Origin of the sequence: Sulfidibacter corallicola, assembly GCF_017498545.1 — a bacterium.
In the GTDB taxonomy this organism is placed as follows: domain Bacteria; phylum Acidobacteriota; class Holophagae; order Acanthopleuribacterales; family Acanthopleuribacteraceae; genus Sulfidibacter; species Sulfidibacter corallicola.
In genome coordinates, this window is the sequence record NZ_CP071793.1 from 7003088 (window position 1) to 7233773 (window position 230686).

Consider the following 230686-nt stretch of genomic DNA (forward strand, 5'->3'; position numbering starts at 1 on the left):
ATTGGTCCTGCGCGGCTACCCTTGGTTCGAGAAGCGCACCTGGTCCTTCGCAACCGAGAACGGCGTGCCCACCGTGACGTTCGTGGGTGTGGTCGATGACGCCAAGGCCGTCGCCGATTTCGAGGCGCGCAACAAGTATCGTTGGCGCGATGCCTTCAAGTCGATGCAACTACAGGCCGCCTATCCGTTGACGCGGGACAAGCGGAAGTTGAGCTTCGCGATTCATTTCGCGTTCGAGGACGACGCCCGAAACTTCAAGATTGCGGGCGGCACCCTGGGTGTCCAACGCGAGTCCGATGGCGTTTGGGTCTACGAAACGCTGGAGCAGCGCGAGTTGGACGCCCTGATCGAAGGACTCTTCGGGCGCCAGGACCCCTACCTGATTTTGGTTCGAGGCCTACCCTATAAATAGGCGTGCCGTGCTAGGCGCATGATTCGCCGATCACCCGGGCGATGGCCGACGTCAGGGTGGCGACCTGATCGGATTGCATGATGTAGGGCGGCATGACGTAGATCAGCTTGCCGAAGGGGCGGACCCAAACCCCGGCCTCGACGAATTTCGGTTGGATGTGGACCATGTCCACGGGCGCCTCCAGCTCCACCACGCCGATCGCACCGAGCACGCGGACATCGGCCACGCCTGGCAACGCGGCACAGGGCGCCAGTCCGAGGCGCAGGTCCGCTTCCAGATCGGCGATGCGCTCCTGCCAGGGTGATTCGCGCAGAAGCGAGATACTGGCCGCGGCCACGGCGCAGGCGAGGGGATTGGCCATGTAGGTGGGGCCGTGCATCAACGGACCGCGAGCGGAAATCGTGTCCGCGACGTCCGCGGTCGTCAAGGTGGCCGCCAGGGTCATGTAACCCGCCGACAGCGTTTTGCCGAGGCACATGATATCGGGTGTGATGCCGGCGTGCTCGCAGCCGAACATTTTGCCGGTGCGACCCAGGCCGGTGGCGATTTCGTCCAGGATCAACAGAACCTGGTGGGTATCGCACAGACGCCGCAATTCACGGAGGTACTGCGAATGGTAGAACCGCATCCCGCCGGTGCCCTGAACGATCGGTTCCAGGATGACCGCCGCGATTTCGTCGGCGTGGGCGCTCAGGAGCTCTTCCAGCGCGCGAATGTCCTCGGGATCCCAGGTCGCGTTGAAGCCACAGCGAGGTGCCGGTGCGAAAAAGTGTCGGGGCAACATGGGCGAAAACCATTCGTGCATGCCGTTGACCGGGTCGCAGACCGCCATGGCGCCGAAGGTGTCGCCGTGATAGCCGCCGCGCACCGTGAGCAGCCGGTGCTTTTCGGGGAAACCGCGCGCGTGTTGGTATTGAAGCGCCATCTTGATCGCGACCTCCACCGAAACGGACCCGCTGTCGGCAAAAAAGACGCGTTCGATGGAGTCCGGGGTGATGTCCACCAGCGCTTCGGCCAGGTTGATCGCCGGTTCGTGGGTCAACCCGCCGAACATCACGTGGGCCATGCGGTCGATTTGGGCGTGGGCCGCCTCGTTCAGGCGCGGATGATTGTACCCGTGGATCACCGACCACCAGGAGGCCATGCCGTCGATGATGCGACGCCCGTCCGCGAGGGTCAGGTAGACCCCGTCGGCGCCCACGATCGGAAATACCTCGGGTCCCTTCCCGAAAGCCGTGTAGGGGTGCCAAATGTGGGCGCGATCCCATTCGATTTTTTGCTGCCAGGTCGTCGTCGTGAGTTGGGCCAACGGGTGCCTCCAAAATCCGCCGAATCGGCGTGTTCCGTGGTGCGGTGCTGCTTCGTGAGGACTTCGTGGTTTCCACGACCCCACATGAACGCGTCATTGTAACGCGGTCGGGCCCTTCGGGTAAGAGGTCAGGAGCCGTCACGGTGCCGTGCTCCGGGGTGAAAGGACCCTCGCACCACTTTTCCTTTGACGGTGAAAAATTGGCAAAAGAAAGATAAACTGGAGTGCGGTACCCCCCCGCAGCGACCCGGCTACCCCCGCCGAGTTGGGACGCACTTTTCAACCCCCCAAATGTGCTTGTCAGGAGGTAGAACCTTTGTGGACCCGTGGACAAAGAACCGCAATGCTGCTGGAGCATCTCGAAAAACGCATTCTCATTCTCGACGGTGCGATGGGCACCATGATCCAGGCCTACGAATTGGAGGAAGAGGACTATCGCGGCACCCAATTCGCCGACCATCCTCTGCCCCAGAAGGGTAACAACGACTTACTGTCTTTGACCCGCCCGGACATCATCGCGGCCATCCACCGCGCATATTACGAGGCGGGCGCCGATTTCGTGGAGACCAACACCTTCAGTGCCACGAGCATCGCCATGGCCGATTACGGTATGGAAGACCAGGCTTACGCCATGAACGTGGCTTCGGCCAAACTGGCCCGCGAAGTGGCCGATGAACTCACCCGAGCCGAGCCCGACAAACCGCGTTTCGTCATCGGCGTTTTGGGTCCGACCAACAAAACCGCCTCCATTTCGCCCGACGTCAACAACCCGGGTTACCGCGATATCACCTTCGAGGCCCTGGCCGCGGCCTATCGAGAAAACGCGCGCGGCCTGATCGACGGCGGCGCCGACGTCATCATGGTCGAAACCGTGTTCGATACCCTGAACGCCAAGGCCGCCCTGTTCGCGCTGCGCCAGTTGCTCGACGAATTGGATCTGGAGATACCCTTGATGGTGTCCGGCACCATCACCGACGCTTCCGGCCGAACCCTCTCCGGCCAGACTACCGAGGCCTTCTACAACTCGGTGCGCCACGCCGACCTGATTTCCGTGGGCCTGAACTGCGCCCTGGGGGCCGATCTGCTGCGGCCCTATGTCGAAGATTTGGCCCACGTGGCCGGAACCCGGGTGAGTTGCCATCCCAATGCCGGGCTGCCCAACGAGTTCGGTCAATACGATCAAAGTCCCGAGGAAATGGCCTCGATCATTCGCGAGTTCGCCGAGGCCGGTTTCCTCAACATGGTGGGCGGATGCTGCGGCACCTCGCCGGCACACATCGCGGCCGTGGCCCAGGCGGTGGCCGGCATGGCCCCGCGCAAAGTGCCCGAACGGCGACCCTACCTGCGGTTGAGCGGTCTGGAGCCGTTGACGGTGACCGACGAGTCGCTGTTCATCAACATCGGCGAGCGCACCAATGTGACCGGCTCGCGTCGTTTCGCCAAACTCATCAAGAACGAAAAGTTCGAGCAGGCTCTCGAGGTCGCCCGCCAGCAGGTCGAAAACGGCGCGGTGGTCATCGACATCAACATGGACGAAGGGCTGCTCGACTCCGAAGCGGTGATGGTGCAGTACCTCAACCTGCTGGCCTCCGAACCGGATATCACCCGTATTCCGTTCATGATCGATTCTTCCAAATGGGAGGTCATCGAAGCGGGACTGCAGTGCGTTCAGGGCAAATGTATCGTCAATTCGATCAGCCTCAAGGAAGGCGAGGACGACTTTATCGAGAAGGCGCGCCTGGTGCGTCGCTACGGGGCGGCCGTCGTGGTCATGGCCTTCGATGAAGTGGGTCAGGCCGATACCTACGAGCGCAAGGTGGAGATCTGTACCCGGTCCTACAAGATCCTGACCGAGCGGGTCGGGTTCCCCCCGGAAGACATCATCTTCGACCCCAACGTGTTCGCCGTGGCTACCGGCATCGAGGAGCACAACGAATACGGCATCTTCTTCATCGAGGCCTGCCGGACGATCAAGAACACCCTGCCCCACGCCATGGTGAGTGGCGGCGTCAGCAACCTGTCCTTCTCCTTTCGCGGCAACAACGTGGTGCGCGAGGCCATGCACGCAGCCTTCCTGTACCGGGCGATTCAGGCCGGCATGGACATGGGCATCGTCAACGCCGGCGCCATGCCCGTCTATGACGAAATCCCCAAGCCCTTGCTGGAAGCGGTCGAAGACGTCATCTTCAACCGTCGCCCCGATGCGACCGAACGGCTGACCGATGTGGCGGCGGGCTTCAAAGGCTCCGCCAAGTCGAAGAAGGAAGACTTGGAATGGCGCCAATGGCCCATCCATCAACGAATTTCGCACGCGCTGGTCAAAGGCGTCATGGACTACATCGAGGGAGATACCGAGGAAGCCCGCAAGCACGCCGAAAGGGCGCTGGACGTGATCGAAGGGCCCTTGATGGATGGGATGAACGTCGTCGGGGACCTCTTCGGTTCGGGCAAGATGTTCCTGCCCCAGGTCGTGAAGAGTGCCCGGGTCATGAAAAAGGCCGTGGCCTACCTGGTACCCTTCATCGAAGAGGAAAAGAAGCGCAGCGGTCAGGCGTTGCGCGCCAAGGGCAAGATTCTGCTCGCTACCGTCAAGGGCGACGTGCACGACATCGGCAAAAACATCGTCGGCGTCGTGTTGGGTTGCAACAATTACGAAATCATCGACCTGGGCGTCATGGTCCCGGCCGGAAAGATCTTGGAAGTCGCCAAGCAGGAAGATGTGGATGTGGTCGGCCTTTCGGGCCTGATCACCCCGTCCCTCGACGAGATGGTCTACATCGCCAAGGAGATGGAGCGCGAGGGCATGGCCGTGCCGCTGTTGATCGGCGGCGCCACCACTTCGCGCGTGCACACCGCGGTCAAGATATCGCCCGGATACAACGGACCGACCGTTTACGTGGAGGACGCCTCGCGTAGCGTCGGCGTCGTGGGTAACCTGCTCACGGAAAAACGTCGCGACGATTTCGTCGGCAAGGTCAAGGACGACTATGCCAAAATTCGCGATTCCTATGGAAACCGTCGCGCCAAGACCAAGATGCTCCGCATCGAGGACGCCCGGAAACGCAAGTTCCCGATCACCTGGGAAGGCTACCAAGCGCCGAAACCCAAACACCTGGGGCTGCTGGTCGAGGAAAACGTCGATTTGCGCATCCTTTTGGATTACATCGACTGGTCGCCCTTCTTCAAGGCTTGGGAACTGGCCGGCAAGTACCCCAAGATCCTCGAAGACGAAGTGGTGGGCGAGGAGGCGAAGCGCCTGTTCGCCGACGCGCGAGCCCTCCTGGAGCGAATCGTGGCCGAGAAGCGATTGACCGCCAAAGCCGTCATTGGCCTTTTCCCCGCCAACAGCGTCGGTGACGATGATATCGAGGTCTACACCGACGAATCGCGTAGCGAGGTCTTGACCGTGCTTCACGGATTGCGGCAGCAGTTCGAGAAACCGCCGGGCCGTCACAACTTCTGCCTGACCGATTTCATCGCGCCAAAGGAAAGCGGGGTGGCCGACTACGTGGGGGCCTTCGTCGTTACCGCGGGCATTGGGACCCAGGCCTTCGTGGCCGAGTTCGAACGCGATCACGACGATTACAGCGGCATTATGGTCAAGGCTCTGGCCGATCGCCTCGCCGAGGCGTTGGCCGAGTACATGCACGAGCGTGTCCGCAAGGAGTATTGGGGGTACGCCGCCGACGAGCGTTTCGCGAACGAGGAGCTCATCGGCGAGAAGTACGTGGGCATTAGACCCGCCCCCGGCTATCCCGCCTGTCCCGATCACACCGAAAAAGCCCTGCTGTTCGAACTGTTGGGGGCCGAGGAACGCATCGGCGTCCACCTGACCGAGAGTTGGGCGATGATGCCCGCGTCTTCCGTAAGTGGCTGGTACTTCTCACACCCCGAATCCTTCTATTTCGGGCTGGGAAAAATCGAAAAGGATCAGGTCGCCGATTACGCGCGGCGCAAGGGTTTCGAGACGGCCGACATGGAGCGGTGGCTCAAACCGAATCTCGTGTACGAGCCCGAATCCAACTGAACCTCGCAACATGCCGCCCGGGATGACCTGCTCGGGCGGCACGTCCATCGTCCTACCGAAGTGCCCGTCCGGCCCACACACGAGGGGATAGCGGTTCCATAAAAAAAGCCGGATCGCGAATCGTGATCCGGCTTCGTCCGTGGCGGTACGCTAGGAGGAAATGATCAAGCGGTGTTGCCAACGGGTGCCCGTGTAGGGATGTTGATTTTGGCCAGGCAGATCATTCGGAATCGAAAGATCAAGCGAGTAACGAAGTAATGGTTTGGGCGTTGAGCTGGTTGCCTTGGGCGATGGCCGAAACGCCCGATTCCGCAAGGATTCTGAACTTGGTGAGGTTGACGACCTCTTCCGCGACATCGGCGTCGGCGATTTGGCTTTCCGCTTCCTGGGTGCTGATGACGCGTGCCTGAATGGCTTCGATGGTGGACGTCAGCCGTTGCTGGGTGGCCCCGATTTCACCGCGCGAAGAGGAAAGTTGACTGATGGCACCCTGGATTTGGTCCAGTGCGTTCGATGCGTCCGTCGCGGTGCTCAGGTTGGCCCCTGCCAGGCCCAGGTCGGCCGTGCTGAGGTTGTCCACATTGACATCGACCAGCTCGCTGTCGGATTCGCCCGTGCGTGCGCTGAAACTGCCGCCGAAAATGGCCTCTCCGTCGAAGTTCGTGTTCTGGCCCAGGGAGTCCAGTTGCCCGAAGATTTCCTGGAGTTCCGCATTCAGTGCGTCGCGCCCGGCCGCCGAGGTGGTGCCCGATGCCGCCTGAAGGGCGATTTCACCGGCCCTTTCAAGCAGGCCGCCGGCGTCTCCCAGGGTCTGGTCGGCGATTTGGGTGATCCCGAACGCCGTGCTGGCGTTGCGTTGCCCTTGATTGAGCACGCGAATGTCGGCGCGCAAGTTGTTGGATATCTGAAGGCCGGCGGCATCGTCGGATGCTTGGTTGATGCGTCGCCCCGTGGCAAGGCGTTCGAGTGTTCTGCGAATGTTTTCCTGTGCCTGGTTCAAACGACTCGTAGAGCCTATGTTCGAGTTCCCCGAAATACCGGCCATTCAGAATGCCTCCGTGAAATTTTTCCTGTTACCCAATATAAGGGAGAGGCGCATGCCGATCAACCCATCTCGCAGTCATCGTGAGTAAAGCGACAATGGGTCAATAAGCCATAAAAAGGACTTAAGTGGATCGAGTGTTGGTAGTCTCGCCTAAACCCTTCGCGATGCTGGGGGTTGTGTGATGGCTGTCACGCTTTGTCGGAATTACGGCATGACGCGGCCCACCGGATATAGTCGCCAAGTGGCGTCCATATAGGGCGATTTTCGGAAGAAGAAATCCAGCCGCTCTCTAGGGTTTTTGGCGAATTCCGGGTCCTCGGCCACCTTTTTGTCGAATGCCGCCTTGAATTGGGGATCCCGTTCGGCCATCTGGGCGGCCAGCGGCTCACCCACATAGGTCTCGAAGTATTCGGTGCGTTGCAGGATTTCCAGGAAGTAGCCCCATTGAAAAAAGGAATCGGGAGCCTGGGGATCCAGCAGGGCCACGGCCAGCAAGCCCAGCGGTTGGTCGGTCGGTACCCAGGCGCTGCCCATCGGGAAGGTGCGCTCCTGCGATTCGGCCGTGACCGTGGCGGACACGCGAACCCGGCCCTCGAAGGGGGCTTCGGCGAGGGAGACGTTCGAAAGCCGGAGCATGTCCACTTTAACGGTGATCGGTTTCTCGCTGCGTTTCAGCTCGATGCCGTGGCGTTCCAGCTTGGCGATGATCTCCGGCCACGTCGCCGGGACCCAGTAGCCGCGGGGGACCTGTGCCTCCGCGGTAGGTCGGTTGAAACGAACCAGGGGTAATTGCATCGTGGCCGGCTTGCCGGTCCACTCGAGCCAGGTTCCGCCGGACAGCGACGAGGTCTCCTTTTCGTAGGCGATACCGAGAAACTCGATCGTCGGCGGCGGTGATGCCTGAGCCGGGCCCCAGGCCACCGGAACGACGTTCGGCTTCAGTTTCATGTCTTGGGCTATGGCCTTTCGAAGCGAGGCAGATTCCTCCCGGCAGGTGTCCAGGATGCCCTCGAGGAAGACATAGGTCCCCAATACGCGCTGGTCGTAGGGCTTCAGCGAGTGGTTTTCCACCAGGATGGTCGGCAGCCGTCGCCATTCTCCGTACCCGTTCGAAAAACGCGGCGTGGCGGTCCAGTCGACGATGCCGGCCTCCAGATTGCGCGGATCGACTGCGAAAATCAACGGACCCGGTACGTGGCCCATGTTTCGCAGCCCGCCATCGACCCGTGGTTGGAGCTTCTCGCGCATCCAGGTGCTGATATTCGGGCTGGGTCCGTGGGGTTGGTTGAACCCGTAGGTGATGTCGTACTGATAGTCGATGCCGTCCGTGACGTGGATGTCGATGTAGAGATCCGGGTCGTACCTGTTGATGACGTCCACAACAGAAAGAATGCCAGGAGTTTCCAGCTTGGAGTAGTCGCGATTGAGGTTCAGGTTGCGGGTGTTCGTTCGCCACCCCATGACGCGGGGGCCGCGCTGGTTGATGCGGTTGTAGGCCGAGCGGCGTTCGTGGCCGTCCACGTTCAGAATGGGAATGATCAGCAGGTTGGCGGATTTCAGGAGTTCCGCCCTGTTGCCGCGCACCGTCATATCGCGGAGCAGCATCATGGAGGCATCTTTCCCGTCGATTTCACCCGAGTGGATGCCGGCCTGGATCAGGACCAGGGGCTTGGTGGACTTCTTCAGCATTTCCGGCGAGAACACACCTTCGTCGGATGCGACGACCATCACGATCGCACGCCCCTCGTGACTGGTGCCAATGGTTTTCAGGTGCAATTTGGGACTGGCGTCACACAGGCGACGAAACCAGCTCAAGGTCGCCGCGTGATCTGGAGATTCCATCAAATCGTTCTTTTCGAAGTGGGTGGCCCATTCGTGATCCGGCGCGACGGCCAGGCTTCGGCTCTGGCCCGACCAGGGTGGGGCCGGCGGCAGGATATCCGCGTTGGCCAGGGGGTGCCCGGCCCATAGGCCCGTGCCGGTCAGGGTTGGGTAGAGTGAGATGGCGAGGAGGAAGAGCGATAGGGATCGGGTGGCCTGGCGCATGGGCGGCGTCTCCTGTCGGCGGGGAAGATGATCGAGCATACCGAATTCGCGGAGGGGCGATCCACGGGTGTGTCCGGAACCGTGCGGGAAAACCACGACCAAATGGCGGGTTGGGCCCACGCCGGATTCCCCGTGACCTCGCCGAAAATTCTCGTGAGTGGGGAGGATGACTTCAATCGTCGAAGCCACATCCTAAGCCGTGTTTCCGGACAATTGCAAGGGAGTTGTGGGCCTCCGGGACCGAGCCGTGACGGGCTGCCCGACGGGAGATCCGCAACCCTGCGACGAGGCGTTTTCGGAATCGATCGCTTTTTGAAGGACCAGTCGCGACTCCGACCGATCTCCGAAAAGCGCTGGTTCTCGTTGCGACGATCCCCTTATAATCATCTAAAACCCATCCACTTCCGCCCCGCAGTCCAAGCGATCGTTCGATTTATCCGCTCCGACCGACGCTTCGCCGCGGTGAATGCGCCATTCCCGCGTGCCGCCTCCGATCTTTCAGTCAAGGGAACACCATGGACCTCAGCCACATCACTGCCAAGCTCGCATCGGAACTGAAACTGGATGGATGCTTTCTCTTCAGTGGCGCTGGCGATCAATGGTCCGGATCCCAGGCCTCACCGTCGCTGCGGACGTTTTTGGGCAAGCTCTTCAAGTCCAGGCCTGAAGAGTACTTTTCCGAAATTCGTTTTTTCAAGTTTCGCGATGAACAACGCCGCGAGGCGCAGCAGTATCTGGCTCTGGTGCCCGTCAAGATCAAAGGCACTTCCTGCCGCTACCTGGGCCTGGTCTATTCCCAACCCGAGCGTTTACAGGAGCTGCTCAAATACCGCATCATGCCGATGTACCTGCGTACCTGGATTCACCAAATCGCCGTCGAGGAACGTCTCCGGGAGGATCGCCACCGCGAGTCCGAAACCTTGTTGCAAGCCCTGGACGAGCGACGGGCCTATGCCGACCAGTTGGAATCCAAGCTCCATGCGTTACGGCACGAGCTGGAACACATCCGCGAGGCCGAGGTCGGTCTCGATCAGAAGGTGAACCAACTGAGTGATTTACTGGCCCAGCAAAACCAGGAGTACCAGTCGTTGTCCGAGGCCTATCTCGATTTGTTCCGCAATTTCGAATCCATTCAAAACGAGTACATCGCCACCTGCGTCGATTTCGAACAGACCATCTTCAACCTGGAAGAGGAGAACGACGAGCTGGTTCGGGAAGTGGCCTCGCGAACCAATTTGCGGGTGGGGCAGATCCGCAAGCAGCGCGAGGATCATCGCAAAATGAAAGAGGCGCTTGAAACGGCCGAGGCGGAAGCCACGAAGTATCGCGCGCAATTCCAGGCATTGAAGGAGTCCTACGGCGCGATGACGCCCGAGAAGGTCGAGGGCATGCGCGAAGTGATGGGCCAGCTCGAGCGCAAGCTGGAACACTACCGCAAGCGTTGTCTGCAATTGGAGCTGGGCTGAGTTTCTCCGTAGGTGCAGGGATGTTTGTGGTAAAAAAATGGCAGCTTTATGAGCCTGGATCTGCGGAGGAATCCCCTCCAAAAATCACCGCTCCCCGGCATCATCCTCGTTTTCCGGTTGCACTCCGTGCTTGCGGTCCCAGCGTCGAGCGAGGGAGGTGGGCGCATTGAAGAAACCGAGGCTCAACATGATCAGGAAAAAAACCGGTACCAGCGAACCCGTCTGATACAGGGCGAGGCGGATGTAGAGCAGAATGCCGCTGCCCAGGCAGAGCGCGCCGAGCAGGAACATCAGCCGCGAGGTGATCGTCAACCAACGAGGTCGCAACAGTTTGCCTCCCAAAGAGTCAGGGGCCGTTTGTCTTATGGGTTTTGTGTTTGACACCGCGATTGAAGGCGGGATTGGTTTTGGTGGAGCTGTCGATGATCGCCTGGTAGATGTCCGCTCCGGCCAAACCGTCCGCACATTTTTGTACCACCAGCCAGCAGAAGGTGGGACCCAGCGGGTCACCGTATTTGTTGCGGTCGCGGGCCTCCAGCAGCTTCACCTCGTGAGGTTCGCTCATGGCCTCGCGTGCTCGGACGCGGGCCAGCCTGCGCAGTTGATACGCGCAGACCGCGCGCTTCTCGAGGGGGAGTCCCTCTTCGATCCAACGCCGGTTCAGCTCGGGGATCGTGTCGACCACGTCGACATACCATTGACGGATTTCCAGATTGGTTTCGGCGGCGCCCAAATCCAAGAAGGTATCCGGTAATCCGCATTCAGGGAGCGGAGTGGCGTTTTGTGCCGCCTCGGCGATGACGCCCGCTTCCGGCAGGCACTCGATGAATTGGGTCTCGTCGCAGGGGATCGGTGGCGCCTGGCTACAGGAAATCCCGTGGAGAAATACCAACAAAAGTACGAACGTTTGTTTTTTTAGAGCAGGCAAAGAGCTGAGTTCCTTCCTTGGGCGCTTCGGCCCGGATTGAGTCCGCGGGCACCGTCGTCATTCGCGGGAGCCCCTTGGAAATTTGCGGTTATTTTTGCGGATCGAACGCACCGTGGATCGGTGGATCGAGGCATGGACCACGTTTGGTTGGCTGCCATGGAGCCGTGTCGAAGGGCGTCGAACGGATCTTTGGACGACGACCTCGCACCCTGGCCGTTCCGGCGTTTTACGATTTCGGGAGCTTGTCCAACGTCGCTCGGATCATCTTCATGTGATCGTTCACGCTCAGCTCGTTATGAGTTCGACCGAGAATGGTTCCGTCACTGCCGATCACGTAGGTCACGCGTTTACAGATGCGTAGCAGAGGCCGCAGGGTCTTGAAGGTTTTCGAGAATTCACCCTTTTCATCCACCACGATCGGAAAGGAGAGGTTGTTGCCCTGGGCGAATTTCTTGTGGGAATCCAAGGAATCGGTACTGCAACCGACCACGTTGGCGTTGAAAGACTGGAATTCGTTGAACGAGTTCTGGAAGGTGCAGGCTTCCTTGGTACAGACGATGGTGTCGTCCTTGGGGTAGAAGAAGAGGATCAGCGGGCCATCCTTCCAAAAGTGACCGAGGGGGCCGGAATAGTCGTCGTGGGTTTGGATGGTGGGATTGGGTGCTTGGGTGCCGATGTCGAGCATCGCGACCTCCAGGTGTCATAGATAAAAGTTACTCTAACGTTAATCTTAGCTGAAAACCCATGGCTTGCGCGGTTTTCAATGGCCGAGCTCGTGGATCAAGGCCGATTCGAGCTCCGCAGATTGGAATTGGAATCCGGCCTGATTCAGCTTTGTCGGAAGGATTTGGGCACCCGACAGCAGCAAGGCTCTGCCCATTTCGCCCATCGCCAACCGAATCGCGAATCCGGGAACCGGGAAGAGCGTCGGTCGGTGCAGGACTTTTCCCAGAATTCGGGTGAACTCGCGATTGTCCACGGGGTTCGGTGCGGTCAGGTTGACGGGCCCGGACAGCGAGCCGTGATGCACACAGAATTGCAACGCCCTGACCACGTCCGTCAGGGCGATCCAACTCATGCCCTGGCGACCGGAGCCGAGGCGACCGCCTACTCCCATTTTAAACGGAGTCAGCATTTTTGCCAGCGCGCCGCCCTTGGGCGTCAAGACGATGCCGATTCGGGCGTTGACCACGCGGATGCCCGCGTTGGCGGCGTCGCGGGTCGCCGCTTCCCAATCCGAACAGACATCGGCGAGAAAGCCCTTGCCCGACGGAGCCGTCTCGTCCAGTTTCGTATTCGCGTGTTGGTCATAGAAGCCGATAGCCGAGGCACACACGAAGGTCTTGGGTGGGTTTTGCAGGCCCGCCAAGGTTTTACCCAGCAGTTCCGTGCTTTTGACTCGACTGTCGCGAATGCGTTTTTTGCGTGCTTCGCTCCAGTATCCCGAGACCAGGCTTTCGCCGCCCAAATGGACGACCGCGTCCTTGCCCTCCAGTTTGGCTGCATCGATGGTGCCCTGTTCCGGGTCCCAGGCCACGGTTCGATCTTGACGCCCTTTGTCGGATGAAGGACGAACCAGTCGATGGATGTCCGCGCCATCTTCCTGAAATGCTTGCGACAGCGCTTGGCCGATCATTCCGCCGGCGCCGCCCATGACGATGTTCACCGCAATTTCCTCTCTTGGTTCCGTACCGGAGGGTCCGCTATGGAGGCGCTAGCCTACTTTCTCGTGATGATTCGGCGCGAGGTGATGAACATGGCTGACAACACAAGGCTTGCGAGGGAGAAAAATCGGAGGTGTACGCGAAGGCACCTCGAGGGTTTTTCGACGGAGCAAGCGCGGTAGTGGCAGGGCTTTTCATCGTCGGGGCAGGAAGCTTGCGAGTGAGGTAGGCTACGAGGTAGAGATCTTCCGGTGTGCGAAAATTCTTGGGTGCATGACTCTTTGCCAGAGCGGAGGAACCAGCGCCAATAATATCATCCCCGCATAACCGGTGGGAAGCTGGGGGCTTTCATCGAAATGGCGCAGCGTTTGGTATCGGCGGCCGGGATTGGCGTGGTGATCGGAGTGCCGCTGCAGGTTGAAAAGGAAACTGTTGGTGACCGTTTCGCTGGCATTCCAGGAGTGGAGTGGGTTCACCTTCTCGTAACGGCCGGATACCGTCTGTTCTCGGCTGAGCCCGTAATGCTCTACGTAGTTGACGAGTTCAAGTAGCGTGAACGCCACGATTGCCTGTGTCAGGAAAAACACCAGTCCTGGAAAACCGGAAATCACGACCACCAGGAGGGCGAGCAGCACTTGGAGTGCGACGTACCAGATCATGGCGTTGTGGTGGGACCAGATCGCGATGCCCTTTCTGTCCAGTCGGCGTGCCTCGATCTCACACGCATGTCGGAACCCGCCGATCACCGAGCGCGGGATGAAACGATATACGGGCTCGCCGAAGCGTGCCGTGGCCGGATCGTTGGGCGTACCCACGTTGGCGTGGTGTCCCTTGTTGTGTTCGATGAAAAAGTGAAGGTAACACACTGGCAACAATAGAGATTTGGCCAGAAATTGTTCGAGCCGGGTGGAACGGTGGCCCAGCTCATGGGCCAAGGTGATGCCGACCCCGCCCGTGACCAACCCGGTCGAAATCGCAAACAGAAACAGCTCCCAGTTTGGCAGCGTGCTTTGACGCAGCAGGGCGACGCCGCCCATGATGATCACCCAATGAAGCGGCACGTACAGGAAGGTAATCCAGCGAAACAGTTTGGCATCGCTCCAGTGGCGGTAGCTTTCCTCGGGAATGTTGGTGGTGTTACGCCCCACCGCGAAATCCAGGAGGGGAATCACACCGAACACGAACAGAGGCGTGAGCAGGTGCCAGGCGCCTCCGGCCAGATATCCGGCCAACAGAAGGAAGGGAAGGATAAAGGCGATCAGAAAACGCGTGATATTCATAGCCACCACCCCGGAGCACATTTGAAAAACGATCGAGCTTATTTTTGTGGGGTGATTATATCAGAATGCCCGGCGAAGATGCGTTGGGAGAAAAATTGAACGGGGTCGATTCGCGAGTCGGCGAGAGGGGGTCCGCCGATGGGATCGGAGCCGAACGGACGCCTGAAACGCAAAAAGCCGGCCCATTGGCCGGCTTTTGTTGCATTTAAAGAAGGAAGGGGAAGGTGGGGAGGACGATGGGGCTTGAACCCACGACCGCTGGAGCCACAATCCAGTGCTCTACCAACTGAGCTACGCCCTCCACTGTCGAACAAGCCCAAAGCATACCGGATGTTGTTTCAAGCTTCAAGGGCAAAACCGAAAAAAATGTGAAAAAAGGATAAGTGCCTGAATCCTATTGGTTTGAGAACGTGGCGGGAGGAATGAGAAGGGTCTGGCCCTCGCGAATGGCACTGTTTCCGAGCCCGTTGGCCTGCATGAGGAGATCGACCTCGATGCCGTGATTGCGGGCGATGCGATAGAGGGTATCGCCCTTGCGAACCTCGTAGTACAGCGGCGTGACGGGGTTGTCGGCGAACTGCGCCAGATGACGGTTCCCGATCAGCGCCGCGGCCTTGACTTTGCCTACGTAATTCTGGGTTTGCTCCCGAACGAAGGGCTTGATTTCCAACCAGGTGAGTACGTCGCGGGCCTGCATCGCGCGGCGCAGGTCGCCTTCGCCCAGGTTGTAGGCCGCCAAGACCAGTTCCCAGGAATCGAACTTCGAGCGCAGGTAGGCCAGGTATCTCGCCGAGGCGCGGGCTGCCGCGTGAGGCTGGCGCCGTTCATCGACGTGTCCGTTGACTTTCAGGCCGAAGGCGGTGGCCGTTTCGGCCTTGAATTGGAACATCCCAACCGCGGCACTGCTGCTGGTGGCGTGGTTGCGGAAGCTGCTTTCGATCAAGGCCAGCCAAACCAGGTTCTCCGGTACGCCTTCCTGACGGAAGATGTCCTTGAAGCGCGGCACGAAATAAGTGGCGCGCTCTAGGGCTCCCCGCGTTTGTTCTTGCCGTTCCATTTCCAGGAAATCGATCCACTGAAGAACTTCCGCGCTTTCGGCTTCCAGGTTGAATTCCTCCGGGGGAGGGGCATCGGTCCAAAACAGCAGCAGGGTGGTGATCCAAAGCATGGCATTCCGTCTTTGCGAAGATTGAGGGTGACCCGACAAGGATTCGATCGGTCGTCGATCGACGAGCATGAGGCATGGATGCGTTGATGTGCCCGTCGTGAAGGCCCGGTGAGCCCGGTTCCCGACGAGCTGGAAGCGATTGGTTGGGGAGCGCCGGCAGATGGCGCGCGAGATCGAGAAAAGTTTAACCTAGTCTAGTGCCCATCGAGAATCGGAGCAATCCATAACTGTCAAATTTGCCTTCGGGAAGGCGCGATCCCGTGACCTCTCGAACGGGCTTCGGGATATCGGGTCCACGTTGCAGCGGGCGCTGCTTGGAGATTGGGGGTGAGATTGGCCCCGACGGTGGGATCTTACTGGCGGAACGCCGTTCCATGAATTCGATCACGCGAGGCCATGGCCAATGGGGGGTGCCGATTTTTCACCCTCGCGACGTCACCTCCGGGGGATTTTTTTTCGCCCTGTTGGATGAGACGATCGAAAAAGGCTCCCGTTCTTTCCTGGAGGCGATATGAAATGGTTTCTTCCCATTCCGGCGATCATCTGGTTTGGTCTCTTTTTGCTGATTGGTGACGTCTACGTCGTGTTCGGGGAGGAACAAGGGCCCATGGCTTTTCTTTTCGGACTTGTGGTCCTCGGGTACTACCTTTCCTTTACGCCCCTGTTCGACTTTTTCACGCAGGGTGGCTTCTACGCCAGGTTCGGCACCTGGGTCAATCACACCTCCGAGGGAGAGCAGGGTTGTATCGCCTTGTTGGTGCGTGGAGGCCTATTGATGGCGATCTACGGGATGCCGATCAAGACCCTGCTTTGACGACCCCGAAACGGGTGCGACCCCAAACGCGAGCCTCGGTATCCCCCCGAAAATGGCTTACAATAAACCCTCTCCGCATCGTAGTTTAGATGTTTTGGGAGTGGGCCCCCGTGTTCGATGATGTGACACTGGTCGGATTGCTGGTTACCTTGGTGCATGTTCTGGGTGCGCTGAACGCGGTGGATGCCGTCATGAAGGGGCGGTCGCCGCAAGGGGCGGTCGCCTGGGCGATTTCCCTGGTCCTGCTGCCCTACTTCGCCTTGCCGATGTATTGGGTGTTCGGCCAGCGTCGATTTCACGGCTACGTTCACGCGCGCCGCGCCGAAATCAAGGCGATCTACGGTGCCGCGGGCTCGCTGGCAAAGGTCCTGAAGCCCTTCCGGATCGAACCCAATACCGCGGCCGCATCCTATGGTGCCCTGGAGCACCTGGCCAAGATGCCGTTCACCCAGGGGAACCGGTCCGGCCTGCTGGTGGATGGCGAGGATAGCTTCGCGGCCATGTTCGCGGCCTTGCGCGAAGCTCGCGAGTACGTCCTCGTCCAGTTTTTCTCGATTCACGCCGATGCCTTCGGATATAATGGACCCCATAATCGAGACCAGGAGCTAAGCTTCAAAAGCGTTAAGGTGGGACCTCGGGTAAACAGCGGGGCAGAGAGCCAAGGGGGAGCATAAAGCGGGCGCTCCACCATAGTGTTGGGGCCCACCCCTCGTACCCCAGGGGACACCTTGACGGCCCAGCAAGCTGCGCCATCAAGATGTCCATGGTGCGCCAGGGGTCCACCCTAACACCATGGTCGTTCGTCCGTTTATATCCCCCTCGGCCAACAGCTACTGCGGAGCCGGAGAGAGGTAAACCGAGTTTTGGCTAGGAAGCGCAACAATCACGATCCCAAGTTCAAGTCCCGGGTGGCTTTGGAAGCGATCCGCGGCATCAAAACGGTCTCGGAACTGTCAGCCCAGTACGGGATCCACCCGACCCTGATCAACCGCTGGAAAAAGCAGGTGATCGAGTCCCTGCCGGAGGTGTTCGAGAGCGGGAAGGTTCCTCGAAAACCCGCCGGCGAATCACCGGAAATCGGCAAGCTTTACGAACAAATCGGTCGTCTCCAGGTGGAGCTCGACTGGCTCAAAAAAAAATCTGAATCCCTGCATTGAGGAGAAACGGCTGTGCATCGAACCCCATCACCGCCGGTTGAGCATTCGCCGGCAGTGCGCCTTGCTTGGGTTATCGCGAGCCTCGTACTACTACGAGCCGCGACCCGAGAGGCCCGAAAACCTGGCCTTGATGTCGGAGATCGATCGTATTTACCTGGATTTCCCCTACTTCGGCAGCCGACGCATGGCCGCCTTCCTACGAGATCGAGGGTATGCGGTCAACCGGAAACGGATTCAACGGCTCATGCGGTTGATGGCCCTGGAGGCCGTATATCCCAAGCCTCGCACCAGCGCGGCCAACCCGGCCCATCGCGTGTATCCTTACTTACTGCGAGACCTGACCATCACCCATCCCAACCACGTTTGGAGCACCGACATCACCTATGTGCCGATGCGGCGAGGCTACATGTACCTGACGGTGATTATCGACTGGTACAGCCGGTACGTGGTGGCTTGGGAAATCTCCAACACGCTGGATGGAGCCTTTTGCCGCGAGGTTCTGAGACGCGCGCTGCAAAACAAGAAACCTTCGATATTCAACACCGATCAAGGCGCGCAATTCACGAGCCCGAAATTCACCGAAATCCTTCAGGAGGCAGAGGTTCAGATCAGCATGGACGGCAAGGGACGCGCACTGGACAACGTGTTTGTGGAACGATTGTGGCGTTCGGTGAAATACGAGCACATCTACCTGCACAGTTACGAAAACGGCCTGGAACTGTACCATGGGCTTCACAGGTACTTTGAACACTACAACAACGAGCGGCCACATCAATCGCTCGGCAACCAGAAACCCTCCGAGGTGTACCACGCCACCGAAGCTTAAGTTTGGCACCTTTTGGTCTAGACAACGGGGTCCACTATAGGACACGAGTTCTGCCGGAAGCTGGCCGAAGTCGCCCGACGTGGGGTGCGCGTCTACCTGCTTTACGACGATTTGGGCAGTGTCGAGCCGCCCGAAGTCAGCCTGGACCAGGTTCGGATGGCGGGCGGTTACGTGGCTTCCTTTCGCACGGCCCTGGGTTTGGGCAAACGTTTTCAGATCAATTTTCGCAATCACCGCAAGATCGTGGTGGTCGACGGCACCAAGGCGTTTGTCGGCGGCCACAACGTGGGCGACCAGTACCTGGGGCGCAATGACTATTTCGGACGCTGGCGCGATACCCATATCTGGATCGAGGGACCGGCCGTGCCCTGCATTCAGCTTTCCTTTCTGGAAGATTGGCACTGGGCCACCCAGGAGACCCTGGAGCTGCGTTGGTCCCCGCGGGCCGTCGCGATTCCCGGTCAAAAGGTGTTGGTGCTGCCCTGGGGGCCGGCGGACGAACTCAATACCGGCAGTCTCTTTTTTGTACACGTCATTCACCAGGCTCGTGAACGCCTCTGGATCGCGAGTCCCTATTTCGTACCCGACGATCAGGTGGTGGCCGCGTTGGAACTCGCGGTGATTCGCGGGGTAGACGTTCGCATTCTGGTGCCTCAGAAGCCCGATCACCTGTTGGTCTACCTTTCGGGCTTCACCTACATCGAGGAAATGGCGCCCAGCGGCGTCAAGTTCTATCGCTATCAACCGGGGTTCCTGCACCAGAAGGTCATGTTGGTCGATGACGATGTCGCGGCGGTGGGCACGGCCAATTTGGATTACCGGTCCCTCTACATCAATTTTGAAATGACCTTGCTCTCGGTGGACCGGACCTTCGCGACCGAAGTGGCCGAGATGTTGGAACAGGATTTTCGCGATGCGCGCCAGATCGGCGTCGAGGAATTCGAGGCTCGGCCCATCTGGTTCCGAGTTGCGGCCCGGGTCGCGCGATTGCTGGCGCCGCTCCAGTGAGGTAACCGTTCGGAGCGATATGCGTGGCGCGGTACTCGCGGTGTCGGAACCCGGTCAGCTCAACAGGTTGAGGCGGGGCAGGCCGAAATGGGCGCGTACCGAATCGGCGATCATCTTGCCGAACAGGACGGGATCCTCGTCCTCGGTCAAGATTTCCGAGACATCTTCGACGATGTATTGGCGTTCCTGTGCGGGCAGCACCTGATGGTGGAAGTGATCCACCAACTTTCGATCCAGGGTTTCGAGGATCTTGTCCAGGTCGTCGGTTTCGACGATGTCGTTCGGATCGATGGCGGCCAGCTCGGCGCCGATGCCCTCGATGGCCGGTCGGTGCGCCTCGTGCTCCTTGGCCAGCTTGCGCAGTTTGGTGGTCAGCGTCTTGATTTTGCTTTCCAGCAGGTTGCCGGTCTCTTCCGACACGCCTTCGCCCTTGTGGAGCATTTGGTACTCACGGTGAACTTTCTGCACGGTACCGTCGACGCTGCTCAGCAGGTGGGACTTGCGGCGGTTGGATTTCTTCTTTTTCTCGATGAAGAGATCGATGGCGCGCAGGACCACGGCAAGCGGAATGTCGGCCTGATGCCAGGCTTCCATCTGCTCGAACTCCATTGGCGACACGATGATTTGCTTTTCCCGTCGCCAGGACCAATGAAGCTCGATCTCTCGGTAGTAGTCGCGATAGGAATCGCTTGCCGCGGTCGATGACATCAACGCACCTTCGCGCCCAGGGGCATGCCCTCGGGCAGGGTCAGCAGTGCCGGGCAGGCGCCTTCGTGGTCCGGCGCCGCGGCCAGCATCATGCCCTGGGATTCCAGGCCCATCAATTTGGCGGGCTTCAGGTTGGCGACCACCACGACGCGGCGGCCGATCATTTCTTCGGGAAGGTAATAAGGCGCCATGCCGGCCAGGATCTGGCGCGTCTCGTTGCCGAGGTCCACTTCCATTTTGAGGAGTTTCTTGGATTTGGGGACCTTCTCGCAGGTGAGGATCTTGCCGACACGCAGGTCGACCTTCATGAAATCCTCGATCGAAATCAGGGATTCGTCGGCCGCGGCCTCGGCGGCATTTACTTGTGATTCAGTCATCGAACTGCTCCAATTCGTTTCCGGACTCTGCCGGTGATCTGCCGCGCGATGGTCGAGATCGAATCCCTCGGAATGGGATTCGGTCGCGTGGACCCGAGGAGGCGGCGTCCCAGGCGGCGCCATTTTATCGCAACTCGGAAGGCACGCAACCGCTTTCCCGAGTGGGTGGCGATTCCGGCCGTCGCGATCTCGTCGAAAAGCCGGTCAAGCCGGGGTTTTTTCGGTGACCGTGGCCGACTTGATTTTTTTGGGCAGGACGATGGTGAACTCCGTGAAACGACCCTCTTCCGAAGTGACCTTCAGTTCGCCCTGATGCTCCTCGGTGATGATTTCCCAACTGATGGAAAGACCCAGGCCGGTGCCTTCTCCCAAGGGTTTGGTCGTGAAGAAGGGTTTGAAGATCTTGCGGCGAATCTCCTCGGGAATGCCGGGACCGTTGTCGCGAATGCGCGTGATGACGCGGTTGGGGCTGTTCTTGGTGGTGACCTCGAGGCGTGGTTCGAAGGCATCCCCCAGATTGGTCTTCTGTTGTTGCAAGGCATAAAAGGCGTTGTTGAACAGATTGATCAGCACCTGGCCCATGTCCTGGGGCTGGAGTTGGAGGCTGCCCACCTCGGGATCCAGATCCTTTTCGACGATCACCGCAAAGGCGGGATCCTTGGCCTTCATGCCGTAATAGGTCAGTCGCAGGAACTCTTCGATCAGCGTGTTCAGATCCGTCTGCCCCTGCTCCGACTGGTTGTTTTGAGAGTGCATCATCATGCCGCGCAAGATCTTCTGCAGCCGTTTCTCGTGATCGAGAATGTGCTCGATCATGTCGCTCAGGTCTTCGGTTTGACGCACCAGTTCCTGCTGGCCCTTGCGGGTCGCCAGCTTGCGCCGCGCTTTCATCTCGGTGGTCAAATGGCGCGCGCTCTCCTTGGCCAGGTGGGCGCGGCCCGCCAAGTCGTTGAGCGGATCCTGGATCTCGTGGGCGATCCCCGCCGTAAGTGCCCCGAGCGAGGCCATTTTTTCCTGGATGACCATCTGATCCCGCATGGTTTGGAGCTTTTCCAGGGTGGTTTCCAAGGTTTCGTTCTTGTCCTTGAGCTCCAGGGTGCGCGACTGAACCATGCGTTCCAGGTTCTTGCTGTAATCTTCCAGGCGGTCGTTGGCCGTTTTCAGGTTGCCGGAAATCACCGCGAGACGAATGAACGCGAGGATGATGGCGCCCACCAGCACGACCGAACAGGAGAACAGCCAGAGCCGGTAGTAGTTCGCCCGGGTTTGGGCCAGCTCGTAGTAGTGGTTGTAGGTCGCGTTGATCGAGCCGTAGATCTGGGAGGATTGGGGTTGCAGGGCGATGTTGTAGACGTGCAGGACGTTGTCGATCTCCTGCTTGCGCTCCAGGATGTTCTTGATGTGGTTGATGATGATCAGGAAATCCGGGTTGGTGGGGTCGTCCGGCGTCTGGTTGATGAGCGCTTCGAGGGTCTTGATTTGCGCTTCCATCTCGGTGCGCATTTTGTTCACGGAGAGAATGCTCTGTGAGTGGACCACTTCCTGGGCGGAAGCCATGTGGTACAGCAGGACCTTGTTCTGGAGGTCCTTGATCAGGCTGGCGCGGCGGTCGCGCTTCGGCCGGTTTTCCAGCTCCAGGGCCAAATCGTTGGACAGCACCGGGAAGTAACGCAGTGAGTTGCGCAGAATGGCATAGCGGGTCTTGTACTTTTCCAGCAACTCGACTTTCTTTTCGAGGATGCGGCGGTAGGTTCTCAGATCGCTCTGAATCGCCGTGATGCCCTTGGGGTCGATGAAATCGGGAACCGTTTCGAGACGTGCCAGCAGGTGCTCGGGCACCTTGTTGCTCTGGGAAGCCGGGCCGACGTGGGAAAGCAGGCCGTAGGTCGTTTTCATCAGGTCGCGCGAAAGGCCGCCCTCCCAGGCTTTGAGGCGATTGAGCGAGTCGATGAACGCAAAGTGCTCCGAAGGACGAACGGCCACGGATTTTTGGTAGAAAAGCACCAGCAGCGGAATCAGGGCGAGGCTCAGGAAGGCCCAACGTGGTTTGGACTTCAGCATGAGATGTCGCTCCTGCGAGACCAGGTCCGATCGAAGCGATATCCGTCGACGGCGGCGGGCATGGGCGCCGTCTTGATATGGTGAAGAAACCGTCTCGTTTCGGAGGTGGTCCGATGGGGGCGGAGCCGTACCCATGGCGGTTGGGGCGCTCGAATACCGGGTCGGGCCATCGCTGGTGTCCGGATCGAAGACGACAAGAGAGATCTCCGTTGCAAAGGGGTTTGGGTTGAAAGGGAGTGATAAGGGCGAGTGGAGACAAAAAACCGATCTTATTATGCCCCGAGTCCCGGTACAAGCAAAACCGAAATGTGGCGGGCTGACAACGCTTGGGGTAAATTTAACCTTTTTCGCGTGAGATACTTGGATCGTGTTTTCTCCGGGTTGTGGATCTTGGGGCGATTTCGGCGGCCATCAGCCCGATCCAGTACCGCGCCGGGACGTCGTTCGGCGCGCTCGAAGTGGTCAGTCCGCGCGCTTCGAGAACCCTGGGTCGGGCTCGTGTCAAGTGCCTGGCCCTGTGCTAGGATGAGCCTTCCCTCGCCGCGCCCCGTCGTCGCGTGTGCGAACGAGGGCATTTCCATGATTGCGGATTTAATGATGTCGAACCGCTTGACGAAACACTGGCCAACCCTGGTCGGCATGGTCCTGGCCGGCGCCTTCCTGTTTTTTGCCTTCCGAAATGTGGATCTGAACGGCCTCCTCCTGCAATTCCAGCGCATCGGCTGGATCGAGACCGGAATCACCGCGGCGCTCGCCCTCACGACGCTGCTCCTGCGTGGACTGCGCTGGTGGTATCTTTTGCCGAGACCACTGAAAAAAGGCGAGTTGTGGGCTTCTGTGCGCGCCATCTCACTGGGTTACGGCGTGACCAACGTGGCCTCCCGACTTGGGGAAGTAGTTCGGATTCTAAGCCTGCGCCACGGCACGGGTCGGGATTTCGGCAGCATCACCGCCACCGTCGTATTGGATCGCCTCCTGCTGGACATGTTGGTGTTTGCGGGCCTGGTGGGATACTCGCTGCTGGTGTTTCGCGATCGCATCCTGGCTCTGTTTCCCGCCGCCGAGACGGCGCTTTTCGCCATGAGCGCCGCGATTCTGGTCGGCCTGGTGGGCCTGTTCTGGCTGGGGTTGGCCCCCACCAGCTTCAAGCGCCTGCTGCGCTGGTTCAGGATCGATCGCCTGACCTGGCTGTGGCGGCGATTGGAGCCTTTGATCGATCAAATAAGTACGGGTCTCGCGGTTTTGTCCAACCCTTTGAATTATGCGGTGTTGGCTGTGATCAACACGGCAACCTGGGGTGCCGCGGTCGTGTTATTGTGGTATGTGATGGAAGTTTTTGGGGTCTCCGCCAGTCTCCCCGAAGCGGTGATGATGTTCACTGTCTCCAACCTGGGAATGATTCTTCCCAGTCCCGGCGGCATCGGCACCTATCACTACTTCACCAAATTGGGGCTGACCCAACTCCTGGGTGTGGAGCCCGTGACCGGTGCGGCGCTCGTCACCTTCGCCCATGGGGTTTCGTACCTGGCCACCTCCGGTGCCGCGGTCGGCGCCTATTTCGTCAAACCCTCCGTTCCCGAGCCCGAGTCATGATCCTGGCTTGAAAATTGCCACTTCATCGTTCTTTCCGGGCTATCCGTCTCCAACCCAACCACATGCACTATTGGTCCACTGGGAAGTTATGGCAACGAAAAAAAGCACAGGACAGAAAAAAACGACGGCGCGCAGGCGCACCACGCGTAAAACGCGCAAGACCAAGAAGTCGGGTGGTGGATGGCTGAAGTGGGTCTTGATCCCGCTTTTCATGGGATTCCTCGCTTTGGGAACCGTGTTCGCCTTGCTCTATCTGCCGCTACCGACCGACAACGACGGCGTCGACGCCGCCATGATCCAGAGCGTCTTGATCGCGGCCGAGGTAGACGGCGATACCAGCATCCAGAAGGTGACCAAGGACGGCATCGAGCGTTGGAAGATCGAAGTGCCCTCGCGCAAACGCAAGGACGCGATCATTCGCAGTTTGCAGAACGTCATGGTCAGCAAGGGCGGGCGCTTCGAACCCGGCCAGGAGAACCGTCACAAGGGGAAACTGGTCCAGGTGGTCTCCATCGGCTTGGAGGACGGCGATCAAATCCGCTTGATCTTCGTCGTCGACGGGTCGCGAAAACGCACGCAGAAGCCCCGCAAACCAAAAAAGAAGCCCGCCGCCAAACCCGCGGTGGTCCAGAAGCCGAAGGCCAAGCCCGATCGCAAACCGTCGGCCAAGGACAAACCTTCGGGTGCCGACGCCCTGGCCGCTTTGGAAGCCGAGCCACTGGAGCCGGGTGATCCTTCCAGACTGATCGACGCCCAGGAAGAAACCCAAGCGGTCGTCAATCGCCCCATGATCGCGATCATCATCGACGATGTGGGCCATCAGCCGATTCGTCAGATCAAACCTTTGCTGGACTTGAAATACCCGATCACGTTCGCGGTATTGCCGCACCTGGCCTATTCGGCGACCAACTCCATCCACCTGCACCAAAACCAGTACGAGGTCATGTTGCACATGCCGATGGAGCCGGATAACTTCCCCAAGGCCAATCCAGGCGAAGGCGCCATACTCTCCTACCTCAACGACGGGGAGATTCGCAAATCCGTCAACCGTGCCCTGAAAACGGTGCCGTTCGCGCTCGGCGTGAACAACCACATGGGGTCCAAGATCACCGCCAACCGCACCCTGATGCAGAGCGTGTTGAGCGAAGTCAAGAAACACAACCTCTACTGGATCGATTCGCGCACCAACTCTCAGACCGTGGCCTACGACCTGGCCAAGTCGCTGGGCATGCGCACCACCAAGCGCGACGTCTTCCTGGACGCCGAGGAAAGCTACGATTTCGTGGTGAAGCAATTGGCGCGAACCTGTGAGGTCGCCGATCGCAAGGGCAGCGCCATCGCCATCGGCCACCCCTACCCGTCCACGATCAAAGCGCTGGTGGACGAAATGCCGCGCCTGAATCGCGAGGGGTACCAGTTCGTATTCGCCTCCAAGCTGTTGGAGATCCCGGGCGGCACCTTCTGAAGAGGGGCCGCGTGCCTTCGGAATCCCTGCCCGGGGTGCCCTTCCGCGAAGGAAACCGCCGGAATCGGCCGGTAAGGCAGGGCCGGTAAGGCTGGGCCGGTCTGGTCTCGTGGGTACTGCCGCCATGGGCACTCCTCGAAACGATCGAACCTGCCAGCGCTCGCAACGATAGCGTTGTGTGCCGGTGTGGGTCGTCCCGATCGGATGGGTCCCTCTCCTCGAAGCGACTCGAGCGATCCTGGAGAGTTAGGCTGACGCACCAGGCGACCCTCGCCATTCGAGGATCCGGACCGAAGCGATCAACCCAACGTTGCCTGTGCGCAGGGAAGCCCGTCCCGGTCACACCCCGGGTAGCCCCGCTCGCCGCACGTTCCGCTTCCAACCGTCTTCGTGCCCCCCGTTGCACGACTTCTTTGGTTCCCATGCCTTCCGAATGCTACAATCGGCCCTTCGTGCCTCGGAGGAGCGCCGCCGGCGAACCGTTCGGCGAACCCTTCCCATCCTTATTGTTGACAAGTTGATTCGATGAAAAACTACCTTGACTTCTCTCGACCTTTCACCCTGATCGCGCCCATGCTGGGTGTCGTCTCGGGAGCCCTGACCGCCTGGGGCTCGAAACACAGCCCACACGGAGATCAGTTCGGTTGGGACGCCGTATGGCTGGTGACGATCGCGGCTCTGGCCGCCGGTGTCTTGAACGCGGCGAGCAACGGCATCAACCAGATCTATGACTTGGAGATCGATCGCATCAACAAGCCGGAACGACCGCTGGTGACCGGTGCCATTTCACGGCGCGGCGCCTTCATATGGACGGCTGTTCTTTATGTTATCAGCGTCTCGGCGACCTGGCTGGTCGTCTGGGAGCCGGGATTGACGTGGTATGAACGCCTTACCGCGCCGCTGATCAAACACGAGTGCTTCTTTTTCTACCTCGTCGCCGCCATTTTCACCCTGATTTATTCCGTACCCGCCTTCGGCCGCACCAAGCGCCTGACTTTTGGGGCCAACCTCACCATCGCCATTCCCCGCGGCCTGATGCTCAAGGTCGCCGGTTGGTCGGTCTTGGCCTCGGTTTGGCACGTGGAGCCCTGGTATATCGGCCTCTGTTTCTTCCTGTTCCTGATCGGCGCGGCCAGCACCAAGGACTTCAGTGATTTGGAGGGAGACGTGGAAGGCGGTTGCGAGACCTTGCCGCACCGCTTCGGCGTGCGCCGCGCCGCCTACATGATCGCACCCTGCTTCGTCGTCCCCTGGCTCCTGATTCCCATCGGCGTCTTTTTGAAGACCGGCGACGGTCAGGCCGTCTTGAGCGGTAACCCGACCCTGCTACTCCTGTTCGGCACCTCTCTGATCCTTTGGGGGAGCTACACGGTGTACCTGATTCTGCGCGACCCCGAGGCCCTGAGCACGAGCGAGAACCACCCTTCCTGGAAGCACATGTACCTGATGATGTTTTGGGCCCAGGTCGGCTTTGCTCTCGCCTATCTCGTGGAATTCTAGCGGTGTTGCGTTTTCTCACGATTCGCTCTCGATGGGGCCCGTCTCGTGCCGTGCGAAATCGTTCCGATGCGGTGATCTCGCCTGCGAGGGGAAGCGGGAAAATTCCGCACCGCGTCGACAGCCGCTGCGATGCGGCGGAAATCCCGAACGCGAAACGACCTCGATGGACTAACCATTTGCATTTGTTGAGGGTGAGCCGAAACTCCATTGCCCGTGGTGCTTTTTTCCCCGATTCCCGGGCGCCAAGATATTGTGCATTTGGGATTTAGCTTTTCCGTTTCACGAAATTGTTTGATAAAATACATCTTTGGCTTTTGGGTGGCGTGGAATCAAACCAACACAAACCAATACAGACAGTCCGAAGGCCTTCAAAACGTGAACTCAAATTGGAGGTTTTAAAACAGTCATGACCAATGAGCACGAAACTGATGTGAATCAAACCAATTCCGCTGTGGAAGAGAAAGAGCAGGTGGCTCCGGCCGCTTCTCAAGAAGAAGTCAAACCCGATCAAGAAGAGCTGAAGACCGAAGAAGTAGCTGAAGCCAAGGCCGAGGAAACCGTCGAAGCCGTGGCTGAGGAAACTGTTGAAGCCAAGGCCGAGGAAACCGTCGAAGCCGTGGCTGAGGAAACCGTTGAAGCCAAGGCCGAGGAAACCGTCGAAGCCAAGGCCGAAGCGAAGGCTCCGGCGAGCACGGAAGATCAGGATGACGAAGAAGACCTCGAGGCCGTCGAGGGCAAAAGCTTCGAAGAGCTTTTGGAAGAGTACGATCAGTTCCGCGAATACCGTCCCGGCGAAATCGTGACCGGTACGGTGGTCAACATCGGTGAGCAGGACGTGGTCATCGATATCGGTGCCCGTGTCGAGGGTACCGTGCCTTCATCCGAGTTCATGGATGAAGAAGGGAACTGCAAAATCAAGGAAGCCGAGAAGATCGATGTGATGGTCCTGCGCTTCAATCCCGAAGCTCAGCACATTCCGCTTTCTTTCGAACGCGCGCGCATCTCGCGCGTGTGGGACCAGATCGAAGAGGTTGCCAACACCGAAGAAACCCTCAAGGGCTCGATCATCGAGAAAGTCAAGGGTGGTTTCATCGTCGATGTCGGGGTACGCGCGTTTCTGCCCACCTCGCAGGCAACACTCAAGCCTCAAAAAGATTACCAAGACTTGCTGGGCAAGAAGTACGACTTCAGCATCCTCAAGATTCAGCGTCGTCGTGGCAATCTGATTCTCTCTCGCAAGGACCTTCTCCAGTCCGAGTACGAGGAAAAACGGAAAGACCTGTTCGACAAGCTGAAAGAAGGAGCCGTGCTCGACGGAACCGTCAAGAACGTGACCGACTACGGTGCCTTCATCGACCTGGGCGGCTTGGACGGCCTGCTGCACATCAGCGACATGTCCTGGGGCCGGATCAACCATCCCAAGGATCTGGTGTCCGTGGACGATGTCATCAAGGTCAAGGTGCTGCGCTTCGATCCTGAAAAGGAAAAAGTCAGCCTCGGCCTCAAGCAGTGCGCGCCCGATCCCTGGCTCAGCGTCAGCGAGAACTATCCTCCCGGCAAGTCCGTCAAGGGCAAGGTTCTCAACCTGACCAGCTACGGCGCCTTCGTCGAGCTGGAGCCCGGTGTCGAGGGCATGATTCACGTATCTGAAATGAGCTGGACCAAAAAAGTGCGCAATCCGGGGCAGATCCTCCAGAAGGGCGACGACGTCAGTGTCAAGGTTCTGGATCTGGATTCGGACAAGCGCCGCGTCAGCCTCAGCCTCAAGCAGACCGAAGACAATCCGTGGGAATCCCTCGCGGAACGCTTCCCGGTCGGCAGCAAGGTCAAAGGCCGCGTTCGCAACATCACCGAATTCGGTGCCTTCGTGGAAATCGAAGACGGCATCGACGGGTTGGTCCATGTGAGCGATTTCAAGTGGGGCGAACGGACTGCCGACCCCAACGAGTACGTGAAGAAGAGCGAGGAAGTCGAAGTGGTGATTCTCGCCGTCGACACCGAAAACAAGAAAGTCTCCCTTGGCATGAAGCAGTTGGCTCTCGATCCCTGGCTGGAGTTCACCAAGACCCAGCGCGAAGGTGATTACATCACCGCGGCGATCACCAAGGTCACGGACTTCGGTGTGTTCCTGCAGTTGGCCGAACACGTCGAAGGTCTGGTGCGCAACAACGAATTGGATATTCCGCGTGGTGCCAAGCCTGGTGATCACTACCAGGAAGGCCAGGAGATCCAGGTCATCATCAGCCGCATCAGCCATCGCGAGCGCAAGGTGGATCTGAGTGTGCGTCGCCTCCGTCAGGATCAGGAGCGCCGCGCCGTTCAGGAGTACACCAAGCAGAACGATAAGGGCGGTGCCACCATGGGCGACGTCATGGCCGAAGGCCTGCGTCACCTGATCAACAAGTAAGCCCTCGGCGGAAGGTTCCGCTTTTTTCGCGCCACCCTTTCCAAGCCTCAACCCCTCACCCCGATCGATTCGGGTGAGGGGTTGTTTCATTTACACACGGATATCGGCATGGCCCCGATGTCCGCTTCGACGAGGTGTTGTCTTGATCGTTCCTACCGTGGTTGATGTCGCCGTCGGTCTGGTTTTGGACGGCGACCGGATTCTGGTTTCCCAACGAAAGAAAGAAGCCCATCTCGGCCTCAAATGGGAGTTCCCCGGCGGCAAGCCCGAGGCGGGTGAAACCCACGAACAGGCGCTCGTTCGCGAGTTCCGCGAAGAGGTGAACCTGGACGTCCAGGTCCATAGCCTGTTTCACGAATGCAGCTTCGAATATCCCGAGCGTCACGTACGGCTGCGGTTCTTCCTGTGCCGCTGCCGTCAACCGGAACAGGTGCGCGCGCTCGAGGTTCTCGCTGTGCGGTGGGTGCCGCTGCACAGCCTGCCCGCGTTGGATTTCCCCGCGGCCAACGGTCCGGTGATCGAAAAACTGATGGACGCCCATATGGCAGGGTTCTGATTCGGCCTCGAAACGGGATTCATGTGGGGTTTCTCCCGCCCGTTTTTGACCTGCTCCGTCGACGGAGAAACCAGCGGTTCGCCAGGGTCTTGGCCTGGCGGTTCCGATTGAATTCGTTTGTGGTATGATATCGGCACCAGTGAGCTCCATTCTGCCTTTCACAAGGCGTATAAGGAAGATAAAGCGTTTAGATGGAACCATTTGAAGAATCCTTGGCTTTTGCACCAAGTGATACCTTTGCCCCAACTTCGGACGAATTTTCCATTTACACGCACGCACCAAAGTCACGCCTTTTCGTGCTGGTGCTGTTCCTCTCCTATACCGTGATCTTCGCCCTGTTTACCGGCTTTGTGCGCGAGAAGCTGGAAGAGCCCGATTCGTTGCCGCAAGTCTTTTTAATTATGGGAGATCCGCAAATTACCTCGCTGGTTTACTACCTGGTGTGCGGATCCGCCTGGTTGCTGGCGCTCGCCGTTCTGGTCTATTTCCTCTACTCCGTCATCGATATCTGGGGGTTGGAGGTGTGGGTCAGCCCGCGCCAGATCCGCGTCATCAACTCCATTACCGGCCAACATTTCAAGCGACTGACCGGTGTGGGCACGCTCGACATGGAAGAGATCGAAGAACTGCGTCCCGCGCCTATGGCCACGCGCATCTTCGGCCCGTCGAGCCAGTTGCGGTTCTCGCCCGTCGATCGCGTCGAACAGCTCATTCAGACCATCGTGGTCCACGCAAAGAACGCCAAAATCGCCGATTAGAGGAAGTCATGTCTCACAGCCACTACCAGAACCCGCTGGTCGAGCGTTATTGCTCCGACCAGATGTCGTTCATTTTTTCGCCCGATTTCAAGTTCCGAACCTGGCGCAAGCTCTGGATCTCTCTGGCCAAGGCCGAACAGGAACTGGGCCTGCCGATTACGGACGAACAGATCGCCGAGTTGGAAGCCAACCGCGACAACATCAATTACGAAGTGGCCGTGCAGCGGGAAAAGGAAACCCGCCACGATGTGATGAGCCACGTCTACGCCTACGGGGTCCAGTGCCCCGAGGCCAAGGGCATCATTCACCTCGGGGCCACCAGCGCCTACGTGGGTGACAATACCGATCTGATTCAGATCCGCGACGGTCTGCTCCTGGTGGGCAAGCGGTTGCGCGCCGTGATTCGGTCCCTTTCGGCGTTTGCCGAGAACTACGCGGCCATGCCGACGCTCGGGTTCACCCATTTCCAACCGGCCCAGTTGACCACCGTCGGCAAGCGCGCCGCCCTGTGGCTCCAGGACCTGGTTTTGGACCACGAAGACCTGGAACACCGCATCGAGAGCCTGCGTTTTCGCGGTGTGAAGGGCACGACCGGCACCCAGGCCAGTTTCCTGAATCTGTTCAACGGTGACCACGAAAAGGTATTGGCCTTGGACCACAAGGTCACGCACGCCGCCGGTTTCTCGAAAAACTACATCACCGGGCAAACCTACCCGCGCCGCGTGGATGCCCAGGTAACCGCGGTTCTGGCGGGCATCGCCCAATCGGCCAGTAAGTTCGCACACGACCTGCGCCTGTTGGCCAACCTGAAGGAAATCGAGGAGCCGTTCGCCGCCAACCAAATCGGTTCCTCCGCCATGGCCTACAAGCGCAATCCGATGCGTGCGGAACGCATTACCTCCCTGGCGCGCTACGTCATCACCAGCGCCCAGTCGCCGGCGTTTACCGCGGCGACTCAATGGTTCGAGCGCACCCTGGACGATTCCGCCAACAAGCGCATCTCGATCCCCGAGTCCTTCCTGGCCATCGACGCCATTCTGATGATTTTCAAGAATGTGGTGGATGGATTGGTGGTCTATCCCAAGATGATCGAGCGCCGCATTCAAGCCGAATTGCCGTTCATGATGACCGAGAACATTTTGATGGAAGCGGTGAAGCGCGGCGGAGATCGCCAGGAGCTGCACGAAAGTATTCGGGTTCATTCGATCGAGGCCGGCAAGCAGGTCAAGATGGAAGGTCGGGACAACGATCTCTTGGACCGCATCGCCGCCGATGTCGAATTCGGATTGACCCGTGAGGCCTTGGACGAAATCATGAATCCCACCTTGTACGTGGGCCGCTCCGCCGAACAGGTGGGTGAATTCGTTGCATCCGAGATACGGCCGATTCTGGCGCGTCATCCGGGCGAGGGCGACGAGGATGTGGAACTGAAGGTATGAGCCTCGAGGCGGAGCTGCCGGGGCCCACGGTCGGCCCCGTCGGTGTGTGGGGTATCGGCCGTTTGGGTTCTTCACTGGTGGCTTCGCTGCGAGCCTTGGACCTCGATGTGCGCGAACGCCGTAGGGATGGGGACAGGCCCCTGTCACGCTGGGTCGAGGATCTTTCCGTGGTTTGTCTCGCTGTCCAGGACGGTGCCCTGACCGAGGTCGTCGAAGCCTTGCGCGAGGTCGACGTCTCTGGGCGGACCGTCCTGGTTCTTTCTGGCGCCACTGCCCTCGATGTGCTCGCCCCGCTGCGAAAGTGTGGTGCCACGGTTGGCAAGCTCCATCCGTTACAGACATTTACCCGCGTCGCCTACGAGCGGATTCCGCCCGGGACCCACTTCGCCATCGAGGGTCCGATCCGCGAACTCGTAGCGCCCTGGGTCGAGGCGTGGGATGGCGTGCTTCACGAACTTTCCGGAGACGATTGGAAGGTCTACCATCTGGCGGCGGTCGTGGCCGCCAATTTCCTGCCGCTCTTCATCCGCGCCGGTGCGGGATTTCTGAGACCTTTGGCGCGCGATGACCAGGATGCCCTGAATTGGCTGGAACCGCTCGTTTCCCACAGCGTCGCCGCGGCCTTGGACGGCGCAAAGGACTTGCCTTACTCCGGACCGGCGATTCGCGGCGATCGCCAGACGCTGGACGCCCACGAGCGCCTGCTGGAGGGTTTGCGCCCCGAATGGCTGCCGATCTATCGATTGGCCTCGGCCCTGATCGCCGAAGAAGGCCGCAAACGGCTGGACGGGTGAAGTTCCCGTGACCGAGAAACCGCGTTTCGATCTCGTGTCGTTTCTTTTGGCCAGGCTGGAGGTGCCGACCGCACTCCTGTGCCTCGCGGTGGTGTGCTCCCTGTTGGCGCGATACCACCTCCTATTCGAACTGACCTCCCACTTTCAACACGTCTATTTTGCGGCCTCCCTTGTTTCCTTGGCGGCCTTTGGGTGGACCAAGCGGCGCATCTGGTTTTGTATTTCACTGGTTCCCTTTGTCCTGAGTGGTGTGGCCACGGCGCCTTATTGGGGACTTTCCTCCTCGGGATCCAAGGCCGAGGCAGGGGATGTCAGCCCCCTTCGGGTACTGTTCGCCAACGTCCATGGGAGTAACCGTCGGCACGAGTTGTTGGGCGAGTTGGTGGCACGCGAAAACCCCGACGTCATCGTGCTCGCCGAGGTCAACGGCGCCTGGGTCAAAGCTCTCGATCCCCTTTCCGAAGCGTATCCTCACCGTTTGGTCCACCATCGCGAGGACAATTTCGGGATCGCACTCTTCAGCCGAATCCCGCTGGAATCCATTCGCATCATCTACCCCGCGGATCACGACGTGCCGGCCGTCGAGGCGCGCCTGGCTTCTCCAGCGGGGCCGATGACGATTTTTGGCGTGCATCCACTGCCACCGATTCGCAACGATTATTTCCATGCGCGGAACCGCCAGATGGCGGCACTCGGCTCCTTGGTTGCCGCGGAGGAAGGCGCCGCCCTGATCGCGGGCGATTTCAATGCGACGGTGTGGTCGCCCTTTTTTCGCGACTTTCTGAAGTCAGCCGGAATGGAGGACGCGCGCAGGGGACGTGGGGTCTTGGGATCCTGGCCGGCCGGCCTGCCCATCTTTCGCATCCCCATCGACCACATTTTGGTCGGCTCCGAGTTCCGCCTGCTGAACTTGCGCCTGGGTCCGTCGATCGGTTCGGATCACCTGCCGGTTCTGGCGGATGTCGTGGCCGCTCCCCAGGTCGCTCGTTAGTGCCTGTCCGAAAACGGAAAGATCGAGCGTGTACAGTGGCTTCTCCTGGATGGGCACGGTTCCGGATCTCGGGTTTGGCAAGGCTTTTATCACCAGGCGATTCACTGACCGATTGTGCCTGACCGCTGAGACCGGCTTGTACTCGGGGTCCGGCTGTAGCGAAGGAGCCACTCATAGAGCAGTTTCCGGATGGGCCCTCGGTAGGGACGTTGTGACTGCGTTTCTCGATGCGGCGCCGAGGATTACAGGCTCTGCACCATGCGGAAGCCAATGGCGCAGTCGCGCAGGATCGGTGGGCGGCTGTCGCGGTTGGTACAGCGACAATCCTCCTGCTCGGTATTGTAGGCGCCTCCGCGAATGACCCGTTGCGATCCCTGGGTCGGGCCTTTCGGATCGACGCGCGCGTCCTTCTTGTCGTAACCCACGTCGTACCAGTCGGCCACCCATTCCCACACGTTGCCCTTCATGTCGTGCAGGCCGAAGGCGTTGGCATTCTTGCCGGCCACTCGCTGCACGCGGTCGGTGTTGGCGGTGTACCAGCCCACTTCGGGCAGGTCCTCGTTCTCGGATGAACCCCAGCTCTTGCGCTCGTTGGCCTGACAGGCGTACTCCCATTCGGCTTCCGTGGGGAGCCGGTACTTTTTCCCGATCATCATTTCCAAACGATTGAAAAAGCTCTGAATCTCGCCCCAGGAGACACCGTGCACCGGCAAGTGCGGATTCTTGAAACAGGATTTGTTGAAGCCCATGACCGCTTCCCAAAGGTCTTGAGTCACCTCGGTTTGGGAGATCCGGTAGGCTTTGATCTCGATTTTCCGAATCGGCCGCTCGTCGCGATACTTTCGGCTGCGCGAACCCATGCGGAACTGGCCGCCGGGTAGCTCGACGAAGGGTAAACCCTTCAAAATGCCGCGAATGCGCTCGGCTTCCTCCTCGGCTTTTTGGGCCGCCGTTTTCGTGTTCTTGGGAGGCTTTGGTTTCGGTTTGGGCTTGCTGGAAGTGTTTTGGGCTGTGGTATCGGTCGGCTTGGGCTGCTGGGAGGCAGCGGGCGTTTTTGGATCGGCCGTCGGGCGGGGCGGGTTTTCCGTGTTCATCGGCGATGCCGTCGATTCCTTGGGCAGGGCGCTCGCGAACGGCGGACTGTTCTGCCAGACCGGGGGACCCCAAAGTTGATCAAGCTCGGCTCGGTTCGATACCAGCGGCTCCTGTTGGGTCTGGTCCGGCGTAAATCCGGCCTGTTGCCAATCTACCGGTTCCGGATCCGGCTCGTCTCCAGGCGGTGTCGTTTCCGGCGATCCCGATTGGGCTTCATCCCCGCTTGCGGGAAGGGGGTCGCCGTTGTGGGCCGTGCCGGTTTCCTCCGGATCAGGGGCCTCGGGGGTTTCGTCGTTCGCGGCCCGGCGCGACCGATTCTCGGGTGTCAAAGGACCGGCTTCCACACCTGGATCGGGGCCGTTCTCGGCGGTTTGCGGCGAACCGGGAGGCAGGAGTGCGATCAGTCCCAGCACGCAGATGACCGAGAACAGGACCGCTGCGAGCATCAGGTTCTGTTTCTTTCTTCGCTGGGCGTCGGAGGGACCCACGTCCATCATGGGTTCCGGCCGGCGCGGTTCCGGAGCCGTGACGGGCGGGCCCGTGGGCTCTGCCGTGGGGATGTCTTCGGGGGGGTCCGTTTCACCCTTGAGCTTTGCCAGGTCGACGGCCGTCATTTGGCCCGAAAGTGTGGTGTTCGACGAAAGGGTCGAGAGCCGTTCCGGTTGAATGCTGCAGCCTTCCAGGGCCTGCACGATTTCGCTGGCCGATTGGAAACGGTCTTCCGGCTTCTTGGCGATCATTTTGAGGATGAGCCGGGCCAGGTCTTCGGGCAGGTCGCGGCGGTATTTGCGGGGATCCGGCGGCTGTTTGTTCACGTGCTGGTACATCACCGCGATGGCGTCCTTGCCGCGAAAGGGAAGGGTGCCGGCCGCCATTTGGTAAAAGACCACGCCCAAGGCGTAGATGTCGGTGCGGCCGTCGACTTCCTCTCCAAGCGCCTGCTCGGGACTCATGTAGTGAGGGGTCCCCACGAAACCCTTGGTGGCGGTCATGTTCAGTGTGGCCATTTGCGTTCCGGAAAGCGCTTTGGCGATGCCGAAATCCAACAATTGGGCGATGCCGTGTTCGTCGAACATGATGTTGCCGGGTTTGATGTCGCGGTGGATCAGCCCTTTGGCGTGGGCGTAGTCCAACGCACTCGCGATTTGAAGCATGATGGTGACGGCGGCCTTGAGATCCATGCCCGTCTTGATGATTTCCGAGAGCGCGCCCTGCGCCAGATAGGGCATCGTGAAATAGTGGATCGGTCCCGCCGAACCGACGTTGTAGATCGGCACGATGTTGGGATGGTTCAGGTTGGCCGCCAGCCGGGCCTCGCGTTTGAATCGCGAAACCAGGTGCTGGTCGTGGGCATGGGCCAACGGCAGGGCCTTGAGCGCGACCCGGCGATCGAGTTCCAACATGTGGGCCTCGAAGACGACCGCCATGCCGCCCTTGCCCAGTTCGCGCACGATGCGGTATTCACCGGCGAGACTCGAACGCACCAAACCTTCGAACGCGTCCTTGTCCGAGAGGTCTGACTCGCTTTCACCTGCATTCATGGGCGCGCCGCAACGACTACAAAAAAAAGCCTCGGCGGTATTTTCCTGACCGCATTGCCTGCACTTCATCTGCCATCCCTAAGCTTGGGGCACATCATAACAAAACCTAAGAGCGTCCACATCAGGGAACCCTATATGAACTGGAAATTCGGGCTACCAGCATTTTACTTCGAGTTCCTCTTGCGGACACCTCAAATTTTACCGGGAAGCTGCGATCGGTTGTTCCTTTCCGGTTGTCCATCGTCCTGTCAATCCCTCTGAATTCGCGGATCTTGTGGTAATCTTGTCTCGAATCCCCCAGCGTCGTACGGCGTGCCTTCCCGGGTGTCGGCTCCCGTACTTCGGGTGTCGCCAGCGATCCCTGTTCTTGTTTGGCCCCCGTGTTCCACGGTTGCCTCGACAGCGTTCCCGAGCCGTGCTGCGACCCCGTGATTCTACCCGGTTCGTATGGTTTGGCTCCACCGAACCGTCCCATCCATTAGCGCGAGGTGATCGTCGTGATTGACGTCAAAGAAGCTGTTCGGATCGCATCCGATCATTTTACCGCCTTTTTCGAAGGCAAGCGTGTCGGCGAGCAATTGTTGGAAGAAGTCGAGTTGAGCGAAGACAAGAAACTCTGGCAGATCACCATCGGCTACGACTGGCAACCGGGTTCCGGAACGGCCAGTCTGGGGCCGGGCCAGCGCATGTTCAAGGTGCTCCACGTCGATGTGGAGACCGGTGCCGTCCTGGCCATGCGCAAAACGACATTTTAAACCGATCGCCTGGTTTGGGCATGGCGCTGCCTGGACATCCAGCCGGCAATCGGGAACCAGAGGCTGACGATATGAGGCAACAACACCCGACCATGGATCGCCGAGCATTCGTGAAGTGGTTGACCTGTGCGGCGGGCGCACCGCTGCTGTTCGGTACGGCGCCCGGTTTGGCCGCCGCCCCCGCGCGTGGCGCGAAAAACACCGGGAGGAAGAGACCCATGATCAAACCACCTCGATTGCGACGCGGCCAAACGGTGGGGCTCCTGGCGCCGGCCAGCAACGCCTGGGAGAACGAAGACATTCGTTTCGCCATGGAGGTGATCGAGTCGCTCGGCTTCAAAATAAAGCCTGGCAAGCATTTGTTCGATCGTATTAATTACTTCGCCGGCAAGGATCGCGAACGGGCCGACGATGTGAACCGAATGTTCGCCGACCCCGATGTTCACGCCATTTGGGCATTGCGCGGCGGTACCGGTTCGGCCCGCATCCTGCCCTACCTGGACTTCGAGATGATTCGAAACAACCCCAAGGCGCTCATTGGTTATAGCGACATCACCGCACTGCACAGCGCCGTCGCCGGTCACGCCGGGTTGGTGACCTTTCACGGGCCCATCGCCAAGCAGAATTTCAGCGAATACACCCTGGCCCATTTCAAAAAAGTCTTGATGGAGCCCGAGGATCGCGCCGTCCTGGCTGCGCCGCCCCCTTTCGAGCCCGCCGAAGGGCAGGCCGAAAAAGAGAATCGCCTCACCGTGTTCCGCGGTGGCAAGGCCCGTGGCCACTTGATCGGCGGCAATTTGGCCATTGTCCAGCAACTCATGGGTACACCCTACGAACCCCAGTTCGACGGCGCCATCCTGTTCCTCGAGGACGTCAACGAAGAGCCGTACCGCATCGATCGCATGTTGACCCATCTTTGGTTGTCGGGCCATCTGCAGCGCGTGGCGGGGATTGCCTTCGGCAAGTTCACCGATTGCGATTCCAAGAACGGAAACAGTTTCAGCATCGAGGAAATCATCGCCGATCGTTGCCTGCCGCTGGGGGTGCCGGTCATTCGTGGTTTGATGATCGGTCATGTGGAAGATCAGGCGACGATCCCAATCGGCGTTCAGGCCGAGCTGGACGTCGATGCCGGTACGATCACCCTCTTGGAAAAGGCGGTGGAGATGTGACGGAACTGGACCTGGAATGGCGGATTCGCGTGGCGGAGGCCGTCGACGTACCGGCCATGGTGCGTCTCTGGAACCGAAGCTGCCGGTTCGATCCCTTGACCCCCGCACTTTTACGGGAAAAGATTTGGGAGGACATCGCGGGTGCCTTGGTGGTCGAGGCCGGCAAGCGAATCGTGGGGTTCGTGGTGTACGTGGCGCGCGAGCGGTCTGGTTTTTTGAAGATGTTGGCGGTCGACCACGAGTATCGGCGCCGTGGCATCGCCGAACGCCTCTTGAGAAATGCCGAAAAGGTGCTGCGGACGCGCGGGTGCAGCCGAATCCGCTTGGGCGAGTCCGCCCCCAACTACCTCGTGCCTGGCTTGGACGAGCGCTATGAAGAAGCTTTGGCCTTTTTCGAAGCTTTGGGTTTCAAGCGGTTTGGCTTGATTCACGACATGGTGGCGCCGCTCGAAGGGCTGGAATCGCGCCAGGATCCCGATGCCGAGGCCGAATTGGCGGCGGCGGGCATCGAGTTGACCCGTGCCACACTCAAACACCGCAACGAAGTCATCCGCTTCCTCAGCGAGTGGTGGCCCGTTTGGGTGGCGGAGGTCAGTCGCGCCTTTGCCGCCGATCCGATCAGTCTGCATTTGGCCCTGAAGGACGATCACGTCGTCGGATTCGCCGCTTACAACTGCAACAACCGTGATCAGGGGTGGTTCGGGCCCATGGCGACCCATCCGGACAATCGCTCGCTCGGCATCGGAAAGTTACTGTTGTGGCGGTGTTTACGGGATCTGCGTGCGGCCGGTTGGCAGCGAACCGTGATTCCCTGGGTCGGACCTGAAAGGTTCTACCGACGCTTCGCGGGTGCCGAAATTCACCGCACCTTCCTGCGCCTGGAAAAAGTGTTTTGATACGTAGCTGCCGGATTCCTCCGGTTCTTGAGAGAAGCCCTCTCTTTTTGCTCTTGTGAAAATTCGAGATCTATCGCGTGAACGGCTGCTCCTCTATCTAAACCTGTGAACCTTGTTAGTCATGATCCGACATCAGATGCTCATGACCGCGTTTCTGATCAGTCCACAAAGCCCGGGAATCCTTTACTATATATCGTATACAATCTCCGTTTATTAGATGATCCATGCCATTAAGATCGATCGTGTTGTGAAAACCCTTCAAGAGGTGATCTGATGCACCTAGACGACTTTATAAAAAAAGGTGTTTCCGCCTCCGATCGGGCCTCCTTGGCCGCGGAATTTTTGGAGGAGATGTGCCATTGCCGCCCGGATTTGGTTAAAAAGTGGCTGAGCGAGTATTCTAATCAAAAAGACAGTGATCTTTCATTTGAGGGTCATCGGAATTCTGGCGAAAATTTTCAAAAATCGGAAGGGCTTTTACAGCCAGGATCGAGGTGTGGGCCTTTTCTCATCGAAAGGCGTCTTGGGCGAGGTGGTATGGGCACAGTTTATCTGGCATCGCGAGCCGATGAGTTGGACCTAAAGGTCGCTTTGAAAACGCTCCACACCTGGAATCCAAAAGCGATCTCGATGTTTAAAAGGGAGTGTAAAATCCTCTCCGGGTTGAAGCATTCCTTCATTGCGCATCTCATTGATGCCGGTACCCTGCCTTCAGGTCAACCTTGGCTGGCGATGGAATTCGTGGAGGGCCAGACTCTGAATGTCTATCTGGCTCGAGAAAACCTGGACCTCAAGGCTCGCCTTAAGCTGTTTCTAAAAATCTGTGAGGGTTTAGGGCATGCCCATCAGCAAATGGTGATTCACCGCGACCTGAAGCCGCACAATATCATGATTACGGCCGAAGGAACGCCGAAGCTGCTCGATTTTGGAATCGCCGCTTTGTTGAACCCGGAAACGGGACTGCAAATCACTCTGACCTCCAATGCAGCTCCGTTGATGACGCCCGAATATGCCTCACCGGAACAAGTCAACGGTCAACGGCTAAGTGCAGCCTCCGATGTATACAGCCTCGGTGTCCTGCTTTATGAAATGTTGGCTGGGCAGCGTCCCTATCGTATGAACCCACGAATTCTGGCTCGAGTTGTTCAAGTGGTCAATTCAGCGCCAATCATTCCTCCCAGTAGAATTCGTCCGGAAAAGAAGTCTACTCGAAACAGCCTCTCCAAGCATTTGCGGGGGGACATCGACACGATCGTCATGAAGGCACTGGAGCGGGATCTAATACGGCGATACGCCACTGTCGAAGCCCTCGCCGGAGATCTGCGTGCATACCTGCGTGGATTACCGATAGAAGCACGCCCCGCGACGAGGCTTTATCGTTTTCGCAAGTTCTTGACCCGAAATCCATGGCCGGTGGGATTTAGTTTTTTCTTTTGTTTGTTCCTCGCGTTTTTGGCGTTCTTTGCCACCTACAAACAAACGCAGATTACGCTTGAAAAACAAACGGCCGAGAAGGTCACGGATTTCTTGGTTTCGTTGTTTGAACAAACCACTCCTGACCTCAACAAAGGTCGTGATGTGAGTGCTTTTGAAATCATGGAAAATGGTCGTCGCCAATTGGATTCGCAACTTCTCGACGAGCCCGACCTTCGAATACGCTTGTCTGGGACCCTCGGAAGAGTCTATCGTTCCTTAGGTCATTACGATATTTCGCGGCAACTTTTTCAGCGCGGTGTGGAATCGACCAAACCGGGCTCTGTCCAGGCCTTTATGGCGCAACTGGAACTAATTGAAACGCTTGAACTCGATGGCGACTTGTATGATGCCAACAGACGGCTGGCAAGCTTGACCGAGTACTGGTCTACAGTGAAAGACCCTGTGATTGCCACTCGACTGGCTCGTGCTCAAGGTCGATCTTTGAATTGGGCTGGAAAATACAGTGAAAGCCTCGAAGTGTTCAACAAGGCTCTACCTTTCCTCAAGTCCTTGCCGTTATCTGAGCAATTGGAATTTCGTCAAGATAGGGCTGAAGTATATATAGTCATGAACGCTTTCCAAGATGCCGTTAGCGAATTGGAGTCAATATTACATGCACAAGAGCGCATTTATGGAAAGATTCATTCGAAGACCGCCTATACATTGTTAAATCTATCCGTTCAATGCTGGCTGATGAGCCAAATAGATAGATCCGAGGTGTACAACCGTCGTGCTGGAGATATTCTTGATGAACTATTTGAACCAAATCATCCGTTGTACATTTTGTATTGGAGAAATCGAGGAAATATAGAGCAAAATAGAGGAGATTGGAAACAGTCTGAGGGGACTTTGTTAAAAGCCCTTGCCCTTGCCGGTGAGAATCTAGGAAAAGAGCATCCCTTGAGGCTGAATATTTTGTCTGATTTAACTTTGAATTATAGGAGGACAATGGATTACGATAAAGCAGAATCTACTGTACGTGAAGCTCTTATGCTAAAACAAAAATTGTATGGCGATGATCATACGGACGTTGCATCTCTCTGTCAAGAATTGGCTAAGCTACTCCTTATTCAGGGGAAGTACGATTCCGCTGAAAAGCTTTTTTTCAAAAGTCTTGAGATTGATAGCAAGCTCTTGGGGCATCATAGCCGATGGACTGCTTATCACATAGGTGCTATAGGCGACTTGTTTGTTAGGAAGGGAGATTTTTCTTCGGCTGAACTATATTTTGAAAAATATTTAGAGTTAATACAGACTCTACATCGGGAAAAGGATAAGAACGCAGGAATTCCCTTACACAACCTTGCTGTTCTGAAACGAAAGCAGAGGAGGTACAAAGAAGCGGAGTTGTTTGCTTACCGGGCCCATGCTGGGATGATTGATCAATTCGGAAGGGATCATCCTCATGCGGCATCCGCCTCCATCAGTTCTGGTTTGATTTTCTTGGAACAGGGACGGTTTTCGGAGGCCGAGCCTTTTATTTGTAGCGCCCTGGACCTTCTCGAAAGAAAAATGGGAAATCGGCATATATTGGTTTCCGAATTTACGCTGTATTGGGTGGAATACTGTTTAGCAATAGGTGCGTACCTCGAAGCTGAGGCTATCTTTGCCGATATTTCTTTGCAAATATTAGGATATTATAAAGCAAATCACCTTAAAATCGCTGAGATTATGGCTGTTGGTGGTGATGTCTTTTTTAAGACGGGTGATCTTATACGATCTAAAGACTGTTATGAATATGCTTTAGGTTTGTATCAGGAAGTTTTTTCGGAAAACCGACTTCAAATCGTTCAATTACAAATAAAGTTATCCAAGGTATTCTTGGAAATGGATCTTTTGGAGGAAGCGACTTCGGTTATGGATTTGGCAAAAGAGGAGGCTATAATCGCTCAGGATCCTCTCGTTTACCTTGATCTATAATGGACCCCATAATCGAGACCAGGAGCTAAGCTTCAAAAGCGTTAAGGTGGGACCTCGGGTAAACAGCGGGGCAGAGAGCCAAGGGGGAGCATAAAGCGGGCGCTCCACCATAGTGTTGGGGCCCACCCCTCGTACCCCAGGGGACACCTTGACGGCCCAGCAAGCTGCGCCATCAAGATGTCCATGGTGCGCCAGGGGTCCACCCTAACACCATGGTCGTTCGTCCGTTTATATCCCCCTCGGCCAACAGCTACTGCGGAGCCGGAGAGAGGTAAACCGAGTTTTGGCTAGGAAGCGCAACAATCACGATCCCAAGTTCAAGTCCCGGGTGGCTTTGGAAGCGATTCGCGGCATCAAAACGGTCTCGGAACTGTCAGCCCAGTACGGGGTCCACCCGACCCTGATCAACCGCTGGAAAAAGCAGGTGATCGAGTCCCTGCCGGAGGTGTTCGAGAGCGGGAAGGCTCCTCGAAAACCCGCCGGCGAATCACCGGAAATCGGCAAGCTTTACGAACAAATCGGTCGTCTCCAGGTGGAGCTCGACTGGCTCAAAAAAAAATCTGAATCCCTGCATTGAGGAGAAACGGCTGTGTATCGAACCCCATCACCGCCGGTTGAGCATTCGCCGGCAGTGCGCCTTGCTTGGGTTATCGCGAGCCTCGTACTACTACGAGCCGCGACCCGAGAGGCCCGAAAACCTGGTCTTGATGTCGGAGATCGATCGTATTTACCTGGATTTCCCCTACTTCGGCAGCCGACGCATGGCCGCCTTCCTGCGAGATCGAGGGTATGCGGTCAACCGGAAACGGATTCAACGGCTCATGCGGTTGATGGCCCTGGAGGCCGTGTATCCCAAGCCCCGCACCAGCGCGGCCAACCCGGCCCATCGCGTGTATCCTTACTTGCTGCGGGACCTGACCATCACCCATCCCAACCACGTTTGGAGCACCGACATCACCTATGTGCCGATGCGGCGAGGCTACATGTACCTGACGGCGATTATCGACTGGTACAGCCGGTACGTGGTGGCTTGGGAAATCTCCAACACGCTGGATGGAGCCTTTTGCCGCGAGGTTCTGAGACGCGCGCTGCAAAACAAGAAACCTTCGATATTCAACACCGATCAAGGCGCGCAATTCACGAGCCCGAAATTCACCGAAATCCTTCAGGAGGCAGAGGTTCAGATCAGCATGGACGGCAAGGGACGCGCACTGGACAACGTGTTTGTCGAACGATTGTGGCGTTCGGTGAAATACGAGCACATCTACCTGCACAGTTACGAAAACGGCCTGGAACTGTACCATGGGCTTCACAGGTACTTTGAACACTACAACAACGAGCGGCCACATCAATCGCTCGGCAACCAGAAACCCTCCGAGGTGTACCACGCCACCGAAGCTTAAGTTTGGCACCTTTTGGTCTAGACAACGGGGTCCACTATAATCTGCGTCATCAACGAGCTCGTCTCCTTCAGCTTCAAAACGAACTACAATGGGCCGAAGCGCTTTTCTTGGAAGAACTTCAAGAGCGTCGAGAGCTACTTGGATCTACCCATTTCTCTGTGGCCACCACCCTTCTTGAGTTGGTTTTCGTGTACCTAGAATTGGGGCGAGTGGAACTGGCACGCCGTGCGCTTTCCGAGGCCTCGTCAATTGTCGTTTCTGTCATGCCCATAGATCATGAACTTCATCATGTACGGAACGGTCTGGAGGGGGTGATCCTTCTCCGAAATGGCAAGGAAGAATTGGGAATGGAATCAATAAGACGCGCCCACTACAGCTTATCGACCCGACTGGGGCAAAGCCACTTTCTGACTCGGCGCGTTTCAAGCCTGTCTCGGCGTTGAGCGATGTGATGTAAGGTAAGGGCTCAATGTGTCGAGGGTAGGCACCCTGAAACTGGATTGAGATAGTGGGACATCCCAATTACGGAGGTGTTCTCATGAGCAATTCATCTGTAAACCCACCATTGACCACGAGTAGCGTGGCTTGGCTTGCCCGGGTACCCTTCGATTTGAAAATGATCGGCGGGCAAGATGGGAAAATTACGTTTGGTTCCGAAGACAATGGGGACAGGGTTTATCAAGCCTGCGTTTTCCCTCTAGAGCCGTTTGTGGGCACTATTTCGAGGTTTTCAAAACCAAAAACCTAATGTTCATGCGGGTTTCGGCGGTTTTCGGTTTTGGCCAAACCTCAAAACCTGTAGGCACACACGGGTTTAATTTTTCCATGCAATCAAGCGTGGTATTCGCTTAGCCTGTAGGCATCATGTTTTTACGCACCACACGCCGCAAGAACAAAGACGGTTCCACCACCGCCTACTACCAACTCGCCCACAACGAACGTGATCCCGTCACCAAGAAGGTCAAGGCCCAGATCATTCACCACTTCGGCCGCGCCGACCAGGTTGATCGCGGACAACTCGTTCGGCTCTGCCGTTCAATTGCGCGTGTCTGCGGCGTCCAAATCGCCGATCCCCTTGACGCTGAACAGTAAGCGCTTAATCCGTCGCGGGTAGGCACTGTGAGGCGGGATTGAGATAGTGAGGCATCTCAAAACGGAGGTGTTCCCATGCGTAATCTATCTGAAGCTCGTGCCCAGAAACGGGAGCTGTGGCAGGCGCGCATTGAAGACTGGCAGGCGTCTGGATTAAATCAGTCGGCTTACTGTCGTCAACAGGGCTTGGCGCTGCCGCAATTTCAATATTGGAAGCGACGCATTTATGAAACCGAGCCTCGTCGCGGACTTCGGCTCGTCCCCATCGAAATGGAAAAAAAATCCAGCGCCACCTCAGAGAGTCGAGAACCCATCCGCCTCCACGCTCACGGCTACATCCTTGATATCGGGTCGGGCAGCGATGTCACGCTCTTGGCTGCGATTTTGGACGTTCTGGGAGGTCGATAATGTGGCATGTACGCACTGACGCTCGCGTGTTTCTGGCTCTGGATGCCGCCGATATACGCAAAGCGATCAACGGGCTTGCCCTGTTGGTCGAGCAGGAACTCGGGGGACAGCTCTTTTCCGGTGATCTATAGTGGACCCCGTTGTCTAGACCAAAAGGTGCCAAACTTAAGCTTCGGTGGCGTGGTACACCTCGGAGGGTTTCTGGTTGCCGAGCGATTGATGTGGCCGCTCGTTGTTGTAGTGTTCAAAGTACCTGTGAAGCCCATGGTACAGTTCCAGGCCGTTTTCGTAACTGTGCAGGTAGATGTGCTCGTATTTCACCGAACGCCACAATCGTTCGACAAACACGTTGTCCAGTGCGCGTCCCTTGCCGTCCATGCTGATCTGAACCTCTGCCTCCTGAAGGATTTCGGTGAATTTCGGGCTCGTGAATTGCGCGCCTTGATCGGTGTTGAATATCGAAGGTTTCTTGTTTTGCAGCGCGCGTCTCAGAACCTCGCGGCAAAAGGCTCCATCCAGCGTGTTGGAGATTTCCCAAGCCACCACGTACCGGCTGTACCAGTCGATAATCGCCGTCAGGTACATGTAGCCTCGCCGCATCGGCACATAGGTGATGTCGGTGCTCCAAACGTGGTTGGGATGGGTGATGGTCAGGTCCCGCAGCAAGTAAGGATACACGCGATGGGCCGGGTTGGCCGCGCTGGTGCGGGGCTTGGGATACACGGCCTCCAGGGCCATCAACCGCATGAGCCGTTGAATCCGTTTCCGGTTGACCGCATACCCTCGATCTCGCAGGAAGGCGGCCATGCGTCGGCTGCCGAAGTAGGGGAAATCCAGGTAAATACGATCGATCTCCGACATCAAGACCAGGTTTTCGGGCCTCTCGGGTCGCGGCTCGTAGTAGTACGAGGCTCGCGATAACCCAAGCAAGGCGCACTGCCGGCGAATGCTCAACCGGCGGTGATGGGGTTCGATACACAGCCGTTTCTCCTCAATGCAGGGATTCAGATTTTTTTTTGAGCCAGTCGAGCTCCACCTGGAGACGACCGATTTGTTCGTAAAGCTTGCCGATTTCCGGTGATTCGCCGGCGGGTTTTCGAGGAGCCTTCCCGCTCTCGAACACCTCCGGCAGGGACTCGATCACCTGCTTTTTCCAGCGGTTGATCAGGGTCGGGTGGACCCCGTACTGGGCTGACAGTTCCGAGACCGTTTTGATGCCGCGAATCGCTTCCAAAGCCACCCGGGACTTGAACTTGGGATCGTGATTGTTGCGCTTCCTAGCCAAAACTCGGTTTACCTCTCTCCGGCTCCGCAGTAGCTGTTGGCCGAGGGGGATATAAACGGACGAACGACCATGGTGTTAGGGTGGACCCCTGGCGCACCATGGACATCTTGATGGCGCAGCTTGCTGGGCCGTCAAGGTGTCCCCTGGGGTACGAGGGGTGGGCCCCAACACTATGGTGGAGCGCCCGCTTTATGCTCCCCCTTGGCTCTCTGCCCCGCTGTTTACCCGAGGTCCCACCTTAACGCTTTTGAAGCTTAGCTCCTGGTCTCGATTATGGGGTCCATTATAATCTATTCGTGTTCAGCAACCGCAGTCGCACGCTCGTGAAGATTCTGTACTGGTCGCCCTCTGGCTTTTGCCTGTGGATGAAACGGCTGGAAGCTCAGCGGTTTCGTTGGCCTGCCAACGAACTCGAGGTCCTTCAAATCGGCCAGCGCGAACTCACCTGGCTGCTGGAGGGTTTGGATATCCACCAGGCCCACGAAACCTTGCAGTATACGACATGCACCTAATCCGCAGATCAAGGCCTTGGATCACCAACGTAGCCTGCTGGTTTTTAGTAGGTCGTGCTAGGCTAAGGATCATGAACAACGCCGCCGTATCGCTCGCAGAACAAAACGAAGCACTCCAGCAGGCGCTCGCCCGCAAGGACGCGCAAATCGCGGCGTTGGACCAGCATATCGGACTTCTGGAAGAGCAGCTAAGGTTGTAAAGGCCAAGGCGTTTGGGCCCAAGAGCGAACGCATGAGCCAGTTGGTCGGCCAGCAGGCGTTGTTCGACCTGGATGCGCTTGAAGCTGACGAGAAGCCCGCCGACGCCGAGCCTGCCTCGGATGATGATGTGCGCGAGACGATCACCTACAAGCGTCGCAAAAAGCGCGGGCCACAACCCTTCCCGGACCACCTGCCGCGGGAAATTCACAAGCACGAACTCTCCCCGGAAGACCGGCAGTGCGCTTGCTGCGGCGAAGAAATGACCGTGATCGGCAAGGATGTCACGTGCGAGCTGGAGTACGAGCCTGCGGTCGCCAAAGTCGTCGAACACCATCACTACAGCTACGGCTGTGCGCCTTGCAAGCAGGCCGACGAGGTCCTGGAGGCTCCGATCAGGTCTGCGCCGCACGCGCCGCGCCTGATTCCCGGCAGTATGGCAGGACCCGGCCTGCTGGCCTTCGTGATCGCCTCCAGATTCGTGGACGGCCTGCCGTTCTACCGGGTGGAGCGTCTCATGGGTCGGTTGGGTGTAAAGCTGGGGCGAGCAACCATGTGTAACTGGGCACGCCATGTAGGCAACCGCTTGGAACGGATGTGGGAACTGCTGCTTGCCCAGGCAAGGCAGCACACCTGGTTCCAGATGGATGAAACCACGGTTCAAGTCCTCAACGAACCCGGCAAAGAGAACACCACGAAGTCGTTCATGTGGGTGATTCGCGGTGGACCACCGGATACACCCATCGTTTTGTTTCATTATGATCCAAGTCGATCGGGCCCAGTGGCGGCCCGATTGCTGGAGGGATTTCAAGGCACGGTCCAAACCGATGGCTATGCCGGCTACGACTTTTTGGGTCGCGCACCTGGGGTTGTGCATGCCGGCGATTGGGACCATGTTCGCCGCAAGTTCGCGGACGTCCGCAAAGCCTTGGGACGAAAAGGCAAAGGTGGGAAAACAGGCAAAGCGGATGAAGCCCTGAAGCTCATTGGCGAGATGTACGAACTCGAACGCGAGGCCAGGGAGAAGGGCTACTCGGCCGCAGACCTGTTGGTCATGCGCGATCAAAAGTTGCGACCGAAGATTGGCGCGTTCAAAGCTTGGTTGGATCATTTAGCAGGCCGCGTCCCACCCAAGAGCCTCCTGGGAAAGGCGATTCATTATGCGCTGGGTCAATGGCATAAACTGGACCTGTTCTTGGACCGCGCGGAGGTCCCCATGAGCACGGCTTTGGTAGAAAACGCCATTCGTCCCTACGTGATTGGCCGAAAAGCGTGGCTCTTCAGCGGCAGCCCGGAAGGGGCTCAGGCCAGTGCGCGGATATATAGCATCGTCGAGACGGCAAAATTAAATGGTTGGGAGCCGTACGCCTATTTAAAGCAATTGTTCGAGCGCCTGCCTACCGCCGAAACCGACGCAGATATCGCACGCCTCTTGCAAACATGCGCTCCAGAACCCAACACGAGCCCTGCAGAGCCCGACGCGACGCTATAAGCCAAAACAAAGGTCAAGCGTATTAGTCGGTTCTACAGGAAAATGGATCCGTTTGAGGATACCTCGAAAGAGCGAGTTCGAAAAAATACTAAACCAAAGGATAATGGATCAACTGGGGATGTAAAATGAAAAAACTTTCAGAAATTGGGAATGGGATACAAATAACTGAAAAAGGAAGCCATCTCGATGAACCAAGGACTGCAATAATTGAGGCGAATAATATAGTATCGTGTCAACTCAGTTTTGGTGGACATTTTTTTATAGAAAAATTGGACTATGAAACTCTTGTGCATGGCTTTCTAAGTCTAGATAAAACAGGTTTTTCCTGCGAAGAGGAAAATATTTTGGATGGATTTGGGTATTATGTTTTGATTAAGAAGGGAAGTTTTTACTCTCCGGTTTACATTTTTTGGAATATAAATGACACTTGTCATTATCTTTCAAATTTGATTTTGTCAAAAATAAAAATCATACTCACCCCGCTGAGCGGTAAAGATGAAAAAGGTAGTATTGATCTATTTTCGAGCGAAGAAAAGAACAATTTGCTTTCCTTAGAGAAAATTCAAAAAATTGACAAAGATCAAGGCTGGAGCCAGATTGTTCGCCAATGGAAAAACAAGGAGACATGACTAGCCTTAGTGCGAAATAGTGCCTGTATACGTTTGATAAAAGGTGGATGAAAATTGCGCTATTCCGTGCTGTGCCCACAAAAACTACAACGCCACGGCGACCTTGGGCCTCAAGCGCGGCAACCAGCCGCTGACCGAGTACACCTACAACCGTTGGGGCGCCCTATGTGTCACGATAGTTGTCCCGCCGATTGAGTTAGAATTCTCAGCCAACCGGTCGACCCCCATTCCGCTCAAAACACATTGAAGCGTTTGCGGGGGCTCGGAGAGGGATTCTCCAAATGAACGGAGACGGCTGCGCTTCGTGGCTGAGCTCGTTTCCGAAGCATTCTGGGCCAAGTGAAACGAGGTCAGTTCCGCCAGCGGGGCCAGCGGGCCAGGTCCACCTGCAGCATGCGACCGTCGCTGGTGCCTACGAAAAGCCGTGGCTGCGAGGGATGGAACGCGCCGACCTGGGCGCCCTGCAAGCCGATGACGTTGCCGATGGGGTGCAGGCCCGGGTAGGTGAAAAGCTGAACCCGATCGTCGCGGAAGACGGCCAGCGCGTTGCGGTCGTCCCACTTGGAAAAGGCGTGGGTCACGCCGAGGGCACGACTCTGATGGCCGAGAGGCTGGATGCCGATGTCGTCCTTGGCAATGTCGACCAGGAACGTCTCGTGACCGGCGGTGGTGACCAACATGCGGTGTTCTTCTCCCGGCAGGAACGAAAGCCAATACAGGCCCTTGGCGCTGACCTTGCGCGTCCAGCGCTGGCGGAACCCGGCGGTATCGTAGAGCCGCAAGTTCCCGCTCCAATCGCCTACCGCCAACAGCGCACCCGAATCCGAAAAAGCCGCGCCGGCACTGGAGTCGGGCATCTTGGCCAGGGTTTGTTCCAGCTTCAGGAAGGGGAGCTGCCACACCTTGACCGCGCGATCGGAAGACGTGGAAATGCAATACGACTCGTCCGGGCTGATGCGGATGTTGTTGACCAGGTCCTCGTGGGCCTTGACCATGTGCAGGTTGGCCCCGGTATCCAGGTCCCACATGCCGATGTGGAAGTCGTCGCTGGCCGAGAGCATGCGGTTGCCGTCGCGGGTGATCGCCAGCCGGGTGACGCCGTCCTTGTGCAGGTCGAGGGGGGTCATTCGTTTGGGTTGGGAAAGGGAGACGACGCCGATTTTCGAATCCAATCCAGCCAGGTAGGCCGATTGCCCGTCCGGTCTGATGGCCAGGTCCCAAACACTGCCGGTGAGCACCGAGAGCGCCTGGCTCTGATCCGGATTCTTGAAGCGATAGATCCGCAATTTCTGGTTGGGCGGCTGGGCCAGGGCCAGCAGCCCGCCGCTCTGGTAGGTCAGCGGTAGCTTGCGCTGCGCGGCCAGGCTGTCCGTCATGGTCAGGTCGGGAATCGACAGCGACATGAACTCGCCCGCCTGGCTGTAGGCCAGCAGTTGCAGGCCGGTCTCGTTGTCGGCCGGCAGGAATTGGGTGAAGGTCACCCAACTCTCGAAGTCACTGAAAACCTTTTTATCTTTATTGTAGAGATCGAACAGCAGCACCTGGTTGCCGCGTGTACCGCAGGCCAGGTAGCGCTGATTCGGTGAAAACGCCGCACTCAAGACCTGACCCGAACCCGCGTAGGTTTCGCGGAGGATCAAACCCCGGCTCGGCATGCGGTACACCCGTACCTGGTAGTCGGCCGCGAAATGGGCGAGCGAGGTGCCGTCCGCCGCGTAGTGCAGCGAACCGCGTCCCTCCGAGGCGACCTCTCCGAGCCGTGTCCAGCCGCTGTTCGCGCGCCCCTTGAAGAACAACAGGCGCGTGCTGGTGAGCAGGGCCATGTCGGGTTCCTCCGCGGTGCGGTCCAGGCGCGGGCTGTGGGCCATGTCCATGATCGGCTCGTGGTTGGTGAGTTCGCACAGGTTGATGATGCGTGACTGGTAGGTATCCAGGTCGACGCGCGCCATGCTGCACTGATCGTCGCCGAGAAGGTAGAGGTGGCGTCCGCGCGGATCGGCCGAAACCGCCAGCCAATCGCTGTCGAGGGGCTTGAATCGGTTGACCACGGTGCCGCTGTTCAGGTCGACCATTTCCACCACGCCGGAGGCGTAGACCATCGCGAGGGCCCTGCGTTCCGGAATGAAGATCAGCGGCGCCTTGGCCATCGGCTGCGGTTGCAGGGGAATCACCTGCTGTTCGCGGAAGGTTTGCTCCCAATAGGTGGAGGTGGTCTGGTGGTCCTTCTTGCCGGATCCGAGACCGTGGCGGTACACCAGCGAGGCGATCAGCATCAGCAGGGTGACGCCCAACGCGGGCAGGTACCACTTCGAAAGCCGGCGTCGGGTGTCCTGGGTATCGCCGCGCAACAGGTGGCGATGAATTTTGGAGTGGGTGGTCTGGCCGATGGTGAACTGGTGCTGCTCGATTTCGATCGCCTTGTAGAATTCGCGCGCGGAGACGTAACGCTCCTCGGCGCGCTTGGCGATCGCCTTTTCGATGGCGCGACAGATCTCGTCGGGCACGTCCGGCCTCAGCTCCTGGATGCCGGTCGGCGTCTCCTTGATCTGCTTTCCCATGATCAGCAGGTACTCGTCGCCCTCGACGGCGGGCACCGCGGTGAGCATCTCGTAGGCGATCAGGCCCAGCGAATAGATGTCGGTGGTGTTGCGCACCGCCTGGCCCCGGCATTGTTCCGGCGACATGTAGGCCGGGGTGCCCACCATGTGGCCGTGTGCCGTCAGCTTGATCTTGTTGGTGTCCAGATCGTTTTGGGTGAGGTGCACCAATCCGAAATCCAAGATCTTGAGATGGAGCTCCTCGCTGTCGTGGCGCACCATGATGTTGCTGGGCTTCAGGTCGCGGTGGATCATGCCGGACTGGTGGATGGCCTCGACCGCGCGACAAAGCTGCTTCATCAAGCTGAAGAACCATTCGATGGGCAGGCCTTCCGAATAGGATTTCAGAAATTCGTTGAGGGGCAGGCCCTCGACACACTCCATCACGATATAGGGCGTCTCGTTTTCCATGATGTTGTAGTCGACGATCTCCACCACATTGGGGTGACTGACCTTGGCGGCGGCGCGCGCCTCGCGCTTGAAGCGGTTCAGGTAGACTTCGCGCTGTTTGGCGTTCTTGCCCTCCATGCGGATCAGCTTGATCACGAACTTCTTGGGCAGGCTGCGGTGGTGGGCCAGGTAGAGAATGCCCATGCCGCCCTGGCTGAGGACCGATTCGACCTCGTAGCGGCCGGCGATGATGCGACCGATCATCGGGTCGTCGGGCGGGGCTAGGCCTTCCTGAACTTCACTGGGAATCTCGATGAGCGGACGCACGTTGCCCGTATCGCCTTCTTTCTGCTGGTGTTTCCAGAGATCGCTCAGACCCATGCAACCGCAACCTTTTCAACCAAACCTAAACCTGTCTGTTTTCCCAGGTTCTCGTCGATTTGTCCGGAGGTTTAATAGTTAAGTATGCCATAGGAAAACGGAAAAAAAACTCTTTTCGGCGGCGGCATGGAGACGCCGGTCGCGGCGAGGAGCGCGCGCGACGCGAAACCGCTCGGGCCCTGATCGCCCGCCGCCAAGCAAATCCTGGCCAGGGCCTAGGTCCTGTGGTTACAATAGGAATCCTGAAATCCTTGACTGGAAGATCCATGGGGACATCGGTGAGCTTCGGCGCTTTGCGTGCGGGGCCGTTCGTCGTTTCCCACGGCCGAAATGGCTCGACCGGATTGGATCGGAAATTCCAGAGGGGAGGGTCGGGCCTTCTCGGTGGTTCTCGCCCGCTTTTTCTCTCGCGATGGGAAGAACATGAAAGTCAAATCTCTACTCGAGCGGTTCCTCACCTTTTGTATCCAAGAGAATTTCCACCGTGTCCTGATGGTCGTGGGCGTGTTGTTGCTGATCAGCGCCGCAGCCATCTCCCAACTGGAAACCGATGTCAGCTTTCTGGACGGGCTTTGGTGGAGCGTCGTCACCCTGACGACCGTCGGTTACGGCGACATCTCCCCGGCCACCCTCGGCGGCCGCCTGATCGCGGTATTCCTGATGTTGTTCGGGATCGGCGTCTTGGGCACGTTGAGCGCGACGCTCGCCGGTTTTTTGGTTGAAAAACGCATAAAGGAAGATCGCGGTATGGGCTCCTACGATTATTCAAGACACATCATCATTTGCGGTTGGAACCAACGCGCCGAGTTCATTCTTTCCGAGTTGCGGGAAGATCCCCTGAACGCCGAATCGCCGATCGTGGTCGTCGCCAACCTGGATGCCAAGCCGGTGGATGACGACCATGTGTTTCTGGTTCGCGGCGACACCACCGAGGAAAACTTCGAGCGCGCGAATCTGCGGGAAGCGGAGACCGTGATCATCCTGGGCGAGGATCGCCTGGACGAATCGGCCCGCGACGCCAAGGCGGTGTTGACCACCCTGACCGTGGAAGACCTCAATCCGGACGTCTACACCATCGTCGAGCTGTCGGACGAGCGCAACGTGCGCCACTGCGAACGGGCCAACGCCAACGAGATCATCGTGCAGAGCGAACTGAACAGCAGCCTGATCGCGCGGTCGGCGTTGAATCACGGCATCAGCAATGTCATCTGCGAATTGCTGCGCTACAACATGGGCAACGAATTGTTCAAGTTGAAGGTGCCGGGTTCGATGGTGGGCAAGGCCTTCGTCGACATCATGGTGGAGATGAAGAAGCGACACAGCTCCATCCTGCTGGGCGTACAGCGCGGCGGAGAGGGCACGGTGCTTTCCAACCCACCGGAGGATTACCAGATCGAAGGGGACGATTTCCTCATTTTCATCGCCCCCTCTCGCCCACAGCTCGCCTGATAGGCCGGTGCCGCCATCGGGTTCTCCCGGTGGATCAGCTTCCGGGGACGCACGACTCTCTCGGCCGGCCGGGGCCGGTTGTGCGAGGTCGCCGCACGTGTTAGGTTGGTCGCAGGTCCCATCCACCCGGAGTGCATCCATGTCCATCTTCCCCACCAAGCTGCTGGCCGGTGTGGCGATTCTCGCGACCCTGGCCGTCGGCCCGCTGATCGCCCAGTCGTCCCATCACGGCGAACGCCCGCCCCTTCCCAAACCCGAAGAGTTGAAGAAACTCCCGCCCGACGGCGGTCCTCGCTGGAACCGACTGGTTTTCGAACAGAGTCCCTATCTCCAGCAGCACGCCGCCAATCCCGTCGATTGGTTCCCCTGGGGCCCCGAGGCGTTCGAAAAGGCCAAACGTGAAAACAAACCGGTCTTTCTGTCGATCGGGTACGCGACCTGCCACTGGTGCCACGTCATGGAGCGGGAATCGTTCGAAGATGCCGAGGTCGCCAAAATCCTGAACGAGCACTTCGTGCCGGTCAAGGTGGATCGCGAAGAACGACCCGACATCGACAAGATCTACATGACCGTCTGTCAGGCCATGACCGGGCAGGGGGGATGGCCGCTCACGGTGGTGCTGACCCCGGACAAAAAGCCCTTTTTCGCGGGAACCTATTTTCCCAAGACGGCCCGCCTTGGCCGGCCGGGCATGATGGAGCTCCTGCCGAAACTTCACGATGCCTGGCAGAACCAAAAAGTCCAGGTCGTCTTGATGGCCGATCAGGTCACCGACATGTTGCGTCGCCACATGGGCTCCGGTGAAAAGGGCACCTTCAAGGACGACGCCGTCGCAGCCGCCTACCAATCGCTCGCCGGGAGTTTCGACGCCGAATTCGGTGGGTTCGGCAGTGCACCCAAGTTCCCGACACCGCACAACCTGATGTTGCTGCTGCGACACTGGAAACGGACCGGCGACGCCGAGGCGCTGAAAATGGTGGAGAAGACCCTGATCGCCATGCGGCACGGCGGCATCTTCGACCATTTGGGCTACGGCTTCCACCGCTATGCCACCGACCGCGAATGGCTGGTACCTCATTTCGAAAAGATGCTCTACGACCAGGCACTGCTGGCCCTGGCCTATCTGGAAGCCTTTCAGGCCACCCGCAATCCGCTCTTCGAGGAGACGGCCCGTCACGTTTTCGAGTATGTGCGCCGCGACATGCGCTCACCCGAGGGGGGGTTCTACTCGGCCGAGGACGCCGAAAGCGAGGGCGAAGAAGGCAAGTTCTACTTCTGGACCAAGGCCGAAATCGACCGTGCCCTGGACAAGGAGAGCGCCGAGTTGGTGCGGGCCGCCTTCGGGGTGACGGATTCGGGCAATTACGTCGAGAAGACCGGCACCGGTGTCACGGTGACCGGCACCAACATTCTCCACCGCGTGAAGCGTGATGAGGAGCTCGCCAAAAAACACGGCTTGACCGTCCAAGTCGTGCGCGAGCGCTTGGAACGGGCGCGCACCGCGCTGTTGAAACAACGCGACGCGCGGATCCGGCCCCTGAAGGACGACAAGATCCTGACCGATTGGAACGGGTTGATGATGGCGGCCTTCGCACGCGGTGCGGCAGTCCTGGAGGAGCCCTCCTATTTGAAGACGGCCCGCGACTGCGCCGATTTCCTCTTGTCCGAGCTGCGAACCACCGACGGCCTGTTGCTGAAGCGGTACCGTGCGGGCACGGCCGGACTGGATGGCCAATTGGACGACTACGTCTTCCTCGCCTGGGGCTTGATCGAGCTGTACGAAGCCTCGTTCGAAACGCGCTATCTGAAGGCGGCGATGGATTTGAGTCACAAAACGATCGAGTTGTTCTCCGACGAAGCGGGTGGCTTCTACCTGACCGCGGTCCACGCGGAGGCGCTATTGGTTCGACCCAAGACCTTCTACGACGGTGCGATTCCCTCGGGCAATTCGGTGGCCGCCTGGAACATGGCGCGCCTCGGCCGCATGACGGGAGATTCCGCCTGGGAAAAGCGGGTCGAGGATCTGCTGAACCACTTCGCGGGAAGCGGCAACCCGCCGCAGGGATCGACGTTCCTGTTGATGGCCCACGAATTCATGCGCGGCCCCTCGTTCGAGGTCGTGTTGGTCGGGTCCGCCGGGGCCGGTGATTTGAAGGCGCTCAAAAAAGCCCTCTACACCGATTTCATCCCCCACAAGGTGGTCGTGTTCCGACCCATGAAGGACGATCCCATCACCGAGATCGCACCCTACACCAAGTTTCAGAAAACGATCGGCAATGCCGCCACCGTCTACGTGTGCCGCAACTTCGCGTGCAAGGCACCGACGACCGAGGTGTCGGTCATGCTGGAGAGCCTCAAAGGGAAGTGACGACCCGCGCCCATTCGGGACGGAACCATCGCGCTTCCCCAAGCGCCCTGGTTGGATCGGCGTTGACCGGCCGGCTTTCTATCCATCGGGTTTCGCGCCCGCGGCGGACCAAGCCCTGATTTGGTGGATCTCTTCGTCGGGGATGCACAGGAATTTGAGGAATTTCAGGTGTTGTTCCGGGGCCTGGTGCTCGAACCGGACATGCCAGGCGAACATGTCCGCATCGCTGAATCCCGCCGCCCGCATCAGGGCCGTCCAATCGGCCTTGCTCATCACCAGGTCGGTGCGTTCCAGGTGCTCGGAACCCATCAGGCTCAGGATCTGTCGCTGTTGCTCGCGCAACTCCTGGATCTGGACGCCCAGTTCTTCGAATCGCCGGGCCAGCACCTGTTTGGCATCGCTGCCGCGGTGATCCAGGATCCGGCCGATGTCCGCCAGGTTCAGGCCGTAGCGCCGGTAGGCGCAGATTTGGGCCAACCGGGCGGCATCGCCGGCGTCGTAGGCACGGTAGCCGTTCTCCTGGCGTCGCGACGGTCGCAACAGGCCGATCTTGTCGTAGTACAGCAGGGTCGTTCGCGACAGGCCGAACTTGCGTGCCAGCACGCTCACCGTGTAGGTGGTTCCAAGCCCTTCCATGATCAGTCGATATCCACGCCGCTGCGCAGGTAGCCGTCGAGATGCCCGGCCAGGTCGCTCATGTGTTTGCGAAAGGTTGCTTCGTCGTAGGCCTTCATGGCCGCCTCGCCCTGTGGGTTCAGGGTGGTGAAGGTTCGCCCCCAATGGACCCGGCAACGATCGTTTCCGGCTGGGGTCAGGTGGACATCCAACTGTTCCAGGTGACTGTCGCCGTGAAAAACGGCGAACTGGATGCGGTAGGTGTCCGGTTCGTATCGGGTGACCATCCAGGTCGTGGGCTGGCCGTGCTTGTGGACGCGAAATACGCATCCCGCCTCCGCCACACCCGATTCGCTGTAGACGATGTCCGCTTCCCAACCGGGCACCCAATCCCGTTCACGCACCGGACAGAGCAGGGGAAAGACGGCTTGGGCCGAACCTTTCGCCTCGTGCTCGAATGTGTAGCGGTGTCGTTGTCCTCGATGTGTTTGGTTCATGTCCGCTCCTTGTTCGTTCTGGTTCGATGCGCGCTCGGGCAGCATCTTCATGCAGCATGAACTGTGAAGCTGTAGACGGGTCAAGCAAAAATGCAGGGCGAATCAGGTCGTGGTTCCGGGTTCCTCGGTCTTTTCCTGGAACAGGTTGAGGCTGTCGACCGCGTGGGGGCCGGTTCGTCCCTCCGCGAGCGTTTCCAGCATGCGGTACAGGGTGTCCACCTTGGTCAGGTCCCTGCGCGTGGGACCGTGACCCAGGGAGGGCGTCAACTTGGTTTCGGCGTGGACCTCGTCGCTCACCTGAACGATCTCCTCGCCGTGGAACGGATAGGTCGGCAGCGAAACCAGGCGACCGGGGCTTTGCAGGATGCGCCAATCCACCTCGGCTCCCTGCAGCCAGAGCGCGGCCAACTGACCGAGATGGCCGCCATCTGCCAGGCCTTTCAGGTAGGCGCGGTCCTGCATCGAGAGCCCGAAGACGCGTTCGCCGCCACGTTGACCCACTTGAACCTGGTTTTCGCGATCTTTCAGGAAGGCGGTCAGTTGGGTGACCAGGTGCTGGGTCGTATCGATCAGGAGAGCTAGGCGGTGTTCGAAGTGTTCGCGACCCACTTGAAGCGTGTGCGCGATATCCTGCAATCGCGGCAGGGATTGCCGATCGCGGTCCTCCAGAAAGGTCACCAACCGATCGGCCCGCAGTCGCAATTGCTCCGGCGTGCGCGCCGACAACAGGATCAACTGGGCGTTGCCCTGACGACTGGTGTCCTCGGGAACCGAAATCTTGCCGCCCGGGTACTCTTCCAGCACGGCGCAGGCGTTGGCCCCGCCGGCGCCTGCCGCGGTCACCAGGCCGCGTCGTGGTTGGGCGGCGCCGCCGACGGCCAGTTGCGGCCAGTGTTGTGGCTCCGTCTGGATGTAGAACGGCGTGTGGCGGAGATCCAGTTCGGGATTGGGCACACCTTCCGATCGGTTGGGAAGCAGGCGCTCGCGGTGGAGCTGAAGCGCCATTTTGGTCAGGGCGGCAATGCCCGAGGCCGCCTCCAGGTGACCGATGTTCGGCTTCAGTGAACTGAGGGCGCAATATTGCGACTCACCGCGACGGTGACCGAAAGCCCGGGCCAGTCCGGCCACTTCGACGGCATCGCCGAGATGGGCGCCGAACCCTTGGGCCTCGATGCTGCTGATGGTGGTGGGTTCGACCTTGGCCTGTTCCAACACTTTGCCGACGACTTCCGCCTGTGCTTCCAGGCTGGGCGTGATGTAGGTGCCGCCGCGCCCGCGATGACTGACGGACGTGCCCTTGATGATGGCGTAGATGTGATCGCCGTCCTCGAGTGCTTCGGCCGCCGGTTTCAGCAACAAGGCGCCGACGCCTTCCCCGGGCACGAAGCCCTTGCCGCCCATGCAGAAGCTGTGGGTCTTGCCGTCTTGCGAGAGCAGGCCGAGCGCGCTCAGGCCACGGTACCGCTCGGGGTGCAGGTAGAGGTTGATGCCGGCCACGATCGCGGCGCGACACTCGCCGCGACGCAGGCTTTCCTTGGCCAGATGGAGGGCGGTCAGCGACGAGGAGGAACCCGTGTCCACCGGCATGCTGGGTCCGTGCAAATCGAAATAACTGCTGATGCGGTCGGCGATCAACCACAGCGAATGGCCGAAGCCGGTTTCGTCCGGATGGGGATCGTGGGTCCCGGCCACGAACACCCCGATCTCGCGCTTGAATCCGTCCAGGGTGTTGCGGGTGTATCCCGCATCTTCCAACAGCGCCCAGGAGGCCTGGAGCAACAGGCGTTCGCCCACGTCCATGCGTTCCGCCTCGGCGCGTTCGATGCCGAACAGCTCGTGATCGAAATGGTGAACGCGATCCAGGAAACCACCCCAATGGCAGGTGACGCGCTGCTCGCGCTCCAGCTTGTGGTGGTCCCATCGATCGGCGGGAATCGTGGCGATGGCCGAATCGCCCTTGGAAAGGTTGGACCAGAACCGGTCCAGGTTGGGTGCGTCGGGATAGTTGGCGCTGAGGCCGATGATCGCGATGCCCGTGACCGGCGCCGCTTCTACCGGGGCCTCGGTCGCTTCACTCGGCTCGGCAGGGGCGGGCTCGGGCTTTTGATGCGATTGCAGCAGCCGCTTCAGGAAGCCCTTTTCGTTGGATTCGATGAAATCCGTCACTTCCTTGACGGTGCGGTGTTCGCGCAAGAGGTCGCGCAGGGTGGTGTTGAGATCTTCCGCCAGATTGTTGCGCATGCTCTGTTCGGTGCGCCGATCCAGGGTTGCGAGGCCGGATTTGGATTTGGCGTTCTCGCGATCTTCCTCGCCGATCAGGTGGCGAAGGAACGTAGCCAGATCACCGGGTTTGATGCTGTCCGGCAGGGCCATGTCGTCGCCGTTCTCGCTTTCGAAACGAGCGAACCCGCGCACCAGACTCGGGTTGCCGTAGAGCGCCAGGACCCGCGAACGACGCAACGCCAGGCAGTCTTCGAAAATCGCCTGACCCACCGCCTCGGGCAAGCTGGGGTCGGGTACTTCGGCGGAAACCGCTTCCGGCGTGAGTTCGCCCCAAAGCGGCCAGCACAGCGAAACCGTGCGACCGGGGCGTTCGCCGCCGAGGCCGTTGCGAAAGGCGGCGAAGGCATCGAGGAAGGTGTTGGCGCCGGCGAATGCGGCCAGTTGTGCGGCGCCGAACCAGGCCGCCGCCGAGGAAATCAACAGGAAGAAATCCAATGGATCTTCACGGGTGAACAGGTCCAGGTGCAGCGCGCCGTGCAGCTTGGGCGCGAGGACCTTCTGAACGTCCTTGACCATGAGATCCGCGAAGGGTTTGGATTCCATGCAGGAAGCCGCATGCACGATGCCTTGGATGGGACCGAACTGTTCGCGGGCCGAGGCGACGAGGGCCTCCACCTCGGCGGCCTTGCTCAAATCGGCCGGATGATAAAGGACCTCGGCACCGGCGATCTGCAACGAGGCGATTCGTTCTTCGATCAGCTCGTTCATCGGCTTTCGACCCGTCAACACCAGTCGGGCCCGGTATTTGGCAGCCAGGAACGCGGCGATCGGATAGCCCAGTGCACCCAACGCACCGGTGACCAGGTAGGTGCCGCCCTTGCGCGGGTACTCGCGGGCCACATCGGCACCGGGCGGCTCCACTTCCTGCAGCAACAGCGCCTGCCGGCGGCCGTCCGAGAAACGGACCTGAATCGGTTCGGCGCCGGCATCGCCCAGCTCGTGCAGCAGGTTGGGAATCCAGCTCAGGTTGTGGGACAGGATGCCGCGACGCTGAACCAGCTTGAAACTCAAATTGGGATACTCGTGCGAGATGCTGCGCATGAAGCCGAGCAGCATTTCGTGCTGGGGTCGCGCTTGGGAGCCGCCCTGAATGTAGAGAAACCGCAGCCGGCGGTTGCCCAGCACGCGTATCCAGGCCCGGCAGAAATTGAACACCGAGTAGAGGCCGCTCTCCATCTGGGTCTGCAGGTAGGGCTCGCCCTGAACGGGGTGGTGGAAGATCTGGCGCTCGCCGTCTTCCATGCGGAAATGCCAGAAGTGCAGCACCGCACCGGGTACGATGCCGCGTTCGCCCAGCTCGTGAATCAGGCGGTGATAGTCTTCCTCGCGGCCCGGATTGATGCGATAGACGAAGTCCGAGAGACGGCGGAACGAAGGCCCGGTGCGCACCAGGAACACCGATTCCGGGTACTCCTTGCGCAGGGCCGTGGTCTGCTCGTCCTGGTGATCCATAACCAGCAAGGGGCCCAGGTGTTTGATGGTTTTGTGCGCCAGGGGTTGACTCTGCCAGAACGGCGAGAAGAAGAATACCCGCGGTTCATCGGACACGGTGTCGATTTCGTCTTCCGAAACCTCGAGCGTGGTCTCGGTCTTGCCGCCGTCGCGAACGTGGGCCTGACTCGCGAAACCGGAGGGATCGCACCAGTAGGCGCCATCACTGAAGCCGCTGAACACGGCGTATTCGGTCGGGCCTGGCTGTGCGGCGGCCGCGGTCTCGCCCTGTGCCTTGCCCGATTCGCTACCGTTGCCGGCCAGGGTCGACGAGGCGATGTGGTGAAAGCCGCAGGCCTCCAGCAGGGCTCGCCAGCGCGAAACGTTGAGCAGCGAGGCGTGGGGCAGGCGCAGGTTGTCCTGATGGGCCTGGCTGTCGCGACCGGCCAGGCTCTGCAGCACCCGGTGGCTGGGCCGCAGGCGGGTTTCCTCTTGGAAGAGCAGCATGCCGTCGCGTTTCAGCAGGTGTTTGATGCGCTGCAGGGTCGCCGCCAGGTCGCGGAATCCGTGCAGTTCGTGGCGGGCCAGGATCAGGTCGAAGGAGCCCGGTTCCAGTCCTTGCTTGGCGGGGTCCACGGCCAGGTCCAGCACCGCGAAACGCACGAAGGAGTATTGATCGCTCAGCAGGTCGGCCGCCTGCCGTACTTCACGCGAAGAGGCCCGCGTCCAGTGGTAGGTCAGGCGGTCGCTGTGTTCACGCAGACCGTCGAGCAACTGAACGGCGCGGGTGGTCGTGCGTGCGCCGATCTCCAGGACGCGCAGCTTTTCGTCCGCCGCATCCATCGAGGCGATCAAGCGCTTCAGCACGCCTTCCAGTTGGTCGTGGAGCAGGTCGGCCAGGTCGCCGTGATCGCGGGCATCGGCGGGGAGCACCGTGTCCCGGCCACCGAACCAGGATAGGGTGGCGTGGGTGCGCACCGGTTCCGTCTTGAGCATGGACGGCAGGCCCTCGGCCGCGTTCCTCAACGCTTCGAGGTGCGGCGCCTGATCGGGATGTTCGCGCAGCAGCGATTCGACCGTGGGGAGCAGGAGCAGCATGGTCTCGGCCTGATCGGGTACTTCGAAGGCCTTGCCCTTGGGATTCAGCAATCCCGCGTCCTGCAACACTTCCAGCCAGTCTTGGAGCAGGCTCAGCCGCTGGCGGGGAATCCCCAAGGTGTGGGCAAGGTCGTCGGCCGTGATGCGTTGGCCACGCCGCATCGGGGCGCCCATCGCAACCAACGCCTCGAAGAGCAGCCGCACCGCGAAGCGCTCCACCTGGCCGGTGATTTCGAGGAGGGATTCGGCGGATGCGGTCGCCTTGCCGCCGTCGTCGAGGCACGCGACCAGCTTGGCGATCTTGGTGGTCATGTGGCGGGTCTGCATGCTCACCCAGCGACCGGATTCGGATTCCACCGCCTCGCGGAACTGGCGCGTCGGGGCCAGCGCGAGCAGGCTGGTGCAACCTTCGCCGAGAATCTGGTCGAGGGCGGCCACGGCCTTGCCCGTGGGCATCGGGCCGAGGGCGCGCTTGACGGCCACCTGTTGCACGGCCGCGGGGTTCAGGTCCCAACAACCCCAGCCGACGTGCTGAAAACGAATGCCGCCCTGGTCGTGACCGTTCCGAATTTGTTGCTGCCAAGCGGCGAAATCGTCGAGGAACAGATCGGCCGCGAACAGCCCGGACCAGCCCGAGGCCAGGTCCGGTGCGGCCAGGGAGGCACTCCCGAAACTGATGAAGAATCGCGGTACCTGGCGACGGAACGGTTCCTCGTCGAGGATCTGGCGCAGCGCCAGCAGCCCGGTGACGCGCGGCTCCACCGCTTCGCGCAATTCGGCGATCTCCTTCTCGCGGAAGGGAGCCATGCGCTCGCGCGGGCCGGCGTTGTGGAACACGCCGTCCAACTCGCCCAGGTCCTTGCGAACCTGGTGGAAGAACAGGCGCAGCCGATCGAATTCGTGGAGTGGCCCGGTGTAGGTCTTGATCTTGATGCCGCGTGCTTCGAAGTCCATCAGTTTGCGAATCTTGGTGCGCGAGGGCTCCTCGCCGCGCTCCGCCAGGTTCTGCCAGAAATCGCGGGGTGGCAGGGGATGGATTCCCATCAGGACCAGGCGCCGCGCGCCACGGGCCACGAGGTGATCGGCCAAGGCGAATCCCAGCGCACCGGTACCGCCGCTGATCACGTAGGCCTTGTCCGGATCGAGCTTGATCGCTTCGGCGGTGGGCTCTTGGCGCGCCAGGAATCGCGGTTTGAGGCGCAGTTGACCCGCGTAGCAGATCTCGCTGTCCGCGTTGGCCGTGCCGATTTCGCGGCGCAGCACGGCCACCAGGTCATCGAGCCGGTCCACATCGACGGTGGTGGCCTTCAGGTGGCGTTCCTCCTGGGCCAGCATGCGTACGAACCCCGCGGTGATCGAGGGGCCGGAGGTGAAATGGGCCTGCGACGCCTCGGCGCGGGTGATGGCGTTGCGGCCGTTGGTCAAATGGATCAGGCAGAAGGCACGCGGTCCGATGCGGCGCAGCAGTTCGCGCCAAAATTTGATTTTGCCCCAGGGAATGGCGGGGTTGCCGTCGTTCTGCAGGTCACTCACGTCGATGATGCCCTGCAAATCGTTCAGGTTCTCCAGGTTCGGTTGAAGGGTATCGGCGTCGTAGAAATCCAGGTAGGTCGCGTTGGGGTTGCGTTCTTCGCCGGACACCCGCTTGCGGACCACGGTCCAGGTCACGTCGGGCAGCCCCATCAGGTCCGACATGACCGATTCGGGGATGCCGTTTTGGGTATGGAGCAGGAAGCGACCTTTCAGGCTCATGCCCGAGAATTCCCGGCCGGTGGGCGCGGGTACCAAAGCCTTGGTGAAGAAACCGAGTTCCTGACTGACCACTTCGGTGTCGGTCGGCTCGGTGTCGGTACCGGCGGGTGTCTCGACGGGCTGATCGCTGGGCGGCTGGTACCAGAAGCGGCGGCGCGAAAAAGGATAGGTCGGCAGGTGAATGCGGCGGCGTTCGCCGTGGCGGTAGAAGCTGTGCCAGGGAATGTCGACCCCGTCACACCAGAGATCGGCCAGGCGCTGGAGCTGGCCGGAGCGGAACATGGACATGGGGTGGAAATCTTCGCTGAAACGCGAGGCCAGGTCGGGATCGTCCAGGTATTGCGGATTGTCGCCGTCTTCCTCGTGGCGGGGCTCCGGCGGGTTTTGCAGGAAGAGGCGCAGCTTTTCCTCCAATTCGGCCAGCGAGCCGACCACGGTCGCGAAGCGGGTGGCCATCGCCATGCGCCCGACCTGGAGCGTGAAGGCCAAATTGGCCAGGTCCAGCGGTGCGCCCTCCCAGGTGCGCACCATCCGACGCAGCACGAAGCGGCGCATGTTCTCCACCATCTCGCGCAGGGTTTCGGGGGTGTGGGCTGAAAGCGCGATGATCTGGGGGCCCTTGCGCGGTGGGAGCTTGAGCCCTTCCGGGGGGCCTTCGAGGATCACGTGGACATTGGTGCCGCCCTCGCCGAAGGCACTGACGCCGGCGCGGAGTGGAATCGGTGCGTCGCCCACTTGCGGGCGTTGCCAGGCGACGCGTTCCCGTTGCACGAAGAAGGGGCTTTCCTTGAATTGGATGTTGGGATTCAGGTAATTGGCGTGGAGGGTCGGTGCCAGGGTGCGGTGTTTCATCTGCAGCAGGGTCTTGGCGAGGCCCGCGATACCGGCCGCCGATTCCAGGTGGCCGATGTTCGATTTGACCGAACCCAGCGCGCAGAATTGCTGTTCCTCGATGCCGAACGCGCGCGACAGGGCGGTGATCTCGATCGGGTCACCGAGCACGGTGCCGGCGCCATGGGCCTCGAGGTAGCTGATGGTGCGGGCCGAGACGCCGGCGCGGTCCAGCGCTTCCCGCACCAGGGCCGCCTGGACCTCGGCGTTCGGCAGACCGTAGCCCTGGGCGCGGCCGTCGTGGTTGGAGGCCGTGCTCAGGATGACGCCGTAGATGGCGTCGCCGTCCACCAGGGCGGCGGGCAGGGGTTTCAAGAGGACCGCGCCGACCCCTTCGCCGGGCGCGAAACCGTCGCCGCCGTCGCCCGGTCCGGTTTTGGGTCCGACCGCGCTGAAAAAGAACGAGTTCTGGCGCATGAAGGTGCCCGGATGGACGAACAGGTTCACGCCTCCGGCGATCGCCGCCTGGCAGCGACCGCGTTGCAGGCTCTCGCAGGCCAGGTGGACCGCCTGCAGGGAGGAGGAACCCGCCGTGTTCGTGATCATGCTCGGACCGGTGAAGTCGAACAGCCGCGACACCCGGTTGGCCAACGACCAGGTATCTCCCGGACGCGCTCCCGACCGGTTCTCCAGCAGGGCCTGCCCGGAGAGCAGAAAGTAATCGTGGTACATCACACCGGCAAACACGCCGACGTCGCCGCCGCCCGGGTTGGCGGCCATCTGCTTCAGGCTCTCCGGCGTGTAGCCGGCATTTTCCAGCGTGGCCCAGACCGTCTCCAGGAAGATACGCTCCTGAGGATCCATGTCCGCGGCTTCCGAGGCCGGAATGTTGAACAGCTCGTTGTCGAAGGTGTCGATTTCATCCAGGAACCCGCCGAACAGCAACTTGCCCGGCGGTAGGCCCGGCGCGCCGGCGGAGCGTTCCGAGGAAAGCGGGGAGAGACAATCGCGACCGGCTTTCAGGTTCTCCCAGAACATTTCCAGATCGGGTGAGCGGGGATAACGGCCCGCCATGCCGACCACCGCGATGGGAATATCGACCGTGTCCGGGTTGACCGGTGCGGCCCCGTAGATCGCCGAGGCCTGGAGCAGCTCCTGGGCCGATTCGGCCGAATCGGTGGTTTCGGTTTGGGCCGGCGCGGGAAACGCTTCGGCGACCGGTGATTCCGGCGAAAACGATCGGGCCTGTGCCTCGGGCATCGGCTCGGCTTCGCGTTCGGATGTTGTCCGTTCGGGCTCGTCCTCGGCCACCGGCGGGAGTGATTTCGTGGGACCGGGCTCCTCAGGAGCAACCACATCGGGTTGAGGTGTGCCCAAAACCCATTTGGGAATCTTGAGCGTATCCGACCAGGATTCCTCCTCGTCGCGTTCTTCTCTGCCATCCGCTTCGGACCCGGTCGGCTCTTCCGGCTGGTCGTGCTTGCCGGCGAGCTCTTCCGCCACCGGCGTCGCCCCTTCTTCCGAAGCACCATCCTCCGTTTCATCCGCCTTGGCATCGCGCGCACCGGGCGCCGGTGTCGCGAACCACTCCGAGCCGTCCTGCCCCTTCGGGGTGGACGAGGTCTTCTCTTCGGACACGACCCGAGTGGGAAAATCCCAGGAATCCTTGGAGACCCCGGCGTCGCGATCCGCTCCCGCCGGAGCCTCCTCCGGTTGGGCGGAATCGTTCGCTTTGTGGGCTTCATCCAAAGGTTGCTCGGCGACCGGGCGCGTGGCCGTGTCCCATGGACGTGGCGTGCTTTCCCGGTCCGGTCCGTCAAAGGCGGTGGTGGGTGTATCCCAATCGCGGTGTTCCGCGTCGACGGGCTCGGGCGCGTCCAGAGAGCGGGTGCGGGTATCCCAGGGTCGATCGACGGGTTCCGCCCCATCGAGGGACCGAGTTGGTACGTCCCAATCGGGCGGAGGGGTCTCGGGCTCCTTGGAACGGTCGGTGGAATCTTCGGTTCGCCGCTCCTGCACCGCCCGTTTCAGGGAATCGAAGGCCCGCGTCGGGGTGTCCCAGGTGCGGGGTCGCTCGTCTGCCGCGCCCGATTCGGCGAACGGTCGGGTGCGCGTGTCCCACCCGCGATCGGCCTGTTCGCCAGGGGCCTCGGTCTCGACCTCGTTCGTTCGAGAGTCTCCATCCGAAACGCGCTCGGCCCGTGCGGTACTCGGGTCCGCATCTTCGCGTGTCGCGCGACGTCCTTCCGCTTCCCGTTCCGCAACCGGTGGCGGCGGATTCTCGGGCGGCTTCCAGGCCCGTTCGGACTTGGGACGGACGCGAACGGTCTTGGGCGGGGGATCCGCGGGGGCCTCCAGGAGCCAATCCGGCATGCGGACGGTGTCTTCCCAGGGATCGACCCTGGTGGAGGATTTCTTTGGCGGTGGCCCCGGGCTGCTTTCGGCCGGTGCGGCCTCGGCTGGCGGTTCTTTGGCGGCGGGAGCCTCCGGTTCCGCTGGTTTCGACGTGTCCGCAGGGGTGTCGCGCGGTTCTTCGTCTTCGTGATCTTCGTCGGTCCACTGGTCGAGGAACACCGGGGGTTCGGAGCCCTGCGCCTGCCTGTGGGCTTGGGCCTTGTCGCGATCCGATTTGCGCAAGAGGACATCGGCTCCCGGTCGATCGTGTTCGTCGCCCTCTTCCTCGTGATGGGGTGTCTCCGCCGGCTCTTCTTTGGCCTCGGATTCCGGTGACCCTTCCTCTTCTGCCGACGCGTCCTGGCGATCGGTCACCCAGTTTGGGATTTTCAGGGTCAAGGTCGCCGGGTCTTCCTGTTCTTCCTCATCGCCTGTCGCCGCTTGTTCGTCGGTGGCACGGTCTCGATCCGCGTCCTTCTTCATTCCGGAATCAAGGTTCTCCAATTCCGTGACGGAACGTTCCGGCTTGAGCTGAAACACGCCGCTGTGGCCCAGTTCCGCCTCTTTGGCCCAGTTGGTGTTGGACATCGCCGCTTCCCAGGCTCGTTCGTCGGGGCATGCATCTCGATTTTCTTCGGATGTCTCCTGCGCTGCCGGTTCGGGCGCGGTCGCGACCTGCTTGGGCGGTGCTTCGGCGGCCTTGGCGGGAACGCTCGGGGCCCGGCTGTCGTTTTCGCCTTCGTGTGCCCTGGTGGGAATGACGCGCCACTCCCGCTCGAGCCGAATCAGGTCCACATTGGGATCGCGATAGAGCATCAAGAGCTGTTTGAGGAGCGGTGCCATGTGTTCTTCTGCGGCCTCGGGACTGTCCAGGGCCAGGTGGAACCGCAGCATATCCTGGTTCAGGCGCGTGCAGGAGGCCTCGAACAACGGCCAATTACCCGAAAAGAAATGCTGCGTTTCCATGCGGTGGCGCATGCGTTCCAAGTCCTCCTCGGGGGAGGGGCGGTGGCGCAGGTCGTGAATGGCCAGGGTGTAGGAGGGCGTGGTTTTCAGGATGTCCAGCGCACCCTGGTACCGACGGGAACGCAGCAGCGGGCGGGCCTTGATCAGCAGGTTGAAGGCGTGCTCCAGGCGGTTCAGGTTGCCAAACGCGATTTGCAGCTCGCCGTAGATCGTATCGTCCGCGTACCCGTTGCGGGCACCCTCCGAGGTCTTGACATAAAAAGTGGCGCTGACCTCGGGCAAAGGATCGAAATGCTCTCTCGTGAATTCGGGATCACCCTGGCGCCGGTGGCCTCCTTCTTCGTTGGGCGCGACCTTGCGGCGCTCTTCCACCAGATTCAAGATGTTCCGAATGACGCCATCGCGATTTGAATCCCTCATGTATCCCCACTATCTCGACCACGTACATGGCTGTGCCAGCACGTCTTGCCGCAAATCCACCAGGCACGATTCCAGCGCTCACCCGTCCCTGTAATCACTCGAGGATGACCGCATCTCCGTGCGATGGATGTCCAGGACGAAAGCCGGCAGGCGCAAACGCGCCTCACGGGTATCTACACGCGAACCACCTAACACGGCATTCTAGCCGATTGCAGGTACCCTGTCAGGCGGAGGCGAAACATTCTCGGTCTCGAAAGAGGGGATTCGTCGACCGATCGCCGGGGTTGGCCGACCGAAACGCGAAACCGGTTCGACAAGGCCGTGCAAGTCCGCGAAATACGCCGGATTTTGCAGGGTGACGATGATACTTATCCATCTTCATTTATGTTGAAGGTGATATTTTTCACGGTGAAAGAAGTGATTAAATTAACTTTTTGGTGTACATTGGAACAAATATCACATGTTTTTATAGATGCTCGAAAACCCGCCACCGGTTGATCCAGCCCGAATCATCTTTTTACCCCTCGGGATTGACCAGCCTGTCGACCGCACCTCAAAGGAGAACAGTGCGTTTCAGGAGGACGACGTGACAACCATCGAGGATCTTTTGAAGAGTGTCGAATCCCAAATCGCGAACCGCGATGCCCAGGCGGCCGCGCAGGGAGCTCGCGATCAGGCCTTTTCGCAATACGATTTGGACCGGGCCGAGGAAGAGGCGCACCTGGTCATGGATGAACACCTGGCGCTGGCGATCGTGGCCGATTTGCGCCAGTGTATCGGTGCCGACGAGGGATGGTCGCTGGTTCTGGCCGGCTCGCGCGCCCTGCGCGTGGCGTTGGAAGAAGACGATGGCCTGCTGCGCAAGCTCCAACAGGAGCACCGCGAAATTTTGGACGAACTGGCCGGTGACCTGATTCGGTTGGGTTTCAAACAGCCCGAGTTCGAAATCGCGATTCGATCCGAGTTGGAAACCCTGTGCACCTTGTTCAAGAAGCCGCGCTGATCTCGCAGGCGTTTGCCGAATCGGTTTCACGGCCCGGATACCCATGCGCGTGAAGTGAAGGTGGGATGCAGGTGTTCGGCGTGCATCCCGAATGTCGGTTCGGCTTCGATGGCCTCCCATTCGGAGGGATGGTGCCTTGGGTCAACCCTCTGCGATCCCTGTCGCTCCTCTCGAGAGACCCTGTTTTTTTCGCGCGGGCTACCGAGCGTCGCTTTTTTTCCGGTCTACCCGGGGTCTTCGGAACCCACGGCCCCTGTTGTCGATGCCCTGGCACAACGCAAAAACACATCACTGAGAAGGTCTATCTCGGGCTGACGCCCTGTCCGGCGGGTCTCACCGCATCTTGACGATTCTCTGTTATTCTTAGGGTCGTGGGGTGGGGGGTTTCGCGCCACGAGGGCTCGTAGGCGGGCGATGGGACGGTTCGCACGCGAACCGATGCCGCCCGCTTCGGGGAGCGCGGCTTCTCGGACGGCCCGTTTCGGGTGCCGGCCATGCGATACGGCGACCCTGCATCGGTGTCGGTTTTGCTTGGAAATGCAATACCCGACCTTATGTTTGCCGTGCAAAGCCGACCGTTTTCCGAATGTTTAGGAGTGCCTTCATGATCAACAATCCAAAACCATCGATGGGATCGACCGCGCATCTCGTCGAGCTTTTCCACCGCACCGCCCTTCGCGCCGTTCGCCGGTTCGGCCTGTGGTCGCTGTTTTTTCTCTGCCTGCCCGCGACGTTCGCCCAGGTTTCACGAATTCCCCACGTCACCAGCGCCACCGGTGGCTTCGGCACCGAACTCATCCTCACCAACCTCGGCGACCAAGCCCAAAATTACCGCCTGACCGCCTACGCCACCGACGGCGCGTTGATCGACCACGTCGAGGGATTGATCGGCGGGGGGGTCACGGTGTTCGAGACCGCGTCGACCTTCTTCGGCTCCGATCAGGTCAGCCACATCGAGTTCACGCCTTCCGACACGTTGGAAGTGGGTGCCTCCTACAGCCGCATCGAAGGTTCCTTCGGGCGCGCCCACGTGCAGGCCACCGGAGAAGCCTCCACCGGTTGGCGTTTCTTTCCCGGCAACCTCGACGTGACCTGGGACGGGTTGGCCGTCATCAACACCGGAGACAGTGCCGCCGATGTGGTGCTCACCCAGTTCAACGCCAACGGCGCGGCGCTTCGCAGCGAGACCATCATCCCGAGCCTGGCGCCCAACGCCAAGGGGCTTTTCGTGGTTCCCAATACCTACCCCAACCTCGACGAAGCGTTTTTCGAGGTGTCCAGCGCCCAACGCCTGGCGTTTGTCGCCCTGCGCGGCAATCACGAGTCCACCTTCCTCTGGGAGAACAGCGCCCTGCCGGTGACGCCCTCCGACACGACCGTCAGCGCCTGCAACCCCGAGAGCTCCCTGCGCAAAGGCGTGTTCCTGCTCGGGCACAGCCTGGTGGGCTTCGAAATGCCCTGGATGCTCGACGGCATGGCCCTGGCCGACGGCCAACAGCACACCCAGGAATACGCCTTCATCAACGGTGCCCCGCTCAAGTGGACCTGGACCCACGCCGCCGACGCCCAGGGCGCCAATTTCGAAGTGGAACTGCCCAGCGGCAACTACGATACCCTGGTCCTCACCGAAGGCCTGCCCATCACCAACCACATCACCGATTCCGTTCAGTACGCCCCGCTCTTCTACGGCAAGATCCTGGAAGGCAACGCGGATGCGCAACTGTACGTCTACCAGACCTGGCCGGAAATCATCGTCGACGACTGGTACGGCGAGCTGAACCAGTGGCGCATGTACTGGGAGCAGATCGCCGATGCCGTCGAGACCGCCCATCCCGGCAAGACCGTCTACATCGTGCCCGCCGGACCGGCCCTCGCCGAACTGCGGCGCCGCATCGAAGCCGGTCAGGTGCCCGGCATCAGCGAAATTCGCGGCACCATCTTTTTCGACGACATTCACATGACCCGCCTGGGTAATTACTTCATCGCCATGGTTCACTATGCGACCCTCTACAAACGCTGCCCCTCTCAGATGAAGCGCGAGTTCGACGGGCCCTACGGTGAGCCGGACTGGTTGACCGTCCCCGAGGACCTGCGTGCGGTCTTCGAGGACATCGCCTGGCAGATCGTCAGCGGCGATGCCCGATCGGGCGTGCGCTGATGGGGTGGCGGCCCCTCACCTCCACCGTCCCGCTCGGGGACGTCCGGCCACAGCGCCGCGAGCGGGTCGCCACGTCGCCCACGACCGGTCCTCTCCGGTCCGCTAAGGCGTGACAGATGCGCAGGTCGGTGTAGAATGAGTCGCAGCGCCCTCAACCTTCCCTTACGAGCCCCTCTTCCCATGTCACGCGTTGCGCTTTCCCTTTTTCGTCATTTGATCCCGCTCCTGTTGTTCGGGGTGGCCGCGGTTGCACCCACGATGGCCGAAGGCCCGCTTCAACACCGCAAGTTCGAACGCTTCTCCGTTCGCCAGGGGCTCGCCAGCAATACCGTTTACGGCCTGTTGCAGGATCGTCGCGGTTTTCTCTACGTCACCACCACCGGTGGCCTCAATCGCTACGACGGCTACAAGTTCACCGTGTTCAAACACGATCCGCTGGATGCCAATTCGCTCTCCGCCAGCTCGACCGGCCGCATGTTGGAGACCCGTGACGGTCGGATTTGGATCGGGACCTGGGGCGGTGGCCTCAATTTGTTCGACCCCGCCGACGAAACCTTCACGACCTACCAAAACCGGCCCAGCGATCCCGACCTGTTGGCCGAGAACCGCATCCAGAGCCTGTTTCTCGACGATCGGCATCGGTTGTGGGTCGGGACCTACAGCAAGGGCATCGATCGGTTCGATCCCGCGAGTGGGCGCTTCATTCACTATCCGCTCGCCGACGGCACAGCCGACCACCTGCCCGACAACCGCATCTGGAGCATCCGCCAGGGTGGCGACGACTGGCTGTGGATCGCCACCGACCAGGGCCTGGTCCGCTTCGACTGCAAGACGGGCAAGGTGCGCCAGGTCTACACCTTTCGAGAGGGCGACGCCCACAGCCTGAGCCACAACCGCATCAAGATGTTGCTGCGATCCCGTGACGGCACCCTGTGGGTCGGTACCTTGAACGGGCTCAATCGCTACCGTCCCGAGACCGACGATTTCGAGCGGTTTTTTTTCGTCGCCGATACCGAATCGGGCAAGGACCCCTATCACGTTCGCGCGCTCTTCGAGGATCGCACCGGGCGCATCTGGATCGGGACCGTGGGCGAGGGTTTGTGGAGCTTGGAACCGGATTCCGGCGAATCGCAACAGTTCGATCACGACCCCACCGACCCGACCTCGCTCAGTCATTCGATCGTGGAAACCATTTTGGAAGACCGCGCCGGCAACCTCTGGGTCGGTACCTTGAACGGGCTGAACAAAACCGATCTGAAGCCGCGCAAGTTCAAGCTCTATCAACGCGATCCCCGGAACACCAACAGCCTCAGCACCAACGAGGTCGGTGCGATTCACGTGGATTCCCAACAGCGGTTGTGGATCGGCACCTTCGGCGGTGGCCTGAACCATTACGATCGGGAGACCGGTCGGGCCATCGTCTATCCCATCGTGATGCACTCCGGCATGGGCGACAACGTGGTGCGCAACATCCGCGAAGACGAAGCCGGCCGGCTTTGGCTGGGGACCTATTCCGACGGCCTGCAAGTGCTGGAACCGGACAAGGGCATCACCGAGGTGTTCGTCAACGATCCCGACAACCTCTCCAGCCTGAGCCACAATCGCGTGCGCGGCATCCACTTCGATCCTCGGGGTCGCTTGTGGGTGGGGACCGAGGACGGACTGAATCTCTTCCGGCCCGAAACCAAGGACTTCGTCAACATCCACAACGACCCCTTCTTCGGCGTGCGCTTCCGCGATGTCCGCATTTTTGCGCTCGAAGATGTGCGCGATCGCGACGAACTCTGGCTGGCCACCAACCAGGGGTTGATGCGGTTGGATTTTTCCCAAAAATCGCTGGCCCGCTATCGCCATGTGGCCGGCGACCCGGCAGCTCTTTCCGACGACCAGATTTTCTGCCTGACCTACGACGATGCGGGCCGCTTTTGGGTCGGTTCCGCCGCGGGTTTGAATCGGTTCGACCCGGAGACCGGGCGCGCCTCGGCCTACTACACCAACCAGGGCCTGCCTTCCAACATGATCATGGCGATGCTGACCGACGAGAAGGGGCGGTTGTGGATTTCCACCAGCAACGGGCTGGTCCGCTTCGATCCGGAAACCGAGCAGTTCCGCACCTACGACGTGTTCGACGGTCTGCAGGACAACAATTTCAATCGCAACGCGGCCTTCAAGGACCGGAACGGCGATCTGTACTTCGGCGGCAGGAACGGATTCAACCTGTTTACACCGAGCGAAGTACGCGATAATCCCCACGTGCCCCCGGTGGTGTTGACGGGCTTCAAGAAATTCAACAGGGACACGCGCCTGGAAACGCCCATCCCGGAAATGCGGAAGCTGGACCTGCGCCACGCCGACAACATGTTCACCCTGGAGTTTTCCGCACTCGATTTCACCAACCCCGAGAAGAACCGCTACGAGTTGCGCCTGACCGGATTTCAAAACGAATGGGTCGACATGGGCACCGTCCATCAGGTCACCTACACCAACCTCGACTCGGGCAGTTATGTTTTGCAGGTGCGCGGCAGCAACAACGACCAAATTTGGAACGAGGAAGGGCTTCGGCTGAAAATCACCATCGTGCCGCCGGTTTGGCAGACCTGGTGGGCCTACGGGATCTACCTCTTTCTGGGGCTGTTCACGGCGACCGGCATCCCGCTGTTGCGCATTCGCGCACTCAAACAGCGCAAGGCCAAGCTGGCGGCGACCATCGCCGACCGCACCCGCGAGCTGGAGCAGATGAACCGCAAGCTCGGCGAGAAGAACCGGGAGATGGTCACGCTCGACGAAATCGTGCACGCGATCAATCGGGAGGTCACCGAGGAGCGGTTGCTGCAGGCGCTTCTGGTGCAGGGCATGAAGCTGGTGGCCAACGCCGAGCGCGGCGCCGTATTGATCTTCAACCACCAGAACCAGACCTTTCACTTCACCGCCGCGGTCGGCTACGAGATCGAATCGCTGCGGCACATCGTGTTTTCGCGGGAAGAGGCCCTGGAGCGCTACACCGAGGGCAAGGAAGCCTTGGAGACGGGAATTTTCCTGATCCGGGACGTGGATCGTCTACCGGTGCCGCCCAAGCTCCTGGCCCTGTCCCTACCCAAAACCATGCTGGTCATGACCGTGACGGCCCGCGAAAACATCGAGGACTTGCTGATTTTCGAGAATTTCCAACACCGCGACGCCTTCAAGAACGCCGATCTCCGGCGCCTGGGTCGATACCGCGAGCACGCCATCACCGCGATCGCCAAGGCCAAACTGTTCCGCGAGGCGACCCATTCGGCGCTGCACCTCAAGGAAACCCAGCAGATGTTGTTGGAAGCGGCGCACCACGCGGGCATGGCCGAGATCGCCTCCAACGTGTTGCACAACGTGGGCAACACGCTCAACAGCCTGAACACCTGTGCGGGCATGATTCGCTCTCGGCTCGATTCACGCAGCTTCGAGGTGTTCCACCGGTTGGTTCGCCTGCTGGAGAGCCGCCAGGATGATCTGGAGGCCTTCATGCAGGAGGATCCCAAGGGGCGACAGGTTCCCGAGGCCTTCCTCAAGGTGGGGAGCGGCATCGTGCGCACCCGCGACCAACTGGAAAACGAGATCCAGAAACTGGAGGAATACATCGCGGCGCTCAACGGCGTGGTCCGCGCGCAGCAGGACTACGTCGGCATGGAGGCCCTGAGCGAGGTGGTCGATCTCCACGAAGCCTTGGAGGAAGTGATCAAGCTCGAGCGCCTGTTGCTGGATTCCAAACAGATTCAGGTGGCGCGCGAGTACGGCGAGATTCCGTTCATCAAGGTCCAGAAATCCAAGTTGGTGCGGGTGTTGGTGAACCTGTTCAACAACGCGGTCGACGCCATGGAGATCAACCCCCACAAGCGGTTGCTGGTGTTGCGGACCATATCCGTCGGTTACGGGCCCGGGGTGATGTTGGAAATCCAGGATAACGGGATCGGCATTCCGGGCGAGGTCATCCGCGAGGTGTTCCACCAGGGCTTCACCACCAAGGAGCGCGGCAGCGGGTTCGGATTGCACTACTGCGCCAACGTGATGCGCGAAATGGGTGGCGAGATCACCATTCACAGCGACGGACCCGGCAAGGGCGCGATGGTGCGTCTGGCGCTCCTGAGCATCGACAACGCGGTGGATCCGGGCGAGCCCGGACGCCGCCTGGAAGACCACGTCCCCTCCATGTCCTGAGCCGTCGGATATGGCGCGCACCCGCAAAACGCCCCACCTCTCCCTCGAAGCGCAATATCCTGGAGTGCCCGCAAGCAAAGAGAGCTGCCGAGCCTGTAGGTTGGCCCGCTGGGCCGACACTTCGAAGCAAGCCAAGCAACTACAGTGAGTTACACCAAAGAGCGAAGCCCGAAATCTCCCTGGCGAACCCAACCCGAAATCGCCAAGCCCAAAGCCCCCGCATCACGAGAGGGGTGCCAGGCCTGTAGGTTGAGCAGCCTGCTCAACCAATCGAAGCAAACCAAGCAACTACAGTGAGTTACACCAAAGAGCGAAGCCCGAAATCTCCCTCACACCCCGATTCGAAGTCGCCAAGTCCAAAATCCCCCCATCGCGAGAGGGGCGTAAGGCCTGTAGGTTGAGCAGCCTGCTCAACCAATCGAAGCGACTGAGCAAAGATCGAAATCGAACATCGAGAGATCTCGAGGACCGACTTATCCGCTTCGCTCTTTTTCCCCTCGATCTAGCGAAGCGTGGATCGCTTCGAAGAGCGATCTGAGCCGGTTAACCTGTTTCATACATTCAATAGGGTGTGTTACACAAGTTGTTTGTATCAAGTTGCTTAAATTTGATGACAATATCCTGAGTGACTTGTGTAATTTCCGTAATTTGCTTTGTTTGTCATCTTTATCTCAGGGACTTCGCGAGACCAAACACGAGACTTACAAAAATGCCCTCACCTGCCAAAACCATAACTGAGGTGCAGCTTTTCTCTTGGGCTAGGTAATTCCTCGTTCACCATGGGCCAACTTCGCGGCTGTGCAGAAAAAAGAAGGAACCGATACCAAATTGTTCACGTGTTGAGCCGTTTGGGAAAGGACAGATCAACTGTCGGTATCGCACGTGCGACGCTATTTTCCCTCCCGATGTTCAGGAAAAGGATTCTGCAGGTGGCGACCAAGTCAACCTGCCTAACTCGGGCCTCAAGGGTGAAGGACGGGGGCATCGTCCACCAGGTAACGTCCGAGTTGGATGAATGATTCGAAGGGGCAACAGTATGCACCCTGTATTGTGCATATGCCGGATCGGCAGCGAGAGGATTAACTCTGAGATGAGGCTACAACCGCTGAGGACGCGGGCGTCGTGGTGCAAATAGTGACCCTGGACGATGTTGGCATCGTTCTGAGAGTTCACCATTAGGGGCCCTTTGAGGTGTCCAAACGTTCGGACACCTCAAAGGTCGAGCGAGGGCGTCAAACATCGACGACGAGGATGCCGTGGAACAGGTGGCGCTTGCGATCGTGGAGGGCGAGAGCGTCATCGCGCAGTTGAACAAGTGAGTGAACACCTGGCTGTCGGGTTCACGAGGTACGAGTCGTTTTTATGGACACCGTGATGTTTTCGTCTAGATTGAACGAGAAATTTCTAGGCTGGGGCAAGAAAAAATCTTGAAATGAAAAACACTTTGCATCAAGGTGGCGAGGTGTTTTGGGCGGTAATGACCTGGAAGAAAAAAGTTTATCTTGTTTTTCGGGCTCGTGCTACGGCTTGATTCAGTTTTTGGAATTCGCTTTGCTATCCCTTTCGTTTAGCGCATAGCTTTTGGTAGATTCACTGAACCCTTGCTGCGCTCCATCAGGTAGTGCTTATCTTTTTCGGACCATTTTCAAGGAGATCATCATGAATATCCATTCGATACCATCGAATGTCTTTTCGGCAGAACGTCCCTATGAGACCACTGCCCTTCTCCTTTATTTGTATTGTGCCTACCTAATTCTACGATTGGGATAAGCTCCCCAATCCCGCACAAAAGAACTCAACCCCTTTTGAGGGGGGGAGCGAGTCGACGAACGGTGTCAATTCTATTCGTTGGTCGTGAATGCCGCATTCTACTTACGAGATCGCTGGCTGGTTGTATGTATCTGCATACATCCCCTGCACAGGAATTCATAAGAACAGAAGCAGACTCAGGCAATCGTGATCGGGTGGTTGGGAAGTCAGCGTTTTTCGGTCATCGCTTGGGGATGTAGCCCAATTGGAAGAGGTACGCGACTCAGAATCGCGATGTTGTGGGTTCGAATCCCACCATCCCCACCATTTCACTTCAGGGAGTGTATCCCGAGGGCGAAGGCACCGGGCTGTAGACCCGTGATATTCAGAAACGTTGTAGGTTCGAATCCTACCACTCCCACTTGAGAATGTGGCCCAATCGGCAGAGGCAGCGAGCTTAAAATTCGTGTGTTGCGGGTTCGATTCCCGCCATTCTCATCGCTCACCGCGTGGTAATCCAAATGGAAGAGGTGCCAGACCGAGAATCTGGTTGTTGTGGGTTCGAATCCCACCCACGCGATTCGGGGATGTAGCCCAACTGGCAGAGGTACACGGCTCAAAACCGTGATGTTGTGGGTTCGAATCCCACCATTCCCATCTTGACTTTTGTCCAACTAGACGAAATGGTTTTTCCTGGTGAACCTGGGGTTCATCAGAGGCCCTTTCCAGTAAATACTCCCCAAGAGAGGCGTGACAGTGTTAATACTCTACAACCTTGATCCCTTTGAAATGAAAGGGATAGATGAAGCCTTTTGCGAAGAAGCAAATTGTGCCAGATCGCATGGGTTTTCCGTATTCCCTTTTGATCACGATGAAATTTGTAACGGTTCGCCTGTTCGAGCTGTACGTTGTATTCCCAAGGCCGAGGTGCCGCGGAAAGGGCTGTGCCGAAGTTGGATGTTGACGCCACATGAATACGAGCGATTGTATGCGGCCTTGCAGGACCGTGGTCTTCAACTGATCAATTCACCCGAATCCTATCGCCATTGTCACTATCTGCCGGAATCCTACGAAATAATCAAGGACCACACGCCTGAGACGGTGTGGATTCCCTCAAATCAGCTCTCCGATGAGTCGATTGCAAAGGCTCTTGCTCGATTCGAGGGGAGCGCTGTGGTTATCAAGGACTACGTCAAATCTCAGAAACACTATTGGAATGAAGCCTGCTTCATTCCCGATGCTTCGAACCTCACACAGGCCAAATCAGTTATTGCACGCTTTCGAGAATTGCAGGACCAATGCTTGGAGGGTGGGCTGGTATGTCGTCGATATGTGCCATTACTCCAAATTGGCACACATCCGCGTAGCGGCATGCCGCTAGGATTGGAGTATCGAATCTTTTTCTTTGAAGGGCATGCGGTGTTGACAAAGCCATATTGGCCGGAAATGAAGACAGATCATGAAGAGGTTCCATTGGATCGCTTCAATCAGATCGCAAGTCAGGTCAAAAGCCAGTTCTTCACCATGGATGTAGCCAAAACGGAATCGGGATCTTGGTTGATTGTTGAGCTAGGCGATGCGCAAGTTTCAGGATTACCCAGGCCTGCAGATGCAGAGCTTCTATTCCAAAATTTGAAGAGCCTTTCTGACGAAAACCAATCGGGGCTGGGTATCTGATTGACCAGCCCGCCTCCTGCGGAGAGGCAGCGTGGACGAGGCGGCCTCGTTGTTCGCGGTCCGGTTTCATCTCGCCGCAGGAGGGAGGAATGTTCGAGTGCGAAAGTGATGGTGACGCGCGCGCGTCGCGTGAGTTTTTGTCTCTGTCCACCCGGTGGACACCCAAGTTTACGAAAAGGATCCTGCAGGTGGCGACTAGGTTCATCTGGAGAGACCACTTCACGAGCAAGGAGGCTGTCGACGACGAGGCTGTCGTTGCGCAGGTCATGGGAGGATGATACTGACATCGCCAGAGGAGTTCACGAAAAAGGTTCTGCTCGCGTCGATTGGTGATCGTCTAAGGGTGCGGTTCGATCACCAGTGTGTCCAAAATGTCTCGAATCTCTAGGCGTATCCCAGTTGTATCATCTTTGGGAGTACCCGCGCTTATCAAAAAGTAATGGTTCCCTCTTGGCACGAACCAGAATTCGGAACAGGCGGGAAAGGATTGCCCGTCTTGTGATCCAGCCGTATAAGTAATGCGCGCGTAGGCGCCATTTAGGTTGGAGATGACGATGTCGGTAGGTTTTTGAACTACCTCATAATCTTTAAAAACCTTTTCGAGTTCGGCCAGGTTTCCTCGAACAATCTCCTTCGGATCTTGTCCCTTGAGCTCACCCAGAGGTTTGATAAAAATCTTTAGGTGTGGGTTCAGATCGTCGAAGGTTTCCTCATATTTATTCATGGCAACTAGGGGTGTGGTGGAGTATTTGAGGAGCTTATCTTTAAAACCTTCATCGATCTTTTTCAGCTTCCCGAGGTTCTCCAGATGTTCTTCACTCGAAGTGAATCGCCAAGAAGCCGGCTTAGAAATTTTCAAACCGATGGTGGTGTCCTCAAATTGATGAGGAGGATCAGCGAGAAAAGACAAGGATGTTGCAAGGAGGCAAAAAGAAAAAATGGTTTTCATAGATCATGCCCTTTAAATTTGTCAGCGAAAACAGAGGAGTAGTTTTCGCCCGTCTGAATGTACCATAGCGTGAAATCTCAGGCTGGAACTATCCCTGTCGCGAGGGCCCAGCGAAGACGGGAGCCACCTCATTGAGTAGGCATCCGTGGAAGCGCCATCTACCTTCGGTCCTCTTCTCCTCTGGGCGTTAAGGAAAAGGATCCTGCACACAGTCAAAAGGTTCACCAAATTGGCTTTTTCTCGGACACTTTTTGCGGAGGGCCCGAACGACATATGTGTATGGGCTCCGGAGAGGTTATCCGGTAGTACGTTGAGCAATTTTCTCACCGACGATAAAGTAAAAGTGCCCTTCATCGTCAAGAAGGGTGAACACCAAGAGCTCAGGTGTCAAATCCTCGAACCTCGAGTAGATGAAATCGCGCTCATCGGAAGTGCTGAGCCTTAATGAGCTTAAACCGAACGAGTTAGGAATTTCGATATATTGAACCCCAGTGAATTCAAGTATGTCCTGTTCTGAGTTGTAAATCGTTTGTGTCCCTCCGGTGAAGGGAACCGATCCTAAAAAAATCCTGGACATTTGCACCGATCGTGGCTAACCTCATGCTGGGAGGTCAGCCATGGAAACTGCGACACCATTTCGATTTTGTGGCAATCCCGTCTCGCCAGAGGAACTCGATCTGATCAAGGAGATGGCCGAGGAATTCTGGGGGATTAGCCGAACGGAATTGGCCGAAACGCTCTGTGAGTTGCTTGATTGGAAACGACCCAGCGGTCGACTGAAAGGCGTGGAATGTCGTCAATTCCTCGAACAGCTCGAGGCCGCCGGGATCATTCGCCTGCCCAAACCCCGCCAGGGGAAGCCGAAAGGCGCGCGGGCTAAAGCCGGGCGCAGCGACCGTGGCGATGCCCAGACACCCATCCAATGCAAGCTCAATGAGTTGGGAGGCGTGGTCCTGCGCCATGTCACAACCCCCAAGGATCGAGCGCTTTGGAAGGAGCTCATGGATCGCTATCACTACCTTGGGTTCAAGACGCCCTTTGGGGCCTGCCTTCGTTATGTCATTCAAACCGCCGAAGCGGAGCCCCGCGTGTTGGGATGCCTTCAATTTTCTTCACCGGCCTGGGCCCTCGAAGAACGAGATCGGTGGATTGGATGGACCCCGGAGTCCCGTAAAGCGAGGCTTCAGCGGATCGTCCAGAACTCGCGCTTCTTGCTTCTGCCTTGGGTCGAGGTCAAAAGCCTCGCCAGTCACGTCCTGAGCCTGGTAACCAAACAGCTCCCCGACGATTGGGAACAGGCCTTCCACCAACGCCCCCTGCTGCTGGAAACTTTCGTCGACACGCAACGATTCACCGGAACCTGCTATCGCGCAGCCAACTGGAGATACCTGGGGATGACCAAAGGCCGCGGCCGGATGGATCGCGAGGGACGCAGACCAGAACCAGTCCGTGCGATTTGGGTGTGCCCGCTGCATCGAAAGTGCCGCGCGTTGTTGCGCGGAGACGTTTGATGACAGGCCCGCTGGTGGGACCCGAGCGGACGGCACGGATCACCGCGCTCCGCGACAAAGTCGAAGCGGGTCTGGAACTCGGTGAAGCCGAATGTCTCCTGATGTACGCGTGCACGCTCGACTGGCTGGCGCTCAAAGACCTGCTGGTGCAGCAAGGGCTCACGCTGAAAGCGCTCAAGGCCTTCTTGCTCGGCCAGGAAGCGGAGACAGGCGCCGATCTCTCGCCGGATCAGGGAAAGGGTCAGGCGCAAAGCCGTCCGAAACGCCCCAAAAAACCGGCGCCCAAGGGGCACGGCAAACATGCCGCGAAGGATTTTAGGGGCTGTCGCCAGGCTGACATCACCCCCGACGGTCTGACCCCCGGCGATCCCTGCCCGGAGTGCGTGGGTGAGAGGAAGGGCCGGCTTCACCAACACAAGCCCAGCCGCCCGCTGATGCGGTTGCGCCTCAACGGCAGCGCGCCCATCACCGGCACCGTCTATCGCGGCTTTCCGCTGGCTTGCAGCAAGTGCGGCGCGGTCTTCGCCCCAACCTGGCCCGATGACGCGCAGCGCGAAACCTACGCGGCCTCCGTCAAAGCGACCGTCGCCATGCTCCGTCATTGGTACGGCTTTCCCGCCTACCGCCTCGAAAAACTACAGCGCGAGCACGGCATTCCGCTTCCCGATGCCACCCAGTCCGATCTGATCGCCGATTGTGCCGCGGCTGCCGAACCCGTCTTCCACGCACTCTACGCCGAGGCCGCCAAAGCCGATCTCTTTATCATCGACGACACCTCGGCCCGAATCCAGACCGTGATTCGCGACCACAAGAAACATCCCGACCAGGAACGCTACGGCGCCCATGTCACCGGCATCATCGCCCGTACTCGAGAACGGGACCTCCATATCTACCGCGTCGGCACGCTTCACGCCGGTGAAAACCTGGAAGATCTCCTGGCACTGCGCCCCGCCGATTTGCCGAGGCCGATCCAAATGAGCGACGCGGCGGCCGTCAACACCGCCCACCCGTGCGACACGCTCGTCACCTATTGCCTCCAACACGCGCGAGGCCAGATCGAAGACGTCGTCGACCACTTCCCGGGCCCCTGCCGCAAGATCCTCGCATGGATCGCCGAGGTGTACCGTGTCGAGGAAGAGGCTCGCGTTCAAGGCATGGACGATCAGGCACGCCTGCACCACCATCAGGCCTACAGCACGGCCCCGATGAACACCCTGTTCGCCTACCTGACAACGCTCCTGTCGGAGCGGAGGGTGGAGCCTGCCAGTGGCTTGGGTAAGGCTGCGATCTACATCCTCAAGCGCAAGGAGTCGCTTACGCGTTTCCTGAATGTCCCCGATGTGCCGCTGGATTCCAACGCCGTCGAGCGGGCACTCAAGTGTGCCGTCCTCATTCGCAAAAACTCCCTGTTCTACCACAACGAAGTCAGTGCCTATCGGGCCGGGACGCTCATGACCCTCGCCGGTTCCTGTGTCGCCGTCGGCCGCGATCCCATCTCGTACATGACCGCTTTGGTCGAGAACCGCGATGCCGTCGCCACGGCACCCGAGGACTGGCTCCCCTGGCGCCTGCCCGCCGCTCAGTTCGAAACGCTCGGTTGCTGAACTCGGCGCCATTCCGGCGCATAGCCGGCCGACCGGGGATCGCCGTGGTAGAGCAACACCTGGAGATCGCGCGCCGAAACCTGCCCGCCACCTTCAACCGGCCACCATTTCAGTTTCCCACGCGATAGACGCTTGTAGCACAGCCAGAATCCGGTGCCGTCATACACCAAAATTTTCAAGGCCGAAAGGGTTCGGTTACGAAAGAGAAACACGGCACCACTGAACGGATCGAGATTCAGCAGGCGTCGGCACTCGGCGGCCAACCCATCGATGCCACGTCGAAAGTCCACTGGCTGACAGGCGGCGAAGATGCGCATTTGGGGCACGATTTGCAGCATGTCACCCTCCCACGAACGAGGTGGCGATGGCCTGAAGGTGTTCCATACTCAAGCCGGGCGTGTGGATCTCCAGCCGCATTCCGTCGGGCCGGCTCCAAACCAATCGCCAGTCCCTTGCTGCGACCCCGTCGGAGTTCATCAAGTCGTGTTCTTGGTCCGCCGGCATTTTGAGTTCCACAAATTGGGGCCCGGGTTGGGACGATTGGGTGGGGCCCTCTATTTCGGTTTCCGGTTTGCTAAGGTCACCCGATTCGGTCGAATCGAGCACCATCCCAGCCTCCACGGCACGCCGTTTCAGATCGGTCATGTTGCGTTTGAGAGCGCTGGCAACACGCCAAGGACGAAAGTGATCTAAAAGTTCACAAGCGAGCTGCCAAAGCGATTCGGGGATGGGTTCCCTCGCATGTTTTTTGTTCAATCGCCATTGGGTGAAGGCATTCTGTGTCTTGGCGAGCCGAGCCAGGTGAGGCTCTTCCTTATGCTGATCCACGGTGCTCCTCCTGATGTCGATCAGTGACGTCCAGGAGCTTCACTTTATCCAATCCTTTCCCTGAATTCACGGCCCGCCACCGGAGGGACACAATCGTTTCGCTCTGGCCTTCTAGGCGCAGAGTGCCTACACCAAAACTTTGGAGGCTGTACCTTTCCCCCAAAATCACCTTGTCAAGGGCTCGTTGGGCAACTTCTGCAAGGTCGTTTTTGAGAGGGGGCGAAGCCCGGGTTGGTTTGTGTCGCGGCTGAAATCTCGTTGAAGTGGGTTCTATCCGGGAGACCTTCCATGAGTTCCCCGAGCGCTGCAATTCAATTGAAACTTCCTCATTGGCGAAGAAATCGTCGACCAGAGCAACGGAAGCATCGAATGGTATGGATTCACCCGACTGATTTTGAATGACTCCTTCCCCCTTTTCCTTTGACCAGACAGCGATGCGCCACATAAAAAAATACCTCGCGATTGTTTCCTCCACTGGAGAGAACCTTATCACGTCGGTGGTAGTGGTTAACAATTTCGATCCTGCCGGCCTGTATATCAAGTAGAGGCCGAGAGCGAGAATCACAGTTCAAATCCCTCATACTCCCAGCAAAAATACCTTTTCAACTTATCCACACTGGACAACCAAGTTTCACTTTCGCAAGATTCAACAATTTGGACTAGCCATCGCCAAAGTTCCTCAAAGTAGTACGCTTTCATGACCACCAAAGGAGGTTGAGCCAAAATCAACCCATGGATCTCATCTGAGCTGTTTTGATCTTTTAAGCCATCAGGCGTGGCAAGATGAAGCGTGAATTCATCTGCGCCACGTTTTCCTTTTTGGCCGATTTTTATTAACAAGTGCACAGAAACCCTTTTTGGATCCTTTGGTTCCTAAGTGCGGATATTAGGGTGATTTTCGACACTCACAGAGTGAATAACTAGCCTTGTTCCCACGATCAAAACTCCGGATCCATGGCTCAACTGATTGGAATGACGGGCAAGATAGCTCACTTTCATCCTGAGAAAGAGTACCCACAATGGCGAAAGGAGTCAATGAGACGCCTTTGTGACTCGTGGTCTCGTATGGGGACCTGGATCGCTTGGTTTCCTATTGGGCCATTTCAATACAGAGGTACAGCCGCACCGGTTTCACCGGCGGAGTTCAAGAAAAGGGTCCTGCTCGTGACGACCAGATAGGTGACGTTGCGATCGAAATCCTCGAGAACCGAGGACGAGGGTGTCGTCGTGCAGGTGGCGTCCGCGGCCGCATGAGGAAGTTCACAAAAAGAATCCTGCCAGAGGTGACCAGGTCCACCGCACCTCGAAAAACCAAATATCGGAGACGTACAGGTTGCCATCGTGTAGGTGGTGAACGTGGACGACGACGCCATCGCCCAGAAAGAGTGGAGAATTTCCAAGGATCGGAAAGTGTGGGAGTGATGGTGACGCGCTGGCGTCACGTCAGTTTTCGTGCCTGACCACTGGATGAATACCCAAGTCTAGGAAGGGAGTCGCCCAGACGTAAACTCATCTCACTTGGTTCTGTATTGCCTCTACGTACATGTTGCTTTGTAATTTTAAATAGCATGAGTAATTCTTGCGTGATGGTATGAAAATATGTTTCTATAAATGGGCGCATGGTATTATTGTGCTCGGCGGCATGGAGTTTAAGGGAATGGAGGTGACAGACGTGTTAGATGATGTGAATTTAGAAGATTTGAAAAAATTGTACAAGGAAGATAAAATCGCTCAGGGTTTTTTTGATATTATTGCACAGAGAAAGAGAGGGCGAAAAGTAACTGATGTTAATCAAGTTATAAAAATGCTTAAAAAGGAAGATGTGAAGGTGAATCGACAGGATGCATCAAGTCTTCTTCGTACTCTTGAGAAGATTGGTTGTGGAAAATATATCCCAGGAAGACACTCCTATCGATCTCGTATCGAATGGGATGTTTCAATGATTAGTGTGGGGCGAGCAGCAAGCGGTGAGTCGGAGGAAGTGGAAGAGTTTGATGAGGACATTAATGATGTCGAATCAGGCCTGCTAGCTCACTCATTCCATTTGCGGTCGGATTTGACTGTAGAGTTTGAACTACCAGTCGATTTCACGAAGAGTGATGCTGATCGACTCGCTAGCTTTATCCGAACATTGCCTTTCGATCTAGATGATGACTAACTTGTCGGATTCTTTTTATGAGAAGTCCAAACATTAGGACCTCTGAAATGTTGAGCAAGGACTTAACTCATCTCGACGAGTGTGTGATCGCGCTGATGACGTTCGTGCCCGGGCTGTTTCATCGGGGAAGTTTACAAAAAGAATCCTGCAAATGGCGACCAGGTCAGCCAGGCCACCTCAGACCTTGAGGGTGAAGGGAGAGAGCGATGTCCACCAGGTGGCGTCAGCGACTGGGTCGGTTTCATAGGGAAGTTCAGTGATAGGGTTTTGCCGGCAACGACCAGGTTCACCTGAAGAGACCGCGCCTTTAGCAAGTCGGGCGTCGACGACGAGGGCGTCGTCGTGTGAGTACTGACCGTGGACGATGCTGCCGTCGTCGAGGGCGTTAACCACAGATGATGCAACGCTGGCGCCTAACTGCGACTTTGTGTCCCGCTTGAGGCGCGCGAGTCTGAATCGGAGAGGCGTCGTCTCGAGTCCTTTTGGCGCTTATGTTCGAGGTGGTGTGTCCGCGGATTCACAGTGGGACCCCGTCTCCTGGAATTTGAGAGATCGGAGGACATCGCCATGGCTGACCAATTTTTCGTGATCGTGCGATCAGATTCTTTCCAAAGCCTTCAATTTTGTAATTGATACCTATAGCGGTTCGCGGCTTGTGCCGACAGTGGCCTTTTTGTGATCGTTTTCACGCCAGATCCTTATTGGCGCAGACCCAAGCGTTTAGGTGCGTGGCGGTTTGACGCCCCCAATAAATAAGGCTCGAGGTGATGGAAATGAATTTGTGTAGTACGTGTGTCGAGAATACTAAGTACGTACAGCGTTTGGAGCGGTACGGAAAGCGAGGGCGGTGTGCCTTTAATCCGAACCACACCGGAGCGGTTCAGTCAGTTTATTGGTTCACCCAGTTTCTTGATCGCGATTTCCGCGCCGCCTACGAACATGGCGAAGAGTATCCCATCATGCCATTCGATGGGGATCGGCCGGATTTCGACCACTACGGCGAAACGCTCTTTGCCGCCGTTATGAACTTTTTGGTTTGCAATCAGGACCTGGCCAAGACCATAGCGGCCGAACTGATTGACCAGGAACCATCACATTCGAAGAGTGGAAGTTGCTTTTACGCGGACGATGTGATGTATGAGTTGAAGCGGGATGCCGACGCGCGGCGTGCGGAGGAGTCTCGGGATTATCACGAAAGTTACGGAAGCGGAACTTGAATTCGTTGGGATCTGGCGGCGAAGTCAACAGTGACCGACACATAGGTTATTTTGGGGAAGTTCGCATTCGGCGTAGGCGTGCCCGGTTCGTTCCCCTTTGACAACGTGGATCCTGCCCGCGGCGTCCAGTTCGAGGAAACCGAGTATCGGTGACGTACAGTTTGCCGTCATGCAGGTGGTGATCGTGGTCGAAGGTGTTGTCCCGCAGGTGAGGTTCGCGCCCGGACCGGTTTCATCGGGGAATTTCAGAAAATAGATCCTGCGTTGACGACCAGGTAGAGGATGTTGCGGTCGAAATTCTCAAGGATAGACGACGAGGGCGTCGTCGTGCAGGTGGCGTCCGCGACTGGGTCGGTTTCATCGGCGAAGTTCAGGAAAAGGATCCTGCCGGCGTGGACCAGTGCCCCTGCCCCTTGAAGGTGGACGACGAGGGTGTCGTCGCGCAGGTAGCGAACGTGGACGAAGGCGTCGGGATGGTGAAGGAGAGGAGAGTATTCCTAGAGTTTGAAGAGGGTCGTCTCCAGGCGAATCCAACTGTAGTTAACGCGCTTCTTACTGCCTGGTTGATCGTCGAGCTCGATCAACTTGAGTATGAAAAATCCGTTGTCAGTAGCCTCGGTGACCTGACTATTGAGGGACAGGACGTGATGAACAGTTCTCCCATCTGGGTAGGTGATTCGAATGTTAGCACCGTAAGGACCTGAGGTGATCAGTTCCACAACGATGCCAGTCCCGGGGACCTCCAGCTTGTCCATGCCACGCTTGCGATGGCGCTCCTCGCGCAAATCCATCGTCGTGATGTAGGGTTGGTAGCTTCGAGGCCTCATCACGTCGTGGTAGGTTAGGATAGGGCCAGGGTGAGGTCCTGCTGTTGTGGCTGACTCTGGAGCGGCCAGGAAAGAGAGCAGAATAACTGCACACGTGATCATAACTTCCCCCTTTAGGGTGATTCTTTAACATCCGGATTAAGTCAGGTTACGCGCATTATTTGCGTATGGTTTATATTTTTTTAATGTCTGTATTTTTGAGTTTGCGTTTTCTTTTCTTTTTGACTGTAAGCCTAATGCCTAAAGATAGTTTCGCCAACCCCCCACTGTGCGGGTAAAATGGGCGGTTGCCAACAGTGACCGACATATAGGAAATTTTTGGGAAGTTCGCATTGTTCAGATACTCGGCGTAGGCGTGCCCGGTTCGTTCCCCTTTGACAACGCGGATCCCCATACCTTCTTCGAGGGAAGAGCTACGTTTTTTAAGAATGCCAACTTCCATTCCTTGGCAGCTGAATCGATAAGTATCGCCAACAATACGGTTCACTGCCGACCACTTAAATCGTTTGCTATCTATGCCGCACTGCGTCAAGTTCAATCAAACGTTCCTTTTCCTGAACTTTAAACAACCCTGACTCGGGTTCACTAAACAGGTACAGTAAGGGTTAACCATTCCCGTTCAATTTTTCAAAGTAAAATAAGTAAACGATGGGAGGTAATACCATTACGTGTTGACGCTTTCCTAAACGAACCCGGGTTTTGCTCGGTACAGGACCCTGGGTCCGTCTGCTGAGCAGGGTGCTCAAAACCTGACCCGGCATCGGCGCAGTCAGGTCGAACATATGAAAATGCCAGGTTACCGAAACCCGGGAGCTCAGGCATGGCCAAACAACGGTGTCGTGGATGTCGATGCTACTTCCGTCGACGTCCCCAAAACGCCAATCAACGCTTCTGCAGCAAGCCAGAATGTCAGCGTCAACGCAAATCCTTGTGGCAGAAGGAAAAACGCAAGTCAGATCCTGACTACCGCGCCAATGATCGCGAAAGTCAACGCGTGTGGCGGGCTCGAAACCCCGACTACTGGCGCCGCCGCCCACCTCGGAAGCGCCCTCCGGCGAAGTTTCCACCAGTCCCCAAGCCGCGTAAACCAACCCAAGCAGGCCGACCGTCCCATCGCGATCGCAATGAGGACGCGTCAACACAGCAACTCACTGTGAATATTCAGGTTCTGGGACAGCAGGGCGACAGAATGCGCGTCAATGAGGACGTGTCGAGATGCCAACCTGCTGGAAGTGAACATCTTATACGGATTTACGTAAGGGGTATGGCAGCGGTCAATGAGGATGCGTGACTGCATGAATTCAACGCTATTACCGGATGTTGATCGACCAGCAACACGCCGGTGTCAATGAGGACTCGTGCTCATCCTCCGCCGCACCGTTTAGGCTGGGACGCATGACTGCCACCAAACCCCTTCACCGCGCATTGGAAGTCCATCAACTCCAACGACCCTTCGGCCATCACCGAATCTTCGATGGTGCCGCCATCGATGCACTTGCTCGCGATCTCGATCGCCGAGGCCAACTTGTACCGGTCTCGGTGGCTCGAGGCGCCGACGGCCAACTGGTGCTGTTGGACGGCTACCGTCGGTTGGCGGCACGCGACAAGCTGCGTCGTGACACGGTGCAGTGCGAAATCTGGCCGGGAGACCCGACTCAGGGTCTCCTGACCCTGCTGGCACGGATGGGCGGCCGTTGCTGGGACGCACTCGAAGAAGGCCTGACCCTGCGCTATCTCCACGAAGAACGGGGCATGACGGCTGAAGCGATCGCGCAGCAATCCGGCCGCAGTCAGAGCTGGGTGCGGAGTCGGTTGCGGTTGGTCTCGGAGGTGCCCGAGGAAGGCCGCACGGCGGTGATGCAGGGACGGCTTTCTCCCTGGGTCGCCGTTCGGGTGATGGCGCCGTTGACTCGCGCCAACCCGGCGCATGCGCGCCAGGTCATCGAAGCGGCGGCCAAGAACGGGCTCAGCAGCCGCGAGTGGCGTGATTGGTTCGAGGCCTACCGGGGCGCCAATCAAGTGGTGCGCCAACGTCTGGTTGACCAGCCGCGACTGTGGATTGAAGCCAAGCGAGAACGCGAGCTGGCTGGTGAAGGCCGTCAGCTCGCGCAAGGGCCCGAGGGGAAGTGGCGAACGACCTGTCGCCACCTGGCGAATGGACTTCGCGGCTTGCGCCGGCAACTGCCGAGTCTGTGCCAGGGCCTGGACGAGACGGGTTGGGCCGCCGTGATGAGCGACGTCGCGAAGGTGACGCGGGAGTGGGAGGCATTGCAGAAACAATTGGAAAGGAGACAGCACGATGTTGTCAGAACCCATTCGGGAACAGATCAAGAAACTTCATCAGCAGGGCACGCCGCTGCGGGAGATCAGCCGTCAGACGGGTGTCTCGCGCAATGCGATTCGACGCCTGATCCGTCGCCGAGCGGAGGAGACCCCGCCTCCGGCCACGAGTCGACTCCATCGCCACAGCGAGCTGATTCACGAAATCTTCCAGCGCTGTCGCGGCAACGGGACGCGCGTGCACGAAATCCTCGAACAGGAACACGGCATTCGGGTCGCCTACAGCACTCTGACGCGGTTTCTTCGCGAGGTTCACCTACGTAACCCGCCCGCTTGCAAAGGGGTGTATACCTTCCAGCCCGGCGAGGAAATGCAGTTCGACACCTCGCCCCACCGAGTCCTCATCGATGGCCGCACCCAAACCCTGCAGTGTGCCGCCTTGGTGCTGGCCTACTCGCGCACCCTCTTCGCCGCCTACTATCGCCGATTTCGACGGTTCGAGGCCAAATGCTTCCTGGCCGAAGCGTTTCGCTACCTGGACGGTGCCGCGCGCACCTGTCTCATCGACAACACCTCGGTCGTCCTGGCCGCCGGCAGCGGCGCCAACGCGCAGATTTCGCCTGAAATGGCGGGCTTCGCCCGGGCCTACGGAGTCGCCTTCGCGGCCCATCGCATCAACCATCCCGAGCGCAAGGGGCGCGTCGAGAGGCCGTTCCGCTATCTGGAAACCAACTTCCTGGCAGGACGTGCGTTTGCGTCGTTGCAGGACCTCAACGCCTCGGTTCGGGATTGGTGCGATCAGGTCGCCAATCGCAAGGTCAAACGGGTGCTCGGCATGTCCCCGCAGGCGGCCTACCTCATGGAGAAGCCCGCGCTTCGCGAGCTTCCGAAAGTATGCCCGCCGGTTTACGAGTCGCTGTTTCGGATGGTCGACACGACCGGTTACATTCACGTGGAGCGCAACCGCTATTCCGTGCCCGAACGGTTGGTGGGCAAGCGGTTGGAGGCGCACCGCACCCTCTCCGAACTGAAGGTGTATTTTCGCGGGGCGTTGGTCGCCGAACACGGTCTCTGCGAGAAGCGCGACCAGCGCATCACCTTGGACGCCCATCGCCAGCGACGCTTTCTCCGGGAATCGCGCCAAGGGACCTCGGCCCAGGAGGATCTTTTACGCGGTCGCAACCCACTCCTCGACACTTACCTCGACCGCTTGAAGACACGCGTGCCCGGCCGCGGCGTCCACGCCATGAAGCGCCTGTTGCATCTGGTTCGAACCTATCCCGAAGAGGCCTTCTTCACCGCCCTCCAACACGCCCACCATTACGGGCTCTTCGATCTGCATCGATTGGAGAAGTTGGTTCTCGACGAAGTCGCCGGGGATTACTTTCAGCTTGCGGGCGAGGAGGATTTTCAATGAGGTTGAAGCTCAAGACGATCTTGGATGATCTCAAGTTCCGGGGCATGGCTGCGGTATTGGATCGCGAACTCGACCGCGCCCAGGTCGAGGGCCTTCCCCTGGAGGATGTGCTGTACCAGTTGCTGTGCGAAGAGTCCCGCGCTCGCGCCGAGCGGGCCATGGCTTACCGAACACGCCAGGCCAAGCTGCCCCGGGACTGGGCGCTGGAGAGTTTCCCGTTTGACCTGCAGCCTGGGGTCGATCGCGCGCGCATCTATTCATTGGCGACCCTGGATTTCCTCAAACGGGCGCAGAACGTCGTGTTCATCGGCACGCCGGGAACGGGCAAGACCGGTCTGGCGATTGGGTTGGCGCGCAAAGCGTTGCTCGACGGTTATCGGGTCCGTTTTTACAACGCCCAGGACATGCTCGACGATTTGTTCGCTTCCCTGGCGGACCGAAGTACCTCGCGGGTTTTGAAGTCGATGGCTTCCTACGACCTCTTGGTGATCGACGAGTTGGGTTATCTCTCGCTCAAGCCCGAACAGGTCAATGCCTTCTTCAAGTTGACCGAGATGCGTTACGGCAACAAGGCCACGATCATCACTACCAATCTCGATTACGAGAAGTGGTATCAGTTATTCAATCGCAAGCCCTTGGTGGATGCCTTGTTGGATCGACTCCGCCACCATTGCATCACGATCAAAATGAATGGGCCGTCGCTGCGAACCCCTCAGCATCCCCACCCAATCGAGGCGGCGGAAGCGGGAGACGCTCATGACTGATCGTTGCAAGCCGGGACCCTCTGAACCGATTTGGATCATCTGGAAGCTCCTCGAACAGTTGGAGGAAATCCACCGTTTGATCTGGGCGTTGTACGAGGAGCCGTTGATGGAACTGATGAACCTCCCCGAAGACCCAACTCAATTCACCGAATAATCCTCACGACAACACGATGAGAAACACAGGCCCCCACCATTGGGGGTCTTTTTTTATGCCCAGAGCCCGACTTCGCATCAACTTAGCATGCGACATGTGCGCATCGCCCGGGTCTCGTTCTCCGGGTCAAAGGTGGGTTCGTTGCCGATCGCGTCAACAAAGGACGCGCAAATCGCGGCGTTGTACCAGCATATCGGACTTCTGGAAGAGCAGCTAAGATTGTTGAAGGCCAAGACGTTTGGGCCCAAGAGCGAACGCATGAGCCAGTTGGTCGGCCAGCAGGCGTTGTTCGACCTGGATGCGCTTGAAGCTGACGAGAAGCCCGCCGACGCCGAGGCTGCCTCCGATGATGATGTGCGCGAGACGATCACCTACAAGCGTCGCAAAAAGCGCGGGCCACAACCCTTCCCGGACCACCTGCCGCGGGAAATTCACGAGTACGAACTCCCCCCGGAAGACCGGCAGTGCGCCTGCTGCGGCGAAGAAATGACCGTGATCGGCAAGGGTGTCACGTGCGAGCTGGAGTACGAGCCTGCGGTCGCCAAAGTCGTCGAACACCATCACTACAGTTACGGCTGTGCGCCTTGCAAGCAGGCCGACGAGGTCCTGGAGGCTCCGATCAGGTCTGCGCCGCGCGCGCCGCGCCTGATTCCCGGCAGTATGGCAGGATCCGGCCTGCTGGCCTTCGTGATCGCCTCCAAATTCGTGGACGGCCTGCCGTTCTACCGGGTGGAACGTCTCATGGGTCGGTTGGGTGTGAAGCTGGGGCGAGCAACCATGTGTAACTAGGCGCGCCATGTAGGCAACCGCTTGGAACGGATGTGGGAACTGCTGCTTGCCCAGGCAAGGCAGCACACCTGGCTCCAGATGGATGAAACCACGGTTCAAGTCCTCAACGAACCCGGCAAAGAGAACACCACGAAGTCGTTCATGTGGGTGATTCGCGGTGGACCACCGGATACACCCATCGTTTTGTTTCATTATGATCCAAGTCGATCGGGCTCAGTGGCGGCCCGATTGCTGGAGGGATTTCAAGGCACGGTCCAAACCGATGGCTATGCCGGCTACGACTTTTTGGGTCGCGCACCTGGGGTGGTGCATGCCGGCGATTGGGACCATGTTCGCCGCAAGTTCGCGGACGTCCGCAAAGCCTTGGGACGAAAAGGCAAAGGTGGGAAAACAGGCAAAGCGGATGAAGCCCTGAAACTCATTGGCGAGATGTACGAACTCGAACGCGAGGCCAGGGAGAAGGGCTACTCGGCCGCAGAGCTGTTGGTCATGCGCGATCAAAAGTTGCGACCGAAGATTGGCGCGTTCAAAGCTTGGTTGGATCATTTAGCAGGCCGCGTCCCACCCAAGAGCCTCCTGGGAAAGGCGATTCATTATGCGCTGGGTCAATGGCACAAACTGGACCTGTTCTTGGACCGCGCGGAGGTCCCCATGAGCACGGCTTTGGTAGAAAACGCCATTCGTCCCTACGTGATAGGCCGAAAAGCGTGGCTATTCAGCGGCAGCCCGGAAGGGGCTCAGGCCAGCGCGCGGATATATAGCATCGTCGAGACGGCAAAATTAAATGGTTGGGAGCCGTACGCCTATTTAAAGCAATTGTTCGAGCGCCTGCCTACCGCCGAAACCGACGCAGATATCGCACGCCTCTTGCCAACATGCGCTCCAGAACCCAACACGAGCCCTGCAGAGCCCGACGCGACGCAATAAGCGCTTACGCAGAACAAGACGTCTTGAGCAGACATGCGGCGCCGTCCGATGCCCAGCTTCAGTTCGCAGGGTGTCATGGCCTCGAGGCGATCGGGATCGTCTCGGCCAGGAAGATGAGGGGTTCCAGCGCAAGCGCGACGGTGATTGAGGCGCGCTTGTTTCAAGACCAGTGCATGGCGGTCGAGGTCAGCTTCGAGCCGTTCGAGGATCTCAGGGAAAGTATTGAGAAGATTGAGGAGTTCGTCATTCGCGTAGGCGAAGTCGGAATCGGGAAAGGCGATCAATTCGAGTTGGAATGGGAATGGAGTCATAGGGTCCATGAGAGATAGCAACCTGCAAACATTGATGTTGACCCGAAGAGAATACCTCATCTCGCGGTGTTGTTACTCGGAAATATGCTCCCATCCGAACATTTAAGAAAATCACGAAATACGTTCGCAGGAAGACGCCAGCCTTTCGGGCTGGCGTCAAGCTATCAATTCCTCCGTTTCGGGGCCACCTCGACGACTAACAATGCTCCCACATTGCTCAAGGAAATGTTCATTACTTTGTGTTTGAGTCAGGATGCTGTTTATCAACATCCCCAAAATATCCATTCTCAACAAAAATAAAATTGTCTTTTAATGGGTGATTCTTTATTGCTTCTGGGCCATTTAAATCGATTAAATTCTCATTAATTTCTTCTTTTATATGGAAGTCTAAACTACTTGCAACAACATCAGATCCAATCGCGTTTTCTTTCGCTTCTACTCTTAGGTCTACGTAGCCATTCTCCATTTTGACAGAAAATGAACCCAAGGCACCTTTGATCGTTTCTGAAGTTTTTACGGCTTTTTTTTCAGATGGGATAAAGCCCTTAGCCACTATTTCAGTTGTATCACCTAAAGAGACTAGATGTTTTATCACCCTTTCAAACTCTTGCTCAATCGGCTTATCCACATTGTCGGTTATAACGATAAAAGGTTCGCCAGCATGATGATCCTCATAGAAAGCTAGAGCTTTATTGAATAGCCCTTCAAATAAATCAACATGCAGCCTTTCCTTTATTGATCGGCTATTAATTTTTAGATCACCTTGTTTCTCTGCCTCCTTCACGCTCTGCATTCTTAAGTCATCTAGGCGCTTGTTTGAATCATAATAACCTTGAACATAAACTCCTTCGTAAATACATGGAACACCTTCGCTTTTTACGAAATTGTATATTTCCTCCCGGACAAGTGCCTTGTCTTCTAGAGGGGCGTCAGTGATATGAACCTTCTCAATGCCAGTGAAAAATCTTCTTTTGATATCCTTTACTAAATCTAAATATTTCAAATACTGCTGATCATTTAAAAGAAGGCCAGCAAAAACACCGAATTCACCTGAAACTTTTTCTTGATTGGTAGACCAACCCTTTTCACCCGCTTCATCACAAATCAGATACAAAGACATGGTATGCTCCTTTTTATTACCCAGGCAGATGTTATTTTGATTATGTACTAACTTGTCTACCTCGAATATTTGATTGGCTTTATTAAAAATCTGAGAAACTGTTCAAACTTCCATGTAGGGCTTGCTGAGCAAACCCCAACTTCTCGGCAGAAATTGGCGTTCGATCTGCACAAGTAAGGTGCGAACAAGATCTATCATCAGGTCACTATTTCAATTCAAAACAAGAGTGATGAAACTGTCTGGTTTAGGCTTATGTTACACTAGCCGCTCCCGGTCAACGAAGCAGACAATCACCTAGAAAGCGCACAGTGCTCACATTTTATTTATCATACCCATTTCGGATCGTGTTTGACTCACAATCAGATTTGTTGGAGCATCCTTCGGTTGCTTTGCCTACGACTTCTTCATTGGGAGCAATACGGCGCCAGTGCCATTTCCCAGAACGGTCTTTGTAAAACGCCCAGCGATCCTTTGCCCCTTTACCTGAGGCCCTAACATATCCATGTCGCCGGGCATTTTCGATGCAGCTTCTCTTACTCGAGTGCCCTACACTGGTTGCACCAACAATGTTTCCATTGGGAGAAGTCCAGCACCAGCGCCACTCTCCCGCTCGATCTTGATAGATTTCCCATTTGTCAGCCATGTTCGCCTTCTCTTTGCAAGGAAATTGTTGGACATAGGCATCCGCCAATATCTCATGCGAAAATCAAGAGTATTTTGGCTCAAAAAGAGTCTATGTTAGTTATGAGCGGGATACGCCCCCCCTGAATTACCCAACTTTCTCTCAAAAGTTGGCGATATGAGTCGGCCTGATCGGCTCCTCTCAACACAGAAAACCTGTGAGAGAGCATCAATTGCTGCATTGACCGGCTTTTGAATTACGAAACAAAAAAAATCAAAGCCCAGCTTTTTTCACCAGGTCGGCGGCCGAAAGCTTTAGAGCGTTGGCGATTTTTATGATGTTCGCCAGGGAGATGTTTCGCTCTCCTCGCTCTACGGATCCAATGTAGGTGCGGTGCAGCCCGACTTGATCGGCCAAGGCCTCCTGCGATAGGTCGAGACGCTCTCGTTCTTTTCGTATTACCGCACCTAGGCGGGCCTGGGCCTGCTCGTTGTTCATGCCCTGAGCCTAGTCGCTTGATGACTATTGGTCTACAGACTATAGGTAGCTTTTTTGTGAGATGCTCGCTATCATGAGCAGTGCTACTTATAGTCATCTAGCCAAAGGAGTAGATCATGACCCAAAAGAACGAGATCTCAGATGTGCCAAAGGATCTTGACATCGAACCTGAACCTAACGAAATCGCTTGTCGCCCAAGGAAAAAACCGGGCAGACCGATGAAGTACACTGCCTTCCTCGAACGCTTGTCCTGCGAGGACCTTTACACCCCCGCCAAAATTGTCCGAGAGGGCCGGGAAGCGGGACTCCTCGATACCGCCGAGGACACGAAAATCCAATCCGTCAAAATCCGACATACGCTGGCCCGGCTGTCCCGGAATCGGGGCTTCCCGAAAGACGGCGACGGTATGGTGACGATCCCAGGTCAGGCAAGTGTTCCAGGATGGTATGGCAAGCGTTGGAAGACAACCCTCCCAGAGTCAAAAAATCATTCGGATTTATGAACCCACCCGCGACCCCTCGTTTTGCAACGACCCAACAGGCCCCTCCTTTTCGAGGGGCCATTGAGTTTTCCCAACTTTTCCGGATGCTTCCGCACCCAAGATTCATTGGGTGTTTCTTGCATCGAACCATCTTTACCAGGAGGTGAACGCCTAGAGGGCACCCATTTCGTATGGCCTTCAACGCTGCTCGGTCCTTGATGACAAGGAATACGTCTGACGTCATATCAGTGGATTTCTATCCCTGCGTATCAATCTCTGTGACAGGTTGGGAACCGTAGATTGGCGCGTTGACATGTTAAGATTTACCACCATTCTTGTTGAAACCAAATAAATCTCGGTGATTGGTGGATTCATGGAAAAAGCAGAACTCTCCTGGCTTCATCTCTCGGATTTCCATTTCGGAAAAGGGGAATCCTGGAAACGGGATCGCGTCCTCTCTTCCCTGGTTCGCGATGTCCTCGAGCCCCTGCAACGGGAACAAAGACTTCCGCGATGGGTTTGTGTTACGGGGGACATCGCCAACACTGGGAAAAAGGAGCAATACGAGGACGCGAAGGCTGAGTTCGCCAAGCTCGCCGCCGCGCTTGGCCATCACCCAAAGACCGACTGGTTCCTCGTGCCCGGCAACCACGACGTTTTTCGGGACGAAATAAAGCCAAAGGTGAAAAGGGAGCGGGCCAAGCTCACATACGAGGATATTGAAGAGGTCTTGACCGACTCTGAATTGTGTGAAGCCTACACGCGCCGCCAAGCCAACTTTTTCCAATTCACCGCGGAGTTCCTTGGGTCCTCCCGCGCCTTCACGCCAGAAAAGCCTTGGCAGGTGGAATCGAGACAGGTTGGCGACCTGAGGGTGGCGTTTCTTTGCTTGAATTCTGCGTGGCTTTGTCAGGACGATCACGACGCCAGGTGGATCGCGATTGGCGAGTACCAGGCCCATCAGGCAGTGGAGGAAGCCAACCAATTGGGCGCCGATCTAAAAATCGCGCTGTTCCACCACCCCTTTGAGGACTTGCGCGAGGACGACCGCAAGAAGGTGAAAAACGTCCTGACCGCCCCCGGAGGGTGCCAAGTTCTCCTACGGGGCCACCTTCACGAAAGTGACCTCGAGTTCTCCTGGTCGCCTGACAGTTGCTGGTTCCCCATGGCATCGGGTGCCTGTTGGTACGATGCCGAGCATGCCCACAGCGTGAACTGGGTGCGTCTCGACCTGGCAGCCGAAACCGTGGAGATCCGGATCTGGTCCTACAGCTCTGAGCGCAACGGGTTTTGGAAACCTGCCACAGAACTCTACCGCAACTTCAACGGAACGGTCACCAAACCCATTCCGGCTTCCTGGCACCTTTCCCCACTTGAATCGCCCACAGGTGGAGAAGAAACCGGAGATGGTGTCGCCGGCCCGAAACCCGCGACCTTTGCGGTGCCGATCGCCTACAAGGATCTCATGCTCGGCCAATACAGCGACTTAGACGCCTACTTCTCTAAAGACAAAGCCGGAAAACTCAATCTGGAGCAGGTCTTTGTCTCTCTGGAAACCGGGTGGCGCGAACCCGATAAAAATCGTGAAAGAAGATTGGCTGGGAAACGCGGTGCCGATTCCCAAGCAGATGAAGCGGAAGAGCCCGAGAAACCGCAACCCCAACCCTGTGAAAACCTGTGCCGTCACCCGACATACCGGCATTTCGTGTTGGCTGGCAAACCTGGCAGCGGCAAATCGACGCTACTCCGCTACTTGGTGGTGTCGCGCCTTCACCGGGAACCGGATCTGTTGCCGCTACACCTGCCGCTACGCGACATGCAGGCTTGGTTAAACCGAAAAAAAGGACATGCAGGAAGCCACATCCTCGATTGGGCCGCCGATACCTATGGGTCCCACGGGATCGATCGGGTGTTCCTCGAACGTCATACAGGGCAGGGCAAGATTCTTTGGCTGCTGGACGGGCTTGACGAAATCTTTGATCTGTCACTTCGCCTGCGAGCAGCGAAGATCATCGGCAATTGGTTCACATCCAACCAGGGTCGGGGCGACCGGCTGATTCTCACGACCCGTCCTCATGCCTTGGAACAAGCGAGAATCTTGGGGAACCTGGCGCTGCCGGACACGAGGGCGTCCATCCTCCCCCTCAGCGAGCCCCTCCAGGAAGCATTCCTGAGCCATTGGTTCCTGGGCCTGTATGGCCCGACGCGAAAAAAGACAGCCGACGAAAAAAAGCAGGCGCTTTGGCATCTCCTGGAGGGACGACCCGACCCGGATCCTTTCCGAGACAATCCGCTGATGCTCTCGGTGCTGGCGATCATTTTCTACAACGGCAAGACCTTGCCCGAGCGGCGGGCCGACCTATACGAACAAGCGGTGGACATGCTGCTGACACAAAGGTTCGGGCCCAACGAGAAGGACGGGAGCATCGAGAAAGTCGAGCAAATCATGCGCGGGCTGGGTTTGGTGGCGCGCAGACTGTTGGAGCGCGGAAGGGCAAGTGATGTGGGTTGCCACGATTTCCAAACCTGGTTCACGGAAGGATACGGACGGGGGAAGCACGGCGACCAAGAGGACGTAACCCCGCTGATTCGGGAGCTGGGCAACCATTCGGGTCTGCTTACGCAAAGTGGAGATGGACAACCGCGCTATGCCTTCGCACATCTGACCTTCCAGGAGTATCTGGCAGCCCGAAGTTATGCAAAGGACCGGGAGCCGAGCAAACTATTGCGGGAGCGATTGGGGGTGGGCACGTGGCGAGAGGTCGTGCTGTTGACGGCGGGCTGCCTTTTCGCCTTGGGGGCAGACTTTCGGGGGCAAGACTTCATTCGAGGAATATTCGCCTGCTGCGGTGACGGTGACACCTCAGCAGTCGGACTGAGCCTGGCGATGGAGGCGATGGCAGAAGCGCCGAATCACATTGATCTGCACGAGGACATTCAAAAGTCGAAGGCGTTGACGTTGGCTATTCTGGGAAATCGCGATAGCCAGGTACCCGAAGCGGCGCGGGATGCCTTGGGGCTGGCCCTTGGGAAATTGGGCGACCCAAGATTGGGTGTCGTGAAACCGGAGCGTTGGGTGTGGATCCCACTGGGGCGATTCACCATGGGCAGAAATGACGGCGATAAAGATGAGCAACCGGAGCATGAAGTCGAAGTGGACCGAGGGTTCTTCCTGGGGAAATACCCGGTCACCAACGAAGAGTACCGTGCCTTCGTCGAAGCCGATGGATACGGTGATGCCCGCTGGTGGAGTCGATTGGGGCGTTCGTGGTTGGAGAAGGAAGCCGAGGGAGTGAAGACGCCGGAGCTTTGGGAAGATCGCGCATTTAACGGCGCCAACCAGCCGGTGGTCGGGGTGAGTTGGTTTGAGGCGGAGGCTTACTGCAATTGGCTGGGTGCGGTTCTCGAAAAAAACCGACCAGGCGGATGGGCAGGGACTCCTCGTGTTTACATGCCCAGTGAAATCCAGTGGGAATACGCGGCGAGGGGATCGGCCGGACGCCGCCATCCATGGGGTGAGCAAGAACCCGACGAAATGGTAGCTAATTATGAGGGTCGGTTGGGCAGGACCTCGGCAGTGGGCATCTACCCAAGAGGCGCGACCCCGGAAGGCCTTCTTGATATGGCCGGCAACGTATGGGAGTGGTGTCGAACCCGTTATGAGGGCAAGGCCTACGCGTTGTCCACGCAGGAGAGGGAAAGCCTGATCATCGAAGAAATTGACCAATCTGCCTGCCTGCGCGGGGGGTCCTGGAGCTACGGGGCCAGGGGGCTCCCTGCCGCCTGCCGCCTCTGGTTCTGGGCTGGCGGCCGCTTCGACCTCGTCGGGTTTCGGTGTTGTTGTGTGGCGGGTCCGAGTGCCGAGCCTTGATCCTTGTTTTTTGTCGTGATGTGGTGACTCAAAAAGTGTCGACATCATAACAAAACTTGTCAACATGGTAACAAATGTGTCGACGTGATAACAAAAGTGTCACCATGTTGACAAATTGGGCACTTGGTATCACAAGCTTTTGCCACTGGTTCACCCCTTTTGTCGCCGCAGGGGACCGAAGTCGGCATGCCACATTCACTTCGCACCTTTGTGGATATGGTTTTGTAGAAAAACCCAAATTGCCCCAAACTAGATGAGGTTGTTATATTTTCTTCCACTCGGTTAATATTGTAAAAACGCAAACGGAAGGCATACATGGACCCTGGGTCAACGCTTGCGCTTGGACTCTTGACCAACTTGGTGACGGATGGCGTCAAACGCCGCATCCAATCCTTGACACCCCAGCTGGGTGAAGCAGCCTTGGGGCTGCCCAACCAATTGACCCTGCAAGCACGCTTCGAATCGGCGATGGCCTCGGCGCTGCACCACCTCCAAGACCGTCATCCCGAATATGCCGAAGACCAGCAGTGGGTTGTGGAGACCTTGCGTGACCAGGGTTTTGCCGAAGTCTTCTGGCAGGCCTACCGTTCCGGTTACGCCACGGCCGCCGACGAAGACTTGAGTGCCCTGTTCGCCGGGGTCGGCGGCACCTTCCGCAAGGAAATGGGTTTCGATCCGATCGGCCTGGCGAGGCACCTTCGCGAAGCCATTTCCATCGCGCTGCGGGAGCAACTCCCTGAGGTGGCCCAACTCCTCGAAGCCCATCAAGCCCATGAACAATTGACCGCTCTCAATGAGGTGATCGAAGCCCATTTCCAGCAAACCCATCAAGCATCACGGCATATGCAGAACGGCCAGGAGCAAATGGCTCAAAAGCTGGACGAGATCCACAGCAAGATTGAGCTCCTTCTGTCCGGTAGCCGTGAATTCCCGCAACTCGAACACATCCCAGATGGGACACCTACTACCGAAGCGGCGCACACCGAAACCAAGCCCTTGCGTTGCGAGCCCAACCTTTCCTGGCTCCATCTCTCCGACTTCCAATTCGGGGAATCGCCCGACTGGCGCCAGGAAAAGGTGTTGGCTGATCTAGCACGGGATGTAATCGAGCCGCTGAAAAACGATCGCGGTTTGCCCCGCTGGGTTTGCCTGACGGGTGACATCGCCGATAAGGGTCGACCCGAGGAGTACGACACGGCAACCCAAACACTCAACAGGTTGGCGGAGCATCTCGGCCAGGATCCCGTCACCGATTGGTTCCTGGTTCCCGGTAATCACGACGTGTACCGGCCCGATATCGGCAAGCGTTTGCGCCGAGAACGCGACGGACTGGATGTTTCCGATGTCAACCTCATCCTGGAGGACCCAGAGGAAATCGAGCGTTACGCAAAACGCCAAAAGGCTTTTTGCCAATTTACCGAATCGTGGCTCGGAGAAGACCGCAAATTTCGGACCGAGCGCCCTTGGACCGTGGAGATTCAAACCCTGGGCGATCTGACCATCGCCTTCCTGTGCCTCAATTCGGCTTGGGCGAGTCAAGACAAGCAGGACCAGTTCCACCTGGCCCTGGGCGACTACCAACTTTCGCAGGCCCTGGCCGAAGCGGATCGAGCGGGCGCCCATATCAAGGTCGCCTTGCACCACCACCCCCTTGAAGACCTGATGAAAGATGACGCCGAAACCGCCGAGGCGCGGCTCAAGGGCCCCGGCGGCTGTCACTTCGTGCTGCACGGACACGTCCTAAAACCGCGGTTCCGCAAAGTGGCACTACCCGACAGCGACTGTTTCGAGTCCGCCGCCGGCGCATGTCGGGTCGCAGCGGGGCGGACATGTTCCGTCAACTATATGGCTATCGACCCGGTCACCCGCGTCATCTATTTCAAAGCCTGGGCCTACAATCCGGATCGAGGCTTTTGGTACGCCGCCAACGACCTCTTTCGAGGCGTGGAAGGCGCATGCACATGGCCGATCCCCGAATCGTGGAACCTGCCTCTTTTTCGCCAACCGCAATCGGGCATTGACGACACTACCTGTAAAGACCAGCCAACCCGACCCTTCCACATCCCGAAAAGCTACCAAAAAAAGATGCTGATGAAGTTCCGCGACCTCCATGCCCAACTCACTCGCGACAAAGCGGGCAAGCTATCTCTGGAGGAGGTGTTCGTCTCGCTCGAAACCGCCTGGCAGGAGCCAGTCACAGAGAATCAAGCGGGGAAACGCCAAGAGCAGGCGGAGGGCCCAGAGAGAGGAGAGCCGCAAACGAGATCTTGCGAATCGTTGTGCGAGCACGAGGCATTCCGTCATTTCGTGCTTGCCGGCGATCCCGGCAGCGGGAAGACAACGCTTTTGCGGTTCCTCGTAGTGTCCCGCTTGACCCCGAAAAGCGAGCTGATGCCGATCCTGCTTCCGTTGGCCGAGTTCCAAAATTGGCTCCAGCCTCATCCCGGCCATCACGGGGGCCTTTTATTGGAGTGGGCGGCAGAAGTGTACGGTGAAAACGGCGTTGATGCAGCCTTCCTCGATACCTATGCAGGGCAGGGTCGAATCCTTTGGCTGTTGGACGGGTTTGACGAGATCTTCGACGAATCGAGCCGTCTGAGAGCGGCGAAAATCATTGGAAACTGGGTCAGCAGCGTACAGGGACATGGCGACCGGCTTCTGCTGACATCTCGGCCTCACGCGCTGGAAAGCTCTCTGGTTCTCACCAAGCTGGCGCTGCCCGACACCCAAGCCTCGATTTTGCCGCTGTCAAAACCCCTTCAAAACATCTTTCTCAGTAATTGGTTTCTGGGCTTGTTCGGCAAGAACAGGGAAGAAGAGGCCGAGGCGCGGCAGGGGCAGCTATCGGGTATCCTCGAAGATCGGGAGGGCCTCGGCCCTTTCCGGGAAAACCCAATGTTGCTTTCGATCCTGGCGATCCTGTACTACAACGGGGACGAACTGCCGGATCGCCGCGCCGACCTGTATGAGCGGGCGGTCGAGGTTCTTCTCTCCCAGCGGTTTGGTGCCAACGCCAGCGGAGGGAGTAGCGACAAGGTTCGGCAAATCACGCGGGCGCTGAGCAGGGTGGCACGCAACCTGATGGAAGCGGGAAAAGGAAAAGAGATCGGGGAGCGCCAGTTCCGCGAGTGGTTTGCGGTGGGTTACGGTAAGGGAAAAAGCGGGGCGCAGGAAGATCTTTCGGGAGTGATCCGCGAGCTGGGAAACCATTCGGGCCTTTTGAAATTGTCGGGTGCGGTGCATCCCCGTTACGCGTTTGCGCATTTAACGTTCCAAGAATTCCTGGCGGCGCGTTCCTATGCGAACGATCCGCAGCCCAGCATTTCCTTGCGGGATCGTTTGGAGGAGGGCGCTTGGCGTGAGGTGATCCTTTTGACGGCGGGGTGTCTGTTCGGTCCAGGTCCGGAATATCACGGGCCAAATTTCATCCGGGAACTGTTCGCGGAGTGCGATAGGGGCGAACATTGCGGGCAAATTTTGAGCCTGGCGATGGAAGCGATGGCCGAGGCGCCAAGTCACATGGACCTCTCCGGAGAGATCGAGCGGGCCAAGAAGCAAGCGCTTTCGATCTTGCAGGACCGAGAAACCACCGCGAGCGAAAAAGTCCGAGACTCGTTGGGCCTATCGCTGGGAAGGCTGGGTGATCCAAGGCTGGGATTCGAAAAGCCGGAACGCTGGGTGTGGATCCCGCCAGGACGCTTCACCATGGGTCGAGACGATGGGTTAGACCATGAGAAGCCCGCTCACGAGGTGATGGTCGAGCATGGCTTTTTCCTGGCCAAGTACCCGGTGACCAACCAGGAATACGGCGAGTTTATGAGAGAAAAAGGTTATCAGAACAAGCATTGGTGGAGTCCACTGGGATTGCGATGGCTGGAAGAGCGAGGCGAGGATATTTCTGAGCCGAGGCATTGGAAGACGTCGCGGTTTGGGAAACCGAACCAGCCCGTGGTAGGGATAAGTTGGTTCGAGGCGGAAGCCTATTGCAATTGGTTGTCGGCCCACTTGGCGTCGGCGCCGCCCCAGGGTTGGCAAGGCCTTCTAGAAGTGAGACTCCCGAGTGAAATCGAATGGGAATATGCGACACGGGGCAGGGAAAGTCATTCTTACCCTTGGGGGGAAGATGAACCAGACGACCGGTTAGCGAACTTTGGAATGAACCTGGGTCGCTCCTCTGCCGTGGGTGTTTATCCAAAAGGTGGGACACCCAGCGGTTTGTTGGATATGGGCGGGAATGTGTGGGAGTGGTGCCGAACTCGCTTTGAGAAGAAAGCCTATGGTATGCCGTGGGAAGCACGGCATCGGCTGATTATCGAAAAGATTAATCATGTTGCCTGCGTGCGCGGGGGGTCCTGGCTCAACAGGGACTGGGAGCTCCCTGCCGCCTACCGCATCTGGTTCACGGCTGGCAACCGCGTCTTCCTCGTCGGGTTTCGGTGTTGTTGTGTGGCGGTTCCGAGTGCCGAGCCTTAATGCTTGTCTTTTTGGTATTTGGTGCGCTTATTGAAGAAAAAATTAGGGGTAATTCGATATCTTCTGTCCGTGGGTGGTAGACCAAATAGTGCAGAAGAGATTGAGGAAACGATTTGAAATGGCAGCACCCCTCTCGACTGAAGAGCCGGAGCGGATGCTGCATGGTTGATGGGGCACCATGCCGCTTTGACCAGCATGAGCCAAATGGACCTCGTCGATACCATTGGAATGGAATGTTGTTATTGGTATTTATGCTAGTATTTATTCACCGGATAAACCCACAAAGCAAAATTACTAGAAGATTGAGAGGGTACCGTGGATGGCCGCTTAGAGCATGCATCGGAAATATCTTGGCTCCACCTCTCCGATTTCCACTTTGGCAAAGGCCAGGATTGGCAACAGCAGAGGGTGATGAACGCTTTGCAGCGCGATGTCATCGGTGCTCTGGAAAAGGACGACTTACTGCCCAATTGGGTTTGTATCACGGGCGATATCGCCAACAAGGGTTTACCCACGGAATATGCGGCGGCCGTGAAGGCCTTTGACAAGCTGGCGAACGCCATGGGGCACGACCCCGTGCGTGATTGGTTCCTGGTGCCGGGCAATCACGACGTGAATCGAAACTCGATTGGACCATTTCAGAAAAAGCAACGTCAACTTTTCGACCGTGAGACGGTAAACGAAATCCTCACCAATGCTGGTACCCTGTCCTCATTCGCCGAGCGTCAATCACCATTCTTTACCTTCACCAAGGACTTTTTGGGCGCCGAGCGTGCCTTTACCGCGAAACAACCTTGGCGGGTGGAGATTCGCGAGGTTGCCGGCTTGACCATAGCGTTCCTGTGCCTCAACTCGGCATGGGCCTGCCAGGACGATGAGGATGCCCGGCGCATTGCCCTGGGTGAATATCAAGTCCAGCAAGCCTTGAACGAAGCCCGCGACCGCGGAGCCCATCTGAAAATCGCGTTGTTCCACCACCCGTTTGAGGATCTTCGCGAGGATGACCGCGTAGCCGTCAAGGACCTCTTGACGGCGCCTGACGGCTGCCAGTTCATGTTGCGGGGGCACCTCCACGACAGTGAGCTGGTCTACACCAAATACCCCGACAGCGACTGCTTTCCCACGGCTGCCGGGGCCTGCTGGGTCGATTCCACCTACCCGCACCGAGTCAATTGGACCCGACTCGATCTGGCGAATCGCCGCATCGACATGCGGGTGTGGTCCTATGCCCATGAGCGGGCCGGGCATTGGGCGCTCGACCGCCGCCTCTATCGAAACGGCTTCGACGGCAAGATCAGTTGGCCGATTCCCGATTCTTGGAGGCTTCACCCAGGACATTCGCCGCAGCCCCCGAAAGCATCTCCGTCGATCCCCTCCACTTACCGACGCTGGGTGCAATCGAGAGTGACCTATTCGGAATCGTTGAACCTCGATGAAGGCTCCAAAGAGGTTCGCTTGGCTGATCTGTATTACCCGCTGGATACCTCGTGGGAAACGCCGGAGGAAGAAGCCGAGCGCAAAAAAAAGGAAGAGCAGGCAGCAAAAGAGGCAGACCGGAATGCGCGTCTCGACCAAGGACGCGGTGGTGTACGGCGACCCCTGGACGATCTTCTGAATTTCGATGACCACCGGCACTTCCTCATCAAGGGCGATCCCGGATCGGGCAAATCGACATTTCTGAAGTACACCGCTTATCGCATGCTGACAAACGAGGCATCCCCCTGTCATCCGATCTTGCTGGAACTGAAAGACTTTGCCGATTGGCTGGACCTATCCGACAAGCCTGCCACCGCTGACAGTCTCCTGCTCTGGGCCGAAGCTGAATTGACGTCATTCGGGATCAGCCGAGAGACCTTGGCAAAGGAAAGCCAGGCAGGCCGGCTGTGCTGGCTGCTGGACGGCTTGGACGAGGTGTTCGTGCCGGAAAAGCGCTTGGCGGTCGCCAAAATCCTCGGCCAGTTCAACCATTGCCACGGTGAGGCGGCGCGCGTTTTGATCACGACGCGGCCCCACGCGTGGGCCCAAGCGGGGATCCAGGAAGCGTTATGCCTGGCGGGCCGAGTGGCTCCGCTGCTCTCCCTCAGCCAAGCAGGGCAAAGGAAATTGCTGATCAAATGGTTCGAAGGGGCTTCGCCAAACCAGGGTGAGGACCTCCAAAAGAACCTGGCCCGGCGGGCCGGCGGCCATCCTCGAATTCGGGAAATGATGGAAAACCCGCTGTTGCTGACGGTGATCGCCACCATTTTTCACGCGGGCAAGAACCTGCCGGAGTATCGGGTGGAATTGTACGAACGAGCGATCGACGTGCTTTTGACCAGACGTTTCGGCCATGAAGCGGAGCACCAGAATTCGGAGCGGGTTCCGATCACTCGAGGATTGAGACGGGTAGCGCGGGCGATGTACGAACACAACCGAGTGCGAAGCGTCCCGCACGAGTTGTTCGTGTCCTGGTTTCGGAGTACCCATGACGATGAGGAGAAAGCCGCGGCATTGGTGCGGCGGATCGGGGCGCGTTCGGGGTTTTTGAGGGCACGGGGTGAGCCACCGGAATATGCCTTCAGCCACCTTGGTTTCCAGGAGTACCTGGCCGCTTTGGGATTCGCAGCGGAAGCGGACCCCTTCGCCGTGCTGGAGAAGCACTTGGATCAAGGCGCTTGGGAAGAAGTTATTCTGCTGACGGGCGCCTACCTGGCCAAGGCGGGTACTCATGGTGGGGAAACGTTCTATGCAGGGTTAGTGGCTCGAGCAGAGAAGGAACCGGAAGCCTTGAAGCCTTTATTGCTGGCGACCAAAGCGGCAGCGGAGGCACCGCAAGGGACCGTGGACGCGGGCGCGATCAGGATTCTGCAGGACCGAGCCCAAGCATGGATCGCAAATGGAAAGGGAGAGCCCGAGGCACGCCAAGAATTGGGCCTGGCTTTGGGGCGGCTGGGTGATCCTCGTCTAGAGAGGAACGAATCGGTTCAGTGGGTCAAGGTGGCCAAGGGCAGTTTTATGATGGGATCGGAGGCGGAAGAGGACTCCCAGCCCATTCATCGGGTGACGATCAGTCGAGATTTCTACCTATCGCGGTACCCGGTGACCAACCAGGAGTTCGCGGCCTTCATGAACGATAGGGGCTACGAAACCGAAGGCTATTGGAGTGTCAGAGGTTGGCGTTGGCACACGCAAAGCGAAGCCGAGTTCGAAACGTGGTGGCAGGCCTTCCGCGAAAAACACGAGTTAGAAGAACAGGTTCGGAAATATTTCCAACCAGGGCTTCGTGAACCGTTTTTTTGGAACGAATCAAAGTTCAATGGGCGAAACCAGCCAGTAGTGGGGGTTTCCAAGTATGAGGCCGAGGCTTATTGCGGTTGGTTGAAGGGACAGTTGGACCGTGAGCCGACGGCCTGGTGGAAAATGGGGGAAATGGAAGTGCGATTACCCCGGGAAGCGGAATGGGAATACGCGGCGCGGGGACCCGAAGGAAGGACCTATCCGTGGGGAGATGCGATACCCGACCGTACCCGGGCCAACTATGACGTGGCATTGAGAAACACCAGCGTGGTGGGGTTGTACCCCCAGGGAACTACCGCCGAGGGTTTGTGGGATATGGCGGGCAATGTATGGGAGTGGTGCGAGGACGATTGGAAAGAGGACTATCGAGCGCGGGGCGAAGAGGCCAGAGATCCCGTGGGAAGGGTGGATGGTGAAAATGCCTGCCTGCGCGGGGGGTCCTGGTTCAACAGGGCCAGGGGGCTTCCTGCCGCCTGCCGCTTCGGGCGCAGGGCTGGCGTCCGCGGCAGCGGCGTCGGGTTTCGGTGTTGTTGTGTGGCGGTTCCGCGTGCCGAGCCTTGATGTTTGATTATTGGTTATTGTTCTTTTCCGGGTTTGGTTTCTGTGAAGCTCTAGAGGTTTTTTTCCAAAAAATGGGGTCATAGGGGCGTAGCCCCTATTTTTCAGGGCGCACCAAAAGTGTCATCATGGTGACACTTTGTTAGCATCTTTGTCACCACGGTGACACTTTTGTCATGTACTTTGTCAACGTATTGACAAATTTGTCACGAAGGTGACACCAAGAGCTGGTAATGCAAGCCCAGGGTCGATGGATGGCAATAGCGTGGCCAATACCGACTTGAGGGAAGCAATTGAACCCACCGATCGAAAATCTTATAGATGAGTGGGGCACACCCTCTCCCCACTACCCTACCTGGTCCTCGGTTTCGACGCGGCATTTGGCCAAGTAGATTTCGATATCCAGGCGCTTGTAGACGACTCGGCCGTTTCGGCTCCGGCTCAACTTGTGGTACGCCGGCCCGCGGCCTTCGTGTCGGAGTTGCTGGAGGGTCTTGACTCCAAGAGGATACTGGGCGGCGACTTGACTTTCGCTTAACCACTCGGGTGGGACTGCGGCCTGATCGATGTCCTCTTCGATTTGGGCGATGATGCTCCTGACCGATTCAGGATCATTGCGGACTTGGGAAAGCAGAGCGGCGAATCGCCACAAACATCCTTTGATCGTGCTGCGCTTCAAGACTTGATATTGTTTCTTTTTGTTGCTCATTTTATTTCTCCGTGAGTCAAATGAGCGTCCTTTTTACCTCCATGCCAGTCATTAGTATACGCGAATACAATTGGGAATGGCGAAAAAAATTTCATTTTTTCCTGATGGTTCTTTCTTTCATGGCCTCCACTCGGTTTAACCCTATCTTTTCCAATAATACGCGTGCTGTTTCGACATCATCGCTGACCATCAAGACTATCAATCAGGAATTTTGGTAGGCGAGGTTCTTTTGTTGTTTTGGTAGAACTCATCATCGCTTGTGAATTCATCACTCCTGGTGCTGAATCTATGACATTTTCCAGGTAGACCTTTCCGCACGCCGATGCGTTTCGCCTTCTACGTTCGACACTTCCTCGGTGCGCCCCCCGGAACTGGCCCGATGTTGGCGAGTCTGCCAAAGCCGTCAAGATCGCGGCTCGCAGGCTCCCCGAATCTTGACGGCTCCGCCCGACCCGCCTTTTGGGCCGCCAATTCCGGGGGGCACCCCGCTTCAGGAGGTCGAACATGCAGCGTACATTCACTATCGTTGGGCAGATCGTCAGTTGGAAATCCGTCAAAAACGGCCTAATCATCACCGTCCGTGAGCGTCGTGCAAGCGCCTTAAGCCATTCGAATTACGAACATCTCGCCATCTGGGGGCCGAAGGCCAAAGCCATCGAAGCCAAACTTGAAAAGCGAGCCAGGTTCGAGTTTCGCGGAAGCCTGGATCGCGTTCGCCGCAACGGGAGAACCTATTGGAATCACACCGTCCAGCAATGGATACGGCTTCCAAACAACCAGCCCAATTACCGTCAACCTCGTGAGGAGATCTCCGAGGATTGGTTCGTTCCCGGGGTTCGTCAACGGGATTCTCGTGCGCAACGGCTCGAAGAAGGGTTTCAAGCTTGATGGATCTTTCGAGGCCAGGTGACTCTAAATCGCCTGGCCTTTTCTCAATGGTCGGTCAGACACAGGAACCATGATCGAAAAAAACGATTGAAGGAGATAACATCATGAGAACCCTATGGAAACCGATCGCCGAGGCGCCAATCGGCCACGTCATTCTGGTCGCCGTCTGGGCGGATGACCATTTTTCCATTACCGAGGCACGGCAAATAGAAAAAAACGAATTCTTCGAATGCCAATACCCAAACGACCGCGTCGACGGTGCCTACGCCTGGATGGAAATCCCACTTGTTCCTGACCCGCCACGGCCTTCTTCCGAGTTTCCGATTCTCCCATCAAAACCTTGTGAGCCGGCACCGGAGACTGACTTTTTCGACGAAGACATCCCGTTTTGAATGACAAGAAGGGGGGTTTTTGGGAGTCCAGGCCCACCTCGTTGTGACATAAAACCCAATTGACCGGGAAGGTTGGACATCTCTCTCTTGGTGGCGTCTTGATGGTTGATGCACTTTGGGTCTTTACCTGGAGTCGGTCCGGCGGCTTCTTTTCCACAAGGGCCTTTTCTGGACGAGGACCGTCCTCGAAGAACCCTTCCTCAATCACGGGCCCGGTCATCTCGAACTCTCGCATCCCGCCGGCCGGTCCACGCAACATGGGTTTGCCTTTGACACCTTGATGACTCGGTCGCGGACCTTCCTTACCACCATCGCCGCCTTCGATGCCGGAATATCCCGACCTGACGGTGTCACTTCCGATTCCCACATGATTTTCCAGGTCACCACGTCTCCCGCAAACATCCAGTTGGGGCAGCCACTTTGCGCGACTTGCAGTCGAAGGTTCCACGGCCCTCGTTTGTCGACTCTCGGTACCTGTCCAGCCCGGTCCGGTGCGCGAAAGCCAACATGGATGGCTACCCCGCTTGGATGACGGGTGCTTTGCCCTGTTGTTCCTGCGACGCTGACGAACAGAACCCACCCGGTCCACAAAAAAAGACACGGTTCCGCTTCGCTCCGCCGCATCGTTTTTTGTGGACCGCGCGGAACCTGCCCGCCTCTTGGGTCGCAACAACAGGGGAAAACCCCCTGACACATCCAAGGAGGCACACCATGACTGTCAAATTCGCAACCACCGGAACCGTAGCTTGGAAAGGCGACCTGAAAACCGACAAGAACAAGGCCCCTTACATCTCTGTCCTGATCAAGACCGACGCGAAAGGCGGCGCCCAAAGCCTGGATTGCTTCGTAGGATTCCGCGGTGACCTGGCCGAAGCTATCGAGTCCGAACTCGAGAGAGGCGACACCATCAAAGTGGTCGGAACGCTCGGCCAATCGAAGGCGATCAAAGGCGGAAAAGGCAAAGAAGATCGACCCGAACGAATCTACTTCAACGGCGTCCAATTCAAACTGGAGCGACACGCAGAAGCGAACGAATATGACGAACTGGCGGCAGCGGTTTAACGCGAAGGCCCCTCGAATCCGGGGGGCTTTTTCTTTTTGCTCAGAGCGAACCCGAAGGCAAAAGCGCCTTTTCCGATCCCATACAAACCAAAAAGAGGCTTGACCCGAACAGGCCCAACATCGTAGTAGAAAGGTGAAAAATGGACCGCAAAGAATTGACCCTTCACATGCTGAAAATGTTCCCCTCGATTCGCGAGCATTTCGAAACCCACAGCGGGATTTCGTTCCTTAAATTGAAAACGATGCCGGAAAATTTCTTCACCGACCCGATTCCTGGTGCGATAGGTTTGGAACCAGATGCGCTCAGGAACATGGCTCGCCGCGACACTTGGAAAATCGACGAGTTGGTGTTCTTGAACATCGGTGATGAAGCATCGTTGAACGCGGAGGTGGTCCGGTTTCTTTCCAACATCGATGAGAAACAGCAAGCTGAATCCGAAACCTTCGAACAGACAGCGGAACGGTTCTATCAGCTCGCAAAACGTTTCGACCTCAACGACGCGGGCATCCAAGGTTGGATCGGAAAGGCCTACTACCAAGCGGGAGATTACATGTCCCATGCAGAGGAAACGTTCTGGGAGATCGAGGATGCGATTGGGGCGGAAATCATCACTTGAGTACGTGGAAACCCTGCTAATTCGCGGTGAATCTCCTCGATAGCAATCCAACCAATCATCTAAAAATCGAACACCGCCACATGGCGAATGGTCCCAGGCCACCATTCGCCATTTTTTGTGGTGAGCGAGAATCCCTATCGGAAAATGAAGAGCCGTTGCGAGCCGGAAGCGTTGCGGGACCCCAGACCACAGGCCCTGCCTGCAGCCATCCGAACCGGGCCTTTTTGATGCTCCCCGAAACCTGAGTCGCCCTATTTTGGGAAGTGGCCCGGCTCTCACTTTTCCCGATTTGCCCTCCTGGGTTCCTTTGGTTTCAAGGCTGCCGGCGAATATTTCTGTTGATGGAACCAGCGGGTGCCCTTTGCGTATTCGGAGGGAGGCGCGGCCTTTTTTTCGCTGGTGTTGTAATCAAACTGAAGGCGCCACCGGCGTGAGTCTTGGCCACACTCCCAACTCAACATGACGCATCGAGGAGGACATTTGACATACGCCACCAAGCTGCTTTCTCCGCCGCATCTGCTCTCTGATCTTTCCGAAACCTTGACCCTGATTTACGAACCTTCCACCCGCGGCCTGGACCAAATCGCCCTCGCGGCCGTTGTCCAGTTCAAGTCCATCAACAAATCGCGCCGGGCCAAATTCATGGAAGATCTCACCGCACTTTTGGAACGCTATTCTTGAGGATGATGGTCCCGGTCGAGAGTTCGACCAAGGTTGTTTCATGCAAGGGCGGATCACACCCCGAGCCAACAAGGTCACCCTCTGCAATCAGTTTGAAACCAAATTGAACGCGTTCAAATCTACTATCAACCCTCGAATCGAGCTCAAACTGGCTCTTCCCTCGGCCCTCACCTCCGATTTTTCGACCTGATTCACACCATCATCCCCATTTCAACTCCGATTTTCAGCACCATCAACTAGTAGGAGCCGTTTTTGTTGTTGGTATTTTGCCTCCCCCCGATTGCCCTGGTTGTTCGGTACATACATGTCACCAATAAGTTTTTGGTGACGTGTTCTCAGATAGTTAGGACAACGAGGGGTAGATGTACCCACAGATGATTGGCGCCCACTCAGCGTACTCGCCCTAACGGGCTGCGTCGCTTCCGGGCGCCAATCACGATCCATTACCGCATGCCCATAAATGACCCTTGGATTGGATCGTCGAAGTCACCGTCATACCCCAATCCAAATGTTGTCACCTGTGGGCTTGAACTCGAAACAAATACAACTGATGTACCAATGACTCGTGCGGGGTTGTAGGTGCCATCCTGATGTCCCGCCCTACATCAATCAGCCCGCATTCAACCGACCAAATATCCCGCACACCTCGCTGGGACTGGCTCCCGATCGGCGTCCATCGTGGTGCCGGCAACCCGACAGGTCAAGGCCTCCGTTCGCACGCTCCCTCCCGGCCTTGACCTGCCCGAACGCCGTCACCTCCGCCGCCTCAAATCGGGGCCAGTCCCCATATCGCGAGGTGTACCATGTTCAAAACCTATCTCAACTATGCCTGTTCCGAGTGTTCCCCCTGCTTTTACTGCGGGCCTTGTTCTCAACGCATCGACGACCTTCTGTGGGTGCACATTGAGCAGTTGCTCGCCAAGGGTGAAATCTCGGTCGACGAAATCGTTTTCGAGGTTCTCGGTGACCGTTTGACGCGAACCCATGCACGGGTGGCCCATCGTGTCGAACACATTCTCAGCCGCATGGAAAACCTGGGTACCGTCCGTTGCCAATCGAAACCCAATGGTGATTTCTGGGGCCTCGTCAATGAATACTTCCGCCCCAATTTTCGAACCAGCCGCAAAGGGGTTCTCCTTCAAATACTCCCTGGCCATTTCGGTCGCTATCGGGTCGTCAACGCCGAGGGGAGAACACGCGATCTGACGATCAACCTCTTCCTTCAACTGAGACAAAACGGACGCATTGTTCCCATCAACCCGAGCCAGGAAGAAGTACCGAAAAACCATCCCCACCACGAGCCCGATCTCTCCGCCACCGTCACCCTCATTCGCCAGGGGGTGGCCTGATGGATTACCGCCAACGCTGCCCCAAATGCACTGAACAGACCCTGTGCGAAGCCTGTGCGAAAACCATGACGGATCGACTCGATCCCCTCGTGCTCGACTACCTCCAAAAACACCACGCCGCAACTGTCATCCGCCTGGTCATTTTTCTTCTCGGTGATCAATGGTCCCTGGCCCACGAACGTATCGCCCATTTGTTGCAACAGCGCCTGATCCAATTTGAGCGAGGTGGGGTTGTGCGCACCATCGCCAGGTTCCAACACGCCAGGGTTTACCGCTTCATTCCCGTCTTGGAACGCGCTGAAGAACATCAACCGCAGGAGGTGGATTCAGACCTGTTCGATGACGAAGACTTCGACCTCGAGGATGACGGTTATGACCCGGATCTCGCCCCTCAAAAGAACGACGGCCTGCTAGGCGACTGGTTCGATGAAGGAGCTGACATCCTCGAATTCAAACCACCGCGCAAACCCAAGTGAAAGGAGATGAACCATGGACGCACTGGTCAAAATCTTTTGGCTGTTTTCGGCGCTTTTCGATCGTGATCTCTAAACCCTAAGCCTGCAATCTCAGCCGCGGCTCATCGATTTGGGTCGCGGCAGTTCGCAAGGAGGTGTCTTCCTACTTTTCCTACCAAACGTGAAACGTGTTTCGCCCAACTCAGGAGGTGTGCATGCCGGAACTGGCCACTGTCCGAACGGAAATGCCAGAGAAACCAACCGACCACCGAACCAACCGATCCCAAGGCGAATTCACCTACCGATGGCAGGACCCCCAGCCGGATTCATTTCGAGATACGAGCATGGCGTCCCGCGATTCATTAACCTCTCAAAAAGCGCCTGATCCACTCCAAGCCGCCAAGGAACTTGTCTCCAGTGAGCGCCATCGAACTCTTCGCGAAGGCCTGACGGAATACGAGCAAGACGTGCTCTTCGCCGTCGCCGCGCAACGCGAGGCGGCGCTTGGGAACCGCGTTGACTTGCGCCGCGACCTACGCCGAAAGGGTCGCACCCTTCACGACGACGAAACCGCGATTCGCTACCTGTACCTTCACGCAGGCCGCGAAAAAACCCTGAACGATTTTCTCCAGCGGGAACCTTGGACACACCGGGTTCAGGTCGAGAAAATCGGCGACCAAATCCGTGCCTCTCTCAAGCATCCGCAGCGTGGCGACCAGACCCAGTTTTACCTTCAGAAGGGGACTGCGGTATTCCTGTCTGCCGGGACCGGAGGCGATCGCGTCCGCCTCGAAAACCCAAAGAGCGATCAGCGTGTGCCACGAACCGGGGAGACTCGAATTCCTGCATCCATTTATGCGAGTTGGAAGGTCGACGGGGAAGCGCGTCGCATTCCGCTTTCTGACTATGTCGACCGCATGACCATGAGGCTTTCCAAAAACGAAGATCGGATTCACCATCACGTATCCTACACCGCTAAATCCTTGCTGAAACCCGCGCGAACATTTGACCTTGACCGCCATTTCAGCTTTTACACCGTGAATCGTACCGGCGAAATGGGCAGGGCCATGCTCAATCCCATGGACCAGACCTGGACTCGGGATGCACTTCGCATCCTTCAGAAAAAGGGATTGGTCGCATTCTCCGATCCCAAGCGAGCCTCCTTGCCCGAAACCCGACTCACACCGCTAGGACGAGAACTCGCGCTATTGATCCAGCGGGGGAAATTCGAGCCATCAAAACGACCCGAGAAACCCTTGACCAAATGGTCAGACCTGAATCACGTCGAAAAGCAAATCCTTCAAAAAATGTCAGGCCAATTGACGGAGATTCTCACAGCGCAACGTGTCACCAAGTCGGCCGAAACCCTATCCCCAGAGCACGCCATCCGGTATTTAACACTACGGCGTGACAAGAATGAGTCCTACATGGATTTCCTTCGCCGAAGTCCTGACAACCGTCTAGACATCGTGAACGACGGCCTGTTCGTTCGGGCCGAGGCCCGGAGTGGTGTCCACATCCCCCATCTCAAAGAAAGATCGGCATCCATCCACGCCAACCAAGCCTATTACTGGGACCGAGAATCCGGAAAAGTCGAGGCCATCGATCCGCGACCAGAAATCAAAGGGCGATCCCTGCACCCCTCGGCTGTGGTGGCCTATCAAGTGTTGCACGGTTCCAAAGGAGAGAGTCGGCCGGGTCCGATGCCACAGGAATTGAGTGAATTCGATCGTTACTTTAGCTTCAAACTCGAAACCGCGACCCGGCACAATCGAACCCATTTTCGCGAAAACATCGAAGGTCGAGTACCTTCGACTCGCAATTTCGACAGTTTCTATCTCGACAAATCCTTCCAAATCAAAACCCGCAAAATCCCCCCTGCCGGTATCAAAGAACTGGAAGCCGCTTTCCAGAATCTTTATCAAAAGGGCCTCGTTGCAGGGAAAACACCGGACGATGCCAAGCTTACGTCGCTTGGACGTCAACTGGTGTTTGAGCAAGAGAGATCCGAGCGGAAGATTTTCGCTCAAGAGCAACGCCATCTTGCCACCATGTTGCGACAATTCGGGATCCTACCTAAAAACGCTGCCACCCAGCGGCAAAGCCCAGCCTATGCGGCCTTCGAAAAAACGCTGTTGACCGAATCCCGCACTGCGACCATGGCCGATGGCCGCCAACTCCAGTTTTACCTTCCAGATCCGAGCATGGCTGAATTCAAAAACCAATCACGAGCGCCCGAAACGGGTCCCCGCTTCGAAGAAAAGTGGCTGCTTGCCTCGACCTACCATGAATTGGCAAGCAGTCTGCGCGGAAAGGGCGTGACCCAAATGGAGTTTTGGGACAGAGCCCGACTTATCGAGAAACGCCCTGAACTCGCCGAAAGGCCTGACCGCCTTCCCGACGGAATCCTTCTATATAAAACCCCCAAAGGTCAAAGCCGCGCCATCTCGCTTGTCGTCGATGGCAGAGAGCGGCAACGCGACCAACAATCATCCAAACAAGCATCGGCCTGGGCCAGTGAGCATGGCATGCCGACGATCATCGCGAGTTCCAACTGGAAACGCGCACCTGAACTCGCCAAGGATCATGACCGCGTGTTGGTCCTCGACTAAACCATGACCGTGATCAGGTCGCGCGAAAGCGCGGCCCCTTTTTGACGTTGGAGGCATCATCGTGAAAAAACCTACCAAGCCCGCCACCACCCTCGATCGGTGGACGGCAGTGCGCGCCTTCTGCGGTTTCTTGGTCCTCGTGCCCAATGGATACTTCATTCTTCAACCCATCCTCGCGTTTTTGCAGGAATACGCGGTTCTTCACGGTTGGCTCATGGCCCTTTACGAGGGACTTCCCAGCTATTTCCAAGTAGTACACCGCCAAATGGGGTCACGACTGTGGCTATCGGGTGCCCAATTGGCCCTCGCCTTCTGGTTGGGACTGGTAGCGGCAAAATCGCTTCAAACAGTTGTTTTCAAATTGTTAATTTTTCTTGGCGTAGGTATCCAGGCTCATGGTGGAAGTCATCTGCTCCACCCAAATAGGGAGGCAAAATGACGCTGCGTGATGTATTGAAATCAGGAATGGACGAGCGGACCACGGACTGGAAAGACAATCCCGAGGAGAACTCGCGCCGACCTCGTCGTTGCGGGGTCTATTCCTTACCAGCACCCATAAAGGGTAAAGCCAGCGCTCAGGACTCGCAAAGTTCGAGCGTTTCTGGCCACCTCGGGTCAACAATATTATCCCGAAAGGAAGGCAAAAGACCAAAACGCCTATCTGAGCTGGAGCGCACAGTTTTGGCAGCGATCATGAGTAACTGCCACACTGTAATCCGGCCGCACGCCTCGGAAAAACGTCGTTTCAAAAAAGAAAATCCCCGCATTCGATTCATTTCCAACCGCATAGCCGCCATGTATTTGTTCCTGGGAAAAAGTGGCGAGGCGTTTGTCGAATTTGAGAAGCGGATACCAAATCGAGTAAGGATCACACCGATGGGTCGCGATTTCCTTGCGAACTTCACGCTTGGGGACGGTTCCGAGAGGGTGTTCAACTCTCAAGGGATCTCTAGCGTGATCATTGGCAAGCATGGCGAGGTACGAGTCTCCTCAAATGGGGATCGAACCAAGCAGGATGAGACGTGGGTGCCCACCTACACTTATGCAGCATGGAAGGTTGACGGTGAGCATCGAGGAATTGATTTGGCCGAATATAGTTCCATGAAGACCTTTAAGCTCAGACAAGAACGGACTGGGGAGGGAGCCCGGAGATTGACGCGAGTCCTTCCAGATGGTAGCCACGATGTTTTGACTTTTCCGAAACACGTCGCCTTTTATCTCGATACCAAAGGGGAAATCCGGTACATCCAAGAACAGCCCTACTTGGATGCCCATATCGCCGAGGCCTGTCGTCAGCTAATCGAAAGGGGTCTCGTCGTCAAAAAGGGCCGCAGCCCGGTCACCTTGACCAACTTAAAGCTGACGTCTGCTGGAGAAGCGGTCTACCTGGAGAACCCACGAAGGAAAAATGTTCCTAAGCGGCATCCTGCTTCGACCATCCCAGAGGCACGATTGAGCCCGCTCGACTGGCAACTGTTGTGGCGAGCTGTTGGCGAGGATCATACCCCCCTCCTCAGTCCCGAAAACCACATTGGGCAACCAGCGAGCAAGGTAAAGTCCCCTGCCACCAAAACGGAAATCGAAACTGCCCTAATCAATCTCAAAACCAGAGATTTGATTGTGACCCCCCAATTGCGTAGCCTGAAATTAACGGCCAAAGGCCGCCTTCTTCTAAACAGGCCGACCGATAAAGACCGGACCATTATCGATAAGCGAGAGAAACAGTTACATACCGTCTTAACCGCAGTGGGGTTTGCCCCGGAGCTGGCTCCGATGGATCCACATTCCAAGGAGGCATTGGAACAATTGAAGGGGAGCGCAAGTCTAAAGCGCATTCGAGAATACACCCATTCAGGCGTGCCGGTGAATTTGTGGGTTCCCAAATCGAAGGAGCAAGGAAACGCCCCTGCATACAAACGGAGGGAGCTCGGACACGACCTCATCCTGGCTGAAGGGCTACGGCAAATCATGTTGAAACTAGAAGCGGAAGGCGCAGAGGTGGTGGGTTTCCGATCCGAGCGGGACTTGAGAAGCGAACAGACCCGGATCAATCAAGGTACTCTTTCCCCGAACTCACCTGACCACTACAACGTTGGTTTGCCCGATGGAGTGATCACCTATCGCACTGCTTTCGCGGAAGAAAAATCCCTGGGCATAGAGGCCGACGCTGGCCATAGCCCGCTGTCGAATTCCCGCGGATACCTGAGAGAGGCCATTGCTGCCAAGGCAGGGTGGGCTAAATCTCGAAATATGCAGCTCGTATTCGTAGTCGACCATCCGGCAAGAGCCGCGAATCTTAGGAGGGATGGAAGAACCGTACATTTGTTGGTTCGATAGTCAGTTCTCAGAATCCGCTGCTTCTCGCCCACTGTGATACGTATAGGGGGATTTCTAGAGAATGTGGTAAAGTCAAAATCAAAAAGTGCCATTTGTCACCATGAGAGAATCATGAACACAAAACGAGGAACGATATTTCTTTTGTTACCTTTTGTAATTTTTGGCTGTTCTAGTGAAAGTATTCCAGAAAACATGATTGTTATATCCCCAAAGAATAGCAAAACAGAAATAAGAAAACAAGCTTTGCAACACATCACCTTGGGCTCTGATGTTGAGCTGGTAAAGGATTTTTTAGATAACAAGTTGTTTAGGAAAATTTACCACGAGAACAAAAGTAGGCCACGCCCTCAAGTTGAATACAAAAACGAAAAGCGATATCACAGCTTCTGTTACGAGAAGGAGTGGTGGCCAAAAGAAATACAAGCTGGCGGTTACATCTATGCTGAACTAGGATATTTTGGTTCCTTTCCTGCAAAGGTCGTAGGGATGTGGTGGTACTTCGATGAAAATGATCGTTTTATTGAGCTCGAAATTTCTGTTTCAAAGGGAGCACCTTGAATAGCCAGACGCGCGTCTGAAAGGGAACGCGTCTGGCTTTACATGCATTCTCCAAGAGGCACGGACTTTAATGAATTTGTCTCTCCGAATCGGTTTGAAATTGATTCTAAATACCAAATGCGATTTTGGTCTTTGGTAATTAAAAACGGAAGAATTATCTGGGTATCGATTTCATTTGAACATTTTTTAGAGTTACTTTTCTCAAAAAACAAAAATCTGCTCACTTCTTTCCCTATCTGAGGAGATGTCTTGTCAAGCAATATATGGCCCTCCTCGCCGGAATACCAAATCCTACCACTGCGCATTTCTTGTTCGTGCTCTATTTGGTTTTCGGAATTTATGACATCGTCTAAATTGAAAAACGAAGTCGAGGAAAGAAAATCACGTTCGATATTTATTGCTTTTGTGTATTTGTCTCTTTCGTTTGTTTTTGATGTTTCGATTTTTAATTTCCCGTTGCCATCAACAGATAGCTTTTTAACTTCATTATTTTTTTTATCGAAATACCATAGTGTTTGACTGCCTCTTGGGAACAAAGGGGATTCAGTCTCTATTTTAATTTTTTTCAGTATACCATCAAGAGGTTTGAAGATCATAATCTCAACCGGCTTTTCTGGATCAGGGTTGTATTCCAATTTAAAATTATGTGTTTTTTCAAATCTGACAGCAATCCAAAGTTTAGAATTGTCAAATGGGATAAATACACATGGATACTCTTGGTTGAGGAAGCTCATATGAGTACTTTTATCTCCAGAAACCAACTCATATCTTGATCTTTTGTATTTCGAAAAAACCTTCTTCCCTTCAGGAGAAAAAAAGTATTTCTCCTCCTTATACTGAATTCTCTCCACGATTTGGGTTGTCGAATTCTGATCTACACGAAACCCTACACAGCGAACAAACTCAGTATCGCTACGGCTACAACCAAAAAAAGAAACAAAGAGTATTCCAATAAAGTGAATACCTTTTATCTTGTAAATTGCTCGGTGATTCCTATTAAGCATTTTCATTTTCGAGGGAACCCTCCATGTGTTTGGACTCGCACATCAACTCTTCTTTGAGATGGGGCGTTCTCCAACAATTCAATCAAATCTAGGAACGAACCATCTCCAGGAAGGAAGTTTAGTGTAACATCTTGAAGATCAGAATCTCCCATATTGCGAATAATGTTTTGAATAGTTTTGTGGCGATTGGCATCTCTACTACTTGCAGATTTTCCGGTTGTCTGAGAGATTAAGTGAACAAAACCCATAAACTCTGATTTAGATACCCTAGGCGTAGAGCCTGGAGTCTTTTTTGCAAACTGAACCATTAAGTCATAGTAAGTGCTTGCCATTTCTTGAAAAACTTTTGGCTTTAGAAATGGATCATCTTCCTCAGCACCAAGTTCATGATGTGATTCGTGTGAAACTTTGTTCATTTCGGGATGAAAGTGACCAAATGGAGACGTGAATGTCTTATATGGAACTTGAACCTTTCTATTGGGTTTCAGAAGGCTTTTGATTTCTTTCTGTGTCATTCCTTGAAGAGCGTACCCTGACCAGTACGGTAAATCAACAACATCGACTGAGTAACTATGCGCGGGATCATCTACCATTGAAGAGTCAGTATGAGAGTAGCTATCTTGGAAATAGTGACTGATCATTCCAAAAAGCTGATCTTCGCTAAGGTATGCCTTGTAAGTCTGACTTCCGGTCCCTCCATAACGCTGCCTGTACGTTGTTTCCCATTGTAAAAGTCGGTTTAATTCGGGTAGATTTAGATTTTGAAGAGCCTTAGCGGCGTGTCCTCTCATCATCCCAATAGATTGCTTCGAAGGGTAAATTACATGAAGTTGCTGCACATCGATAATAGAGTGAAGGCTTGCGAGATCGCCATGGGAAGCATTTAACTTTATTGCTCCAATCGCGTTTAAGCTCTCTGTTGCATCAGGACCCCAAGTAAAAAAAGCGATCTCTCGAGCCCGATCTTCTGATAACCCTGCTGCCAATGCCGTTAAATATGTGAAATAGCCATGAATAGAACGCGCGTATAGACCATCAGGATCCCAGTACAAAACCGGATTGCCTGCTGCATAGGCATACGGCTCCTTGACCGTGCTGGGGTCGTAGAGGTCGGGGATTCGGTAATCTGGGTTGAGGAAATGGCCCAATCTCGGATCGTAGAAACGATGGTGCATGTTGACCAAACCGCTGTCGTGGTCGATCAAATGCCCGCCAATTCCCATTGAAACCGTGCGGAAGCCGGCACCCGGCGGGAGATGGAAGCCCTTGTTGGGGATCTGACCGGGCTTGCCTTCATCGCCTGGCTTCGTGGCCAACAGCTCGCCCCATGGGCTGTATGGCGTGAAGTACACCTCGTCGCCATCCGCTTTCTTGTAGGCGAAGGGCGTGCCCAAATGATCGGTAAGGATGTAATAGTCCGTTTCGCCGCTTAAATCGCGGAGAAAGACGGGTCCAAAGGGACCGTAGCCGATGGCATGGGTCCAGTTGAATGAAGCCCCCGACCTTTCTCCGATCGCGATGACTCTGCTTCCGTGCCAAGCGAAGACCAGGTGTTGACCCACCCCTGGCACAGCGGCCTGGACCCGGCGATGCTGGATGTCGTATTCGAAGCGCTCCTGGGCTGTGCCGTTCTTGTCGCGTTCGATCAGTCTCCGGAACCCATCCCAGCCGTAGGTCATCACGTCGCCATTGGATTTATGGACCTGGGTCAGGTGGCCCAAGGCGGGGTCATAGGCGTAGATGTCGACTTCCGGGGCCGGCGGCGGGGTGCCGCCATCGGCTCCGTCGTCCTCGCCATCCTCGGTGGCACAGGTCGCGTGGCGGCGCACTTCGCTGATTCTGCGCTCGTCCGCCGTGCCGTCCAGACAAAACGCCTCTTGGACCAACACCGTGCCGTTCAGGACGCGGGTCAAGCCCGCCAGGAGCTTGTTTTTCGCCACGCCGTTCCCCGAATCGCCGTATCGCTCTTCGATCACATCCGTGCCCAGGCTGCTGGTGCGGTCGATGCGCACACCGGTCAAGCTCAGGTCAGCGCTGTAGGTCGGCGTCCACACTTCTTCCAAACCCGGAGCGCGTCGCGTCACCTGAGTAATCACGCTGTCCGGTGGACCAGCCGTGCCCGGCGCGGGGCACGCCTCACTCAGGTCTCGGGATGCCCAGTCCAAGTCCAAAACGTAGGCACCGTTGTTCGTTCGTATCGTGTCGAAGTGACCGTCTTCCGTCCGGGTGATCGTGAATTCGGTGCCGTCCCCCCAGATCATTCGACCCGGCATGCCCTGTGACCAATCCTCGAACCCGACGCTCAACCCCTCCATCGTGACCCGCATCTGGTTCCCATGTTCGTCGTACAGGTAACTGAAATCATGCGTTTCCGATCCATCGGGCGCGGCGACGGCGAGGGCGTTGACGTGGCCGTAGGGATCGTAACCGTAGGTGATGGTCACGCCGTTGGGGTCCGTCGCACGATGGACCCGGTCGAAATATACCGTGGGGTCGCCATCCGTGGCTCCGGCATCTTGGGAGGAGCTATCTCCACTGCCTCCGCTACTCCCCGAGCCACTTTGAGATTCTCCATTGACACCGCTACTTGGGGGAAGATATGTCCAACTCTGCCAGGGCTCGTCATTGCGGGTCAGCTTCTGGAGCCGGCACCCCTGGTCTCCCGTATAATCAAAGCCCCACACATCATCCTGTTGCGCATCACGAATGGTGTTGAGAAAGATGCCCTGATAGGTGTGCTGCCGCAGGGGCTGACCGCCGATCTGGACGTCCTTCAAGCGCCCGTTGGCGTCGTAGCTATAGGTTTTGACCTGAAGCCCGGGATGATGCACCTCACTGAGGCGGCCTTGCGCGTCCACTTGGACCTGAACCGCACCTGGCAGGTTCAGCAACTCCCGCCCTTGCTGGAATACGTCCAGGATCGGGCCGGCGCCGACGCGAAGCGTCTCCACCGCACCCCACGCATTATAGGTGTAATGGCTCGCGGGCCGATTTCCCCGCCGCAGGCACACCAGATCACCTTGCGGGTTGAACTGCATTTCGGTGGGCAGGCCGCCTTTGGGCCGGTAGGTGACCTGGGCGGGTTCTCCTCCCTTGTGGTAGGTGGCATCGATGATCAAGCGCCCCTGGCCCACGTCGATCTGACCCGGCCTTCCCTGGCTCCAGTCGCTGAAGGTGACGGCCTCGGTGCCGCCGACGATGCTTTCCAGCAGGTCACTGGTTTGGTTGTATTTCCACTTCAAAACACGGCCCGGTCTCTCGACCTGGGTGACGCGACCCGCGCCGTCCCGGGTGATCCGCCGCACGGGTTTCCCGTTGCGCTGGACCTGCGTGGGCTCGCCGTAGGCGTCGAACTGCAACGTGTGGTCTTCGCAGTTCGGTTCTTGGATGGTGACCTTCCGGCCAAATGCCTCCCACTCAACGCCGTAACGGTTGTACAGGTAATCCTGCACCTCGGTCACTTCGCTTTTGATCGGATCTTCGGTGACCGCGGCGCGGAAGCCCTTCCGGGTGGTCGCGGTGGTGCCGGTGGTCGCGTCCCAGGACAGGGCGGTTTGGGTGCGGTCCCCCAGCCAGGAACCGGATTCCGTGTTCAGCACCGAAGTGCCGGCGTCCCGTTGGAACAAGGTGGCCGCTCCGTCTTCGCCGCGGTAGGGTGCCCCGGTCGCTTGAACGGTCGACACCAAATCGGTGCGGTCGTCATAGGCGTAGGACAGGGTCAGGCCACGCGTATCCGTCATGGACGCCATGCGACTCCGAGTGTCGTAGCCGGCGCGCCAAGGGAGGTCGTCCAGCGTGGTCCCACCTTCGATGCGGCCCAAGCTATCGAATTGATAGCTTTGGGAGCCCACTTCAACGGGGGTCCCGCTGCTGCGATCAAACACCCTCACGATCTCGGGCGCACCCGTGACGTGGTAGCTGTCGACCAGCATGCCCGAAAACCCGACATCCACCGCGGCCAGGTTGCCGTACCCGTCCAGCGCGTAGCGATCGACAAGGGTTCGGTTCTGATCCTGTTGTTCGATCACCAGTCGGTTCTCATGCAGCGAAACTGTGCGGATGAAAGCCAAGGATTCGGCCAAGCCACCGTCCTCCTCCACGAAGGACTGGGCGAGCCCGGCCGTGTCGGTGTAGCTCAGGGTGCTGGTGGTCTCCTGGAACCCATCGGCAACGGTGACTCGCTTGTTGGCGCCATCATACATAACCTCGATAACCGGTGCCTTACCCGCTGCCGGATCCTCGCGTTTTGTGGAAGGCTGATCCGTATCGCCGCCATCCGCTTTAGCGATTCCGGTGACCCTGCCGAAGAGGTCGTAACTCAGTTTCACCTTGCCCACGTGCGGCATGGTGGTCTCCTCGACCCGGCCCAGGACGTCGGTCTTCAGGTGGATCGGAGGGCCAGGTTGGCCTTGCAGAGTGACCGTCGCCCCCGCAACCGTGATGCCTTTGCCGTCCACGGGCGCGACCTCGTACTCTGTCCGACGAATCCGGTCGTCGACCGTGAGGATGTGATCGGTGTCGCCGTAGTACGTGTAGCTCACCAGCTCGTCGAACTCGTCGTGGATCGATCGTAACCGACTGAGCGCATCGTAATGGAAGGAACGCTGTTCCTCATCCACCCCCGGTGCGGTTCGGGTTTGCGAAACGATTCGGCCCATGGTGTCCAGCCGGGTGGTCGTCTTGATATCGGTCCCCGCTTCCGTGACCACCATTTGGCGATGATTTCCCACCACGGCGTAATCATAGGTGACCGTGTGACCGAGGTCCGTCCGCTCGATCTGGGTGGGCCGCCCCAAGGCGTCTCGAGTGATGGTCGTGTGCTTGCCGAGGCGGTTGGTCGATTGCGCTTCGCCGAACGCATTGACCTTGGTGGTCGCTAGGTCCTGATCGGTTCCTGGCAACCGAAGCGTCAACGTGCTCGGCGACCTGAAATGGACATCCCCGTTGATGGGTCGGTAGTGATGGGACCCCGTCGATCCGGAAACCAAACCGAGCAGGCCCGTCGTCTGGAGCGGGACGCCACTTGCGCTGATCTGGGTCACCACCGAGGCCGTTCCGTCCGCATCCCTGAGCGTCACCGTTTTCGGGTCGACCTCGCGCACCAACGTGTGGTTCAGCGGGTTGGTTTGGCTTGCGATTTCCCGCGCAAATTCAGGTGCGTTATGCCACGTCCACTGCCAGGTTCCGCCGTCGATTTCGTGGTGGGTCATGCGGCCCTGGGCATCGTAGTCGAAGGTCTGGTCCCGCATGCTGTTGCCCGTGAGGAACCAATCGAAGCCCGCAACAGCCCCCGCCAATCCTTCCAGCGGGGTGAGGGCCCGACGCGCCCACGTGAGCGAGAAGGCTCGGCTCTCCTCGCCTTGAAAGCTGTAACCGCTGCTAAGCCAGGCGCCTTCGGTCTCGCCGAAGGTCACCGTGTAGGCAGGCACCGCATCGACTTGGGCCAGGATGGCCGACGTCACGCGTCCCGCGGCGTCCAGCTCCCGCGTGATCTGACGGCGGGCCGCCCCATCGCCAACTTCGCTCACCGTCAGGCTGTCCGCTTGGCCATAGACCGCTTCGTACACCACCGGGTCCGCCACACCCGACGCCTCGATGCGTTCCAGCCGTTTCAAGGCGAACCGGCCCACCTGCGCCAAGGGCGGGCTCCAGGTGAGCTGCACATTTCGGGGCTCGGGGTTGCCGTCCTCTTTCAACGAAACCTGGGTCAGGTAGCCCGAGCCGTCATAACCGTAGACCGCGGTCGCCGACAGGCTGGGCACCCGCTGCGTCGCGATCCGCGTCCCGGCCCCGTCGGAGAGGTAGATTCGCTTTACGCGTCGTTCGCCACCGCCGTCGTTGGGCAAGTCGTGGAGCGTTTCGGGATACCGTTCCTTCGCGGTGGCCCACATCCGGTTGCGCCAGGGCCGGTCCTGCCGGGACTCGAGCAAGGTCTCGGTGAACAGCGGGGCCGGCGCCTCGCCCAAGAAGCCGGGTCGCATCAGCGGCAGGCGCAATCCGTTGCCCTGTTCGTCGTCTTCCCGGAATCCCGTGTTGAGGTCGGCCAGCACCTGCGTGTACTCCGGCCAATCGAAACGGCTAAACAAGGTGAACGCGAGATTGCCGTCGTGGATCAGGACCCAGGGATCTTCTGCCTTTGGGCGGCGCAGACTGCTGAGGGGGTCGTGCCGCAGTCGCGCGGTTTTCCCTTCATCCGTGACGTCGGCTTCCACCTGGAACCGACCCGGCTGCTCCAGAATCAGGCGGGCGTGAACGTCGGCCTGAGCCAGCGCGGCCTGGGTTTGCGGCAACGTGCCGGGCCGCCACCAAGCAGGCATGGCCTGGTAGAGCCGGGTGCCATCGAGCATGCCGACCCCGTACGCCCCCGGGCTAAACGCGTAGTCGCGGGCGTGGACCCGCGTCAGTGACAGATCCACCCTCGGGTCCCGAGCACTTAGCACCAGATCCTGTTGGAACAGGTCTGGAGCACCGGCCACCAGGTCAAGCCCCGATTCGGTCCGGTAGGGGTCGCGGTAGCGCGTGGCCGGAGGTCGCCAAGCGATCAGAAAGGCTGTCGATTTCTGGGCACGAATCTGACCCGTGCGGGTGACTTTCCAGTGGACCTTCCCCGCGAGGAAGCCGTGCTCGCGAAGGGCTCGCGCCTGGGTCTGGAGGTACTCGGCCAGGGCCCCCGTGTGGAAGCCGACCATGCGGTTGGTCTCGATTTGGGCGCTGGTGAAGGTCTTCGACCATCCCGCGCCGCCTTCCACCTCGAAGGTCAATTCCAGAGTTTCCTTGGGGAAGAGCTCCACTTCGTAGCTGCCCACCTCGGTGGTGAAGGTCAGTTGCGGCATGCCGCCGCCCTCACTGAGGTCGAGGTCCGTGGCATACAGGACCGCATAGGGTTGGTGGGTCAGGAAGAAGCGCGGCTGGTTGCGCCGGTTGCCGTTGTCGTCCGTGGGCACTTCGCCGGTCTGCCATTGGGCCAGGTCGTAGGCCAGCCAGCCGAAGCTGCGATAATCGACGACCCGCAAGGGCAAGCGCTGCAAGCTTTGATCGCTGCTGCTGTAAAACAAGGCGCCATCATGCAGGAACAGGTTGTTGGCGATCGGCGCCCCGCCTCCCTGGCCAACAATGGTGGCCAAAAACAGCGCGTCCTCGGCAGGATCGGTAACCACGTGCTGTTCCGCGCCGGTTTCGAGGATGTGCTGGAACAGCACCCGGAGATCGCAGACGGCGATCACTTGACCGCTCCCGTTCTTGGTGGTCACGGCAAGCAAACCGTGGTCGCGATCCACTGCCAGATCGATCATCCCATTGGGAAAGACGAGGGTAAAACGAGGCTTGGTGACTTCGTCGAGCAGCGGCGTTTCGGGAAGATCGTGGAGATAGACGAACCCGCCCCGCGTGGCGCTGTGCTCGCCGTAGACCGCAACGTCCCGGTTCCGTGCGGCCAGCCCCGACTCGGTGCGTTCGATGAAGGCAAAGTTCTCGGCTATCCCGACCCGCATTCGGCCCAATGCCCGTCGGCCCGGTGCCCCTTCTGGCGTGGCCACATCCTGAACGGGCGGGAAGACCGTGCGCAGAAGCGCACGCGGATCCCAGTGCTGGGCGACCGGGACCACCAAATCGTTGGCCTGGGTGTCGATCCGGTGGGCACCGGGATAGGCGTAGGCCATGGTGGCAAAGGCCAGTTCGAAGCCCTCGCGGGCGCGGTGTCGGAACCCGGCGACCTCACCGATCCCCGACGGGTTCAGGTAGCGCGCCACCGGTTGGTTTTGGTCCCAGAGATACTGGAACCTGTCCGGCGCCACCCCTTGTGGTGCCAGAGCCGCCTCGGCAGCGACCTGGGTGAGGAAGGGTCGGAGATCGCGCACTTCGGTGAACCCCAAGGGACCGGCAGCCTGGATATCCAACCACCCCGTGATCAAGTAAGGCCCGATGGCATCCACGGCGCCTTCCTTAATCCATTGGCGGGCCCGCACCTGACCGAGCTTCACCAGTTTCCCGCCCTGAGCCTTCAGCATGTGGAGCAGCGAGGTCACCTGAAACGGCGAATTGAACTTGACCACAATCAGGGTGCCGTCCGGAAGGCGTTTGAGCCGTTCCCGGTTGCCGCGTTCGACACCCAACACTTCTTGCCCCGTTAGGGCTTCCAACGATCGGGGTGGGAACAGGGCCACGTCGGCGAAGTGGAATCCAGGCGCGCGAAACGTAGCTGAGCTGATCAGCGCAGTTTGCCCGCTGGTCTCATTGTCGTTTGCCCCCGCCGCACCGATCCCATGGGTGTTGATCAAGTCGACGCGGTATTGACTCGCCTCCGCGCCAGGGGCCGGGTAGGCATGGACCACGATGTTGCGGTATGCAGTGTAGACGTGGTCGGCGGTGGTCCGGCTGGTCACCTGGTTGCTACGGGCATCCAAGGTGCGGAACCGAGCGCGGAAAAAGGGCTGCGCCTCGCCGCGAAGGTCATACTGGGTCAGCCGGTCGCCATCGCGGTCAACCAACCCGTTCACGTCCAGTTGGTACCCGGTCGCGAATTTCAGACTTCCGGCCGGGTACATGACCAGCTCGGTGAGGAAATCGTCCGCGTCGATTGGGATCCCACGGCCGTCGGTGAACACCATCGTGACCGGGTCGCCCCCCTGCGGTGAGACGACCACGGTTTCGGCGCTGATCCCCGAAACGGGTTCGCTGAACTCCAGGTACATCGGTTCGGCGACCAGGATATCGGTTTCCCCATCGTAGGGTTGGCTGGAAAGGACCATCGGCGCCACGTTGGCAATCGAGCCACCGTCCTCACCGCGTTTGAGAAACAGGTGGTGGACGAAGTCCTGACCTTCAGCGGAGCCTTGGTCGAACACGCGGAACGCTGCCTTGAGATGGAGGTTCCCCGTTAGGTCGGCGGGGCCAATGATGACCGGGATCTGAATGGGCAACTCGGTCGGCTTGAATTCCGTGGCGGTGGTCCGGTTCTCCAATCTCAATTCAACGCGATCCAGCGGGCGGTCGGCTTTGACGATGGCGCGCAGGTGACGGGTGGGCGTGGGGTTTTCGGCCCCTCCGAGGTGCAATGCACCCGTACGCTGAAAGATCTGGGTCTCGCGGTCAGCCACCACGAGGTTCCCTTCGTCATCTTCTTCCACGACCTCCCAGTCGATGCGTACGCGGGCCTGGCTGCGGGTGTCGCCTTCCTCCGGCCAAGGCAGAAGCCCCTCGTGGACCGAGAAGATCCCGGCGCCGGAAAGGCGCATGGGCGAGAACTGACCCGTCGCCGGGTCGAGCGCGTAGAGGGCGGGCAGCCGAATGCCGACCTCCGCAGCCAGGACGGCACTGCCATCGGTACCAGTGGCACCCAGGTAATCGAAGTAACGCGCTTCGCCTTGCGTACGGAGACGATACACATAGGCGCTTTGAATGGGGTAGAAGGCGGTGTCGCCGTCCATGAAGCGCTCGCGTTGGTACCAGTCCGGCTCGCCTTCGACCCAAAACAGGTTCCCGTAGTTTTCTTGGGTCGCCTCCCGCACATCTTGGCGCAGGGATCGGGTAGTAATTGGCAGGAGCGGACCGCCAGCATAAAGCGCGAAGGCCATGCGGGTGGCCCCGGACAGGCCCAAACCAAAGGTCAGGATCAACCCGCTGAACCGCTTGGCTTGGCGGTTCCGCTTGGCTGCAGGCGCGGTTTGGCCGCGCTCGAAGGTGCCGCCGACGATCGCACCCCAATCCATCACGGCCATCGTCGGCCGCGTTTCCCGAATCTCCGGTTGGTGGGGATCGAGTGGCACGGCGATATCGGGACCCACGGCGAACAGGGCGAGGTTGGGATCGGCCAAGGCTTCGGGGCTCAGTGTGAAGGAGAGTCTTCCATTCAAGCGGGGCAAGGGGCCGCCATCCACCGCTTCCACTTCCAGAGCCTGAGCCACGGTGCCGTTGGCTACTGCACTGGGGATCGGGAGGGTGTTGAGACGGTTCAGAAGGGTTGCCGGGTCCGTGGCACGGAACGCGACCTCGCGCCCGATGCCGTGCACGACGGCATCGATGTGCACCCGGATCTGCGCATTCAAGGCGAACTGGAACGGCTGCGCACCAAGCATGTACTGGTTGGGTCCGGTTCGGACGGTGTCCAATTCAAGACGGGCGACCTTGCCGGAAGGTGTAGTGGCCACCAACTGGAAGCGATCGCCCAAGTCCCCCTGAAGGACGCGTTGATAGCCGCCGGCGGTCAGGGCTTCGGTGAAGGACCACGCCGTTTCGAGGTTGACCAGCCGCAACTCCGTGCCGGCCGGGTAGGCGTCGGCCGGCGCCTGAAGCGAGAGCTGGTCGCCGTCTGCCACAAGCGTGAAGCGTTGCAGGGAAAGCGACCCCGCAACTGCCCGATTCGCGGTTTGGAACGAGAAGCTGGTGGCTTGGCGCAAGTGGACATCTTGACGATTACGCAGTTGGGTGCTGATCTCGAGTCGGTACTCGGTGTCATCGGCGAGTGGGGACCGAGGTCTCAGGGTCACCGACAGAAAGTCCTCGCTTTCGCGGACATGGAGCGGGACGGGCTCGTTGTTCGGCGCACGCAGCACGATGATGCCGGGCCACTGGGCGTCCCCATAGCGCAAGGGGTGCGAAAAAGTCAGAGATATCGTGGCATCGCGTGCCACATGGGCTTGGTGATGGGCCGGGCTATGGGACAAAAGCCGAAAATCGGGGGGGCCGAGCACAAGTTGCACACCCGTGTGGAGGTCCTCGGTGCTGGTATCGTCGAACGAGTCTTCCGCGACGCGCCCCGTGGCAGGATCGATTGCGTTAATGGTCTGGGCATGGGGCCACTGCGGCAGGAAAAAGCGGAAACTGCCGGGGGTTGCGTCGGGTGCTGCCGCGAAAAAGGCAACTTTCGGCGTCGGCTTGCCCGCTGCACCGAAGCCGGGATGCTCGGGTGCATATTTGGAAAAGCCATAGGTTCTAAAAGGGCTCGGAGTTTTGGCTCGCGGCTTTTTGGTGGGTTGGAGCTGCGGATCGTTTGCAGCTCCCGCGGCCGTGACGGAGAGGCCCACCCAAGGGTGGCGATCCGTGCACACGACCACGTCGCCCACCGGCGCCCCCCCATCGGAAACGTGGCCGCGCAGCTCAGTGATCGGGAAATCGAGGGCGACCAGCGCGAAACCGCCACTATCGTGGAGGTCGGTCTGGGCGGGGTCGTTGACCCAAACCCCTTCCTCCTGCCGGAGTCGGCCCGCGTAGACCCACGTCTGGGCGTCTCGCCGCCGCAGGAGGATCAGGGACACGGCATCGGGACCGGAATACCGGAGCGTGGGCGCGGTGGCAAGGGCCTGGCTCGTGTGGAGCGTGAACCCCAGAGCATGGGTGGCGCCGCCGATCAGGGGCGGGATCAGGCGCTCATTGAGTTGGACTTGAATGGCCCGTGGCGCCTCGGGTGTCGGTCCAAAATCAAGAATCAACCGCCCCAAATCATGAACCGAAGCGTAGCTGAAGCTGGGCCGCTCCGAAGTAACGGGGAGCGGATTCATGAAAATGGAGGCAGAGGTGGTGTGGCCCCGCTCGATAGAGCTATGGGCACGTAGTCGCAGGGAACCAGTGACCACGGGTTTCCCGTCGTCGAAATGGCCGTAGTGGTAGGCCAACAGGTCGAGGTCGTAGTCCGGCAGAAGGGACTCGCCACCAATGAAGCGGTGCACTTCCCGACAGCGAATTACGCCCAGAGCCGAGCCCGTCGGGACGCCGGAGGAATGGAAGGTGACGCGGGTTTGGGGTTCGTCGAGGATGGAGACCCTTTTGGGGGAAAGGGAAAGGTCCAGTCCCTCGCGGAATGTGATGAATTCGGTCGTGTCCCAGATCAAGGAATCACCGATTGCCGGTACGGGTTCTCCCAAACGAGGATCGCGGTAGACCGCCAAGTAGAGTCCAGAGCCGGCTTGGGTCCAAACGGCGTCGAGTCGGGACCCTTGCGTGGCTAGCCGAGCGGTGGTGGTCCAGGCAGGGCTGGGCGGCTCCGCTTTGAAACGTTGGTCCAGGTTGTAGGCGGGGTGGATTTGGGTAGTGACCCTCTGCTGTTTGGGGGCAAGGGAAGCAACGCCTTTTTTGGCGCGTGGTGCGAAGGCCTTGGCCTGGGGGACACCAAATTGGCTTGGGTCGAGCTTGAGCAACCAAACATCACTATTGGGTGGCAGGGTGCTGGGTAATTGAGAGAAGCGGGCTTGAAGGGTGCCCTGGCCGGTCATCTCGGTCAGTTCGAAGCCGCCCAACGGCGCGTAGCCCAGCGGCAACAAGGCTGGTAGCGCCTGGGCTTCGAAGGGGGTGATGCGCGCCGTGCCGCTGAATCCAGAAAGCGTCAGATGGAGCCCGACGTCTTCGAAGGGCTGCTGGGTGGAGACCGGTTCGTTCCGGCGGGTCAAGCGCAAGTCGAAGAAACGGGTGCCCTGGCCCGGTTCGGAAAAGCGGACCCGGGCGAGCGGCAACCACTCGGGGGCATCGACGCGGGCTAGGATGGGCGAGCCGGAGAGAAACGCTTGAAAGCGACCGAGGGCATCGGTCGTGACGATGACGGACGAGCCGCCGGAGCCCGTCATCAATTGCACGGGCAGGTCGGGGATGGGATAACTGGTGGCGTCGTCGAGGACCGTCCCGAAGACATACTGCGGATGGGCTACTGCAATGGTGCGTTCAAAGTGTGCGCGGTTCCCAAAGCGGTCGCGGACCGTCAAGCGGACCAAATGGCTTTCTCGGCTGCCATCATCTTCGAAATCGGCGGAGAAGTCGGTGTCGTCGCGGCCTTGGTGGACCAGGGTTTCGTCTAGATATAGATCCCAGCCCACTACCTGGTCGGCGGGGTCGAAAGCCAAGTCGACGGAGAAGGAACTGCGGGCGGCCACCGCGTCCGGGAGGCTCAGGGAGGCGTCCGGCGGGATGGTCTTGTGGTGGACAGCCAGGGGATGACTGATCGCGTTGCCGGCCTCGTCGATGGCGACATAGGTAAAGGTATTGGTTCCTGGCGTCAGCGGCAGGTCACGGTCGATGAAGACCCCGTGCTGGTGAGAAACGGGGGTGCCATCGCGGGTGAGGGCCAGTGATTCGGCCAGAAGGTCGATGGCCCGGCCGGAGACGGTCATCGTGGGGGCGTTGGTGTACGTCTCGGGGAGCGGGGCGGAAATCGAGATTTTGGGTGGCTGGGTGTCGCGGAACAGGACGATCTGCTGCCGGGCGGGTTCCTGGTTGGGCGCGGTCGCGGTGAGGTCGAAGGTGTTGCGCCCTTCAAAGAGGGTGACCGGCTGGCTGAAGCGGCCGGCAGGATCGAGGGTGAGGGCGGCGCCATCAAGCGAAAGCGTGGCGTCGACGGGGGCAACCGTGCCGGAAATCGTGGCATCGGCTTCGGGCCGAAAGCGGGCGATCTCGTCGAGCGCGATGGCAAGCGTTTCCTGGGCGAAAGCCGAAAAACAGAGTCCGAACGGGAGGACTGCAAACAGGATCAATCGCTTGATGCACATGGGACATACCTCACAAGAAAATCATACAAAAGTTGTTGGGGTTTCGGGTGATGATAGGGTGGTTTTTTACATCCTGTGAATAGGCGAAAGTAAAGTTATCTTGAAAAGCTGATTGGGGTGGTTTCTCGAAAAGGGAGTTGAGGTTGCACTCCGGGTGAATGTGTAACCAAGCCTATTTGTTAGGGCCCTCTGGACCATCGGTTCATATGGCGGCTGACCTATTGGGTGGAATCTCCCAATTGAAGTTCAACACTTTTTGTCCTTCAGTTCTTATTCGTCGGGGATTTGGCCCACAGGAATCAGGCGCCAGCCCATCACGTCGAGTTCGAGTTTTTTCTCCAGAAGGATGAGCCAGTGGCCCTGGGGCATGCGGGTGACGTCACGCACCCGAGCAGCCTCCACACCATTCTGGAGCCAGAGACCACGATAGACGCGCAAGTCGGCGTTCACCGGGCCAATGTCGACCGCGAATCCACTAGGGGCAGACATGATCTGGCCGATTTGTTCGGGGGCCAGTTCGAGGCTTTCCGGGAGTTGTGGTGGCAGGGTTAAAGGAGCGGTTTCAGGGTATGCCGCGACATATCGGAATCTGCCGGCGCGAAGATCGGCCAGCACGATGGCTCGACGGATGGGCTCGTGTACATCCGCAGTCAGTTGTCCGCTGAATCGGAAGAGCTGATTGACGTGCAAGGCAAGTCGGCCGGCACCACCAAACCGATCGTTGTCGGATCCACCGGCTACGTCGATTTTGCCGCGGCCAGTGAGGGTGTGGGCCCGCAGCAGAACGCTGCCGCCAGAGCTGAAACCTACACCTCGAGCTTGGACGACCCCGTTGATTTCAATTTCCGGGGACTCTATTCGGATTCGGCCACCACCTGCTTGGCCTCGACCTGGCAGGTAGGGCCAAAGCGGACTATCGTAGCAGGTCCCAATTTGATCGTTGTGCTCGCCTAGGTCTCTCGCGAAGGTGCCGTGGGCCGGGTTCAGGTCAGCCTCGGCATCGTGCCAGCCCTTGCCGTCGAGATCGATCAGCGAGCTGGCGTCGATTTCGATGCGCTCGGTGGCCACCATACGCAGCCCGCCCTCGACGCCTTCCGGCAGCACCGGATGGGTGAGCACGGCGCCGTCGCGCAGGTGGATCGACTTGGCGCGGAGCGTCCCGCGAATTTCGAGACGGGTCCCGATCAACCACAGGTCACGGTCGGTTTCGAAGTGGTCGAGTTGAAGTGTTTCGCCGCGAATTTCGATCGGTTCCCCGGGTTCCAGATCTTCGGACGGTTGATCTTCGATCGGATCGGCAGGATCGTCGGTTTCTGTCTCTTCGGGGTCTGTGTCGCGGTCCTCGGCTTCCGAGGCTCGCTTCTGTTCGGCGGTGAGGCCACCGCCGGTGACGATGATCGGCAGGGTGTCCGGACCCACGCGGCAGTCGGTGCACAGGTTGAACGCCTGCAGTCGAAGCACCGGGCTGATCTGGGCGCCCACCGCCAAGCTGGGCAGGTTGCCGGCCAGCACGAATTCGGTGCCGCCGTCCCGCTGGGTCATGGCCTGGATCGGCCAGGTCGTGTCGGTGGCGCCGTTCACGGCCAACTCGAAGCCCACGAACCAGGGTTCGATGGTTGCGCCGTCGAGCCAGAGCGTGGTCTGGTCGGCGACCGAATCGTAAGCCTGGGTGGTGCTGCCGGTGGTGGCGACGGGATCGAAGCTGGGCAGCGGGGTCAGGTCGTCGGCCTGGCCGGAGGTGGGCCCGTTGTCGATGACCAGAGTCCCCAGGGCTTGGTCCTTGTCGCGCCGGAAGTAGGTGCCGGAGCTGACCGTGCCCTCGGTGTCGGTGGTGATGGTGGCGCCGCTCTTGTCGCGGTAGTGGAGCGCGATCCGACCGCCGGCGGCCCTACCGGTGCCCAGTCCCGCGTCGAGGAACAGGCTCCCGGTCACGGTTTCCACGTCGAGCCAGATCGAGCCCGAGCCCGCCTCGCGGCCGTGAACCTGGAAGGTCCCGCCGGCCAGGCTCTCCGCTTTCAGGAAGATGCGACCACCCGCGTAGTAACCGGAACCCGGCATGTCGGGGTACATCAGCGAGCCGTAGGTCCCCGTTTGCGACGAGGAGTAGAGGCCGCCATGGACGCGGTGACGGGTGCTGGTGTTCTGGTAGAAGGCGTCGCCCTCGATGCCCTCGAAACGACTGCCGGCGTCGGCGGTGACGTGGCGCGCGGTCAGGTGGAGCCACGGCATGCCGAATCGCAGGTTCTGATCCCAGATGGGCGAGTGTTGGACGGCCGCGTTGACCAGGGTCACGTCGCGCACCTCCAGCGGCCGGTCGAGCACCAGGCTGCTGTCGGTGAGGTGAATGTCGCGGGTCAGCCAGGCGTCGCCCGGTTCCTCCAGGATCAGGCGCAACTTGCGGTTGCCCTCCAGGCGGAGTTCGGGACCCAACCCGATCAGGTCGGTGGCCCAGACACCGCTGGTGTGGCCGTCCGTGCCGATGTCGAGCGTGCCCACTTCCATGGGCCCGTCGAAGAACAGGCTGGCGCCGTGGCTGAGGGTCAGCTTGTCGATCTTGAACGCGAAGGTCAGCGTGGTGCCGGCGGGGATCAGGCTGGGAAGGGTGCCGGCGATGGGCGGACCGAGCCGGATCCAGTTGGGCCCGTTGTCCAGAACCTGGGCTTCGTAGTCGGTGTCGGCCACGCGGAACCGCGCCCAGATCCCGGCCATTCCCGGCGGCAGGTCGGTCCAACCGGCGTCGTCGATGACCTGGGGATCGCTGTCGCGGTCCCCGACGTTCAAGGTGATCTCGCGACGTCCGGTGATGCCGGAGTAGCGCGAACGCATCAACAAGTCGTGGTCGCTTTCGAGGTGGGTGGGATCCTGGCGGACGATCAGTTCGCCATGCTGCTGGGCCGAACCCTTGAGGTACAGGGTGCCGGCACCTTTGTTGTTGAGTTCGTTGGAGTTGTACTTGGTTGGTGCCAGTTCGAAGGTCCAGGCGTCGACAAAGGTCCGGTCGTTGCCGTAATGGACGGCGATGCGGCCGCCGCCGCCGGCGGAAGTGGCGGCATTGTCCTTGGCCGAGATGGTTCCGGCCCCGCTTCCCTGCTGGACCTCCAGCCAGACCGAACCGCCGGCACGACGTCCCGAGTCGGCCCGGATGTCCCCGTCGAGGTTCAAGGTCCCGACCTGGAGACGGATGGCCCCGGAGTTCCCGGGCCAGGCGGGGAACATGAAGGAGCCGGTAGCCTCGTGATCGACGCGGTGGCCGTTCTCGGTGAGGTTCATGCGCGAGTAGCCGCCGTGCGCCTCGCCGGTGTAGCGCTTGTTGTGCCACACGGGATAGTCGGTGTTCTTGAGTTTGTCGCTGACGGTGATGGTCGAGCTCGCGTCGACGCTCAGCGTTGCACTGATGCTGGCGCGCAGCGGGTACGACACGGTGGAGACGCCGTTGTTGTAGGCATCGGCGACCGTCCACAGACTGCCGTTGGCCAGGGTGACGTCGTCGGCGGTGAGCGCGAAGCCCTCACCGGCAACCTGAGCCAGAACGGTGGCGTTGTCGGCCTCCAGCGTGGCGACGCGGATCGCCTGTTTGTAGGTCAGACTGGCGCCGTTGCGCAGGGTGATGCGGTCCACGTCCATGGCGAAGTCGACTGTCAGGTGGAAGTTGTCCAGCTCGTAGGCGCGCGTCCCGTCGTCGACCACCAGTTCGGTGGCGCCGTCGGTCAGGACCACGGCGTCGGAACCGCCGGGCTCCTCGACGACGGCGTTGATGGTGCCGCCGTCGCGGATGAGCTCGCCGTGGATGACGATGCGGTCGGTAGCGTAGAGCGTGGCGCCGTTGCGGACTTCGAGCACGTCGAACTGGTAGATGCCTTCGTAGCTCTGGCCGGAAGTGACGGCTGGGAAACTGGTTTCGGGCAACAACTGCACGCTGGTGTGGCTGGCGACTCGGGCCGGATCCTGGCCGTCGACCGCGACCCAGAGCCCGGCGAAGTCGTTGTACGCGGGGAAGCTGCCGCCGATCGAGGTGCCGTCGCCGGTCGACGCGGCCTGGCGGGTGCCGAAGCTGGGCAGCACGGTACCGTCGGCCTCGCTTTGCATGCCGCCGTTGTCCACAACCAGGCGACCCAGGGGCCATGCGCTGGTGCGGTAGAAAACGGTGCCGGCGCCGCCGGGTTTGTTTCCGGAGTTGGTGGAGGATTGGTGCCAACCGAAGGAGGTGGCGGCACCGGTCCAGCCGGTGAGGTCGTCGACATGGATCGCGATTCGACCGCCGCCGGCACCGTGACCACTGTAGCGATAGCCGTGGGCCTTCAGGCTGCCGCTGCCGGTCAGGCTGGTTCCGGTCAAACGGATGGCGCCGCCGGCCGAGCCCCCACCGGCGTTACCCTGGCCGCTGACATCGATGGTGCCGGTCAGGTCGAGGTTGGTGAAGTCGAGCGTGACGCGGCCGCCGTGGGCGCCGGCGAAGGATTCGGCCCGGTAGAAGGAGCCGCTGACGACGTCCAGCGCGGCAGCTCTGGACTCGCGGCCTCCGTGATGGCGGGTTCCGTTGAGGCGCTGGACGGCGGTCAGGGTCCCGGCGATGTCCATGATCGGAGCGGAAAGCGCAATGGCGCCTTCATCGCGTCGGTCCTCCAAGGCCAGGGTGGCGTCGGCGGGAATCGTGAGTTGGTTGGCGGTGATGTTGCCGTCCAGGTAGAGGATCTGGTCCGCATCCAGTTGGAAGTGATCGGCCGACCACTGTCCGCGCAAGGTGCAGACGCCGGTGAAGGTTTCGTCACCGCGCAGGAACAGGTTCAGGCCGTCCGGCAGTTCCCAGCGGGCGTCGTGGAAGCCGAGGCCGGTCGGGATGGCAGTGTCTTGTTGCAGCAGCGTCGCCCCGTCGCGGACTTCGACCGCATCGTAGGGGAACCCGATGACCAGCGTGTCGCCGGGCTGGAAGTTGGGGAAGCTGACGTTGGGGTCGCTGTAGACCAGGTCGCCCTCGGAGCGGGCGACGCGGCCGCGAACCTCGGGCGTGCCCTCGGCCCAGACGAACATGCCGGTGAAGCGGTCGAAGCCGGTGAGTCGCGGCAGGCTGAGCCGGTCGACGGTATCGGGCCCGAACGGGACGTCACGGGTCAGGGTCATGTCGGTGTCGAGCACACCGCGGATGCCGACCAGCGGCGTTTGGTTTTGGCCCGAGTTGTCGGGGTGATCGGCCACGATGAGGCGGTCGTCGAAGCCGTCGACCTTGGTGGCGTCGGGACGACGCACGAACACGGTGCCTGCACCGCCGTCGCGAGCGCCGAAGGCTTCCACTCGCAGATCGGCCGGATCGCCCCAGATGGCGATACGCCCGCCGCTGCCGTCGAGCTGGCTGCCGGCGCTTTCGCCCTCGGGGTAGGCGTTGGCCGTGACGCGGGCGAAGCCGTGGATGGCGCCGGCCTGCAGCCAGAGACTGCCGCCGCTGCCGTTGTACAGGCTGCCGGTGTTGACGCCGTTGGCGTGGACACCGCCCTGGAGCCAGAGGGTTCCGGCCTCGAGGTGGATGGCGCCGCCGCCCTGCCAACTACCGACGGTCGTCGGTTCGACGATGGAGCCCGGGTTCAGCCAGGGATCGCCACCGTTGGCACCGCCGTGGCCGGCCTCGGCAATGTCGGGGCTGTACAGCATGGCGTTCTGGAAGCCTTTGGTGGAGACGTCGATGCGCGAGCGGCTGTCGACCACGAGGTGCTGGGCCACGTTCAGGTGCGAACCCGCGACCTGGTGGATGTCGGTGCGGTCGCTGGTGGTTTGGGTCAGCACCGCGCCCTGGACCAGAACCAGGTTGTCGAGGCTGAAAGCGCCGTCGAGGATGTGCTCGCCACCGTCGAGGATGACCGTGTTGGGCAGATCTCGGGCATCGAGTCGGGTGCGGACGAGCGGGTTCGCCCCATCGAAACGGGTGCCGTCAATGCGGTTCACGGTAATGGTTCGGACGGTTTCGTTGCCACCCAGATCACGGGTGGTGACGGTGACCTCGAACGAGGTCGCCGCACGCAGCGACTCGGGGATGACATAGCTCGCGGTGAAGGTGAAGTCGTTTTCGAACAAGCTGCCCGTGCCGAGTTCTTCGTTGGCCACGGTGACGCGGTAGTCGGACAGGCCGTCCGCATCGTGCAGGCGAATGTCGAGGTCGAGCGTGAAACCGGTCTCAAGATGGAACGGAAGCGGCTGGTCGGGCAGCGGCGAGACGAAGGTCACGTCCGGCCCGTCCACTGCATTGCGGTTGGCGACGTCGAGCTGGAGCGCCAGGCGGCTCTCGTTGCCCAGGCCGTCGACCCCGACGATGTCGAGGGTGATCGGGCCATCCGCATCGACCCCGGGCACGCGGGTCTGAACGGTCGTGCGGTCGGTGTTGGGATCGTAATCCTGAGCCGTCAGGGGCAGGCGTTCGCTACCGTAGGTCAGGTAGGATTCGGCGACGCCGAGCGGATCGGCCATCTTGAAGACGACGGTCAGTGGGTCGCCTTCGGTGACGGCGCTGTTTTGGGTCGGCTCGTAGAGGGTGATGGTCGGCCCGGTCAGGTCGTGGACGATTTGAACCGTGCCGGTGTGCACGCCGATCTGGCCGAAGTGATCCTCGACCTCGACCCGGTAGGCCATGTTGCCCTCGGGCAGGTCGTCCGGCAGATCGAAGCTGGTGCTGAAGGAGCCGCTCGTACCCGACACAACCTTGCGGTCCACGTGGCCGGGGTTGCCGTCGTAGGTCAGCCGGATCTCCGCCAAGTGGCGGTCGTCGGAGGCATGGATCGTCATCAACTGGGTCAGCGTGGGATTGATGGCGGTCGGCACGCTGACGCTGTCGACGACCGGAATCTGATCGACCTGGAAACTCAGGTCGCCCAGATCGAGGGTCTCGCGGTCCAGCGTGAACGCCTGCTGGACGTAGACGAGAAGCGCCTGCGATTCGCCATCCAGCGTGTAGTCGCCGTAGGGAAGGTTGGCGATGGCGAAGCTGCCGTCGGTTTCGGTGGTGACTTCGGCCAGCACCTGATCGCTGTCAAGCACGCGGAGGGCGAAGCCCGTGACCGGATCGCTCTGGGCGTCGCGCACCACACCGGAAATCGCGCCGGCCGGTTCGAGAATCAAGTCCTGGGTGCGGCTCAGCTCCGGTTGCAGGTCCTCGATGGTTTCGATGCCGACGCGGCCGGAAACCGGATCGGTCGCGGTCAACCGCAAGGTGCGAGCGATGACGTCGGTGAAGCTGTAGTTCCCGGAGGCATCGGCCTGGGTGGTTTGCCAAAAATGCTCGGGCAGATCGGGATAGCTCAAGGTGACCGTCGCGTTGGCGATCACGTCGACCTCGTTGGTGTCCAACACCTGGCCGGACACCTGAGCTAGGCCCTGGAGCTGGATGTCGTGGCCCGTGCTGATGGCCCCGGCCTGCTGGAGGCTGGGCGCGTCCAGGTAGCCGAAACGACCGGGCGCCTCGACCGTGATGGCGTGGGCGCGGTTCAGGGTCAGCAGGTCCAAGACGTAACGGCCGTCCTGATCGGTGGTAGTCGGGACGCCGTCCGCGCGGACGATGGCGCCGATCGCCGGGCTGCCGTTGGGATGGGTCACAATTCCCTGGTAGCCGCCCATGGGATGCAGGAACAGGAAGTGGGTTTGGGTCAACGGGTGGCCATCGACCTGAACCGAGGTGTACCGACCGCGGGTGGCGGTGCGCAGACGGAGTTCGTGGGTGCCCGTCGGAACCTCGTGGAGGTACACCTGGTCGTCGACGGCGTCGATCGGTGCCTGGTCGTTCAGTTGGATTTGGAACGGGCCGCTGTCGGTGCCGACGTCGAGCGAGAGGTGCAGCGTGGGGCCGTCGAGCTGGATGTGCAGCGGTACCTCGCGATAGGCCTTGGCTGCCGAGCTGTTGCCGGCGAACACACGCAGGGTGTTCTCTCCCTGGCTGAGACCGGTGGGGACCTGATCCAAGTGGAACCGCAGCCCGTCGGCTTCGAGCGTGGTGTGAGCGGCTAGCGACAGGCCTCCGGTCATGAGATAGGTGAGCGCGGGGTCGATGGCCGAGTCCTGATCGGTTTCGTCGATCGGGATCGTGACGGTGAAGGGCAGGCTGTCCAGCGTGTAGCCGCCGGCGGGCGCGTCGATGGTCGGCGCGGTGCCGTCCAGGTACAGCGTGCCCAGGTTCAAATCGTCGGTCGGCGCGCCCAAGTCCCAGGTGCGGTGGGACGTGCCCGCGCTGATCTCGAGTTGGTAGGTCGAGCCCACGGGCAGGCGCGGAATCGAGAAGCTGCCGTCGGCGGCGACGTGTCCGCCGCGCCAGAGTTCCCCGCTCACGATACGCCAGGTGGCCAAACGGGCCGTGTCGCTCTGGTAGATCAGGTCGCCGGTCAGGTCGACCGTGGCTTGGGTGCGCACGGTGACGGCGTTGGCGCCGCTGACCAGCGTGACGTTTTGTTCGACCGCGATGAAGGCGTCGCGGACCTGGAGGACGAAGTTGCCGGTGGGCACGTCGTCGAAGCGGAACTGCCCGGTCGCGGTGATGATGTCCGACCCGACCAGGCGCCCGGTGGTGGTCAGGAGCTGCACGGTCCCGCCCGGCATGATCCGGTCGCGGGTGTCCAGCACGGTGCCCACCAGGTAGGCGGTGGGGTTGAGGTAGAGGTCGAGGTCCTCGCGGTCGGCGGCCTGAACGGTCAGCGACTCCTTGAGCACGTAATCCAGGTTCTCGTCCTGGGCCACCAGTAGGTAGACGCCCGGATAGACGTGATCGAGGCCGAAGACGCCCAGATCACTGGTCGTGGTGCTGTACACGCGATCGTAGCCGGCGCCGGTGGCCCGTTGACGCCAGAGTTCGACCAAGGCGTTGGCGATCGGCGTCTGGCTGCCGTTGACCCGCACGGTGCCGCCCAGGAAGAAGCTGGGCTGGAAGCCGAGGTCGGCGGTGTAGGTCTGGCCGTCGGTGGCGGCGTCGATCGTGACCGGCAGGGTGCTGGTCGTGCCGCGGTCGGCGTCGTAGGCGGTCAGGGTCACTTCGCCAACGGGAATGTATTGGAAGTAGTAGGAGCCGTCGCCGAACAGGGAGGTCGTCTTGCGGGCCTCACTGCCGGCCATGGTGAGGGTCACGTGGCCGTGGGTGACCGGGGTGCCGTCGGAGAGGGTGACGGTGCCGGTGATGTCGGCCACGCCGCCGAGCTGCAGTTCGAGGTCGTGGTGGGGTTGTGGATCTTCACCCTCGGCGGCGTGGGTGACCAGCAGGGTCGCGGCCTGGCGCGGCGAGAAGGGATCCTTGGCGAAGAGCGAGACCTCGCCCGTGACGATCGGCGCCAGTTGGAACCGGCCCAGCGCATCGGCTTGGGTGTCGATGTAGGCCGGGCGCTCGACCCAGACCTTGGCGTAGGGGACCGGCGTGCCGTCGGCGTAGGTGACGGTGCCGCCAGCGAAGGTGGTGGCCCGGAAGGTCAGGTCGGCCAGAACTTCTTCGCCGTGGGTGTCGAGTTGGACGGTTTTCGAGGCGGCCTGAAGCGAGACCGGTTCGGTGGCGATGACCCGGATCGACTTGCCCAGCGGGGCGCGGTTGTAGCGGAAGGAGCCGTCGGCCAGGGAATCGACCCAGACCATCTTCATGCTCTCGCCGCCGCCGTACCACATGAGGCCGACGCGAACCGGCAGGCTCAGGGGCGCGCCGGTTTCGTCGCGGACGAACCCGTGCACTACGCCGGTGCCCGCGAAGGTCACGGTCCGCTCGGTATGGCCGCCGTCGGCGTCGGTGAGCACGATGTCGGTGTCCAACTCGTGGTGGTGGACTTCGTCCTTGGCGCGGACGTTGAGGTGAGTGCGAGGCAGATTCTTGAAGCTGACCCGGCCATCAACGTCGGTGAAGGCATGGCCCACGATCAGATCACCCTGGCGCAACATGACCTGGAGTCGGGCCGGCGGGCGGCCGTCGGCGAGCTGGAGCTGCAGGTCGAGGTCGACCATGGTGGCGTATTCGAGGTTCTGGGTGGTGGTTTCGTGGGCGCGGTCGAGGCGGACCTTGACTCGGGCGCGTGCACTGACGCTGCTGTGGTAGCTGTGGAGTTCGTAGGTGCCCAACGCGAGGTTGGTGAAGCTGTAGCGGCCCTCGCTGTCGGAGCCGGTGAACAGGGAGCGACCGCGCTGGCGCAACTCGACGGTGGCGTTGGCGAGCGGCTGGCCGTCGTAGAGGACCAGGCCGTCGAGGTGGGTGACGGGGTCGATTTGGAGGGTGACGTCCGGGTTGGGCCGGTACAGCGTCGGCGTGACTTCGAGGTGGCCTTCGAGGCTGGTGGCGGGGTCGGTGCCGCGCAAGGTGTAGGGCCGCATGGGGAGGCCCTCGAAGAGGAAACGACCCTCGTCGGCGGCGCCGAGGGCACCCGTCAATTTCTGAAGCAGAACGTCCCGCTCACGTTGCAGGGCGACCTCGGCCTCGGCGATCAGGTCGCCGGCGTGGTCGATGAAGCGGCCGCTCACGGTGACCGCGCGCTCGAGCCGCAAGGTGATCTCGACGGGTTCGCCGTCGGCGGGCAGGCCGAAGGTCTCGGCGGCGATCAGGCCGTTGCCGGCGTTGGCGGCCAGCGTGATGGTGCCGACGGGCACCAAGTCGAAGCTGGCCACGGGCTGGCTGGGCGTGAGTTGGAGCGTGCGGGCGACGCGCCGCTGCGTCAACGGATCGTCGGTGTTGTTGGTGATCAGGTCGGGGTAGACCAACTCGATGCCGGCGTAGTCGACCGGCGTGCCGTCGTGGTCGACGACCCGGACCTGGACGGTGCCGCGACGGTTGAGGATCAGGTCGTGGCGGAAGCGCAGGTCGCGGTCGAGCTGGATCTTGGCCATGGCGAGGTGTTGGGTGTCGGGATGGTAGACGCGCAGGTCGACGACCTTCTTGGTCTGGGAGTCAACGAGGGTTTCGAAGCGGTACCAGCCCTCTTCGTCGACCGTGGTGCGGGCGCGCACGCCGGAGACGTAAGCTTCGACGATGGTGCCCTGCGGCGCGGGCGAGGTGGTGTCGACGTCGAAGATGCGGCCGAAGAGGTTGCTGGGCTCGGCCTCTCCGGCGAAGGCCAGCACGATCTCGCGGGGATCCTCGCCAGGCGCGAGCGCCGTCGGGATGTAGGTGTACTTCTCGGTTTCGCCGAGCAGCGGGTTGCTGCCCCAAACCGTGGTTTCGCGGGTATTGAGCCGGTCGAGGTGGATCCGGCCCTCGCCATCGGTGATGACGCTGTAGATGACCGAGTCCTCGATCGGCATGCCCGGGCCGTTCTGGCTGGTGTCGGGCAGGGAGCCGGTCACGGTGACGCGGCCGATGACGGGAAAGCCAGAGGCATCGACGAGTCGGACGACCAACTCGGATTGGGGTTCTTCCCGCACGATGACGTCCTCGCGTCCGGTGAGGGGAACCCAGGTGTGGGTGTGGGCGATCACGGGCGGACGCAGACCGGTGAAGTCGTGCGCTCCGACGCCGGCGTTGTCGATCGGGGTCGGGCTCTCGGCACCGGAGAAGAGCACGCCGCTCCAGTTACCGGCCCCGTCGGTGTAGGCGAAGGGCCGGCCCTTGAGTTCACCCGTGGAGGGGTTGTAGATCGGGGAGAACGGGATCGGCTGGTTGGCGACATCGAGGTAGCGACCACTGACCCGCGAGGGCGGGCGCACGACGATTTCGAGGCCGGCGATGTCGGGTGTCTCTTCGGTCAGGCTGACACGCACACCGCCGTAGAGCGCGATGTCGCCGGTGACGGGGTCTTTGCGATGGGCGGCGACGTAGGTGGACGGCAGGTGCGGGATGTCGCGCAGGGTGAAGCGGCCGTCGGCGCCGGCGACGGTCCAGCGACTCTGGCAGGCGACCTTGATGTTGGCGACGGCGAAGCCGTTGAGGTCCACCACCTGGCCGCTGATGGACCCGGTTTTGGCGGCGTGGTCGATGTAGACCAGGTTCTGCGCGACGGCTTGATCGGCGACCAGGCTGGCGGTGGCCTGCAGCAGGCCGAGATCGCGGCGGTAGCTCCAAAGCGTACCGGTTCCGACCGGTGCATTGGCGAACAGGAAGTTGCCGTCGCCGTCGGTGCGGGTCAGGTGGGTGTAGGGGAAGCCGCTGACCCAGTTGGGTTGGGCGCGGAACTCCAGCGGGTTGGTGCCGTAGACGGCCCAGCCGACCCAGGCGTCGGCGACCGGCGTCTCCACGCCGTCGATCAGGGTGGTGACCCGGCCGGAGATGGTGCCGGCTCCTTCGGTGAAGGCGATGTTGACTTCCAGGGGCGAGGTGTTCTGGGTCAGAAACACGCCACGCATGCCGATGTGGCCGTCCTCGGACTGGGTCTTGATCAGCACCTGGCCCACTTCGACGCCGGTGAAGCGGTAGCGGCCGTCGGCGTCGGTTTCGGTGACCTGGGTGCCGTAGATGCTGGTCTGGGGGTTGAGGACGACGGGGGTGTAGGCGACGGGGCGACCGTCCTCGTGCTGGACGCGGCCGTAGATCTCGCCTTGCTGGAGGAAGGCGAATTCGGTCTCCACTTCCTGGCCCACGGCTTGGGGGTGGAAGGTCTCCTCGCGGTAACGGCCGTCAGGCAAGAGGATGCCGATCTTGAAGCTCCGCAGGCTTTGGATGGCCTCGCTGAGCCGGTCCCACGCGGGGTTGTCGGGTGGGACCTGGTAGTCGTCCCAGACCGCGCTGAACGGGTAGAACGGGACGAAGTCGAAACCGAAACGACCGTCGGCATCGGGCGCGACGGTATGCAGAATCACGGCATTGCGGTGTTCGTAGCTGGTGCCTTGGTCGTTGGCGTCGACCAGGTCCTGCCAAAGGAAGACCTGGGCCTGGGTGAGATCGGTGCCGTTGCGGTCGGCGACGCGGCCAGCGACAGTGACCCCGCTGAAAAAGGTGGACCCTTCCAGGGTTCCCGACGCGCTTTCGAGGAGCGTGCCGTCGACGGCGGTGAGATTGCGGAGGTTGTAGTGAATGGTGCGGTAGGGGCCGAGCGGCATGTGGGCGGCCACGGTCAGGATGCGGCCGTCGTCCTGAAGGACGGCGGCGGCGACGGGCTCACCGTTGATTTCGAGGTGATCTCCCAGGTCACCCAATGCGGTCAGGTCCAGGGGTTTGGTGAAGCGGAACACCAGGTCGCGACCGTAGACATCGGCGGCCACGTTGTGGCGGGGCGTGAGTTGCTGCACGCCGGCGAGTGCGAAGGGGGTTTCGGCAAACGCGGAGGCAGTGGTGGACGCGTCGCTGCCGTCGCTGACGTGCTGCATCAGGTTCCGATCGAGGTCGAAGCCGACTTCCATCAAGGTGGTCATCGAACGGGTGCCGCTGTCCCAGAATCGCGTGACGTGGGGATCCAGGGCCTCGGTATCTGCGAGGTATTCGTCGTCGGTGTCCGTGGCGGTCGTCGCCGTGTGGACGTTGGTCAGCGTGGCGAGGACGCGGATGTTGGCCGGCGTGTCGGGCGACTGCGGGGTCAACGAAAGGCGCGGCGTGGCCTCCAGGTTCGAGAGCCAAACCAGGTGGCGGTTCGATCCCAGCGGAAACAGGCCACCGAACGGGATGTCGCGGGCACCCTGACTGTCCATCACGGCGCCGCGACCGTCGCGGATCGTGACATCGAGGGGTTGGTCACTCTCGATCAGACCGAGGAACAGGCCCGGGGTGCCTTCGGTTTCGCGCAAGAGGAACTGGAGCAACGAGGTGGCGCTGCGGCCATCGGCGAATTGGGACAGCACCGTGGCGAAGGCCGCATCCAGGTCGGGTTCGCCCAACCGTACCGTGTGGCGGCGGAAACGGTCCATTTCGGGCAGGTCGTTTTGGGAACGCATGGTCCGGGCCCACAACTGGGCGTGGATCTGGTCGAGATCGTTGCCGAACGCGGCGCCCTGGACGGCACGCACCAGACCCTCGTTGTAGGCGCGCGGGATCGCGCCGGGCAGGGGGGCCAGGCCGACCGGCAATTCGTCGTCGGCCATCTGGGCCAGGTCCATCAGGGCCTTGGCGTAGCGCTTCAGCGGCTCGCGCAGGGCCGCTTCGATTTGATCGAATTCGGCGGGGAAGTTGAGCACGTACGGGGAAATTCGCTCACCGCGGGGCGAGACGCCGACGCTCAACTGGAGCGCGCGGTCGACGCCGCCCTCGACGCGGTAGTAGGAAGCGATCACCTTGCCGTTCACCAGCGAGCGCATGCGGTAGTGGAGCGTGCCTTGGGCACCGGGGGCGAGGTCGGGAAGGGTCTGGTTGGGATTCCACCCGTTTTCGATCTCGACCCCGGTGAGGCGGAAGGGATCGAGGCTCACCGAAAAACTTTGCAACGGCACCGTGCCCACGTTGGTGATGTGCATGAACAGGTCGTAGGGTTCACCCTCGGCGACGGCATCCGGGTGTTCGAAGGTGACCGAAAATTCCGGGCTGCGGACGTAGACCGTGCCGACGCTGGAGGTGCGCACGGTTTCGGTGCCTTGGGGCAGGGCGACTTCGCCGGTGATGTCGACAGCCACCTCGTACATGCCCGAGATCTCGCCGGTCAGCAGGTACTCGGCGACGGCTTCCTCGCCGCCGGCGATGTCGGCGCGATCGTCCTCGGTGGCGGCGACGCCGTCCTCGCCCAGATTGACCATGTCGCGACGAAGCTGTTGATCGCCGCCTGGCGCCAATTGAACCGGGACACCGTAACGCGTGGCGTCGGGCAGGCGGATCTCCGATTTCAGGTCGGTGACCCGGACGTCGAACCCATCGGGTGCGGCATTGAGCACGATGGCCGAGAGGTTGAAGTGGTTCTTCATGTAGTGGAACTTGCCGGGGATGACCAGCAGGCTCATCAGATAGCGTTCGGTCGCGATGGGCGTGGTCTCGGAACTGCCGTTGCCACCACCGGAACCGCCGCCCAGCGGTTCGCGCACGACGAAGCTGCGGAAGTAGGGTTGGATCGGGTCCACGATCACCTTGGGCTCGAAGGAGCTGTGCTCGTTGCGCGGCAGCAGGACGGGGACGTCGACATCGACCTCGTTGGATCCGACGATCAGCGACAGGTTGAAATTGATGGAGCGGAAGTCGTCCTCGTTGAAGGCGTAGCCGAGGGCTTGCAGGTCTTCGCGCGAGAGTTCGTTGACCTCCACGCGGCCGACGATCAGCTCTTCCAAAACCTGAATGGTGGCTTCGCTGGGATTGGCGAGGGTGAGGGTTTCGCCCTCGTAGTGAAGCTGGACGTCGCGCAGGACGTAGGGCCCTTCTTCGGTGAACAGTGCCCGCGGCAGGGTGATGGCCATGTCCGCGGCCGGCACCGAAAAGGTTTGTTCGACGAAGTTACCCGGCCCGGTGAGCGAGGCGCGCAGGGTCATGCCCGCGCGTAGATCACCGTCGTAGCGAAGCTGAACGACCGGGTCGACCTCGGCACCGCCAAGCAGCAGCACCTGATCCGGGTTCTCGATCGTCAACCCCATGGTACCGATATGAAATTCTTCCGCGAAGCGTTGGGACTCCCGGGGAGAAGTGCCCTCCGTTTCAGAAGTGGCGAAAAGCAGACTTAGGATGAGAAGCGCAGAAAACATGAAGGCAGACCTCGGCGACAGACCTTTCTTCCGGGAAAGCGGAAAAGGCCTTCGAAATGTGGACAAATAAATGGGGGCGGCGCGGGGCGTAGCCTGGCCGCAGCGGTACCATGCGGTTCGGAGAACCGACACACCGGAAAACCCCTTTGGGCGGGGTGCGGATCGCGGGGGATCAGTTAGGGATGTGGGCGGTCATGGTGAGCGCATGTCGAATAACTGAATGATTCGATCCAGAGGAGACATGACTCCGGCATCAGAGGGTCGTTTTGAAAAAGCTCCGCATGGGGTTCCTCGAAGGAGCGACCGTCGGGGTTGCGATGCTCAAATTTATGTGGGAGATGTATTTTTCTCGATGTTTGTTTTCAACCCGGCCTCGCGGCTCCTTTTGATTTTCTTGTTGTGATCAAATGACGTAAAGACGGTGTGGTGACGCCTTGGTTCGATCATTAGACGTCTTATTATAATCAAAAAGACTTATTTTGGTAGCATTAAAATCGAAAATGTTACTTCTTATTTTCGTTTTACCGAGCTTCCGCCCGCTGGTGAAAGCCTGGTCCCACGTCCAACGAAACCATTTTCTCAAAAGTTATTGACAGCCCTTGTCTCAATCTCGTTTTTTCATGAACGGGGGAGGGGGTGCCATCGCTTCAGGACCGGCCGAGAAACCGGTCAAATCGCCGTTTTCCAAAACCGAACGCCGGTGCGGAAATGCCGCACCAAGTCGACGCCACCGAGCCAACCGTGCTCGGTCGATTCATCGACTACGCGACGACCGTGAAGGGTCAATCGCGGTGAAACCCGGGAGCGAACACCGTTCGATAGCGAAAAATCGCGCAAAAAGCGGCTTTTTCCACTGCTGCGGGGTGGCAAAAAACCTAACAAACGCTCGGTGAAATTTTTTAGTTGTTTGTATCAAGCTAGTTACGCCGAACGTGACGGGTGGTATCGGCGTTGCTCCTGGGAGCCGGCGCTTGAGTCAATCAAGCCGATCTTCGATCCATTTGGGAGTTTCTGCATGAAAAAATATCTTGCAATCCTGTTCGTAACCCTGTCCGCGTCTTTGGCATTTGCCGGTGACGGCGACTTCCTCGTGCGCGGGCGCCTCATCAACGTGGCACCCAACGATGATTCCTCCGACATCCTGACCACGGGGACTCACGTAACGGTCGATGATGCCTTTGTCCCGGAAGTGGACCTCACCTACTTTTTCAACAAGAATTGGGGTCTGGAAATCATCGCGGCCACATCGCCCCACGACATCAGCACCGAGAGCGGTGCCCTGGGTGGCGCCGATGCCGGTGAAGTATGGGTCCTGCCGCCCACGCTGACCCTGCAGTATCACTTCGGGAAAGACAAAGCGGTCGACGTATACGCGGGTCTGGGCATCAACTACTCCCTGTTTTACAACTACGACATTTCCGACGATCTCAAGGGGCTCGGCGTATCGGACATCGATTTCGATTCTTCCTTCGGATTGGCCGGAAACCTCGGTGTCGATTTCAAGCTCACTGAAAAATGGGTATTCAACCTGGACTTGAAATACATCGACATCGCCACCGACGCCGACTTGGAGCTGGAAGCGGGTGGCATCCTGGACACGCTGGACGTAGATATCGATCCGTTGGTCGTCGGTATCGGTGTCGGCTATCGTTTTTAATACATTGTAGAAAGAGCTGTTGTCGACGCCTGCTGGTACCACGTGAGTCACGATTCGCGGTCCGAAGAGGCCGTGGCCGGGCGGCGTCGCCAACCTGAGACGAGGCACATCGCACAAGAGAGCCGCCGAGAGGGAAAACCATGAGCCATGCACCGGGAGCAAAAGGGTGGCATCGGCGATCTCGGCGGTTTTCGGTTGATGGAGGGTTGTTCACGATCAGGCCAGGTCGTGGTGGGACGGATTTTTTTTACCACAGAGTCCACAAAGATCACGGAGAGAGAACCGGAGGCCCCATTCATCTGCGAAACATTCACCTTCTTCCTTACCGGAGTCGTCGGCATTCAGAATGTTGAAATTTTTCCCTCCCGAAACCTTGGAAGTCACCATTCGCCGAAGTTCCATCGATTCGACGGTTGATTTTCTTGGTAAAAATGTGTCCTTTGGGATTTCCGGGTACTTTCAAGAAACTGCCTCTTTCGGACTCATCTTTGGCTAAAAAAGTCTGTCCACGAATCACACCGATTGACACGAATTAAAAAAAGCGACATCGGACCCCTATTCCAAACTATTCGAAGGGCCGGCGGTATTGCGAGAATGATTCGGTGGACATGCTTTGATTCGTGTCAATTCGTGGACAAAGTGGTCGCGCTCCTAGAAGCCGATAAAGTGTTTCTTCCCTGTTAAGGGAGGGTCGATCTCCTCAGCCACTTCCAAGAAACCACCTGGGTCACTCTTCCGGGGATATGGCAACCAGAGCCTCCTCCGGCGCTTCGCGCTCATCTCCGGGTGCTCTGGGAACTCTCTTGAAACAAAGTGGTGTATTCAACCTGAGCTGGGTCTTGCCATCGTCAAATCTTGATCAGGAAGGTAGGAATGATGGAAACCAGGAAAAGCAGGACTATGATGTGTACCAATTCCGGTCCTTTCCTGGTTTCCGATGTTTCTGGGTTTCTGCTAAATTTTTCGGATGAACGACCCATGGCCCTTCGCGAGAAATCAGGTGGTCTGTTTCTTTCTCGAAATCGAGTTGGGTGTGCCCGCTGGTTCGCGGCTCTTATGTAACAAACTCTGTAAAGCTCGAAGATAAAGATAAAAACCTAAAAAGACGGATGTGCGGGGAGTTCTTCGAAAAATGTCGGCCCGGCGCCCTGGGTCGGCCCGGCGGGCCAACTTACTGCAACGACGCCCCTCTCACAAATGCGGGAACTCCCAAACGATTCGCTTCGATTAGTTACCCACCTGAAACCCGGGCCCCCGGCCTGGGCAACGACTCTGTGGTAAAAAAAGACTTACACGTAAAACCTTCAGCACCGATCTAGCAACACCCTTACCTTCAGTGGTAAAGAAATTACATCATCGGCGTTGGGACATCCACCCTCCACCCATCATTACAGAGGCGGTGACTTCAGCGTGACGCGGGTGCCCTGGCTGCCGTCGATATCCAGCTCGCCACCGATGCGCGCCGCCCGCATCGCCATGTTGCGCAACCCGTGACCCGCGCTCTGGTGCTCCGGATCGAAGCCGATCCCGTTGTCCTGCACCACCATGCTGAACTGATCCTGGTCGTGCACGATGTGGATCCGCACACGGGTGGCCTGGGCGTACTTGACCGCGTTGTTCAGCGCTTCCTTGAAGACGAGGTACAGGTGGCGCCGCTTCTCCGGCGAAATGTGCGCCTGTTCCGCCGCGTTGCCCTGCACTTCCATGTCCCAGTCCATCTCGCCCAAAAGGATTTGGGCCGTTTCGCGCAGTTTGACGATCAGGTGCTGCGAGGTGTCGTTGCGGGCGTCGATCGACCAGATGATGTCGCTGAACGAACGGACCACCGATCGCGACAACTCACCAATCCGCTGTGCCTTGCCCTGCGCTTTCTGGGACAGGCCCGGCGCCTGGCTGACCCACTCCGAGGCCATCGACAGGCGCGTCAACATGGCGCCGATATCGTCGTGCAGGTCACTCGCGATCTGGGTGCGGAGCCGTTGCACCGCCGCGTGGTTTCCGGCCAGCTTGAGATGCAGCCAAACCCGGGAAATCAGTTCTTCCTTCGAGAACGGTTTGGCCAGGTAGTCGTTGGCGCCCACGTTGAAGCCGGTGACCACGTCGCCGACCTGGTTCTTGGCCGTCAGGAAGATGATCGGCAACTGGTTCGGCGAGAACCGCTCGCGCACCCGCCGGCAGACGTCCAGGCCGGAGAGCCGCGGCATCATGATGTCCAGCAGCACCAGGTCGAACGCGTGAGTTTCGATTTCGGACAACACCCGTTCGCCGTCCACCGCTTCGCTGATGTCGCAGCGGAACGCGTGCAATTGCTGGCGCAAGACCTGGCGATTGACGGGCTCGTCATCGGCGATCAGCACCCGAAAGCGGCGCTCCGGCAGTTCCAGACGGACCTGGTCGTCCGTCGAGCCCGGCAACAACGCAGCCACGTCGCCCTGCAGGATGACCTCGAGTTCGCCGTCAGCCGGCGCTTCGGAACGCTCTTGGACAGGCATGGCCGTCTCGGCTAGGGCCTTTCGCTCCGGGTCGCCCGCCATCGGCAGTCGGAACCAGAACCGGCTGCCGCGATCCAGTTCCGAAACCACGCCGATGACGCCCCCGTGCAGCTCCACCAGACGACGGGTGATCGCCAATCCCAGACCGGTACCGCCGTAGCCGCGTTCCTCGGATCCGTCGGCCTGCTCGAACGATTCGAAAATCTGGTCGAGCGCCTCGGCGGGAATGCCCATCCCGGTATCGGTCACGCTGACCTCCACCTGGGCTCGCGCCGTGCCGGACGCTTCGACCATGCGGGCCGCAACCACCACCGAACCGGATGTCGTGAACTTGATCGCGTTGCCCACCAGGTTGGTGAGAACCTGCAGGATGCGGTTCTCGTCGGCGGGGATGGGAGGCAGGTCGAGCGGAATCTCGTTGCGAAGCGCCAAATCCTTGCCGGTGGTCAAGTTGCGGGTGAGGTTGAGCACCACCTCGGTCAGGCCGTGCAGGTCGATGTGGCTGTAGTGCAACAACAGCCGGTTGTGCTTGATCTGCGAAAAATCCAGAAGATCGTTGACCAGGTGGAGCAATCGTTTGCCGCTGCTGTGGATCATGGCCAGGTTTTGGCGGGCCTCCCCGGGCAGGATCCCGGCGGCGCCGTCCAGCAGCGATTCGGCCAGGCCGCTGATGGCGTGGAGCGGCGTGCGCAGCTCGTGGGACGTATTGGCCAGGAACTCGTCCTTGAGACGGTCCAACCGGCGAAGCTTGTCGACCACCTCGCGCTCGTAGGTCAGCTTGCGGCGATTCCAACGGATGTAGCTCCAGCCCAATGCCAGCAACACCGAGCCGTAGAGCGAATAGGCGTACCAACTCTTCCACGGGGGTGGGTGGATGCGGATCTGGATCTCGGCCGGCGTCTCGTTCCAGACACCGTGGTTGTTGGCGGCCTTGACCCGAAACGTGTAGGTGCCGGCATCGAGATTCATGTAGGTCACGTCGTTCTTGTTGCCGAGCTCGCGGTAGGCCTCGTCGAAGCCCACCATTTGAAAAGCGTAGCGGTTTTCCTCGGGATCGGTGAACTCCAGGGCGGCGAACTCGAAGGCGAACACCGGGTGCAGGTGACTGAGTTCGATGGTGTCGACCTGGTTGATGTGACCGCGCAACGGCCCGTTCACCGGATCGATCGCCACCGAGCGGTTGAACAGCTTGAAATCGGTGAACACCACGCTGGGAAGTTGGAGGTTCGGACGGAGATCCATGGGATCGAACTGATTGAACCCGCGGGAGCCGCCAAAAAAGATGGTCCCGTCGCGGCCGCGGAAATAGCACTGCTCGCCCACGTCGTCGTTGAGCAGTCCATCGCCGCTGTCGAAGTTGAGAAAGGTTTCGGTGGTCGGGTTGAAGCGGCACAGGCCCGTGTTGGTGCCAAGCCAGAGGTAGTCGCGGCCGTCGACCACGATCCCTTTGACCTCCTGGCCGGGAAGGCCGTCCTCGAGGGTGAAATGACGAAAGGCGTCGGCGTTGGGGAGGTAGAGGCTGAGGCCCTCGGAACTGCCGAACCATACCCGAGTTGCGGGATCGACGGCGATGTCGTAAATGGAATCGTGTCGAAGCGAGTGAGGATCTTTGGGGTCGTGCTGGTAGAAGCGGCGCTCGCCCGTGCTGCGATCCAGACGGCAAACCCCGTCCTGCAGGCTGGCCAGCCAGAGGCGCCCCTGGGCGTCTTCGGCAATCGCGCGCACCGATCCACGCGACAGGGAGTAGGGGGCGTCGGGCAGATCCTCCAGCCAATAGAAACGCTCGGTGGTGCGATCGAAAAAGCTGGCACCCTTGCCGTTGGTACCGCACCAGATGAAGCCCAGCGAATCTTCGAACAGCTCCATGATCGCCCAGGGCTGTGGGAAGCGGGCATCCTCGGGAAAGTTCAGGAAGCGATGGAAGCTGTCGGTTTCCGGATCGTAGGTCATCAGCCCGGCAAAGGTGGTGCCGAACCAGGGCTTTCCTTTCGAATCGATGGTGATCGAGAAGACTTCCGGGGTGGGAAAACTCGTCGGGTCGTTGGCGTCGTGCAGGTAGTGGACGAACTGGCCCGACTTGGGGTCCAACCGGTCCAGGCCCGTGAAAAGCAGGCTGACCCAGAGGTTGCCGTCGCCGTCCTCGGCGATGGGGCCGACGTAATTTTGATAGAGGCTGTGAGGATCGTTGGCCTGTTTGCGGAAGGCGATGAATCGCTCGGTTTTGGAATTGATCTTGGCGGTGCCGTCGCGCGTGCTGACCCAGATGATGTCCGAACGATCGGCGATGACCGTATGCACGCGCCCGCCCGGCAAGGTGGCGGGATCCGTGGGGTCGTTCTGGAACAGGGTGTAGCCCTTTCTGTCGGGGCCGAGACGGATCAGGCCCTCGTGGGTTCCGATCCACAGATGCCCGCCCTCACATTCGTACAATCGCGTAATGGGCCCATCCGCGAGAAACGGCGGTAGGCCGGGCTCGTCGCCGATCTGGACGAAGGTGTCCGTCGCCGGATCGTAGCGGTTCAAACCCTGGGCGGTGCCGACCCATAACCCATCCCGGCGGTCGAGAAACAAATCGTTGATATCGGGATGGGTGAGCGCTTCGGGTCGGTGGTCGGGTGCACCGTAGCGGGTCCAACGACCCTCCGGATCGCGGCGCACCATGCCGAGGCGGCTGAGCCCGACCCAGAGGTTGCCCTTCTCGTCCTCGACGATGTCCTTGATGCGCGTCGACGGCGGGATCGAATCGGGCAGGGTGACGGCGGAAAACGCACGGGTGGTGCGATCGAAGTGGAAGGGTCCCGCGTCGGTGCCAACCCAGATGCCGCCGTCGCGGGCGTTGGCGAGATTGAAAATCCGGTTGCTCCGTTTGAAGTCGACCGATCGCGGATCCGTACCCTGGAGTTCGCGCTGGAACGCGTCGCGCCAGGGATCGTACCGGTGCAATCCGCCCTTGGTACCCACCCAGATTTGGTTGTCGCGATCCTGCAACATGCAGGATACCTCGTTATAGGCGAGCGAGGTGGGATCGACCGGATCGTGGCGGTAGTGGATCAGGCGGTGGCCGTCGTAACGCAACAGACCCTCCATCTGACCCAACCACAGAAAGCCGGCCTCGTCCTGCAGGATCACGGACGCTTGCAATACGGGATGCGGTCGCGTCAACCGCTGGACCAGCGGCTTGGTTTCCTGGCCGGCGAGAGGCAGGGTCGCCGCCAATGTGAGAAGGATCCAAAGGAACCGCCTGCGGGGAGCGAGGAACTCGTGGGCGTGCCGATCCACCGTTCGGTTTGTCGATTGGGGCACGCCGCCAGCAAGGATGGGGGGCTGCCGGACGGCGATCGCCCCGCCTTTCATGGCCCGGCCCAGCGACCGTGGTGACGAAGGCGCCGCACCCGACCCGTCCCCGATCAGAACCGTACGTTACGGATCTCGGTCTGGATTTGAAAGCCCTCGTCGCTCTGGAGCGGAATGTTCGAGTCGCGGTCCAACCAACCGAAAGAGACATTGAAGGTGTAGAAGCGCTGGAAGGGGAATTGGGCCTCGATGGTGAATCGCTGCAAATCGTCTTCGCGCAGCACATCGACGGGGGTCCGGGGGTTGCGGTAGTCGTTGTTGCCGAACTCGACGACCGGACCGAGGCGCGTCTTGTTGGAGAAAATGTAGCCGCCGCCCACGTGAATGCGGCGACTGACGAAGAAATTGTAGGGATCGAATACGGAGAAGATGGGCTGCTGGCTGGCGCCACCGCGCACGAACCACTTGCGGGAAAGCCGGTGTTCCGCGAAGGACCGCACGAGCAACAGGTCGTCGTCGATGTCTTCCACCGTGTCGAAGTTCAATTGTTCGATACCGATCGTGACGTTGTAGTGGGTCCGGCGCTTGTAGCGGTTGCGGGCGCCCACGAAGAAACGCACGAACTGGGAATCGTCGCGCGGGTTGTCGAGCGAATCGAAGTCGAAATCCCGGATCTTGACCCCGACCGAAGGCCAGAACATGGCGTTCTTGCGGTAGACGAACGACAGCTCGGTGCTCAGTTCGGCGTGTTCCAGCTCGAGCAGATCGGGATCGGAGGTATCGCGAATGTCGATGTCGTTCAGGTTCGCTTCGGCGTGCAGGCTGCCACGCGGCATGATCTCGTAGTCGAGTGAGAAATCACTGATGACGCGCTCGTAGAAGGGGCGCTGTTCGGTTTCGGAGTTGGGGTTGCCCGTATCGCGGCGGTAGAGACTGCCGAACTCCAGGTAGAGCCGCTTGAAGCGTCCGTAGAGCTTGCTCTCCAGTCCGAACTGGGAGCCGCGCAACTCGTCGAGATCAAAATAATAGAGGTAATCGTAGGTGGCGCGATTGGCCCAAACCCACCGCGGCGAAATGCGCCAATAGGTCTGGATGCCCACCTCGGGGTTGAGGGAAAAATCTTCTTCTTCGAGGGCCGAGATGGTGGAGAAGACGTTGGAGTCGTAGCCCGAATTGCGCAGTCCCAACAAGGGGGCGGCAAGCAGGGACCCTCGCCGCCAGGGGGCGAGTTCCATGCGTTGGTCGAGCAGTTCGCTCTGACTGAAGACATCCGATTCGAACCGGCGGCGGTCGTTGGTCTGCGCCGTGGCGACCATGGAAAAACAGGTGAGAAGACACCAGGCAAACAGCAAGTATGATGACCGAATCCGCATAGGTCACGCTCCCTCAGTGGTAATGATGCGAGCGCCGCACACGGCGCCAGCCCATGTATTCGCGCAGGTCGTATCTGCAGTGGATTGCCGGGAACCGCGGCGAGCACGGAGGTTTCCTGCGCCATCGCCCGCCAACCCCCACGAGCCAAAGGCCGGCTGTGGCGAAAGCCCGCGAGCGACGTGGATCGTGGCGGACATTGGCGAACCGCTGGGTGCGCCTGGTGCGATGTCGAAGTGTCGTGCCGTTCCCGAAATCATGTGGGCATCTTAGCGGATTGGTGTCGAACTGCAACCCCAAATGATGCAGGCCCCTCGACGACACCTCAGGCTTCCCGCAGGGCGTCGGCGACGGGTTGGCGGACGGCGCGAACCGCCGGGAACAAGCCGCCCACCAGACCGATCGCGGTGGCGTAGAACACGCCCTTCACCAGCAGGTCGGGCGTGACCTCGAAAGCGAAGGTGACCTGGCTGAAGCTGGACCAGTTCATGGTGGCCGCACGGAACCCGTCGAAGGCCGCGAACGCCAGGAGGCCGCCCACCGCACCACCCACCAGGGCCAGGATGACCGACTCGGTCAGGACCGAGATGAGCACGGGGCTGTTGGTGAAGCCCAGGGCGCGCAAGGTCGCGATTTCGCGGCTGCGCGAGGCGACGGCCGTGTACATGGTGTTGAGCGCACCGAACACCGCGCCGACCGCCATCATCAGCGCGATCAGGGTGCCCAGCCCGGTGATCATGTTGTACAGCAGCACCGACTGCTCGGCGTAGTACTCGCCTTGTCGCAGCACGCGCACCTGGAGCCGTGGATCGTTGAGCAGCCGGTCCTTGAAGGCGGTGAACTCGGCCGGATCGCGCAGCTTCAAATAGACCGACTGGTAGTAGTCGCCGCGCCGGTAGGCCGACTGCAACAGGCTGGCGTCCGTCCAGATTTCCGATTCCGAGATGCTGCCGTCGTCGGCGAAGATGCCGACCACCTTCCAGCGGTTCTGGCCCACCTGGACTTCGTTGCCCAGATCCAGTCCCGCGAATTCCAGGGCCGCACCGCGTCCCACGATGATTTCGTCGCGACCGGGTTCGAACGGGCGGCCCTCCAGGATTTCGAAGTTGTCGCGAACTTTGTATGCCGCTCGCTCCACGCCGCGCAGGGGCACGTTGGCGTCCGTGCCGGTGCTGCGCTTGGGCAGGTTGATGACCACGAACAGTTCGGAAGAGGCGAGTGGGCCGGCCTCGTCCTGCACGATCCCCTCGGTCGAGGCGATGACGCGCGTTTCCTCCCGTTGGAGGCCGCTCATCATTTCGGTGTCGGCGCCGCTGCGCATGACGAGCACCACATCCGGAGAGGCGGCGACTTCCATCGTCCGGCGGAAGCCCTGACCGATCGAGAGCACCCCGACCAGAACCGCCACCACCCCGATGATGCCGAACAGGGCCGAGGCGATCGAACCCTTGCGTTGGGGCAAGGTGCGCAGGCTGAAAGACAGAATGGCGAAGATTTGGCGCAACCAATGAATCATCGATCAGCTCCTTTGCGCGGCCGGCTCAGCGGCGCAGTGCGTCCGCGATGCGGAGTTGTTTGGCCTGCAGGGCGGGGAAGATGCCGGCCGCCAGGCCCAGGGCCCCGACCAACAAAAGCCCGAGGACGATGTCCTTTTCGGGGAAGTAGAAGACCGGGAAGGCGCCCTTGGTGGGGTCGCCGGCGGAGATCATCAGCCAGGCCAAGCCCAGGCCCATCAGCCCGCCGATGGCCGAAATGATGGTCGATTCGCCCAGGACCAGGAACAGGGTGCCGCGGTCCGTGAACCCGATCGACTTGAGCACGGCCAATTCGCGGGTGCGCTCGTGGACCGATTGGGCCATGGTATTGCCCGCCACCAGCAGGATCGTGAAGAAGACCATGCTCAGGATGGCGATCATGATGGCCGCGATGTTGCCGATCTGCTTGGCGAAGGCCTGCACGAAGGCCCCCTCCGGTTCGGACTTGGTTTCGGCGAACGAGTTGGCGAAGTTGGCGTCGATGGCCTCCGCCACCTGGGTGGCGAGGTCGGCGTCGGTGACGCGCAGCACGTACCAGCCCACCTGGCCGCGGTCGCCCATATGGGTTTCGTCGAAGTAATCGTAGCGGAAGAACAACGGCGAGGTGTCGGTGCCCTGTTCCGCGCCGTCGTAGATGCCGACGATGTCGAACTCCCAGGTCTGGTTGCCGTCCTTCTGCGGCCAGATCGGCGAGAGGATCGGCACGCGGTCGCCGATCTCGAAACCGAACCGGTCGGCCGTGGTGCGGCCGACGATGGCGCCCGTCTTGGTGTTCTTCCAGGCCTGGAGCTGGTCGTCGGGAAGCAGGACCTCGGGATAGACCGCCAGGTAATCGTCGGGATGGACCGGCATTTGCGGGAAAAAGTTCTTGGGTTCCTGGTAGATACCGCCGAACCAGGTGGCGTGGGTCAATTGGGCCACACCCTCCATGCGGGCGATGTCGCGGCCGTAGGATTCCGGCAACAACTGAATGATCGAGACCTTGTGGCGGATGACCAGGCGGTCGGCGTCGGCCACGTCGACCCCGGACGAGAGCGCCACCCGAATCGCCGAAAGGTAGCCGAACAGCAGGAACGCGACCAGAATCGAGAGAATCGTCAACAGGGTGCGCAGTTTCTTGCGCTTGAGGTTGCTGGCGATGAGAAACAGGAAGCGCATGTCAGTCCTCCCGGTTCAGGCGTCCCTTGTCCAGGTGCAGCGTGCGCGAAGCGCGTTCCGCGGCGTGGGGATCGTGGGTGACCATGATGATCGTTTTGCCGTGATGCTGATTCAGGGCCTGCAGTAGGTCGAGGATCTCGTCCCCGGACTTGCGATCCAGATCGCCGGTGGGCTCGTCGCAGAGCAGGAGCTGGGGATCGGTGACGATCGCCCGGGCGATGCCCACCCGCTGCTGTTCACCGCCCGAGAGTTGGCGCGGGTAGTGTTTGACGCGGTGGCTGAGGCCGACCACGTCCAGTGCCGTGGCCACGTGCTTGCGACGACGGGCACCGTTCATGCGGGTCAGCAGCAGTGGCAGCTCCACGTTGCGCGCCGCCGTGAGCACCGGCATCAGGTTGTAGAATTGGAACACGAAACCCACGTTCCGTGCCCGCCAGGTGGCCAATTTGCGATCGGAGAGGCGGTCGATGCGGTGGTTGTCCACGTGGATCTCGCCGTGCGAAGGCCGATCCAGGCCGCCGATCAGGTTGAGCAGGGTACTTTTTCCGGAGCCGGAAGGACCCATCAGGGCCAGAAACTCGCCGCGCGGCACCTGGAGGTCGAGTTTCTGCAGGACCTGAATCTCCTCCGACCCGCGCTTGAAGGTTTTGTCGATGCCGCGCAGGTCGAGCAGGGTTTCCGCGGAATCTGCCGGTTCCGGGCTCGCGGGTTCGGCTGAGGGAGAGGCGATATCGTTCATGGTGATGTCTCCTGAAGCTCTTGTCCGTCTTTCAGGTCGGGGGGTCCGTCGGTGATCACGCGTTCGCCCGCGTTCAATCCGCGCATCACGACCACATCGGAGCCGCGGCGATCGCCGAGCGAAATACTGCGCCGTTCCGCGCGCTGCCGATTCAGCACGAAAACCACGGTGGCATCGCCGTCGCGGCGCACGGCTTTTTGGGGGATCAGGGTTACGGTGCGCGGCGCCTGGCTTGCCGCTTCGCGATCGCGATCGGGTTCGGCGAAAGCGACCTTGACGCCCATGTCGGGCAGGATGCGCGGGTCGGTTCGATCCAGCCCGATACGCACCCGAACCGTGGCGCGTTGGCGGTCGGCCGTGGGCACGATGGCCAACACGCGGGCCGGAATGGTCCAATCGGGATAGGCGTCGAGGACCGCTTCGACCGGCTGATCCGGTGAAACCCGGTTGATGTAGCTCTCGTTGACGTCGACCTCGATTTCCAGCGAACCCATGTCGACCAGGGTCCCGATGCCGGTGCGGGTGAAGCCGCCGCCGGCCGAGACCGGCGAGATCATTTCACCGGGCTGGGCGTCCTTCGAAATCACCACGCCGCTGAACGGAGCGCGAATGATGGTGTCGTCGAGGTTCTGTTCGGCCAGGGCCACCTGACGCTCGGCGACCGCGACTTCGCTGCGCTGTGCCGCGATTCGCGCTTTCAGCGCTTCCAGGTTGGCACGGTCGGTGTCGACCGTGGCCTCGTCGCCGACGTGCTTGTCGAGGAGGTTGGATGACCGCTGTAGATCCCGTTTGGCCTGGGCGATGCGGACTTCGGTTTCGGCCAGTGCGGCCCGAGCCGCCTGGAGCTGGGCCTCCGCCAGGTTCAGGGTCGCGACCAGGTTGACGTCTTCCAAACGTGCCAGGATCTGACCGACGCGGACTTCCATGCCCTCTTCGATCAGGACTTCGGTGACCTTGCCGGTGATCTTTGCCGAAACGGTCGCTTTCCGCCGGGCGGTTACGTACCCCGAGGCGTTCAAGACCGTGGTTTGGCGCGAACTCGTCTCGGTCCGGACCAGCGCGGTGGACACCTGGATCTTTTCCGGCTGCCGTTGCCAAAAAAAGTACAGGGTTCCGGCTACGGCCGCCAGAACCAGGGCGAGCCAGATCCATTTGGTGGAGCTGGAGTCGCGCCAAGCTTCGTTGTCGATACGCAGCGCATCCAATTTATCTTTTTCCAGAGCCATGATGACCTGCCAAAAAAGTGGAAGGAGTGAATCGGGTAGGAAATTCGCGCAAAGGCGTTTGCCGGGTGGATGGGGTCGAAGGCGGATTTGGGGGGCCGGACCGCCACGTGTTGCGGTCGCTGTTCACCGTGATGGTGCGCTCATCGGCCGAGCCCGCATCGAGCGCATCGTCGACCGGATCGCGGACGATGGGGACTCGCAGGGTCGAAGGGATGATCGGTGCAAGGTACGGCTACTTGGGGAGATGGAGATCTGGACGGAATGTAGGCATCCGAAATCATGTATGCGACGGTGGCCAAAGCCTACCACGAGTCGCCTGATTTTGATCTGGAAAAGTAACTGAATCCAATGCCTTGGGTCACCTGGTCATTGGCTCGATGCCGTTCCGAGGTATCCCGGACAACGACTACGGGACCCGGTGGGTGGGTCAAGGAGACGCGTTCTCGCGGGCCGCGCAAACCCGTACCGTGTTTTCGATCAGGGGATTCACGATGTAGGAGGGGACCCCGGATTGGCAGGACACGATTTGATTGGATAGCAAGGCTTCCACGAAGGATTTGGATTCCAGCGAGGAGGGGATGTTCTTCAGGCGAACCCCTTCGAGGAACTGGATCTGGGAAAGAGATGTGATGGTGCGTGCCTGAATGTCCGCCAGTTTTCTGCGCCCGCGCACCACGTGCTCGCGATCGACGCGAACTCCGGCCTGGCGCCGCGCGTCGCGGGCCGCCGCGTGGAGAATCGCCAGGTATTGGCGCAGGATGCCGCCGGAATAGTGAATGGCCTCGTCGATGGCGTCGTCGGAAACGAGATCGGCATCTGCGGCCATGCGGTTGCGCAGGATCTGGCGCAGGATCTTCTTGTTGGCCTCGCTGTTGGTGGGACACTCCGCCAAGTCGCCCTCGGTCGTGGGATTGACGTTGAGCGTCAGTCCGATTTTGTGGATTTCCTGGTTCACGCTCAGGCTCTCCGGACGAAAGGCGAGGTGGACCGGAATCGTGATGATCTTCTTGCAGCGCAGGCCCAGCAGGAATTGGCGATCGTCGCCGAACAGTCGCTTGATTTGGGGTTGGGCTTGAATTTTTTCCAAGTCGTCCAAAATCAGGAGGACACGACGACCCTTGGACTGGAGTTCGTATTCCAGGATCAAATCGTTGACCAGATCCAGCAGATCCGATTTTTTGAGGCGGAAGGCATCGCGCGCCATCTGGCGGTAGGTCTTGTCCTGGAAGAGCCGGGTGAAAAAGCGTTGGTTGAAACGAATCATCGGTTTCTGGCGGGTGCCCTCGTCCTCGGCGTCCTGGGCCTGCTTGCGGGGAGCCAGTCTTTCGTTTTCACGCGGTTCCGTGACGACGCCTTCCTCGGCACGTTGCAGGTTGAGCAATTTTTCGAGCAGGTGCGGCTCGAGAATGGGGTGACCCTCGACGAGCTTGAACGCGAGGATCAGCAGCACGTCGATGATATCCACGTCGGCGATGTCGATCGCTTCCTTGGCGCGAATGAAGCGGACACTGAAGTTGGCACGCACCACTTCGTCGGCCACGAAATTCAGGGCGGTGGTTTTGCCCGTGCCCGGCTGACCGGCGACGAATCGGGTCTGGGTGTGCTTGGCATCGTAGAGCACCGAATCGCGAAGATCCTCGATGACGCCGTCGAAAATGGGGACGTACAAATTGCGGTCGCCGTGTTGTAGGGGCTGCCAGGGATCGAGCAGGTTGACCAACTCGGGAATGTTGGATGCGGGTTCCATGAATTGCCTCTTTTTATCTGATGCCCATTCAGCGCCCCGCGCATCGCCGGGGCCTGGGGCCGCTTGGCTGCCTGGGCACGGTGTCGGTTCAAGGATGGCGGATTCCAACCAGACAGGAGGTCACGGATTCTGCGCAGGTACCCGATACCTGAAGGCCGAAAACACCGCGCATGGCGTCGCGCGGACCGAGCCAGAGGAATCGTTCCAAAAACCACTGGCTCCGATAGGGCACTAAATCGATGCGTGCGTGGGCGATTCTAGCATGAGGATTCGAGCGCGGACCGCCAAAAAAGGTCGAGCGAGGCGGGAGCCCAATGGGAGTGCGGGCTGGCCCCGACCCGTTCATCCGGGCCTTGACCATGCCAACTCGCGGGATTTTTGCCCTCGAGGACGGCGTAATTGTCGTCACTTTTGGGGGATTTCGTGCATCTTGCGACGATTCATACACCAGAATGAATCATATCGATTTCATGCTTTTATGGTCGCTTATCTTTTTGACTTTCTAAACAAGTGAAGTCAGTCGAGTTTATTTGTCTCAGTGTGAGGAGTTATGTTTTTTCCCAGAGATTTGCCCCACCGCGCGCCACGAATCATGCACTTCGTCGCGGCCTTGGCACTTTGGTTGGCGGTCCAACCGCTCGTCGCCCAGGTCGATTACGACATTCTCTACCTTCGCGCGCCTCGCTACGGCGATGGCCAGAACACCATTTGGCCCGAGGTGTTCCACCCGGCCAGCATGGAGCCCGGCACCGACCTGATGTTGTTGCATCCCGGCGGCAGCGAAGAGGTCCTGATCGATGCCGGCGACGGCGCGGTCGCCGATACGGTCCTCTCTTTCGATGCCAAAACCGTTTACTATTCGCTCTTCCCCGACATGTCCGACGACGCCCTCAACGGGCAGCGGGCGGACCTGCCGCGTCAGGGCGCCGACATCTACAAGATGGATTTGGAAACCCGGGAAATCACCCGACTGACCTTCGGGGAATGGACGCCCAACCAGGCGGCCGGCAATTGGACCGACGAGCCCGTGGGCGCCGGCGCTTCCAACGATCAGAACTACCTGGGCTACGGCATTCTCAATCTGGGGCCCTGTCCCTTGCCGGACGGGCGCATCATGTTCACTTCCAACCGCAACGGTTTCATGCCCAACAAGTCGTTCACCCAGGTCTGTTTGCAGTTGTACGTGATGGACGACGACGGTCGCAACGTGGAGCAGGTCGGCTTTCTCAATATCGGCGCGGCCTTGCACCCCACCATTCTGAAGGACGGCCGCGTCATGTTCTCGTCCTACGAGGCACAGGGTCTGCGCGATCGCCGGCTTTGGGCGCTGTGGTCGATCTGGCCCGACGGCCGGAACTGGGGACCGCTGATGAGTGCCTTCAAACACTCCGCGGCCTTTCACTTCCAGACCCAGTTGACCGACGGTCGCATCGCGGTCGTCGATTACTACAATCTCAACAACAACGGCTTCGGGGCGTTGCTGGCCTTCCCGGCCAACCCTTCCGAAATGCCGACCTTCGGATCGCCGTTCCCCAACGACGACAGCAACCCGCCCATTCAGGCGGGCATCCATAGTAACGGCAACCTGCGTTTCACGCGCTACCCCTTCTCGCCGGTGGGTTTGGAAACCCTGACGCCGTTCACCCACGGTGACGACAACGCCGCACCGTTGAGCGATCCCGACAACCAGAACAGCGTGCGTGTGGGCAAGGTGACCCATCCCTCGGCCTCCGCCGACGGAGTGTTGGTGGTCTGGACCCCGGGCCCCGCCAACGATTTGTCGCGTCCCACGCCGCAGCCCTACTACGACGGCGGCATCTACCTGCTCGCCAACAACTTCCCGGCTCAAGACGCCACCGACCTGGTGCTCGTCAAAAACGATCCGAACTACAACGAACAGTGGCCCAAGGCGGTGTTGCCCTACAGCGCGATCCACGGTGTGGAAAAACCGGTCCGTCTTCCCTGGCTACCTAACGAGGGCGAAGAGCACGAGGAGCTGCCGGCCGGAACGCCGTTCGGTCTCGTCGGCACTTCCAGTTTCTACAACCGCAACACTTCGCCCGGCAGCGGCAGCAGCCGCTTCGACGGCCTGGATCCCTTCAACACCAGCCAGAACAACGTCAGTTCCAACTGGGGCATTCAAGGGTCCGATGCGGGGCTCTACACCAATGCCGATATCTGGGCCGTGCGCGTTCTCGCCATGGAGCCCACCAGTCACCGCAGTTACGGTCCCAATGGCGGCTGTTGCGGGGCGCAACGCAACTTCGACAGCCACGCCAACGAGCGGCTGCGCATCCTCGGCGAAATCCCCCTGCGCAAGGAAGACGGTCAGGGCCAGCCGCTGCTCGACGGCGACGGCAACCCGGATACCAGTTTCTTGGCCCGAATCCCGGCCGACGTCCCCTTCACCTTCCAAACGCTCGACCGCAACCGCATGGCCCTGAACACCTCTCAAACCTGGCACCAGGTTCGGCCCGGCGAGGTCCGCACCGATTGCGGCGGTTGCCACGCCCACGCCGAGATGCCTACCGATTTCGAGCAAACCGCGGCCGCGTTGCCCACCTTCACCATTTCGGACCTGGTGCACCAGACGCCGATCCTCTCCAAGGACGCACAGGGTGAGCCGAACGTGATCACGCTGGCCGAACGGGCGGTGGACGTCGAGTACTACCGCGACATCAAACCGATCCTGCAGGCCTCTTGCGTGCCCTGTCACAGCACCTCCAACCCACAGGCCCAGTTGGTGCTCGACGAGGAACACCTGGTCGACCGTCACGAGAACAGCTACAACCGCCTGGCTCGTGACAGCGACGCCCAGTACGGCTACCCGCCGGTGATCAGCAACGGCACCTGGCGCCAGACGAACGCGTCGCGGTACATTCGCAAGTTCCAGAGTCGGCGCAGCCTGTTGGTCTGGAAGGTCTTCGGCGAGCGCCTGGACGGCTGGACCAACGAGGATCACCCCACCGAGAGCGAGCCGGGCAATGCCGCGACGCTTCCGGATGGGGCCAACCCCAACGAGGCCGATCTGGACTTCACCGGCACCATCATGCCGCCGCCCGGCGCCGTGCATCCCGACACCAACCAACCGATTCCGGCCCTGACCGAGGATCAGAAAATGTTGATCGCCACCTGGATCGACCTGGGTTGTCCCGCCAACGAGACCGAGGCGACCGGCGGGAACCGAACCAACATGGGCTGGTTCCTCGACGATCTGCGGCCGACGCTCACGATCAGCGCACCGCGGGCCGGTCTGCAAACGCGGCCTCTGACCGAACTGAACATCGGGGCTTTCGACTACTACTCGGGTCTGGTCGTGGAAAGTCTCAGCGTCACCGCCAACTTCTCGGTGAACGGGAACGCACCCGGTACCGAACTGGCCTCGCTGTTCACCGAGTCCGAGGACCACGTGTGGACCCTGGCACTTCAGACCCCCATTCTGGAGCTTGCCGACGGGGAACTGGTCGTCACCGTTCGCGACGAGCAGGGCAACATTTCCGAGTTGAAACGCGCGTTCGGCGTGCAATCGCGGCCGTTGCTGCTGTTCCCGCTCCAGGCCTGGCAGAACGCGACGAACTACGACGGCGATTTCGACTTCAACACCAACAACGTCAACGAAGTGCTCGACATGGTCTCGTTCCTGAACGACCTCTGAGCACGGTCGAAAAAAGTGGGCGACCCGGGGAGAAAGGTTGTCAAACCCCGGGCCGCCCGATCCTGATTCGAGTTGGGTTATGGGAGAGTGCGTGACTCGATCAGGAAATGGAGACTGGCATGGATCCCCGGCGCGCTTCAGGGTGCCGGATGGTGATATTTGGTTGGGGAAGGACCTTTAGGGTGGGCGTGATCAGTCCGCGTTCGCCAACCACGAGCGGACCGATTGGTTGGGGCTTTCCACGGCCATGACGATTGGTGCGTACAGGGCGACTACGATGACGGCCGTGGTGAGGATATCCGACAGCGAATGGTACCGCTGGTAAAGCATCAGGCAGACGTAGGCGCCCCAGGTGAGCGGCCAAATCCAACCGAAGCGCCGCGTCGTCGCGACCAGGTAAATGACCAGGGTCAAGGTCACGGCGGTGTGGGTACTGAAATTCAGGCCCATCGAACGCCAGATGTGGCAAAAGTGGTCCAGGTACATGATGCCGTAGGCGACGACCATGCCGCTCGAGATGGCGGCGAATCGCCAAACCGCCAGGGGCCAGGCGCGTTTCCAGAGCGCCTTGGCCATGAGGATCAGGGAGACCACGGCCAGAAGCGGCAGATACGAGTCGGCGATGCGATCCAGGGTTTCGTAACTGAGCATGTTCCACCGGTCGCGCTTGATTTGGGCGACGCATCGTGCCCCAGCGAATGCCGGTATGAAGTGCGAGAGGTGTTCCAGTTATTCGGCAGTGGTGTCGTTCGCATTGAAATTATTTGAAATGATGGAGTTATCGATGGTGAAGGAGGCGAGAAGTCACCGTCGAATCTGGCGACATATGGTCATGTGTCGAAATGTCGACATCTGTATGACGATACTTGGTCAGGATTTATGAATATATTGTAGGTGAAGTGACGATTATTGTAGTTGTCCCCGGCTGCCAAAGAGGGTCGTCGTGCAGGGCCGGTATGGCACGGCCGGTATGGCAGGGCCGGTATGGCAGGGCCGGTATGGCACGGCCGGTATGGCACGGCCGGTATGGCAGGGCCGGTATGGCACGGCCGGTATGGCCAGGTAGGTGCGACCGCTGGTCGCACATTCCGAAGCCGAATGCTTCAATGCTCTCGCAATGGGCTGTGCATCTCTCTTTCAAGTCTCGAACCTGCGATGCGTGGATCGCTTCGGCAAGTTCATCCGGCGGGCTTACCGCCCCTGATGCCCCAACCTGGCACGACGAATCTCTCGGCATTCGGGAACGCCAAACGGATTCGTTTCATAAGAGCCACGCACCAGCGGGAATACCCGCTCGATTTCGAGAAAGAAACAACGCGATGCGAGCCGACTCGGAGAGCCCGTACGTGCAATAGAGGTGTAAAGCCTGCAGGTTGAGCACGGCCGGTATGGCAGCTTGCTCAACCAACTCGAAGCGACTTGATAGAAATCTTTTGCGCCATCGAGAGATCGGAGGCACGATTTATCTGCTTCGCTCTTTTACGACTCGATCTTTCGAAGCGCGGATCGCTTCGATGTGTCGGGCCAGCGGCCCAACCTACCTGGCACGACGAATCTCTCGGCATTAGGCACTCCGAGCAACTTTGTTTCAAGAGAGCCGTGAACCAGCAGGCATACCCGCTCGATTTCGAGAAAGAAACAGACCACCTGGTTTCTCGCGAAGGGCCATGGGTCGTTCATTCAAAAAATCAAGCAAGAACCCATGAACATCGGAAACCAGGAAAGGATCGGCATTTGGTGTCACATCATGGTCCTGCTTTTCCTGGTTTCCATCATTCCTGCCCTCCTGATCAAGATTTGACGACGGCAAGACCCAGCTCAGGTTGGATGCACCACTTTGTTTCGAGAGAGTTCACAAAGGACGCGGAGGTAGATGTGGAGACCCTGCTTCCGAATGGGCACGAGGCAATGAGCGGACAAAAAAATACCCCGATTCGAAGAGGGAGGACGAATCGGGGTTCAAACCTAAATCGAGCGAATCTTGGCGGCACGCGGCACAAATCTGTTGGGCTGCAACAGCTTTGTACATCGCATCCACCCGAATCGCACACTTTAGGTCAGAATGATGGGAGGGTAGGTTGCGGTAACAGTTATGGGTTCGGTCGGTCTTTTGGAGAACAGGTTCCGTTTGCTCGTGTGTTATTGCTTGGGGGGGGTCCGATTGAGAATGCTCCGTTGTCTACCCTCATTGTGGTCTCCTAATTCGCAGTGAATATGGAGAAACCTAGGAGATTGACCCTCACAGGCGGTTTTTGTCGGATCCTCGGTGGAAAATGGAAGCTGCAATGCGGTTTGGGAATCGAATCAAATGGGAAGCTCCGTCCTCCGTGCCACGGTGTTTTGCTCTCGAAGCGAACCTGCTATGCTGCTGGGGTTCCGCATCGAACGACGGTCCAACCAGAAACACGCAATCGGGAGGCGCCATGCACAGAGGCTCGCTGACGGTGGTCGGTACGGGCATTCAGTTGGGGAGCCATTTGTCCGCGGCGGCTCGGGCCTGGATCACCAAATCGGAAGTGGTCTTCTATCATGTGGCCGACGTCCTGACGGCCGAGTGGCTGGTCACGCTCAACAAGGAAGCCCGGCCGTTGCCGGTCAATCGCGAAGCCAAGCGGCGTAGCGAGGTCCACGCGGGCATGGTGCCGCCGATCATGACCGAGCTCCATGCCGGCAAGCGGGTGTGCGTGGTCTTCTACGGACACCCGGGTGTGTTTACCGATCCGACCTTTCGATTGCTCGGCGCGGCTGAAAAGGCCGGGTTCAAAACGCGGTTGATGCCCGCGATCTCTGCCGATGCGTGCCTGTACGCGGACCTGCGGGTCGACCCCGCCAAACACGGCAGCCAAAGTTTCGAAGCCACCGATTTCCTGCTGCGCGATCGGCGCTTCGATCCCTGGGCCCACCTGATCCTGTGGCAGGTGGCGATGATCGGCAACCTGGGCTTTTTCGACCCCGGCAAGACCAGGCGGGGCCTGGATGAACTGGTGACCCGCCTGTTGCGCGACTACCCCGAAGATCACGAGGTGGTGGTGTATGTGGCCGCCATCTACCCGACGCGCCGGCCGATGATCCTGCGCGTGCCGCTTCGCCGGCTGGTCGATGCGGAGATGCCCGAAGCGGCGACCCTCTACGTACCGCCCTGCGGTACTGCACCGATGAATACGTCCATGGCGCAACGATTGGGGATCGAGCTGCCGCCGGACAACGCCGCCTCACCACCCTGAAAGGTTGCCGCCCATGCGCTACGACCCGCGTGTTCCGATCGCCGTTTTTCTGGGCCCCAGCCTGCCGCTCGAAGAAGCGCGCGCCCTGCTACCCCGTGCCAATTACTATCCCCCGGTCCGTCAGGGGGATCTGTACCGCCTGCTGGCGGCCGCGCCGCACACCATCGTGATCGTCGACGGCGTCTTTCACGGGCAAGCCGCGATCTGGCACCGCGAAATCCTCGAAGCCATCGACAACGGCGTACGGGTCGTCGGCGCCTCCAGCATGGGTGCGCTCCGTGCGGCCGAGTTGGCGCCATACGGGATGATCGGTGTGGGTGGCGTGTTCGCCTGGTATCGCGACGGCTTTTTGGTCGGCGATGACGAGGTGGCGCTGCTGCACGCGGATGCCGATCATCACTACCGTCCCTTTTCGTTGCCGCTCGTCAATGTTCGCCATGCCCTGCAACGTGCGGTCGCCCAGGCGATCCTCACCGAGGGCCAGGCCGATTCGCTGATACGATCCCAGCAACGATTGCCGTTTACACAACGAAACCGCCACGCACTGCTGAGCTCGTCGCCCTTCGAGGCGCTTCCCGAGGAAACCCGAACGCGACTCGCCGCGATGCTGGGCGAGGAGGGGGCGCCTTTTCCAAAAGATTTGGATCTCAAGCGGTTGGATGCGATCGCCGCATTGACCATGGTGGCGCGGTCGAAGGATCCCCGAACCACGGACGATCGAAACCACCGCGCCGACGGGGAAATGGCCGGCGCCAATGCGATCGACCGGCGCAATCGCTTTTATCGCGAGCGTCGCATGCGACAACGGGGCTTCCTCGCCGAGAACGGGACCCTGATCGCCGGAGCGGCGTTGCTGGCCCAGGCCGAGATCTGCCTTCGGTCGCCCCGCACCCATGGTATCGATCGCGCGAGCCTGGTTACGAAAGGTTTCCTGATCGACGCCTGGCCGGAGTCGACCGAACGGCCGCGTGCCCCGGACGACGTTCGCCGCGAATTTGCCGATCGCCATCTCACCAAACTGCGCGCGGATGGGGCGCTGGCGTCCGTGATCGCCGCCAACGGAATCACCCGTCGAGAACTGGACCGGCTACTCGTCGAGCACGCCGACGTTCAATGGTTGCGCGAAGTTCATGGACCGGCGCGAATCCCGGAATCCTGGCGAGACGCGATCGCCCGTGTCGCCCAGGCTCGTGGCTCGACCGTCGACGACGCGCACCGTGAGTTCGGGCTGATGGCGCTCTTGTTGGAATGGGCCGACTTCCACGGGATCGCCGCGCCGGAAGACGTTGTTGCACGGTTCACGGCGCAGTGGCGGGCCCAACAGGACGATCGGGCCGACATTGGCGATCAGGTTCTCTCGCGTTGGGCGACTTCGGCCTGGCTGCTCACCCAGACGCCTGCCCAATTCGGCTACCGTTGCTGGCGTTTGGACCTGGCGTTGGTCGCATCCTGGCAATTCAGTGGCGAAGCGGCGCGGCGGTTGACCGCGATCGATCGGGAGAAGGCCGGGCGGCCTTCCGGTACCGCGACCGAAAAAGAGGAGTCCACCGCTCATGACGCCTGAATTCAGTTCACGGCCGGTCGGGAAAGGATCCGAACTGAGCGCCCTGTTTCGCCACGGCGCCTGCCGGCTGATCTCGCCGGATCGGACCCTGGCCCGCATCGGTCCCAAGCTGGAAGCCTGTGGCATCACCCGTTGCGCCGAAGTGACCGGGCTCGACGAGGCGTTCGGCGTGCCCACTTTCTGTGCCATACGTCCGCGAGCCCTGGTGCTGCAAACCTCCAACGGCAAAGGCCTCACGCGCGAGGCGGCCCAGGTTTCGGCACTGATGGAAGCCATCGAGTTGCACCACGCCGAATTCCCCGATCTCTCGCGATTGCGGTTCGCCTCCGAGGCCGAGCTGGTCGCGGCCGGGCTTCGAACCCTTTCGCCGCGGGTGATCGATGGCTCCCTGTCCCGGCATTGGCGAAGGAATGCCCGGCTGGAGTGGATCGAGGGCCGCACCCTGAATTCGGCGACCGCAGGTTCCGCCCTGTCCGATTCGGCGATCTGGGTGCCCGCGGGGGCCGCAACTTTTCGCGAACCCACCTGGCACCGCACCACCAGCAACGGCCTGGCCAGTGGCAACCACATAGTCGAGGCCGAACTTCACGCGCTTTACGAGCTGTTGGAGCGCGATGCCCTTGCCGGATTGCAGGTCGCGGGACGCCTTGCGGTGCGCGAGCGCTGTGCCGTCATCGACCCCACCTCCGTAACGCATCACCGCATCGCCCCGATCCTCGAGGCCGTTCGTCAAGTCGGATGCAAGGTGGTCCTGCTTTGGGTGCCCGCGCGCGTGGCACGTCACGTGATTTGGGCCGCGCTGCTGGATTCGCGGCCCTTCGCCTCGGTATCGACCCTCAATACCGGCGCCGGCTGCCACCACGATTTGGATGTGGCCTTGGCCAGGGCCCTCACCGAAGCGATTCAGTCCAGGCTTTCCTTCATACACGGCGGCCGCGAGGATATCGTCGAAAAGCCCGCCTTTTCGGGATCGGTTTCCACGGAAACCCCAGCCTGGCGGTTTTTCGATGGTCTGGTCGGCAATACGCCCTTCGCGACCCTGCGCGACACGTGCCCCCAGTTCAGCGACTTGGGGGTGGCTCGCGACGACCTTCTCGATCGGCTCGGTTCAGCCGTTGTGGCGCAACCGATCGCCGTCGATTTGACACGGCCGGAATTGGCGATTCCCGTCGTCAAGGTGTTGGTGCCGGGCCTCCGTTTCAATCCCGCCCTTTCTTGACGGGAGCCCTGACGGCTTCGCGATGCCCTAGGGCGTTTTGATCGCCGTGGGGGAAAGGTGTTCGGCGCACATGTCGAGGAAGAGACGTGCCAGCCTGGAAAGCCCTTTCGTACCGGTGTGCACCGCCAACAGGTCGATTTCCGGAAGGAGCCATTCGGGCATCAGGTGCATGAGCTTGCGCTGCCGCAATCCTTCCTGGCAAAGGATGGAGGGCAGTTCGCCAATGCCGAGTCCCCACGCGACCGCGGTTTGGACGGCGGCGTAGTCGTTGACGGCGAGATCCGGCTGAAGGGTCATGCGCTCCCGTGTCTCGCCGCGGGAAAACGACCAATCCACCTGGGATCGGCCCTGGAAACCGAACCCCACGATGCGGTGTTTGGCGAGATCGCCGGGGATTCGCGGACAGCCGCGCTCCGCCACGTACATCGGCGATGCGACCAACAGGTGCCGATAGGTCGCCAGCTTGCGCACGACCAGCTTGGGCGCGGCCACCGGTGTGACTCGAAACGAAACATCGACCTGATGTTCCACGAAATCGAGGACCCGCTCCGTCACGAAGATCGCCACCCGCGCTTTGGGGTATCGCTGTTGGAACAGGCCGATGATCGGCAGAAGAAGGCGCTCGGCCAGGTTTGGCGGCACCGTGATGCGCAGCAACCCGCTCGCTTCCGACTGGCGTTCCGCCACCATTCGATTGGCCGTCTTGAAGGCCTCGACGCCGCGGCGACAATGCTCGAAATAGGCGGTGCCGACCTCCGTGACGCGCACCTTGCGCTTGCCGCGTTCGAGGAGCCGGACCTGAAGTGCGTCCTCCAGCTCCGATATTTTGCGGCTGACGGTGGAAAGGGGCATGCCAAGCCGTTTGCCTGCAGCGGTAAAGCTACCGGCTTGAACGATTTCCACGAAAACCGCCATGGCGTCGATCTTATCCATCTGTCTTCCAAATATGGAATGATTGGTTTCAATATTATCAATTGTACCATTGGTGGGATGACGATAGGATGCAGAAAGCATCGAATCCGAGGGCCGTGGCTGCCGCTCCACCAGGCAGCGGTGCCGCGGTTCTCGACCCAATCCATTTCCAGGAGGCATGTGCCGAACCATGACCCACAAGAACCACTCCATCAATTACATCGAGTTTCCCCTGGTCGACAACGCGGCGACCAAGGCTTTTTACAGCGGCGTCTTTGGCTGGACCTTCCAGGATTGGGGGCCCACCTACATCAGTTTCACGGGTGCGGAAGTCGAGGGCGGCTTCAATGGCCAGGATGCCGTGGTGGCGGGTGCCTCCGGCGTGCTGGTCGTGCTCTATGCCGACGATTTGGAGGCGACCGAACAAAAAGTCCGCGACGCGGGCGGCGAGATCGCCAAGGGCATCTACGCCTTCCCTGGCGGAAGACGGTTCCATTTCGTGGATCCCAACGGGAACGAGTTGGCGGTGTGGTCGGAGAAGTGATCTCGATCCGGATGGCCTGAGATTTTTTAACCGCTGGGTGCCCAGGTTGGAAACCAATCGAAACGATTCGCTCGGAAGTTCCCGTAATTGTGCGAGGGGCGTCGCCGCTGTAGGTGTCGGGCCCGCCCGGGGCGCCGGGCCGACGCTTCGAAGTGATAAATCTCAAAGTCCCCGCATCTCGAGAGAGGCGTAAGGCCTGGAGGTTGGCCCGCTGGGCCGACGCGTCGAAGTAACCCAAGCAGCAGCAACCAATTGCACCAAAGAGCGAAGCCGATCATTACCCTCGCGGTGCACCAACGAAGGCCCACCGTCCAAGGTCCCCGCATCGTGAGAGGGGCGTAAGGTCTGTAGGTGGAGCAGCTTGCTCCACCAATCGAAGCCACGTAACCGCATATTTTCGAACTCTTAAAGAGCGAAGCGTCTCCAGTAGGCAGCCACGCGTTCATTGAAGCCCCAATCTGCGAAAAGCCCGCATATTGAGAGGGGCGTCGAGCCTGTAGGTTGGCCCGCTGGGCCGACGCGTCGAAGTAACCCAAGCAGCAGCAACCAATTGCACCAAAGAGCGAAGCCGATCATTACCCTCACGGCGCACCAACGAAGGCCCACCGTCCAAGGTTCCCGCATCGTGAGAGGGGCGTAAGGTCTGTAGGTGGAGCAGCTTGCTCCACCAATCGAAGCCACGTAACCGCATATTTTCGAACTCTTAAAGAGCGAAGCGTCTCCAGTAGGCAGCCACGCGTTCATTGAAGCCCCAATTTGCGAAAAGCCCGCATCATGAGAGGGGCGTAAGGTCTGTAGGTGGCGCAGCTTGCTCCACCAATCGAAGCTACCTAACACAGATCGAAATCGATCATCGAGAGATCCAGAGGCCCGACTTATCCGCTTCGCTCCTTTACCACTTGATCTTGCGAAGCCTGAGTCGCTTCGAAGTGTCGGGCCAGCGGCCTTACCGGCCCTGCCCAACCTACTGCCGCGCCGACCCCCACAGCATGCGGGAACTTCTCGGCTGAATCGCTTCGATGGAATCGGGTATCGATGGACATCAGGCGATCTCCCCGTCGATACCCGTTTCGAGGAATTCGAGGCGAACCAGCGGTTGTTTATGGTACCAATCGAAGAAACGGAGTACATTTCACATACCGCTCTCACATTTTCCGCCTCTCAACTTTCCAACTTCCAATTCTTTGTTGCGCTTTCGGTGGGATATCCGATAAGTGCAATAAAGGTTCGCTTTCAAACGGTGTTCACAGGGAGGTCGCCATGCAAGAGCATCGGGGTTTCAAAAGAGTTGCCGTGGAGCACCTGGTCTCCTTCAAGATCATGGAAGATGACCACAGGACCGCTGTCAAACAGGGCATGGCCCTGGAGCTGGACTTCAGCCGGACCGGGCTTCATCTGGAACTGCCCGAGGAGGTCCATGTCGGAGATTGGCTCGAACTCAGCATCGGCATGGAAAACAAGGTCGTGGATGTCACCGGAGAGGTGGTCTGGGTGAAACGGGTTCCCGATATGTGGGAAGTGGGTTTCAAGCTGGACTCGTGCCCCCCGGATTACAAGGAGATCGTGCGATCCTGGCTCGAGAGCCTGGGAGAAGCCTAGCCCCGGTTGAACCACATCGACGCGATCGCCACGTCGGCCGCCGGACGTGAGATCGCCGAAGGATGACATGGGTTGTCCATGTCGCGATATCCGATGAGCTCCGTCGAACGACGGCCGCGAGAAACCGACCCGGACGAGGGAAGCACGACGGGGTCGTCTTCGATCCTGTCCGGTTCGGTGAGTTCACACGTTTCGCGATGCGATGGCCGGCTCGATGCGGGAGCCTCGCCAGGCCGGCCACAGGGTCGCCGCCAGGCCGATCGACCAGAGGAACACCAGGCTGATCAGGACCAGGATCGGTGTCAACGGCTGGCCGGAGGTCTGAACGATCAGGATGCGGTTCAACCCGATCGCCAGCGCCAGACCCAAGGTCATGCCCAGCACCGTGACCAGGCTGTTCTCCACGAAGAAGAACCGCAGAATCGCCACCCGGGTGGCACCCAAGGCGCGCCGGACGCCGATCTGATGGGTGCGTCGCGCCACCGAAAACCACGTCATGCCCAGCAGGCCGATGGCGGTCACGAGCACCAACAGGACGACCACCGAACTCAACACGATGATCACGAAGCGGTTGAAGAAATAGGCGGTCTCTTTCATGCTCTCGACCGAGCGGATTCTCAGGACCCGGTCCGGGTATTTGGCCAACAAGAGGTCGTTCAACGCCGCGATGGTGGTGTCGCGGTGGCCCGGCTCGGTGCGGACCAGGTAGGAGCTGAAGCCGGCCGAGGTACGGAGCCCGGGAAAGAAGATGATGCGCGTTTCCATGGGCCCGCCGTTGTCGTAGGGCGTGTACATGTAGTCCACGATGCCCACGATGGTACAGGCGAGGCCCTCGATTTGGATATCGACCTGCTTGCCCAGCCCGTTCCCGTCGGGGTACAGCGCATCGGCCAAGTCTCTGGTGACCAGGACGTTGAGCTGCTCCGGAAGATCGCTGGTGCGCAATACGTCGGCTTCGGTGAAGTCGCGTCCCTCCGCAATCGAGAGTCCGAAGGTCTCGACCATGTGACTGCCGCCGATGTAGCGCGGTGCCCGTACCAATGCCGTGTCCGGTGCGCCCAGGGGCTTGGCCTGGAGCGAACTGCCGCCGCCCTGGAGCGGGAAGGGCGACACCAGCACCGCGTCCCGGATTTCCGGGCGGGCGCGAAGCAGCGCCATGTCGTCCGCGACCACCTGTTGTCGGTAGCTCGATTCTTCGAAGGCGGTGCCGAAGGGGTTGATGGAAATCGCGATCAGGTTCTCCTCGTCCAGGCCCGATTCCTTGCCGACCCGTTCGATTTCCCGCTTGACCATGGTCACGCAATTCAGGCCGATCGCCAGGGTGATCGCGATTTCGAAGACCAGCAACCCGAAGCCGATCTTGTTGCGGAGCATGCCCCGAAAAATGGGTCCCAATTCCAGATTCATCACAACCTCCTTCACTGCAATTTCAACTGCACGGCCGGCGCGATTTGGCACGCCCGCCACGCGGGATAGACGCCCGCCACCAGGCTGGCGATCAGCGAGAGGCCCAGGGCCAACCAGAACATCGAGGGTTCCACGCTGAAGACTTGATCGTGGAAGATGGAGGAAGGCACCGCGGCGTTGATGAATCGCAGCAAGGCGCCCGAGGCGACCAGGCCGGCCAGGCCGCCGGCGATGCCCAGCAGCCAGCATTCCAGCAGGTGTTGGGCGAAGATGGAGCGTTTGGAGGCGCCCAACGCCCGATGCACGCCGACCAACCCGGAGCGGCTGAGGAACTTGCCCAGCAAGAGACCGGTGATGTTGAGGGCGCAAATCAACAGGAACATGACGGAGATCCAGGCCATGGCACGGGTCTGCTCGGCCGAGTCGTTACGCTGGGCCAGCCAGTTCAACAGGGGCGTGACCCGGTTGTTGTTTTCGCGCGGGAAACGGCCCAACTCGCGCTGGCCGGCGGCGTAGGCGTCCAAGTAATCGTGATAGGCCCGGCGTTTGCCCGAGTCGAGTTCGACCCAGAACTGGATCCAACACATCTCGGTGGCGGCCAGGAATTTGGCGGTGTCGTCGCGCGGGACCCTGGGACCCCAATTGTCCGTGTTGCCGGAGATGGACAGGCCCGTGTCGTCTTCCTTGATGAAGTCGAAGGGAACCAGGATTTCACAGGTATCGCCGAATACGTCGTTGATGGTGTCGTAGTACTTGGGCGTCGGATTGAAATGATCCAGCACGCCGATCACCGAGAAATTGCGTTTGCCGATGCGAAGCTGTCGACCCACGCTATCCTCTCCGCCAAACAGCTTTTCGTTGGCCTCCTGGCTGAGCACGCACACCGGATCACGATTGCGATCGGCCGCTTGGTTCCATCCCTGGCCGTAGCGGAACGGTGCCTGGGTCAAGGGGAAGAACCCGGCATGGACCAATTGGACGGCCGCGCGGTAGGGACGCACCAGGTCGTTTTCGGGGAACACGAAACTGAGGCCGGTACCCACGCCGGTTTGATGGCGGGGGATGTCGCTCTCCATGATGCCGACCATGTCGCGATAGGTGATCTGCTTGGGCGGCTCTCCGGGCGCCACGTCGAAGAACTGGCTGTCGGGATCCCAACTGTCCATGCGCACGTTGAACAGCTTATCGCTTTTGGCGGGGAAGGGATCGCGCGTCAAGATGTTCTCGACACTGATGATCGTGGTCGACACCGTGACGCCGATGCCGATGGCGAACACGGTCACCAGACTGATCAGCGGCGTGGCGCGCAGGCTCTTGACGGCCATGTGTACATAGAATCCCAGCATGGTCTGACTCCTTTCAGGCCGAACGGGAGGTGCGTTCGCCGTTGTCGGACGGGGCGTCGGCGGCGGGCGCATCCGGTGTCGGTTCCGGTTTCAGGAGGGGCCGGACGTTGCCGCCGCTCACGTCCACCATGCGGCCGTCCAGGACGTGGATCTGGCGCCGCGCACGCCGGGCCAGCTCGTGGTCGTGGGTGACCATGATGATGGTCGTCCCCTGGTTGTTGATTTTCTCGAGCAGGTCCATGATGGCGCGGGCCATGGCGGTGTCCAAATTACCCGTGGGTTCGTCGGCCAAAATCAGCCGTGGCGAACCGGCGATGGCGCGGGCGATGGCGACGCGTTGTTGCTGCCCGCCGGAGAGTTGGGACGGATGGTGTCGCGCCCGACCCGCCAGGCCGACGGTTTCCAGGGCCGATTCGATGCGTCGTTTGCGGTCGGCGCGGTTGAAGCCGCGATAGCGCAGGGGAACGTCGACGTTGTCGAACACACTGAGATCGGGAATGAGGTTGAAGGACTGAAAAATGAACCCGATCTTCTGGTTGCGAATGGCGGCGCTCTCGGCGTCGGAGAGGCCGGTCACATCGCGTTCGTCCAAGTAGTAGCAACCCTCGTCGAAGCCATCCAGCAGGCCGGCGATGTTGAGAAAGGTCGACTTGCCCGCTCCCGACGGACCCATGACCGCGAGGAAATCGCCCTCTTCCACGTACAGGCTGAAATCCGATAGTGCATAGGTCTCGATGTAATCCGTGCGGTAGATTTTCTTGACGTGTTCCATTCGCAGCATGAGGTCCATCCCTTTTCTTTTCGATACTGATGTAGGCCGAGCGGAGCGGCTCGGTCCACCTGGGTTATGGGTTTATGGGCGCAGCAGCACCGTTTCCGCCCGTCGAAAGTCGGTGAGGTCGGAAATCACGATTTCTTCGCCCGCCCGCAGGCCTCGGAGAATTTCCACTTCCGTCAAACTGGCCACCCCGACCTGAATCTCGCGGCGTTCCAACAGGCCGTCGTTGATCACGTAGGCCACTCGTCCGGCGCCGCTCTCCAGGAAGGGCCCGCGCCGGACGTACAACACGTCATCGCGGGTTTCGAAGCGAATGCGTGCCGATACCCGCTGGTTCTGGCGCAGCCGTTGGGGCGGGGGACCGCGGAACAGGACGGTGCCGGTGACCAGCGAGTCGACCACTTCGGGCGAGATCTGGGCGACCTCGCCGGGATAGATTTGGTCGTCGAGGCGGATGTCGGCCGGTTGGCCCGGCTCGATGTCGTCGGCATAGGTCTCGGGTATGCTGACTTCCACTTCGAAGGCCGAAAGGTCGATCACCGTGAGCAGCGGCATGTTGGCGGCGACGACGTCGCTGGGATCGACTTCCAGGCTGCCGATTCGGCCGTCCGCCGGCGAGCGAATCGAGAGTTCTTCCAGGCGTCGCTGTGCCTCGGCCAGGACCAGCTTTTGGCGAGACAGTTGGAGTTCCATGTTGCGCAACTCCAGATCGAGCGTCTCGCGGTCCAGCTCGCGTTCGGCCACGGCGTGTTCGTATTCCATGTCCGTAATGAGCACGCTGTCTTTGGCGGTCTCGTATTCGATGGCGTTGATGAGACCTTGGGAAAAGGTTTGTTCGGCACGGGCGAAGGCGCGCTCGGCGGCTTCGTGACGCAGTTTCGCCAGATCGATCGCCTGGCTGCGACGCAACAGCTCCGCTTTGGCGGCCACCTTGCGGCGAGCCAGATCGGCTTCCATGGCCTGGACGGTCGATGCTTCCTGACGCGCCAGGTTGCGGACTTCCGGGCTGTCGACCACGGCCAGCACCTGGCCGGACGCGACCGCTTCGCCGGCTTTGACGCGCAGCGTGACGACACCGCTCGCCGTGCTGTAGAGCGTCGGGTAGGACGAGGCCACCACGCGTCCCTCGGCGCTGACCTCGCGGGTCAGGTCGCCGCGTTGGACGGTGCCGGTCATGAGGCGGGCGCGGTCCACCGAGGTATCGGCATGGATCCAACCCTGCCAACGGGGATGCCAAACGAGGGAACCGACGATCAGAACCGAAACGATCGCGGCAATCGACCATAAAAATCGACCCCGTCGCGGAGGACGGGAAATGGCTCGGTCCTGAGACGATGTGTCCTGGATCATTCACACCTCCACCGGTCTGTAAGGGCAAGCAAGGTGCCAAGTGGTAAAGATAATATTTGCAGTTGTTTGAGTAAATGTGTCCGCAGTGTCCGGCCGGACAGGTGTCCGAATCGAAGCGGACATCTGTCCGGTGGTGGACGTACGCGGAAGTGACGGAGTTGGCAAGGCCCGCATCGAGAGGGAAGTGTCAGGGTTGAGGTACCGGGCCCCGCGCAGGGCACTGGACCGACTCTTCGAAGCGTGTTCCTGAGCATTGCCCGCATCCAAAGAGGGTCGTAAGGCCTGTTGGTTGGCCCGCTGGGCCGACGCATCGAAGCAACATGTTTAACGGAAGTGGGTTACACAAAAGAGCGAAGCCGATCATTCCCCAGTTGACCCCAATTCGAAGTCGAAAAGTCCAGAGTGCCCGCATCGTAAGAGGGTCGTAGGGCCTGTAGGTGGAGCAGCTTGCTCCACCAATCGAAGCAACTTAATTAGCAAGAGTGAGTTAGGTAAAAGAGCGAAGCCGAAAATGGCCCTCAGTGAGCGCCAACGAGGTCGCAGGGTCCAAAGTGCCCGCATCGTGAGAGGGTCGTAGGGCCTGTATGTGGAGCAGCTTGCTCCACCAATCGAAGCAACTTGATTAGCAAGAGGGAGTTAGGTAAAAGAGCGAAGCCGAAGATGGCCCTCACGGCGCGCCAACGAGGTCGCGGGGCCCAAAGTGCCCGCATCGTGAGAGGGTCGTAGGGTCTGTAGGTGGAGCAGCTTGCTCCACCAATCGAAGGAACTTAAGTAGCAAGAGGGAGTTAGGTAAAAGAGCGAAGCCGAAGATGGCCCTCACGGCGTGCCAACGAGGTCGCGGGGCTCAAAGTGCCCGCATCGTGAAAAAGTAGTTAGGCTTGTAGGTGGAGCACGGCCGGTATGGCGGTCTGCTCAATCATCCGGTGCGATCCAGATGCACATTGGGGAAGCGATCCAGAGCGCTTGAATCTCGGCTTTCGCGTGCTCGGGGGAGTAGGCCGCTTCGCTCTTTGGCTCGACGGCCTGGCGAAGCGGTCGTCGCTTCGATTGGTGGAGCAGGCTGCTCCACCTACAAGCGCGACGCCTCTCTCTGCCTGCGGGAACTGCAAGCTCGGATCGCTTCGAAATGTTCTGCGGTTGGGCCCGCCACCTCGCCGAATCTGCCGAGCTTCATATCCAAGAGCGCATCGCTTGCCGTTAACTCCTGGGTTATCTGTAGTTTCACGTGGTGAGCGCTTGACCACTTCGGGCTTCTCTGCTCTGATGAGGAGCGGCTCGAAATTTGGCGCAGCGCGAGGGTTGCCGATGACGGTGGTGTTGTATCAGTTCATGGTGTCTCACTATTGCGAGCGAAGTCGGTGGACGCTCGATTTCAAACAGGTGCCCTACCATCTGGTGAACTGGATTCCCGGTCCGCACATCAAGCAGGCACGCGGATTGGGCTTCAATCGCTCGCAGGTCCCGATCCTGGATTACCAGGGGCAGCGCATGCAGGGCTCCGATGTCGTGGCACGGTTTCTCGAAGAGCGCCATCCGGAACGGCCCCTGTGGCTGGATTCGGAAGCGGGACGGGCCGAAATCAACACCTGGCAGAAGCGGATTGACGAGGAGATCGGCGTGCCGCTCCGTGCCTTGATCTACGGTGACCTGATGAAGCATCGCAATACCGTGATCGACTTGTGGTGCCAGGAAAAGGGTCTCGGCAGCCGCATGCTGTGCCATTTGCTGTATGGCACCCTGAAAAAGAAACTGGTCTATTATTGCCGGCTCGCGCCGGAATTCCGCGCCGACCACGTCGAAAAGCTCGCGCGCGGTTTGGACGAGCTGGACGAGGCCTACGGCGAGCGCGCCTTCCTCGTGGGCGACCGCTTCACATTCGCGGATCTCTCCGCGGCGGCCCTGGCCGCGCCCTTGATCATGCCGTCCGAGCATCAGGTCAATTGGCCCGCCAAATTGCCGCAGTCGTTCGAAGAGCTTCGTGCCTCCCATGCCCAACGGCCCACCTTTCAGCGCGTCCTGGAACTCTATCGCGAGTTCCGCCTGCCCACCATGGCCGGCAAGAACGCATAAAAATGGCCCGGCTGTGCACCGGGCCATGTTTGCGAACGGGGATCGACGATTCGGATCAGGCGTTCATCTTGGCCTGCAACCCTTCGTCCAACTTGGCGAGGAAATCCTCGGTGTTCATGAAGGTGGTGTCGCCACCGACCAACAGGGCCAGATCCTTGGTCATGTGGCCGGCTTCCACCGTTTCCACGCACACGGCTTCCAACGCTTCGGCGAAACGCTTCAGCTCGTCGTTGCCGTCCAGGCGTGCGCGGTGCAGCAGACCGCGGGTCCAGGCGAAAATGGAGGCGATCGGGTTGGTGGAGGTCTTCTTGCCCTGCTGATGCTGGCGGTAGTGACGGGTCACGGTGCCGTGCGCCGCCTCGGCCTCGCAGATTTCGCCGTCGGGCGTGAGCAGGGTGGAGGTCATCATGCCCAGTGAGCCGAAGCCCTGAGCGACCGTGTCGGACTGAACGTCACCGTCGTAGTTTTTGCAGGCCCAGACGAAACCGCCCTCCCATTTCATGGCGCAGGCGACCATGTCGTCGATGAGGCGGTGCTCGTAGGTCAGGCCGGCGGCTTCGAACTTGTCCTGGAATTCGGTGTCGAAGATTTCCTGGAACAGGTCCTTGAACCGGCCGTCGTAGGCCTTGAGGATCGTGTTCTTGGTGGACATGTAGAGCGGGTAATTGCGGTTGAGTGCGTAGTTCATGCAGGAACGGGCGAAGCCGCGGATGGATTCGTCCAGGTTGTACATGCCCATGGCCACGCCGCTGCCCGGGAAGTCGAAGACGTTGAACTCCATCGGCTCACCGCCATCGGCGGGCTTGAAGGTCAGGGTCAGGGTTCCGGGTCCGGGTACCTTGAAATCGGTGGCCTTGTATTGATCGCCGAAGGCGTGACGGCCGATGACGATCGGCTTCTGCCAACCGCCGACGTAGCGCGGAATGTTGGAACACAGGATGGGCTCCCGAAACACCGTTCCCCCGATGATGTTTCGAATGGTGCCGTTGGGGCTGCGCCACATCTTCTTGAGTCCGAACTCTTCGACGCGAGCTTCGTCGGGCGTGATGGTGGCGCATTTGACGCCGCACTTGTACTTGATGATGGCGTTGGCCGCATCCACGGTGACCTGATCGTCGGTGGCGTCGCGGTGCTCGATGCCGAGGTCGTAATACTTCAGGTCGATGTCCAGGTAGGGCAGAATCAGCCGTTCCTTGATGAATTTCCAAATGATGCGCGTCATTTCATCGCCGTCGAGTTCAACGACGGGATTGGCTACTTTGATTTTTTGCATAGCTACCTTTCTTTGTTCGTCTTGTTTCGTCAATCACATATTTCCATGGAAACCCGAGAGGGACGTGGGCGGATGACCCGATCGGCGCGTCACCACCGGGTGGCGGGCTCGCGGCTCCGGGCCGGGCCCTCGGCACGCGGGTCGCCCTTCACGTCACGCCGGCGATGCGGCAAACCATGGTCGCCGAATCGCCAACCTCTGGGGAAACAGGCTCCGTTCACTGCCAGGCCGGCCAGCGTGTTCCGAATCGAAAGCGGGCGCCGCCCGCATGAAGGCGGAATCGGGAGCAGGGACCCCGAGTCGACACAAAGCACTCGCCTGTTTCGAATTCCCGCAGGGGAACCACAGTCTGAAACCCAAATTGAGCGATTCTTGGCGGAGCACTTTGACAACCTGCCGGGCTGCAAAGCATCGTGAAAATCCTCGATCCGGTGGCGGCCGGATGGCCGGACCCCCGAACGTTCCGGGTACGCCCCGGAAGGCCGGACCTGCGTTTTCACAACACTTTTCGCCTCAGCATCTTGCACGACTGCATCCACTCGAATCGTTCGGGTCGGAGCGCTTTTTTGCGAACCGGCCGGATCGCGTGCATCGACCGCCGAGGTCGAGGCGCGGATTCACGGCCCGAGACGTTGTGACGAATCAAGTATCATTACGCGATTCGACGGGAAAAGCAAGAGCACCCGATGCGCTGGGAAGCCCTGGCCGCCAACTCCTCACTCGCCCCGTACGTCGTTGTTGATGGCGCGGCTCTGATACTCGTAGAGCAGGTTCTTCATCAGGGTCAAATGCTTCTGCAGGTTGACGATATCTTCCTGCAGGATTTCCTGGTCGCGTTCCAGGGAGGTGAGGATCTTGGCCACGAATTCGGACCACTGGCGGCTTTTATCCTCCTGCTCGAAGAAGACCGCCAAGTTGCTGCTGTGGCCATTGAGCATCTCGAGGGCCTTGCCCAGTTGAGCCACCCGGTTTTCCTTCAGCATGTCGACCACTTCTTCGCAAGTCAGCACCGCGCCGTTGAGGTGATTGCCCAGGTCGTGGAGAACCTTGCGCGCCTCGCGACCACGTTCCACCAGGACCTTGAGATCTTCCACCGTGGGACAGGACTCGTTGCTGGGATCGATTTCCTCGATGGGGTCGCCGCCGATCGACCCTTCCGCCAACTGCGTCTCCAGCTTGTCGATCCGCTTGCGGTACAACTGAAACTTGTGGGCGTTGACGACGGTGACGCTCAGCAACGGGGCCAAATGCTCCAAAAAGGCGCGATGCTGGGTCTCGAATCCCTTTTCGGCGGCGTCCTTGATCAGATGGATGACCGCGATCACGGCGTGTTCCGCGTTGTGCGCCAGGACCGGCACCGTCAGCACCGCGGTGGGGTGGGTCTGGTAGGCGTGCAGGTCGGAAAAGCGGGGATCTTCCTTGGCGTTTTCCAGCATCAGCGTTTGTTTGGTGTCCAGCATGGCCCGCACCACGTGACGGACCGGTGGAGGCGCCGCTGCGAGCGGCAGGGCTCGCTTCTGAACTTCTTCACCGCCCGCCTCCAATTCGGCTTCGACGAAATAACCGCTCTTGCGACGCATGAGAAACCAGCAATGGTCGGCACCCGTGAGCAGCCTCGCTTCCTGTAGGACCGTGACGGCAAGTTTGTGGGGCTCAAGTTGGCTGGAGATTTTGAGGCCGGCTTCCTTCAGTCGCTCCGGCAGGGCAAACGGCATGAGAGCTACTCCGAGCTGTTCCTGATACCTATCCTAACGGACCAAAGTGAAAAGACTATAGTTTTTCATCTACATGTCGTGAACGGGGATGGCGTGAACACGAGGCGAAACAGCGAGTAAGGTAAATTCGATTTGGCGGCATTCGGTAAGGTTGACCTGAAAGTTAGACTCGCAAGTTCTGATGCGCAAGCCGGCCATGGAGACGATCGGTCGATTTTCTCGGGGGGATGGGTTGTTCGTGCGGGCGCATGGTTTCGGGGATCGGGCTTGCGGCGCACCAAGGGTTTGGCTATAGTGCCTAGCAGTCTCGTGCACCTTCGCACCGGTTTCGCCCAGATTTGGACCTATATCCACTTACATCTACTTATGATTCTTGGAGATATCATGACCATCAACGCGCGGTTCCTTTTGACTGCCCTTTTTTTCGGGGTTTCTTTTTTGCCCGTTTCGGCGGCCGGAGGCCAGGAGAACAATTACCTCGTCTTTAAAATACAAGACCTTTCTTTTGACAGTGACATTCGCTCGGTCGAACAGGTCCTGCAGAACAGTTTCGGGTTGGATACGTCCAACGGGATCAACGAAGATTTCGCCGGTTTGGGGTATAAGCTGACGGAAGGATACACCTTCAATCGCTTTCTCAATGTGGAAGGAAGTATCTTTTATTTAGATACCAGCAAATTTACCGTCAACGACGGCACCACCAGCACCACCGTCGAAGCCGAGGGCGCCGGTGCGGAATTCACCATTCAAGGGGTGTACCCCTTCAGTCCGCGCTTCCAGGTGTTCGCCGAGGGCGGTGGTCTTTTCTGGCGCATGAACTGGAAGAACCGGCTTCCCGCGGATGCCGGCCGCATCAAGATCCACGACGACGGTATCGAAGCCATCCTGGGTGTGGGAATGCGCTACCTGTTGGGCCGCAACATGTTGGTGGAACTGGAAATCAACCAGACCGACGTCAACGACTTGGACCTGACCACCGCCGCCTTGGGTTTCGGGTTCCGTTACTGATCGCCGGCACCCTCTTGGAGGGCGCGTTCCGCGGCCGCACGCAACGGGTCGCGGACCTGGGGCGGCAATTCGGCCAGTGCAGGCCCATCAGGCCGGCCTGCAGCGCGTAGAGCAGGTTCAGGCGGACGCGATAGCCGCGGCGTTCGAGGGTGGCGTAGGCCGCGACGGGCCCGCGCCGCCGCAGCTCCTCGCACATGGCCACGCCGATGTATCTCGACTATCGGGCGGAGGCGGGTCCGATGTTGCGCAGATCGAGAATCGGGGTTCCCGCGTTCGCGCCACCTGTCATGGATTTGAACTGTCCGGCACGGAGGCGGACCCTTCGTGGGCGAGCCATTTCTGGATGACCGTCAACAGCGCTTTCTGGCGGACCGGTTTGGTGAGGTAGTCGTCCATGCCGTGGGCCAGGCACTTTTCGCGATCACCTTTGATGGCGTTGGCCGTCAGGGCCACGATCGGGGTGTGCCGGTCGTCCCGCTCCATTTGCCGCACCTTCTCGGTGGCCTGGAAACCATCCATCTCCGGCATTTGGCAATCCATCAGGATCAGGTCGTAGCCCCGGCGACGCACCGCGTCCAGGACTTCTCTGCCGTTGTGGGCGACGTCGCACGCGTATCCCGCCTTGCGCAGCAGGTGCAGCACGACCTTTTGATTGACCGGGTTGTCCTCGGCCAAGAGAATCGAGGGAATGCTGTCGGTTTGCGATTCCTGGCCGCGGTGTCGGGTGTAGAACGCGTTGGCCTTTTCGGTGGAGCCGTCTTTGTTGCGAGTCGAGAGCTGCTCCAGGCAGGCCTTGAGATCTTCCGCGCTGACCGGCATCGGAAGGAAGGCCGCGAATCCCGCCCGTTCCACCTGGGCCGCATCGCCCGGTCTGGGCTCGCGCACCAGGGCCACGCTGTTGCGGGTCGCCGGTGCGACGCGTTTGCGCAGTCGTTCCGAGAGGGGATCGCCGTCGAGTTTGGTCAGCGGGTAGTCGGCGATCAGCAGATCGAAGTTGGATTCGGCCTTCTGTTCTGCGTCCAGGATCGTCACCAGGTCGCTGTAGCGGTCCACGGTTTTGCAGTGGATGCCCCATTCGCTCAATTGGCGCACCAGTTCGGTGCTGTCGGCCTTGTCGCTGCCGAAGACCAGCGCGCGTCGACCGGCGAGCACGTCGCCCTGGGGCACCGATTCCATGGACGGTGGGATGGATTTGGTCACCTTCGCGGTGAACCAGAAGGTGGAACCCTCGCCGAGTTTGCTGTGGACGCCCACGTGGCCGCCCATCATCAGCGCCAGCTTTTTCGAGATGACCAGGCCCAATCCGGTGCCGCCGTACTTGCGCGTGGTGGAGGAATCCACCTGACTGAAGCTCTGGAACAGCTTGGTCAAACCCATTTCCGAGATGCCGATACCCGTGTCCTTCACTTCGAAGCGCAGCGCGATCTCGTCCGAATCCGCCTCGGGCTGCTCGTCCAGCTCGAGGCGCAGCATCACGCCGCCCTTGGTGGTGAACTTGAGGGCGTTGGAAAGGAAATTCATCAGGATCTGGCGAATGCGCGTGGGGTCGCCGTTGATCCAGTTGGGGACGCCCGGTGCGAATTGGTATTGCAGCGACAGGTTGGCTTCCTCGAACTTGAATTGGAACATGCGCATGATGTCCGCGATGGTGGTGCGCAGGTTGAAGTCGATCAACTCCAGCGCGACCTTGCCCGCCTCGATCTTGGAAAAATCTAAAATGTCGTTGATCAGGTCCAGCAGGACGTCGGCGCTGTAGGTGATGGCCTTGACGTATTCGCGCTGCTCGTCGGTCATCTCGGTTTGCGCCAGCAGGTTGGCCATGCCGATAACGCCGTTGAGCGGGGTGCGGATTTCGTGGCTCATGTTGGAGAGAAACTCGCTCTTTTCGCGGTTGGCGGCTTCGGCCAGCAGCCGCGCTCGCTCCACGTCGCGGGTGTGCTCCAAATTGACGCGACGCAGGCTCCACTTGTTGGTGAGCGCCAGGGCCATCTGCTTGACTTCCACCGGATCGAAGGGTTTTCGCAAAAACAGGACGCGGTCGTTTTCACCCAGCAGTTCGGTGATCTCTTCCCACGAATAATCGGTAAAGGCGGAGCACAACACGATTTCCAGGTTTTCGACTTCCTGGAGCAGGTGCCCGGCGGTCTTGATGCCGTCCCAACCGGGGGGCATGCGCACGTCGATGAAGGCCAGCGCGAACGGGCTGCCCTCCTTGTGTGCGGCGAGCGCCATTTCGTAGCCTTCCTTCCCTTGAAATGCGGAGGCCAATTGGTACTCGGGCGCGGGTGTGGGGGCTTTGATCCCGAACAATTCTTCTTCGAAGGCATCGAGAGCCCGGGAGACAGGCGTGTTGTACCGGCTCGCCAAAGCTTTCTGGAAGTCCTTGTGAATCAATTCGTTGTCATCCACGATCAGGATTCGATTATTGATTTTCAAGATGCCAACCTGTTGAAGATACCGGCGGTGACCAGCCGAACGGCGTGGATTTCGGGTTCAGGCACAGAACTGCGATGCAGGACTCCCGGAGCGGGGGATCCGAGGCATTTCAGCGTCCCTTCGGCACTGAAAAAGTCGTTTTAGAGATGTTGGCCTGACCACATCTTACTAGATCGGCCAAACTTTGAAAAACGATTACAATTTGAGGTCGGGCTTCTGAAATACGGCGAGTCGTCGTTTTGGCATGCCTCCAAAAAGTCGTGGCATCACCGGATTTCCAGGGTTTCCGTTCAACCCTTCGACCCGGGGAAGTCCTCCTAGCCGCCATCCTCCTCGGGCGTGAACTTGCCGGTGATGAGCCGGGCGCCGCGTTTGCGGGTGAGGTAGTTCCAGGCCCATTGCGTGGAGACGATCATCTTGTTGCCGAACTCGATCAGGAAGTGGATGTGGATGAAGGCCCAAATCAGCCAGGCGGGCAGGCCCGACAGTTTGAGGACGTTCAGGTCGGCGACGGCCGCGTTGCGCCCGATCACCGCCAGGCTGCCCTTGTCGAAATAGGTGAAGGGCTTGGAAGGCCGGCCCGCGATCATGTCCCGGACGCGCGAGGCGGCGTAGCGACCCATCTGCATCGCCGCCGGCGCCACGCCGGGGACCTGCTTGCCGTTGGGCTGGATGATTTGGGCCAGATCGCCCACGACCAGGATGTGGTCGTAGCCTGGCAGCGACAGGTCGGGCTGGACGGCGATTCGACCCGACCGATCCGCCTCGGCGCCGGTCTTGGCCGCCAGCGCCTCGCCGAATCGATTGGCCTTGACGCCCGCGGCCCACAGCACGGTCGCGGCGCGCAGGGTTTCCTCGGATCCGTCGGCGCGTTTGAGCCGAACGTTTCGGTCCTGGATATCGGTGACGAACGTTTTGGTCATGATCTTGACGCCCAGCTTTTCCAACGCGTTTTGGGCCTTGGCGCTGAGGTCGGGCGGGTAGGGGGGAAGCACGCGGTCGGTGCCTTCCACCAGCACGATGTCGACGCGGCTGGGGTCGATGTTGCGGAAGTTGCGGTGCATGGTGGCGTGGGCCAATTCGGCCAGGGCGCCGGCCAATTCCACGCCCGTGGGTCCGGCGCCCACGATGACGAACCGTTTCAGTTCGGCGCGCAGGTCGGGATCGTCCAGCTTCTCCGCTTCTTCGAAGGCGTTGAGAATCCGGCGCCGCATTTCCAGCGCGTCCTCGATGGTCTTCAATCCCGGCGCGTGGGAACCCCAATGACTGTTGCCGAAGTAGTGGTGGCGCACGCCGGTCGCCACGATCAGGTAGTCGTAGCTCAGCTCGCCACCCTTGAGGATCAGGCGCTTCTCGTCCGGTTCGATACCGCGGACCTCGTCCTTGAGGACGGAGACGTGCGGGTACTTCTTCAGCACGGCGCGAATCGGTGAGGCGATGTCACCGGGCGACAGCCCGCCGGTGGCGACCTGGTACAGCAGCGGTTGAAAGAGGTGGAAGTTGCGTTTGTCGACCAGGGTGACGCGGGCCTTGACGCGCTTGAGTTGCTTGGCTGCATAGAGGCCGCCGAAACCGCCGCCGATGATGACGATATGAGGTATGTGGTCCGTCAAATAGACGCCTCCCAAGAAGGTGATTCGAATGTCGCCCCCATTCTAGTGCTCATCCCGAATCGGGGCAATCACCAACGTCGGCAGGGCCCACGAAAGGCACGCCAGGGCTGTGGCGCAGGCCGTCCTCACCAGACCGTCGCTCCCTCCAATCGTCGAAGTCGACTGGATCTTCTACGACGCCACTACGGTCTTCTTCGGCGTCGATGAGGAGGATGTCGGCTTCGGCGAAAGCCCTGGGCTGAGAATGTTCGGCAAGTTCGAGGAGGGTCGTTGGAGCCCACGGATCGGAGTCCGCAGGTCGTCCTGGCGCTTGCAGTGACTCGTGAAGGGTTTCCGGTTCGAAGCTGGGTGCTTCCCGGGAACGCCGCCGATGTGTCGTTCATCGAAACCATCGCGGCCGATCTCCGGCAACCGAAAGAAATTATTGAACTTATGCTTGTGTTTTTGCCTGCACCGGGAAAACGCGAATCAAGGGAATGGTCAGGTTTTTCATCCAGGGCAACCCCCTGATTCCCCTCGCCGACAAGGTGAGAAGGATCACTCAAGGATCGGAGATTCCTACCTGTTTCGGAGGATCTTCGGTTTGATGTTAAGATGTAACATCTTCTTAGTCAGGAGGATGGAATGAATGGAAGGGTCGGGTTTTCCTGTTTTTTCATTTTTGCCACTTTTTTTATCTTTGGCGGTGAATATTACGTTTCACCTGATGGTGACGATGCAAACCCGGGCACCTTTGAGCAGCCCTGGCGTCACATTGCTTTTGCCACTTGCGGCGGGGAGTACGGTTGCCCTGAGACTGTCAGTAATCCCAACCTGCTCGAAAGCGGCGATACCCTTTTTCTTCGAGCCGGCACCTATGACGAATCGGGCATTCGCTTGGCCAATTCCGGAACGGAAACCCAACCGATTCAAATCAAAAACTACCCAGGTGAGGAAGCGATTGTGGACGGAGGCTTCACCGCCCCCGACGGGTTACAGCATCGACCGGTCTTCGAGATCGACAACGCCCATCACATCGTTTTCGAGGGCCTTACCATCCGGCGGGGGTTAAGATCCAATATTCGAATGGGTTATGATGGTACAGCAACTCATGTCACCGTTAGGTCCTGTGACCTTTCAGAATTCGTCGTCGGTGACAACTCCGCCAATATCTATATCAACAGTGGCACCGATGCCATTGTCATTCTCGATAATGTCATTTCAGACAAAAACGGCACGGGCCTAAACAGCGCCGGGATAATTATTTTCAATGCCGGCAGACTGTTGATCGCCAACAACGAAATTTATAACACCAACCATGGCATTTACTACAAACACAGCCAGGATAACGGGTTGGCGACGGTCATCGAAAACAACTTGATTTACGACCAGAGTTCGGACGGAATGTTGGTATCCAATGCCGAAACCATCATACGCAACAATGTCATCCTGAATACCGATCGTGCCGGTATCTGGATTTTTGAGGAGAGCGCATCCTGTGGTTTTCTGGCAAGCCACGATGTTTCGATCCTCCACAATACGGTAATCGATACCAATAGCGGAATCCGCTTGTCGAGAAGCCGTGAATGTCTGGGCACCTACAACACTATCGTAAGAGACAACCTCGTCGCCAACTTTACCAACGGTGAAATGAGAGGCCTTGCGATCTGGCCATATCACGGCTACCCGGATTACGATCTTCCGGACGGAAGCGAAACCACCTTCGATCACAACCTGGTCTTTGGTTCAGGTTTCCAAGAACCGATCCGAATCATCAATCAATACTACGACGCGAGCTCAACCCCGCTGGCCGGTGAAGGAAACATTCAACTAGAACCCAGTTTCGTCGACTTGGAAAATGGTGACTATCGCTTATCCGACGGTAGCCCGGGCGAAAATGCCGCTACCGATGGTAAAGACATGGGTGTCAATACGACACTGGTCGGAATTGGACGACAACCTTACTGGATGTATTGGCGGCAACCGTTTCAACTTCCCTTCACAATCGATCACATTCCAAACAGGCTTGTCGACGTTCTCGATCTCACCTCATTTGTCGGGAACTGATGATAATCTCTTGCAGGCTGCCGCCTCGGGTCGAAAACCATCCGCCGGACTGTCGAGCCTCCTGAAATCATTCCAATTCCGAATCATGCCGGATTGTTCCTTTCGGGTGCCTTCGATCCTGGCGAAAGCCGGCTCACGGTGGCAAGCGACAATCACAAGCCAGACACGCGCCCGAAAGCGGGCGCGTCTTTTGGCGCAGGCCCGAGTTAAACCTTCACCTCGTGTGATTTCTTGCATCGCCGGTTTATGGTTAACCCCCGTTTGGGCTTTCGGGTACTTTTTGCAGGATGTTTCTTCGCTCCCGCAAAGAAACCCCCTCCCAAAAACGCGAATGACACGAGCGAAGGGATGCCGTTCGCCCGTGTCGATCCTGCGTTTCACGTGGTTGGGAATGTGTTCAGGTCATGCGGAGCCTGTCCCTTTGGTCAGGGTTGGGTCCAGCTTATGGCGCTGACGCCGTCCTCGTTGGTGGCGCCGGCCGTGTTGTTCGTCAGCGTGGTCGTCAACGCCCGTACGGTGCCGTTGAAAACCGCATTGATGCCGTACCCGGTGTTGTCCTTGGAAGTGGAATGGTCGAACAGCGTGGTACTGCCGTAGCTGGTGGTCAAGCCGTGGCCGCCGTTGTCCTCTGTCGTGACGTAGCGTGCGACCAGGCTCGATCCGCTGTCACAGACGAGCCCGTGGCTGCCGTTGCTCTTGCTGACGAGGTGGTCGGCGAACACGAAGGATGAATTGACCGCCCGAAGGCCTTTGTCGAAGTCCTGGACCACCATCTGGGGTCCGCAGGTAAGGCTGCTCTTCCAAAGTACTTCGAGACCGTTGCCGGTATGGTTGGTGCCCTTGAGGGTGAAGCCGTCCAGTTTGCCGAGATCGCGGCCGTCCTTGAGGCGTACGCCGTTGTGGTTCTCGTTGAAGGTGATCTCGACCTGGCTGGCATCCGAGGTGTTGCCCAGCAGGTAGATCTGCTTGCCTTGGGGATGGGTGACGTCGATGGTGTCGTAGTTGGTGTAGGTGCCGTCTTCCACCTGAATGGTGGCGATGGCCGCGCCCTGAATGGTGCGCTCGTTCAGGTAGTCGAAAGCGTCTTGGATGGTGGCGTGGTCGTCGGGGACGTGCAGGGTCAGATCACGCACGATGAAGGGACCGGTGCCGCCCTCGAGGTAGAGCTTGTCGACTTCGTCCTCGGCGATGGCGCGGTCGTAGACCCGTACTTCGTCGATGCGGCCTTTGAAGGTGTTGTGGGCCCCACCGTTGGGAAGCTGCTGGTCCTCCACGCCCTCGTAGGCCAAGGCACCGCCGATGGCGAGCGGCAGACCGCTGGTCAGGTCGCCGTAGCTGCCGTAGACGTCGATGATGCTGTCCAGGCGGCCGTTGATGTACAGGCGGGCTTCCCAGTCCGCGTTGTAGACCATCGCGACGTGATACCACTCGCCGTAGGGGTAGTTCTTGCCGCGGCCGTCGGAAATCCGCATGTTGGTGCTGGCGTCGTCGAGACCGGTAGCCTGGAAGTAGAACCCGTCACCGGAGGTGGTTTGACGGATGATGATCTGCCATCCCACGGTTTCACCCGAGGTTCCGCTGCCGCGGCTGTCGACGATGCGCATTTTGGTTTGGCCGGTCGCATCTGGCAGAAACCAGGCCGACACCGAGAAATCGCCCTCGCCAGGAGCGAGGCTGACGTCGTAGGGCACGCGAACCATGTCGTTTTGACCGTCCAGGGAAAGGCCGCGCCCCAGTTTGCCGTGGGTGAAGGTTGCGCCGTTCATGGCGGCGCCGTCGTTGTTCTCGCTGCTGGAATCTTCGAAATTGTCTTCGAATTCCCAGTGGCCGACGAGGCCGTCGGACAAGCCGGCGAGACTGATGGTGGGAAAGGCGGCGATGGCGAAGCACACCAAGAGCGAGGTCAGGTAACTGCGTTTCATGAGAGAACCTCCACGAGATTGAGAAGATGCTTGGAGTCGTTTTCCGAATTGGGCTGGACTCGGGGGCGAGCTCGACCCATCGGGAAAAAGGCCGGACGTCCAAGCTTGGCGATCCTGTCTGGCGCCAATCGCCCGGGCGTCCGGTTTTCGTGTTCCGATGGCTCGGTTCGGCTCCGAATGGGCCCGTTCCGAACTGCCTCCGTTTTACGCCCCCCGAGCGGAGGAACCTCGGACAAATAGCTGACTGTGAATGACTTGTCCGAAATCGTCAGGGAAATGTCCGCCATGGTCAGATGAAGCGGGCAACACTGGTCGAAAATCCGTGAAGCCGCGACCACTTTGTCGGTTCAGCGGAAGCCCTGGTATGTCTCAGGCCGGGACACCGGTTGGTTCGATCATTCCAGAGCGGCCCATTCTGACGAAAGATCGCCCTCCGCCGGGCCGCTTTCCTGGCTTCATCGCTCGATGGCCTCCTTACCGACGATGGCGACCGCGATGGAGTGGATCGAAAAGCGATGAATTGAAATACTGCCTGCCGTTGGACTGGCGTCGTTTGTGTGACGTTTCCTTTCTTCAGGGGAAAAATGGCGACGAACACGGTTCTAAAGTGCGCCGCGTTCTGTTTTACATGTAGACATTTCGTTTTATTTGCGATTGTCGAGAGCTGATGTGTGTCTATATGACTTTTGATGTACTTGATTTGCGTCAAAAAAGAGTCGGTGTGTGACCTGCGTCAGTTTTTCGGTCTTCCGCGCATCTTGAATTGGGTGATTGAGTACAATGCGGCCATTCGATGCTCATTCGATCGTTTTCGATCAGGTGCCCGCCACCCGTGATGGTGCGTGCACATCCACCATTAGATCGCCTGGTATTTTATCCGAGCTGCTGAACCGGCCTTTTTTATCCCCGCATTGCCGTTTTTTTGGCCTTTGAACGCTCAGGTACCGGCGTTTTTGTGTACCCTCTCGATTTTCCTCAGATGGGGCCCGCTTGGTACGAGCCGTTTCTCGCGGTGATGTATTCCATCAAAACTCTTTTCCCGACCATCGATTCGGGAACTGATCTGTTTGCTTATCTCTAAGGAGCATATCTGTGGTGACACCATTGACAACACGGTCATCCGTGTATTTTCTGCTGGCGGCGTTTTGGAGCATCGTTCTCGTACAGGCCGGCCCACCGGTTGCGATACCCATGACCTATCACGTGACCAAAAACAAACAAAAGTTCATTGCCCTCGCGGCCTATTCCGACGACATCACGTATCGCGAGGCGAGCCATACCGACGAGGTCATCAACTTCGGCATTCGTTACGACGATGCAATCACCGCCTGGCGGATCGAGACCCTGCCCGCCCATGGCACGCTGTTCGACAGCTACACCGAAATCGATCAAACGCCATATCTGGTCTCGGACCCCGACGAAGTGCTGTACGTGCCGAACGAAGCGTACGTGGGTCCCGACGGCTTTCGCTTCAGCGTGTCCGACAGCCAGGGGATCTCGGACCCGGCCGGCATCTCCCTACGAGTCGAAGCCGAGGTGACGTTGCCCAAGGGGATCCCGGCCCTGCCCGCCATCTTCCACACCCAAGCACCGGTGCCCGCTGCCGCCGGCAACGTGGAGACCGACGATTGGTACATCGACAACAGCCATCCCAGCGCGACCGACACGCCGCAGCCAGGTGAGAGCAGCCCCCGTCACGGGACGCCGGATGTGCCGCGCGCGACCATTCCCCCCAACAACACCAGCTTTGTCGCCGGTGCACGCGTCTTTCTGGCCGGAGGGGTGGAGACGCCCTATCAGACACGCTCCGGAGTGACCTGGCACCAGTGGTTTTTCCGCGGCACGTCCGAATCGCCGGTCTATGTCATCGGGATCAACGATGGACCCGGCAAACCGGTTATTACCGGGTCCGCACGTGGCGAACTCAGACTACAGATGGAACACACCCTGTTCGAAGGCATCGATTTTCGCGGGTTGTCGATTGCGCAGTTTGAAGATCTGGTCGAGGGTCATGTGGTCTTTCGACACTGTGTGATCGATCGGATGAATCGCGGCACCACCGGGGCTGGAATCCAGGTAAACCGCGGGAACCACAAAGTTTTTTACGATGTGCATATCAAGCGGGCCGGGTTCACCGAGCCGGACCTCAGTGCGGAAAACGATGTTCACGGTATCCAGATCTCGGCCAGCTTCTTTTGGGTTCTGGACAGCCTTATCCACGGAAGTGCCGGTGACGCGATTCAAATCAACAACCAGGCTTCGGAAGGCCTCTATATCGCGCGCAACAAATTGCACTCCGACAATGAAAACGCTCTCGACTTCAAACGCCGCTACGACTTGATTTTCGTGGAGAACGACGTGTGGGATTATCGCGCGATCGATTATCGAAGCTCGGGATCCGACGGCACGCCCGTTCTCGTCAATCAGGACACCCCTGGGCAACCTCCCATCTACAGCACTGTATCGCGCAATCGCATTTGGGATTGCAACGGAGCCATTCGTCTTCAGGGACAGGAGATCTGGACCACGGACAACGTCATTTGGCACGTACACCAAAACGCCAACGCCCCCGCCGCAGATGTGGCGTATGCGATCGAAGTTGGGAACAATGACCACGAGGATTACACCCAGCGCATTACCAACAACACCCTCCACATGGTGGACGGCGGGATATACATCTGGGCTGGTGACAATTCCGGGGTGAAGGACCATCACATCGTGGGCAACAATTTCGGCGAACTGAATGGCGATTCTCGCGAGCCTTATCACATGCGCATTTCGGGTAACCACATCGAGGGAACGATCCTCGACTACAACAACTACAGCAGCCCACTCCGGGTCCGCTGGGGCAGTACGCTTCGCGATTTGGCCTGGATGCAGGCGAACACCGCCAATTGCGCCCAGTCCTTCGAGAACCGCGATCCGATGTTCGCGGATCCCGATCATTTCGACTTGAGCCTCCAGCCCAACTCCCCGCTGATCGACACCAACATCGAGCACGTCGCCTACGGCGAGTTTTTCGAACAGTACGGTCGTTCACTGATGTACGACGCCAACAACATGCCGCGTCCGCAGGAAGGCGGTTGGGATATCGGCGCCTTCGAGTACCGGCCCTTCTGTGCCGTGGCGTGGGCGCTGTGGCATGACCTGGACGCCTACCTCGAGTCGGAGGACCACGATCAAAACGGAAGGATCGATCTCATGGACTACGTGGCGCAAATCAATGCCTGCACCTCGGAATCTCCTGCGAAGTGGGTTCGCGAACCGGGCCTGAAGGATGAGGATTCCGACAAACGCCGAGGCGGATGACCGAAACCGTCACCGAGTGATCGAGGTTGAACGTCGCGGTGATTGTTGTCTACGAGCGAACATTTTTTCTCTGGAGAAATTGTGTTGCGCCGTGAATGGGTGGAGAATAGTGGTACGACTTCCAAGCCATCGCATACGACAGGGGAGGCCGCCATGGTCGGAACCTTTGGAACGCTTGCCCGTGTTCTCTTGCTCGTTCCCGCGCTGTTCGCCGGCGAGGGTCAGGGTGCCATCACCCACTTCATCCCGCACATCGCCACCGGCTGGGAAAACTTCCTGGCGGTCGATAACGTGGGCCCGGCGTCCGCGACGTTCAACCTCACGCTCTTCGACGGAACGGGCACCTGCATCTACAGCCAGGATCAGACGATCGAAGCGCAGCGGTTCGCCTCGTTCTTGCCGCGATCCTTGGCGGCCGATGCCGAGTCGGGCCTCATCCGCACCGACAGTGCCGACCTGCAGTTCCGCATCGCCTATGTGGAGCCGTCCCAAAAAGGCACGGCCGAGTTCGTGTTGCCCACCACCACGGCCACCGTTCTCAATTTCAACCTGGGCGTCTATCCCGCGACCTCGGTGCCGCTTACCTGGAAGGGGTTGGCGCTGATGAACCATGGTGCCGAAGTCGCGCAAACCACCCTGTACGCGCTCGACGGCGCGGGCGCGGTGTTGGGCACCCACGGACTTGGGCTGCAACCCAACCAGCGGGTGCGCGGCACGATCGAGAGCTACTTTGCCGGGCTCTCGTTCACCCAAGTGGCCAGGGTGGTGGCCGCATCCGATCAACCGCTGACGGGTCTCAACATTTCCGGAAACGGTTTCGCCCAGCTCCTCTTTTCGCTGGCCAGGCCGGGAACTACGGTGCCGGACACCGGTTCCGACGGTCAGAAGCCGGAGACGCTGCCCGACTTCGCCTCCCTGAACCTGTACCGTGCGGACAGCCCACTCAACCAGCCGATTCCCGGCGATGCCGCGGTCGACCCCGATTCCGAAAACCGCATCGTCAGTCTCTTGAATGCCGGCGATTTGGTGATTCAGGTCGGTCAGTACTCCGCGCCCGTGTTCATCGCCGATGCGAACACGCCTCGTGTCGATGTGCACCTGGCCTGCGGCGCGCCCTGGGAGATCGGAGTCGGCACTCTGGAAGACGTGCCGATTCCCGTTTGGGCCGAGCCCGCCGATGATCGCGACGGTGCCGACAATCCACCCGTCGACTGTGGCGAGGACTCGGATCAAGACAACCATATGGTGGTTCTCGATCCTGTCGGTCGCTGCGAGTACGGACTGTGGCAGGCGCGCAAGCATGAGGACGGCACCTGGACCGCCAGTTATGCCGCGGCCATCGGCATGGACAGCGAAGGCATCTATCCCACCGGCATGTCGACTCGCGGCTCCGGTTTCTCGTTTCTGGGCGGCCTGATCTGGCCCGACGAGTTGCGCGACGGGCGCATTGGGCACGCGCTGGTCTTTTCCTATCCCTTCGCGCGTTCCGGTGGTCCGGTGTCGCCGGCCACCGACAGCGACGGCACCTCCGACCTGTCCTCGGCCATTCCCGAAGGGGCGCGCCTGCAACTGGACCCCGAACTCGACCTCGACAGCCTCGATCTCACCGCCTACGAACGAACCATCGCTCGTGCCCTGCAGGAGTACGGCATGTTCTTGGTCGACCAGGGCGGCTCGTCGGGAATCGGGCTGTACGCCATCGATCCCAAGAGCGTCCGAACCAATCCCTACAGCGGCCTGCTTCCCGATGAAGATTTCGTCGCACTGGACGGAATCCCCCTGGATCGGTTCCGCCTCCTGGCGTTACCGGAGCAGGACGCGGATTGGCGGGAAGGATTGGCTTTGCCCGTAAACGATTGTGTGTCGTATCGGTGAGTTCCCGGGTGTCGCCTTCGTCGAAAAGAACTGGATCATTTCATGCGAGATCTTCCGTATTTGGGTCAGAGCATCCACGCAGGACAGCTTGAGCTGTCGTTTTCCCGGTTTCGTCCGTTCCTGGCTTCGTGGTTTTTTGATTGGATGAGTCGTCACGCTTTGATTTCAATATGAGCGCTCGGACGGGGGAGACCGCCTGGTCCTGGTCGCGTATGGATCTCGCTGATTTTTGGTATGCTGCTTCCCATCGACAGGGAAGGGCAGGGGCTTTTCATGCAGTGGAACTTCGCAGCGGCGGTTTTGTTTTCCTTGCTGTTCGCCATGGTGGCGGTCCTGGTCCATGGCTCGAGGCGGTGGCGCATCCGGACCCGCGCACTCCACGCCCGATTGGAAGCGGCGCGTGCTCCGATCGCGCCGCCGACCGTGGACTTTGCCGAACTCGAGCCACTACCTCCGCCGGTACAACGTTATTTCCGCGCCGTTTTGCGGGACGGGCAGCCGTTCGTTTCGGCCGTTCGGGCGGAACAAACTGGCACCTTCAACACCAGCCAGCAGGTACCCCGGTGGAAACCCTTCACGGCGACCCAGCGCATCACCACCAGGCGTCCGGGTTTTGTCTGGGACGCGCGCGTGCGCATGGGTCCGGGGCTCGACGTGCACGTGTGGGACGCCTACCTCGACGGGGAGGGAATCCTGACCGGCAAGGTCTTGGGCCTCGCGACCGTCGTGCATGTGTCGTCCTGCCAGGCGTTGGCCGAAGGCGAGCTGATGCGCTATTTCGGTGAAGCGACCTGGTATCCCACCGCCTTGTTGCCCAGTCAGGGGGTGCGGTGGCAGGCCGTCGACGAGAGGTCCGCCAAGGCGATCCTGCGCGATGGCGACATCGAGTTGACCATGCTGTTTCGGTTCGACGAGCGGGACTTGATCGAGTCGTTTTATGTCACCTCTCGTGGCCGCACCGTCGGGGACCGGGTGGTGGCCACCCCTTGGGAGGGTCGCTACGGCCGTTACGAGCGGCACGGCGGCATGCTCGTCCCCATCGAGGGCGAAGTGCGTTGGCTGCCGCCCGATGGGCCGCCCTTTCCCTATTGGCGCGGGCGCCTCGCCCGGCTCGAGTACCAGTTCGCCACCTGATCGGTATTCACTTGCGAAACGCCGGGTGCGCCGCCAGTGCCGCCCGCCGCGTGCGACTCATCTTCAGATGGTGACCGCCGTGCAGGGTAACCCGATAGTCGCCGGAGCCGTTGGGAGTCACGGCTTCGATGCGACCCACGTTGACCAACGTACTGCGATGGATGCGCAGGAACAGGTCCGGGTCCAGTTTGTGCGTCATGTTGGTCAGGGTCTCGCGGATCACGTAGGTTTTCTCGGCCGTGTGGACCTGGACACAGTAATCCGCCGCCTCCACCCACTCGATATCGTCCATCGCCAGGAAGATCGTACGGCTGCCGTCCTTGAGGTACAGCCGCCTGCGCGAAGGGCTCCCTCCGTCCCGCAGCCGAACCTGCTCCTTGGCGCGGGCGAGGGCTTCGTGAAAGCGCGTGTCGCGGTAGGGCTTCAGCACGTAGTCCAGGGCGCGCTGCTCGAAGGCCTGGACCGCATAGTCACTGTAGGCCGTCACGAACACCACCACCGGCGGTGTCACACCCAGCGCTTCCAGATCGTCGAGCACCGCGAAGCCGCTTTTTTCCGGCATCTGGATATCCAGGAACAGGATATCCGGTCGGTTGACGGCGATTTCGGGAGCGGCGCGGCGACCGTCGGCACATGTCGCGATCAAATCCACTTCGGGATCGTCGGCCAACAGGAGTGCGATCCCTTCACGGGCGAGGGGTTCGTCGTCGACGACCATGGCCGTGTAGTTTCGTCTCATGAGGTCACCGGAAGAATCAGGGTGGCTTTGGCGCCACCGCCCTGCCGTCGCTCCAACCGGAGCGAGGCGGCGGTGCCGTGGCGTTCGGCGAGGCGTTTGTGGGTGTTGCCGAGGCCCAGTCCCTCGGCGATCGTATCCGGGGGGCCAGGTCCGTCGTCTTCCACCGTCAACACCAGCGAGGGTCGTTCCAGGGCGGCCGAGAGCCGAATGGTGCCGGCATCGGCCGAAGCGGCGATGCCGTGGCGAATGGCGTTCTCCACCAAGGGTTGCAGAATGAGGGAGGGCACCGGATGCGTGAGCGCGGCCGTGTCGATGTCTTCCTCCAGCCGGAGCCGATCGCCGAAACGGACCTTTTCGATGTCCAGGTAGGTGCGGTTGAAGGTCAACTCCTCGGCCAGCGGAATGTCGGGGGTATTGGTCCGTTCCAGGACGAATCGGAGCAGGTCGGCCAGGCCGTTGATCATTTCCACCGCCGCAGCGATGTGTCGCTTGCGCACGAGCACGGCCAGGGCGCTGAGCGTGTTGAACAGAAAATGGGGCTGCAACTGCATGCGCAACGATTGTAGCCGGGCCCGCACCAGTTGGGTTTCCAGGCGTTCGGCCCGCACCTCGTTCGACCGCATGGCACCGTAATAGGCGTGGGCGTGCCCGGCCCCGATGACCGCCCAGTAGATCATGAAGTACCAGTGGAACAGGTCGCGCATCAGCCAGGCGAAATTCACGTAAAAGCTCGTCGGTCCACTGGCGGTGAAGGTGAAGAAGAGGCCGTACAGGGCCAGGTTGGCGGGCACGATCACCAGGCTGTGCAGCAGGTGGATGGCGAAGGCGCGCCAGCGTTTCGGACCCGTCAACGGGTGCCTGGCCACCACTCTGAACACGTAGGGCGTCAGCGGCACCCACGCGTACCAGACCAACAGTTGAAAACACAAGATGGCGAGGAAGAACGACCCGTCGTGGCTGTCGATGCGCGTGAAGAACAGGTGGATCGTGTTGAGGACGGCCGGCACGCTCCAGACCCCGAACAGAAGCGACACCGGAAGTGCGGTGGGCCGGGGTTCGGTTTCGAAAGGTGCCGACATGGCGGGCTCCGTGTGTGGACCCGATGAATCCAGGAGACTCAAGGGGCGCTTGCCACGTCGAGGTTCTCGAGGAATTCGATGGGTTCGTAGGAAATCGGCAGGGTGTGCATCAAGTTGCCCTTGGCGTCCAACAGGAGCAGGGCCGGCGGTGCTTGGATATCGAAGTGCTCGCGGAATCGCTTGCCTTCGACCGATCCGAACTCGATTCGAGTGTACACGAAATCGTTGTTGAGACGTTGGCGAATGCGGTCTTCGGCGTAGACCTCCTTGTTGAGGGCTCGGCAGTTCGGGCACCAGATCGCCGACACGTCGGCCAGCACGTATTTCGATTCGGCCGCGGCTTCGCGATAGGCTTCTTCGAGACTGTGGTGATGCAGGCCGGTACTGGCCACGGCATGGCGACCCAAGATGAATTGGGAGGCGACCAGGCCCGCGATGAGCAGCAGGAACAGGGCTCCCGCGATCAGGATCTTCTTCGGCATGGCGGTCACCTCTCAGTGTTTGGCGGCGGTGTTGGGGGAAAGGTGGATGGTGACGGACACGATCTTCCAGGCGCCGCCCTCTTTCATGAGCGTGACGTAGTTGCTGAAAATCATGGTGTCCGAAGTGATTACCAGACGGGCCAGGGCGGTGTTCCGATACAGCTCCAGATTGGGTACTTCGAACTGGCGGTTCTGGCCGCCGATTTCGCCCTTGGTCAGCAGTGCCTGGTATTGGTCGCGGTCGACCGCACGCACGCCTTCTCCGGTATGGAAGAATTGAACGGCGCGAGGGTGCAGGGCTTTGCCCGCGAGTTCGGCGTCGCGGAGATCTCCCGAGAGTACGTAGTTCGAAAGCGTTTTGCGAATCGCGTCCTGGTCCGTTCGGTCGTCGGCAAGGCCGGGAAACGCGGCGAGAAACAGCAGGGTGAGCGTGAATGAAACTGTTCGCATGGGGACTCCTTGGGTCCGTCGATCCCGCATACCATGGGAACGCGGCGATGACGGTGCTTGGTTTTTCGACCATGTGGGTCGGTGTCCCCAGCATACGGAGCCTTGTAAACGGTTGCCGGGCTGTTGCAGCCAACCGCAGCAGGGTGCCGCAAACCGTTCACGAACGATTCTTGGAACTGTCCACTAAAAACACGAAAGGACACGAAATGGAAACGCCCGAGAGGGCTTTCTTGGTGATGCGGACGCCTCTCCGAGAGGTATGCGGAACTTATATTGTCGTTTCTCAGTGGGTCAAACCAGAAAAGTTGTGGATGTTCGCCGAGTTGGGTCGAGGTTTTTCGTGTTTTTTCGTGTATTTAGTGGACAAAACACGAAAGGACACGAAATGGAAACGCCCGAGAGGGCTTTCTTGGTGATGCGGACGCGTCTCCGAGAGGTATGGGGAACTTATATTGTAGTTTCTCAGTGGGTCAAACCAGAAAAGTTGTGGATGTTCGCCGAGTTGGGTCGAGGTTTTTCGTGTTTTTTCGTGTATTTAGTGGACAAAACACGAAAGGCCGCGAAATGGAAACGCCCGAGAGGGCTTTCTTGGTGATGCGGACGCCTCTCCGAGAGGTATGCGGAACTTATATTGTTGTTTCTCTCCTGAAACAAAGTGGTGCATTCAACCTGAGCTGGGTCTTGCCGTCGTCAAATCTTGATCAGGAAGCCAGGAATGAACGAAACCAGGAAAAACAGGACCATGATGTGACCCCAAATGCCGATCCTTTCCTGGTTTTCGATGTTCATGGGTTCCTGCTTAATTTTTCGGATGAACGGCCCATGGCCCTTCGCCAGAAACCAGGTTTGCTGTTTCTTTCTCGAAATCGAGCGGGTATGCCCGCCGGTGCGTGGCTCTTATGTAACAAACCCTGTAAAGATCGAAGATAAAGCTGAAAACCTAAACAGGTGGATGTGCGGGGCGTTCGTCGAAAAATGTCGGCCCGGCGCCCTGGGCGGCGACTCAGTGGGCCAAACCTGAAAAGTTGTGGATGTTCGCCGAGTTGGCTCGAGGTTTTTCGTGTTTTTTCGTGTATTTAGTGGACAAAACACGAAAGGCCACGAAATGGAAACGCCCGAGAGGGCTTTCTTGCTGACGGGGACGCCTCTTCGAGAGGCATGCGGAACTTATTTTGTTGTTTCTCAGCCGGTTAAACCTGGAAATTAAGGATATTTGCCGAGGTGGCTCGAGGCGTGCCCACCGTTCCGAGCATTCGCGTGGTTGGTGGGCTGTATTTCTTTCCGTTGTGGGAACCCTGTGTTAGGTTGCGGATGAATGAACGGAGAGGTAGGAGCGTGGCCATGAAGGTATTGGTGACCGGCAGCGCCGGGCATTTGGGGGAAGCACTGGTTCGAACGTTGAGAGCACGGGGCGAAGAGGTCGTTTCCATCGACTTGCTCGAATCGCCCTACACCTCGCACGTGGGCTCGATAACCGATCGGTCCTTCGTGGCCCACTGCATGCGCGGGGTCGAGGTCGTCATCCACGCCGCGACGCTGCACAAACCCCATGTTGCCACCCACAGCCGCCAGGACTTCGTGGACACCAACGTCACCGGGACGCTTCACCTGTTGGAGGAGGCGCGCGCCGTCGGGGTATCCGCCTTCATCTTCACCAGCACCACGAGTACCTTCGGCCACGCGATGAAGCCCTCGCCGGGGGATCCGGCCATTTGGGTCACCGAAGCGGTGGTGCCCCAGCCGAAGAACATCTACGGCATCACCAAACTGGCCGCGGAGAATCTCTGCAAGCTGTTTCACGATCTCTATCGCATGCCCTGCCTGGTCCTTCGCACATCGCGGTTCTTCCCCGAGGACGACGACAACCAGTCCGTGCGCAGCACCTACGACGGCACCAACGCCAAAGTGAACGAGTTCCTGTACCGTCGCGTGGATGTCGAGGACGCCGTCACGGCCCATTTGCTGGCGATCGAACGGGCACCGGCCCTTGGATTCGATCGTTTCATCATCAGCGCGACCACCCCTTTTTCACGGGAGGACCTCGACCTGTTGGGACGCGATGCCGCCAAAGTCGCCGCCCGCTACGTCGATTTCGAATCCGAGTACGCCGAGCGCGGTTGGCGCATGTTCCCGACCATCGACCGCGTGTACGTCAACGACCGTGCGAGATCCCGACTCGGCTGGCGGCCGAAATACGACTTCGCGACGGTCGTGGCGCGTCTGGAATCGGGCGAAGATCCCCTGAGCCCGCTAGCAGCAATGGTGGGCACCAAAGGCTATCACGCCAAGGAATTCGCAGAAGGCCCCTATCCGGTGGACGAGTCACACGGTGATGGTGACGTCGGGCGTGGGTTCCCCGATCCTTGAACACGGACTCGGGAACCTGGGTCGAGATGCCGGGTTCCATGGGCGTACCGGTGAATAGGTCTCCCCCACGTGGGGAAGACCCATATTCTGTCATTGGACCGGCTGGGGAGAGCTACGCTTCCCCGAAGAGATCCTCGAACAGCACGGTGCTCATGTAGCGCTCACCGTTGCTGGGGATGACCGTGGCGACGCGGGCGCCGATGCCCGTGCCTTTTTCGCGCGCGATGTCACGGGCGATCTTGAAGGCCGCGTGGGTGTTGGCGCCGGCGCTGATGCCGGACAACAGACCGTGCTCGGCGGCGAGGCGACGGGAGGTGGCTTTGGCCGTGTCCAGGTCTACCGCGACCACTTCGTCGATCAGCTTGGTGTCGAGGATCGAGGGCACGAAGCCCGCGCCGATTCCTTGGATTTTGTGCGGGCCGGGCTCGCCGCCGCTCAGGACGGGCGAGTCCGAGGGTTCCACCGCAACCAGGCGGATCTTCGGCAATTTGTCTTTCAGGTAGGCGCCCGCGCCGGCCAGGGTTCCGCCGGTTCCCACACCGACGACCAGGGCGTCCAGCGCCCCGTCCGTGTCGCGTTCCAACTCGGGGCCCGTGGTTTTGTAATGAATCGCCGCATTCGCGGGATTGTCGAACTGAAGTGTTTGAAATCCCCCCTTTTCTTCGGCGATTTCCTTGGCCTTCGCGATGGCTCCCTTCATCCCCATTTTTCCAGGAGTCAACACGAGTTCGGCACCGTAGGCCGCCAGGATGCGACGGCGTTCCAGACTCATCGAGTCCGGCATGGTGAGGATCAGACGGTATCCGCGAGCCGCGGCGATCATGGCGATACCGATGCCGGTATTGCCGCTGGTCGCCTCGACGATCAGCCCGCCCGGTTTCAGTTCTCCCGACTCTTCCGCCGCGCGAATCACGCCCAGTGCCAAGCGATCCTTCACACTTCCACCCGGGTTTTGGTATTCCAACTTGACAACGACCTCGGCACAGTCCTCGGTGGCATCCGCAATTTTTACCAGCGGCGTATTGCCGATTACCTTGTCCACGGAATCGTAAATGGTCATTTTGCTACCTCTTTGGTTTTGATACTCCCCCCGAGTTCCCTAGATTAAACCCCAAAATGGAGAACTGCGGCACCCCCTGATGCTATTCCAGGCAGATTGAATGGAAATCACATTCGGTTTTTCGATACCGATTTGGCGGGGAAACACCTGGCCGGAAATGGGGTGACCAGTCGCATCCGAGGATCGCCGCGCTGGCGGGAAGTCGCGAGTCGAGCATCCCAAGGCGATTGCTTTTAGAGATTTATGCTGGGCTCCATGGATTTCGATCCATCGTGCGGAACCCTGCTCTCGGCGGCGAATCGTCGTAAAACGGAGGAGCGGGACGGGTCTTCTCGGCGCCTACAAATTTTTTAAAAAGACCAGAGCTTTGACCGCGCCTTTTTCGTGATTGGGAAAGGCTTCGTCTTCGTCGGTGAGGCCTCCATCGCGGAAACCGCACTTTTGCAGCACGCGAATCGAAGCCGGGTTTTCGGGATGGCATTTGGCGTACACATCGAGCAGCCCGAGTTCCGGGGCCAGGGCCAGGGTGCCCTTCAGTGCCTCGGTCGCATAGCCGCGGCCCCACCATTTCCTGGCCAACACATATCCGGTTTCGGCTCTCGTTTTGGAGACGAAGAAAAAGCCGGTGCTGCCCAGCACCGCGCCAGTGGCCCGATCGCAGATGAGCAGGGGCCCACCCGACCACGTCTCCCAGCACGAATCGCTCAATTCCAGAAATTCACGCGTATCGCGCAGGTGCGTATGGCGGGGCCAGCTCATGAAACGCGTGACCTCGGGATCGCGGGCATAGGCGAAGACGCCTGTTTCGTCCGCTCGAATGGGTTTGCGCAGGATGAGTCGTTCGGTGGTCCAGGTTTCGGCGGCGGTCATCGGCGTTCTCTCGATGCTGGATTTCGAATGGCTCACTATAACGCGAAAGGACGTCGGGGTCATGGGATTTGGAAGGTGGGCGGCGGCGACGCGAAGGGATCCTGGGTCGAAGTACCCCACTTGCCGAAAGCGGCAGTCGTGCTTGTAGGTGAGGGGGCCGCCCTGGCCAACCTGCTCCGTATAGTGGACCCAAGCGGTGTCAACCATATACACCAAAGAGTGAAGCGGAATATCCCCGTCACCGTACCTCACCGAAGTCGCAAACGCCAAAGTTCCCGCATCGTGAGAGGGGTGTCGCGCCTGTAGGTTGGCCCGCTGGGCCGACGCGTCGAAGTAACATGTGCAACGGAAGTGGGTTACTCCAAAGAGCGAAGCCGATCGTTCCCTTCCGGCGCACCAACGAAGTCCCACCGTCCAAGGTCCCCGCATCGTGAGAGGGCCGTCGAGCCTGTAGGTGGAGCAGCTTGCTCCACCAATCGAAGCGACGACCGCTTCGACAGGCGAGCGAGCCGAAGTGCAAAGCGTCGCACTCCCCCGAGCAGGTCAAAGCCGAGATTCCGATTCTCTCGATCGCCTCGCCTCAGCGCATCACAATCGCTTTGATGGGTTGCGCAGGCTGAGAGCGTGTGAAAACATGGCTCGTGTAGATAGTTTTTTGGTTAATCGAATTGTATTCAAAGGACTTACCCAATACAGCCAAACCGAATTCAGTCCATTTTCGACGTTTTCCCACAGCCTCAGGCTGCTCAATCTACAGGCCTTGCGTCGCTTACGCGCTTGCTTCGACGCGTCGGCCTGGCGGGCCAACATACAGGCCTGGCGGCCCTCTCAATATGCGGGCTTCTCGCAGATTGGGGTTTCAATGAACGCGTGGCTGCCAACTGGAGACGCTTCGCTCTTAAAGAGTTCGAAAATATGGGGTTATGTGGCTTCGAATGGTGGAGCAAGCTGCTCCACCTACAGGCCCGACGGCCCTCTCTCGATGCGGGGACTTTGGACGGTGGGACTCCGTTGGTGCGCCGTGAGGGAAATGATCGGCTTCGCTCTTTGGCGCAATGGGTTGCTGTTGCTGGGGTTGCTTCGACGCGTCGGCCCGGCGGGCCAACCTACAGGCTCGACGGCCCTCTCCCGATGCGGGGACCTTGGACGGTGGGACTTCGTTGGTGCGCCGTGAGGGGAACGATCGGTTTCGCTCTTTGGCGCAATTAATTGCTGTTGCTTGGGTTGCTTGCTTCGGTGGAGAAGGGGGCCAGGAAGCTGGACGCTTCCTGGCCCCCTTCCGCGATGGATTCGCGATCAGTCCAACAGCTCGGGATGGTTCATGATGATCAGGATGGCGGTCAAGCGACTCAGGTAATGGCGATCGCCTTCGTAGCCCTGCTCGATCAGCGCCCAGGGATCGCGCGTGCCTGTCGCCTCGATGCCGCTCAGCACCTTTTGGGAGCCCGCGTTGTATGCCAGCATCGTCAAACCCCAATCTTGGAATTGCAACTCCAGTGCGCTCAGCATGCGCAACGCGGCATCCGTGGACCGAACCACGTCGAGACGCTCGTCCACCTCTTCGTCCACGCGCAGGTTGAACTTGCGTGCCGTATCGGGAATGAACTGCCACATACCGGCGGCGTGGGGAAATCGCGAATTGGGCGCCAGGGATTGGTATCCCGATTCGAGAATCGGGACCGCCATCAGTTCGGCCGGGAGGTTGTAGGCCTTGAGCTTGGTCTCGATGGTGGGCTGGTGTAGCGCCATCCGCTCCAGCGCCGAGCGCATGAACTTGCGGCCCTTGGGATGGCCGACGAGACGGTTGAGCTGGTCGAGGACCGCGTCGTTGGCGACCACGGGAAAGACACTGTGGCTGGCCGTGTTCTCGGCCAGAACCCGGACCTCGTCCATGCCGATGCGGCGGTCGAGGACCAGGTCACCGGCGGCGAGGGCCGAAAGGGACAACAACGCCAAGGCCGTCGTGGCCAACAGTGCGGTGACCGACTTCCGCCGGGGTCGAGTTTGGAACATCATGTCGATTCTCCTTTGGAGGATGGTTGCCGAACCACGCGACGCCATACCCATGGTACCGCTGGGTAGGGCGGGCGTGGCCCGGGCGTGCTCCGCCACCTTGATCAGGCAGCGGCCATAGGCCTGCGGCGCAACCATCTTGCGGCCGACAAGCGATTCATCGCAGGCGTATTCTTGGGTGTCCGAAAGAGTTTTGTGCCAGAGCAGGAAGAAGGGGTTCCAGATGGAGAGCCCCCTCAGCACGAAGAGCGGCCAGGCGAGCGCCGTGTCCCCTTGACGATGGTGCTGTAATTCGTGCCGCACCACGATGTGGTATTGATCCGCGTCTTCCAGCAGCGCCACCGGCAGCAGGACCACCGCCCGGCCCGGCAGCTTGAAGGACACCGGCACGTCGATCTCGTCCGTCACGCGCACGCTGACTCGGCCGATTTCGCGGACCGTCAGGGCGCGCTCGTAGAGGCCGTGCAGCTTGCGGAATCCGCCGATCATGGGCCAGAGGGCCAAAGCGGCCAGACTCGCGAGGAACAGGAGGAAGATCAGGGACAGATTCGCGAGGGGAATGGCCTGGACCCAGGAATCGGCCGACGCGATCGGGACCCCGGTCGCGGCACTGCCCAGATTCAGCTTGGTCGCGCCCTGGTCGTCCATCCACAGATGAGCCGAGGAAGACAAAAATGGCTCTCCGGGCAGCAGGTTCACCGCCAGGGGCATGAGGAGCGTGAGAAACCCCATCAAGTAGAGAAGCTTGAGTAACGAGGTCGCGGTCATCCAGCCCCATTGCTGGTGGGCCCAACGGCCGTAACCGAAGGCGATCAGGCTCACGGGCACCCAAAGCAACTGGACTTCCAAGTAATACAGCAGCAGTTCCATCGAATCCATGTCATTCACCCCGCGTTTCCAGCAGGCGACGCATCGCCGCCAGCTCTTCCGCCGTCAGGTTTCGGGTATCCAGCAGGCGCGCGACCAGCGCCAGCGGTGCGCCCTCGAAAACCTCTTCGAGCAGGTGATCGACGCTCTTGGACTCGTAGTCGGGTCGTGCGATGGCGGGCTGGTACAGGTGACCGCGGCCCTGCTTCCGCGCCGTGACGAATCCCTTCTGGGCCATGACGCGCAGCATGGTGGAGACGGAGGTGTAGGCCAGGGGCCGATCGGGCGGGAGAGCCTCGATCACCTGGTGCACGCTGCTCTCGCCGATGCGCCACAGGATGCGCATCAGCTCCAGTTCGGTCTGGGTGAGTAACTTGTTCGGATTATGTGTCTTGCGGACCATGGGCATGCCTCTTCTGCGAGTGGATGACCGATTTTAACTAAAGTTTTAGTTTGAATTCAACTAAAAACTTAGTTGAATCGTGCTGGGCGCCGAGACGGTGCCCGGTTTGTCTGTTCCGACACCCCTTTTCAAAAATTTTGCATTTCCCTTTGGAGATTTCTCCCCGAATGCGGCGAACCCACATGAGGTCGAGCGGTGCGCATCGGTTTGTGGTGGCCCTACGACCCGCTCTCCCGCGGCCGCGCCGGATCGCGAAGCGAAGGGCTGTCGCCCTTCGGTCGAGCCAAGATCCGGCGGTGGCGCGAATACTCGGAGCCCAATCAAGGAGAAATGTATGTCCCCGTCCTTATCGCGAACCTTTTTATTCGCGTCCATCCGGCTGATCTTGCCGGCCGTGCTGATTTGGATCGGCACGGCGGCGGTCGCCCAGAGCCCGGAGGTCGAAATCGATCCGTTCCAGACCGATCGCGACGACCTCGGCGAGGCCCTCGACTTCCATGGTGTGGTCTACAACGACACCACCGGCAAATTGCTCTTCAACCTACCGCCGATCGGCCCGGGTCGACTGGCGCTGCAGGGCGCGGTGCGATCCAGCCGGCGCGTGACCCAGTGCGAGACACCACAGAATTGCGTGGAATCGGAATGGTCGTCCATCATCGGCCACAATGCGGATTTGGGTTACGGACGCCTGTTGGTGTACAACCCCATGGACGACGCGCCGCCATTGGAAAAACGCCTGCCCAACGGTCGCGTCAGTTACATCGATCCGCAAGGCAACGGCACCCAGTTCAAGCGGGACTACCTGTTCCAGGACATCGATCCCGAAACCGAATACGACAACCACCACTTCATCGACGCCCAGTTGCGCCGGATCACCCGCGACCTGGACGTGCCCTTCGGTCAGGGCCGCTACTACCTGCTGGATCCCAACGGCACCAAGACCGTTTTCGAGCCTTACCTCGGGCATGTGCCCGGTGGTGTTCTGAGCGCAGCGCAACTGGCCGATCCGCAGACGCTCCTGGTCTTTTATCCCGTCGAGATCGTAGCGCCCGACGGCCGCCGGCTGACGATCACCTACCTGAACGATTTGACCGAACCGGCGAACGCCGACCCCAAGGCCACCGACCTGATCAAGATCTCCCACGTGGATGACGACTGGTACCGCCGCCTCTTTTTCAAGTACTACGGCAGCGGACCCTTCGCCGGCTACCTGGAGGAATTGGGTCTGGGCACGCCCGCCAACACCTTCGCCACCACCAAGAAGTTGATGCGCTTCGATTACGTGCAAAGCGGCGACTACACGCGGTTGGCCGGTGTCACCACGCCCGAGGGCTACCGCACCGAACTGCGTTGGAAGACGCTGGATGAAGATTACGTTCGCGGCCTGAACGTGCTCGATTCGGTTCGGCTGCCCAGCGGCCTGGAAGTCGCCCTGACGCACGGTCTGGTCGAAATCGAACACGATCGCTTTTATCCGACCAAGCACCTGCGCGTGCTTTCGATCACCAAGCGCCAGGCATCCGGTTCCGACCTCTACCGTTACAGCTACGACTATCAAAAGGGGATCGGGTTGGGGACCGAGATCGGCGCGGCACCGGCCCCGCATAGCTGGCTGAAAGTCACCTTGGACGCCCGCGACCTCCAGGGCGGTCCTTCGTTACAGCGCACCAGCTATTACTACAACAACGGCCCCGGAACCGACGACAATCCGTTGGAAGGCCTGACCTTCAAGGCCGGGCAGCTCAAACACCGGATCACCAGCTATACGGACGGCCTCGGAACCCTGTCGACGACCCGCGAGGATTGGGATTTTTCGCGCGTGGCACTTTGGAACACGGTAGGGACGCCGCCCTCCTGGCTGTTGAACCAGGGCACCATTCATAAAGTGGTCGAAGCCGATACCCACAAGCTCCATCACGTACGTCCGACACGCTACCGCAAACAGTCCGACGGGATTTGGACGGTGCTGGACCTGACCTACGATTACAACCGCGACGAGGGCATGAGCCCGCAGGCCGGTGGACTGGAAGGCGCCCTGTTGCAGGCGACCGAGCTCATCCGCTACCCCGAGACCGATCCCGGCACGGCGTCGCGGCAGCGATTCACCTACGACAGCATCTACGCCGTGGTCCAGCCGGGACAGAGCGCGGCCGGGCACGCCTACATCCTGGCCCGACGCCGCGGCGCCGAGGAAGCGATTCGCCACGACGGCCTCGCCTTCGGCACGATCAAGAAAATCGAGAACGACTACCGCCTCGAACCTCACCAATACGTTCCCGGCAGTACGCCCGCGGAACTGATCTGGCCGCTGGTGACCGAACGACGGCTCCACGCCGGCTCCGGAAATTACGTTCGCACCATCACCGATTACTACAACGGCGGCCCCTATGCCGGATTGCAACGCAGCACGACCACCGGCAGCAGCGGCCAGCCGACCCAGTACACCGCCTACCAATTCGGCCAGCCCAGCCGTGTCGAGCCTCCGCTGGGACTGCCCGAGGTTCGGTTCTACAACATCGACGAGACCGTCAAGGAAGAAGAAGTGGATGGCGTCCGAACCGGTTACACCTACGACCACGACGGCCGAGTCGTTCGGGTCTCCAATTTGGACGGCGAAAAGGTCGACGAACTGACCCGCTACGCCACCCCCGCCGAACTCCTGGCCGGCAATCACTCCGTGCTCACGCAGCGGAGTGACCGGTGGGAGCGCGAAACACGAGACATCTTCGACCGGACCATCGCCGAAGCCCACAACGTCCAGGCGGGTGTGGAAGGCGAGCACACCCGGACCGAATACGATCTTTTGGGCAATGCACGCCTGGTGACGCGGCTGGACGTAGATCCGGCCAGCGGCGCCTCCGTCGTGAAGGCCGTCGTCAAACGCGAGTTCGACGTGCAGGGTCGGCTTCGCCGCGAGTGGACTTCGGCGTCGCCGAGCCGATTGGCGCAGGGCGATTACCTGCAGGAAAAGAACTTCACCTACTCGGCCCTGACCGACGGCGATATGGTGAAGACCAGTTACTACAACCTGGGTGGACGCACCGGCAAACTGCATGCGCGAACCGACTTCTTCGAGCGCCAGGTCAATGCCGGCATGGAAACCGCCGACACCCCCGGACAAATCAAGTACACCCACTTCTCCTATCGCTTCGACGGCGACCTCCTGGTCACCGTCATTCAGCCGGAAGGTCACGACCACTACCGCATGATCAAGAAGGATTGGTTGGATCGGATGGTCCTGGAGATGCACCCCGAAACGGAGGGCACCACCCGCTACGTCTACAACGACCGCGGCCTGTTGCTGCGCAAGTTCGAAGCGGGTGGGCCGGCCTGGTACTACGTGTACGATGCGCGTGACCGGCTCGTGGAAACCCACGCGATGGATCCCGCCACGGGCCAACCGCGCCATCTGGTGTCCCGCAATCACTACAACGCGGCCAACCAGGTCGAGAAGGTGGAGAGCGGCAACGGCGTGCTTCGATCCGTGCTCCAATGGGACGCCCTGAACCGCCCGCTGGTCGTCCAAGACCATATTCCCGAACTGGATCCGGCCCCCACCAGCCTGGAGCCCCAAGCGCTTCAGATCGAAAATCTCGACCACATTTCCTTTTCCTGGGAGGGGAACTCCCACGGCTACATTCTCGAATTTGGCAAGGATTCGCTGCCCACGCTGGTCTTCGACGTGACCGGTTCGAGCTGGGTCCTGGGTGCCGACCAGTTGGTGGCGGCCGTGGAGGCCCAGGTCGCCTCGGCCGTGGATCGCGCCGCCTGGCTGGCAGCCCATGACCCGAACTCCGGCGTCTTTCTGGACACCGAGAGCGACTATCGCTGGCGGATCCGCGGCGTCGGGGAACACCACGTGCCGACCGCCAACAGCGAGTGGGTCGCCTTGCGCGATGCCTTCGTGCGCATCGAACCCGCCGACCTGCATTTTGGCGATGCCGTGGCGATCGGCGATACCGTGAGCCGCGACATGACGTTCACCAACGTCAGCACCCGGGTTCTGGAAATCTCCCTCCCGGGTGATTCGCAAAGCCCGTTCTCTACCGATACCGACGTGTTCTCGTTGCAGCCGGGAGCGCACCGCATCGTCACGTGGCGCTACGCACCCACCGAAGCGGGCGACCACCACGCGCATCACGAGATCACCGTCGATCTGCTCGATCCGTTCGATACCGTGCAGCAATCCATCAACCTTACCGGAACCGCCGTCGACGCCGGCCTTCCCGATCCCTACCTGATCTGGCCCGAAGGGTTTACCGGCGATTTTGGCGCGGTGCCGCCCGGCGATTCCGTTTCGGTGGTGTGTACCGTCACCAACCGCGGGGGCGGCGTGCTCAACGGTGAAGTTCGCCTGGAAGGCGATGCCGCACAACTGCGCGGCTTCAGCGTGGCGCCCGTGACCTACAGCGGATTGTTGCCGCACGACGAAGCGCCCGAATCCCAGGCCCAGGTGACCATCACCTTTTCGCCCGAGGAAGAGGTCGAGGCCTACGACGTGACCGCCGTCTTCACCGCCGACTACGGTTCGGATGTTTCCGTGTCGTTGCGCGGTCGGCCCTATTTCGATCCCGAGGCCGGCACCATGTTCATTCCTGAGGCACGCCGCTACCTCAATTTCGGACAGATTCTGGACAACGAGACCGCGTCCAAGACCACCCAGCTCCTCAACATCGAACCCGACAGCACCATGCGCGGTGTCACCGTGACCCTCAGCGGTCCCGATGTCGACAAATTCCGCCTGGTGGAAAGCCCGGCCGGCAGTGGTTCACCCGCGGCCTGCGGTCCGCTGCGCACCGACATTCCCTGCTACCCCGAGTTCGTGTTCGACCCGAATGGTGAGGAGAATCCGGCCGGCGAGAGCTTCCGGGCCACGGCCACCTTCAACCACCCCGGCGATGCACCCATCGAAGTCCAATTGCAGGGCACGGCCAAATCGCCGCCCAAACTCAACGTCAGCCTGGAAAACACGCCCGGCCAACCGGTGTCGATCTACGATTTCGGGCAAGTCCTGCGCGGCGTGACGCGTGAGTCGGTACCCCTGCGCATCAACAACGAGGGCGGCTTGGGCGCCGCGGTCTTCGTCACCATCACGGGCCCCGACTACGCGGCATTCGGCACGCTCGACGGTTTGCACACCAACACCGAAGGCATCTGGATCGACGGCCACAACTACGCGTCCACGATCCTCACCTTCAGTCCACAGGACAACCGCGTCTACGAAGCGGTTCTCCAGATCGCCGCGCCCGAAATCGGTCAGAGCTTTCAGGTCAACCTGAGAGGGGAGGGCCAGTTCGGCACCGTGTTCGCCTTCGACGACAGTCAAGAGGTTCGTTTCCCCGCCGGTGGTGTGGGTCGGACCGTAACCCTGCCGCTGAAACTGATCAACAACTCCGGCACCTTCATCGACCTGACCGTGGAAGGGACCGGTGACTTCGCCGGCAATGTCTCGCCTTACGGCGGCCAGGGCGGCGGCGGTCCGTACCAACTGCCCCTGTCCGGCAGCTACGGCACCGACTTCCTAGAATTCACCATCCCGCGCAAGGGACCCGCGAGCGGCACCATCTGCTTCCGCGACGCCCAGGGTTCCAGTGCCTGCCTCGAATTCAGCGGCGAAGGCACCGAATCGATGACCTTCCTCTATTCGTTCGAGAACACCGCCGAACCCGTGACGACCCTGAAGCCCGTTTCACCCTCGGGAACCAACAGGGAACGGTACGACCAAGTGAAGAAATGGGGCTTCGGCCGTCCGATCCAGATTCGCAAGCATACGCCTGCCGGGCGCATCATCGAGCTCTCGGTGCCGGAACCCTTCCAGTTGTTCGAATGGGACTTCGTTCGGCAATACCTCGATGTCAACGTGAGGGGGGTCAACAGCATGGTGCTGACGGGTAACGCCAATCTGACCCTGGGCCTGGTGACCGACGAACCGGGTCAATACGAAGCGCGCGTCACCGCCGTCATTCGGGACGCCGAGGGTGTGAACACGGGTCTTCCCGTCGAGACGTATCAGTCGGAACCGTTCGTGGGCGAGGTGATTTCGGCCCAAATCGAAGCACCCGAGACCTACGACTTCGGAACGGTCCCGGTAGGCGTCAAACGCAGTTTTGCGTTCGATCTCGCCAATTTGAGCGACAAACTCGTTGCATTGAGCATGGATTCGGGACGCAACGGATTTGTTGCACACCATTCCGGTCTCCAAGGCAACACCACGGTGCTCCAGTTGTCCCATCGAGGCACTCCAGGCGATCAAATCCCCTTCGTGGTCGACTACCAACCCGAGACCGCCGATCAAACCGACAGCCACGTCTTCCGTTTCGTGGAGAAGGGTCGGGTGGTGCACCAACTTACCGTGACCGGACGTGGCGGTCCCGCCCATCCGGAAGGCAGCTTCGCCACCGCGACGCCGCTCTCCACCGATCTGGACGGCGGCATCGATCTGGGCGCGCTCGGTGGGCGCCAACACCGCTTCGTCCCCATGGTGGTCACCAACAACACGGCCCAAACGTTGGAGGGTGCCCTCGTTCTGGACCAAGACGGCAAGGGCGAGTTGCTCATGGAAGAGGCCTTCTTCAGCATTCCCGCCCGCGGCAGCGTGACGCTCGACCTCGATTTCTGGGTCGTGAATCCAAGAGCTGGAAGAAACACGGTGCTCTTCTCCGTCGGCGGCGCGGTCCATCATCGCGTGCCGGTGCGTTTCGAATCGGGTGATCGACCCTTCGAGGTGGATTCGGAGACCTTGAACTGGGGCTCCGGTCCGGCGGGTCGCTCGCTCGGGCGCAAGGCGTTGGCGTTCACCAACACGTCTTCCGAGAGCCAGACGGTGTCGATCGCCTCCTCCAACGAGGCCTTCGTACCCGTGACCTCGCAGATTCAGGTGGCGCCTGGGACTTCCGGCACCGTCGCCTTCGAATTCACGCCGGCAGTCGCTCGTGCCTACAGTGGTTCGCTGCTGTTGACCGTCAACGGCGATACCTATTCGCTGAACCTGCTGCGGGGGAGCGGCTCGGCCATCGAGGCGCTCTACCGACTCGATGGCGAATACCTGGACGCCTTCAATCAGTGGTACTTCCCGGAGGGCGTGTTCTATCGCCCGCCCCACGAGGATTTGAACGAGCCGCAGATCGAACGTCTGCAAGTGACCAACATGGGTCGCGAGGCGGCGAGAATTCGCGTGGAACTTGCCTACGACACGGAGTCCCTTCCTTACGACCTGGCCGACGCGCCTTTCGAACCTCCCGTCTTCGACCATCTGCTCGGCTCCCTGCAAGGCGCCGGTCATTCGGCGGAGTACGAACTGACCTACCACCCCTACATCGGGTTGGGCCTGGCGGTACTTCAGGTCTACGTCGACGACCAGTACCGCGACTCGACCCTGGTGTGGGTGCCCTTCCCTCGATATTGACGAGCCTCGGGGCGGGCCCTGGCGTCCGCCCCGTCCGACCGCGATCGACCCGGTCCTCGCGACCGGGCGCGTCGGTGCCAACCCTCAGCGAGCCTCCGGGCTCACAACCTTTCGCGCATTTGGAGATCATCATGACGTTTCAAAGTATGTGTCGAACCCTGCTCGTCGGGTTCCTCACCGCCTGGATGGCGGCCGCCCTGGGCGGGCAACTCATCTACCAACACGACTACCGTTACAATGAAACCGGTGAATTGGCAGAACTGACCCACGCCAACGGTTTCGTTTCTCGCTACACCTACAACCAGCGGGGGGACCAGCGATCGGTGGTGCACCAAGGGTTCCAGATCGAACACCAGACCTACAACCTGGCCGGTCAGGTGACGGGTTCCCGCTACCACGCGTTCAATGGGCAGGGGCTCGCGGTTCCGTCCGGCAGCGCGACCCTCGATTACGACCCCCTCGGCCGCCTGAGCGGGCAAGCGCTGGACATCGCCGGCAGCGGGGCCTATCGCGCGACCGACATCTCCTACGACGAACTGGGGCTGGTTACCGGCTTGACCGTCCAGAACGGTCAGCTCAGCGGCGAAGTGGCCTACACCTACGGGTCCCAGGCCGAGCTGCTGAGCTACCGTTTCGATGGCCAGACCGTCCGGTACCACTACGACGGTCACGGCAACCTTACCGAACACGACGCGATCCGCGATATGGTGCCCTACAGTGCTGCCTTCGACGAGGGCAACCCTTACCACCGTGACGGCTGGGTCTACGATGCCGCCGGGCGCCTCGTCGAAGACGACGATTACCGCTACCACTACGGCTACGACCAGCGCCTGGCCCTGATCCGCGACAAACACAGCCGCAAGGTGGTCGCCCATTACCTCTATGACGCCGACGGCAGACGGGTTCGCGAGGGCGAGGAAGATCGCGATACTTTCACCGCGCGGGACGAAGCGGGCAACATCGCGTCCGAAGAGATCTTCTTCCACGATGGCCGGAGCCAGATCCGCAACCATCTGACGATCGACGGAAAGGGCGTCGCCAAGACGGTTTACGAAAGCGAGGTGCTCGTCGAGGTCGAGGCCCGGTTCGGCGACCGTTTGGACAACCCGGTGGTGCGCTGGTCCGGCGAACAAACGACCCACCAGCAATACAGTCCCTATGGGCAGCAGTTGGACGCGGACAGCACCCACCTGGGTCCCTACGGCTTCACCGGCGTGCACAGCGATGATTATTCCGGGTTGACCTACATGCAGGCGCGCTACTACGACGGCATCGCCGGGCGCTTCACCCGGCCCGATCCCGCCAAAGCGTTCAACCACTTCCAACCGGGCAGTTACAACCTGTACTGCTATTCGCTCAACAACCCGGTCAACTTCTACGATCCCGACGGGAATTTCAGCTTGCCGAAGGGCACGGGGAAACTGCTTTCCGGGGCCGTGGTGGCCATTGGTGCTGCCGTGGTATTGGCGTCTTCCGCGCCTGTCGTTGCCACCGCCGCTGCGGGTGTGGCGCTCTACACGGGGACCGTCACGCTTTTGGAGGGCGTCAAGGAAGTCGGTTCGGATCTGAAGGGGAACCACGTGGAGGTACCCGACACTCTGGTGGAACTGGGCGCCAAAGCCGCCGAGAAAATCGGGATCGCTCCCGAGTATGGAGCAACCGCGGTCACTTCGGTCAGAAATGCCGCCGAGTTTGTTACCGCCGGCAAACTGCCAACCAATGCCGCCAAAAACTTGGGGTTGGCCGGAGTTGGGGCGAAATCCGCCAAGGATCACGGTGACAACGCCAAGAAGTACGGCAAAACAAAGGTCAACGACAACAGTGCCGTCAAGGACGAGCAGAAGACCTTCAACAAGGAAACGAAGTAGATTCAATGGGTTCCGTCTCATGGGGCGGAGCCCTTTCCCTGTTGTTCCCGGCGATTCACGTCACGGGGCACGTGCCGACCCATCCTGTTCGGATCGAGCCATCCAGGATGCCGCTCGAGAATCATCGGCCTGCCACTTCCCACCGTCGGGATGTGGTCAAGGAGGACCTCATGTTCGAATCCGATCCGCTCGCGCCGATCACGCAACTGCTGCAGGCTTGGAGCGAGGGCGACGCCTCGGCATTGGAAACGCTGACACCGTTGGTTTACGGAGAACTGCACCGCATCGCCAATGGGCTCTTTGCCGCGCACGGCGCCCCGAAGGACATCCAACCCACCGCCCTGATCAGCGAGTTCTTCCTGAAACTGATCAAGAGCAAACCGCAGAAATGGCCGAACCGCCGCATGTTCTTCGCTTCGGCGAGTCGGCAAATGCGCCAGATCCTGGCCGACCTGGCCCGCAAGCGTCGCTCGCTCAAGCGCGGCTCGGGTCAGCCGGATTTGCCGCTCGACGAGCACCGAGACGGCGATGGGGAACCACCCAGGGCCTTGGATCTGCTGGTGCTGGACGATTGCTTGGAGCGCCTGCGGGCCCGCGATCCGCAGCAGGCCACCATCGTGGAGTTGCGTTTTTTCTGGGGGCTCTCCTGGGACGAAATCGCCGATCTGCTGGGTGTGAGTGAACGTACCGCACGGGCCAAGTGGGCGTTGGCTCGGGTGTGGCTCTATTCCCAGATGCGTGGAGGGGATGATTGCGAGGGTCCGCTCGATTGAGCGGCGGTTTGGTACTCGAAGGGGCTGGGCTTGCAAGCCGCGGAAAATTTTTACCACCGAGGTCGCGGAGGTCACGGAGCTTGGGCGAGGGAGGAGATGGGCGTTTCCGTCAACCCGATTAATATGTCGTGCTGGGGTAGGGGAGAAAAGCGCGATGCAATCGAGGAACAGCGATGCATTCGCGAACGGTGTCCGTTACTTCTGCTTCGAGTACTGACAAGTTTTCCAAACCCTAGAGTCGCTGAACGGTGTTCGGTGGATGTGATTTTAATTGAAGAAACCCTCCAATATCCACGAACCAAGATGTTAAATGATATTTTCGATTTTTATTATTGATTCACTAATGTCATTAAAAAAATGTAAAAAGCATTGAATAGTAACCTGCGATTAAACAGATAAGTCTACTTTTTCTATGTAGCCTTCCCGGAAATCACTCTCTTGTGGCTCATCTTTGGCAAAAAGAATCTGTCCACGAATCACACAGAATGACACGAATTAAAAAATCATCCTTGGATCCTGTTTTCGCGATTTGTCGAAGGACCGACGGCACTGCGGGAATCATTTCGTGGAAAAGCTTTGATGCGTGTAATTCGAGTGATTTGTGGACAAGGTTGTTCTGTTTTGGAACGTCAAATGAGTGTTTCCTGCTTGTTTAGAGAGGCTTAACATTATCAACTACTCTCTTGAAACAAAGTGGTGCATTCAACCTGAGCTGGGTCTTGCCATCGTCAAATCTTGATCAGGAAGCCAGGAATGAACGAAACCAGGAAAAACAAGACCATGATGTGTACCAATTCCGGTCCTTTCCTGCTTTCCGATGTTCATGGGTTCCTGCTAAATTTCCCGGATGAACGACCCATGGCCCTTCGCGAGAAACCAGGTGGTCTGTTTCTTTCTCGAAATCGAGTTGGGTGTGCCCGCTGGTTCGCGGCTCTTATGTAACAAACTCTGTAAAGCTCGAAGATAAAGATAAAAACCTAGAAAGGCGGATGTGCGGGAAGTTCGTCGAAAAATGTCGGCCCGGCGCCCTGGGTGGGCCCGGCACTTACTGCAACGACGCCCCTCTCACAAATGCGGGAACTCCCAAACGATTCGTTTCGATTAGTTACCCACCTGAAACCCGGTGGTCCGGCAATCCGGCCCCCGGCCTGGGCGGCCACTCTGTGGTAAAAATCTGCAATCGCCGCCGATCGGGATTCAGGAGTTGTGAATCTATTGACGAAGCCCTTCAACCAACACGAGGTAAGGTTCTTAAATGTTTTAACGATTATTTCCCCTTGCCTCCTGCGTAATAAGGTAAGTGTATGAAATTGAAAAATAATCCGCGTTAAAACAGATAAAACTCCGTTCTCTCTGTGCCCTCAGTGGTAAAAAATCGCAGTCACCCCCATCCAATATTCAGCGATGTAAAACTTCGCCTCCGGCCTTCCGGTTTGAGAACCCGTTCGCGCATGACTTTGGGACAGGGCGCGTCCCTGTGCACTTCTCCCTTTTTTCAAAGTCAAAAAACAAGGAGGCTTCATGAGCTTCAGTCGCAGAACGGGTTCCCTGATTCTCGGTCTTCTGATGGCCGCGGTGCCGGCCTTCGCCGGTCTCGACACCGGCCTGGTCGGCCACTGGGAATTCGAGGACAATGCCAATGATTCCAGCGTGGAAGGGAACGACGGAACCGCCAACGGGGGCGTCACCTACGTAACCGGGAAGGTGGGCAAAGCCGCGTCCTTCGACGGTGTCAACGACTACATTCGCGTACCCAACGACGCGTCCTTCAATTTCGGGGGAGGCAGCTTCTCCGTCGCGGTGTGGGTCAAACCCACCGCCAGTCTCGACAACGCCCGAGTCGTGGAAAACCGGGGAACCGGTACCTTCGGCAGCAACGACGGCTGGCAATTGAAGATCCGCGCCAGCGGCTCCCGTTGGCATGTACGCGGGGCCACGGTCGACGACGGCAGCGACTACATCAGTTGTCAGGGATGCACGACCTCGCGCGCCTACGGCGAGTGGTACCACCTGACCATGATCTATGAAAACGACGAATCCCTGCGCCTCTACATCAACGGGGAGCTGGAAGGCGATCTGCCCTCCGGGACGCTTGGCAGCTTCGACAATACCCTGCCGCTGGTGATCGGCGCCGCACTGGCGCACGACGGCACCGAAGACACCAACTCCCAGTTCTACGAGGGCCTGATCGACGAACTTCGCCTCTACGACCGCGTGTTGCTGGACGAAGAAATTCGCACCTTGGCCTTGGCCCATCCGCAACTCGGGGATTGGGAATCCAAGTCCGAGGGCACCATCTACGCCGCCGATACCGATGGGTTCGTCACCGCCTATATCAGCGGATCCGGCTGTACCAACGATACCGTCATCATGTTCACCAACGAAGATACCGACCCCAATCCCAATGGCTTCCGAGTTCGCTTCACCGGCTACAACGGCGGCACCATCCCCGTCAAAAAAGGCGATAACTGGAAAGTGGAGCAAACGTTCGGATCCTGTGGGGTCACGGTCCACTTCATTCCCCTCCTTCCCAGCCAATGACACCACCGCATCCTGAACCTGCTGTGTCGGGGAATCATGCGGTGCAACGATGCACGAATCTGCAGGTCACGTCATGGCCCGTCATCGGGCACGAACTGAACCCCCGAGCACGCCGGAATCACGGAAATCCGTAACTCGAGGCTCCCAAGACGCCGTCGGCCACCGTGGTCGACGGCGTTTTCGTTGAGACCAGCCTGCTGTGCAGGATGAGTTGAAACCATATTTTCGAGCAAAAGTAATCCGGAGTCATTTTCTTGACTTGGAGTAGGGGAGAGAAGATTGGAATTCCCTTTGAATAGATAAGGTTTGAATTTTCCTCTTTATGGATAGGGCGAATTAGTTTACATTTTCTGGAGTATTGAACCTCGAGTGTGCGATAGCGATATGTCTCAACGCCATGGTTGGACTCACGAGTTTTCCCGCACACTGGGAATTTTGACTTTTGTAATGTGTACCCGAGACCTGGACTTCCCATTGGCGCCATGACCCTTTGGGATGCGATCCCGCTCTGGTACCTCCTTTATTTTTTGTGAAATCCAACCCCCGCGAAACCAAACCACTCCGAGCCGCCACCGACGATATGGACCGGCTTTGCACGGTAACGGGGCCTTGTGGCCTGTTTCCGCGAAGGTTTCCCGCCGATCGAGGGACGGTTTTCACATCAGTCGCCACTCTGGAGAGCGCCCATGTCACATCCGTCCTTCCATGCCGCCGAATGCACCTCGCTGGTGGACATCCTACGACGCCGTGCCGAACACCAGACCGACGCCTTGGCCTATCGTTTTCTTCGCGATCGCGAGGAGGATCGCGCCGAGACACTGACCTACGGCGCCCTGGATCGGCGGGCCCGCGCCATCGCCGCCATGCTGGCCGATCGCCATCGGCCCGGTGACCGCATCGTCCTGCTCTATCCGCCCGGCTTGGATTACATCGCGGCATTTCTGGGGTGTTTCTACGCCAACATGGTCGCGGTGCCGCTCTATCCGCCTCGGGGCAATCACCACCTCCACCGGCTGCTCGGCGTGTTGGAAAATTGCGGCGCGACCTTCGCCCTGACGACCACCAAGACGAAACAGCGGATCGAGCGCTTTCTGGCCAAAACCGAAGGCTTCCCCCGTTGGACGCTGGCGACGACCGAACACATCGACCTCACCCTAGCCGACCTCTGGCGGCCGCCGCGCCGCGAGCCCGACGACCTCGCCTTCCTCCAGTACACTTCCGGGTCCACCGGCAAACCGAAGGGCGTGATGATTTCCCACGCCAATCTGCTTGCCAACGAACGCGCGATCGGCGAGGCCTTCGCGTCGCGACCCGACGACATCTGCACCAACTGGCTGCCGATGTATCACGACATGGGCCTGATCGGGACCGTGTTACATCCTTTATATATGGGCTACCCCTCCATTTTGAGTTCGCCTACCCACTTCATTCAGGACCCGATCGGTTGGCTGGAAGCCATCACCCGATACGGAGCCACGGTAGCCGGGGCACCCAACTTCGCCTACGCGCTCTGTGCCGAGCGCATCACCCCGGAACGCCTCGCCGGTTTGGACCTCGGTCGATGGTCGGTCGCCTTCAACGGTGCCGAGCCGGTGCGCGCCGCCAACCTTGCCGCGTTCGCCAAGGCCTTCGCCCCGGTGGGCTTCGACGCCAAGGCCTTTCTGCCCTGTTACGGCATGGCCGAAGCGACGCTGTTCATCTCCGGCGTCGGTCGAGAGGAATGCTACGGCACCTGCACGATCAGCCAGGAACGGTTGGAACAGGGCCAGGCCACCGAACCCGATGCGGACGAACCCAGTTTCACCCTGGTGGATTGCGGTGTCCCCCGGCCCGATCACCGCGTAGCCATTCACGATCCCGGCGATGGCCGCGCCCTGCCCGACGGCCAGGTCGGCGAGATCTGGTTCTCCGGCGCCAGCGTGGCCATGGGTTACTGGAACGATCAGCCGCTCACCGAACGCACCTTCATGGCGGAGCCCGACGGATGGCGCACCGTTCGCACTGGCGATCTGGGCTTTCTTCGCGGGGGTCGGTTGTACGTCACGGGCCGACTCAAGGATCTCATCATCATTCGCGGCCGCAACATCTATCCCCAGGACGTGGAACAGGCCGTCGAGGCCTGCGATCCGCCGCTTCGACAAAACGGGAGTGCGGCCTTTTCCGTCTTCGCCGATGGCGACGAGCGACTGGTGATCGCCGTCGAGGTGGCGCGAACCGCCGCTCGTGGTTTGGATGCCAAGGCGCTGGTAGAAAAGATTCGGGCATTGGTGGCCGCGCGATTCGAAATCCAGACGTACGCCGTCCTGCTGCTGCGTCAGGGCGGCCTGCCCAAAACATCGAGCGGCA

General features: G+C 59.5%; 133 protein-coding genes, 6 tRNA genes and 6 pseudogenes (2 of these 145 cut by a window edge). 87 read left to right on the forward strand and 58 right to left on the reverse strand.

Annotated features, from left to right (window positions below):
- Positions 1-412 carry the 3' portion of a hypothetical protein gene (locus J3U87_RS21740; RefSeq protein ID WP_237377881.1) on the forward strand. It extends 137 nt beyond the left edge of the window, so 412 of the gene's 549 nt are visible here — the last part of the coding sequence; the start codon falls outside the window, past its left edge; its stop codon occupies positions 410-412.
- 10 nt (positions 413-422) lie between these two features.
- Here the strand turns inward: J3U87_RS21740 and bioA are convergent, their stop codons facing one another.
- Positions 423-1721: an adenosylmethionine--8-amino-7-oxononanoate transaminase gene (gene bioA, locus J3U87_RS21745; protein ID WP_237377882.1), complete on the reverse strand. Its 1299-nt coding sequence runs from the start codon at positions 1719-1721 to the stop codon at positions 423-425.
- Positions 1722-2064: 343 nt separating this feature from the next.
- On the opposite strand from bioA, the gene metH reads away from it, so the two are divergent.
- The gene (gene metH / locus J3U87_RS21750; protein ID WP_420038315.1) at positions 2065-5748 is read left to right on the forward strand and encodes a methionine synthase; all 3684 of its coding nucleotides are present in this window, start codon (positions 2065-2067) and stop codon (positions 5746-5748) included.
- A 238-nt stretch (positions 5749-5986) separates the two neighbouring features.
- Here metH and J3U87_RS21755 read toward each other — a convergent pair whose 3' ends face one another.
- On the reverse strand, positions 5987-6748 hold the full coding sequence (locus J3U87_RS21755; protein ID WP_237377884.1) for a flagellin: 762 nt from the start codon (positions 6746-6748) through the stop codon (positions 5987-5989).
- Positions 6749-6997: 249 nt separating this feature from the next.
- Complete coding sequence (locus J3U87_RS21760) at positions 6998-8839, reverse strand: M14 family metallopeptidase (protein ID WP_237377885.1); 1842 nt, start codon at positions 8837-8839, stop codon at positions 6998-7000.
- 515 nt (positions 8840-9354) lie between these two features.
- Here J3U87_RS21760 and J3U87_RS21765 point away from each other — a divergent pair.
- Positions 9355-10305: a coiled-coil domain-containing protein gene (locus J3U87_RS21765; protein WP_237377886.1), complete on the forward strand. Its 951-nt coding sequence runs from the start codon at positions 9355-9357 to the stop codon at positions 10303-10305.
- An 84-nt stretch (positions 10306-10389) separates the two neighbouring features.
- On the opposite strand, the gene J3U87_RS21770 is transcribed toward J3U87_RS21765, so the two are convergent.
- The 7 genes from J3U87_RS21770 to J3U87_RS21800 all read right to left on the reverse strand — a co-directional run bounded on the left by J3U87_RS21770 (position 10390) and on the right by J3U87_RS21800 (position 15345).
- Positions 10390-10632: a hypothetical protein gene (locus tag J3U87_RS21770; protein WP_237377887.1), complete on the reverse strand. Its 243-nt coding sequence runs from the start codon at positions 10630-10632 to the stop codon at positions 10390-10392.
- Between the two features lie 19 nt (positions 10633-10651).
- Complete coding sequence (locus J3U87_RS21775) at positions 10652-11233, reverse strand: hypothetical protein (protein WP_237377888.1); 582 nt, start codon at positions 11231-11233, stop codon at positions 10652-10654.
- Positions 11234-11459: 226 nt separating this feature from the next.
- Entirely contained in the window at positions 11460-11918 is a 459-nt protein-coding gene (locus J3U87_RS21780) for a peroxiredoxin (RefSeq protein ID WP_237377889.1), read from the reverse strand.
- Between the two features lie 75 nt (positions 11919-11993).
- Positions 11994-12899: a TIGR01777 family oxidoreductase gene (locus J3U87_RS21785; RefSeq protein WP_237377890.1), complete on the reverse strand. Its 906-nt coding sequence runs from the start codon at positions 12897-12899 to the stop codon at positions 11994-11996.
- A 228-nt stretch (positions 12900-13127) separates the two neighbouring features.
- Positions 13128-14177: an alkane 1-monooxygenase gene (locus tag J3U87_RS21790; RefSeq protein WP_237377891.1), complete on the reverse strand. Its 1050-nt coding sequence runs from the start codon at positions 14175-14177 to the stop codon at positions 13128-13130.
- Between the two features lie 225 nt (positions 14178-14402).
- Positions 14403-14478 (reverse strand) — tRNA-His (locus J3U87_RS21795).
- 93 nt (positions 14479-14571) lie between these two features.
- Complete coding sequence (locus tag J3U87_RS21800) at positions 14572-15345, reverse strand: transglycosylase SLT domain-containing protein (protein ID WP_237377892.1); 774 nt, start codon at positions 15343-15345, stop codon at positions 14572-14574.
- A gap of 511 nt (positions 15346-15856) precedes the next feature.
- Here J3U87_RS21800 and J3U87_RS21805 point away from each other — a divergent pair.
- From J3U87_RS21805 to cls, 4 genes are all read left to right on the forward strand, one after another.
- Positions 15857-16159, forward strand: coding sequence for a hypothetical protein (locus tag J3U87_RS21805; protein WP_237377893.1), 303 nt, complete (start codon positions 15857-15859; stop codon positions 16157-16159).
- 110 nt (positions 16160-16269) lie between these two features.
- The gene (locus J3U87_RS21810; protein ID WP_237377894.1) at positions 16270-16833 is read left to right on the forward strand and encodes a PLDc N-terminal domain-containing protein; all 564 of its coding nucleotides are present in this window, start codon (positions 16270-16272) and stop codon (positions 16831-16833) included.
- A 189-nt stretch (positions 16834-17022) separates the two neighbouring features.
- Positions 17023-18142 (forward strand): IS3 family transposase gene (locus tag J3U87_RS21815; RefSeq protein ID WP_420038218.1). Its coding sequence is split into 2 segments (ribosomal slippage): positions 17023-17312 and positions 17311-18142, totalling 1122 coding nucleotides; the frame shifts between segments, so codons are not numbered across the junction.
- Positions 18143-18178: 36 nt separating this feature from the next.
- Positions 18179-19150, forward strand: a complete 972-nt coding sequence (gene cls, locus J3U87_RS21820) for a cardiolipin synthase (protein ID WP_272932516.1) — start codon at positions 18179-18181, stop codon at positions 19148-19150.
- Between the two features lie 54 nt (positions 19151-19204).
- Here the strand turns inward: cls and J3U87_RS21825 are convergent, their stop codons facing one another.
- The 3 genes from J3U87_RS21825 to J3U87_RS21835 all read right to left on the reverse strand — a co-directional run bounded on the left by J3U87_RS21825 (position 19205) and on the right by J3U87_RS21835 (position 22296).
- A complete protein-coding gene (locus J3U87_RS21825; RefSeq protein WP_237377897.1) occupies positions 19205-19858 on the reverse strand; it encodes a hypothetical protein in 654 nt (217 codons plus the stop codon).
- Positions 19858-20235 (reverse strand): methionine--tRNA ligase subunit beta, encoded by a 378-nt coding sequence (metG, locus tag J3U87_RS21830; RefSeq protein WP_237377898.1) that lies wholly within the window; start codon positions 20233-20235, stop codon positions 19858-19860. Before metG ends, J3U87_RS21825 begins: the two co-directional genes overlap by 1 nt.
- A 204-nt stretch (positions 20236-20439) precedes the next feature.
- The gene (locus J3U87_RS21835; RefSeq protein WP_237377899.1) at positions 20440-22296 is read right to left on the reverse strand and encodes a DAHL domain-containing protein; all 1857 of its coding nucleotides are present in this window, start codon (positions 22294-22296) and stop codon (positions 20440-20442) included.
- Positions 22297-22875: 579 nt separating this feature from the next.
- On the opposite strand from J3U87_RS21835, the gene J3U87_RS21840 reads away from it, so the two are divergent.
- The 9 genes from J3U87_RS21840 (at position 22876) to J3U87_RS21880 (ending at position 33799) form a co-directional block, all read left to right on the forward strand.
- Positions 22876-23889: a lysylphosphatidylglycerol synthase transmembrane domain-containing protein gene (locus tag J3U87_RS21840; RefSeq protein ID WP_237377900.1), complete on the forward strand. Its 1014-nt coding sequence runs from the start codon at positions 22876-22878 to the stop codon at positions 23887-23889.
- An 88-nt stretch (positions 23890-23977) separates the two neighbouring features.
- Positions 23978-25354, forward strand: coding sequence for a divergent polysaccharide deacetylase family protein (locus J3U87_RS21845; RefSeq protein WP_237377901.1), 1377 nt, complete (start codon positions 23978-23980; stop codon positions 25352-25354).
- Between the two features lie 525 nt (positions 25355-25879).
- Positions 25880-26854, forward strand: a complete 975-nt coding sequence (locus J3U87_RS21850) for a UbiA family prenyltransferase (RefSeq protein ID WP_237377902.1) — start codon at positions 25880-25882, stop codon at positions 26852-26854.
- A gap of 406 nt (positions 26855-27260) precedes the next feature.
- Positions 27261-29261: a 30S ribosomal protein S1 gene (locus tag J3U87_RS21855; RefSeq protein ID WP_237377903.1), complete on the forward strand. Its 2001-nt coding sequence runs from the start codon at positions 27261-27263 to the stop codon at positions 29259-29261.
- Positions 29262-29403: 142 nt separating this feature from the next.
- Positions 29404-29817: an 8-oxo-dGTP diphosphatase MutT gene (gene mutT, locus J3U87_RS21860; protein WP_237377904.1), complete on the forward strand. Its 414-nt coding sequence runs from the start codon at positions 29404-29406 to the stop codon at positions 29815-29817.
- 191 nt (positions 29818-30008) lie between these two features.
- A complete protein-coding gene (locus tag J3U87_RS21865) occupies positions 30009-30575 on the forward strand; it encodes a hypothetical protein (RefSeq protein ID WP_237377905.1) in 567 nt (188 codons plus the stop codon).
- 8 nt (positions 30576-30583) lie between these two features.
- The gene (gene purB, locus J3U87_RS21870; RefSeq protein ID WP_237377906.1) at positions 30584-32014 is read left to right on the forward strand and encodes an adenylosuccinate lyase; all 1431 of its coding nucleotides are present in this window, start codon (positions 30584-30586) and stop codon (positions 32012-32014) included.
- On the forward strand, positions 32011-32808 hold the full coding sequence (locus J3U87_RS21875) for a DUF2520 domain-containing protein (RefSeq protein ID WP_237377907.1): 798 nt from the start codon (positions 32011-32013) through the stop codon (positions 32806-32808). Before purB ends, J3U87_RS21875 begins: the two co-directional genes overlap by 4 nt.
- A 7-nt stretch (positions 32809-32815) precedes the next feature.
- Positions 32816-33799 (forward strand): endonuclease/exonuclease/phosphatase family protein, encoded by a 984-nt coding sequence (locus J3U87_RS21880; protein ID WP_237377908.1) that lies wholly within the window; start codon positions 32816-32818, stop codon positions 33797-33799.
- A 242-nt stretch (positions 33800-34041) separates the two neighbouring features.
- Here the strand turns inward: J3U87_RS21880 and J3U87_RS21885 are convergent, their stop codons facing one another.
- Positions 34042-36435 carry a bifunctional serine/threonine-protein kinase/formylglycine-generating enzyme family protein gene (locus tag J3U87_RS21885; protein WP_237377909.1) on the reverse strand — a complete coding sequence of 798 codons (2394 nt, stop codon included), beginning with the start codon at positions 36433-36435 and terminating at the stop codon, positions 34042-34044.
- 497 nt (positions 36436-36932) lie between these two features.
- Between J3U87_RS21885 and J3U87_RS21890 the strand changes: the two genes are divergently transcribed.
- From J3U87_RS21890 to tnpB (J3U87_RS35030), 9 genes and pseudogenes are all read left to right on the forward strand, one after another.
- Positions 36933-37190: a hypothetical protein gene (locus J3U87_RS21890; RefSeq protein ID WP_237377910.1), complete on the forward strand. Its 258-nt coding sequence runs from the start codon at positions 36933-36935 to the stop codon at positions 37188-37190.
- Between the two features lie 218 nt (positions 37191-37408).
- A complete protein-coding gene (locus J3U87_RS21895; RefSeq protein WP_237377911.1) occupies positions 37409-38362 on the forward strand; it encodes a S66 peptidase family protein in 954 nt (317 codons plus the stop codon).
- Positions 38359-39258, forward strand: coding sequence for a GNAT family N-acetyltransferase (locus tag J3U87_RS21900; RefSeq protein WP_237377912.1), 900 nt, complete (start codon positions 38359-38361; stop codon positions 39256-39258). The genes J3U87_RS21895 and J3U87_RS21900 overlap by 4 nt, the downstream gene beginning before the upstream one ends.
- Positions 39259-39531: 273 nt before the next feature.
- Positions 39532-42654, forward strand: coding sequence for a serine/threonine-protein kinase (locus tag J3U87_RS21905; protein ID WP_237377913.1), 3123 nt, complete (start codon positions 39532-39534; stop codon positions 42652-42654).
- Positions 42655-42937: 283 nt separating this feature from the next.
- Positions 42938-44057, forward strand: a protein-coding gene (locus J3U87_RS21910; protein ID WP_420038213.1) for an IS3 family transposase whose coding sequence is annotated in 2 segments (ribosomal slippage) — positions 42938-43227 and positions 43226-44057 — 1122 coding nt in all. Because the reading frame shifts where the segments join, the coding sequence is not laid out codon by codon here.
- Between the two features lie 538 nt (positions 44058-44595).
- Positions 44596-44805 carry a hypothetical protein gene (locus J3U87_RS21915; protein ID WP_237377914.1) on the forward strand — a complete coding sequence of 70 codons (210 nt, stop codon included), beginning with the start codon at positions 44596-44598 and terminating at the stop codon, positions 44803-44805.
- Between the two features lie 116 nt (positions 44806-44921).
- Positions 44922-45134 (forward strand): annotated as a pseudogene (locus J3U87_RS21920) (IS1634 family transposase); the annotation flags it as partial.
- A 90-nt stretch (positions 45135-45224) separates the two neighbouring features.
- Positions 45225-45557 carry an IS66 family insertion sequence element accessory protein TnpA gene (gene tnpA / locus J3U87_RS21925; protein ID WP_237377916.1) on the forward strand — a complete coding sequence of 111 codons (333 nt, stop codon included), beginning with the start codon at positions 45225-45227 and terminating at the stop codon, positions 45555-45557.
- Complete coding sequence (tnpB, locus tag J3U87_RS35030; protein ID WP_272932394.1) at positions 45557-45688, forward strand: IS66 family insertion sequence element accessory protein TnpB; 132 nt, start codon at positions 45557-45559, stop codon at positions 45686-45688. Before tnpA ends, tnpB (J3U87_RS35030) begins: the two co-directional genes overlap by 1 nt.
- Before the next feature lie 34 nt (positions 45689-45722).
- Here tnpB (J3U87_RS35030) and J3U87_RS21930 read toward each other — a convergent pair.
- A protein-coding gene (locus J3U87_RS21930; protein WP_420038213.1) for an IS3 family transposase occupies positions 45723-46842 on the reverse strand; the annotation gives its coding sequence in 2 pieces (ribosomal slippage) (positions 45723-46554 and positions 46553-46842; 1122 coding nt in all).
- 296 nt (positions 46843-47138) lie between these two features.
- On the opposite strand from J3U87_RS21930, the gene tnpB (J3U87_RS21935) reads away from it, so the two are divergent.
- From tnpB (J3U87_RS21935) to J3U87_RS21945, 4 genes are all read left to right on the forward strand, one after another.
- The gene (gene tnpB / locus J3U87_RS21935; RefSeq protein WP_272932395.1) at positions 47139-47354 is read left to right on the forward strand and encodes an IS66 family insertion sequence element accessory protein TnpB; all 216 of its coding nucleotides are present in this window, start codon (positions 47139-47141) and stop codon (positions 47352-47354) included.
- Between the two features lie 71 nt (positions 47355-47425).
- The gene (locus J3U87_RS35035; RefSeq protein WP_272932396.1) at positions 47426-47554 is read left to right on the forward strand and encodes a hypothetical protein; all 129 of its coding nucleotides are present in this window, start codon (positions 47426-47428) and stop codon (positions 47552-47554) included.
- Between the two features lie 32 nt (positions 47555-47586).
- On the forward strand, positions 47587-49044 hold the full coding sequence (gene tnpC / locus J3U87_RS21940; protein WP_237377918.1) for an IS66 family transposase: 1458 nt from the start codon (positions 47587-47589) through the stop codon (positions 49042-49044).
- A gap of 125 nt (positions 49045-49169) precedes the next feature.
- Entirely contained in the window at positions 49170-49673 is a 504-nt protein-coding gene (locus tag J3U87_RS21945) for a hypothetical protein (RefSeq protein ID WP_237377919.1), read from the forward strand.
- A 350-nt stretch (positions 49674-50023) separates the two neighbouring features.
- Here the strand turns inward: J3U87_RS21945 and J3U87_RS21950 are convergent, their stop codons facing one another.
- On the reverse strand, positions 50024-53041 hold the full coding sequence (locus J3U87_RS21950) for a WD40 repeat domain-containing serine/threonine-protein kinase (protein WP_237377920.1): 3018 nt from the start codon (positions 53039-53041) through the stop codon (positions 50024-50026).
- Between the two features lie 423 nt (positions 53042-53464).
- On the opposite strand from J3U87_RS21950, the gene J3U87_RS21955 reads away from it, so the two are divergent.
- Both J3U87_RS21955 and J3U87_RS21960 read left to right on the forward strand, forming a co-directional pair.
- Positions 53465-54490, forward strand: coding sequence for a potassium channel family protein (locus J3U87_RS21955; protein ID WP_237377921.1), 1026 nt, complete (start codon positions 53465-53467; stop codon positions 54488-54490).
- A 139-nt stretch (positions 54491-54629) separates the two neighbouring features.
- A complete protein-coding gene (locus J3U87_RS21960; protein WP_237377922.1) occupies positions 54630-56858 on the forward strand; it encodes a thioredoxin domain-containing protein in 2229 nt (742 codons plus the stop codon).
- 78 nt (positions 56859-56936) lie between these two features.
- Here J3U87_RS21960 and J3U87_RS21965 read toward each other — a convergent pair whose 3' ends face one another.
- The 3 genes from J3U87_RS21965 to J3U87_RS21975 all read right to left on the reverse strand — a co-directional run bounded on the left by J3U87_RS21965 (position 56937) and on the right by J3U87_RS21975 (position 69145).
- Positions 56937-57494, reverse strand: coding sequence for a MerR family transcriptional regulator (locus tag J3U87_RS21965; protein WP_237377923.1), 558 nt, complete (start codon positions 57492-57494; stop codon positions 56937-56939).
- 2 nt (positions 57495-57496) lie between these two features.
- Positions 57497-57970 (reverse strand): SRPBCC family protein, encoded by a 474-nt coding sequence (locus J3U87_RS21970; RefSeq protein ID WP_237377924.1) that lies wholly within the window; start codon positions 57968-57970, stop codon positions 57497-57499.
- Between the two features lie 102 nt (positions 57971-58072).
- On the reverse strand, positions 58073-69145 hold the full coding sequence (locus tag J3U87_RS21975) for an SDR family NAD(P)-dependent oxidoreductase (RefSeq protein ID WP_237377925.1): 11073 nt from the start codon (positions 69143-69145) through the stop codon (positions 58073-58075).
- 586 nt (positions 69146-69731) lie between these two features.
- Between J3U87_RS21975 and J3U87_RS21980 the strand changes: the two genes are divergently transcribed.
- The 9 genes from J3U87_RS21980 (at position 69732) to J3U87_RS22020 (ending at position 79923) form a co-directional block, all read left to right on the forward strand.
- Complete coding sequence (locus tag J3U87_RS21980) at positions 69732-70148, forward strand: hypothetical protein (RefSeq protein WP_237377926.1); 417 nt, start codon at positions 69732-69734, stop codon at positions 70146-70148.
- A 604-nt stretch (positions 70149-70752) separates the two neighbouring features.
- Positions 70753-72306, forward strand: coding sequence for a hypothetical protein (locus J3U87_RS21985; RefSeq protein ID WP_237377927.1), 1554 nt, complete (start codon positions 70753-70755; stop codon positions 72304-72306).
- Between the two features lie 180 nt (positions 72307-72486).
- Positions 72487-76497, forward strand: coding sequence for a sensor histidine kinase (locus J3U87_RS21990; RefSeq protein WP_237377928.1), 4011 nt, complete (start codon positions 72487-72489; stop codon positions 76495-76497).
- Between the two features lie 1999 nt (positions 76498-78496).
- A tRNA-Leu gene (locus J3U87_RS21995) sits at positions 78497-78573 on the forward strand.
- Positions 78574-78583: 10 nt separating this feature from the next.
- A tRNA-Tyr gene (locus J3U87_RS22000) sits at positions 78584-78667 on the forward strand.
- Positions 78668-78670: 3 nt separating this feature from the next.
- A tRNA-Leu gene (locus J3U87_RS22005) sits at positions 78671-78744 on the forward strand.
- Positions 78745-78752: 8 nt separating this feature from the next.
- Positions 78753-78826 (forward strand) — tRNA-Leu (locus J3U87_RS22010).
- 3 nt (positions 78827-78829) lie between these two features.
- Positions 78830-78903: transfer RNA gene (locus J3U87_RS22015), tRNA-Leu, on the forward strand.
- 99 nt (positions 78904-79002) lie between these two features.
- Positions 79003-79923: an ATP-grasp domain-containing protein gene (locus tag J3U87_RS22020; RefSeq protein ID WP_237377929.1), complete on the forward strand. Its 921-nt coding sequence runs from the start codon at positions 79003-79005 to the stop codon at positions 79921-79923.
- Between the two features lie 337 nt (positions 79924-80260).
- Here J3U87_RS22020 and J3U87_RS22025 read toward each other — a convergent pair whose 3' ends face one another.
- On the reverse strand, positions 80261-80872 hold the full coding sequence (locus J3U87_RS22025) for a hypothetical protein (RefSeq protein ID WP_237377930.1): 612 nt from the start codon (positions 80870-80872) through the stop codon (positions 80261-80263).
- 617 nt (positions 80873-81489) lie between these two features.
- Here J3U87_RS22025 and J3U87_RS22030 point away from each other — a divergent pair.
- A complete protein-coding gene (locus J3U87_RS22030; RefSeq protein WP_237377931.1) occupies positions 81490-82383 on the forward strand; it encodes a DUF4338 domain-containing protein in 894 nt (297 codons plus the stop codon).
- Entirely contained in the window at positions 82383-83987 is a 1605-nt protein-coding gene (locus J3U87_RS22035) for an IS66 family transposase (protein WP_237377932.1), read from the forward strand. Before J3U87_RS22030 ends, J3U87_RS22035 begins: the two co-directional genes overlap by 1 nt.
- Here J3U87_RS22035 and tnpB (J3U87_RS22040) read toward each other — a convergent pair.
- The 3 genes and pseudogenes from tnpB (J3U87_RS22040) to J3U87_RS22050 all read right to left on the reverse strand — a co-directional run.
- Positions 83963-84325: an IS66 family insertion sequence element accessory protein TnpB gene (tnpB, locus tag J3U87_RS22040; protein WP_237377933.1), complete on the reverse strand. Its 363-nt coding sequence runs from the start codon at positions 84323-84325 to the stop codon at positions 83963-83965. The two genes, J3U87_RS22035 and tnpB (J3U87_RS22040), sit on opposite strands and share 25 nt — an antisense overlap.
- Position 84326: 1 nt before the next feature.
- The gene (locus tag J3U87_RS22045) at positions 84327-84815 is read right to left on the reverse strand and encodes a hypothetical protein (RefSeq protein WP_237377934.1); all 489 of its coding nucleotides are present in this window, start codon (positions 84813-84815) and stop codon (positions 84327-84329) included.
- A 561-nt stretch (positions 84816-85376) separates the two neighbouring features.
- Positions 85377-85673, reverse strand: a pseudogene (locus J3U87_RS22050) (Imm8 family immunity protein); the annotation flags it as partial.
- Between the two features lie 721 nt (positions 85674-86394).
- Between J3U87_RS22050 and J3U87_RS22055 the strand changes: the two are divergent.
- The 3 genes from J3U87_RS22055 (at position 86395) to J3U87_RS22065 (ending at position 88894) form a co-directional block, all read left to right on the forward strand.
- Positions 86395-86973, forward strand: a complete 579-nt coding sequence (locus tag J3U87_RS22055) for a hypothetical protein (RefSeq protein ID WP_237377936.1) — start codon at positions 86395-86397, stop codon at positions 86971-86973.
- A gap of 773 nt (positions 86974-87746) precedes the next feature.
- Entirely contained in the window at positions 87747-88190 is a 444-nt protein-coding gene (locus tag J3U87_RS22060) for a hypothetical protein (RefSeq protein WP_237377937.1), read from the forward strand.
- 392 nt (positions 88191-88582) lie between these two features.
- Positions 88583-88894, forward strand: a complete 312-nt coding sequence (locus J3U87_RS22065) for a hypothetical protein (protein WP_237377938.1) — start codon at positions 88583-88585, stop codon at positions 88892-88894.
- A 295-nt stretch (positions 88895-89189) separates the two neighbouring features.
- On the opposite strand, the gene J3U87_RS22070 is transcribed toward J3U87_RS22065, so the two are convergent.
- On the reverse strand, positions 89190-89555 hold the full coding sequence (locus J3U87_RS22070) for a PmbA/TldA family metallopeptidase (RefSeq protein WP_237377939.1): 366 nt from the start codon (positions 89553-89555) through the stop codon (positions 89190-89192).
- Positions 89556-90412: 857 nt separating this feature from the next.
- On the opposite strand from J3U87_RS22070, the pseudogene J3U87_RS35515 reads away from it, so the two are divergent.
- The 7 genes and pseudogenes from J3U87_RS35515 to J3U87_RS22105 all read left to right on the forward strand — a co-directional run.
- Positions 90413-90952 (forward strand): annotated as a pseudogene (locus J3U87_RS35515) (ParB/RepB/Spo0J family partition protein); the annotation flags it as partial.
- 364 nt (positions 90953-91316) lie between these two features.
- Positions 91317-92714, forward strand: a complete 1398-nt coding sequence (gene istA / locus J3U87_RS22080; protein ID WP_237377941.1) for an IS21 family transposase — start codon at positions 91317-91319, stop codon at positions 92712-92714.
- Entirely contained in the window at positions 92711-93478 is a 768-nt protein-coding gene (istB, locus tag J3U87_RS22085) for an IS21-like element helper ATPase IstB (RefSeq protein WP_237377942.1), read from the forward strand. The genes istA and istB overlap by 4 nt, the downstream gene beginning before the upstream one ends.
- Positions 93471-93632 (forward strand): hypothetical protein, encoded by a 162-nt coding sequence (locus J3U87_RS22090; RefSeq protein WP_237377943.1) that lies wholly within the window; start codon positions 93471-93473, stop codon positions 93630-93632. Before istB ends, J3U87_RS22090 begins: the two co-directional genes overlap by 8 nt.
- A gap of 87 nt (positions 93633-93719) precedes the next feature.
- Positions 93720-94208 (forward strand): annotated as a pseudogene (locus tag J3U87_RS35135) (IS66 family transposase); the annotation flags it as partial.
- Between the two features lie 84 nt (positions 94209-94292).
- Positions 94293-95348 (forward strand): annotated as a pseudogene (tnpC, locus tag J3U87_RS35140) (IS66 family transposase).
- Between the two features lie 23 nt (positions 95349-95371).
- Positions 95372-95677 carry a hypothetical protein gene (locus J3U87_RS22105; protein WP_237377944.1) on the forward strand — a complete coding sequence of 102 codons (306 nt, stop codon included), beginning with the start codon at positions 95372-95374 and terminating at the stop codon, positions 95675-95677.
- A gap of 214 nt (positions 95678-95891) precedes the next feature.
- Here the strand turns inward: J3U87_RS22105 and J3U87_RS22110 are convergent, their stop codons facing one another.
- Together J3U87_RS22110 and J3U87_RS22115 are read right to left on the reverse strand one after the other, a co-directional pair.
- Positions 95892-96779, reverse strand: a complete 888-nt coding sequence (locus tag J3U87_RS22110; protein WP_237377945.1) for a hypothetical protein — start codon at positions 96777-96779, stop codon at positions 95892-95894.
- An 895-nt stretch (positions 96780-97674) separates the two neighbouring features.
- Entirely contained in the window at positions 97675-97899 is a 225-nt protein-coding gene (locus J3U87_RS22115) for a helix-turn-helix domain-containing protein (RefSeq protein ID WP_237377946.1), read from the reverse strand.
- A gap of 116 nt (positions 97900-98015) precedes the next feature.
- On the opposite strand from J3U87_RS22115, the gene J3U87_RS22120 reads away from it, so the two are divergent.
- The 3 genes and pseudogenes from J3U87_RS22120 to J3U87_RS22130 all read left to right on the forward strand — a co-directional run bounded on the left by J3U87_RS22120 (position 98016) and on the right by J3U87_RS22130 (position 102252).
- A complete protein-coding gene (locus J3U87_RS22120; protein WP_237377947.1) occupies positions 98016-98402 on the forward strand; it encodes a hypothetical protein in 387 nt (128 codons plus the stop codon).
- 352 nt (positions 98403-98754) lie between these two features.
- Positions 98755-99441: pseudogene (locus J3U87_RS35330) on the forward strand (metallophosphoesterase family protein); the annotation flags it as partial.
- Between the two features lie 105 nt (positions 99442-99546).
- On the forward strand, positions 99547-102252 hold the full coding sequence (locus tag J3U87_RS22130; protein ID WP_237377949.1) for an SUMF1/EgtB/PvdO family nonheme iron enzyme: 2706 nt from the start codon (positions 99547-99549) through the stop codon (positions 102250-102252).
- 327 nt (positions 102253-102579) lie between these two features.
- On the opposite strand, the gene J3U87_RS22135 is transcribed toward J3U87_RS22130, so the two are convergent.
- The gene (locus tag J3U87_RS22135) at positions 102580-103080 is read right to left on the reverse strand and encodes a hypothetical protein (protein ID WP_237384550.1); all 501 of its coding nucleotides are present in this window, start codon (positions 103078-103080) and stop codon (positions 102580-102582) included.
- A gap of 36 nt (positions 103081-103116) precedes the next feature.
- On the opposite strand from J3U87_RS22135, the gene J3U87_RS22140 reads away from it, so the two are divergent.
- Together J3U87_RS22140 and J3U87_RS22145 are read left to right on the forward strand one after the other, a co-directional pair.
- Positions 103117-106725, forward strand: coding sequence for an SUMF1/EgtB/PvdO family nonheme iron enzyme (locus J3U87_RS22140; RefSeq protein WP_237384526.1), 3609 nt, complete (start codon positions 103117-103119; stop codon positions 106723-106725).
- A gap of 315 nt (positions 106726-107040) precedes the next feature.
- Positions 107041-110562, forward strand: coding sequence for an SUMF1/EgtB/PvdO family nonheme iron enzyme (locus tag J3U87_RS22145; RefSeq protein WP_272932399.1), 3522 nt, complete (start codon positions 107041-107043; stop codon positions 110560-110562).
- Positions 110563-110905: 343 nt separating this feature from the next.
- On the opposite strand, the gene J3U87_RS22150 is transcribed toward J3U87_RS22145, so the two are convergent.
- Positions 110906-111268: a helix-turn-helix transcriptional regulator gene (locus tag J3U87_RS22150; RefSeq protein ID WP_237377951.1), complete on the reverse strand. Its 363-nt coding sequence runs from the start codon at positions 111266-111268 to the stop codon at positions 110906-110908.
- Positions 111269-111772: 504 nt separating this feature from the next.
- Here J3U87_RS22150 and J3U87_RS22155 point away from each other — a divergent pair.
- From J3U87_RS22155 to J3U87_RS22200, 10 genes are all read left to right on the forward strand, one after another.
- Entirely contained in the window at positions 111773-112156 is a 384-nt protein-coding gene (locus J3U87_RS22155) for a hypothetical protein (RefSeq protein ID WP_237377952.1), read from the forward strand.
- A 1103-nt stretch (positions 112157-113259) separates the two neighbouring features.
- Positions 113260-113610 carry a hypothetical protein gene (locus J3U87_RS22160; RefSeq protein WP_237377953.1) on the forward strand — a complete coding sequence of 117 codons (351 nt, stop codon included), beginning with the start codon at positions 113260-113262 and terminating at the stop codon, positions 113608-113610.
- 233 nt (positions 113611-113843) lie between these two features.
- Positions 113844-114227, forward strand: coding sequence for a hypothetical protein (locus tag J3U87_RS22165; protein ID WP_237377954.1), 384 nt, complete (start codon positions 113844-113846; stop codon positions 114225-114227).
- A gap of 480 nt (positions 114228-114707) precedes the next feature.
- Complete coding sequence (locus J3U87_RS22170; RefSeq protein ID WP_237377955.1) at positions 114708-114908, forward strand: hypothetical protein; 201 nt, start codon at positions 114708-114710, stop codon at positions 114906-114908.
- An 803-nt stretch (positions 114909-115711) separates the two neighbouring features.
- Positions 115712-116257, forward strand: coding sequence for a hypothetical protein (locus J3U87_RS22175; protein WP_237377956.1), 546 nt, complete (start codon positions 115712-115714; stop codon positions 116255-116257).
- Complete coding sequence (locus tag J3U87_RS22180; RefSeq protein WP_237377957.1) at positions 116257-116733, forward strand: hypothetical protein; 477 nt, start codon at positions 116257-116259, stop codon at positions 116731-116733. The genes J3U87_RS22175 and J3U87_RS22180 overlap by 1 nt, the downstream gene beginning before the upstream one ends.
- A gap of 194 nt (positions 116734-116927) precedes the next feature.
- A complete protein-coding gene (locus J3U87_RS22185; RefSeq protein WP_237377958.1) occupies positions 116928-119324 on the forward strand; it encodes a hypothetical protein in 2397 nt (798 codons plus the stop codon).
- Positions 119325-119385: 61 nt separating this feature from the next.
- Positions 119386-119763 carry a hypothetical protein gene (locus J3U87_RS22190; protein WP_237377959.1) on the forward strand — a complete coding sequence of 126 codons (378 nt, stop codon included), beginning with the start codon at positions 119386-119388 and terminating at the stop codon, positions 119761-119763.
- Positions 119760-121661: a hypothetical protein gene (locus J3U87_RS22195; protein WP_237377960.1), complete on the forward strand. Its 1902-nt coding sequence runs from the start codon at positions 119760-119762 to the stop codon at positions 121659-121661. Before J3U87_RS22190 ends, J3U87_RS22195 begins: the two co-directional genes overlap by 4 nt.
- Before the next feature lie 111 nt (positions 121662-121772).
- Positions 121773-122219, forward strand: a complete 447-nt coding sequence (locus tag J3U87_RS22200; RefSeq protein ID WP_237377961.1) for a hypothetical protein — start codon at positions 121773-121775, stop codon at positions 122217-122219.
- Positions 122220-122257: 38 nt separating this feature from the next.
- Here the strand turns inward: J3U87_RS22200 and J3U87_RS22205 are convergent, their stop codons facing one another.
- The 3 genes from J3U87_RS22205 to J3U87_RS22215 form a co-directional block, all read right to left on the reverse strand.
- Complete coding sequence (locus J3U87_RS22205; RefSeq protein WP_237377962.1) at positions 122258-123229, reverse strand: hypothetical protein; 972 nt, start codon at positions 123227-123229, stop codon at positions 122258-122260.
- Positions 123226-136692 (reverse strand): Ig-like domain-containing protein, encoded by a 13467-nt coding sequence (locus tag J3U87_RS22210; RefSeq protein WP_237377963.1) that lies wholly within the window; start codon positions 136690-136692, stop codon positions 123226-123228. The genes J3U87_RS22205 and J3U87_RS22210 overlap by 4 nt, the downstream gene beginning before the upstream one ends.
- 270 nt (positions 136693-136962) lie before the next feature.
- Entirely contained in the window at positions 136963-152205 is a 15243-nt protein-coding gene (locus tag J3U87_RS22215; protein ID WP_237377964.1) for a carboxypeptidase regulatory-like domain-containing protein, read from the reverse strand.
- A gap of 1015 nt (positions 152206-153220) precedes the next feature.
- On the opposite strand from J3U87_RS22215, the gene J3U87_RS22220 reads away from it, so the two are divergent.
- Positions 153221-153862, forward strand: a complete 642-nt coding sequence (locus J3U87_RS22220; RefSeq protein WP_237377965.1) for an OmpW/AlkL family protein — start codon at positions 153221-153223, stop codon at positions 153860-153862.
- A gap of 1388 nt (positions 153863-155250) precedes the next feature.
- Here the strand turns inward: J3U87_RS22220 and J3U87_RS22225 are convergent.
- The 7 genes from J3U87_RS22225 to J3U87_RS22255 form a co-directional block, all read right to left on the reverse strand.
- Positions 155251-159657 (reverse strand): ATP-binding protein, encoded by a 4407-nt coding sequence (locus J3U87_RS22225; protein ID WP_237377966.1) that lies wholly within the window; start codon positions 159655-159657, stop codon positions 155251-155253.
- Between the two features lie 104 nt (positions 159658-159761).
- Complete coding sequence (locus J3U87_RS22230; RefSeq protein WP_237377967.1) at positions 159762-161021, reverse strand: hypothetical protein; 1260 nt, start codon at positions 161019-161021, stop codon at positions 159762-159764.
- A 323-nt stretch (positions 161022-161344) separates the two neighbouring features.
- A complete protein-coding gene (locus J3U87_RS22235; RefSeq protein ID WP_237377968.1) occupies positions 161345-162535 on the reverse strand; it encodes an ABC transporter permease in 1191 nt (396 codons plus the stop codon).
- A 25-nt stretch (positions 162536-162560) separates the two neighbouring features.
- Positions 162561-163712 carry an ABC transporter permease gene (locus J3U87_RS22240; protein ID WP_237377969.1) on the reverse strand — a complete coding sequence of 384 codons (1152 nt, stop codon included), beginning with the start codon at positions 163710-163712 and terminating at the stop codon, positions 162561-162563.
- Between the two features lies 1 nt (position 163713).
- Positions 163714-164451: an ABC transporter ATP-binding protein gene (locus J3U87_RS22245; protein WP_237377970.1), complete on the reverse strand. Its 738-nt coding sequence runs from the start codon at positions 164449-164451 to the stop codon at positions 163714-163716.
- Positions 164448-165677 carry an efflux RND transporter periplasmic adaptor subunit gene (locus J3U87_RS22250; RefSeq protein WP_237377971.1) on the reverse strand — a complete coding sequence of 410 codons (1230 nt, stop codon included), beginning with the start codon at positions 165675-165677 and terminating at the stop codon, positions 164448-164450. The genes J3U87_RS22245 and J3U87_RS22250 overlap by 4 nt, the downstream gene beginning before the upstream one ends.
- A gap of 427 nt (positions 165678-166104) precedes the next feature.
- A complete protein-coding gene (locus J3U87_RS22255; protein WP_237377972.1) occupies positions 166105-167424 on the reverse strand; it encodes a hypothetical protein in 1320 nt (439 codons plus the stop codon).
- A 550-nt stretch (positions 167425-167974) separates the two neighbouring features.
- Between J3U87_RS22255 and J3U87_RS22260 the strand changes: the two genes are divergently transcribed.
- Complete coding sequence (locus tag J3U87_RS22260) at positions 167975-171079, forward strand: HzsA-related protein (RefSeq protein WP_237377973.1); 3105 nt, start codon at positions 167975-167977, stop codon at positions 171077-171079.
- A 192-nt stretch (positions 171080-171271) separates the two neighbouring features.
- On the opposite strand, the gene J3U87_RS22265 is transcribed toward J3U87_RS22260, so the two are convergent.
- Positions 171272-171730, reverse strand: coding sequence for a hypothetical protein (locus J3U87_RS22265; RefSeq protein ID WP_237377974.1), 459 nt, complete (start codon positions 171728-171730; stop codon positions 171272-171274).
- A 1772-nt stretch (positions 171731-173502) separates the two neighbouring features.
- Here J3U87_RS22265 and J3U87_RS22270 point away from each other — a divergent pair.
- The 3 genes from J3U87_RS22270 to J3U87_RS22280 are packed head-to-tail and all read left to right on the forward strand — an operon-like array spanning position 173503 to position 177086.
- Complete coding sequence (locus J3U87_RS22270) at positions 173503-174303, forward strand: SAM-dependent methyltransferase (RefSeq protein WP_237377975.1); 801 nt, start codon at positions 173503-173505, stop codon at positions 174301-174303.
- Positions 174304-174316: 13 nt separating this feature from the next.
- Positions 174317-175867 carry a TfuA-like protein gene (locus tag J3U87_RS22275; RefSeq protein WP_237377976.1) on the forward strand — a complete coding sequence of 517 codons (1551 nt, stop codon included), beginning with the start codon at positions 174317-174319 and terminating at the stop codon, positions 175865-175867.
- The gene (locus J3U87_RS22280; protein WP_237377977.1) at positions 175857-177086 is read left to right on the forward strand and encodes a YcaO-like family protein; all 1230 of its coding nucleotides are present in this window, start codon (positions 175857-175859) and stop codon (positions 177084-177086) included. The genes J3U87_RS22275 and J3U87_RS22280 overlap by 11 nt, the downstream gene beginning before the upstream one ends.
- A 27-nt stretch (positions 177087-177113) precedes the next feature.
- On the opposite strand, the gene J3U87_RS22285 is transcribed toward J3U87_RS22280, so the two are convergent.
- Positions 177114-178019 carry a LysR family transcriptional regulator gene (locus J3U87_RS22285; protein ID WP_237377978.1) on the reverse strand — a complete coding sequence of 302 codons (906 nt, stop codon included), beginning with the start codon at positions 178017-178019 and terminating at the stop codon, positions 177114-177116.
- Positions 178020-178188: 169 nt separating this feature from the next.
- Between J3U87_RS22285 and J3U87_RS22290 the strand changes: the two genes are divergently transcribed.
- Together J3U87_RS22290 and J3U87_RS22295 are read left to right on the forward strand one after the other, a co-directional pair.
- Complete coding sequence (locus tag J3U87_RS22290) at positions 178189-178542, forward strand: VOC family protein (RefSeq protein WP_237377979.1); 354 nt, start codon at positions 178189-178191, stop codon at positions 178540-178542.
- Between the two features lie 1260 nt (positions 178543-179802).
- Positions 179803-180141, forward strand: a complete 339-nt coding sequence (locus J3U87_RS22295) for a PilZ domain-containing protein (RefSeq protein WP_237377980.1) — start codon at positions 179803-179805, stop codon at positions 180139-180141.
- A 183-nt stretch (positions 180142-180324) separates the two neighbouring features.
- On the opposite strand, the gene J3U87_RS22300 is transcribed toward J3U87_RS22295, so the two are convergent.
- From J3U87_RS22300 to J3U87_RS22315, 4 genes are all read right to left on the reverse strand, one after another.
- On the reverse strand, positions 180325-181548 hold the full coding sequence (locus tag J3U87_RS22300; protein WP_237377981.1) for an ABC transporter permease: 1224 nt from the start codon (positions 181546-181548) through the stop codon (positions 180325-180327).
- A gap of 11 nt (positions 181549-181559) precedes the next feature.
- Entirely contained in the window at positions 181560-182894 is a 1335-nt protein-coding gene (locus J3U87_RS22305) for an ABC transporter permease (protein WP_237377982.1), read from the reverse strand.
- A 13-nt stretch (positions 182895-182907) separates the two neighbouring features.
- On the reverse strand, positions 182908-183675 hold the full coding sequence (locus J3U87_RS22310; RefSeq protein WP_237377983.1) for an ABC transporter ATP-binding protein: 768 nt from the start codon (positions 183673-183675) through the stop codon (positions 182908-182910).
- A gap of 72 nt (positions 183676-183747) precedes the next feature.
- The gene (locus J3U87_RS22315) at positions 183748-185022 is read right to left on the reverse strand and encodes an efflux RND transporter periplasmic adaptor subunit (RefSeq protein WP_237377984.1); all 1275 of its coding nucleotides are present in this window, start codon (positions 185020-185022) and stop codon (positions 183748-183750) included.
- A gap of 1305 nt (positions 185023-186327) precedes the next feature.
- Here J3U87_RS22315 and J3U87_RS22320 point away from each other — a divergent pair.
- The gene (locus J3U87_RS22320) at positions 186328-187092 is read left to right on the forward strand and encodes a glutathione S-transferase family protein (RefSeq protein WP_237377985.1); all 765 of its coding nucleotides are present in this window, start codon (positions 186328-186330) and stop codon (positions 187090-187092) included.
- A gap of 55 nt (positions 187093-187147) precedes the next feature.
- Here the strand turns inward: J3U87_RS22320 and J3U87_RS22325 are convergent, their stop codons facing one another.
- Positions 187148-188365 (reverse strand): NADP-dependent isocitrate dehydrogenase, encoded by a 1218-nt coding sequence (locus J3U87_RS22325; RefSeq protein ID WP_237377986.1) that lies wholly within the window; start codon positions 188363-188365, stop codon positions 187148-187150.
- 716 nt (positions 188366-189081) lie between these two features.
- Positions 189082-190080, reverse strand: coding sequence for a GAF domain-containing protein (locus J3U87_RS22330; RefSeq protein ID WP_237377987.1), 999 nt, complete (start codon positions 190078-190080; stop codon positions 189082-189084).
- 384 nt (positions 190081-190464) lie between these two features.
- On the opposite strand from J3U87_RS22330, the gene J3U87_RS22335 reads away from it, so the two are divergent.
- Positions 190465-191088 (forward strand): outer membrane beta-barrel protein, encoded by a 624-nt coding sequence (locus tag J3U87_RS22335; RefSeq protein ID WP_237377988.1) that lies wholly within the window; start codon positions 190465-190467, stop codon positions 191086-191088.
- Here J3U87_RS22335 and J3U87_RS35335 read toward each other — a convergent pair.
- From J3U87_RS35335 to J3U87_RS22345, 3 genes are all read right to left on the reverse strand, one after another.
- Positions 191036-191284, reverse strand: a complete 249-nt coding sequence (locus J3U87_RS35335; protein WP_420038219.1) for a TfoX/Sxy family DNA transformation protein — start codon at positions 191282-191284, stop codon at positions 191036-191038. The two genes, J3U87_RS22335 and J3U87_RS35335, sit on opposite strands and share 53 nt — an antisense overlap.
- 89 nt (positions 191285-191373) lie before the next feature.
- A complete protein-coding gene (locus J3U87_RS22340; RefSeq protein WP_237377989.1) occupies positions 191374-193524 on the reverse strand; it encodes a response regulator in 2151 nt (716 codons plus the stop codon).
- 317 nt (positions 193525-193841) lie between these two features.
- A complete protein-coding gene (locus J3U87_RS22345) occupies positions 193842-195137 on the reverse strand; it encodes an NAD(P)/FAD-dependent oxidoreductase (protein ID WP_237377990.1) in 1296 nt (431 codons plus the stop codon).
- Positions 195138-195407: 270 nt separating this feature from the next.
- On the opposite strand from J3U87_RS22345, the gene J3U87_RS22350 reads away from it, so the two are divergent.
- The gene (locus tag J3U87_RS22350; RefSeq protein ID WP_237377991.1) at positions 195408-195647 is read left to right on the forward strand and encodes a hypothetical protein; all 240 of its coding nucleotides are present in this window, start codon (positions 195408-195410) and stop codon (positions 195645-195647) included.
- A gap of 114 nt (positions 195648-195761) precedes the next feature.
- Complete coding sequence (locus J3U87_RS22355) at positions 195762-197183, forward strand: right-handed parallel beta-helix repeat-containing protein (protein ID WP_237377992.1); 1422 nt, start codon at positions 195762-195764, stop codon at positions 197181-197183.
- A 425-nt stretch (positions 197184-197608) separates the two neighbouring features.
- Here J3U87_RS22355 and J3U87_RS22360 read toward each other — a convergent pair whose 3' ends face one another.
- The gene (locus J3U87_RS22360) at positions 197609-199105 is read right to left on the reverse strand and encodes a LamG domain-containing protein (protein ID WP_237377993.1); all 1497 of its coding nucleotides are present in this window, start codon (positions 199103-199105) and stop codon (positions 197609-197611) included.
- A 1095-nt stretch (positions 199106-200200) separates the two neighbouring features.
- Between J3U87_RS22360 and J3U87_RS22365 the strand changes: the two genes are divergently transcribed.
- The 3 genes from J3U87_RS22365 to J3U87_RS22375 all read left to right on the forward strand — a co-directional run bounded on the left by J3U87_RS22365 (position 200201) and on the right by J3U87_RS22375 (position 205423).
- Positions 200201-202414 carry an Ig-like domain-containing protein gene (locus J3U87_RS22365; protein ID WP_237377994.1) on the forward strand — a complete coding sequence of 738 codons (2214 nt, stop codon included), beginning with the start codon at positions 200201-200203 and terminating at the stop codon, positions 202412-202414.
- Positions 202415-202567: 153 nt separating this feature from the next.
- Positions 202568-204289, forward strand: coding sequence for a hypothetical protein (locus J3U87_RS22370; RefSeq protein WP_237377995.1), 1722 nt, complete (start codon positions 202568-202570; stop codon positions 204287-204289).
- 273 nt (positions 204290-204562) lie between these two features.
- The gene (locus J3U87_RS22375) at positions 204563-205423 is read left to right on the forward strand and encodes a DUF6920 family protein (protein WP_237377996.1); all 861 of its coding nucleotides are present in this window, start codon (positions 204563-204565) and stop codon (positions 205421-205423) included.
- A 7-nt stretch (positions 205424-205430) separates the two neighbouring features.
- On the opposite strand, the gene J3U87_RS22380 is transcribed toward J3U87_RS22375, so the two are convergent.
- The 4 genes from J3U87_RS22380 to J3U87_RS22395 are packed head-to-tail and all read right to left on the reverse strand — an operon-like array spanning position 205431 to position 208173.
- A complete protein-coding gene (locus J3U87_RS22380; RefSeq protein WP_237377997.1) occupies positions 205431-206162 on the reverse strand; it encodes a LytR/AlgR family response regulator transcription factor in 732 nt (243 codons plus the stop codon).
- Positions 206159-207241: a sensor histidine kinase gene (locus tag J3U87_RS22385; protein ID WP_237377998.1), complete on the reverse strand. Its 1083-nt coding sequence runs from the start codon at positions 207239-207241 to the stop codon at positions 206159-206161. Before J3U87_RS22385 ends, J3U87_RS22380 begins: the two co-directional genes overlap by 4 nt.
- A gap of 38 nt (positions 207242-207279) precedes the next feature.
- Entirely contained in the window at positions 207280-207723 is a 444-nt protein-coding gene (locus J3U87_RS22390; protein WP_237377999.1) for a thioredoxin family protein, read from the reverse strand.
- 12 nt (positions 207724-207735) lie between these two features.
- Positions 207736-208173 (reverse strand): nuclear transport factor 2 family protein, encoded by a 438-nt coding sequence (locus J3U87_RS22395; RefSeq protein WP_237378000.1) that lies wholly within the window; start codon positions 208171-208173, stop codon positions 207736-207738.
- 1341 nt (positions 208174-209514) lie between these two features.
- Between J3U87_RS22395 and J3U87_RS22400 the strand changes: the two genes are divergently transcribed.
- Positions 209515-210540: an NAD-dependent epimerase/dehydratase family protein gene (locus J3U87_RS22400; protein ID WP_237378001.1), complete on the forward strand. Its 1026-nt coding sequence runs from the start codon at positions 209515-209517 to the stop codon at positions 210538-210540.
- 112 nt (positions 210541-210652) lie between these two features.
- Here the strand turns inward: J3U87_RS22400 and cysK are convergent, their stop codons facing one another.
- The 4 genes from cysK to J3U87_RS22420 all read right to left on the reverse strand — a co-directional run bounded on the left by cysK (position 210653) and on the right by J3U87_RS22420 (position 215753).
- Positions 210653-211600 (reverse strand): cysteine synthase A, encoded by a 948-nt coding sequence (gene cysK / locus J3U87_RS22405; protein ID WP_237378002.1) that lies wholly within the window; start codon positions 211598-211600, stop codon positions 210653-210655.
- 339 nt (positions 211601-211939) lie between these two features.
- Positions 211940-212470 carry a GNAT family N-acetyltransferase gene (locus J3U87_RS22410; protein WP_237378003.1) on the reverse strand — a complete coding sequence of 177 codons (531 nt, stop codon included), beginning with the start codon at positions 212468-212470 and terminating at the stop codon, positions 211940-211942.
- A gap of 1296 nt (positions 212471-213766) precedes the next feature.
- Entirely contained in the window at positions 213767-215362 is a 1596-nt protein-coding gene (locus J3U87_RS22415) for a M56 and MltD domain-containing protein (protein ID WP_237378004.1), read from the reverse strand.
- A 1-nt stretch (position 215363) separates the two neighbouring features.
- Entirely contained in the window at positions 215364-215753 is a 390-nt protein-coding gene (locus tag J3U87_RS22420; RefSeq protein ID WP_237378005.1) for a BlaI/MecI/CopY family transcriptional regulator, read from the reverse strand.
- Between the two features lie 334 nt (positions 215754-216087).
- On the opposite strand from J3U87_RS22420, the gene J3U87_RS22425 reads away from it, so the two are divergent.
- From J3U87_RS22425 to J3U87_RS22445, 5 genes are all read left to right on the forward strand, one after another.
- A complete protein-coding gene (locus J3U87_RS22425) occupies positions 216088-223158 on the forward strand; it encodes a choice-of-anchor D domain-containing protein (protein ID WP_237378006.1) in 7071 nt (2356 codons plus the stop codon).
- Between the two features lie 131 nt (positions 223159-223289).
- A complete protein-coding gene (locus tag J3U87_RS22430; protein WP_237378007.1) occupies positions 223290-225026 on the forward strand; it encodes an RHS repeat-associated core domain-containing protein in 1737 nt (578 codons plus the stop codon).
- Between the two features lie 170 nt (positions 225027-225196).
- Positions 225197-225799: an ECF-type sigma factor gene (locus tag J3U87_RS22435; RefSeq protein ID WP_237378008.1), complete on the forward strand. Its 603-nt coding sequence runs from the start codon at positions 225197-225199 to the stop codon at positions 225797-225799.
- A 1521-nt stretch (positions 225800-227320) separates the two neighbouring features.
- The gene (locus J3U87_RS22440) at positions 227321-228340 is read left to right on the forward strand and encodes a LamG domain-containing protein (RefSeq protein ID WP_237378009.1); all 1020 of its coding nucleotides are present in this window, start codon (positions 227321-227323) and stop codon (positions 228338-228340) included.
- A 686-nt stretch (positions 228341-229026) separates the two neighbouring features.
- Positions 229027-230686: the beginning of a non-ribosomal peptide synthetase gene (locus J3U87_RS22445; protein ID WP_237378010.1), read on the forward strand. The gene runs 9962 nt beyond the window's last position; 1660 of the gene's 11622 nt are visible here — the first part of the coding sequence; its start codon is at positions 229027-229029; its stop codon lies off the right edge, out of view.

Excerpts from the sequence above, each read along its gene's own strand:
- J3U87_RS21780 (WP_237377889.1), bottom strand. The coding sequence starts at position 11,918 with ATGCTCGACATCGGCACCCAAGCACCCAATCCCACCATCCAAACCCAC.
- J3U87_RS21865 (WP_237377905.1), top strand. The coding sequence starts at position 30,009 with ATGGAACCATTTGAAGAATCCTTGGCTTTTGCACCAAGTGATACCTTT.
- J3U87_RS22360 (WP_237377993.1), bottom strand. The coding sequence starts at position 199,105 with ATGAAACGCAGTTACCTGACCTCGCTCTTGGTGTGCTTCGCCATCGCC.
- J3U87_RS22180 (WP_237377957.1), top strand. The coding sequence starts at position 116,257 with ATGGATTACCGCCAACGCTGCCCCAAATGCACTGAACAGACCCTGTGC.
- J3U87_RS22135 (WP_237384550.1), bottom strand. The coding sequence starts at position 103,080 with ATGGGTTTGCTGGAAATGGGCTTCGATCACCTCATTGAGAGCGGTCAA.
- J3U87_RS22245 (WP_237377970.1), bottom strand. The coding sequence starts at position 164,451 with ATGAACGATATCGCCTCTCCCTCAGCCGAACCCGCGAGCCCGGAACCG.
- J3U87_RS22315 (WP_237377984.1), bottom strand. The coding sequence starts at position 185,022 with ATGATCCAGGACACATCGTCTCAGGACCGAGCCATTTCCCGTCCTCCG.
- J3U87_RS22310 (WP_237377983.1), bottom strand. The coding sequence starts at position 183,675 with ATGCTGCGAATGGAACACGTCAAGAAAATCTACCGCACGGATTACATC.
- J3U87_RS22215 (WP_237377964.1), bottom strand. The coding sequence starts at position 152,205 with ATGTTTTCTGCGCTTCTCATCCTAAGTCTGCTTTTCGCCACTTCTGAA.
- purB (WP_237377906.1), top strand. The coding sequence starts at position 30,584 with ATGTCTCACAGCCACTACCAGAACCCGCTGGTCGAGCGTTATTGCTCC.
- J3U87_RS21950 (WP_237377920.1), bottom strand. The coding sequence starts at position 53,041 with ATGGGTCTGAGCGATCTCTGGAAACACCAGCAGAAAGAAGGCGATACG.
- J3U87_RS22250 (WP_237377971.1), bottom strand. The coding sequence starts at position 165,677 with ATGGCTCTGGAAAAAGATAAATTGGATGCGCTGCGTATCGACAACGAA.
- J3U87_RS22270 (WP_237377975.1), top strand. The coding sequence starts at position 173,503 with ATGCACAGAGGCTCGCTGACGGTGGTCGGTACGGGCATTCAGTTGGGG.
- J3U87_RS21945 (WP_237377919.1), top strand. The coding sequence starts at position 49,170 with ATGAAAAAACTTTCAGAAATTGGGAATGGGATACAAATAACTGAAAAA.
- J3U87_RS22035 (WP_237377932.1), top strand. The coding sequence starts at position 82,383 with ATGACAGGCCCGCTGGTGGGACCCGAGCGGACGGCACGGATCACCGCG.
- J3U87_RS22200 (WP_237377961.1), top strand. The coding sequence starts at position 121,773 with ATGAACACAAAACGAGGAACGATATTTCTTTTGTTACCTTTTGTAATT.
- J3U87_RS21905 (WP_237377913.1), top strand. The coding sequence starts at position 39,532 with ATGCACCTAGACGACTTTATAAAAAAAGGTGTTTCCGCCTCCGATCGG.
- J3U87_RS21975 (WP_237377925.1), bottom strand. The coding sequence starts at position 69,145 with ATGAGGGATTCAAATCGCGATGGCGTCATTCGGAACATCTTGAATCTG.
- J3U87_RS21805 (WP_237377893.1), top strand. The coding sequence starts at position 15,857 with ATGAAATGGTTTCTTCCCATTCCGGCGATCATCTGGTTTGGTCTCTTT.
- J3U87_RS21790 (WP_237377891.1), bottom strand. The coding sequence starts at position 14,177 with ATGAATATCACGCGTTTTCTGATCGCCTTTATCCTTCCCTTCCTTCTG.
- J3U87_RS22400 (WP_237378001.1), top strand. The coding sequence starts at position 209,515 with ATGAAGGTATTGGTGACCGGCAGCGCCGGGCATTTGGGGGAAGCACTG.
- J3U87_RS22255 (WP_237377972.1), bottom strand. The coding sequence starts at position 167,424 with ATGGAACCCGCATCCAACATTCCCGAGTTGGTCAACCTGCTCGATCCC.
- J3U87_RS21885 (WP_237377909.1), bottom strand. The coding sequence starts at position 36,435 with ATGAATGCAGGTGAAAGCGAGTCAGACCTCTCGGACAAGGACGCGTTC.
- J3U87_RS22385 (WP_237377998.1), bottom strand. The coding sequence starts at position 207,241 with ATGTCGGCACCTTTCGAAACCGAACCCCGGCCCACCGCACTTCCGGTG.
- J3U87_RS22280 (WP_237377977.1), top strand. The coding sequence starts at position 175,857 with ATGACGCCTGAATTCAGTTCACGGCCGGTCGGGAAAGGATCCGAACTG.
- J3U87_RS22330 (WP_237377987.1), bottom strand. The coding sequence starts at position 190,080 with ATGCCGTTTGCCCTGCCGGAGCGACTGAAGGAAGCCGGCCTCAAAATC.
- J3U87_RS22205 (WP_237377962.1), bottom strand. The coding sequence starts at position 123,229 with ATGAAAATGCTTAATAGGAATCACCGAGCAATTTACAAGATAAAAGGT.
- J3U87_RS22175 (WP_237377956.1), top strand. The coding sequence starts at position 115,712 with ATGTTCAAAACCTATCTCAACTATGCCTGTTCCGAGTGTTCCCCCTGC.
- J3U87_RS22185 (WP_237377958.1), top strand. The coding sequence starts at position 116,928 with ATGCCGGAACTGGCCACTGTCCGAACGGAAATGCCAGAGAAACCAACC.
- J3U87_RS22025 (WP_237377930.1), bottom strand. The coding sequence starts at position 80,872 with ATGAAAACCATTTTTTCTTTTTGCCTCCTTGCAACATCCTTGTCTTTT.
- J3U87_RS22195 (WP_237377960.1), top strand. The coding sequence starts at position 119,760 with ATGACGCTGCGTGATGTATTGAAATCAGGAATGGACGAGCGGACCACG.
- tnpB (WP_237377933.1), bottom strand. The coding sequence starts at position 84,325 with ATGCTGCAAATCGTGCCCCAAATGCGCATCTTCGCCGCCTGTCAGCCA.
- J3U87_RS21765 (WP_237377886.1), top strand. The coding sequence starts at position 9,355 with ATGGACCTCAGCCACATCACTGCCAAGCTCGCATCGGAACTGAAACTG.
- J3U87_RS22290 (WP_237377979.1), top strand. The coding sequence starts at position 178,189 with ATGACCCACAAGAACCACTCCATCAATTACATCGAGTTTCCCCTGGTC.
- J3U87_RS21825 (WP_237377897.1), bottom strand. The coding sequence starts at position 19,858 with ATGTCATCGACCGCGGCAAGCGATTCCTATCGCGACTACTACCGAGAG.
- J3U87_RS22380 (WP_237377997.1), bottom strand. The coding sequence starts at position 206,162 with ATGAGACGAAACTACACGGCCATGGTCGTCGACGACGAACCCCTCGCC.
- J3U87_RS21845 (WP_237377901.1), top strand. The coding sequence starts at position 23,978 with ATGGCAACGAAAAAAAGCACAGGACAGAAAAAAACGACGGCGCGCAGG.
- J3U87_RS21895 (WP_237377911.1), top strand. The coding sequence starts at position 37,409 with ATGATCAAACCACCTCGATTGCGACGCGGCCAAACGGTGGGGCTCCTG.
- J3U87_RS22155 (WP_237377952.1), top strand. The coding sequence starts at position 111,773 with ATGCAGCGTACATTCACTATCGTTGGGCAGATCGTCAGTTGGAAATCC.
- J3U87_RS21960 (WP_237377922.1), top strand. The coding sequence starts at position 54,630 with ATGTCCATCTTCCCCACCAAGCTGCTGGCCGGTGTGGCGATTCTCGCG.
- J3U87_RS22430 (WP_237378007.1), top strand. The coding sequence starts at position 223,290 with ATGACGTTTCAAAGTATGTGTCGAACCCTGCTCGTCGGGTTCCTCACC.
- J3U87_RS22235 (WP_237377968.1), bottom strand. The coding sequence starts at position 162,535 with ATGATTCATTGGTTGCGCCAAATCTTCGCCATTCTGTCTTTCAGCCTG.
- J3U87_RS21840 (WP_237377900.1), top strand. The coding sequence starts at position 22,876 with ATGATTGCGGATTTAATGATGTCGAACCGCTTGACGAAACACTGGCCA.
- J3U87_RS21835 (WP_237377899.1), bottom strand. The coding sequence starts at position 22,296 with ATGCTGAAGTCCAAACCACGTTGGGCCTTCCTGAGCCTCGCCCTGATT.
- J3U87_RS22425 (WP_237378006.1), top strand. The coding sequence starts at position 216,088 with ATGTCCCCGTCCTTATCGCGAACCTTTTTATTCGCGTCCATCCGGCTG.
- J3U87_RS21800 (WP_237377892.1), bottom strand. The coding sequence starts at position 15,345 with ATGCTTTGGATCACCACCCTGCTGCTGTTTTGGACCGATGCCCCTCCC.
- J3U87_RS22335 (WP_237377988.1), top strand. The coding sequence starts at position 190,465 with ATGACCATCAACGCGCGGTTCCTTTTGACTGCCCTTTTTTTCGGGGTT.
- metG (WP_237377898.1), bottom strand. The coding sequence starts at position 20,235 with ATGACTGAATCACAAGTAAATGCCGCCGAGGCCGCGGCCGACGAATCC.
- cysK (WP_237378002.1), bottom strand. The coding sequence starts at position 211,600 with ATGACCATTTACGATTCCGTGGACAAGGTAATCGGCAATACGCCGCTG.
- J3U87_RS35335 (WP_420038219.1), bottom strand. The coding sequence starts at position 191,284 with ATGTGCGAGGAGCTGCGGCGGCGCGGGCCCGTCGCGGCCTACGCCACC.
- J3U87_RS22420 (WP_237378005.1), bottom strand. The coding sequence starts at position 215,753 with ATGGTCCGCAAGACACATAATCCGAACAAGTTACTCACCCAGACCGAA.
- J3U87_RS22355 (WP_237377992.1), top strand. The coding sequence starts at position 195,762 with ATGAATGGAAGGGTCGGGTTTTCCTGTTTTTTCATTTTTGCCACTTTT.
- J3U87_RS22415 (WP_237378004.1), bottom strand. The coding sequence starts at position 215,362 with ATGGATTCGATGGAACTGCTGCTGTATTACTTGGAAGTCCAGTTGCTT.
- J3U87_RS35035 (WP_272932396.1), top strand. The coding sequence starts at position 47,426 with ATGAACAACGCCGCCGTATCGCTCGCAGAACAAAACGAAGCACTCCAG.
- J3U87_RS22230 (WP_237377967.1), bottom strand. The coding sequence starts at position 161,021 with ATGCGGATTCGGTCATCATACTTGCTGTTTGCCTGGTGTCTTCTCACC.
- J3U87_RS22220 (WP_237377965.1), top strand. The coding sequence starts at position 153,221 with ATGAAAAAATATCTTGCAATCCTGTTCGTAACCCTGTCCGCGTCTTTG.
- J3U87_RS21875 (WP_237377907.1), top strand. The coding sequence starts at position 32,011 with ATGAGCCTCGAGGCGGAGCTGCCGGGGCCCACGGTCGGCCCCGTCGGT.
- J3U87_RS22090 (WP_237377943.1), top strand. The coding sequence starts at position 93,471 with ATGACTGATCGTTGCAAGCCGGGACCCTCTGAACCGATTTGGATCATC.
- J3U87_RS22325 (WP_237377986.1), bottom strand. The coding sequence starts at position 188,365 with ATGCAAAAAATCAAAGTAGCCAATCCCGTCGTTGAACTCGACGGCGAT.
- J3U87_RS22210 (WP_237377963.1), bottom strand. The coding sequence starts at position 136,692 with ATGTGCATCAAGCGATTGATCCTGTTTGCAGTCCTCCCGTTCGGACTC.
- J3U87_RS22320 (WP_237377985.1), top strand. The coding sequence starts at position 186,328 with ATGACGGTGGTGTTGTATCAGTTCATGGTGTCTCACTATTGCGAGCGA.
- J3U87_RS22140 (WP_237384526.1), top strand. The coding sequence starts at position 103,117 with ATGGCTCAAAAGCTGGACGAGATCCACAGCAAGATTGAGCTCCTTCTG.
- J3U87_RS22120 (WP_237377947.1), top strand. The coding sequence starts at position 98,016 with ATGACCCAAAAGAACGAGATCTCAGATGTGCCAAAGGATCTTGACATC.
- J3U87_RS22030 (WP_237377931.1), top strand. The coding sequence starts at position 81,490 with ATGGAAACTGCGACACCATTTCGATTTTGTGGCAATCCCGTCTCGCCA.
- J3U87_RS21965 (WP_237377923.1), bottom strand. The coding sequence starts at position 57,494 with ATGGAAGGGCTTGGAACCACCTACACGGTGAGCGTGCTGGCACGCAAG.
- J3U87_RS21915 (WP_237377914.1), top strand. The coding sequence starts at position 44,596 with ATGAGCAATTCATCTGTAAACCCACCATTGACCACGAGTAGCGTGGCT.
- J3U87_RS22275 (WP_237377976.1), top strand. The coding sequence starts at position 174,317 with ATGCGCTACGACCCGCGTGTTCCGATCGCCGTTTTTCTGGGCCCCAGC.
- metH (WP_420038315.1), top strand. The coding sequence starts at position 2,065 with ATGCTGCTGGAGCATCTCGAAAAACGCATTCTCATTCTCGACGGTGCG.
- J3U87_RS22130 (WP_237377949.1), top strand. The coding sequence starts at position 99,547 with ATGGCATCGGGTGCCTGTTGGTACGATGCCGAGCATGCCCACAGCGTG.
- tnpB (WP_272932394.1), top strand. The coding sequence starts at position 45,557 with ATGTGGCATGTACGCACTGACGCTCGCGTGTTTCTGGCTCTGGATGCC.
- J3U87_RS21955 (WP_237377921.1), top strand. The coding sequence starts at position 53,465 with ATGAAAGTCAAATCTCTACTCGAGCGGTTCCTCACCTTTTGTATCCAA.
- J3U87_RS22115 (WP_237377946.1), bottom strand. The coding sequence starts at position 97,899 with ATGAACAACGAGCAGGCCCAGGCCCGCCTAGGTGCGGTAATACGAAAA.
- J3U87_RS22395 (WP_237378000.1), bottom strand. The coding sequence starts at position 208,173 with ATGCGAACAGTTTCATTCACGCTCACCCTGCTGTTTCTCGCCGCGTTT.
- J3U87_RS22110 (WP_237377945.1), bottom strand. The coding sequence starts at position 96,779 with ATGTCTTTGTATCTGATTTGTGATGAAGCGGGTGAAAAGGGTTGGTCT.
- istA (WP_237377941.1), top strand. The coding sequence starts at position 91,317 with ATGTTGTCAGAACCCATTCGGGAACAGATCAAGAAACTTCATCAGCAG.
- J3U87_RS22375 (WP_237377996.1), top strand. The coding sequence starts at position 204,563 with ATGCAGTGGAACTTCGCAGCGGCGGTTTTGTTTTCCTTGCTGTTCGCC.
- J3U87_RS22260 (WP_237377973.1), top strand. The coding sequence starts at position 167,975 with ATGTTTTTTCCCAGAGATTTGCCCCACCGCGCGCCACGAATCATGCAC.
- J3U87_RS22265 (WP_237377974.1), bottom strand. The coding sequence starts at position 171,730 with ATGCTCAGTTACGAAACCCTGGATCGCATCGCCGACTCGTATCTGCCG.
- J3U87_RS22390 (WP_237377999.1), bottom strand. The coding sequence starts at position 207,723 with ATGCCGAAGAAGATCCTGATCGCGGGAGCCCTGTTCCTGCTGCTCATC.
- J3U87_RS22150 (WP_237377951.1), bottom strand. The coding sequence starts at position 111,268 with ATGAGCAACAAAAAGAAACAATATCAAGTCTTGAAGCGCAGCACGATC.
- tnpC (WP_237377918.1), top strand. The coding sequence starts at position 47,587 with ATGAGCCAGTTGGTCGGCCAGCAGGCGTTGTTCGACCTGGATGCGCTT.
- J3U87_RS22240 (WP_237377969.1), bottom strand. The coding sequence starts at position 163,712 with ATGCGCTTCCTGTTTCTCATCGCCAGCAACCTCAAGCGCAAGAAACTG.
- J3U87_RS22370 (WP_237377995.1), top strand. The coding sequence starts at position 202,568 with ATGGTCGGAACCTTTGGAACGCTTGCCCGTGTTCTCTTGCTCGTTCCC.
- J3U87_RS22285 (WP_237377978.1), bottom strand. The coding sequence starts at position 178,019 with ATGGATAAGATCGACGCCATGGCGGTTTTCGTGGAAATCGTTCAAGCC.
- J3U87_RS21970 (WP_237377924.1), bottom strand. The coding sequence starts at position 57,970 with ATGAACCAAACACATCGAGGACAACGACACCGCTACACATTCGAGCAC.
- J3U87_RS22160 (WP_237377953.1), top strand. The coding sequence starts at position 113,260 with ATGACTGTCAAATTCGCAACCACCGGAACCGTAGCTTGGAAAGGCGAC.
- J3U87_RS22295 (WP_237377980.1), top strand. The coding sequence starts at position 179,803 with ATGCAAGAGCATCGGGGTTTCAAAAGAGTTGCCGTGGAGCACCTGGTC.
- J3U87_RS22435 (WP_237378008.1), top strand. The coding sequence starts at position 225,197 with ATGTTCGAATCCGATCCGCTCGCGCCGATCACGCAACTGCTGCAGGCT.
- J3U87_RS22300 (WP_237377981.1), bottom strand. The coding sequence starts at position 181,548 with ATGAATCTGGAATTGGGACCCATTTTTCGGGGCATGCTCCGCAACAAG.
- J3U87_RS21850 (WP_237377902.1), top strand. The coding sequence starts at position 25,880 with ATGAAAAACTACCTTGACTTCTCTCGACCTTTCACCCTGATCGCGCCC.
- J3U87_RS21990 (WP_237377928.1), top strand. The coding sequence starts at position 72,487 with ATGTCACGCGTTGCGCTTTCCCTTTTTCGTCATTTGATCCCGCTCCTG.
- tnpA (WP_237377916.1), top strand. The coding sequence starts at position 45,225 with ATGCGTAATCTATCTGAAGCTCGTGCCCAGAAACGGGAGCTGTGGCAG.
- J3U87_RS22440 (WP_237378009.1), top strand. The coding sequence starts at position 227,321 with ATGAGCTTCAGTCGCAGAACGGGTTCCCTGATTCTCGGTCTTCTGATG.
- J3U87_RS22060 (WP_237377937.1), top strand. The coding sequence starts at position 87,747 with ATGAATTTGTGTAGTACGTGTGTCGAGAATACTAAGTACGTACAGCGT.
- J3U87_RS21985 (WP_237377927.1), top strand. The coding sequence starts at position 70,753 with ATGATCAACAATCCAAAACCATCGATGGGATCGACCGCGCATCTCGTC.
- J3U87_RS22305 (WP_237377982.1), bottom strand. The coding sequence starts at position 182,894 with ATGCTGGGATTCTATGTACACATGGCCGTCAAGAGCCTGCGCGCCACG.
- J3U87_RS21760 (WP_237377885.1), bottom strand. The coding sequence starts at position 8,839 with ATGCGCCAGGCCACCCGATCCCTATCGCTCTTCCTCCTCGCCATCTCA.
- J3U87_RS21855 (WP_237377903.1), top strand. The coding sequence starts at position 27,261 with ATGACCAATGAGCACGAAACTGATGTGAATCAAACCAATTCCGCTGTG.
- istB (WP_237377942.1), top strand. The coding sequence starts at position 92,711 with ATGAGGTTGAAGCTCAAGACGATCTTGGATGATCTCAAGTTCCGGGGC.
- J3U87_RS22410 (WP_237378003.1), bottom strand. The coding sequence starts at position 212,470 with ATGACCGCCGCCGAAACCTGGACCACCGAACGACTCATCCTGCGCAAA.